209 protein-coding genes, 1 tRNA gene and 1 pseudogene (2 of these 211 only partly in view) are annotated in these 228,003 nt (G+C 65.0%); 113 read left to right on the forward strand and 98 right to left on the reverse strand.

Annotated features, from left to right (window positions below; translation table 11 throughout):
- A protein-coding gene (locus XI05_RS32610; RefSeq protein ID WP_271509567.1) for a glucan ABC transporter ATP-binding protein/ permease crosses the window boundary here: on the reverse strand, positions 1–956 show its 5' portion. The gene continues 841 nt to the left of window position 1, outside the view; the window shows 956 of its 1,797 coding nt (coding positions 1–956); the start codon lies at positions 954–956; its stop codon lies beyond the left edge, outside the window.
- Between the two features lie 82 nt (positions 957–1,038).
- Positions 1,039–2,088 (reverse strand): ABC transporter substrate-binding protein, encoded by a 1,050-nt coding sequence (locus XI05_RS32615; protein ID WP_271509569.1) that lies wholly within the window; start codon positions 2,086–2,088, stop codon positions 1,039–1,041.
- Between the two features lie 226 nt (positions 2,089–2,314).
- Here XI05_RS32615 and XI05_RS32620 point away from each other — a divergent pair, with 226 nt between their 5' ends.
- The 5 genes from XI05_RS32620 (at position 2,315) to XI05_RS32640 (ending at position 5,862) form a co-directional block, all read left to right on the forward strand.
- Entirely contained in the window at positions 2,315–2,674 is a 360-nt protein-coding gene (locus tag XI05_RS32620) for a hypothetical protein (protein ID WP_271509570.1), read from the forward strand.
- Between the two features lie 118 nt (positions 2,675–2,792).
- The gene (gene hisE, locus XI05_RS32625; protein WP_057028251.1) at positions 2,793–3,197 is read left to right on the forward strand and encodes a phosphoribosyl-ATP diphosphatase; all 405 of its coding nucleotides are present in this window, start codon (positions 2,793–2,795) and stop codon (positions 3,195–3,197) included.
- A 46-nt stretch (positions 3,198–3,243) separates the two neighbouring features.
- Positions 3,244–3,846, forward strand: coding sequence for a YqaA family protein (locus XI05_RS32630; RefSeq protein WP_172785100.1), 603 nt, complete (start codon positions 3,244–3,246; stop codon positions 3,844–3,846).
- 45 nt (positions 3,847–3,891) lie between these two features.
- Positions 3,892–4,431, forward strand: coding sequence for a hypothetical protein (locus XI05_RS32635; protein WP_271509572.1), 540 nt, complete (start codon positions 3,892–3,894; stop codon positions 4,429–4,431).
- Between the two features lie 30 nt (positions 4,432–4,461).
- On the forward strand, positions 4,462–5,862 hold the full coding sequence (locus tag XI05_RS32640; RefSeq protein WP_271509573.1) for an aspartate ammonia-lyase: 1,401 nt from the start codon (positions 4,462–4,464) through the stop codon (positions 5,860–5,862).
- A gap of 19 nt (positions 5,863–5,881) precedes the next feature.
- On the opposite strand, the gene XI05_RS32645 is transcribed toward XI05_RS32640, so the two are convergent.
- Positions 5,882–6,106: a hypothetical protein gene (locus XI05_RS32645; protein WP_271509575.1), complete on the reverse strand. Its 225-nt coding sequence runs from the start codon at positions 6,104–6,106 to the stop codon at positions 5,882–5,884.
- Between the two features lie 17 nt (positions 6,107–6,123).
- Between XI05_RS32645 and XI05_RS32650 the strand changes: the two genes are divergently transcribed.
- From XI05_RS32650 to XI05_RS32675, 6 genes are all read left to right on the forward strand, one after another.
- The gene (locus XI05_RS32650) at positions 6,124–7,092 is read left to right on the forward strand and encodes an NAD(P)H-dependent flavin oxidoreductase (RefSeq protein WP_271509577.1); all 969 of its coding nucleotides are present in this window, start codon (positions 6,124–6,126) and stop codon (positions 7,090–7,092) included.
- Positions 7,093–7,240: 148 nt separating this feature from the next.
- A complete protein-coding gene (locus XI05_RS32655; protein ID WP_271509579.1) occupies positions 7,241–8,014 on the forward strand; it encodes a thioesterase family protein in 774 nt (257 codons plus the stop codon).
- A 448-nt stretch (positions 8,015–8,462) separates the two neighbouring features.
- Positions 8,463–9,428, forward strand: a complete 966-nt coding sequence (locus XI05_RS32660) for an NAD(P)H-dependent flavin oxidoreductase (RefSeq protein ID WP_271509581.1) — start codon at positions 8,463–8,465, stop codon at positions 9,426–9,428.
- A gap of 141 nt (positions 9,429–9,569) precedes the next feature.
- The gene (locus tag XI05_RS32665) at positions 9,570–9,818 is read left to right on the forward strand and encodes a hypothetical protein (protein ID WP_172785094.1); all 249 of its coding nucleotides are present in this window, start codon (positions 9,570–9,572) and stop codon (positions 9,816–9,818) included.
- 132 nt (positions 9,819–9,950) lie between these two features.
- Positions 9,951–10,664, forward strand: a complete 714-nt coding sequence (locus tag XI05_RS32670) for a hypothetical protein (protein ID WP_271509584.1) — start codon at positions 9,951–9,953, stop codon at positions 10,662–10,664.
- 89 nt (positions 10,665–10,753) lie between these two features.
- Positions 10,754–11,452, forward strand: coding sequence for a hypothetical protein (locus XI05_RS32675; protein ID WP_271509587.1), 699 nt, complete (start codon positions 10,754–10,756; stop codon positions 11,450–11,452).
- A 3-nt stretch (positions 11,453–11,455) separates the two neighbouring features.
- Here XI05_RS32675 and XI05_RS32680 read toward each other — a convergent pair whose 3' ends face one another.
- Together XI05_RS32680 and XI05_RS32685 are read right to left on the reverse strand one after the other, a co-directional pair.
- Positions 11,456–13,036, reverse strand: a complete 1,581-nt coding sequence (locus tag XI05_RS32680; protein ID WP_271509589.1) for a GMC family oxidoreductase — start codon at positions 13,034–13,036, stop codon at positions 11,456–11,458.
- Between the two features lie 120 nt (positions 13,037–13,156).
- A complete protein-coding gene (locus XI05_RS32685; RefSeq protein WP_271509592.1) occupies positions 13,157–14,713 on the reverse strand; it encodes a winged helix-turn-helix domain-containing tetratricopeptide repeat protein in 1,557 nt (518 codons plus the stop codon).
- Between the two features lie 319 nt (positions 14,714–15,032).
- Here XI05_RS32685 and pcaB point away from each other — a divergent pair, with 319 nt between their 5' ends.
- Positions 15,033–16,394, forward strand: a complete 1,362-nt coding sequence (gene pcaB / locus XI05_RS32690) for a 3-carboxy-cis,cis-muconate cycloisomerase (RefSeq protein WP_271509595.1) — start codon at positions 15,033–15,035, stop codon at positions 16,392–16,394.
- A 113-nt stretch (positions 16,395–16,507) separates the two neighbouring features.
- Positions 16,508–17,764, forward strand: coding sequence for an aminopeptidase (locus tag XI05_RS32695; protein ID WP_271509598.1), 1,257 nt, complete (start codon positions 16,508–16,510; stop codon positions 17,762–17,764).
- 181 nt (positions 17,765–17,945) lie between these two features.
- On the opposite strand, the gene XI05_RS32700 is transcribed toward XI05_RS32695, so the two are convergent.
- On the reverse strand, positions 17,946–18,500 hold the full coding sequence (locus XI05_RS32700) for a hypothetical protein (RefSeq protein ID WP_271509600.1): 555 nt from the start codon (positions 18,498–18,500) through the stop codon (positions 17,946–17,948).
- 236 nt (positions 18,501–18,736) lie between these two features.
- Here XI05_RS32700 and XI05_RS32705 point away from each other — a divergent pair, with 236 nt between their 5' ends.
- On the forward strand, positions 18,737–19,192 hold the full coding sequence (locus tag XI05_RS32705; protein ID WP_172785086.1) for a cupin domain-containing protein: 456 nt from the start codon (positions 18,737–18,739) through the stop codon (positions 19,190–19,192).
- Between the two features lie 82 nt (positions 19,193–19,274).
- Here XI05_RS32705 and XI05_RS32710 read toward each other — a convergent pair whose 3' ends face one another.
- From XI05_RS32710 to XI05_RS32730, 5 genes are all read right to left on the reverse strand, one after another.
- Entirely contained in the window at positions 19,275–20,327 is a 1,053-nt protein-coding gene (locus tag XI05_RS32710) for an amidohydrolase family protein (RefSeq protein ID WP_271509603.1), read from the reverse strand.
- A 179-nt stretch (positions 20,328–20,506) separates the two neighbouring features.
- On the reverse strand, positions 20,507–21,028 hold the full coding sequence (locus tag XI05_RS32715; protein WP_271509606.1) for a hypothetical protein: 522 nt from the start codon (positions 21,026–21,028) through the stop codon (positions 20,507–20,509).
- 65 nt (positions 21,029–21,093) lie between these two features.
- Entirely contained in the window at positions 21,094–21,906 is an 813-nt protein-coding gene (locus XI05_RS32720) for an MBL fold metallo-hydrolase (RefSeq protein WP_271509609.1), read from the reverse strand.
- Between the two features lie 91 nt (positions 21,907–21,997).
- Positions 21,998–23,527 (reverse strand): permease, encoded by a 1,530-nt coding sequence (locus XI05_RS32725; RefSeq protein WP_271509612.1) that lies wholly within the window; start codon positions 23,525–23,527, stop codon positions 21,998–22,000.
- A complete protein-coding gene (locus XI05_RS32730; protein ID WP_271509614.1) occupies positions 23,524–24,273 on the reverse strand; it encodes an ABC transporter ATP-binding protein in 750 nt (249 codons plus the stop codon). Before XI05_RS32730 ends, XI05_RS32725 begins: the two co-directional genes overlap by 4 nt.
- A gap of 273 nt (positions 24,274–24,546) precedes the next feature.
- On the opposite strand from XI05_RS32730, the gene XI05_RS32735 reads away from it, so the two are divergent.
- The 6 genes from XI05_RS32735 (at position 24,547) to XI05_RS32760 (ending at position 31,332) form a co-directional block, all read left to right on the forward strand.
- Positions 24,547–25,422, forward strand: coding sequence for a branched-chain amino acid ABC transporter permease (locus XI05_RS32735; protein WP_172785078.1), 876 nt, complete (start codon positions 24,547–24,549; stop codon positions 25,420–25,422).
- A gap of 5 nt (positions 25,423–25,427) precedes the next feature.
- Positions 25,428–26,579 carry a branched-chain amino acid ABC transporter permease gene (locus XI05_RS32740; protein WP_271509616.1) on the forward strand — a complete coding sequence of 384 codons (1,152 nt, stop codon included), beginning with the start codon at positions 25,428–25,430 and terminating at the stop codon, positions 26,577–26,579.
- A complete protein-coding gene (locus XI05_RS32745) occupies positions 26,576–27,334 on the forward strand; it encodes an ABC transporter ATP-binding protein (RefSeq protein WP_197953824.1) in 759 nt (252 codons plus the stop codon). The genes XI05_RS32740 and XI05_RS32745 overlap by 4 nt, the downstream gene beginning before the upstream one ends.
- 4 nt (positions 27,335–27,338) lie before the next feature.
- Positions 27,339–28,127, forward strand: a complete 789-nt coding sequence (locus tag XI05_RS32750; protein WP_212254049.1) for an ABC transporter ATP-binding protein — start codon at positions 27,339–27,341, stop codon at positions 28,125–28,127.
- Positions 28,128–28,218: 91 nt separating this feature from the next.
- Complete coding sequence (locus XI05_RS32755) at positions 28,219–30,057, forward strand: AMP-dependent synthetase/ligase (RefSeq protein ID WP_271509619.1); 1,839 nt, start codon at positions 28,219–28,221, stop codon at positions 30,055–30,057.
- A 75-nt stretch (positions 30,058–30,132) separates the two neighbouring features.
- Positions 30,133–31,332 carry an ABC transporter substrate-binding protein gene (locus XI05_RS32760; protein WP_271509621.1) on the forward strand — a complete coding sequence of 400 codons (1,200 nt, stop codon included), beginning with the start codon at positions 30,133–30,135 and terminating at the stop codon, positions 31,330–31,332.
- Positions 31,333–31,521: 189 nt separating this feature from the next.
- Here the strand turns inward: XI05_RS32760 and XI05_RS32765 are convergent, their stop codons facing one another.
- Positions 31,522–32,634 (reverse strand): lysozyme inhibitor LprI family protein, encoded by a 1,113-nt coding sequence (locus XI05_RS32765; protein WP_271509623.1) that lies wholly within the window; start codon positions 32,632–32,634, stop codon positions 31,522–31,524.
- A gap of 184 nt (positions 32,635–32,818) precedes the next feature.
- Entirely contained in the window at positions 32,819–33,550 is a 732-nt protein-coding gene (locus XI05_RS32770; RefSeq protein ID WP_172785071.1) for a transglutaminase-like cysteine peptidase, read from the reverse strand.
- Positions 33,551–34,170: 620 nt separating this feature from the next.
- On the opposite strand from XI05_RS32770, the gene XI05_RS32775 reads away from it, so the two are divergent.
- From XI05_RS32775 to XI05_RS32785, 3 genes are all read left to right on the forward strand, one after another.
- Positions 34,171–42,558, forward strand: a complete 8,388-nt coding sequence (locus XI05_RS32775; protein ID WP_271509624.1) for a VCBS domain-containing protein — start codon at positions 34,171–34,173, stop codon at positions 42,556–42,558.
- 147 nt (positions 42,559–42,705) lie between these two features.
- Positions 42,706–44,937 carry a CHASE2 domain-containing protein gene (locus XI05_RS32780; RefSeq protein ID WP_271509626.1) on the forward strand — a complete coding sequence of 744 codons (2,232 nt, stop codon included), beginning with the start codon at positions 42,706–42,708 and terminating at the stop codon, positions 44,935–44,937.
- A 136-nt stretch (positions 44,938–45,073) separates the two neighbouring features.
- Positions 45,074–45,772: a nitroreductase gene (locus XI05_RS32785; protein WP_271509628.1), complete on the forward strand. Its 699-nt coding sequence runs from the start codon at positions 45,074–45,076 to the stop codon at positions 45,770–45,772.
- Between the two features lie 99 nt (positions 45,773–45,871).
- Here the strand turns inward: XI05_RS32785 and XI05_RS32790 are convergent, their stop codons facing one another.
- Positions 45,872–46,420 (reverse strand): sigma-70 family RNA polymerase sigma factor, encoded by a 549-nt coding sequence (locus XI05_RS32790; RefSeq protein WP_018316216.1) that lies wholly within the window; start codon positions 46,418–46,420, stop codon positions 45,872–45,874.
- Entirely contained in the window at positions 46,420–46,653 is a 234-nt protein-coding gene (locus tag XI05_RS32795) for a NepR family anti-sigma factor (protein WP_025032292.1), read from the reverse strand. Before XI05_RS32795 ends, XI05_RS32790 begins: the two co-directional genes overlap by 1 nt.
- Before the next feature lie 231 nt (positions 46,654–46,884).
- Here XI05_RS32795 and XI05_RS32800 point away from each other — a divergent pair, with 231 nt between their 5' ends.
- The 11 genes from XI05_RS32800 (at position 46,885) to XI05_RS32850 (ending at position 57,825) form a co-directional block, all read left to right on the forward strand.
- On the forward strand, positions 46,885–47,691 hold the full coding sequence (locus tag XI05_RS32800; protein ID WP_172785067.1) for a response regulator: 807 nt from the start codon (positions 46,885–46,887) through the stop codon (positions 47,689–47,691).
- Between the two features lie 157 nt (positions 47,692–47,848).
- A complete protein-coding gene (locus XI05_RS32805) occupies positions 47,849–48,481 on the forward strand; it encodes a nuclear transport factor 2 family protein (RefSeq protein ID WP_271509630.1) in 633 nt (210 codons plus the stop codon).
- Between the two features lie 249 nt (positions 48,482–48,730).
- Positions 48,731–49,153, forward strand: a complete 423-nt coding sequence (locus XI05_RS32810; protein WP_271509633.1) for a hypothetical protein — start codon at positions 48,731–48,733, stop codon at positions 49,151–49,153.
- A gap of 109 nt (positions 49,154–49,262) precedes the next feature.
- On the forward strand, positions 49,263–51,140 hold the full coding sequence (htpG, locus tag XI05_RS32815) for a molecular chaperone HtpG (protein ID WP_271509636.1): 1,878 nt from the start codon (positions 49,263–49,265) through the stop codon (positions 51,138–51,140).
- A 176-nt stretch (positions 51,141–51,316) separates the two neighbouring features.
- A complete protein-coding gene (locus XI05_RS32820; RefSeq protein WP_172785032.1) occupies positions 51,317–51,595 on the forward strand; it encodes a DUF3551 domain-containing protein in 279 nt (92 codons plus the stop codon).
- 198 nt (positions 51,596–51,793) lie between these two features.
- Entirely contained in the window at positions 51,794–53,608 is a 1,815-nt protein-coding gene (locus XI05_RS32825) for a long-chain-acyl-CoA synthetase (protein WP_271509639.1), read from the forward strand.
- Positions 53,609–53,752: 144 nt separating this feature from the next.
- A complete protein-coding gene (locus XI05_RS32830; RefSeq protein WP_015688794.1) occupies positions 53,753–53,998 on the forward strand; it encodes an acyl carrier protein in 246 nt (81 codons plus the stop codon).
- Entirely contained in the window at positions 53,985–55,367 is a 1,383-nt protein-coding gene (locus XI05_RS32835) for a class I adenylate-forming enzyme family protein (RefSeq protein WP_271509641.1), read from the forward strand. The genes XI05_RS32830 and XI05_RS32835 overlap by 14 nt, the downstream gene beginning before the upstream one ends.
- Positions 55,360–56,082, forward strand: a complete 723-nt coding sequence (locus XI05_RS32840; RefSeq protein WP_212254060.1) for an SDR family NAD(P)-dependent oxidoreductase — start codon at positions 55,360–55,362, stop codon at positions 56,080–56,082. Before XI05_RS32835 ends, XI05_RS32840 begins: the two co-directional genes overlap by 8 nt.
- A 126-nt stretch (positions 56,083–56,208) precedes the next feature.
- Entirely contained in the window at positions 56,209–56,418 is a 210-nt protein-coding gene (locus XI05_RS32845) for a hypothetical protein (protein WP_172785028.1), read from the forward strand.
- A 264-nt stretch (positions 56,419–56,682) separates the two neighbouring features.
- Positions 56,683–57,825 (forward strand): DUF3095 domain-containing protein, encoded by a 1,143-nt coding sequence (locus XI05_RS32850; protein WP_271509645.1) that lies wholly within the window; start codon positions 56,683–56,685, stop codon positions 57,823–57,825.
- 138 nt (positions 57,826–57,963) lie between these two features.
- On the opposite strand, the gene XI05_RS32855 is transcribed toward XI05_RS32850, so the two are convergent.
- From XI05_RS32855 to XI05_RS32865, 3 genes are all read right to left on the reverse strand, one after another.
- Positions 57,964–58,398 carry a DUF2147 domain-containing protein gene (locus tag XI05_RS32855; protein ID WP_172785026.1) on the reverse strand — a complete coding sequence of 145 codons (435 nt, stop codon included), beginning with the start codon at positions 58,396–58,398 and terminating at the stop codon, positions 57,964–57,966.
- Positions 58,399–58,506: 108 nt separating this feature from the next.
- On the reverse strand, positions 58,507–59,892 hold the full coding sequence (locus tag XI05_RS32860) for an MATE family efflux transporter (RefSeq protein ID WP_271509648.1): 1,386 nt from the start codon (positions 59,890–59,892) through the stop codon (positions 58,507–58,509).
- An 82-nt stretch (positions 59,893–59,974) separates the two neighbouring features.
- Positions 59,975–60,502 (reverse strand): GNAT family N-acetyltransferase, encoded by a 528-nt coding sequence (locus tag XI05_RS32865; protein ID WP_260381970.1) that lies wholly within the window; start codon positions 60,500–60,502, stop codon positions 59,975–59,977.
- Positions 60,503–60,747: 245 nt separating this feature from the next.
- On the opposite strand from XI05_RS32865, the gene XI05_RS32870 reads away from it, so the two are divergent.
- The 11 genes from XI05_RS32870 to XI05_RS32920 all read left to right on the forward strand — a co-directional run bounded on the left by XI05_RS32870 (position 60,748) and on the right by XI05_RS32920 (position 68,917).
- Positions 60,748–61,344 carry a superoxide dismutase gene (locus tag XI05_RS32870; protein WP_172785023.1) on the forward strand — a complete coding sequence of 199 codons (597 nt, stop codon included), beginning with the start codon at positions 60,748–60,750 and terminating at the stop codon, positions 61,342–61,344.
- Positions 61,345–61,602: 258 nt separating this feature from the next.
- Positions 61,603–62,214, forward strand: coding sequence for a permease (locus XI05_RS32875; RefSeq protein ID WP_271509651.1), 612 nt, complete (start codon positions 61,603–61,605; stop codon positions 62,212–62,214).
- Entirely contained in the window at positions 62,211–62,711 is a 501-nt protein-coding gene (locus tag XI05_RS32880; RefSeq protein WP_271509654.1) for a hypothetical protein, read from the forward strand. The genes XI05_RS32875 and XI05_RS32880 overlap by 4 nt, the downstream gene beginning before the upstream one ends.
- Before the next feature lie 56 nt (positions 62,712–62,767).
- Complete coding sequence (locus tag XI05_RS32885) at positions 62,768–63,010, forward strand: hypothetical protein (RefSeq protein WP_271509656.1); 243 nt, start codon at positions 62,768–62,770, stop codon at positions 63,008–63,010.
- Positions 63,011–63,012: 2 nt separating this feature from the next.
- Positions 63,013–63,768 carry a metal ABC transporter ATP-binding protein gene (locus XI05_RS32890; RefSeq protein ID WP_271509659.1) on the forward strand — a complete coding sequence of 252 codons (756 nt, stop codon included), beginning with the start codon at positions 63,013–63,015 and terminating at the stop codon, positions 63,766–63,768.
- 6 nt (positions 63,769–63,774) lie between these two features.
- A complete protein-coding gene (locus XI05_RS32895; protein WP_271509662.1) occupies positions 63,775–64,644 on the forward strand; it encodes a metal ABC transporter permease in 870 nt (289 codons plus the stop codon).
- A gap of 2 nt (positions 64,645–64,646) precedes the next feature.
- Positions 64,647–65,510 (forward strand): metal ABC transporter solute-binding protein, Zn/Mn family, encoded by an 864-nt coding sequence (locus tag XI05_RS32900; protein ID WP_271509665.1) that lies wholly within the window; start codon positions 64,647–64,649, stop codon positions 65,508–65,510.
- A 56-nt stretch (positions 65,511–65,566) separates the two neighbouring features.
- On the forward strand, positions 65,567–66,616 hold the full coding sequence (locus XI05_RS32905) for a CobW family GTP-binding protein (RefSeq protein WP_260381973.1): 1,050 nt from the start codon (positions 65,567–65,569) through the stop codon (positions 66,614–66,616).
- Entirely contained in the window at positions 66,616–67,635 is a 1,020-nt protein-coding gene (locus XI05_RS32910) for a WD40 repeat domain-containing protein (protein ID WP_271509667.1), read from the forward strand. Before XI05_RS32905 ends, XI05_RS32910 begins: the two co-directional genes overlap by 1 nt.
- Positions 67,636–67,767: 132 nt before the next feature.
- Positions 67,768–68,484, forward strand: coding sequence for an MgtC/SapB family protein (locus tag XI05_RS32915; RefSeq protein ID WP_271509669.1), 717 nt, complete (start codon positions 67,768–67,770; stop codon positions 68,482–68,484).
- A 94-nt stretch (positions 68,485–68,578) separates the two neighbouring features.
- A complete protein-coding gene (locus XI05_RS32920; protein ID WP_271510070.1) occupies positions 68,579–68,917 on the forward strand; it encodes a hypothetical protein in 339 nt (112 codons plus the stop codon).
- A 131-nt stretch (positions 68,918–69,048) separates the two neighbouring features.
- Here the strand turns inward: XI05_RS32920 and XI05_RS32925 are convergent, their stop codons facing one another.
- The 5 genes from XI05_RS32925 to XI05_RS32945 form a co-directional block, all read right to left on the reverse strand.
- Positions 69,049–70,491 carry a homospermidine synthase gene (locus XI05_RS32925; protein WP_271509672.1) on the reverse strand — a complete coding sequence of 481 codons (1,443 nt, stop codon included), beginning with the start codon at positions 70,489–70,491 and terminating at the stop codon, positions 69,049–69,051.
- Between the two features lie 78 nt (positions 70,492–70,569).
- A complete protein-coding gene (locus XI05_RS32930; RefSeq protein ID WP_172785229.1) occupies positions 70,570–70,959 on the reverse strand; it encodes a RidA family protein in 390 nt (129 codons plus the stop codon).
- Positions 70,960–71,104: 145 nt separating this feature from the next.
- Positions 71,105–71,692: a GNAT family N-acetyltransferase gene (locus XI05_RS32935; RefSeq protein WP_271509675.1), complete on the reverse strand. Its 588-nt coding sequence runs from the start codon at positions 71,690–71,692 to the stop codon at positions 71,105–71,107.
- 147 nt (positions 71,693–71,839) lie between these two features.
- Positions 71,840–72,982, reverse strand: coding sequence for a type III PLP-dependent enzyme (locus tag XI05_RS32940; RefSeq protein WP_271509677.1), 1,143 nt, complete (start codon positions 72,980–72,982; stop codon positions 71,840–71,842).
- 688 nt (positions 72,983–73,670) lie between these two features.
- The gene (locus XI05_RS32945) at positions 73,671–73,925 is read right to left on the reverse strand and encodes a hypothetical protein (protein WP_172785010.1); all 255 of its coding nucleotides are present in this window, start codon (positions 73,923–73,925) and stop codon (positions 73,671–73,673) included.
- A gap of 136 nt (positions 73,926–74,061) precedes the next feature.
- Between XI05_RS32945 and XI05_RS32950 the strand changes: the two genes are divergently transcribed.
- From XI05_RS32950 to XI05_RS32965, 4 genes are all read left to right on the forward strand, one after another.
- Entirely contained in the window at positions 74,062–76,143 is a 2,082-nt protein-coding gene (locus XI05_RS32950) for a M3 family metallopeptidase (RefSeq protein WP_271509679.1), read from the forward strand.
- A complete protein-coding gene (locus XI05_RS32955; RefSeq protein ID WP_271509682.1) occupies positions 76,143–76,781 on the forward strand; it encodes a DUF1007 family protein in 639 nt (212 codons plus the stop codon). Before XI05_RS32950 ends, XI05_RS32955 begins: the two co-directional genes overlap by 1 nt.
- A complete protein-coding gene (locus XI05_RS32960; RefSeq protein WP_271509692.1) occupies positions 76,778–77,893 on the forward strand; it encodes a nickel/cobalt transporter in 1,116 nt (371 codons plus the stop codon). The genes XI05_RS32955 and XI05_RS32960 overlap by 4 nt, the downstream gene beginning before the upstream one ends.
- Before the next feature lie 171 nt (positions 77,894–78,064).
- Positions 78,065–78,502, forward strand: a complete 438-nt coding sequence (locus tag XI05_RS32965; RefSeq protein WP_271509695.1) for an acyl-CoA thioesterase — start codon at positions 78,065–78,067, stop codon at positions 78,500–78,502.
- 7 nt (positions 78,503–78,509) lie between these two features.
- Here XI05_RS32965 and XI05_RS32970 read toward each other — a convergent pair whose 3' ends face one another.
- Positions 78,510–78,908, reverse strand: coding sequence for an MAPEG family protein (locus XI05_RS32970; RefSeq protein WP_271509698.1), 399 nt, complete (start codon positions 78,906–78,908; stop codon positions 78,510–78,512).
- 82 nt (positions 78,909–78,990) lie between these two features.
- On the opposite strand from XI05_RS32970, the gene hemH reads away from it, so the two are divergent.
- The 4 genes from hemH (at position 78,991) to XI05_RS32990 (ending at position 82,707) form a co-directional block, all read left to right on the forward strand.
- Entirely contained in the window at positions 78,991–80,028 is a 1,038-nt protein-coding gene (gene hemH / locus XI05_RS32975) for a ferrochelatase (protein WP_271509701.1), read from the forward strand.
- Positions 80,029–80,038: 10 nt separating this feature from the next.
- Entirely contained in the window at positions 80,039–81,016 is a 978-nt protein-coding gene (locus tag XI05_RS32980; RefSeq protein ID WP_333940040.1) for an ABC transporter substrate-binding protein, read from the forward strand.
- A gap of 229 nt (positions 81,017–81,245) precedes the next feature.
- Positions 81,246–82,238, forward strand: a complete 993-nt coding sequence (locus XI05_RS32985; protein ID WP_271509705.1) for an SPFH domain-containing protein — start codon at positions 81,246–81,248, stop codon at positions 82,236–82,238.
- A 25-nt stretch (positions 82,239–82,263) separates the two neighbouring features.
- Entirely contained in the window at positions 82,264–82,707 is a 444-nt protein-coding gene (locus XI05_RS32990; protein ID WP_271509708.1) for an NfeD family protein, read from the forward strand.
- Between the two features lie 117 nt (positions 82,708–82,824).
- On the opposite strand, the gene XI05_RS32995 is transcribed toward XI05_RS32990, so the two are convergent.
- Positions 82,825–83,100 carry a winged helix-turn-helix transcriptional regulator gene (locus XI05_RS32995; RefSeq protein WP_442869342.1) on the reverse strand — a complete coding sequence of 92 codons (276 nt, stop codon included), beginning with the start codon at positions 83,098–83,100 and terminating at the stop codon, positions 82,825–82,827.
- A 135-nt stretch (positions 83,101–83,235) separates the two neighbouring features.
- Here XI05_RS32995 and XI05_RS33000 point away from each other — a divergent pair, with 135 nt between their 5' ends.
- The gene (locus XI05_RS33000; protein WP_271509714.1) at positions 83,236–83,793 is read left to right on the forward strand and encodes a carboxymuconolactone decarboxylase family protein; all 558 of its coding nucleotides are present in this window, start codon (positions 83,236–83,238) and stop codon (positions 83,791–83,793) included.
- A 159-nt stretch (positions 83,794–83,952) separates the two neighbouring features.
- Here the strand turns inward: XI05_RS33000 and XI05_RS33005 are convergent, their stop codons facing one another.
- On the reverse strand, positions 83,953–84,960 hold the full coding sequence (locus XI05_RS33005; protein WP_271509717.1) for a KpsF/GutQ family sugar-phosphate isomerase: 1,008 nt from the start codon (positions 84,958–84,960) through the stop codon (positions 83,953–83,955).
- 190 nt (positions 84,961–85,150) lie between these two features.
- On the opposite strand from XI05_RS33005, the gene XI05_RS33010 reads away from it, so the two are divergent.
- Complete coding sequence (locus XI05_RS33010; protein ID WP_271509720.1) at positions 85,151–86,893, forward strand: outer membrane beta-barrel protein; 1,743 nt, start codon at positions 85,151–85,153, stop codon at positions 86,891–86,893.
- Positions 86,894–87,059: 166 nt separating this feature from the next.
- Here XI05_RS33010 and XI05_RS33015 read toward each other — a convergent pair whose 3' ends face one another.
- The 3 genes from XI05_RS33015 to XI05_RS33025 form a co-directional block, all read right to left on the reverse strand.
- The gene (locus XI05_RS33015; RefSeq protein ID WP_271509723.1) at positions 87,060–88,511 is read right to left on the reverse strand and encodes a glutamate synthase subunit beta; all 1,452 of its coding nucleotides are present in this window, start codon (positions 88,509–88,511) and stop codon (positions 87,060–87,062) included.
- 146 nt (positions 88,512–88,657) lie between these two features.
- Complete coding sequence (gene gltB, locus XI05_RS33020) at positions 88,658–93,403, reverse strand: glutamate synthase large subunit (protein ID WP_271509726.1); 4,746 nt, start codon at positions 93,401–93,403, stop codon at positions 88,658–88,660.
- Positions 93,404–93,718: 315 nt separating this feature from the next.
- Entirely contained in the window at positions 93,719–93,895 is a 177-nt protein-coding gene (locus XI05_RS33025; RefSeq protein WP_212254087.1) for a hypothetical protein, read from the reverse strand.
- On the opposite strand from XI05_RS33025, the gene XI05_RS33030 reads away from it, so the two are divergent.
- Positions 93,894–94,640, forward strand: a complete 747-nt coding sequence (locus XI05_RS33030) for a hypothetical protein (protein ID WP_271509729.1) — start codon at positions 93,894–93,896, stop codon at positions 94,638–94,640. The two genes, XI05_RS33025 and XI05_RS33030, sit on opposite strands and share 2 nt — an antisense overlap.
- Before the next feature lie 62 nt (positions 94,641–94,702).
- On the opposite strand, the gene XI05_RS33035 is transcribed toward XI05_RS33030, so the two are convergent.
- Positions 94,703–95,473: an alpha/beta fold hydrolase gene (locus XI05_RS33035; protein WP_271509733.1), complete on the reverse strand. Its 771-nt coding sequence runs from the start codon at positions 95,471–95,473 to the stop codon at positions 94,703–94,705.
- Between the two features lie 154 nt (positions 95,474–95,627).
- Positions 95,628–96,092, reverse strand: coding sequence for an Hsp20 family protein (locus XI05_RS33040; RefSeq protein ID WP_035997846.1), 465 nt, complete (start codon positions 96,090–96,092; stop codon positions 95,628–95,630).
- A gap of 217 nt (positions 96,093–96,309) precedes the next feature.
- On the opposite strand from XI05_RS33040, the gene XI05_RS33045 reads away from it, so the two are divergent.
- A complete protein-coding gene (locus XI05_RS33045) occupies positions 96,310–97,257 on the forward strand; it encodes an alpha/beta fold hydrolase (protein WP_172784992.1) in 948 nt (315 codons plus the stop codon).
- Between the two features lie 182 nt (positions 97,258–97,439).
- Here the strand turns inward: XI05_RS33045 and XI05_RS33050 are convergent, their stop codons facing one another.
- Complete coding sequence (locus tag XI05_RS33050; RefSeq protein ID WP_271509736.1) at positions 97,440–100,214, reverse strand: c-type cytochrome; 2,775 nt, start codon at positions 100,212–100,214, stop codon at positions 97,440–97,442.
- Positions 100,215–100,450: 236 nt separating this feature from the next.
- Positions 100,451–102,247: an adenylate/guanylate cyclase domain-containing protein gene (locus XI05_RS33055; protein ID WP_271509738.1), complete on the reverse strand. Its 1,797-nt coding sequence runs from the start codon at positions 102,245–102,247 to the stop codon at positions 100,451–100,453.
- A gap of 235 nt (positions 102,248–102,482) precedes the next feature.
- On the opposite strand from XI05_RS33055, the gene XI05_RS33060 reads away from it, so the two are divergent.
- Positions 102,483–103,115: a LysE family translocator gene (locus XI05_RS33060; protein ID WP_271509768.1), complete on the forward strand. Its 633-nt coding sequence runs from the start codon at positions 102,483–102,485 to the stop codon at positions 103,113–103,115.
- Between the two features lie 5 nt (positions 103,116–103,120).
- Here XI05_RS33060 and XI05_RS33065 read toward each other — a convergent pair whose 3' ends face one another.
- Positions 103,121–103,873, reverse strand: a complete 753-nt coding sequence (locus tag XI05_RS33065) for a sulfite exporter TauE/SafE family protein (protein WP_271509772.1) — start codon at positions 103,871–103,873, stop codon at positions 103,121–103,123.
- A 149-nt stretch (positions 103,874–104,022) separates the two neighbouring features.
- Between XI05_RS33065 and XI05_RS33070 the strand changes: the two genes are divergently transcribed.
- Positions 104,023–104,913: a LysR substrate-binding domain-containing protein gene (locus XI05_RS33070; RefSeq protein ID WP_271509775.1), complete on the forward strand. Its 891-nt coding sequence runs from the start codon at positions 104,023–104,025 to the stop codon at positions 104,911–104,913.
- Between the two features lie 188 nt (positions 104,914–105,101).
- Here XI05_RS33070 and XI05_RS33075 read toward each other — a convergent pair whose 3' ends face one another.
- The 3 genes from XI05_RS33075 to XI05_RS33085 all read right to left on the reverse strand — a co-directional run bounded on the left by XI05_RS33075 (position 105,102) and on the right by XI05_RS33085 (position 108,300).
- Positions 105,102–106,079 carry a Bug family tripartite tricarboxylate transporter substrate binding protein gene (locus XI05_RS33075; RefSeq protein WP_271509777.1) on the reverse strand — a complete coding sequence of 326 codons (978 nt, stop codon included), beginning with the start codon at positions 106,077–106,079 and terminating at the stop codon, positions 105,102–105,104.
- Between the two features lie 21 nt (positions 106,080–106,100).
- Positions 106,101–106,883 carry a histidinol-phosphatase gene (hisN, locus tag XI05_RS33080; protein ID WP_271509779.1) on the reverse strand — a complete coding sequence of 261 codons (783 nt, stop codon included), beginning with the start codon at positions 106,881–106,883 and terminating at the stop codon, positions 106,101–106,103.
- A 526-nt stretch (positions 106,884–107,409) separates the two neighbouring features.
- Positions 107,410–108,300, reverse strand: coding sequence for an N-formylglutamate amidohydrolase (locus XI05_RS33085; protein WP_172784984.1), 891 nt, complete (start codon positions 108,298–108,300; stop codon positions 107,410–107,412).
- A gap of 333 nt (positions 108,301–108,633) precedes the next feature.
- Here XI05_RS33085 and cpdR point away from each other — a divergent pair, with 333 nt between their 5' ends.
- The 4 genes and pseudogenes from cpdR to XI05_RS33105 all read left to right on the forward strand — a co-directional run bounded on the left by cpdR (position 108,634) and on the right by XI05_RS33105 (position 109,766).
- Positions 108,634–108,993, forward strand: a complete 360-nt coding sequence (gene cpdR, locus XI05_RS33090; protein WP_007597092.1) for a cell cycle two-component system response regulator CpdR — start codon at positions 108,634–108,636, stop codon at positions 108,991–108,993.
- A 72-nt stretch (positions 108,994–109,065) separates the two neighbouring features.
- A tRNA-Val gene (locus XI05_RS33095) sits at positions 109,066–109,140 on the forward strand.
- Between the two features lie 69 nt (positions 109,141–109,209).
- A pseudogene (locus tag XI05_RS33100) lies at positions 109,210–109,515 on the forward strand (L-2-amino-thiazoline-4-carboxylic acid hydrolase); the annotation flags it as partial.
- Between the two features lie 8 nt (positions 109,516–109,523).
- Positions 109,524–109,766 (forward strand): hypothetical protein, encoded by a 243-nt coding sequence (locus XI05_RS33105; protein WP_271509785.1) that lies wholly within the window; start codon positions 109,524–109,526, stop codon positions 109,764–109,766.
- Between the two features lie 131 nt (positions 109,767–109,897).
- On the opposite strand, the gene XI05_RS33110 is transcribed toward XI05_RS33105, so the two are convergent.
- A complete protein-coding gene (locus tag XI05_RS33110) occupies positions 109,898–110,362 on the reverse strand; it encodes an NUDIX hydrolase (RefSeq protein ID WP_271509788.1) in 465 nt (154 codons plus the stop codon).
- 230 nt (positions 110,363–110,592) lie between these two features.
- Between XI05_RS33110 and XI05_RS33115 the strand changes: the two genes are divergently transcribed.
- Positions 110,593–111,015 (forward strand): RidA family protein, encoded by a 423-nt coding sequence (locus tag XI05_RS33115; RefSeq protein ID WP_271509791.1) that lies wholly within the window; start codon positions 110,593–110,595, stop codon positions 111,013–111,015.
- Between the two features lie 9 nt (positions 111,016–111,024).
- Here XI05_RS33115 and XI05_RS33120 read toward each other — a convergent pair whose 3' ends face one another.
- The 4 genes from XI05_RS33120 to XI05_RS33135 form a co-directional block, all read right to left on the reverse strand.
- Positions 111,025–112,116, reverse strand: coding sequence for an enolase C-terminal domain-like protein (locus tag XI05_RS33120; RefSeq protein ID WP_271509794.1), 1,092 nt, complete (start codon positions 112,114–112,116; stop codon positions 111,025–111,027).
- Between the two features lie 389 nt (positions 112,117–112,505).
- Positions 112,506–113,732: an ABC transporter substrate-binding protein gene (locus XI05_RS33125; RefSeq protein ID WP_271509797.1), complete on the reverse strand. Its 1,227-nt coding sequence runs from the start codon at positions 113,730–113,732 to the stop codon at positions 112,506–112,508.
- A gap of 138 nt (positions 113,733–113,870) precedes the next feature.
- Positions 113,871–114,800, reverse strand: a complete 930-nt coding sequence (locus XI05_RS33130) for an alpha/beta hydrolase (protein ID WP_271509799.1) — start codon at positions 114,798–114,800, stop codon at positions 113,871–113,873.
- Positions 114,801–115,036: 236 nt separating this feature from the next.
- On the reverse strand, positions 115,037–115,606 hold the full coding sequence (locus tag XI05_RS33135) for an alpha-ketoglutarate-dependent dioxygenase AlkB (protein WP_271509802.1): 570 nt from the start codon (positions 115,604–115,606) through the stop codon (positions 115,037–115,039).
- A 79-nt stretch (positions 115,607–115,685) separates the two neighbouring features.
- Between XI05_RS33135 and XI05_RS33140 the strand changes: the two genes are divergently transcribed.
- Positions 115,686–115,826 carry a hypothetical protein gene (locus XI05_RS33140; RefSeq protein WP_165935896.1) on the forward strand — a complete coding sequence of 47 codons (141 nt, stop codon included), beginning with the start codon at positions 115,686–115,688 and terminating at the stop codon, positions 115,824–115,826.
- 82 nt (positions 115,827–115,908) lie between these two features.
- Here XI05_RS33140 and XI05_RS33145 read toward each other — a convergent pair whose 3' ends face one another.
- Genes XI05_RS33145 through XI05_RS33155 form a run of 3 tightly spaced genes read right to left on the reverse strand, consistent with a single transcriptional unit; the run spans position 115,909 to position 119,711 of the window.
- The gene (locus XI05_RS33145) at positions 115,909–117,495 is read right to left on the reverse strand and encodes an ATP-binding protein (RefSeq protein WP_271509804.1); all 1,587 of its coding nucleotides are present in this window, start codon (positions 117,493–117,495) and stop codon (positions 115,909–115,911) included.
- A complete protein-coding gene (locus XI05_RS33150) occupies positions 117,492–118,196 on the reverse strand; it encodes a response regulator transcription factor (protein WP_271509807.1) in 705 nt (234 codons plus the stop codon). The genes XI05_RS33145 and XI05_RS33150 overlap by 4 nt, the downstream gene beginning before the upstream one ends.
- Before the next feature lie 12 nt (positions 118,197–118,208).
- Positions 118,209–119,711 carry a DUF4153 domain-containing protein gene (locus XI05_RS33155; protein WP_271509810.1) on the reverse strand — a complete coding sequence of 501 codons (1,503 nt, stop codon included), beginning with the start codon at positions 119,709–119,711 and terminating at the stop codon, positions 118,209–118,211.
- Between the two features lie 188 nt (positions 119,712–119,899).
- Between XI05_RS33155 and XI05_RS33160 the strand changes: the two genes are divergently transcribed.
- Positions 119,900–121,243, forward strand: a complete 1,344-nt coding sequence (locus XI05_RS33160; RefSeq protein ID WP_271509813.1) for a glycoside hydrolase family 3 N-terminal domain-containing protein — start codon at positions 119,900–119,902, stop codon at positions 121,241–121,243.
- Here XI05_RS33160 and XI05_RS33165 read toward each other — a convergent pair.
- The 4 genes from XI05_RS33165 to XI05_RS33180 form a co-directional block, all read right to left on the reverse strand.
- Positions 121,240–122,862 (reverse strand): ABC transporter substrate-binding protein, encoded by a 1,623-nt coding sequence (locus tag XI05_RS33165; RefSeq protein WP_271509817.1) that lies wholly within the window; start codon positions 122,860–122,862, stop codon positions 121,240–121,242. The two genes, XI05_RS33160 and XI05_RS33165, sit on opposite strands and share 4 nt — an antisense overlap.
- Before the next feature lie 127 nt (positions 122,863–122,989).
- The gene (locus XI05_RS33170; RefSeq protein WP_260382007.1) at positions 122,990–124,267 is read right to left on the reverse strand and encodes a DUF892 family protein; all 1,278 of its coding nucleotides are present in this window, start codon (positions 124,265–124,267) and stop codon (positions 122,990–122,992) included.
- A 108-nt stretch (positions 124,268–124,375) separates the two neighbouring features.
- Positions 124,376–125,830, reverse strand: a complete 1,455-nt coding sequence (hydA, locus tag XI05_RS33175) for a dihydropyrimidinase (RefSeq protein WP_271509819.1) — start codon at positions 125,828–125,830, stop codon at positions 124,376–124,378.
- A 69-nt stretch (positions 125,831–125,899) separates the two neighbouring features.
- On the reverse strand, positions 125,900–126,532 hold the full coding sequence (locus XI05_RS33180) for a TetR/AcrR family transcriptional regulator (protein WP_271509822.1): 633 nt from the start codon (positions 126,530–126,532) through the stop codon (positions 125,900–125,902).
- 103 nt (positions 126,533–126,635) lie between these two features.
- On the opposite strand from XI05_RS33180, the gene XI05_RS33185 reads away from it, so the two are divergent.
- The 3 genes from XI05_RS33185 to XI05_RS33195 all read left to right on the forward strand — a co-directional run bounded on the left by XI05_RS33185 (position 126,636) and on the right by XI05_RS33195 (position 127,985).
- A complete protein-coding gene (locus XI05_RS33185; protein ID WP_271509824.1) occupies positions 126,636–127,331 on the forward strand; it encodes a PspA/IM30 family protein in 696 nt (231 codons plus the stop codon).
- A gap of 52 nt (positions 127,332–127,383) precedes the next feature.
- The gene (locus XI05_RS33190) at positions 127,384–127,659 is read left to right on the forward strand and encodes a YiaA/YiaB family inner membrane protein (RefSeq protein ID WP_212254126.1); all 276 of its coding nucleotides are present in this window, start codon (positions 127,384–127,386) and stop codon (positions 127,657–127,659) included.
- Positions 127,660–127,778: 119 nt separating this feature from the next.
- A complete protein-coding gene (locus XI05_RS33195; protein WP_271509827.1) occupies positions 127,779–127,985 on the forward strand; it encodes a hypothetical protein in 207 nt (68 codons plus the stop codon).
- Between the two features lie 11 nt (positions 127,986–127,996).
- Here the strand turns inward: XI05_RS33195 and XI05_RS33200 are convergent, their stop codons facing one another.
- From XI05_RS33200 to XI05_RS33215, 4 genes are all read right to left on the reverse strand, one after another.
- Positions 127,997–128,458: a DUF3237 domain-containing protein gene (locus tag XI05_RS33200; RefSeq protein ID WP_271509829.1), complete on the reverse strand. Its 462-nt coding sequence runs from the start codon at positions 128,456–128,458 to the stop codon at positions 127,997–127,999.
- 10 nt (positions 128,459–128,468) lie between these two features.
- Positions 128,469–129,788, reverse strand: a complete 1,320-nt coding sequence (locus XI05_RS33205; RefSeq protein ID WP_260374247.1) for a TRAP transporter large permease — start codon at positions 129,786–129,788, stop codon at positions 128,469–128,471.
- Positions 129,789–129,790: 2 nt separating this feature from the next.
- Positions 129,791–130,300, reverse strand: a complete 510-nt coding sequence (locus XI05_RS33210; protein ID WP_271509831.1) for a TRAP transporter small permease — start codon at positions 130,298–130,300, stop codon at positions 129,791–129,793.
- Positions 130,301–130,537: 237 nt separating this feature from the next.
- Positions 130,538–131,554 carry a TRAP transporter substrate-binding protein gene (locus XI05_RS33215; protein ID WP_271509833.1) on the reverse strand — a complete coding sequence of 339 codons (1,017 nt, stop codon included), beginning with the start codon at positions 131,552–131,554 and terminating at the stop codon, positions 130,538–130,540.
- Between the two features lie 568 nt (positions 131,555–132,122).
- On the opposite strand from XI05_RS33215, the gene XI05_RS33220 reads away from it, so the two are divergent.
- Positions 132,123–132,539, forward strand: a complete 417-nt coding sequence (locus tag XI05_RS33220) for a PaaI family thioesterase (RefSeq protein ID WP_271509836.1) — start codon at positions 132,123–132,125, stop codon at positions 132,537–132,539.
- A gap of 348 nt (positions 132,540–132,887) precedes the next feature.
- Here the strand turns inward: XI05_RS33220 and XI05_RS33225 are convergent, their stop codons facing one another.
- Entirely contained in the window at positions 132,888–133,772 is an 885-nt protein-coding gene (locus XI05_RS33225) for a LysR family transcriptional regulator (protein ID WP_271509839.1), read from the reverse strand.
- Positions 133,773–133,894: 122 nt separating this feature from the next.
- Between XI05_RS33225 and XI05_RS33230 the strand changes: the two genes are divergently transcribed.
- On the forward strand, positions 133,895–134,518 hold the full coding sequence (locus tag XI05_RS33230; RefSeq protein ID WP_271509842.1) for a pyridoxamine 5'-phosphate oxidase family protein: 624 nt from the start codon (positions 133,895–133,897) through the stop codon (positions 134,516–134,518).
- Positions 134,519–134,677: 159 nt separating this feature from the next.
- On the opposite strand, the gene XI05_RS33235 is transcribed toward XI05_RS33230, so the two are convergent.
- From XI05_RS33235 to XI05_RS33245, 3 genes are read right to left on the reverse strand one after another with little or no spacing between them, the layout of a single operon-like run.
- On the reverse strand, positions 134,678–135,409 hold the full coding sequence (locus XI05_RS33235; RefSeq protein WP_271509844.1) for an ABC transporter ATP-binding protein: 732 nt from the start codon (positions 135,407–135,409) through the stop codon (positions 134,678–134,680).
- Positions 135,406–137,175, reverse strand: coding sequence for a branched-chain amino acid ABC transporter ATP-binding protein/permease (locus tag XI05_RS33240; protein ID WP_271509846.1), 1,770 nt, complete (start codon positions 137,173–137,175; stop codon positions 135,406–135,408). Before XI05_RS33240 ends, XI05_RS33235 begins: the two co-directional genes overlap by 4 nt.
- A 5-nt stretch (positions 137,176–137,180) precedes the next feature.
- Complete coding sequence (locus XI05_RS33245; protein WP_271509849.1) at positions 137,181–138,221, reverse strand: branched-chain amino acid ABC transporter permease; 1,041 nt, start codon at positions 138,219–138,221, stop codon at positions 137,181–137,183.
- 173 nt (positions 138,222–138,394) lie between these two features.
- Between XI05_RS33245 and XI05_RS33250 the strand changes: the two genes are divergently transcribed.
- Complete coding sequence (locus XI05_RS33250; RefSeq protein WP_172784958.1) at positions 138,395–138,916, forward strand: MarR family winged helix-turn-helix transcriptional regulator; 522 nt, start codon at positions 138,395–138,397, stop codon at positions 138,914–138,916.
- Between the two features lie 120 nt (positions 138,917–139,036).
- Here the strand turns inward: XI05_RS33250 and XI05_RS33255 are convergent, their stop codons facing one another.
- From XI05_RS33255 to XI05_RS33300, 10 genes are all read right to left on the reverse strand, one after another.
- Positions 139,037–140,320: a glycerate kinase type-2 family protein gene (locus XI05_RS33255; protein WP_271509852.1), complete on the reverse strand. Its 1,284-nt coding sequence runs from the start codon at positions 140,318–140,320 to the stop codon at positions 139,037–139,039.
- Positions 140,321–140,510: 190 nt separating this feature from the next.
- Positions 140,511–141,740, reverse strand: coding sequence for an ABC transporter substrate-binding protein (locus tag XI05_RS33260; RefSeq protein ID WP_271509854.1), 1,230 nt, complete (start codon positions 141,738–141,740; stop codon positions 140,511–140,513).
- A 181-nt stretch (positions 141,741–141,921) separates the two neighbouring features.
- Positions 141,922–143,151, reverse strand: coding sequence for an ABC transporter substrate-binding protein (locus tag XI05_RS33265; RefSeq protein WP_271509857.1), 1,230 nt, complete (start codon positions 143,149–143,151; stop codon positions 141,922–141,924).
- Between the two features lie 254 nt (positions 143,152–143,405).
- Complete coding sequence (locus XI05_RS33270; protein ID WP_260382016.1) at positions 143,406–144,632, reverse strand: ABC transporter substrate-binding protein; 1,227 nt, start codon at positions 144,630–144,632, stop codon at positions 143,406–143,408.
- 117 nt (positions 144,633–144,749) lie between these two features.
- Positions 144,750–145,985 carry an ABC transporter substrate-binding protein gene (locus XI05_RS33275; RefSeq protein WP_172784953.1) on the reverse strand — a complete coding sequence of 412 codons (1,236 nt, stop codon included), beginning with the start codon at positions 145,983–145,985 and terminating at the stop codon, positions 144,750–144,752.
- 30 nt (positions 145,986–146,015) lie between these two features.
- The gene (locus tag XI05_RS33280; protein ID WP_271509859.1) at positions 146,016–147,035 is read right to left on the reverse strand and encodes a branched-chain amino acid ABC transporter permease; all 1,020 of its coding nucleotides are present in this window, start codon (positions 147,033–147,035) and stop codon (positions 146,016–146,018) included.
- Between the two features lie 2 nt (positions 147,036–147,037).
- Positions 147,038–147,916 (reverse strand): branched-chain amino acid ABC transporter permease, encoded by an 879-nt coding sequence (locus XI05_RS33285; protein WP_172784951.1) that lies wholly within the window; start codon positions 147,914–147,916, stop codon positions 147,038–147,040.
- A 220-nt stretch (positions 147,917–148,136) separates the two neighbouring features.
- Entirely contained in the window at positions 148,137–148,850 is a 714-nt protein-coding gene (locus XI05_RS33290; RefSeq protein ID WP_271509862.1) for an ABC transporter ATP-binding protein, read from the reverse strand.
- The gene (locus XI05_RS33295) at positions 148,847–149,644 is read right to left on the reverse strand and encodes an ABC transporter ATP-binding protein (protein ID WP_271509865.1); all 798 of its coding nucleotides are present in this window, start codon (positions 149,642–149,644) and stop codon (positions 148,847–148,849) included. The genes XI05_RS33290 and XI05_RS33295 overlap by 4 nt, the downstream gene beginning before the upstream one ends.
- Before the next feature lie 66 nt (positions 149,645–149,710).
- Positions 149,711–150,577, reverse strand: a complete 867-nt coding sequence (locus XI05_RS33300; RefSeq protein ID WP_271510072.1) for an IclR family transcriptional regulator — start codon at positions 150,575–150,577, stop codon at positions 149,711–149,713.
- Positions 150,578–150,707: 130 nt separating this feature from the next.
- Between XI05_RS33300 and XI05_RS33305 the strand changes: the two genes are divergently transcribed.
- From XI05_RS33305 to XI05_RS33325, 5 genes are all read left to right on the forward strand, one after another.
- Entirely contained in the window at positions 150,708–152,804 is a 2,097-nt protein-coding gene (locus XI05_RS33305) for a 3-hydroxyacyl-CoA dehydrogenase NAD-binding domain-containing protein (protein ID WP_271509868.1), read from the forward strand.
- Between the two features lie 159 nt (positions 152,805–152,963).
- Positions 152,964–154,658, forward strand: coding sequence for a dicarboxylate--CoA ligase PimA (gene pimA / locus XI05_RS33310; RefSeq protein ID WP_271509871.1), 1,695 nt, complete (start codon positions 152,964–152,966; stop codon positions 154,656–154,658).
- 19 nt (positions 154,659–154,677) lie between these two features.
- Positions 154,678–155,868, forward strand: coding sequence for a pimeloyl-CoA dehydrogenase large subunit (gene pimC / locus XI05_RS33315; RefSeq protein ID WP_271509874.1), 1,191 nt, complete (start codon positions 154,678–154,680; stop codon positions 155,866–155,868).
- Between the two features lie 182 nt (positions 155,869–156,050).
- Positions 156,051–157,193, forward strand: coding sequence for a pimeloyl-CoA dehydrogenase small subunit (gene pimD, locus XI05_RS33320; RefSeq protein ID WP_271509877.1), 1,143 nt, complete (start codon positions 156,051–156,053; stop codon positions 157,191–157,193).
- A 135-nt stretch (positions 157,194–157,328) separates the two neighbouring features.
- On the forward strand, positions 157,329–158,102 hold the full coding sequence (locus XI05_RS33325) for an SDR family NAD(P)-dependent oxidoreductase (RefSeq protein WP_271509880.1): 774 nt from the start codon (positions 157,329–157,331) through the stop codon (positions 158,100–158,102).
- Here XI05_RS33325 and XI05_RS33330 read toward each other — a convergent pair.
- Both XI05_RS33330 and XI05_RS33335 read right to left on the reverse strand, forming a co-directional pair.
- A complete protein-coding gene (locus XI05_RS33330) occupies positions 158,083–158,952 on the reverse strand; it encodes a hypothetical protein (protein WP_271509883.1) in 870 nt (289 codons plus the stop codon). The two genes, XI05_RS33325 and XI05_RS33330, sit on opposite strands and share 20 nt — an antisense overlap.
- A 29-nt stretch (positions 158,953–158,981) precedes the next feature.
- On the reverse strand, positions 158,982–160,358 hold the full coding sequence (locus XI05_RS33335; RefSeq protein ID WP_271509886.1) for an MBOAT family O-acyltransferase: 1,377 nt from the start codon (positions 160,356–160,358) through the stop codon (positions 158,982–158,984).
- Between the two features lie 430 nt (positions 160,359–160,788).
- Between XI05_RS33335 and glpK the strand changes: the two genes are divergently transcribed.
- Positions 160,789–162,294 (forward strand): glycerol kinase GlpK, encoded by a 1,506-nt coding sequence (gene glpK / locus XI05_RS33340; RefSeq protein WP_271509888.1) that lies wholly within the window; start codon positions 160,789–160,791, stop codon positions 162,292–162,294.
- A 208-nt stretch (positions 162,295–162,502) separates the two neighbouring features.
- Complete coding sequence (locus XI05_RS33345) at positions 162,503–163,096, forward strand: GNAT family N-acetyltransferase (protein ID WP_271509893.1); 594 nt, start codon at positions 162,503–162,505, stop codon at positions 163,094–163,096.
- A gap of 132 nt (positions 163,097–163,228) precedes the next feature.
- Here XI05_RS33345 and XI05_RS33350 read toward each other — a convergent pair whose 3' ends face one another.
- Positions 163,229–163,663 carry a DUF6636 domain-containing protein gene (locus XI05_RS33350; protein ID WP_271509896.1) on the reverse strand — a complete coding sequence of 145 codons (435 nt, stop codon included), beginning with the start codon at positions 163,661–163,663 and terminating at the stop codon, positions 163,229–163,231.
- Positions 163,664–163,674: 11 nt separating this feature from the next.
- Complete coding sequence (locus tag XI05_RS33355) at positions 163,675–164,622, reverse strand: threonine/serine dehydratase (protein WP_271509899.1); 948 nt, start codon at positions 164,620–164,622, stop codon at positions 163,675–163,677.
- Positions 164,623–164,768: 146 nt separating this feature from the next.
- On the opposite strand from XI05_RS33355, the gene XI05_RS33360 reads away from it, so the two are divergent.
- Positions 164,769–165,398: a glutathione S-transferase family protein gene (locus tag XI05_RS33360; protein ID WP_271509902.1), complete on the forward strand. Its 630-nt coding sequence runs from the start codon at positions 164,769–164,771 to the stop codon at positions 165,396–165,398.
- A gap of 287 nt (positions 165,399–165,685) precedes the next feature.
- Here the strand turns inward: XI05_RS33360 and metH are convergent, their stop codons facing one another.
- Together metH and metF are read right to left on the reverse strand one after the other, a co-directional pair.
- Positions 165,686–169,528, reverse strand: a complete 3,843-nt coding sequence (gene metH / locus XI05_RS33365) for a methionine synthase (RefSeq protein WP_271509904.1) — start codon at positions 169,526–169,528, stop codon at positions 165,686–165,688.
- A gap of 6 nt (positions 169,529–169,534) precedes the next feature.
- Complete coding sequence (gene metF, locus XI05_RS33370) at positions 169,535–170,455, reverse strand: methylenetetrahydrofolate reductase [NAD(P)H] (RefSeq protein ID WP_271509907.1); 921 nt, start codon at positions 170,453–170,455, stop codon at positions 169,535–169,537.
- A 374-nt stretch (positions 170,456–170,829) separates the two neighbouring features.
- Between metF and XI05_RS33375 the strand changes: the two genes are divergently transcribed.
- Positions 170,830–171,849, forward strand: coding sequence for an LLM class flavin-dependent oxidoreductase (locus XI05_RS33375; protein ID WP_271509909.1), 1,020 nt, complete (start codon positions 170,830–170,832; stop codon positions 171,847–171,849).
- A 154-nt stretch (positions 171,850–172,003) separates the two neighbouring features.
- Here XI05_RS33375 and XI05_RS33380 read toward each other — a convergent pair whose 3' ends face one another.
- Positions 172,004–172,861 (reverse strand): prephenate dehydratase, encoded by an 858-nt coding sequence (locus tag XI05_RS33380; RefSeq protein ID WP_212254156.1) that lies wholly within the window; start codon positions 172,859–172,861, stop codon positions 172,004–172,006.
- Positions 172,862–172,898: 37 nt separating this feature from the next.
- Positions 172,899–173,639, reverse strand: coding sequence for a 3-deoxy-manno-octulosonate cytidylyltransferase (locus tag XI05_RS33385; protein ID WP_271509912.1), 741 nt, complete (start codon positions 173,637–173,639; stop codon positions 172,899–172,901).
- A gap of 233 nt (positions 173,640–173,872) precedes the next feature.
- Between XI05_RS33385 and XI05_RS33390 the strand changes: the two genes are divergently transcribed.
- The 6 genes from XI05_RS33390 (at position 173,873) to XI05_RS33415 (ending at position 182,387) form a co-directional block, all read left to right on the forward strand.
- A complete protein-coding gene (locus XI05_RS33390) occupies positions 173,873–174,427 on the forward strand; it encodes a c-type cytochrome (RefSeq protein WP_172784928.1) in 555 nt (184 codons plus the stop codon).
- A gap of 210 nt (positions 174,428–174,637) precedes the next feature.
- Positions 174,638–176,554 carry an extracellular solute-binding protein gene (locus tag XI05_RS33395; protein ID WP_271509916.1) on the forward strand — a complete coding sequence of 639 codons (1,917 nt, stop codon included), beginning with the start codon at positions 174,638–174,640 and terminating at the stop codon, positions 176,552–176,554.
- A 14-nt stretch (positions 176,555–176,568) separates the two neighbouring features.
- Positions 176,569–178,455, forward strand: coding sequence for an extracellular solute-binding protein (locus tag XI05_RS33400; RefSeq protein ID WP_271509919.1), 1,887 nt, complete (start codon positions 176,569–176,571; stop codon positions 178,453–178,455).
- Positions 178,456–178,457: 2 nt separating this feature from the next.
- Positions 178,458–179,567, forward strand: coding sequence for a microcin C ABC transporter permease YejB (locus XI05_RS33405; protein ID WP_172784925.1), 1,110 nt, complete (start codon positions 178,458–178,460; stop codon positions 179,565–179,567).
- Positions 179,567–180,745, forward strand: a complete 1,179-nt coding sequence (locus XI05_RS33410) for an ABC transporter permease (protein WP_271509922.1) — start codon at positions 179,567–179,569, stop codon at positions 180,743–180,745. Before XI05_RS33405 ends, XI05_RS33410 begins: the two co-directional genes overlap by 1 nt.
- A gap of 4 nt (positions 180,746–180,749) precedes the next feature.
- Positions 180,750–182,387 carry an ABC transporter ATP-binding protein gene (locus XI05_RS33415; protein ID WP_271509925.1) on the forward strand — a complete coding sequence of 546 codons (1,638 nt, stop codon included), beginning with the start codon at positions 180,750–180,752 and terminating at the stop codon, positions 182,385–182,387.
- A 103-nt stretch (positions 182,388–182,490) separates the two neighbouring features.
- Here the strand turns inward: XI05_RS33415 and XI05_RS33420 are convergent, their stop codons facing one another.
- Positions 182,491–183,333: a C40 family peptidase gene (locus XI05_RS33420; protein ID WP_271509928.1), complete on the reverse strand. Its 843-nt coding sequence runs from the start codon at positions 183,331–183,333 to the stop codon at positions 182,491–182,493.
- A complete protein-coding gene (locus tag XI05_RS33425; protein ID WP_271509931.1) occupies positions 183,326–184,699 on the reverse strand; it encodes a leucyl aminopeptidase family protein in 1,374 nt (457 codons plus the stop codon). The genes XI05_RS33420 and XI05_RS33425 overlap by 8 nt, the downstream gene beginning before the upstream one ends.
- A gap of 198 nt (positions 184,700–184,897) precedes the next feature.
- Here XI05_RS33425 and XI05_RS33430 point away from each other — a divergent pair, with 198 nt between their 5' ends.
- From XI05_RS33430 to XI05_RS33440, 3 genes are all read left to right on the forward strand, one after another.
- The gene (locus tag XI05_RS33430; RefSeq protein WP_271509934.1) at positions 184,898–185,101 is read left to right on the forward strand and encodes a hypothetical protein; all 204 of its coding nucleotides are present in this window, start codon (positions 184,898–184,900) and stop codon (positions 185,099–185,101) included.
- 269 nt (positions 185,102–185,370) lie between these two features.
- The gene (locus XI05_RS33435; protein ID WP_271509937.1) at positions 185,371–186,900 is read left to right on the forward strand and encodes a metallophosphoesterase family protein; all 1,530 of its coding nucleotides are present in this window, start codon (positions 185,371–185,373) and stop codon (positions 186,898–186,900) included.
- Positions 186,901–186,980: 80 nt separating this feature from the next.
- Positions 186,981–187,808 (forward strand): tetratricopeptide repeat protein, encoded by an 828-nt coding sequence (locus XI05_RS33440; protein WP_271509939.1) that lies wholly within the window; start codon positions 186,981–186,983, stop codon positions 187,806–187,808.
- Positions 187,809–187,857: 49 nt separating this feature from the next.
- Here XI05_RS33440 and XI05_RS33445 read toward each other — a convergent pair whose 3' ends face one another.
- The 10 genes from XI05_RS33445 to XI05_RS33490 all read right to left on the reverse strand — a co-directional run bounded on the left by XI05_RS33445 (position 187,858) and on the right by XI05_RS33490 (position 196,790).
- Positions 187,858–188,832 (reverse strand): type II secretion system F family protein, encoded by a 975-nt coding sequence (locus XI05_RS33445; RefSeq protein WP_271509941.1) that lies wholly within the window; start codon positions 188,830–188,832, stop codon positions 187,858–187,860.
- A 9-nt stretch (positions 188,833–188,841) separates the two neighbouring features.
- A complete protein-coding gene (locus tag XI05_RS33450) occupies positions 188,842–189,819 on the reverse strand; it encodes a type II secretion system F family protein (RefSeq protein ID WP_271509944.1) in 978 nt (325 codons plus the stop codon).
- Between the two features lie 16 nt (positions 189,820–189,835).
- Positions 189,836–191,305, reverse strand: a complete 1,470-nt coding sequence (locus tag XI05_RS33455; protein ID WP_271509946.1) for a CpaF family protein — start codon at positions 191,303–191,305, stop codon at positions 189,836–189,838.
- A gap of 21 nt (positions 191,306–191,326) precedes the next feature.
- A complete protein-coding gene (locus XI05_RS33460; protein WP_172784914.1) occupies positions 191,327–192,595 on the reverse strand; it encodes an AAA family ATPase in 1,269 nt (422 codons plus the stop codon).
- Complete coding sequence (locus XI05_RS33465) at positions 192,592–193,326, reverse strand: CpaD family pilus assembly protein (protein ID WP_271509948.1); 735 nt, start codon at positions 193,324–193,326, stop codon at positions 192,592–192,594. Before XI05_RS33465 ends, XI05_RS33460 begins: the two co-directional genes overlap by 4 nt.
- A 20-nt stretch (positions 193,327–193,346) precedes the next feature.
- Positions 193,347–194,837 carry a type II and III secretion system protein family protein gene (locus tag XI05_RS33470; protein ID WP_271509950.1) on the reverse strand — a complete coding sequence of 497 codons (1,491 nt, stop codon included), beginning with the start codon at positions 194,835–194,837 and terminating at the stop codon, positions 193,347–193,349.
- Positions 194,834–195,631 (reverse strand): Flp pilus assembly protein CpaB, encoded by a 798-nt coding sequence (gene cpaB, locus XI05_RS33475; RefSeq protein ID WP_271509953.1) that lies wholly within the window; start codon positions 195,629–195,631, stop codon positions 194,834–194,836. Before cpaB ends, XI05_RS33470 begins: the two co-directional genes overlap by 4 nt.
- Positions 195,632–195,760: 129 nt before the next feature.
- Positions 195,761–196,285, reverse strand: a complete 525-nt coding sequence (locus tag XI05_RS33480) for an A24 family peptidase (RefSeq protein ID WP_271509956.1) — start codon at positions 196,283–196,285, stop codon at positions 195,761–195,763.
- Between the two features lie 122 nt (positions 196,286–196,407).
- Positions 196,408–196,548, reverse strand: a complete 141-nt coding sequence (locus tag XI05_RS33485; RefSeq protein WP_172784654.1) for a hypothetical protein — start codon at positions 196,546–196,548, stop codon at positions 196,408–196,410.
- A gap of 77 nt (positions 196,549–196,625) precedes the next feature.
- The gene (locus XI05_RS33490) at positions 196,626–196,790 is read right to left on the reverse strand and encodes a Flp family type IVb pilin (RefSeq protein ID WP_106941836.1); all 165 of its coding nucleotides are present in this window, start codon (positions 196,788–196,790) and stop codon (positions 196,626–196,628) included.
- A gap of 270 nt (positions 196,791–197,060) precedes the next feature.
- On the opposite strand from XI05_RS33490, the gene XI05_RS33495 reads away from it, so the two are divergent.
- From XI05_RS33495 to XI05_RS33510, 4 genes are all read left to right on the forward strand, one after another.
- Positions 197,061–197,888: a sterol desaturase family protein gene (locus XI05_RS33495; RefSeq protein WP_271509958.1), complete on the forward strand. Its 828-nt coding sequence runs from the start codon at positions 197,061–197,063 to the stop codon at positions 197,886–197,888.
- A 150-nt stretch (positions 197,889–198,038) separates the two neighbouring features.
- Positions 198,039–198,542, forward strand: a complete 504-nt coding sequence (locus XI05_RS33500) for a pilus assembly protein N-terminal domain-containing protein (protein ID WP_172784908.1) — start codon at positions 198,039–198,041, stop codon at positions 198,540–198,542.
- Between the two features lie 208 nt (positions 198,543–198,750).
- Complete coding sequence (locus tag XI05_RS33505; RefSeq protein WP_271509960.1) at positions 198,751–199,332, forward strand: TadE/TadG family type IV pilus assembly protein; 582 nt, start codon at positions 198,751–198,753, stop codon at positions 199,330–199,332.
- A gap of 23 nt (positions 199,333–199,355) precedes the next feature.
- A complete protein-coding gene (locus tag XI05_RS33510) occupies positions 199,356–199,970 on the forward strand; it encodes a TadE/TadG family type IV pilus assembly protein (protein WP_271509962.1) in 615 nt (204 codons plus the stop codon).
- A gap of 89 nt (positions 199,971–200,059) precedes the next feature.
- On the opposite strand, the gene XI05_RS33515 is transcribed toward XI05_RS33510, so the two are convergent.
- The 3 genes from XI05_RS33515 to XI05_RS33525 all read right to left on the reverse strand — a co-directional run bounded on the left by XI05_RS33515 (position 200,060) and on the right by XI05_RS33525 (position 202,422).
- On the reverse strand, positions 200,060–200,272 hold the full coding sequence (locus XI05_RS33515) for a cold-shock protein (RefSeq protein ID WP_014439634.1): 213 nt from the start codon (positions 200,270–200,272) through the stop codon (positions 200,060–200,062).
- A gap of 255 nt (positions 200,273–200,527) precedes the next feature.
- Positions 200,528–200,815 carry a translation initiation factor IF-1 gene (infA, locus tag XI05_RS33520; RefSeq protein ID WP_035998101.1) on the reverse strand — a complete coding sequence of 96 codons (288 nt, stop codon included), beginning with the start codon at positions 200,813–200,815 and terminating at the stop codon, positions 200,528–200,530.
- Positions 200,816–200,838: 23 nt separating this feature from the next.
- Complete coding sequence (locus tag XI05_RS33525; protein WP_212254169.1) at positions 200,839–202,422, reverse strand: DEAD/DEAH box helicase; 1,584 nt, start codon at positions 202,420–202,422, stop codon at positions 200,839–200,841.
- A 479-nt stretch (positions 202,423–202,901) separates the two neighbouring features.
- Between XI05_RS33525 and urtA the strand changes: the two genes are divergently transcribed.
- The 16 genes from urtA (at position 202,902) to XI05_RS33605 (ending at position 218,010) form a co-directional block, all read left to right on the forward strand.
- Positions 202,902–204,224, forward strand: a complete 1,323-nt coding sequence (gene urtA / locus XI05_RS33530; RefSeq protein WP_271509964.1) for an urea ABC transporter substrate-binding protein — start codon at positions 202,902–202,904, stop codon at positions 204,222–204,224.
- An 84-nt stretch (positions 204,225–204,308) separates the two neighbouring features.
- Positions 204,309–205,916 (forward strand): urea ABC transporter permease subunit UrtB, encoded by a 1,608-nt coding sequence (gene urtB, locus XI05_RS33535; RefSeq protein ID WP_271509966.1) that lies wholly within the window; start codon positions 204,309–204,311, stop codon positions 205,914–205,916.
- A complete protein-coding gene (gene urtC, locus XI05_RS33540) occupies positions 205,913–207,082 on the forward strand; it encodes an urea ABC transporter permease subunit UrtC (RefSeq protein WP_172784902.1) in 1,170 nt (389 codons plus the stop codon). Before urtB ends, urtC begins: the two co-directional genes overlap by 4 nt.
- Positions 207,083–207,088: 6 nt before the next feature.
- Positions 207,089–207,850 carry an urea ABC transporter ATP-binding protein UrtD gene (gene urtD, locus XI05_RS33545; protein ID WP_271509967.1) on the forward strand — a complete coding sequence of 254 codons (762 nt, stop codon included), beginning with the start codon at positions 207,089–207,091 and terminating at the stop codon, positions 207,848–207,850.
- 3 nt (positions 207,851–207,853) lie between these two features.
- The gene (gene urtE, locus XI05_RS33550; protein ID WP_271509969.1) at positions 207,854–208,549 is read left to right on the forward strand and encodes an urea ABC transporter ATP-binding subunit UrtE; all 696 of its coding nucleotides are present in this window, start codon (positions 207,854–207,856) and stop codon (positions 208,547–208,549) included.
- A gap of 38 nt (positions 208,550–208,587) precedes the next feature.
- Positions 208,588–209,418 (forward strand): urease accessory protein UreD, encoded by an 831-nt coding sequence (locus XI05_RS33555; protein ID WP_271509971.1) that lies wholly within the window; start codon positions 208,588–208,590, stop codon positions 209,416–209,418.
- A 38-nt stretch (positions 209,419–209,456) separates the two neighbouring features.
- On the forward strand, positions 209,457–209,759 hold the full coding sequence (locus XI05_RS33560; RefSeq protein WP_027553946.1) for an urease subunit gamma: 303 nt from the start codon (positions 209,457–209,459) through the stop codon (positions 209,757–209,759).
- Between the two features lie 113 nt (positions 209,760–209,872).
- Positions 209,873–210,178 carry an urease subunit beta gene (locus XI05_RS33565; RefSeq protein WP_026202067.1) on the forward strand — a complete coding sequence of 102 codons (306 nt, stop codon included), beginning with the start codon at positions 209,873–209,875 and terminating at the stop codon, positions 210,176–210,178.
- Between the two features lie 12 nt (positions 210,179–210,190).
- The gene (locus tag XI05_RS33570; protein WP_271509973.1) at positions 210,191–211,318 is read left to right on the forward strand and encodes a patatin-like phospholipase family protein; all 1,128 of its coding nucleotides are present in this window, start codon (positions 210,191–210,193) and stop codon (positions 211,316–211,318) included.
- A 14-nt stretch (positions 211,319–211,332) separates the two neighbouring features.
- Positions 211,333–211,872 carry an HD domain-containing protein gene (locus tag XI05_RS33575; RefSeq protein WP_271509975.1) on the forward strand — a complete coding sequence of 180 codons (540 nt, stop codon included), beginning with the start codon at positions 211,333–211,335 and terminating at the stop codon, positions 211,870–211,872.
- Positions 211,873–211,906: 34 nt separating this feature from the next.
- Complete coding sequence (ureC, locus tag XI05_RS33580; RefSeq protein WP_271509977.1) at positions 211,907–213,622, forward strand: urease subunit alpha; 1,716 nt, start codon at positions 211,907–211,909, stop codon at positions 213,620–213,622.
- A gap of 130 nt (positions 213,623–213,752) precedes the next feature.
- The gene (locus XI05_RS33585) at positions 213,753–214,052 is read left to right on the forward strand and encodes a putative quinol monooxygenase (protein WP_035998129.1); all 300 of its coding nucleotides are present in this window, start codon (positions 213,753–213,755) and stop codon (positions 214,050–214,052) included.
- Between the two features lie 13 nt (positions 214,053–214,065).
- Complete coding sequence (locus XI05_RS33590) at positions 214,066–214,677, forward strand: urease accessory protein UreE (RefSeq protein ID WP_172784895.1); 612 nt, start codon at positions 214,066–214,068, stop codon at positions 214,675–214,677.
- Positions 214,658–215,386, forward strand: coding sequence for an urease accessory protein UreF (locus XI05_RS33595; protein WP_271510074.1), 729 nt, complete (start codon positions 214,658–214,660; stop codon positions 215,384–215,386). Before XI05_RS33590 ends, XI05_RS33595 begins: the two co-directional genes overlap by 20 nt.
- A gap of 39 nt (positions 215,387–215,425) precedes the next feature.
- Positions 215,426–216,049: an urease accessory protein UreG gene (gene ureG, locus XI05_RS33600; RefSeq protein ID WP_271509978.1), complete on the forward strand. Its 624-nt coding sequence runs from the start codon at positions 215,426–215,428 to the stop codon at positions 216,047–216,049.
- Positions 216,050–216,348: 299 nt separating this feature from the next.
- On the forward strand, positions 216,349–218,010 hold the full coding sequence (locus XI05_RS33605) for a CHASE domain-containing protein (protein ID WP_271509980.1): 1,662 nt from the start codon (positions 216,349–216,351) through the stop codon (positions 218,008–218,010).
- On the opposite strand, the gene XI05_RS33610 is transcribed toward XI05_RS33605, so the two are convergent.
- The 5 genes from XI05_RS33610 to XI05_RS33630 form a co-directional block, all read right to left on the reverse strand.
- A complete protein-coding gene (locus XI05_RS33610; protein WP_271510076.1) occupies positions 218,007–218,615 on the reverse strand; it encodes a TetR/AcrR family transcriptional regulator in 609 nt (202 codons plus the stop codon). The genes XI05_RS33605 and XI05_RS33610 overlap by 4 nt on opposite strands.
- An 84-nt stretch (positions 218,616–218,699) precedes the next feature.
- Positions 218,700–219,842, reverse strand: a complete 1,143-nt coding sequence (locus XI05_RS33615) for an OpgC domain-containing protein (protein WP_271509982.1) — start codon at positions 219,840–219,842, stop codon at positions 218,700–218,702.
- Between the two features lie 187 nt (positions 219,843–220,029).
- Positions 220,030–220,485 (reverse strand): hypothetical protein, encoded by a 456-nt coding sequence (locus tag XI05_RS33620; protein ID WP_212254177.1) that lies wholly within the window; start codon positions 220,483–220,485, stop codon positions 220,030–220,032.
- Positions 220,486–220,570: 85 nt separating this feature from the next.
- On the reverse strand, positions 220,571–220,942 hold the full coding sequence (locus XI05_RS33625) for a DUF883 family protein (RefSeq protein ID WP_172784890.1): 372 nt from the start codon (positions 220,940–220,942) through the stop codon (positions 220,571–220,573).
- Between the two features lie 78 nt (positions 220,943–221,020).
- Positions 221,021–222,133, reverse strand: coding sequence for an AI-2E family transporter (locus XI05_RS33630; RefSeq protein WP_271509984.1), 1,113 nt, complete (start codon positions 222,131–222,133; stop codon positions 221,021–221,023).
- Positions 222,134–222,339: 206 nt separating this feature from the next.
- Between XI05_RS33630 and XI05_RS33635 the strand changes: the two genes are divergently transcribed.
- Together XI05_RS33635 and XI05_RS33640 are read left to right on the forward strand one after the other, a co-directional pair.
- Positions 222,340–223,152, forward strand: coding sequence for a L,D-transpeptidase (locus XI05_RS33635; RefSeq protein WP_271509986.1), 813 nt, complete (start codon positions 222,340–222,342; stop codon positions 223,150–223,152).
- 16 nt (positions 223,153–223,168) lie between these two features.
- A complete protein-coding gene (locus XI05_RS33640; RefSeq protein ID WP_271509988.1) occupies positions 223,169–223,819 on the forward strand; it encodes a DUF2865 domain-containing protein in 651 nt (216 codons plus the stop codon).
- A 31-nt stretch (positions 223,820–223,850) separates the two neighbouring features.
- Here XI05_RS33640 and XI05_RS33645 read toward each other — a convergent pair whose 3' ends face one another.
- Positions 223,851–225,944: a methyl-accepting chemotaxis protein gene (locus XI05_RS33645; protein ID WP_271509992.1), complete on the reverse strand. Its 2,094-nt coding sequence runs from the start codon at positions 225,942–225,944 to the stop codon at positions 223,851–223,853.
- 271 nt (positions 225,945–226,215) lie between these two features.
- Here XI05_RS33645 and XI05_RS33650 point away from each other — a divergent pair, with 271 nt between their 5' ends.
- The gene (locus XI05_RS33650) at positions 226,216–226,371 is read left to right on the forward strand and encodes a Thivi_2564 family membrane protein (RefSeq protein WP_130363252.1); all 156 of its coding nucleotides are present in this window, start codon (positions 226,216–226,218) and stop codon (positions 226,369–226,371) included.
- A gap of 61 nt (positions 226,372–226,432) precedes the next feature.
- Here the strand turns inward: XI05_RS33650 and XI05_RS33655 are convergent, their stop codons facing one another.
- Positions 226,433–226,633, reverse strand: a complete 201-nt coding sequence (locus XI05_RS33655; RefSeq protein WP_008546815.1) for a CsbD family protein — start codon at positions 226,631–226,633, stop codon at positions 226,433–226,435.
- Positions 226,634–226,796: 163 nt separating this feature from the next.
- Positions 226,797–228,003 carry the 3' portion of a malate synthase G gene (locus XI05_RS33660; protein WP_271509994.1) on the reverse strand. Its footprint extends 959 nt past the window's final position, so the window shows 1,207 of its 2,166 coding nt (coding positions 960–2,166); its start codon lies off the right edge, out of view — the gene reads right to left on this strand; it ends in the stop codon at positions 226,797–226,799.

Here is a 228,003-nt window from a genome sequence, read left to right on the forward strand (position 1 = left end):
TCGAGCACATTGAAGAACTCGCGCAGGCGCGGGGCTTCCATGAACACGCTGTTGATGAAGCTCACCACCTGCTCGAGCTTCTGGATCAGCAGCGTCGCGAAGCTCACGAACATCACGATCTCGCCGACCGAGGTCAGGCCCTGGTCGTGCAGCGCGATACCGAGGGTGAAGATCGCCAGCACCGTGATGGTGGTGGACGCGCGCGTGATCACCGTGACCAGCGCCCACCACGACAGCACCGGCATCTGCGCGGCCAGCAGCTCGTCGGCGACCGAGCGCAGTCCTTTGACCTCGGATTCGACGCGCACGAAGCTCTGCACCAGCGCGACGTTGCCGAGCGCGTCCGACGCGCGCGCGGAGAGCTCGCTGTAATGCTCCTCGACCTCCATCTGCATGCCGAAGGTCTTGCGCACAACGAAGGTGGTCAGGCCAGTGAAGACGATGCAGAGCACGAACAAGAGGATCGCCAGCCGCCAGTTCAGGTAGAGCGACAGCGGCAGCAGCACCAGGACCGAAAGGATCGCGGCAAAATGCTCGCGGAAGAAGCCGAGCCACAGCCGCCACAGCGCGTCCGTGCCGTTGAGCATGACCTTCATCAGCCGGCCGGAATGGGTGCCGGAGTGGAAGGTCAACGGCAGCTGCAGGATGTGCTCGAAATAATCGGTCAGCACCGCCTGGCGCTGGCGATGCGAGAGCCGGTCGGCCTGCAAGGCCACCAGCGCGCTGCAGACGATGGTGAACAGCCCGAACGCGACCCAGGCGGCCAGGAACGGCCAGGCCGAGCTCGAGCCGGCCACGGCCTTGCCCGAGAGTACGTCGACGATCCGGCCGAACAGCACCGGCTCGGCGAACTGCGATCCCGCCAGCAGGAGGTTGGCGACCGCGAGCACCCAGCCGAGCCGCGCCTCCTTGCCGAGCAGCTCGAGAACGCGGGTGTAGAGACGGAGAATGGACATGTGGGCGAGGGACTCGGCGACGAGGGAGCCCACATTCTAAGCAGGGACCGCCGCGAGATACAGCGCAAGCTTGCAGTTTTGCTCAGTTGATCAGCCGCTCTGCCAGCGGCGGCAGGAACTGGTCGTCGAAGACGTCGCGAGCCCTCGGCCGTTTGCGGAATTTGAAGTCCTGCGCGATCTGATCGATCGAGCGCTCCAGGCGCGCCGGCTCGATGCCGCCGAGACCCTTGCGCTTGACCTCGTCGGTCAGGATGTTGTCGGCAAGGACGGCGTGCAGGCGCTCCAGCTCCAGAATGCGGTCGCCGTCGTCGATGCGGCTCGCGGCCTCCTCCGCCGCCCGCGCCGGCTCCCTGGCCGTCGCTTTGATGCCCGCGATCAAGGCGCGGACGAAGCCCCTCACGGCATCCGGCTTCAACGCGGCGAAGCCGGGGTTGGCCACCACGGCAAAGCCGTAGGCTTCGCAGCCGTAGTCGGCGTAGCGCAGCACGACGAGATCGGCTTCAGGCACGCCGCGATCGCGCAGGTTCACCGCCGAGAGGTAGCTGAAGCCGGCGACGGCATCGACTTGTCCTGCGGACAGGATCGGCTCGCGCACCGCGGCGCCGATCTTGTGGAATTTGACGTGCGATGCCGTGATGCCGTTCTGCTGCGCCAGTGCCGGCCACAGCCGCATCGATAGATCGCCGTCGGCAACGCCGACGGTCTTGCCGTCGAGATCGGGCAGGACGCGGACACCGCGGCTCCTGCGCGCGACGATCGCGTAAGGCGCGCGGTCGAACAGCACGAACACGGCCTTGACCGGCGCCGCGTCGTCCTTGTCACGAAAGCGGATCAGCTCGTTGATGTCGACGAGCGCAAGCTCGCTGTCGCCTTTGGCGATGCGTGCGAGCGCCTCCGGCGATCCGCTCGCGCTGTTGAAGGAGACGTTGAGACGCTCGGCGCCGAACCTGCCGTCCTTCGCCGCAAGGAAGAACGGCGCCATGCTCGCATCGATCGGACGGTCGAAGGTGAAGTGGAGGGCAGTCGAGGGGGTGCCGCTCTCGGCCGCAATGGCCTTGCGCACACTCAATGCGGCGAACGAGATTGCAAGGGCCAGCAGGCACTGAAGGGCGATCGTCTTGAATCCGGACATCGGTCGCGCCGGCCCCGCATTGTTATGGTTTCGTGACGGCTTGCAGCGCCGGCCCGCGACGAGCGTGCGCGCGCGAACATGAACGGCGGATGAGCGGGCTTGCGGCATCGTTACGCAACCTCGTTCAGCTTGTGTTGGGGTTGGGGAACCTACTTAGGGGGCGAGTGTTTGACAGACATCAGCCTGTCGTCAGGCACAATCAGAGGTCCCAAGGAGGGTCCAGATCATGTTTGACAGCTTTTCGAAGTTCGTCGGCCGCAAGGCCGTTCTTGCCACGGCTGCCGTGGTGGCCCTGACCGCCGCTGCCCCCAGCGCCTCTTACGCGGGCGGTCGTCATTGGCATGGCGGTGGTGGCGGCGCCGCCGCTGCTGCGATGTTCGGCCTGGCCGCGACCGGCCTCGCGATCGCAGCCAGCCGCAATGCCTACGCCTATGATCCGGGTCCGGTTTACTATTACGAGGGCGGCCCGGCCTATTACAGCGGCCCCGGCTATGGTCCCTATTATTACGACTCGGGCAACCGCTACACCTATGGCGGCTACAAAAACCCCTGCGCCCACGGCTATTCCGGCTATAGCTGCTATTAACCGATCGGCCATACGTCATCGGCGAACAGGCCGTCGCGCTTGCCGCGGCGGCTTGTTTTTTGCTTATATTGCCGCGTGTTAACACGCCGGCCATTTGTTTCGAGTAGTTTTGAGTACCATGAGTGATTCGCTTGAGCGGCTATATCTGGCTGTGCTCGCGGCCAGAGATCTTGATCCGGCAACATCGCGCACAGCCCGGCTGTTTCAGCGTGGGCCCTCAAAAATGGCGAAGAAACTGGCCGAAGAAGCCATCGAGGTCGTCATCGACGCGGTCAATGGCGACAGTGAGGCCGTGATCCGGGAAAGCGCCGACCTGCTCTACAATCTCACCGTGCTGTGGGCTTCGGCCGGAGTACGCCCTGAGGACGTCTGGCGGGAAATGACGCGGCGGGAGGACATGCTCGGAATTGCCGAGAAACTGCCGAAGTCGCCGGCGAAATTGCCCAAAGTCGCGTCACCGCGCATGGCCTCGCGGCGGCCTATTGTCGCGCTTGACGGCCGCGCCGCGCGCAAGCGCCACTAGAAACGTCACAAATCGCTTAAAAACTGGCGATGGACAAATCCGTCCCATGGTGCTTCATCGCGGCGCCATGCTGAAACGTATCTACGACTGGTGCATCGACGCCGCCCACAAGCCCTACGCGCTCTGGATCATGGGCATCGTGTCTTTCGCCGAAAGCTCCTTCTTTCCGGTCCCGCCGGATGTGATGCTGATCCCGATGTCGCTGGCGCGCCCGCAGCGCGCCTGGGTGTATGCAACGGTCTGTACCATCACCTCGGTGATCGGCGGCGTCGTCGGCTATGCCATCGGCGCGCTGCTGTTCGACTCGGTCGGCCAATGGCTGATCCAGGTCTACGGCCTCGGTGACAAGGTCGACGCCTTCAGGGCCTCCTATGCCGAATGGGGGGCGGTGATCATCCTGCTCAAGGGATTGACGCCGATCCCCTACAAGCTCGTCACCATCACCTCGGGCTTTGCCGGCTACAACATCATCCTGTTCATCCTGTGCTCGATCGTCGCGCGCGGCGGGCGCTTCTTCGTCGTCGCGATCCTGCTCAACCGCTATGGCGACTGGATCCGGGTTCGGATCGAGAAGCATCTCGGTCTCTGGGTTGCGATCGGGGCCGCGGTGCTGGTGCTCGGCTTCGTCATTGCGGTCAAGCTGATCTAGGGCGGCGGCTTTGCCGCCGCGCTGGCTTCGGTTACGGTTGCCGTCATGATGGTTCGATCCGGCAATCCGGCCGCACGGTCTGGGACGCTGATGTCAGCTGCGTTGCTGCTCCTTCTCGCTGCCGGCGGAACAGCCCGGCCGCAATCCGCCCTGCCGACGCTCGGCCTTCGGGAGCAGGGGGCGCAGGCCGCCCCGCCGCCGTCGACGCCCGCTCCATCGGCGCCGCCGGCAGCTGAGGAGAATCCCGGGCTGATCAACGAAATGGGCAAGCTGTTCGACAAGCTGCCCTCGATCCTGCCGCCGATCAAAAGCCCCAGCGAAACCATGAACGACCTGTCGCGGCTGGCCAAGCCCTCGACCATGGTGTCGGGGCGCGTGATCTGCCCGGTCTCTGCGAACGGCGCGCCCGACTGCAAGCAGGCGGCCGACCAGCTCTGCCAGGGCAAGGGCTACAAGGAAGGCAAGAGCCTGAACGCCGATTCCGCGGAAAAATGCTCCGCCAAGGTCCTGATCCCCGGCCGGCAACGTAAGCCGGACGACTGCCGCACCGACACTTTCGTGACCAGCGCGCTGTGCCAGAACTGAAGGCCCTCGCGCGAGAACCAAGGAGCGCCCATGAGCCGCACGGAGCAGGACTTCCTCGGACAGCGTGAGATCGCCGACGACATCTATTACGGCGTCCAGACCATCCGGGGTAAGGAGAACTTCCACATCACCGGCATTCCGATGAACCAGGAGCCTTACTTCGTGAAGGCGCTCGGTTACGTCAAGAAGGCCGCCGCGATGGCCAACCGCGATCTCGGCGCGATCGACGCCAAGGTCGCGGACGCCATCATCCTCGGCTGCGACCGCGTCATAGCCGGCGACATGATGGACCAGTTCGTCACCGACTTCATCCAGGGCGGCGCCGGCACCTCGACCAACATGAACGCCAACGAGGTGATCGCCAACCTCGCGCTGGAATCGCTCGGGTTCAACAAGGGCGACTACCAGCACGTCAGTCCGAACGATCACGTCAATTACGGCCAGTCCACCAACGACACCTATCCGACCGCCTTTCGCCTCGCCCTGATCCTGCGGCTCGAGAGCTACATGACGGCGCTACGCCAGCTCCAGGAAGCCTTTTTCGCCAAGGGGCGCGAGTTCGACCGGGTGCTGAAGATGGGGCGCACGCATCTGCAGGATGCGGTGCCGATGTCGCTCGGCGCGGAATTCCGGGGCTGGGGCACCACGATCGGCGAGGAGGTCGACCGTATCTCGGAAGCGCGCGCGCTGCTGCGCGAGATCAATCTCGGCGCCACCGCGATCGGCACCTCCGTCACGGCGGCGGTCGGTTATCCCAAGCTCGCCGTCCGCCACCTCAGCGCGCTCACGGGTGTCGATTTCATCCTAGCCGGCGATCTCGTGGAGGCGACCTCCGACACCGGCGCCTATGTGCAGCTCTCCGGCGTGCTGAAGCGCACCGCGAGCAAGCTGACGAAGATCTGCAACGACATCCGCCTGCTCGCCTCCGGCCCGCGCGCCGGCTTGAACGAGATCAACCTGCCGCAGCTTCAGCCGGGCTCCTCGATCATGCCGGGCAAGGTCAATCCGGTCATTCCCGAGGTCGTCAACCAGACCAGCTTCCTCGTGATCGGCCTCGATACGACGGTGACGCTGGCGGCAAGCGCCGGCCAGCTTCAGCTCAACGTGATGGAGCCGGTGATCTCGTTCGCGCTGTTCTTCTCGATCCGCACCATGGAGCGCGCGGTCAACAGCCTGCGCGAGAATTGCGTCGTCGGCATCACCGCCAACGAGGAGCACACCCGCAACATGGTGCTGAACTCGCTCGGCATCGTCACCGTGCTGAAGCCGCTGCTCGGCTACAAGCAATGCGCCGAGATCGCGCGCGAAGGCTACAAGAGCGGCAAGTCGCTGCACCAGATCGTCGTGGCCGAGCGCAAGCTGCTGACGCAGGAGAAGTGGGACGAGATGTTCTCGTTCGAGCGGCTGATCAATCCGGATTTGATCGGGTAGGCGACGGTCTCTCCTCTCGTCATTCCGGGGCGACGCGCAGCGTCGAGCCCGGAATCCATCGCGCCTCAGCGCGAATAGGGAAATGGATTCCGGGCTCGCGCTTCGCGCGCCCCGGAATGACGGAGAGGAATTCCGCTGCTTGGAATTGCGGCAGCGGCATCCGCCACGGCGCCAAAACGCAATACTTGACCGTGGAAAGATTGCCTTGTTGGTATGGCTCCCAGCTTTCAATTCGACCGGCCAACAAAGGATCGTTCCGCAATGTCCATGCCTGCCTTGTTCAAGGGGCGCCTGTCGATCCCCGTGATCGGCTCGCCGCTCTTCATCATCTCGGTGCCCGATCTCGTGATCGCGCAGTGCAAGGCGGGTGTGGTCGGCTCGTTTCCGGCGCTGAATGCGCGGCCGCCCGCGCTGCTCGACGAATGGCTGGCGCGGATCACCGAAGAGCTCGCGGCCCATGACCGCGCCCATCCCGACAGGCCGTCGGCGCCGTTCGCGGTGAACCAGATCGTGCACAAGTCGAACAACCGGCTCGATCACGACATGCAGCTCTGCGCCAAGTACAAGGTGCCGATGATCATCTCCTCGCTCGGCGCCCGCGAGGAGCTGAACCAGGCCGTGCACGGCTGGGGCGGCATCGTCTTCCACGACGTGATCAACCAGAAATTCGCGCACAAGGCGATCGAGAAGGGGGCCGACGGTTTGATCCTGGTCGCGGCCGGCGCCGGCGGCCATGCCGGCACCATCTCGCCGCTGGCCTTCGTGGCCGAGACGCGCAAGTGGTTCGACGGCCCGATCGCGCTGTCGGGCGCGATCGGCAACGGCAAGGCGATCCGCGCCGCGCGCGTCTTGGGGGCCGACTTCGCCTATATCGGCTCGGCCTTCATCGCGACCAAGGAGGCCAATGCGGTCGAGAAGTACAAGGAGATGATCGCCGGCGCGAGCGCCGACGACATCGTCTATTCCAACCTCTTCACCGGCGTGCACGGCAATTATCTGAAGCCTTCGATCCTGGCCGCAGGCATGGACCCGGAAAACCTGCCGACGTCCGATCCCTCCAAGATGAACTTCGGCACCGACGCCTCAGGCGAGCGCGCCAAGCCGAAGGCCTGGAAGGAGATCTGGGGAAGCGGCCAGGGCATCGGCAGCGTCGAGGGCATCGTGCCCGCCGCCGAGCTGATCGCGCGCTTCAAGAAGGAATACGACGAAGCGATCGATCCGCCGCTGTGATCGCTCTCGTGTCCCGGACGCGCTGCAGCGTGCAACGCTGCCGCGCAGAGCCGGGACCCACCGCCGCAACGCATGGACCCCGGATCAGCAGCGCACCGCTACGCGCTGCGCAGCGTCCGGGGAACGTCAACTGAGACCGATTGAAACGATGCACCCCATCTACCGCGTCGACGGCAACAACGTCGTCACCAGCCCCGATGCGGCCGGCCCCTGGGACCGGCGCATGCAGCACGGCTCGGCACCGGCATCGCTGGTGACGTGGGCGGCTGAGCGCATCCCGACAGCGGCGCCGATGGACGTCGCGCGCGTGACCATCGATCTGATGCGCCCGGTGCCGGTGGCGCCGCTCACGATCGCGACCGAGGTCTTGCGCGAGGGCCGCAAGATCCAGCTCTGCGGAATCAAGCTGCTCGCCGATGGCGTGCAGGTGGTCGGCGCCACCGTGCTGAAGATCAGGCGCCAGGAGCTGACGCTGCCGGACGAGGTCGAGGAGCTGCCAGTCACGTTGCCCGCGCCGGAGGAATCATTGGTCGAGGACGGTCACGCCGCCACCAGCCCGTTCGTGCGATCGGTCTCGATGCGCGCCGCGCGCGGCCGCTTCGGCCAGGCCGGCGCCGGTGCGATCTGGTTTCGCGTCGACCATCCGCTGATCGAAGGCGAGGCCATCTCGCAGGCGATGCGCGCCGTGGTCGCTGCCGACTTCTCCAACGGCACCGCCTCGACGCTCGACTTTCGCGCCTGGACCTACATCAACGCCGACCTCACCGTGAGCTTTGCGCGCCAGCCGGTCGGCGAGTGGATCCTGCTCGACGGCGATTCCTGGATCGGCCCCGACGGCGCGGGCCTTGCGATGTCGCGCCTCGCCGACCGTCAGGGCTATTTCGGGCGCGCGGTGCAGAGTCTGGTGATCGAGAAGCGGTGAGCGTGACGGCGGGGCCGCGATCGCTCCTTCCGAATGAACGGCAGGCTTCCGCCGCCGCGGAAGGGATGCTCGGCATCCTGCCAGTTCACACACCGTAGAAGATCTTGATCCCCCACAGCACCACGATGATAGCCGTGATCAACGTAATCGCGGCGACCGCACTTTCCAGGGAAGCGACTCTCATTTCACTCTCCGCTTCCCCAGCCCCGTCAGCGGTCTAGTTGATTCCCTGATTCGCCGGCAATTGCGCGGGCATCGTCGCCGTAGACTCCGTTGCGTGCTGTGGTGCCGGAGCAACAATGACACTGTAGAATTCCGGAGTATTTGCTCTACCATCCGGTACTGCCCGCTCCAGAAGCCGGCGCGCAGCACCTTTGCCACAAGCCGGGGACGACGCTGGCACAGAGACTGCGGGAGGACACGAAACGCCCGCGAGAGGGAGGCACGCATGCCATCGGATCGACTGCAACGCTTCCGCGATCGTCTCGCGCTGCCGCTGATCGCGGCGCCGATGTTTCTGGTCTCAGGCGTCGAGCTCATGGTCGCGGCCTGCCGCAACGGGGTGATCGGCAGCTTCCCCACGGCGAATTGCCGTGGCGCGGACCAGCTCGATGAATGGCTGACCGCGATCGAGACGCGCTTGCGCCGGTACGAAGATCAGGCCGGCCGCAAGGCCGCGCCGCTTTGTCCGAATCTGATCGTGCACCGCTCCAATGCGCGGCTGGAGCAGGATCTTGCCGTGCTGCTGCGGCACAGGCCGGAGATCGTCATCACATCGGTCGGCTCGCCCGCGCCCGTGTTGAAGCCGCTGCACGACGCCGGGGCGCTGGTGCTGGCGGACGTCGGTTCCATTCGCCATGCCGAACGCGCGGCAGAAGCAGGCGCCGACGGGCTGGTGCTGCTCACCGCGGGCGCGGGCGGGCAGACCGGCTGGCTCAACCCGTTCGCTTTCGTCCGCGCGGTGCGCGCGTTCTATGACGGCATCATCGTGCTCGCCGGCGGCATCGGCGACGGCTGCGCGCTGCACGCGGCAGAAGTGCTCGGCTGCGATCTCGCCTATATGGGCACCAAGTTCATCGCAACGCGCGAGAGCATGGCCGACGAGCGTCACAAGCAGATGCTGGTCGAGAGCAGCGCCGACGACATCTTGCTCACCACCGCGTTCACGGGACTTCAGACCAGCATGCTGAGGCCGTCCATTATGGTCGCCGGGCTCGATCCCGACGATCTGCCGGCGCGCGGCGCGATCGATATCACTGAGGATATCGACGTCGCCGCGCGCGAAAGCCGTCCCAAGCGCTGGCGCGACGTCTGGAGCGGCGGGCATTCGACCTCTGGTGTCACCGAGGTGCTCGCGGTCGACGATCTCGTCGCGCGGACCGTCGCGGAATATCACCGGGCGGGTGGGCGGTAGGTCTTCGCCTCTCCAAAGAACGCCGGTGCATCGCACACGGTTAATCCCGCATGCCTCCAGTCCGCCCCACTTAACGGCGGATTAACCATCGCCAGCCAAGAATCCCCCTCGTGGCCGCCAATCAGGACGAGAGGACAGGCGATGGACTTCAATTATCTCAACAGCAAGACGGCTGCGACCATGGACGAGATCCGCGTCCGCGTCGCCCACGCACTGGCCCGCCACCCCCTGTGCCGCAACGTCCGCTTCGACATCGTCAGCGTCCCCCAGACCCGCCGCGGCGGCAATTGGACGGTGACGCTGCAATCGGTCGAGCCGCGTGCAGTCTGGGAGGCCTCGGAGATCGTGGCCGACATCCAGGACGCCTATGATCTTGCGGCGGCGGCCTGATTTCGTTGGGATTTCCGGGCGATGTCGCCGTAGTCCGCGCGATTGCCGCCGCATTGGCACGGTTCAGCCTTAATTATCGCCCAGTTACCGGGCAGTGATCACGTGGACTTGAAGTCGGACGCGGAGAGACGTTTGTCCAAAGCCATCACCATCGTCGCGCTGACCTGTTTCCTCGTCCTCGGCGCCGCCACAGCCGCCATCCTCGGCCGCGACAGCGTTCCCAGCGTCAGCGCCGAGATGATCGCCGCGACGCCCCCGCCCAAGCCGCTCGCGACCAACCGCGCCGCCAAGGCCGACCGCCTGGTTCCGACGCTCGCACTGGCCTCGGCCGCGATCGAGCCGGTCCAGGTCGCCGCCGACAAGCTGGCGCAGGCACCGGTCCTGACCGAGCCGCTGCGTCAGGCCTTCGCCGCCGCCACGCCCTCCGATTTCCCGATGCCGAAGGCGAGCGCGCACGAGGCGCCTGCTACTGCCGAGGTTCCGGCCGTCGAAGTTCCGGCCAAGCCGAAAGTCGTCGCCAAGCCGCAGCCGCAAAAATCCTATTCGCTGCTGTCCGACGTGCAGATCGCGGGCATCAGGGATCGCCTGAAACTCTCCTCGTCGCAGGAATATTACTGGCCCTCGGTCGAGACCGCGCTGCGCAACGTTGCCCGCAGGATGCAGGCGAACAGGCTGTCGAATCCGAATGCGCCGCCCAGCGCGCAGATCGATCCGAATTGCGACGAGGTGCAGCAGCTGAAGTCGGCCGCGATGCCGCTGTTGTTCCAGCTTCGCGACGACCAGAAGGAAGAAGTGCGCAAGCTCGCCCGCCTGATCGGGCTCGAAAAGGTCGCACAGCAGATCTGAACCGCGCGGTTCCTTGTCGAGGAGCCGCGGCCATCAGGAACATCTGGCAATCCCCACGCGTTGCCCGCTCCAAAAGAGGGAGTGGATGAATGCGCGCCTCGACAGCCTATTTTGTCGGTGCCGGAACCATCATCGCGGCCATCGCCATTGGTCTCGGTGGCGGTATCGTTGCCGGTAACATCATGAATCCCGTGGCGTCCAAGCAGGGGCCGGACACCAGCAAGGTGGCGCAGCGCATGGCGACATCAGCTCCGGCGACGACGAACGCTCCCTCCGAGCGCGTGAACTATCTCACCGGCTCGCAAGCCTTCGGCGCGATGATCGCAGCGCCCGCGCAGGCCGAAGCAAAGCCTGAAGCCGCAAAGCCCGACACGCAAGCGACGCAGGCGAATGCTGGGCCGGCGGCGCCGCAGCCCTCGCAGGCCGCCGCCGTCGAGCCGCCCAAGGAGCCGCCCAAGCCCGCCCCTGCATCGTCGCCACTGGCCGCAAAGCCTGCCGAGCAGCAGGCTGCGACGGAGCCGTCGTCCTCCTCGAGCAACGCCTATGCCAAGGCGAGGGATTCCGACGTGAAGCGCGCGGCGTCCGAACGGCGCCGAGCCGAGCGTCGCGAGCGCTGGGCCGAGCGCCGCTATTATTACGAGTCCCGCGAGCCGCGCGGCATGCGCGACCGCACCGATTGGGATGACGTCGCACGCAATATCCGCGAGGATTCGGATGCGCGCGATGTCGCGAGCCGGCCGCGTGGCGGCTTCCCCCAGATCAAGCTGTTCGGGCCTGACGACGATTAGCGTCTAGCCCAGGATCGCCGCCGCGGCGCATTCGGCAATCAAGATCGTCGGCGTCTGGATATTTCCTGAGATCATGATCGGGATCACCGAGGCATCGGCGACATGCAGACCATCGATGCCGCGCACCTGCAATCGTTTGGGGTCGACGACGGCGAGGTCGTCCATGCCCATCCGGCAGGTCGAGGCGGCATGATAGAGCGTCGTGCAATGGCCGCGGATATAATCGGCGATCTCGGCATCGCTGATCGCCTCCGCGCTCGGCGTGACCTCGGTGTCGATCATCTCCTTGAGCGGTGATTGCGCGGCGATGCGTCGGTTGATGCGCACGCCTTCGATCATGGTCGCGATGTCGCTGCCGTTCGGGTCCGACGCGAAATAGCCGGGGTCGATCGCGGGGTCTTCGATCGGATCGGACGAGCGCAGCGTGATCTCGCCGCGGCTCTTCGGTCGCTGCAAGGTCGCGTGCAGGGTGATGCCCGGCCTGGACGACAGGAAGCGGACATAGTCGCGGTGCGGGCTGATCGCGCCATAGAGCTGGAGATCGGGCTCGACGTCGGGGCGGCTGCGCACATGGGCGCCGGCGGCGACCCAGGGCGAGGTGCGCGGACCGCTGCGATGCGCCTGCCACTCTGCAAGGCTCGCCGCGAGACTTTCGTCGGTCCAGGCGCCGACGCCGATCCTCTCCTTGGTGTAGAAGGTGATGGGAATGTTGATGTGGTCCTGGAGATCCTTGCCGACGCCGGGCAGCTCATGCAGGACGTCGACGCCGACCGCCTTCAATTCGTCAGCCGGGCCGACGCCTGACAGCAGGAGTTGTTGTGCCGAGCCAATGGCGCCGGAGGCGAGCACGATCTCGGTGGTAGCGAAGACGCTCTTCAGTTCACCATTGTCGAGAAAGGTCACGCCGATCGCGCGGCCGCGCTCGATGATGATGCGCGTGACGCGTGCGCCGGTCTTCAGGACGAGATTGGGACGCGCCAGCGCCGGGCGCAGATAGGCCTTGCCGGTGCCGAAGCGCTCGCCGTCCCTGATGACGAACTGGAAGAAGCCGGCGCCTTCCTGGGCGGCGCCGTTGAAATCGGGGTTGTGCGGAAGGCCTGCGGCCTGGGCTGCCTCCAGCCATTTCAATTCGTTGGGATCGACGAAAGGGACGTCGGCGACGTGCAGCGGCCCGCTGGTGCCGTGGAAGGGATCGTCGACGAAGCGGGCATTGTTCTCGAAGGCGATGAATTTCGGCAGCACGTCGCTCCAGGCCCAGCCTGCGCAGCCCGCCCGCGCCCATGCATCGTAATCCGACGGCAGGCCGCGGATATAAATCATCGCATTCATCGCGCCGGAGCCGCCGACCATCTTGCCGCGCGGCCAGAAGATGCGTCGTCCGCGGCAGCCTGCTTGCGGCTCGGTATGAAACCCCCAATCGACCGCCGTATTGAACATCGTCGGCCAGTCGGACGGAATGTCCGAGGCGGGCGGGGCAGCGCGACCGGCCTCCAGCACCAGAACCTTGCGATTTGGATCGGCCGACAACCGATTGGCCAGTACACAGCCGGCCGAGCCGGCGCCCACGATGATGGTGTCGTACATAGACGAGCGCTCCGCGATCATTCACGTCGCGGAGTGCTTGCAAGTTTCGTGCTTTGCGGATCGGCACACTGCAATTCCTCTCCCATCCACAGGGGGAGGTTACGCCGTCGGCATGTTGCCCTACGTCATGCCCGCACGGCGCAAGCCTTGGAGGTAATGCGTGCGATCCTCTTCCCGCAGCATGGGCAGCTCGCGCGTGATCCAGGCAAGCGAAACCTCGGGCTGGGTGCGGCGCAGGCCTTCCAGGGCGGATGCCGCCAGGGCCGGATCGTCGAGCATGCCGGCAGCCGCCGTCAGCACGCGGTGCGCACCGACGAAATCTCCGCGCTGGCGCATCGATTCCCGAGCCATCTGCACGGCGCCCCCGTAGTCATGGCCGACGAACCGGGCATAGGCCGCAACCCCGCAATAGATCGCCGCGAGCGGGTCGCGCGGGCTCAGCCGCAGCGCGCGGCGGGCGGCGGCATCGCCGTCCTGCCAACGCCCGGCATAGCACAGCGTCACGCCGTGGAAGGCATGCGCCATCGCGAAATTCGGATTGAGCTGCAAGGCCAGCTCGAATTCGGCCAGCGCGTCGTCGAAGCGACGGCGGAACAGGTAGGTGTAAGCAAGGCCGTGATGGGCCCAGGCATCCTCGCGATCGGCCTCCACCGCCGCGAGCGCCGCACGCTCCGCGACCGGCACGGTGGCGGCCATGTCGGCCCAGCCCATATGCGCGCCGAAGATATGGCTGGTCGCGAGCAGGCCGAGCGCCTTGCCATAGGCTGGATCGACCGCGACGGCTTCTTCCAGCAGCTTTTGGGCGGCTGCATTGTCCTCGCGGGTGATGCGCCAATAATGCGACAGCGCGCGCATCACGAGGTCCCACGCATCCAGGCTGCCCGGCGGTTTCTGCTGGGCCCGGAAGCTTTCGGCGGCGTAGAGCTGCGGCTCGATCGCGGCGACGATTGCTTCCGTGATCTCGTCCTGCACGGCGAAGATGTCGGCGAGCTCGCGGTCGTAGCGTTCGGCCCAGAGATGGCTGCCGGTCGAGACGTCGTTGAGCTGGGCCGAGATACGCACCCGCTCGCCGCTCCGCCGCACGCTGCCTTCGACCACGTAGCGCACCCCGAGCTCCCGCGCGACCTCGTGGATGTGCACGGCGCGGCCCTTGTAGACGAAGGAGGAGTTGCGCGCGACGACGAAGAACCAGCGCAGCTTCGACAGCGCGGTGATGATGTCCTCGCTGATGCCGTCGGAGAAATAATCCTGCTCGGCCTCGCCGCTCATATTGGTGAAGGGCAGCACGGCGATCGCGGGCCGCTCGGGCAGCGCGAAGGCCGCCTGGGGCGGGCTGATACGGACCGGCCCCGGCGCGACCGCGCCGATTTGTGTCTGGACATCGCCGACGAAGCGAAAACCCTTGCGCGTGATGGTGCGGATCAGCGACTGGCTCACGCCGTTGTCGCCGATCGCCTTGCGCGCCGCGTTGATCCGGCTGGTCAGGGTGGATTCGGAGACGCTGCGCCCGTGCCAGATCTTGTCGATCAGCTCGTCCTTGCTGACGACCCTGTCGCGGTTCTGCATGAGGTGGACGACGAGGTCGAAAACCTGCGGTTCCACGGCAATAGGAACCTGCTCGCGGCTCAGCTCGCGCCGGTCGGTGTCGAGAAGGTGGTCCTGGAACAGAAACTGCACGTCGAAAACTCAGGCCTCATTGCGAAATCGGGGCAAACAAACAAAATGAAATTTGGGTCGAAAACCGTGTGTCTGCCGAAGGGGGCGCTTGGTTCATCGCAATCGCGTGATGGCAGCCATGCCGTTTTCTGACGGGAATACAACCGCAACTGGAATGTTGCGGCCGTGGGCACCGAAATCTGCTTCGCCGAACGTCATCCTCAGGTGCCTGGGCACAATGCCCCGACAATAGATGTGGCGAAGGGTGAACGCCCTTTGCCGAATTGAGTGGCCTGCGTAAGTTACCGCTCACAGAAAACACCAACCACGAAGAAACGCCATGCCTGCTTTTCCCGCCGCCACCACCGTGCTCGACTCCCTGCTGTTTCGCGACGCCTTCGGCACGCCCGAGATGCGCGAGGTGTTCTCCGACGTCGCGACGGTCGCGCGCTATGCCGAGGTCGAGGTGGCGCTGGCGAAGGCGGAGGCGAAGTGCGGTGTGATCCCACAGGAGGCGGCCGCAGCGATCGCAGCACGGACCGACGTTGCCGCGCTGGATTTCGATCTGCTGAGGCAAGAGACCGATGTCGTCGGCTATCCGATCCTGCCTTTGGTGCATCAGATGGTGAAGCAATGCGGCGAGGCGGGCCGCTATGTGCATTGGGGCGCCACCACGCAGGACGTCATGGACACCGCCGTGGTGCTGCAACTGCGCGCTGCGCTCGAGATCGTGGAGCGCGACATCGCCGAGCTGCGCAAGATCCTCGCCGATCTGTCGAAGCGCCATCGCGACACGGCGATGGCGGGCCGTACCCATCTGCAGCAGGCGCTGCCGGTGACCTTCGGCTACAAGACCGCGATCTGGCTTGCGATGTTCGACCGCCACGCCGAGCGGCTGGCGCAGCTGAAGCCGCGCGTGCTGGTCGGCCAGTTTGCCGGCGCGGCCGGCACGCTGGCTTCGCTCGGCGACAAGGGGTTCGAGGTGCAGGAGGCGCTCTGTGCCGAGCTGAAGCTCGGCGTTCCCGCCTCGACCTGGCACGTCGCGCGCGACGGCTTTGCCGAGGCCGTGAATTTCCTCGCGCTTGTCACCGGCTCGCTCGGCAAGGTCGCGCTCGACATCATGATCATGGCCTCGACCGAGTTCGCCGAGGTCTACGAGCCCTTCGTCAAGGGCCGCGGTGCCTCCTCGACCATGCCGCAGAAGCGCAACCCGATCTCCTCGGAGCTGATGCTTGCGGCCTCCAAGGCGGTGCGTCAGCACGCCGGCCTGATGCTCGACGCCATGGTGCAGGATTTCGAGCGCGCCACCGGTCCCTGGCACGCCGAATGGATGGCGATCCCGGAGAGCTTCCTGCTGACCGCCGGCGCGCTGCACCAGGCGAAGTTCGCGCTCGCAGGCCTCATCGTGGACGAGGCGAAGATGAACGACAATCTCGCCATCAGCCGCGGCCTGATTGTGGCCGAAGCGGTCATGATGGGCCTCGCCCCGCAGATCGGCCGGCAGGAGGCGCATGACGTGGTTTATGACGCCTGCCGTCAGGCCAACGAGAAGGGAATGAGCCTTGCTGATGCGTTATCCGCAGATTCACGGATATCGAGCCGCATCGGTCGCGCCACAATCGAGGCGCTCACCTCACCGAAAAATTACCTCGGCCTTGCACCGGCGATGGTCGACCGGGTGCTGAAATCGGCAACGCGTTGAAAACCAAAATGCGTGAAACCGCGTATCTTTCCAAGGCCGCAAGACGCTCGCATACTTGTGTCTCGCGGTGCTAGGCTTAAATTGAGTGAGCGACTTTCGGCAGAGGGCCCGGTATGACTGACCAACGCAATACTTCCACTCCCATCGATCCCGCGAAGCTCGACCGGCTGGCCGAGGTGGCGGTGAAGGTGGGCCTGGGCTTGCGGCCGGGACAGGATCTGCTTCTGACGGCGCCCGCGATCGCGCTGCCGCTGGTGCGGCGGATCGCCGTGCATGCCTACAAGGCCGGCGCCGGCCTCGTGACGCCAATCCTGTCGGACGAGGAGATGACGCTGGCGCGCTACCGCCACGGCCACGACGATAGTTTCGATCGTGCCGCCGGCTGGCTCTACGAGGGCATGGCCAAGGCGTTCTCGGACAACACCGCGCGGCTCGCCATCGTCGGCGACAACCCGATGTTGCTGTCGGGCGAGGATCCTTCCAAGGTCGCGCGCGCCAGCAAGGCCAATTCGATGGCCTACCAGCCCGCGCTGGAAAAGATCGTCAATTTCGACACCAACTGGAACATCATTGCCTATCCGAGTCCGTCCTGGGCCAAGCAGGTGTTCCCGAACGATCCGGAAGACATCGCCATCGGCAAGCTCGCGGATGCGATCTTCGCGGCGTCCCGGGTCGATCGCGAGGAGGCGATCAGCAATTGGGCGAGCCACAATGCGGTGCTGCGTGAGCGCACCAACTGGCTCAACGGCCAGCGTTTTCGCGCGCTGCAGTATTCGGGGCCGGGCACCGACCTCACCATTGGTCTTGCCGACGGTCATGAATGGGAAGGCGGCGCCTCGCTCTCCAAGAATGGCATCAGCTGCAACGCCAATATCCCGACCGAAGAGGTCTTCACCACGCCGCATTGCCGCCGCGTCTACGGCCATGTCGTGAGCTCGAAGCCGCTGTCCTACCAGGGCACGCTGATCGACAACATCGCGGTGCGGTTCGAGGACGGCAAGATCGTCGACGCCAAGGCCTCGCGCGGCGCCGAAGTGCTGAACAAGGTGCTCGATACCGACGAGGGCGCGCGGCGCCTCGGCGAAGTGGCGCTGGTGCCGCATTCCTCTCCGATCTCGCAGAGCGGGCTGCTATTCTACAACACGCTGTTCGACGAGAACGCAGCCTCGCACATCGCGCTCGGCCAATGCTATTCGAAATGCTTCGTCAACGGCGCCCATCTGACGCCGCAGCAGATCGCGGCGCAAGGCGGCAACCAGAGCCTGATCCATATCGACTGGATGATCGGCTCGGCCGAGACCGACATCGACGGCATCTTGGCCGACGGCAGCAAGGTGCCCGTCTTCCGCAAGGGCGAATGGGCGAAGTAGCCTTCACCTCTCCCGTAGGGAGAGGTCGGATCGCATCGATAGATGCGATCCGGGTGAGGGGTTACGGTCTCACCGAACGCCGCGGCCCCTCACCCGGATTGCTGCGCAATCCGACCTCTCCCCGCTGGGGAGAGGTAAGGATCGGCCTATAGACTTCAGTAGACTCACGTGAAGCGCGCTCTCACGCCGCCGCGTTGCGCAGGGTGGGGTTGTTGTCGATGCTGAAGCGGTTGAATAGCGTCGTGAACGGGCTGCCGTCGGTGGCTCGCACGATCGCGTCGGACGCCGCCACCGCCTCGTAGAGCGCGCCGATCGGATCGTCCGCTCCCGGCAGTGCGAGCGCGCCGCCGATGTCTTCGCGGGCCTCGTTGAGCTCGTCCTCGTCGTCGAGCGTCGCCTCCAGCGCATCCGCCGCGCGCCGCATTTCGGCAAGGTCGCCGCCCCCGGAGAATTTGAGGATGTCGCGCCAGTAGGGGCGGGCGAGGACGAGCTGGATGAATGCTTCAAAGCTCTCCGCGATGATGCCTGCGCGGCCCTCCGATGACACATAGAGCACAGTCTGCGACGGCAGCAGCACGAACGCGCTGCCGGAGCCGTCACTGCCGATGTGCCGTGGACCTTCGACGCCGTCGATGGTGAACCAGGGCTCCTCGTCCGGCGCGAAGAAGACATCGAGACTGCGGAGCCTGGCGACGACCTCGCTGTTGGCTGTCAGAATCTCGGGCGTGAGGGGCATCGGTGCGGCTCCTTCCCAATACTTTGCGCACTTTGTCGCACCCCGGACAGGATCGGTTCATGTGTGCGAATTCGCAGAGGAAATCGTGACGTTAACCGTTTCGCAGCTGCAACTCAGGGCTGATTGTCGAGCCCCGCGTAAGAAAGAATTAAAAACCGGCAACTAGCGTCCCAGCTTCTTTCGAAACAATCCGGGCCGAGACCCGGTCATTCATATTATATCTCCTGGGGAAGCAGATGTCGCGCGCATTGATTGAAATTGGTAGTTGCAATGTCGACCTCGAGCTGCGGCCGATCGAGCCGTCCTGGATCATCGAGGGCAATCCGGTATCCCGCTCGCGCGTCCTGTCGACCAGCGCCGACGGCACCGCGCAGACGATCATCTGGCATTGCACCGAAGGCCGCTTCAACTGGTACTACGACATCGACGAGACGATCATGATCATGGAAGGATCAATCGTGCTCGAAAGCGACGGGATGCCGCCCAAGCGCTACGGCCCCGGCGACGTCATTTTCTTCCGCGACGGCGCGCATGCCAAATGGCATGTCGAAGGCCACGTCAAGAAGATCGCCTTCTGCCGCAAGACCAATCCGGTGATGATCGGTTTCCTGATCCGCGTCGTCAACAAGCTGAAGAAGATCTTCACCCCCACCGGCGAGCGCCGCCCGGCCTCGTTGATGGGCGCCGGCTAGAGCTCGCAAGCGCGTTTCAAGGACGCTTCCCAGCGGCCACGACGAAGAGGGGTCGGGATCAATGTCCCGGCCCCTCTTTTCGTCATGACGGCAGCTCGAGCCGGTAAACGTCGATCGCGGTCTGCGAGAACAATGCCGTCTGTTCGGCCTCGCTCAGCTTTGAGGTGATACGCTTGAAGGCGTTGAAGATCACCTGGTAGCTGCACTGGCCCTTGTCCGGGGGGAAATTGCTTTCGAACATTGCGCGCTTCGGGCCGAACGCCTCGATGCACGTCTCGACATAGGGCCGCCAGGCCGTGGCAAGCTCCTCAGATGTCGGCGGCCTCTCGCGCAAATGGAAGTCGTAACCAAGCAGGCACATCGCGAGACCACCGAGCTTCACCACCACGTTCTCGCATCTCGCGATCTCCCGGATCGAGGCGCGCCATTGCGCAAACACCTCCTCGCGCCGCCCTGCGAAGCGGCCGGTTCCGACCGGGCCGCCGCAATGGTCGAGCACGATCCTGGTGTCGGGGAAGGCGCGCGCCAGCGCTGTGAGCTCGCCGATCTGCGGATGGAACAGCCAGGCATCGAAGCTGAGTTTGAGGGGCGCGAGGCAGGCAAAGCCTTTGCGGAAGGTCGGGTCCTGCAACAATCCCTTCGGCCTGTTCGCATACATGCCGGCGACGACAGGATCTTCGTCCCAGGCCGAGGAATGCCGGATGCCGCGAAAGCGGCCGTTGCCGGCGGCGATCTCGGCTTCCAGCACGCCCTTTGCGGCGTCGCCGAGCAGCAGATTGGCGTGGCTGACGATGCCGGCGCAGATCGCGGCCTTGCCATAGCCACCGCTCGCGCTCATGGCGGCGACGCCGTTGGCGAACTCGACCTCGCCCACGGGGCGGAATGCTTCCGGCCCATGCGCGCGATACATCGAACGGCAATCGACATAGACGGTGGCGATGACGTTGTGACCGGAGGCGATATCGGCGGCCATCTCCTCGATCAGATAGCGGTGCCCGCGATTCCACAGATGGTGATGGGGATCGACGATCGGCCGCAAGGGATCGATGATCTCCTCCCGATGCAGCGCGAGCCAGTTCTCGCGCGGATCGACGAACAGCCCGCTCGTGTTTGCGGGCATACCGCTTGCTGCCATCGGCCTTCGCTCCCTGACGTTTTGTACCCGGAGCTTAGCACCTCCTTCCCACGCACAGCAGCGCGCGTTGTTCAGAGCACCATAGCGGCGGCGGAGGAGGTGCGCTCCCTCCCGCTTGCGGGCCCGCCAGCGGGAGAGGTTGTTTGCCGCCCGATCGATCCAATCAAGATCTGTTTGCCTTAGGCCTTGCGCCGTCTTGCTCTGACCTCGACCATCAACCGCCAGTCCGCTGCCGTGGCTGGCTTGACCTCCCCACGCCAAAGGAAGGAGTCGCCGGTGATCTCCGTAAAGCTCCAGCGCGTCAGGTCGCCGGCTTCGGTCGTGCCTTCCTGCACGATGTCGTCGCCACGGGGACGGCCGATCTGCTGCCGGAACACGCGGCGGCCCGGATCGAACCAGGAAATCCGCCACGCATCGATACCGGGATCGTAAACGCGCAGTGTCGTGCCATACCAATTGCCGGCGATCGGAAAGGCCGCGCCGCCCGCGGGCCGGGGAATGATCCAGACGTCCTGCACCGCGCGGCCTTCGAGCACCCAGCCGAAATGGATCTCGCCCGGCGCGGTGTGGCTCGTTCCGTCCGGCCCGAAGGCGGTGATCTCGGCGTCCCAGTCGCCGACGAAGCGGCCGTAGAGCTGGAGCGCCGCGGCGTGTTCTGGATGCGGCGCGCTGGCGTGAAGAAGTCTCGCAAAGTCGGTCATATCGCTCTCCTGTTGCAGGGAGATCAGCATGACCCGCCGATGGCCGGCTTGGAGAAAATTGCGCCTCAGACCCCGTCGAGGATGATAACAGTCGGCTTCGTCGGCAGCGTATCCCGCGACATCCGGAACGAGCGCTCGATGCGCCGGTCGATCTCGAACTGCTGGCCGATCCGGCGCATGAAGTCGTCGAGCGGGGTGGCGAAGCGGTGCATCGGCAGCACCACCGAGGCGCGCAAGCGCTTGGTGATGTCCGAGATCCCTTCGAGCGACATGGTATAGGTGCCGTCGATCGGCACCATTACGATGTCGAGCCGCCCTATCTGGGCGAAATGGCTGTCGTCGAGCTTGTGGTGGAGGTGGCCGAGATGGCCGATGCAGAGGCCGGCCGCCTCGAAGATGAAGATGGAATTGCCGTCGCGGATCATGTCCGCGCCGACGTCGTCGCCGTAATAGCGGCGGATGTCGGTCGTGACGTTGCGGATGAAGGTGTCACCGATGCGCTCGGAGACGATGGCCGGCTTGCCGTCGTCGCTCCAGCCATGCAACACGTGGGGAATGCGCTTGTCCGGGTATAAGGAGTAGTGCGTGCTGTGCGCCCGGTTCATGGTGACGACGTCGGGCAGCCGTCCGACCTGATAGGCGCCACTATAATCGGTGGCGATGCGCAAGCCGCCGGGCGTGTCGATGTAGTAGGTGGAATGGCCCGCATAGGTGATCTCGACCTCGGCAGAGCCGGCGGCCGGCCGGAACGCGACCGGCATGGCCCGCGGTGCCGCGTTGGCCATCGCCAGACATTCGCTGCGCTGTGGCTGCTGGGCGAGGGAAGGGGTCAGGAATGCGCCGAACAGCGCGATAGCCGCCAAAACCAGTCGCCGCATGGATCCGTCCCCGATGACTTCACGGCGAAGTCTAGCGTGCAATGCGGAGCCTCGCCAATGGGGCGGGATCAACAGCGCGTCAGTGTCGCACCTATTGCTCGCGCTTCGGGCTGAACTTCCAGGTGATCGCGACGAGGCCTGCGGTGATCAGTCCGCTGATCAGGCCGGCGAGCGGCAGGGCGAGCAGCAATGCGGCGCTGGCTGCCCAGCCGATCGAGGAGAAGGCCTCGGCGAAGGTCGCGAGCCGCGATGAGGTCTGCCGGCGGCGGAATTGGCTGCGCCTTGCCTGCACCCGGAACCAGAGCTGGATCGCGGTCGCCGAGGCCGCGCTGACGATGATCGCGCCGGCACTGACCGCGGCCTGGAATGGCGAGGCAAAGGCCAGTGCCGCGAGCAGCGGACCGAAGATCACGGCGATCGCGATCAGCACTACCTCGATCTTGGCGCGAATGACGGCGGACGGCATCAAGGGCGCGGTCGCGACCAGGTCGGGGGCGTCCTCGCCCGAGATCGTCAGCCAGGCGAGCCCGCCGGCGAGCTGTCCGGCCGCCATGACGATGACAGGTGTGATCAGCGTCAGCGCCGCGGAACTGTCGGCAAAATTGCGCCAGAGCAAGAGCGCCGGCGGCACCAGATAGAGCAGCTGCATCAAGGTCTGCGAGATCAGCCATGGATCGCGCCACAGGAGCATGAATTCCTTGCGGCGCAGCGCCTGCTGGCGCGATCCGCCGCGGAACGCGCGCTCCTTGGCATGGACGCGGCCCGACGTGGCGTAGGCCGCGGCATCGATCGCCGTGTCGGCAAAGCGGTGCGAGAAGATCGCCATCACGCTGCCGAGCATCACGAGCGCGAGCGCGAGAAGCAGCGACAGCGCCTCGTTGTCGCCCATCGCTGCCCGCGCCGGCCACCACCAGATGCTGTCGACGTCGGGGGCGTAGGCGGCAACGCTGCCCGAGGTCAGGATGGTGAAGCGCGACAGCGTGCCGTAGGACATGATCGCCGCGACCTGAAGCGCGATCACGAAGCCCGCGCCGATGATCGCTGCGAGGATCTGGGCGATCAGGCGCGTCCGCGCCGGGCCGATCAGCCGGAACAGGAGAATGGTGACGGCGATCGCGGTCGCCGCCGCCGACAGGCCCATCGCAATGACGACGCCGAAGGCCGCGAGCCAGCGCGCGCCGCCGCCGATCACCAGCACGTCGATGAAGGGTGTCGAGAACAGCAGCGCGAGCACGGTGACGGTCAGCGCAATCGCGGCGATGCGGACCGAGAACAGATTGGCGAGCCGCGCCGGCGAGGACATGATCAGGTCGAGATCGGCGCGGGCGTAAAATACCCGTGTCACCGATTCGATCGCCTGCGACAGCATCAAGGTCCAGGCGAGAAAGATCGTGGCCGAAATCACGATCAGCGAGGATTTGTCGAGCGGCAGCTGCAGGTCGGCGAAACGGCCGATCACCGCCCAGGCCGGCAGGTGCAGCAGCGCGGCGAAGCAGACGAGGCCGATCATTGCCGCGCGCGCCCGTTTGCGCCGCCCGCCCGTCATCATGGCGAGCCATTCGCGCCAGGCGAGCCGCAGTTCGTGGCGGGCAAACCAGGACAGCGCGGTGGCCGAGCTCATGCCGCTTCCTGAAGCGTCACCAGCGCGATGAAGAGATCTTCCAGGCTGGTGTCGGCATGGCCGTTCTGCTGGCGCAGCTCGGTAAGCGTGCCTTCGGCGACCAGGCGGCCGGAGGCGATCACGCCGATGCGGTCGGCCATGCGCTCGGCGACCTCGAGGATATGCGTGGTCATGATGACGGTGCAGCCGGCGCGGACACGCGCGCTCAGCAGGCCCTTCACATGGCGGGCGGAGACGGCATCGAGGCCCGTCAAGGGTTCATCGAGGATGATCAGGCGGGGGTCGTGCACCAGCGCCCCTGCGAGAGCGACCTTCTGGCGCATGCCCTTGGAAAAGCCCTCGCAGCGCTCGTGCCGGTGCGCCTCTAGCCCGAGCGAATCGAGCAGGTCCTCGGCGACCGGTTGCGCGATCGACGGCGCGATGCCCCAGAGGCCGGCGACGAATTCGAGATATTCGAGCGGGGTGAGCTTGTCGTAGATCATGGGCTCGTCGGAGACCCACGCCATCACCTGCTTGGCGGCGACGGGATCGTGGAGCGCATCGATGCCGAAGATGGAGACGGCGCCGGCATCGGGCCTGAGCAGGCCCGCAACCATGCGCAGGGTGGTGGTCTTGCCGGCGCCGTTGGGGCCGACCAGCGCGTAGAATTCGCCGGCGTGAATGGTGAGATCGAGGCTGTCGACCGCCAGACGGTCAAAACGCTTCGTTAACCCCACCACTTCCAGCGCCGAGTTGTCCGGCTTCATGACGGCCATACCATCCGGTTGCATCGCCCGCGACCATGACCCGAAGATATTTCGGCACCGTGAATCGCACTGCCGCAAATTCCGTCAACCGGATTGGACTAAAGACAAGGCATCCCGACAAGTCACCGTTTGTTGACAGCGCGCGGGCGTTCAGGCTGAATTGCTTCCGGACAAATGGCGCGAACGCAGCGAAACGACTGCGTAGCGACTGGACACAAGATGCGGCAAGGCGGCCAAAAGAACCCGCCGGATGCATCGGGAGGATGCGCGGCGATGCTGGATTTCGTTCAGCAGCTGGTCAGCGGTGTTGCGCTCGGCTGCGTCTACGGCCTGATCGCGCTCGGCTTCGTGCTCGTCTACAAGGCCACCGAGGTCGTCAATTTCGCCCAGGGCGACCTGATGATGCTGGGCGGCTTCTTCGCCTTCACCTTCATCGGGATGATGGGCCTGAACTACTGGATCGGCTTTGCCGGTGCGGTGGCGGCGATGGCGCTATTCGGCATGCTGGCCGAGCGCGTGGTGGTGCGGCCGATCCTCGGCTATCCGCAATTCTCCATCATCATGGCCACGATCGGCCTCGGCTATTTCCTGCGCTCGATCGCCGGCATGATCTGGGGCACCGACGACCTGAAGATCGAGACGCCCTTCAGCCAGGGCGTGCTGCGCATGGGTTCGCTGGTGCTCGCCTACGACAAGCTCTCGGTGATCGCGGCGACGATGATCCTGTGCACGCTGCTCTGGTTGTTCTTCAACAAGACCACGCTCGGCACCGCGATGCGCGCCAGCTCCGAGAACATGCTGGCAGCCTATTACATGGGCATTCCGGTCAAGCGCGTAGTGTCGGTCGTCTGGGCGATCAGCGCGGCGGTCGCGACCTGTGCCGGCGTGCTGCTGGCGCCGATCACCTTCATCCATTCCAATGTCGGCCTCGTGCTCGGCCTGAAGGCGTTTCCCGCCGCCGTGCTCGGCGGTTTCGGCTCGATCCCGGGCGCCGTGGTCGGCGGCGTCCTGATAGGCGTGATCGAGAGCATGGCCGGCTTTTACCTGCCCGAGGGCTGGAAGGACGTCGCGCCCTACATCGTGCTGCTCGCCGTGCTGCTGCTGAAGCCCGAGGGCCTGTTCGGCCTGCACGTCCGCAAGAAGGTCTGAACGCCATGCGCTTCATGTTCAAGACCGACTACGAGGACGACATCAAGCTGTTCCCGCATTCCGGTTACGTCGTCACCTACGGCGTCCTGCTCGCGCTGCTGCTGATCGCGCCTTACGTGCTCTCCAGCTATCTGATGAGCCAGCTGGTCTTCGTCTGCATCTATGCGACCGTCGGCGTGGCGCTGTTGATCCTGACCGGATTCACCGGCCAGGCCTCGCTCGGCCATGCCGCCTTCCTCGCCATCGGGGCCTACACCGCGGCGTACTTGCAGAAGTACAACGTGCCGTTCCCGGTCTATTTCCTCGCCGCCGGGCTCCTGACCGGCATCATCGGCGCGATGGTCGGCTTTCCTGCGCTGCGCCTCACCGGCATCTATCTCGTCATCGCCACCATCTCCTTTGCCCTGATCGTGGAGGAGATCCTGGCGCGATGGGAGAGCGTCACCCACGGCAACGAGGGCTTGCGGGTCAAGACGCTGTCGCTGCTCGGCGTCGCCGTGCCGCGCGACAGCCCGACCTTCTATTATCTCTGCCTTGCCGTGCTGGTGCTGACCATCGTCGGCACGCTCAATCTGCTGCGTTCGCCGACGGGACGTGCCTTCGTCGCGATCCGCGATTCCGAGACGGCGGCGCGCAGCATGGGCGTCAATGTTGCGCTCTACAAGGTGAAGTCGTTCGCGATCTCGGCCGCGATCACCGGCTTTGCCGGCGTGCTGTTCGCGCACAAGCTCTCCTTCATCTCGCCGGAGATGTTCACGCTGCAGCTCTCGATCGAGTTCATCATCGTGATCCTGATCGGCGGCACCTTCAGCCTGCACGGCGCCGTGCTGGGGGCGATCTTCATCGTGATGATCGATCCGTTCCTGACCTATCTGAAGGACGACATGCCCGGCATCATCGCCGGCATTGCCGCGACGTTCGGGGCGGGCACGGCGACGGCGGGCAACATCCAGGCGAAGGTCGCGGCCTTCGCCTCGCTCAACGGCCTGAAGGGCGCGATCTACGGCATCATCATCGTGCTGTTCGTGCTGTTCGAGCCGCTCGGCCTCTACGGCCGCTGGCTCAAGATCAAGCTCTTCTTCCAGCTGTTCCCGCTCTACAAGCGCGCCACCTTCAAGCGGCAGAAGATCTACGTGAAGTCGGAGCGCAATCGATGAGCTATTTCCGCGCCGAGAACCTGTCGCTGCATTTCGGCGGCCTCAAGGCGGTCGATGCGGTCTCGTTCGCGGTGGAGAAGGGCGAGATTCTCTCGATCATCGGGCCCAACGGCGCCGGCAAGAGCTCGATCTTCAACCTGATCTCGCGGATCTACCGGCCGACCTCGGGCCGCATCTTCTTCGAGGACCAGGACATCACCGAGCAGCCGCCCTACGACATTGCCAAGCTCGGCATCGCCCGCACCTTCCAGAACATCGAGCTGTTCGAGAATGCGACCGTGCTGTCGAATCTTCTGGTCGGCCGCCACCGCCATTCGACCACGCAGCTCTGGCAGGAGCTCTTGTTCCTGCCGAGCGTGCGGGCCAACGAGAAGGTGCACCGGCGCAGGGTCGAGCAGGTCATCGAATTCCTCGACCTCGAACCCTATCGCGACAAGCTGATCTCGGGCCTTCCTTACGGCGTGCGCAAGGTGATCGAGCTGGCGCGCGCGCTGTGCTCGGAGCCGAAGCTGATCCTGCTCGACGAGCCGTCCTCCGGCCTCAATGTCGAGGAGACCGACGACATGTCGTTCTGGATCCGCGACATGAAGAGCGAGCTCGGCGTCACCGTGCTGATGGTCGAGCACGACATGTCGCTGGTCAACCGCGTCTCCGATCGCGTCATCGCGCTGAACTATGGCCGCGTGCTGGCGATGGGCTCGCCCGCTGAAGTGCAGCAGCATCCCGACGTCGTCGCCGCATATCTCGGAGCCTGAAGCGATGGATGCCGCGGCGACTCCGGATATCATCTTAAAACTCTCCAACATCGAGAGCTATTACGGGCCGATCATGGCGATCCGCGGCATTTCGCTGGAGGTGCCGCGCGGCCGCATCGTCACGCTTCTCGGGGCCAACGGCGCCGGCAAGACCACGGTGCTGAAGACGATCTCCGGCATCCTCGATCCGCAGAAGGGCGCGATCGAGTTCATGGGCAAACCGATCCAGCGCATGGAGGCCGACCGCATCGTGCGGCTCGGCCTCAGCCACGTGCCGGAGGGACGGGAGGTGTTCCCGTTCCTCTCCGTGCGCGAGAACCTGATGATGGGCGCCTATCCGCGCAAGGACCGGGACGGCGTCGCCGAGGATCTGGAGCGTGTCTACGGCTATTTCCCGCGCCTGAAGGAGCGCATCAACCAGCCGGCCGGCCAGCTCTCCGGCGGCGAGCAGCAGATGCTCGCGATTGGCCGCGCCCTGATGAACCGGCCGACGCTGCTCTTGCTCGACGAGCCCTCGCTCGGCCTTTCGCCGCTGCTGGTGAAGGAGATCTTCACCATCATCCGCCGGGTCAACGAGGAGCAGGGCATGTCGATCCTGCTGGTCGAGCAGAACGCCAAGGTGGCGCTGGAAACCGCCCATTACGGCTATGTGCTCGAGATCGGCCGTATCGTGATGAACGACAGCTGCGACCGCTTGATGCATTCCCAGGACATCCAGGAATTCTACCTTGGCGCCAAGGAAGCGGGCGCGCGCGGCGAGCGGCGCTGGAAGAAGAAGAAGACGTGGCGGTGAGGGCGAGCTGGCAGTAAGATGAGCTTGCCCAACGCTAAGCAAAGACCGCCGGCAAGGCAGGCAGCGGGGGTAGGCGAAGGAGGAGAGGTGCATGGCCGGAGCGGCGGTGCTGACGGTCGCTGATACGATCGCGAAGAGCTTCTTGCGCGCCGCCGAGACGCGGGGCGACAGGCCGGCGATCCGCGAGAAGAAGTTCGGTATCTGGCAGCCGACGAGCTGGCGAGAGTGGCTCGCGATCTCGAAGGAGATCGCCTACGCGCTTCGCGCCGTCGGTTTCATGCCCGGCGACGTCGCCTCCATCATCGCCAATGCCGTCCCCGAATGGGTCTACGCCGACATGGGCATATTGTGCGCCGGCGGCGTCTCCTCCGGAATCTATCCGACTGATTCTGCGTCCCAGGTCGAGTATCTCGTCAACGATTCCGCGACCCGGGTGATCTTCGCCGAGGACGAGGAGCAGCTCGACAAGATTCTCACCTGCCGCGCGCGCTGCCCGAGCTTGCAGAGGATCATCGTGTTCGACATGGAGGGCCTCAGCGGCTTCTCCGACGACATGGTGATGTCGCTCGACGAGTTTCGCGCGCTTGGCCGCAACCACATGGTCGGCCGCGAGGCGCTGTGGCAGGAGATGATCGACAGCCGTGTCGGCGGCGATCTCGCGATCCTCGTCTATACGTCCGGCACCACCGGTCCGCCCAAGGGCGCGATGCACGCCAATCGCAGCGTCACCCACCAGATGCGGCACGCCAACGACTTCATCCCGGCGCGGGAGGACGAGGATCGCCTGGTGTTCCTGCCGCTGTGCCATGTCGCCGAGCGCGTCGGCGGCTATTACATCTCGGTCGCGCTCGGCTCCGTGATGAATTTTGCCGAAAGCCCGGAAACCGTGCCGGACAATCTGCGCGAGGTGCAGCCGACCGCCTTTCTGGCGGTGCCGCGCGTCTGGGAGAAATTCTATTCCGCCATCACCATCGCGCTGAAGGATGCGACGCCGCTGCAGCAATGGGTCTATCGCCGCGCCATCGGCATCGGCTACCGCATGGTCGATTGCCGGCTCGAGGGCAGGGCGCCGCCGCTGTCGCTGCGCATCGCCAACCGCATCGCCTATGTGATCGCGTTCCGCAACATCCGCCGCATGATCGGGCTCGACCGCTGCCGCATCGCATTCACCGGCGCAGCGCCGATCGCGCCGGAGCTGATCCGCTGGTATCTGGCGCTCGGCATCGACATGCATGAGGTCTACGGCCAGACCGAGAATTGCGGGGTCGCCACCATGATGCCCGCGGACAGGATCAAGCTCGGCTCGGTCGGCACCGCGGTGCCGTGGGGCGAGGTCGCGCTGTCGCCCGACGGCGAGATCCTGATCAAGGGCGACTTCCTGTTCATGGGCTACCTGAACCAGCCGGAGAAAACCGCAGAGACGATCGATCCCCGCGGCTGGCTGCACACCGGCGACGTCGGCACCATCGACAACGAGGGCTTCGTCCGCATCACCGACCGGATGAAAGACATCATCATCACCGCCGGCGGCAAGAACATCACGCCGTCCGAGATCGAGAACCAGCTCAAGTTTTCGCCCTACATCTCGGACGCCGTCGTGGTCGGCGACAAGCGGCCCTATCTCACCTGCCTCGTGATGATCGACCAGGAGAACGTCGAGAAGTTCGCCCAGGATCACGACATCCCCTTCACCAATTATGCCAGCCTGTGCCGGGCGAGGGAGATCCAGGACCTGATCGGGCGCGAGATCGAACAGGTCAACGGCAATTTTGCCCGCGTCGAGACCATCAAGAGGTTCTACCTGATCGAGCGCCAGCTCACCCCCGAGGACGAGGAGCTGACGCCGACCATGAAGCTGAAGCGCGGCTTCGTGAACAAGCGCTACGCCGCCGAGATCGAGGCGATGTATCGCGAGCGTGCGGTGGCGTGAATAGCTTTCGAAAAAGCGAGGGAGCGATGGCCCCGCCCTTCGCACAATACGGGCCCAAAAGGAGAGGAGACGTCAATGTCGAAGTCGTTCCACGCGTTCGGCCTTGCTATGGGCGCTATCGCGCTCACTTGTCTGCCGGCCGTCGCGCAAACCAAGATCACCAATGAAGGCATCTCGGCAACCGAGATCGTCATCGGCACCCATCAGGACCTGTCGGGTCCGATCAAGGGCTGGGGCGTGCCGGTCTCCAACGGCATGAAGATGGCCGTCGAGGAGGTCAACGCCGCCGGCGGCATCAACGGCCGCAAGATCCGCCTGGTGGTCGAGGACAGCGGCTACGATCCGAAGAAGGCCGTGCTGGCATCGCAGAAGCTGATCGAGCGCGACAAGATCTTCGCGATGGTGGGGCCGATGGGATCGCCCACCGTGCTCGCCGCGCAGGATATCCTGCTCGACGCCGGGGTCATGCAGCTCTTCCCGCTGACGGCGGCCGAGTTCACCTTCAAGTTCGACCCGGCCAAGCCGCAGGAGCGGCTGAAGTTCAACAACCTGCTTCCTTACGTCGAGAGCACGCGGGCGGCGCTCAAATACATGATCGAGGCAAAGAACTTCAAGAAGCCCTGCATCATGCATCAGGACGACGAGTACGGAAAGAACGTGCTCGATGGCTTCAACCAGCAGCTCGCCGCCATGAAGGTGCAGCCGGCCTCGGTCACGACCTACAAGCGCGGCGCCTCCGACTTCTCGGCGCAGGTCGCCAAGATGAAGTCCGACGGCTGCGACCTCGTCGTGCTCGGCGCGGTCCTGCGTGAGCCGATCGGCACGATGAGTGAAGCGAAGAAGCTCGGCTGGGATGTCACCTTCCTCGGCGCCACGCCCGTCAACGTGCTCGAGGTGCCGGCGCTCGGCAAGGAAACGGTGGAAGGCTTGTATGCTGCTTCGAACTTCGAAATTCCCTATGAAGACACCGCAAAAGGAAAGGTGAAGGACTGGCTCGTCAACTACAAGAAGATGTTTGGCGCCGATGCCAACACCCAGGCCATCATCGGCTACAACGCGGTGATGACGTTCGCGCACTATGCCAGCAAGGCTGGCAAGGATCTGACTGGCCAGAAGATGCTCGACGCGCTGGAGTCCGGCGACAAGTTCCAGGACATCTTCAATTCGCCGCCGACGGTGTTCTCGAAGACCAACCATCTCGCGACCACCGTCACCCAGGTCCAGCAGGTCAAGAACGGTCGCTGGGTGCTGGTGAAGGACAATCTGATGTTTTGATCTCTCGCGGCGCGGACGGTGCACCCTCTCCCCTTGCGGGAGGGGTGGATCGCCGCGAAGCGGCGAGCCGGGTGAGGGGTCTCTATCCTCACGAAGGTCTTGCGTGTGGAGAGAGCCCCTCATCCGGCGCGCTTGCGCGCGCCACCTTCTCCCACAAGGGGAGAAGGAAGATGTGCCGCGGTAAGAACCCTACGATCCCCCGCCTGCGGTGCCCGAGCTCACCGGGGCGAGCTCGTCTTCCCGGCAGCGCCAGCCGTCGTCGGCTTTGACGAAGGCGAAGGTTCGCTGGATTCTCAGCCGGCGCGTGACGTTGAAGGCGTCTGCGGCGCGCTCCTTGTTGCCGGTTCCCGGCTGCGGACGGCCTGTCGTGGCGTCCCAGCAGGTGCCGGTGCAGATGGAGGCGATCTTGCTGCACACGGTGAAGGGGGCCAGCACGGCCATCTCGATTTCGCCGGTGACCTGCGCCTCCTGGTCGCTCACTTGGCTGTCGAGCGCATAGACGCGGTTGATGCGCAGGAAATTGCCGCAGGAATTGGCCGCATGAATCCGCGCGGCGCAGAAATCGACCGCGTCGGTGTCGGGTGATCGGGCCGCGACCTGCCGGCCGAACACCTTCTTGGGATCGCCTTTTGCGGCTCGGATTTCGTCGGTCTTGCGCTTCAAATGTTCGGCGAGACAGTCCTCCGCGGATTCCAGCTCATGCAGCGGCACGTTCTCCTTGCCGACCAGATTGCATTTGCGGTCGCGCTCGCGTGTCCACCGTCCATATTCGGCGAAGGCAAAGCGTGCCGCGGTCGGGTCCAATTTGCCGATCAGGCCGAGCACCAGGCCATTGAGCTCGGTTTCGGCAAGCGCCAGCGTCGGGTCGGCGCAGATCACCGCGCCCGCCGCGGTGTTGGCTGCAAGGCAGTCGAAATCCGGATCGCGAACGATCGCGGCGCGCTCCTCGGTGACCTTGAGCAGGCACGCCTTGACCTGGTCGAATTCGTCGGGGCGGATCGCGGTCTGGCCGACGATGCCGCAGCTGAGGTTGCGTTGGCGGACCCAGATCGCATTCTCCTCGATTCCAGGCAGGCGATCCGGCAGGCGGGCGAGCCGCGCCTCGATCGCGACGCTCAGCTTCTCGGCGGCGGCGGCAAGGGTCGCATCACCGCAGAACAATTGATTGCCGGGGTCGCGAATCTGCTGGCAGTTGTTCCTGGAGAACAGCGGCAGCCTGTCGGCGATCGCGCGCTCGGATTGCGCGGACGCGGACGCCGCCGGCAATGCCAGCGCAAGCACAGACAGCACGATGAACCGCATTCCAGTCGCCCCCGCACGGAAGGCGCCATGCTAGCGCCTGGTCTTGCGCGGTGAAATGGGTTTGTGCGGAAGAGCAGCGGGAGGTCTGTAGCCCGCATGGTGCGCAAGCGTAGTCCGGGGCCGGTGCGAGTGGCAAGAGTCCCGGATTTCGCTGCGCTCTAGCCGGGCTAGGAGGCCGATTCGATCAACGCGCCTCGGCGGCCGCCATCGAGACCTGTACCGGCTCGTCGACATATTTCAGCACGGCCGATTGGTGGAGCACGAACAGCGGCTGATAGCTCCGCGTCGCGTCGTCCCTGACCATCGCCATGCGGCGATTGTCGAGCATGAGCCATTGACCGTCGAGTTTTGCTGCGGCAATGGCGTGCGCCTCGCCGGCCCTGACGTCGCGCACCACGACCATGCGGAGGTCTTCAGAGGCAATTCCCGCCAGCCGCAGCGCGGCCAGCTTGGCGATGGCATAGTCCTCGCAATCGCCGGCGCCGCGCGCGAAGGTCGCAAGCGGCGAGCTCCAGAGGTCGGCGCTGCCGTCGTTGGCGGCATGGATGGCGAGATTGATGGCGCGGTTGATCTCGCCGAGCCGCGCGCGGCCGTCGCGGGCGCGGGCCTGATCGACGATGGCGAGTAGCTCGAGCGCCGCGGGTGAAGCGCAATTGTCCCGGTCGCCGTCGCACAGTGCGAGCTGCACCATGTCGTCGTCGAGCTTGTCCTTCAGCGCGGACCATTTCTGCTGCAGGCTGCCGGATGAGATGGCGAAGGCGAACACGCCAAACGGTTCGGCGGATTTGCGCACGAGGACGCCGGCGCCCGGCGAGAGCAGCGTGCCGGCGCGAAGCTCGGCGGCCGATCCGAGCAGGATCAAGCCGCACATGACAAGGATTGCGCGAAAGGCGCGCGAGCGAGCAGCGGTCTCCATCTGACATCCCCTTCCCAAGCTTCGCGAGATCCCCCTCGATCTCGTCGTGCCGGGCTTTGTTGCTTTCGCGGAGATAGTGCGAGACGGGCCATTTTGTTCTGCTTAACGCGCCCGGCAGGGGTCTCAAAACCGGGTGGCAGGCTGAATCGGACCCGCCCGAATTGCGTAAAATTTTACGATTCGACGGCTAGGAGAGCCTCCTGCCGCGAAATGGAACCAATTGCAGGCAAAAGTTGCGACGGGCGCCGAATCTCGCCCCTATGGCTAACGATCCGCTTTTTCACGGGTTCTGTTAGTTAGGTCACAGATTTAACTCCGTATTTGCCGCAGGATGTTGCAGGGCATCACGAACAAAAGATGACGCAAGTATCTGTTCTACCAGTTTTACTTCGAATGACTTGGGGCGGCAGGAAATGCGTGCATTTAACCCTGTTTCGACTTCCGAATTCTTGGAATATGACTTCCGTTCCTCTGGGAATGCACCGCCCGGCGCAGGCTCTTACGGCCAAGTGACGCGAAATCACACAAGCAATAGATGGTTTCGCTAAGGACTTGGTAATGCTAAGCAAGCTTAGGTCGTCGATACTTACATAAATTTTAACCCTTTTTACGGTGCCCGGTTGAATTACGCTGGCAAATTTGACGCCGCGACGTTTTTGGACGGCCAGGGTTCCAACTCGCCCGTCTTTGTCCACGTCGATTCCTTTGCCGCCAAGCCCTTCATTGCCAAGGCGCATGGCCATGTGCCCGACGGTGCATTCGTCGTTCCCGACCCCAATCTGATCTTCAACGGCGAGTTCAAGCGTGCCGGGCTCGACCTCGTGCTGTCGCACGACGGTCACGAGTTCGTCGTTCACGATTATTTCAGGGGCGACAAGCGCGCCGCGATCGCTTCGCCCGACGGCGCCCACCTCAGCGGCGACGTCGTCAACGCCCTCACCGGCCACGTCCAGGTCGCCCAGGCCGCGCCCGGTGCCGGTGCGGCCCAGGTCATCGGTCACGTCACCAAGCTCGTGGGCAGCGCGACCGCCATCCGCAACGGCGTCTCGGTGATCCTGAACAACGGCGACAACGTCGAGAAGGGCGACGTGGTGTCGACCGGCGCCGATTCGACGCTCGGCATCACCTTCATCGACGGCACCGTGTTCGGCTTGTCCTCCAATGCGCGGATGGTGCTGAACGAGATGGTCTACGACCCCAACGGGTCGAACAATTCATCGCTGCTCAGCCTGGTGGCGGGCACCATCACCTTCGTCGCCGGCGAAACCGCCAAGCACGGCGACATGAAGGTCGACACGCCCGTCGCCACCATGGGCATCCGCGGCACGGCGGTGCTGACACAGATCAACTTCGTCGTTCCCGCCGGCGGCGGCGATCCGCAGCCGCAGGCGAGCTTCCAGGTGCTGGTCGAGCCGAACGGCACGACCGGCTCCTACATCCTGTTCGACAAGGTCACGCTGCTGCCGATCGCGACGGTCAACCAGGCCGGCCAGATGATCCAGATCAGCGGCGGCAACGTCTCGGTCACCAATGCACTGATGTCGCCGGACGTGCAGAAGCTGATCACGGACGTGTTCACGCTGAAGTTCACCGACAACAACACCAACACCAAGCTGACCACGAACTACACCGACACGATCACGCCGTTCGGCCATGAGGTGGTGCTCAAGTCGGGGGCCGGCCCGATCGTCACCGCGACCTTCGTCAATCTCAATCCGCAGACGCAGGAAGGCCCGACCACGTCGACGCCGACGCCCGGCCGCATTCCCGGTCAGCCGATCGCGCAAAGCTTCGACCTCGGCGGCAACGTGAAGACGGCGTTCGCGCTGACCGAACGGGCGGACACCACCGGCGATACGCACGCCGACACGATTTCCGGATTGATCAGATTCCTCGATCAAAACCTCGGCGACCTGCCGACGGTGAGCGTGAGCCTGGCCGAGGCGCCGAACTACGTCTACAAGAGCGCCGGCCAGCAGGATGTCACCGGCTCGCTCACCGCGCTGCAGAAGCAGGACATCGCGGCGACGCAGATTCAGATCAGTGTCGTCGCCGACCCTGCCAACAACAATAACGGCTCGGCGGTCTGGACCTACACGATCCCGGACAAGGTCTTCGATTTCCTCGCGGCCGGCGAGACCCTGACGCTGACCTACATGGTCCGCGTCGACACCAATTTCTCGGTGAACCCCGAGTCCAAGTTCATCCCGATCACCATCACGATCACGGGAACGAACGACAAGCCGGTGGTCACCACCGACGTTCCCGTCATCACTTTCGAAGGCGGCACCAGCGTGCCGGGTGGCCCGCTCACCAGCGACGTTCCAACCTCGGGCACGCTGAGCTTCGATGACGTCGATCTCACCGACAAGCATACGGTGTCGGTGGCGCTGACCAGCGCGACCCTGCCCGGCGGCACCGTTCCGCCCGGTCCGCTCGCGGCATTCCAGAGCGCGATGTCGGTCGCGATCGCTGCGGGCGCCGACAGCACCGGTGACGGCACCGGCACCATCAACTGGTCGCTGGCCGATCTTCCGGTCTATCTCGCCGACTTCATCCCGAAGGGCGTGGTGCTGACGCTGGTCTACACCGTCACCGTCACGGACTCGCAAGGTGCGACAGCCCAGCAGACGATCACCGTCACGATCACCGGCACCGACGCGCCCGCCGTGGTCTGGATCGCGACCGACAACGCGGGCGCGCCCTCCGGCGGGTACTGGAAGGACGCGGCCAATTGGGAGACCGGGACCGTCCCGACCATCGATGACGACGTCATCGTCATCACCGATCAGCTGCACGGTCTGACGCCTTCCTATCCGGTGACGATCGACGCGGCTGCCTATGCGAAATCGCTGACGATGAACGATTTCGGCGGCCCGCCGCCGAAGCTGATCAACCAGAGCTCGCTGACCATCGCCGGTGCGCTCAACATGAGCGCGGACTCGATCCTCACCAACGCCGCGACCGGCACGATGTCGGTCGGCGGCAAGGCTGAGATATCGGACACGAGCGTGCTCACCAATGCGGGCCACTTGACGCTCGCCGGCGGCGGCGATTTCGCTGCCGGTACCACGATCACCAATTCCGGCACGCTGGAGCTGTCGGGCGGCACCTTGAAGATGCTGGCCGACATTGCCAATGCCGGCGGCACGCTGAAGGCTGACGCGGCCACGACGCTGATCGTGGACAATGCGGCCGTCCACGGCGGCACGGTCACGATTCTCGGGACACTGGAACTCGACGGCGCCAGCTTGATCGAGAACGGCACATTGACCAATTCCGGTACGGTCAACGTCGAGGGCACGGTCGAATTTGCCAATGAGACGGTCTCCAACACCTCCGCCGGCACGATCAGGGTACTGGCGAATGGCTGGCTGACGATCGACCAGGGATCCAGCGTCGCCAACGCCGGCCACGTCACGGTCGATGCCTCCGGCAAGCTGTCGATCAGCGGCGCAACCATCAGCGGCGGCACGATCGACGGCGGCGGCAACATAGACGTCACCGGCGCCAGCAGGATCGACGGCGGGGCGACATTGAGCACGAGCGCCGTCGCGGTCGGAAGCGGGGTGACGCTGACGCTCGACGATGTCACCGTTGCGGGGACCGCGATCGCAAATGGCGGCACCGTCAAGATCGATGCGAGCAAGAAACTGACGCTCTCGGGCGCGAGCGTCACCGGCGGCCAGCTCAACGTGCTCGGTACGCTGGCCTCGTCCGGCGCCAGCACCGTCACCAATGCGTCCATCACCAACAACGGCCTGATCGAGGCGATCGGAGGCGTGTTGACGCTCGCCGCCACGACCTCGGCCGCCATTGCCAATGCCGGCACCCTCCGCGCCAACGGCGTCGAGCTCGATATCGACCACCAGGCCGTCACCAACACCGGCACGCTGGCCGCGATCAACGGCGGCACGCTGAAGCTGACCGCGATGACGGTGACCAACACCGGCGGCACCGTGTCGGTCGCATCGGGCTCGTCGCTCGATCTCGCCGGTTCGACCATCAGCGGCGGCACGGTGACGATCGCGGGCACGCTGGAATCGAACGGCACGAGCGCAGTCGACGGCGCCGACCTCAACAACACCGGCACGATCTCCGTGACCAGCGGCACGCTGACGATCGATCCCGGCCTGCTTCATGCCATCACCAATCTCGGCCTGATCGAGGCGGCGGGCGGGGGCATCCTCAAGCTCGCGACCGCGACCGTCAGCAATGCCGGCGGCACGATCGCGGTCGACGGCGCCTCGAAGCTCTATCTGACCGACGTCTCGATCAACGGTGGCACCCTGAGCAATGCCGGTCATCTCTACGGCGTCTCGGGCAGCAGCACGATCACGGGCGCGGTCACCAACACCGGCACGATCGAGGTGCAGGCCGGCACGCTGAACCTCGCTGGCGGCATCACCGGCGTCGGGACGCTGCTTGTCGACGACGGCGCGACACTGGCGCTGGGCGGCGCGGATGCGCAGACCGTCACCTTTGCCGGCGGTGCCAACACGCTCCGGCTCGATGCCACGAGCCATGATTTCACCGGCACCATTACGGCCGGGGCCTCGACCGGCGGTACCTTCACCGTCACCGGTGATGCCGATATCGCCAGCGCGAGCGGCGACGCGCTCGTGCTCGCTGCATCCGGCGGAACCAGCGGCAACCATGGCGACGTCATTCTGACGCCAACCGGCGCACTGACCGGCGCGGCCAACGGGCTCGTCGTCACCCAGAACGGCGCCGGCGACGTCTCGTTGACCGCAACCAAGGACATCACGGGCCTCGCCGGCAACGGCATCACGCTGCGCGACAGTGCGACCGGCTCCGGCGACATCACCGTCAACAATCTTACCGGCAAGGCGACCGGCACCGGCGCGAATTCGGTCGGCGTTCTCGTCGAGAATTTGAACGCTGCCAATAGCGGCGACATCTCGATCACTCAGCTCGGCGGCGTCGCGGGCGGCGCCTATGGCATCGATGCAGCGACGCTGGGCCACGGCGACATCGACATCGACGCCGGCGGCTCGATCACCGGCGGCTCCATCTACGGCATCCGGACGCGCAGCTATGGCAGCGGCAGCCAGACCGTCACGACGGAGGCCGGCAGCATCGTCACGTCGGCCAGCTCGGGCATCGTCGCCGTCAATCGCGCGACGTCGATCAACGCTGCGGCCGATAGCAGCGTTACGGTCACCAGCTACGGCACGATCAATTCGGGAAGCAGCCCGAACCTGGCCGGCAATGTTCCGGCCGGCATCGAAGCCGGCTACACCGGCGCCACCAGTGGCACCCACGCCAATACCGGCGTCAACGGCTCGGTGGTCGTCAACAACCATGGCAACATCACCGCCGCGGCCGGTTACGGCATCAACGCCTTCAATTACGGGAGCGGCGACGTCTCGGTGAACAGCTTCGCCGGCACCACGATCTCGGTCTCCGGGGCGCAGAGCATGGGAATCAACGCCGCAGCATTGAGCGGCGGCACCGGTGACGTCACGGTCACGCTCGGCGAGAATGTCACGATCTCGGGTGCGGCCAGCTATGGCATCAGGGCCCACAGCATCGACCAGGGCGACATCAGCGTCACCCTGGCGAAAGGCGACAGCATCACCTCCGGCAGCTCCGGCATCGTGGCCGTCAATTTTGCGACGGCCATTGCCGCCGGCGTTGCGAGCACGATCTCCGTCGAAGCGCACGGCACGATTCATTCCGGCACCACGCTCAACAACGACGGCACCACGCCGGGCGCGATCATCGCCGGCTACAAGCCGGGCGGAAACGGCACCTTCTCGAACGCGGTCAACGGCGACGTCGTCGTCAACAGCGATGCGAACATCACCGCAGCTGCCGGCTATGGCATCGAGGCGTTCACCTGGGGTGTTGGCGACATCACCGTCACGACCGGCCAGAATTCACAGATCTCCGCCGCAGGCACTGCGATCGCTGCGTTCGATCATGGCGGCGGCGACGTCAGCATCACCAATGACGGTTCGGCCTCCGGCGCGGTCGGCGTGGCTGTCCTCGCCACCGGCGTCGGCGACGTCACCATCGTCAATCATGGCGACATCGACAGCACGAGCTTCGCCGGCATCAGCGTCACGCAGAATGGGGCCGGCGCGACCGGCTCGACGCACATCACCAATTCCGGCTCGATCTCGGCTCCCACCGGTCACGCGGCGATCTACATCCAGGAGAACGCGACCGGCACGGCGACGATCGACAATTCCGGCACGATCGGTGCTGCGGACGCATCCAGCGTGACCTCGACGAGCTATGCGATCGTCGAGACCGGCGGCGCCATCACGATCAACAACTCTGGCGACATCAACGGCAACATCTCCGTCGCCACGGCCACCTTCAACAACAACGCGGGCGGCATCTGGACCGTCTCCGGCACCAGCGTGTTCGGCAGCCTGTCGTCGATCGTCAACGACGGCGATATCGACCTGCTCGATGGGGCCTCGATTGCCGGGACCGGCCTGAGCATTGCGAACTATCATGAGATCGACAGCTGGGGCACGGCGACGATCTCCGGCGCCATCACCAACGCCGGTACGATCGAGGTCAACGCCGGGACCCTGACGCTGTTCGGCTCGCTGTCCGGCGCGGGGTCGGTTACCGTCGATGCCGGCGCGCTCCTGAAGCTCGAAGGCACGGTCACGCAAACGGTCACGCTCGCCGGTGATGGCGCCGCGCTTCAGATCGATACGTCGTCCTTCGGCGGATCGATCGCGGGGCTGTCCGCCGGCGACACGATCGACCTGTCCACGATCAAGTACGGTCTCGGCACCAGTGCGGTCTATGTCGCCAATGCCGACCCTGCGACCGGAGGCGTGCTGACGGTCACCGACGCCGATGGCAACCACATCGATCTGAATCTGACCGGTGCCGACTACAGCAACGCCCATTTCGCCGGCAGCAGCGACGGCCATGGCGGCACCCTGATCACGTTCAATGCGGATGATGATGCACCGGTCTTCACCGCGGCAGAGGCCTCGCCGAGCGTGAGCTTCTCCGAGCTGGAGAGCACCACCGGCGATCCGACGCTCGATCCGGTCTCGGGTGGGACGGGCGCGATCCATTTCACCGACATCGACCTCACCGATCGTCCGACGGTGACGAACGTTGCGTATGCCTTGACTTGGCTCGACGCCGACCACACCACGCAGCTGACGCTGTCGCCGGACGAAATCACCGCGTTGGAGCAGGCGCTGACACTCTCTGCGACCGGCAACAAGAACAACGGCGCGATCGGCTGGAGCTATTCGATCGCCGACAGCGCGCTGGATTTCCTCGGCGAAGGCCAGACCGTGACGGTGGTCTCCACCATCACGCTGGCGGACCATCAGGGCAAGACCGATACGGCCGCGGTGACGGTCACCATCACCGGCAAAAACGACGCGCCGGTGATCACGGTCGCAAGCGGCGACAGCGCCGGCGCGACTCTGGACGAGACCAATGCGGGGCTGGACAAGACCGGCACGCTGACCCTGTCCGACGCGGACGCCACCGATCATGTGAGCGTCGCGCGCGATCACCTCTCGGTCTATCTTGACGGTGTGTTGCAGACCGACGTCGGCGCGCTGTCGAACACCGATCTACTGAACTATCTGACCGTTCCGGCCGCCGATATCCTGAACGGCACCGCCACCCACGCGCAGTTCACCTGGACCTTCAACTCGCAGGGGGAGGACTTCGATTTCCTCGCCGCCGGCCAGACCCTGTCGCTGCAATACACGATCGTCCCGTCGGATGCCGATGGCGCCGGCACCAGCAGCACCGTCACGATCGACATCACTGGCAGCAACGACGCGCCGACGCTCGATGACGCGACGCTGGCTTCCGTCGCCGGCAACGACAGCGATCCGAGCGGAGCTACGATCAGCAGCCTGTTCACGGACAAGTTCCACGACGCTGACACCGGTGCGACATTCAAAGCCCTCGCGGTGACCTCCGACGCCGCCACCGCAGCGCAGGGCGTCTGGCAGTACGAGCTCGCCGGCACGGATCAATGGGTCGATATCGGGCCGGTCAGCAACACGAACGCGCTGGTGCTGGGCCCCGATACGCTGATCCGGTTCGTGCCCGCCAACGGCTTTTCCGGCACGCCAGGCGCGCTGGGAGTCCACGCGCTCGACGACACCTATACCGGCGCCATCACGACTGATCTGTCCACCGCGACAATCGATCTTTCGGTGACCGGCACCGGCGGTGAGACTCCGGCCTCGCAGGATCTCGCCACCATCGGCACGGAAGTGACTGTTCCCGCCGACGGCCCGGTGATCAACACCGAGAGCTTCCAAGTCGAGCATATCATCGAGAACAACTCCGACATCATTACCGATCTCATGGTCACCGGCTCAGCGGACCACGACTTCACCGTCACCATGTCGACGGCGCATCCAGGTCTTAGTCAGGTGGACTTCTATCCGGCCTCGGGCTCGCTCGAGGAGATCAACCTCGGTTTCGAGACCGGCGCCACCTACAATCCGACAGCGGCCAGCTCCGATCCTCAAGCCCAGCCGCCGGACATCGAGCAGATCACGCTGACTGTGACGGACCAGGCCACGGGGCTGTTCGACACCGTCCATTTCATCTTCCACGAGGCCGGCGACACCAGCCAGGCCGTTGCCCTGGAAGGCACCAGCGGCAAGGACGTCATCTTCGCGACCGATACGAACAGCACGCTGACGGGCGGGGAGGGCAAGGATCAGTTCGTGTTCGCGCCGGGCTTGTTGTATGACGACAACGGGCAACCCGTCACCGATTTCTCCCACACGATCACCGATTTCAAGGTGGGGCTCGACAAGATCGATCTGCGGCAGTTCTCCGACGTCGGCTGCAAGGGCGACCTCGCCATCGCCCAGCAGCAAAATGGCGACACCCTGATCACCTGGAATCAGGAGGTCTCGCAGCAATCCGGACCGATACAGGAGCACGAGTCGCTCCTGCTCAAGAACGTGGTTGCCGCGAATCTCCAGGCCAGCGATTTCATCTTCGGCACACATGTCACGTGAGGACGTGCGGCCCTATCGGCCAACAGGCGCGTAGCTTGACCGCGGCAAAAAATTCACCGTCTACCACCGTCAGGGAATAGCCAATCGCGGGCCGAGGCTCCATGATCGGTGCGCCCGGCGTGGTGCGGGGCGGGAAGTCCGGCTGGCATGAAACGTCTGAGGATCCTGCGGCGGTGGTTTGCGCGGAAGCTCGGCTTTGCGCGGCTGATGTGCCTTGCGCTGCTGGTTCTGTTCGCCGTTGCGCGCCTCTGGGATCCGCCGCCGATCCAGGAATTGCGGCTGCGCACCTTCGACATGTTCCAGCTGATCGATCCCAGGCACAAGACGGCGCGGCCGGTCACCATCGTCGACATCGACGACAAGAGCCTCGCCAAGCTCGGGCAATGGCCGTGGCCGCGGACGCGGATCGCCGATCTGATCCAGAGCCTCACCAACAACGGCGCGGTGGCGATCGGCTTCGACGTGGTGTTTTCGGAGCCCGACCGACTCAATCCGGATCTGGTCGCGGGCCAGATGCGTTATCTCGACGACGCCACGCGCGCCAAGCTGCGCGGGCTGCCGACCAACGACCAGATCCTCGCCGAGGCGATCAAGCGCTCGCGGGTGGTGCTGGGCGAGACGGGTCTGCCCGATATCCTGGCCGAGCCCGACAAGTCACTTCCGCTCACGGGCGTGGCGACGGTCGGGGAGGAGGGCGCCGACCGCTTCCTGTTCGAATTTCCAGGCCTGCTGCGCAACGTGCCGGTGATCGAAATGGCGGCCGCCGGCCGCGGCCTGTTCTCGATCAGAAAGGAGCGCGACGGGTTCATCCGCCGCGTGCCGATGGTCATGCGTGCCCAAGGCAACATCATGCCATCGCTCAGCCTCGAGATCCTGCGCGTCGTCACGGGCACACCGACGCTGCTGATCAGGACCGACAAGACCGGCGTGCGGGCCGTGCGCCTCAAGGGCGTCGAGATCCCCACTGACAAGAACGGCCAGTTCTGGGTGCACTACGCCCGCCGGGATCCTTCGATTTACGTCTCCGCGGCCGACGTGCTCGACAACAGCGCGTCGCCGAGCAAGTTCGCCGGCAAGCTGGTGCTGGTCGGGACCTCCGCGGCCGGGCTCAACGACATCAAGACGACGCCGGTGTCCGCGACCATGCCGGGCGTCGAGATCCATGCCCAGGTGCTGGAGAGCGTGCTCAGTGGCGCGGTGATCTCGCAGCCGAACTATGCGCTCGGCGTCGAGCTGATCGCGGCGCTGGTGATCGGCCTGCTCGTCATCATCTTCACGCCGAATCTCGGCCCCGTCCGCCTGGTGCTTGCGGGTGGGGCCTTCGCCGCCATCCTGGTCGGCGTGTCCTGGTTCTTCTACGTGCAGCACCGCCAGCTCATCGACTTCACCTATCCGCTGCTGTCGACCACCGCGGTCTATCTGACGCTGATCTTCGCCAGCTTCGTGCGCGAGCAGCGCCAGCGCGTGCAGATCCGCGGGCAGTTCGCGCAATACATGTCGCCGGTGCTGGTCGAGCAGCTGGCGCAGTCGCCGGAAAAGCTCGTGCTTGGCGGCGAGGAGCGCGAGATGACGATCATGTTCTCCGACGTGCGCGGCTTCACCACGATCTCGGAGAGCTACAAGCACGATCCGCAAGGGCTGATCGCGCTGATGAACCGCTTCCTGACGCCGCTGACCGACGTGATCATCGAGCGCAAGGGTTACATCGACAAGTACATGGGCGACGCCATCATGGCGTTCTGGAACGCGCCGCTCGACGATGCCGAGCACGAGATCAACGCCTGCGAAGCCGCGATCCAGATGCTGGAGCAGATCGACGAGGTCAACAAGGAGCGCGAGCAGGAAGCCGCCGATGGCGGCCACGTCTACATCCCGCTCAATGTCGGGATCGGTCTCAACACCGGCATCGGCGTGGTCGGCAACATGGGCTCCGACCTGAAGAAGAACTATTCGGTGCTCGGCGACAGCGTGAACCTGGCCTCGCGCCTCGAGGGCCAGTCGAAGGCATACGGCTTTCCGATCATCGTGGGCTCGCGCACCGCGCTCGCCGCCAAGGAAAAGTTCGCGATCCTCGAGCTCGACTTCATCATGGTCAAGGGCAAGTCCGAGCCGGAAGTGATCTACGCCATCGCCGGCCGCGAGGACGTGATGCATTCGGCCGCGTTCCAGCGCCTGCGCAACATCACCATCGAGATGCTCGGTTGCTACCGCAGCCGCGACTGGCAAGGCGCGCTGGACGCGATCGAGCGCGGCCGCAAAAGCGAGGACGCCGACACGCTGGAGAAGCTGTTCAGGCTTTACGAGGCGCGGATCAAGGATTTCCAGATCGAGCCGCCGCCGGAGGGCTGGACCGGCGCCTATGCCCTGCTGACCAAGTAGTGGTCGCGGTCACCGCTCCCGCAGGGTGGGCAAAGCGAAGCATGCCTACCATATGCAGGTGCATCGAGGTAAGTCTGGCCGAGGGGGTACGGCGCCTGGCGCCTTTGCCCAACCGGAAAAAAGGGCGAGCAGAGTGATGGACGCACAAGTGAAACAAAATGACCGCATCGGTATGCTCGAAGAGCTCCTCAACGAGCGCTACTCCGTTCGCGCCTTTCTCCCCAAGGAAGTCGATCGCGCCACCATCGAGCACGTGCTGGCGACCGCGCAGCGCACGGCGTCCTGGTGCAACAGCCAGCCCTGGCAGGTCATCATCGCCAGCGGCGAGGCCAAGGAGCGCTTTCGCAAGGCGATTTACGCCGAAGCCTCGAAGGGGCTCGGCGATGATTACGACTTCACGCCACCGCGCGAATATGCCGGCGTCTATCTCGATCGCCGCCGCGAGAGCGGCTTCCAGCTCTACAACACGCTCGGCATCGCCCGCGGCGACAAGGCGGCCTACGCCAAGCAGGCGCTGGAGAACTACAATTTCTTCGGCGCACCGCATGTCGCCATCATCCACACCAACGAGCCGCTCGGCATCTATGGTGCGATCGATTGCGGCGCCTATGTCTCCAACTTCATGCTGGCGGCGCAGGCGCTCGGGCTCGGCACCATTCCGCAGGCCGCGCTGGCGCGGCATTCCGGCCTGATCCGCCGCCACTTCGATCTGCCCGGCGACCGCCGCGTCGTCTGCGGCATCTCGTTCGGCTATGCGGACCACGCGCACAAGGTCAACAGCTACCGCACTTCGCGGGCGAGCGTGGCCGAGACCGCGACCTTCGTGGATGTGTGATCGCGCGCCGTGAGTCCCGATGCCATCAGCGTCGGACGCGCGAAGACGGCCGTCAAAACGGCCGCCTTCCTCTCGTCGCGGTTCGATGGACGCCGGCGGTCAGCCGCCGCTGCCGCCGATCACGGCGCGCACGGTCTCGTCGGGGCCGAAATCCTCGGCGCCGTCGACATAGAGCAACGCGGCGAGCTTCGAGCGGGCGCGGTTGACGCGGCTCTTGATGGTGCCGACCGCGCAGCCGCAGATCGAGGCCGCGTCCTCATAGGAGAAGCCGGACGCACCGACCAGGATCAAGGCTTCACGCTGATCCTGCGGAAGCTTGTCGAGCGCGGTGCGAAACTCCTCGAATTCGAGATGAGCATTCTGCGAAGGCTGGGTCTTCAGCGTCTTGGCATAGTTGCCTTCGGCATCCTCGACCTCGCGCCGACGCTTGCGGTAGTCGGACCGGAACAGGTTGCGCAGGATCGTGAACAGCCAGGCCGGCAGGTTGGAGCCGGGCTGGAACGAGTCGATGTTGGCGAGCGCGCGCAGCAGCGTCTCCTGGACCAAATCGTCGGCGCGGTCCGCATTGCCGCTGAGCGAGATGGCGAAGGCGCGCAGACTGGGCACGGCCGCCAAGATGTCGTTACGCAGGGAGTCCGTGAGAGGCATTAATCCCTCCCATTGTTGTTGTCGTTGGATCCGCCCTCATTTTCCACGTGGGGTGACGCTCCCGGCGCATCAAGCTTCTTGATCAGTTCTGCGAACCGATCCGGAACCCCCTGTCGTACGACATCGTCGTACATGGCGCGCAACTGGTGCCCAATCCGGGATTGAATTTCCGGAGTGAGGCCTCCCTTGCCGGGGGTCGTGCTTCTGCTGGCTTGAGACTTGAGATCTTTCATGACCTGTTCCACGTTTCCCCGAGTTAAGTTACTGTAAAATCGAGAAGTTTTCTCAACCGGGAGCCGTTCCCTGGATAGGCACAATTCCAGCTGCGCCAAAAAGTTCCCAGCTTGGCGGAACTTTTGTTGAGGTGAGGCGTAGACAGCCCAGCAGGGGAACCTGGGCCCCCCGCGTGATGCCTGACCTCAGGATTGGACCTCAAGGTTGGCCCGAAGACGAATGGAGTGGGGATGTCCCGTTCACAGGTAGTTGCTGAACACTTGCCGCTGTTGCGCCGGTACGCGCGGGCTCTGACAGGCAGCCAGGCCTCCGGTGACGCCTATGTCGCCGCCATGTTGGAGGCCATGCTGGGCGATCCGTCGGTGCTCGACGAGAGCCATGGGCCCCGGGCCGGCCTGTTCCGGCTGTTCACCCAGATCTGGAATTCGGTCTCCATCAATGACGATGCCGAGGTGACGACCCTGCCGATGCCTCCGGAACGGCGGCTGTCGAACATCACCCCGCTGCCGCGACAGGCCTTCCTGCTGCTCTCGCTCGAGGGCTTTTCCGAAGAGGAAGTCGCCTTCATTCTCGGCACCGACGTCGCCGAGACGCGCCGTCTTGCCGACGCAGCCGGACGCGAGATGGCTGCCGAGATCGCCACCGACGTGCTGATCATCGAGGACGAGACCTTCATCGCCATGGATCTCGAGAGCCTCGTGAAGAATCTCGGCCATAACGTCGTCGGCGTCGCCCGCACCCATGCCGATGCGGTGGCGCTGGCCAAGAACAGGCGGCCCGGCCTGATCCTCGCCGATATCCAGCTTGCCGACGGCTCGTCGGGCCTGGACGCCGTCAACGAGCTGCTGCGCACCTTCGAAGTGCCGGTGGTGTTCATCACCGCCTACCCGGAGCGCTTCCTCACCGGCGAGCGTCCCGAGCCGGCGTTCCTGATCTCAAAGCCGTTCCAGCCCGCGATGGTGTCGGCGGTGGCGAGCCAGGCCCTGTTCTTCCAGCGCAACTCGCGCAACCGTACGCCGAAGGCGCCGGCGGCGTAACAGGGCGCTAGCGGCTTGCCCATTGGCGAGTTTGGTCCGGCGTGCCGCGAGGCACGCCGGATTTTTCATGCCGCCAGCCCGCTTGACGGGCGCTGAATTCGCCGCCCATAGCAATGCAGCAGCTGCGCGTGTGACCACGCCAATCGGAGACGGGCCCATGGACCAGCAACTCCTCGACCGTCTCGCCATCCGCGACCTCGTCGAGAACTGGGCGGTGTGGCGCGATGCCGGCGACTGGGAGCGCTTTGCCACGGTCTGGCACGAAGAAGGCTGGATGTCCGCGACCTGGTTTCAGGGGCCGGCGCAGGATTTCATGCGCGTCAGCCAGGAGGGGTTCGCCAGAGGCGTGCGCATCCTGCATTTCCTCGGCGGGACCAGCATCGACCTCGCCGGCGAGCGGGCCATTGCGCAGACCAAGATGACGATCTCGCAGCGCGGCCTCGTGCACGACGTGCTCTGCGACGTCGTTTGCACCGGACGCTTCTACGATTTGCTGGAGAAGAGGCATGACCCATCAGGTATTGGCAAGTGGGGCATCGTCCGTCGCCAGCCGATCTACGAGAAAGACCGGATCGACCCGGTCGATCCCGCCGCGACGCTTCGCCTCGACCAGACAGCGCTCGCTGCACTCCCCGAAGGCTACCGCCACCTCGCCTACATGCAGGAGCTGATCGGCTACAAGGTCAAGCGCGACATGCCGGGCCTCACCGGCCCTGAGGTCGAGAAGCTCTATAGGGAAGGGCGCGAGTGGCTCGCCGGCAAAGGCGAAGTAGACGCCAGACAGAAGTAGACGCCAGACAAAAGTAAGGCGCGACTGGCATCACCACAGTCGCGCCCTACGTCGCCGGCTTATGGGGCAGGGGGGAATAGCCGGCTGCTGAGACGACTCCCGTGCGCGAAAGTCGTTCCACACGTCGCGAAATATTTTGCCGGTCTGCTGCATTTTTCGCACACGGTTAAGTGATCGTAACGGCCAAGAACCCCCGGTCCTTCGGCGGAGTTGTTCCCGCGATCGCCATGGGGCGAGGGATCGACAGCCATGTCACAGATTCAAAAGGTGTTTTTGAGCGCCATCGCGATCGCCGCGACGCTCGGTGCCGTGCAATTGGCCTCCGGCCACGATCTCGCCGACCGCTGGCAGGCGGTCGCCGACATCCCCAGCCGCAGCTCCAACGTGGCTCCGGGCCACAACGTCAATCGTGTCGCCAAGGCAGACCGGCTCGCCGAGATCAAGCCGGCAGTCGTGCCCACCCGGACGGTATCGATGCGCCTGAACGACCTCGCCGATACGTCGGTGCTGCTGCGGGTCCCCGCCGTCATCGAGACCGGCAATGCCAAGTCGCCGGTGCTGCTCCAGAACCAGAAGAAGCCCCGCAACAAGCCGACGATCGCCTGTGAGCCGATGGTCAGCTCCCTGACCGAGGTCGCAAGGCTGCTCCAGCCCGGCCGCTGCGTGACTTGACCCGCGCCGCCAGGGTGGCTTGGCGGACCGAGACTTCACATCCTCTTGATCCGCCGTTGCCTCGCGCTATATCCGGGTTCCCTCCCTTTTTGTTTGACCGGGGAAGCGCATGACGACGTCAGATACGGCTGTGCATACGCAGCCTTTCCAGGCCGAGGTTTCCGAACTGCTGCACCTGATGGTGCACTCCGTCTATTCGGAAACCGACATCTTCCTCCGCGAGCTCATCTCCAACGCCTCCGATGCCTGCGACAAGCTGCGCTACGAGGCCATCGCCAGTCCCGCCCTGCTGGGCGAAGGCGACGCGCTCAAGATCCGCATCATTCCCAACAAGACGACCAAGACGCTCACGATCGCCGACAACGGCATCGGCATGGAGCGGCAGGAGCTGATCGACCACCTCGGGACCATCGCCCGCTCCGGCACCAAGGCGTTCGTGTCCAAGCTGAAAGAGGCCAAGGACGGGCTCGGCCTGATCGGCCAGTTCGGTGTTGGCTTCTATTCCGCCTTCATGGTCGCCGATAAGATCGTCGTGATCAGCCGCCGCGCCGGCGAGAGCGATGTCTGGACCTGGAGCTCCCAGGGCGGCTCCGGCTTCGAGATCGCCCGTGCCAGCGACGAGGAGGCGGCGCGCCTGACGCGCGGCACCGAGATCGTCCTGCACCTGAAGGACGACGCCAGGAAATATCTCGAGACCTACGAGATCGAGCGCATCGTCACTTCCTATTCCGACAACATCCTGTTTCCGATCGAGCTGGTGCCGGAAGACGGCGAGCCGCGCCAGATCAATTCGGCGAGCGCGTTGTGGCAGCGCTCCAAATCCGAGCTGACGGCTGACGACTACAAGAAGGCCTATCAGCAGATCGCCTCCGCCTTCGACGATCCCGCGATGACGCTGCACTATCGCGCGGAAGGGCGTTACTCCTACGCCGTGCTGCTGTTCGCGCCGTCGACCAAGCCGTTCGACCTGTTCGAGCCGAACCGCAAGGGGCGGGTAAAGCTCTACGTCCGGCGCGTCTTCATTACCGATGACGCCGACCTCTTGCCGGGCTATTTGCGCTTCGTCCGCGGCGTGGTCGACAGCGAGGATCTCCCGCTCAACATCTCCCGCGAGATGCTGCAGAACAATCCGCAGCTGGCGCAGATCCGCAAAGCGGTGGCGACACGTGTGGTGTCCGAGCTCGAAAGCCTCGCCGAGAAGGACCCGGAGAATTTTGCCAAGATCTGGGACGCCTTCGGCGCGGTGCTGAAGGAAGGCATCTACGAGGATTTCGAGCGGCGCGAAAAGCTGCTCGCGCTGTCGCGCTTCACCACCACGTCGGGCGAGAAGCGGTCGCTGAAGCAGGTGATCGCCGATTTCAAGCCGAACCAGACCGAGATCTATTATCTCGTCGGCGACAGCATCGAGCGGCTCAAGTCCAATCCGCGGCTGGAAGCTGCGACCGCGCGCGGCATCGAGGTGCTGTTGCTGTCGGATCCCGTCGATGCGTTCTGGACCTCGATGCCCTCGGAGTTCGAGGGCAAGCCGCTGAAGTCGCTGAGCCAGGGCGATCTCAACCTCGACCTGATCCCGCGTATCGACGACAAGGACGAGCCGAAGAAGGACGAGCCGGCTGCGGACGAAGCCGCCACCATCGCCGTGATCAAGGCCGCGCTCGGCGAGCGCGTCAGCGACGTCAAGGCCTCGACGCGCCTCACCAGCTCGGCCTCCTGCCTCGTCGCCGACAGCCAGGGCCCGAGCCGCGAGCTCGAGCGCATCTTGTCGCAGCAGAATCGCGGCATGAAGACCAAGCCGATCCTCGAGATCAATCTGCGCCATCCGCTGGTCACCGCGGTCACCAAGGCGCAGGCTGGCTCGAAGGTCGTCGACGATCTCAGCCTGCTCCTGCTCGAACAGGCGCAGATCCTGGACGGCGAATTGCCGGAAGACCCGGCAGCGTTCGCGGCGCGGCTGAACCGGCTCGTCTTGCAGGGACTCGGCGGCTAGCGCCGCTTCGCAGCATCGTTCCGACCGGGGGCCGCCCGGGTCGTCAAACCGTTCGGCGCGCATCGGCTCTGGCGCTGCGCGTCCCACTCAACTTGACGTCAATTGGCCCGAGGAACAGTCGCGAACCACGAGATGATGTGTCATATGAAGCGACGTCACTATTCGAGGATTTCCCCATGCGCTTGTCATTCCTCACTCTTACCGCGATCTTCACGCTGCTGGGCGCAGCGGATGCCAGCGCGCAGCGATACGATCCGGCCTATCCCGTCTGCATGCACCGCTACGTCGGTGGCGGCCCTGGTGGCGGAGGCAGTGACTATTTCGACTGCTCGTTCACCTCATTGGAACAGTGCCGCGCCACGGCCTCGGGCCTTGCCGCGACCTGCGACCTCAATCCCTATTACGCCTTCAACGAATCGCCGCCGCCGCGCCGGCGTCCCAAGAAGGTGCACTAGGTAAGCGAGCCCGGGACTTCTGCATTCATCGCTCTTTCAGCCTGATCACACCCGTTGGCGCGCTGCCGGCGGGTGCGACCTTGGCTGCGCGCTGCCGACGACAGTTAACCGCGCCCTAACCGGGTTTTACCTTGTCTCTTAACGCCTGGGTCAGGGCGCGCGGGCTAAGCTGCCGGAAACCGCAGACCGCCCGAAAGAGTGAACAATATGACCACCGGCGTCATCGAGCAGCCGAAAGCCGCGCGCGCACCGTCGGCTTCCAAGATCTGGTTGAGGGCGATCGAGCTCACCGCGCGGATCGAAACGCTGCCGGGCCGACTGTTCGCTGATGTCATCGACGACTGGGCGCAGCGCCAGCCGAACCGCGTCGCGCTGGTGGCGGACGAGGCAAGCCTCGATTACGAAGGCCTGTCGAGGAGGATCAACCGCTACGCCCGCTGGGCGCGCTCGGTCGGCCTTGCCAAGGGCGACACCGTTGCGTTGATCATGCCGAACGGCATCGACTATGTCGCGGTCTGGCTCGGCATCAGCCGTGTCGGCGGCGTGGTCGCGCTGATCAACACCAAGCTCGTCGGGCCATCGCTCGCGCACTGCCTCGACGTGGCGAAGCCGTCGCATCTCATCGTTGCGCATGCGCTGACGGGGATGCTGGACAGCGCGGCGCACCATCTGAAGACGCAGGCCAGGGTCTGGACGCATGGCGATGGCCGCGGCGAGCGCGCGATCGATGATGCGCTTGCCGTTCTTGATGACGGCCCGCTCGCTTCGGAGGAGCACGGCGAGGTCACCATCGACGACCGTGCGTTGCTGATCTACACCTCCGGCACCACCGGCCTGCCGAAAGCGGCCAGCATCAGCCACCGCCGTATCCTCAATTGGGGCTTTTGGTTCGCCGGCCTCACCGGCGCGACGCCGCAGGATCGGCTCTACGATTGCCTGCCGCTGTTCCATTCGGTCGGCGGCATCGTCGCGCCGTGCAGCATGCTGGCGGCCGGCGGCTCGGTGGTGATTGCGGAAAAATTCTCGGCCTCGCATTTCTGGTCCGACATCGTCCAGCAGGACTGCACGCTGTTTCAATATATCGGCGAGCTCTGCCGCTATCTGCTCAAGGCCGCGCCCTCGGAATACGAGAACCGGCACCGCCTGCGGCTCGCCTGCGGCAACGGCCTGCGCGGCGACATCTGGGAGGATTTTCAGGCGCGCTTCGCCATTCCGCGCGTCCTTGAATTCTACGCCGCGACCGAAGGCAATTTCTCGCTGTTCAACGTCGAGGGCCAGCCGGGCGCGATCGGCCGTATCCCGCCGCTGCTCGCGCACCGCTTTCCTGCCAGTCTCGTCAAGCTCGACCCCGATAGCGGCGCGCCGCTGCGCAATGACGAGGGCTTCTGCATCGCCTGCAGCCGCGGCGAGGCCGGCGAAGCCATCGGCCGCATCGGCACCGCGGACGAGGGCGGGGGACGGTTCGAGGGCTACACCGACGCCGGTGAGACCGAGAAGAAAATCCTGCGCGACGTCTTCGCCAAAGGCGATGCCTGGTTCCGCACCGGCGATCTGATGCGGATGGACGACAAGGGATTCTTCCATTTCGTCGATCGTATCGGCGACACGTTCCGCTGGAAGGGCGAGAATGTCGCGACCTCCGAGGTGAACGACGCGGTGCGCGATTTCAGCGGCATCGTCGATGCCACCACCTATGGCGTCAGCGTTCCCGGCGCCGACGGCCGGGCCGGCATGAGCGCGATCGTCGTGAACGAGGGCTTTGACATCAAAGCGCTGCCCGCTCATCTGGCGCAGCGCCTGCCGGTTTACGCCCGCCCGCTCTTCATCCGCATCTCGCGCGAGCTCGATGCCACCGAGACCTTCAAGCAGAAGAAGGGCGAGCTCGCCCGCGAGGGGTTTGACCCGGCCGCGGTCCCCGATCCGTTGTTCATGCTCGATCCGACATCCGGCGCCTACGTTTCGCTGGACGAGAAGGCGTATGCGGCAATCTCGGGCGGCACGATCAGGCTGTAGAGCAACCGAAATCGAGAGATAGGTCCAATTTTATCTGAATTGTCCAAGAAGCCATTTACTTCTGTCGGGTAAACAGACCGCCATGGGGAGGCGGTCATCAAGAGCCGCCGCAACAACGAGATCGATAACAAAAGCGAGCCAGCCATGTCGGTAAGGTCAAAGGTCATTGAAGCGATCCAGCAGATCGCCAAGGAGCAGCACGTCACGCTTCCCGCCCTGTCGGACGATCTGTCCCTGCATGAGACGGGTTTTGACTCGCTCGCCTTCGCCATCCTGGTCGCGCGCCTCGAGGACGAAACCGGCGTCGACCCCTTCACCATTTCCGAGGACGCTGCGTTCCCCGCCACGGTGGGCGATTTCGTGCGGGCCTACGAAAATGTCCCCGCGTGAGATCTTTGCGCTTCGCGACCATCTCGGCGCTGAGCTGAAAGGCCGCACCATCTCCGATGCGCACGATGTCGTGTCGCTGACCGACATCCTGTCGCACACGGTTCTGGGCGGCCGGCTGCACGAATTGTCAGGCCGCGCCGTGCTGCTCAAGCTGTCGGACCAGCTCCGGTCCGGCCTTGCCATGATCGAGCTAGACGGCATCGTCCGCCGCATGCTGCTGTGTCCGCCGGACCTCAATCCGGCGCATCTCGACGCATTGATTGCGGACGCCGGGATCGATGCTGTCGTCACCGATGAGCCCGATCGCTGGGCTGCGTCCGCCGTGCCGCTGGTCGTCACCGCGCAATTGCCGCTTCAAGCCGCCGCGCCGGCCAGGACCGAGCGCGCCACCGAATGGCTGATGCTGACTTCGGGCACCTCGGGCGTGCCAAAGATCGCCGGCCATACGCTGGAAGCGCTGTCCGGCGCGATCGTCGCTGAAGGCCCCGCACGCGGACCTGCACCGGTCTGGGCGACGTTCTACGACATCCGCCGCTATGGCGGCCTGCAAATCTTTCTCCGCGCCATCCTCTCCGGCGGCTCGTTGGTGTTATCCGATCCCCACGAGGCGCTCGCCGATCACGTCGCGCGGCTGAAGGCGCGCAATGTCTCGCATATCTCCGGCACGCCCTCGCACTGGCGCAAGCTCCTGATGAGCGGCTCGGCCGCGCAATTCGCCCCGGCTTACGTCCGCCTCTCCGGCGAGATCGCCGACCAGGCCGTGCTCGACGGCCTGAAGGCGGCATTTCCCAATGCGTCCGTCGGCCATGCCTATGCCTCGACCGAGGCCGGCGTTGGTTTCGCCGTCAATGACGGGCTGGAAGGCTTTCCGGCCGACTATCTCGGCAACCGCAACGGCGTCGAGATGAAGGTCGTCGACGGCTCGCTGCGCATCCGCTCGACGCGCACCGCCCATGCCTATATCGGCCGCAATGCCGCCGCGCTCACCGACGACGACGGGTTCGTCGACAGCGGCGACATCGTCGAGCTGCGTGGCGACCGCTATTATTTCGTCGGCCGCCGCGGCGGCATCATCAATATCGGCGGGCTGAAAGTCCACCCCGAGGAGATCGAGGCGGTGATCAACCGCCATCCCGACGTGCGGATGTCCCGCGCGAAGTCGCGCAAGAGCCCGATCACCGGCGGCATCGTCGTCGCGGACGTGATCCTCGCTGAGGGCACCGATCCTGCGCGCGCGCGAGAGATCCGCGACCAGATCCTTGCGCTGTGCCGCGCCCATCTCGCGTCCCACAAGGTGCCGGCGGTGCTCCGCTTCGTCGAGGCGCTCGACGTCACCCCGGCCGGAAAACTGGCGCGCACCGATGCATAACGTTCTCGTCACCGGCGGCAGCCGCGGCATCGGGCTTGCGATCGGCAAGCGCCTGGTCGCGGCCGGCTTCAATGTCATCGCGGCGGCGCGGCGCGAGAGCGACGAGCTCAAGGCGGCCATCGCTGCCGCCGACGGGCGCCTGCATTTCCGCGCCTGCGATCTTGCCGTGATCGATGCAATCCCGGCCTTCGCGAAGCTCGTGCGCGACGAATTCGGCCCGATCTACGGCCTCGTCAACAATGCCGGTCTCGGCACCGAAGGCCTGCTCGCCACCATGCACAATTCCGAGATCGAGGCGCTGGTGCAGCTCAACGTGCTGTCGCCGATCATCCTCACCAAATACGTGGCCCGGCAAATGATGGCCGATGGCGCCGGCCGCATCATCAACATCTCCTCCATCATCGCGACGACAGGCTATAACGGCCTGTCCGTCTACGGCGCGACCAAGGCCGCCGCGACCGGCTTCACCCGCTCGCTCGCGCGCGAGGTCGGCAAGCTCGGCATCACCGTGAACGCGATCGCGCCGGGCTTCATCGACACCGAGCTGACGCACACTCTCTCCGACGAAGGCCGCAAGCGCATCGCCGGCCGCAGCGCGCTGCGCCGGTTGCCGGAGACGGACGACGTCGCGCGCATGGTGGAATACCTTCTGGGCGACGGCGGCCGCAACGTCACCGGTACCGTGTTCACCATCGATGCCGGGAACACGGCGTAAGCGGAACCCGGCTGCCACAATTGCGTTGATCGGGCGCAATGACAGCCAGCCGGATTTGGTCGTAAGATGCCCCGCAATCGATTGGGTTACGTCAATCGATCTGCCCTAGTCGAAGAGGAGCAGTCGATGGCCACTTCAAACATGACCGCTTCAAATCGGGCCCTGACGGAGCCAGTCCGTGTAAAGCCGGATGAGGTTCGCTGTCCGCCGATGTCGCATCAGAATTCCGGCGCTCACGGTCACGAGATGTATCCGCAGCAATTCGTGCGTCTCGTCGGTTGCCACGACGTGCCTGCATCCCGGCTGCGCAAGCGCGAGGACGAGCAGCTGCACTAGCAGCTCACGGCCGCTGCTTCGGCAAGTCGATTCGTTCGCGTGAAAATTCCGGCGGCCCTCAACCCTTGGAGCCGACCGTCGATAGCCGCTCTCCCCGGGCGGTCGTTTGATGCCGATCAATGATCCCGTCGCGCCATTGCAACGTGGCCGCATCTTGTTGTCCGGGCCGGTTTCGGCCAATGATCGAAAGCGGGCGCCGGCCAGCGAACCCGGATCGATCCTGCCACGTATTTTGTTTCGCGTTCCAACCATCCGGTAATCCCGATGAGCTCAGGCGAGTCCTTCTATGGCGGCATTCCCGTCTTCCGAGGCTTCACCAGCCTGATGGATCCCGCGCTCTATGCGCCGCTGCCGGACGACTGGAGCATCGGTGTGGCCGATATCGTCGATTCGACCAAGGCGATCGCGGCGCTGCGCTACAAGGCCGTGAACATGGCGGGCGCCGCCGTGATCGCGGCGGTGACCAATGCGCTGCAGGGGCGGGAATTCCCCTTCGTGTTCGGCGGCGACGGCGCCAGCTTCGCGGTGGCGCCTGATGATGTCGAACTTGCCCGCGAGGCGCTGGCGGCGACCGCGACCTGGGTGCGGGAAGACCTCGATCTGACCATGCGCGTCGCACTGGTGCCGGTCAGCGTCATTCGCGCACAGGGCCTCGACGTGCGCGTCGCCCGCTTCGGGCCGTCGCCCAACCTGTCCTATGCGATGTTCTCGGGCGGCGGGCTCGCCTGGGCTGACGCTGCGATGAAGCGCGGCGAGTTTGCCGTCGAGGAGGCGCCCGCCGGCACGCAGCCGGACCTCTCGGGCCTGTCGTGCCGTTTCGAGGTGATGCCGGCGGCGCGCGGCCTGATCCTGTCGGTGCTGGTGATGCCGGCGCGCGGCGTCGATCAGGTGGCCTTCCGCAGGGTGATCGAGGACATCATTCATCTCGTCGAGCGCAGCCCGGACGGCGGCCGGCCGGTGCCGCCGCAGGGGCCGCCGCTGAAGTGGCCGCCGCAGGGCGTGGAATTCGAGGCCCGCACCAGGCGCGGGGGGCCGCTGCTCGCGCGCAGAGCCAGCGTGCTGGCCTATACGCTGTTCGCCTATCTCATCATGCGCTTCGACATCAAGATCGGCGGCTTCGTGCCCAGCCTCTACAAGCGCCAGGTCGTCGAGAACTCGGACTTCCGCAAATATGACGATGGCCTGCGCATGATACTGGACTGCACACCGCAGCTCGAACGCGCGTTGAACGATCGTCTCAAAGCCGCCGCGCGCGAAGGCATCGTGCGCTACGGCCTGCATCGGCAGGACGCCGCGATGATGACCTGCTTCACGCCGTCGGCGCTGCGCAGCGATCACGTCCATTTCATCGACGGCGCGCGCGGCGGCTATGCCTCGGCGGCGACGGCGTTGAAGGCGATGATGTGAAAGACTCTCGTGCCCCGGACGCAGCGCAGCACGTAGTGATGCGCTGCTGAGCCGGGGCCCAGTCTGCGGCCTCTGGGCCCCGGCTCCGCAGCGCACCGCAAGAGCGCTGCGCTGCGTCCGGGGCACGAGTTCAGAAGCTTACCGCCCCGTGCGCGTCCAGGTCTCGCCGCCGCAGAGCGCGCCGACGCAGCCTTCGACCCGCAGCGCGTCCGCGCCAGTCAGGCTGATGTTGCTCGCATAGGTGCCGCCATCGTCGGCATTGTAGATCTGGCCCGACCATTTGTTCGGTCCCGCCGGCTCCATGCCGCTGAACAAGGGCAGGCCGATCATCGGACGCCTGGCGAGCGCGGGGTTGGGATTCTTGCTGTCGGTGGCGGGCTGGCCGGTCGCGGTGTCCATGGGCTCGCGCAGCCAGACGATGTGGCCGCAGATGCCGCCGCCGCATTTGCTGATCTTGACCCGCGCATCGCCCGCCTGGGTGAGCCAGGTCCCTTCGGCGTTCTGCGCATAGGCGGAAGGCGCACCAATCAGCGCAGCCAGAATGACGGTGAGAGCGGCAAATCTGAATGTCATGGAGAGGAGCCCTGGAATGGAGGCGCCTCCATAGCAGCAAATCGAGCGCGCGCAACGCCTGATGGAATCACATTCCTGCGTTCAGTTGCCCGAACATTTTGCCTGCGATCATTTGCCCCAGCGCGCGAAAGCGACCGAGGCGGCGGTCGAAAGCCCGAACACGACCATGGCGCCGCCGACCAGCGCGAACAGGGTCCAGGCCGGAGCCTGCGCGGTCATCAGTCCGATGCCGCCGATCGCCACGATCAGAAGCCGTGCCGTGGAGGCGAGCACGGGCCCGCCGACGCGTGCGGCGCCTTGCGAGGAGAAGTAAAGCGACACGCCCATGCCGAAGAACACGAAGGCTGGACCGGCCCAGTGGAAATAGCTGTGCGCGGCGGCGGTGACGCCGGCATCGCGCGTGAACAGCCCCACCCACAGCGACGGAGCGAGCGCAACGGCGAGGCCGATCAGGCCCACCGTGAGTCCGGAGGCCGCAGCCGCGGTCCAGGCCACACGCCGCGCGCGCTTCACGTGTCCGGCGCCGATCGCCATGCCGACCATCGGCACCGAGGCGATGCCGAAGGCGAAGGTGATCGGGATCAGCAGAAATTCCAGCCGCGAACCGATGCCGTAGCCGGCCAGCATCTCGGTGCCGAAGGTCGCGAGGATCTTGGTGAAGATCAGAATGGTGAGCACGGTCTGCAGCGGCGATAGGCAGGCCACCGCGCCGACTTTGAGAATGTCCAGGAACATCGCGCGCTCGAAATGGAAGGCGCGAAGATCGAGCGGCAACCGGCTGCGGCCGGACAGGAGATACCAGAGGAAGAACAGCGCGGCGCAGCTGAACGCGATCAGCTGGCCGCTGGCGACGCCCGGCATGCCGAGTTGCGGCACGCCGAACAGGCCGAGGCCCAGCGTGCCGCCGAGCACGATCTGGAGCACGCTCGCTCCGATCAGCGCCATCGAAGGCAGGCGCATGTCGCCGGTGCCGCGGATCACCGAGGCCAGCGTGTTGACGAGCCAGATCGCGACTGCGCCGGAGAACAGCACCTGCGAATAGCCGCTGGCCTCCTCGAGCACGCGCTCGCGTCCGCCGAGCAGCGCGAAGAAGGAGCGGCCGAAGGCGAGCATCATCACCGTGAAGAACAGCCCGCCGCAAAGGCCGATGATGGCGGCATGCAGCGCCAGCGTCGCGGCGCGGTCGCGATCCCCTGCGCCGAGCGCGCGGCTGATCGCAGAGGAGACGCCGCCGCCCATCGCGCCGGCGCTCATCATCTGCGTCAGCATCGCGAACGGAAACACCAGCGCGATCGCGGCGAGCGGGATGGTGCCGAGCCGGCCGATATAGGAGGTCTCGGCCACCGCAACCAGCGTGCTGCCGACCATCGCGATCATGTTGGGGATCGCGAGCCGCAGCAATGTCGGCAGGATCGGCGCGGTCAGGAGGCTCGCGATGGGGGAGGCGACCGGCGCAACCGGCGGGACGGCATCTGCGGGGGCGTCGATCGTCATGTTCACCGGGCGGAATATTAAATGATGATCGACATATTATAAGAGGATGAGGCGATCGGCGCAGCTCTGGCTCACGCAGGGCTCACCACGGCAGGCCGCATAGGTCGATGGTGCCCAGCGTCGGCGCGCGCACGATGTGGAAGACATAGGGCGCCATGTAGGTGAACCGGATCCGCCCTTCCGGCTGCTCGCAATAGACCTCGCCGTTGAAGGGCAGCCAGCTCCGGGCCTGGTAGAAGGCCGCGTTGTGCGGCTCGCAGACCAGCAGGGCGAAACGGACCGCCTCGTTGGCGCGGATCGTATGCACCGCTGCCTCGATAGCCGTGGTTGCATAGCCACGGCCGCGCTGGTCCTCGCGCGTGGAGACGCCGCCAATGCCGCCGACATGAACCTTCTGTCCGTTCCAGGTGATGGTGCGGAAGTAGATGCCGACGTGGCAGACGAGACCGTCCTCGGGCGTCTCGAGCAGCACGCGGAGATCGGCATTGGCCCATTTGACGTGAGCCCAGGGCTTGCCTGCGACCAACTGCGGTGCCCAGACCGCCTGAAGCAGCGGCTCGGCGATCGGCCACGAGGCGTCGCCGTTCAATATGTCGATTTCGATGCTCATGGCATGGTCCTCCACAGCTCCGTTTCGTGGCGCGCTTGTTCTGTCTTAAGCGCTTCAAAGGCAATGATATTTTACCACGGCCCGCGGGCCTGATAGACGGTGGCCGATTGCGATCAATTTGTGCATTCGGGCGAGGCTCGCCCAGTCACGCCTTTTCGCAAATTCTAAGGTATTTAATGGCGGCGGAACCTTCTATAAGGGGTGACCGTTAGAACTCGTTCCCCACCAGTTGCGGACAAGAAGCCATGACCTTTACGCTGCCCCCACTTCCTTACGCCTATGACGCCCTCGGCCAGTACATGTCGAAGGAGACGCTGGAATATCACCACGACAAGCATCATCAGGCCTACGTCACCAACGGCAACAACGCGCTCAAGGGGACCGAATGGGAAGGCAAGTCCCTTGAAGAGATCGTCAAGGGCTCGTTCGGCAAGAACCCTGCGGTGTTCAACAACGCCGGCCAGCACTACAACCACATCCACTTCTGGAGCTGGATGAAGCCCAATGGCGGCGGCACCAAGCTGCCGGGCAAGATCGAGAAGAAGATCAACGAGGACCTCGGCGGCTTCGAGAAGTTCAAGACGGACTTCCAGGCGGCCGGCGTCGGCCAGTTCGGCTCCGGCTGGTGCTGGCTCCAGGTCAAGAACGGCAAGCTCGAGATCTCCAAGACCCCGAACGGCGAGAATCCGCTAGTGCACGGCGCCACCCCGATCCTCGGCTGCGACGTCTGGGAGCACTCCTACTACATCGACTATCGCAACCGCCGCCCCGACTATCTCAAGGCGTTCGTCGAGAACCTCGTGAACTGGGAATACGTGGAGTCCCTGTTCGAGAAGGCGTGACGATGTCATTCCGGGGCGCGCGAAGCGCGAGCCCGGAATCCATTTGTCCGCTCGGGTGACGCCCGATGGATTCCGGGCTCGGCGCTGACGCGCCGCCCCGGAATGACAGAAACAAAGGGCGGTCGCAGGCGCGACCGCCTTTTTTGCTGGGCGGAATTGCCCTGCGCCGAGCGCGCACGGGTCTGTCATCGTACCGTTTGCATCGGGGGAACACGGCCCTTAATCAGGGCAGGCATCATCCTCGAGCGACCCAGCCCGTTGTCAGAACCTTCCCCGAACAATCCGGCGCCCGGCGGCGACGCGGAATCCGAGCCGCGGCCGGGCCGGGTCCGCAAGCCGATCGGCTGGTCGACCATCATCATCGCAGTTCTGGTGGCGGTGAGTGCGGCACTGGTCTGGCGGCGCGACGGCACCGACGGCGTTCTGGACATACTCACCCACGATCTCTCGCTGTTCTCGGGCATCCTGCCGCGCGTGCTCGCCGGCTGTCTGCTCGGCGCCTTCATCTCGGAAATCCTGCCGCACGAGAAAGTCTCGCGCTCGCTCGGGCCGAAATCCGGGCTGATGGGCCTGCTGATCGGCACCGCCTTCGGCGCAATCCTGCCCGGCGGTCCCTTCACCGCTTATCCCGTGGCGAGCGCGCTGCTCGCGGTCGGCGCCGATTTCGGCGCAACCATCGCCATGGTCGTGAGCTGGACGCTGATCGGCTATGGCCGGGCGGTCGCCTGGGAAATCCCGATCATGGGCACCGATTTCACGCTGTGGCGGATATTGATCTCGCTGCCGCTGCCGGTGCTCGCCGGCGCCCTTGGCCGCTTCGTCTACATCAGGCTCTATCCGAAGCCGCTCGCGAAGGACGACGAGAGTTGAGCGCAGCGCTTCTGATCGACATCCTGCTGTGGGGCTCGGTGCTCGGCGTCGGGCTGATCGCCTTTCGCCGCGGCGCGCCGGTGTTCAAGGCATCCTTGCGCGAAGGCACGATGGACTTCGTCAACATCGTGCCGCGGATTGCGCTCGGCGTGATCGGCTCCGGCTACATCGCCGCCATCATCCCGCAGGAGGTGATCACCGGCTGGCTCGGCCCGGAAAGCGGCTGGCTCGGGGTTGCCACCGCCGTGGTCGCCGGTGCGGCCACGCCCGGGGGCCCCGTGGTCGGCTTCTCCATCGGCACCGTGGCGCTGAAGTCGGGCGGTGGGATGCCGCAGGTGGTCGCCTATGTCGTCGCTTGGGCGCTGTTTGCCTTCCAGCGGGTGATCTTGTGGGAAATCCCGTTCATGCCCGCCCGTTTCGTCTGGTTCCGCTGCGCCGTCTCGGTGCCGTTCCCGTTCGTGGCAGCGGCGATCGCCATGGTGATCGGCAAGCCCTGAGCCGGGATGTCGGTCCAGCCGTGGACAGGCGTAATGTTATAATATAACGTCCGCAAATGGCTCCCGCCGCGTCCCACGCCCACCAGCACGACCATGCTCATGGCCACTCCCATGGTCACGGCGACGGGCACTCGCACGGGCACGATCACACCCACGCCCATGTCCACGATGCGGCCTCGCCGCATCCGGCCCAGGCGGCGCCCTGGTCGATCCTGCGCATGACCATGCCGGGGCGCCTTGCGGCCGCGCTCGCCGTCTGTGCCGTGCTGTGGGGCATCGTCTTCCTGGCGATGAGGTGAGGATGGCAGCGCTGCATTTCCACAATGTCACGCTCGGCTACGACCGGCACCCCGCCGTGCATCATCTCAGCGGCGAGGTCGCGCCGGGTGCGCTGGTTGCGGTGATCGGTCCGAACGGCGCCGGCAAGTCGACGCTGCTGCGCGGCATCGTCGGCATCCTGAGGCCGCTCGACGGCAGCATCCATCTCGGCGGGCTCGACAGCAGGGACATCGCCTATCTGCCGCAGAATGCGGAGATCGACCGCAGCTTCCCGATCTCGGTGTTCGATTTCGTCGGCACCGGGCTGTGGCGTGGCACGGGCCTGTTCGGCGGCATCGGCAAGGCCGCGCGCGACAAGATTCTCCGCGCGATCGGAGCCGTTGGGCTCAGCGGTTTCGAGAACCGCCCGATCGGCACACTCTCCGGCGGCCAAATGCAGCGCGTGCTGTTCGCGCGTGTGCTGCTCCAGGATGCCAGCCTGATCGTGCTCGACGAGCCGTTCAACGCCATCGACAGCAAGACCACCACTGACCTGCTCGCGCTGGTGAAGCGCTGGCAGGGCGAGGGCCGCACGGTGCTCGCCGCGCTGCACGACATGGAGATGGTGCGCAACCATTTCACGGAAACACTGGTGCTGGCGCGCGGCCCGGTCGCGTGGGGACCGACGGCGGAGGTGCTGACGCCGGAAAACCTGCTGGTCGCGATGCGGATGTGCGAGGCCTTCGACGACAGCGCGGCAGCCTGCGCGGCCGATGATATCAGCTCGCGGGCGGCCTGATATCCGATGCTCTATGATGCGCTGATCGGTCCGTTCACCGAATTCGAGTTCATGCGGCGCGCGCTCGCCGCGGTGATCGCGCTGGCGCTGGCGGGGGCGCCGATCGGCGTGTTCCTGATGCTGCGGCGGATGAGTCTCGTCGGCGACGCCATGGCGCATGCGATCCTGCCCGGTGCGGCCGTCGGTTTCCTGCTCTCCGGCCTCAATCTGCTCGCGATGACGGCCGGGGGCCTGATCGCCGGCTTTGCCGTCGCGATCCTCGCCGGTGTGGTCGCACGCTCGACCGGGCTGAAGGAGGACGCCTCGCTCGCGACCTTCTATCTCGCTTCGCTCGCGCTCGGTGTCACCATCGTCTCGATCAAGGGCACCAATATCGACCTGCTGCACGTGCTGTTCGGCAACATCCTCGCGATGGACGACCAGACCCTGCTGGTGGTCGCCTTCAACGCCACGGTGACGCTGCTGGTGCTCGCGGTGATCTACCGCCCGCTGGTGATCGAGAGCGTCGATCCCCTGTTCCTGCGCACCGTGAGCCGGGCTGGCGGCCCTGCCCATCTCGCCTTCCTCGCACTGGTCGTCATCAACCTCGTCAACGGCTTTCAGGCGCTGGGCACGCTGCTGGCGGTGGGCCTGATGATCCTGCCCGCCGGCATCGCAAGGTTCTGGTCGCGCGACCTCACCGCGATGATCTGCATCGCCGTCATTGCTGCTGGGGTCTCGGGCTATGCCGGCCTCGTGCTGTCGTTCCAGACCCGCGTTCCCTCGGGCCCCGCGATCATTCTGGTGGCGACGGTGCTTTACATCGTCTCCGTCCTGTTCGGCCGCGTCGGCGGCATCGTCCGGCAGCTGTTTCCCGGCCGGCATCTGGAAGCATGACGATGCGGCTCATCCTGCTTTGTGCGCTGTTGCTGATCGCCTCGCCGCTGGAGGCTGCGGAGCGGCTCAACGTCGTCGCAAGCTTCTCGATCCTCGGCGATTTCGTCCGCAATGTCGGTGGTGACCGCATCAACCTGACGACGCTGGTCGGGCCTGATAGCGACGTCCACGTCTATACGCCGGCCCCTAGCGATGCGAAGCGGGTCGCGGCGGCGAAGCTCGTCATCGTCAACGGGCTTGGGCTCGAAGGCTGGCTGCCGCGCCTCGTTCAATCCGCAGGGAGCAAGGCCCAGGTGGTCACCGCGAGCGCCGGCATCGCGCCGCTGAAATTAGGTTCGGCCGCTGATCCCCACGCCTGGCAGTCCATTCCCAACGCAAAGATCTACGTCACGGACATCGCCAATGCGCTGGCCGCAGCCGCTCCTGACGACGCGGAGTTATTCCAAGGCCAGGCCAGGGCCTATTTGGAAAAGCTCGAAACCTTGGACCGCGAGGTCCGCGAGGCCGTGGCGAAAATCCCAACCGAGCGGCGCAAAGTCATCTCCACCCACGACGCCTTCGGCTATTTTTCCGCCGAGTACGGTATCCAGTTCATCGCGCCCCTGGGCGTCTCCACGGAAACCGAGCCGAGCGCGCGCGATATCGCCGCGATCATCGGCCAGATCAAGGCCGCGAGGATCCCGGCCGTGTTCCTTGAAAATATCACCGACGATCGCCTGATCCGGCGGATCGCGGCCGAGACCGGGGCCAGGGTCGGCGGGACGCTGATTTCGGATGGTTTGACCGGCGAAAAGGGGCCTGCACCCACTTACATTGACATGGTCAGGCACAATATAAAGGCCCTGACCAGCGCGCTTGACCATTAGGGCAGGGGCCACCCCGCCTCGCGTCGCGCGAAAAAGCCTTGAAGTCCGGAGTTGTTATGTCTGAAGCGACCTCCCAGAAGATTCCCGTGACCGTGCTGACCGGCTATCTCGGCGCCGGCAAGACCACGCTGCTGAACCGCATCCTGTCCGAAAACCACGGCAAGAAATACGCCGTCATCGTCAACGAGTTCGGCGAGATCGGCATCGACAACGACCTCATCATCGGCGCCGACGAGGAAGTGTTCGAGATGAACAACGGCTGCATCTGCTGCACCGTGCGCGGCGACCTCGTCCGCATCATGGACGGCCTGATGAAGCGCAAGGGCAAGTTCGACGCCATCATCGTCGAGACCACCGGTCTTGCCGATCCGGCGCCGGTCGCGCAGACCTTCTTCGTCGACGAGGACGTGCAGAAGAACGCCCGGCTCGATGCGGTCGTGACGGTCGCCGACGCCAAATGGCTGTCCGACCGGCTCAAGGACGCGCCCGAGGCCAAGAACCAGATCGCCTTTGCCGACGTCATCGTTCTGAACAAGACCGACCTCGTCAACAAGGGCGAGCTCGCCGAGGTCGAGGCCCGCATCCGCGGCATCAATCCCTATGCGAAGCTGCACCGCACCGAGCGCTGCTCGGTGGCGCTGGCCGACGTGCTCGACCGCGGTGCGTTCGATCTCGACCGCATCCTCGACATCGAGCCGGATTTCCTCGAGGCCGACGATCATGATCACGACCATGATCATCACCACCATCACGACCACGACCATCATCACCATCATCACGGTCACGGCCTCAAGCACTATCACGACGAGGACATGCAGTCGCTCTCGCTGAAGACCGACAAGCCGCTCGATCCCAACGTGTTCATGCCCTGGCTGCAGAACCTGGTGCAGGTCGAGGGCGGCAAGATCTTGCGTTCCAAGGGCATCCTCTCCTTCCATGACGACGACGACCGCTACGTTTTCCAGGGCGTCCACATGATGCTGGAGGGCAACCATCAGCGGAAATGGAAAGACGGCGAGCCGCGCGAGAGCCGCCTCGTCTTCATCGGCCGCGAATTGCCCGAAGAGGCGATCCGCAAGGGTTTTGAGAGCTGCATCGTCTCGTGATGAAAGAGTTTACGCCGGCTCCCGATTCCGCTTCGATCGTTTCCGTCACCGACCGCGTCAAGCCCATTGCGCTCGGCATAGCCGTGACCTCGGTGCATTTCCTGAGGGATCGCGCCGTCTTCGTCGGCGGCGCGGAGAACGTCGCATTCGTCGATGCCAATTGCGAGATCACCACGGTCGCCGTGCATGGCGGCGGCATTCTCTCGACCGCCTCCGACGGCAAGCGCATCGTGATGGGCGGCGACGACGGCAAGGTGGTCTCGCTCGATGCCAAGGGCGAGGTGACGCTGCTCGCCACCGATCCCAAGCGGCGCTGGATCGACGCGGTGGCGCTGCAGGCCGACGGCGCCTTCGCCTGGTCCGCCGGCAAGACCGCGACCGTCAAGAGCGGCAAGGCCGAGGAGAAGTCGATCGACGTGCCCTCGACCGTCGGCGGCCTTGCCTTCGCGCCGAAGGGTCTGCGGCTCGCAATCGCGCATTACAACGGCGTGACGCTGTGGTTTCCGAACATGGCGGGATCGGCCGAATTCCTGGCCTGGGCCGGCTCGCATCACGCGGTCGCCTTCAGCCCCGACAACAAATTCCTGGTCACCGCGATGCACGAGCCGGCGCTGCACGGCTGGCGGCTCGCCGACAACAGGCACATGCGCATGACCGGCTATCCCGGCCGCGTCCGCTCGATGTCCTGGAGCGCCGGCGGCAAGGGGCTCGCGACCTCGGGCGCCGACACCGTGATCATCTGGCCGTTCGGCAGCAAGGACGGGCCGATGGGCAAGGAGCCCGCGATGCTCGCGCCTCTGCAGGCGCGCGTCTCCGTGGTCGCCTGTCATCCCAAGAACGACATCCTCGCCGCCGGCTACAGCGACGGAACCGTGCTGATGGTCCGCATGGATGACGGCGCGGAGATCCTGGTCCGTCGCAACGGCACGCCTCCCGTCGCCGCGCTTGCCTGGAACGCCAAAGGCACGCTGCTGGCGTTTGCCGACGAAAATGGGGACGGCGGTCTGCTCGAGCTTTAAACTGTCATCCTTCCGGCCGTAGGGTGGGCAAAGGTGCTCTTGCGCCGTGCCCACCATTCTCTCCGCAAAGCAAAAGTGGTGGGCACGTCGCGCGAAGAGCGCGCCTTTGCCCACCCTACGGCAGCTCAATTCATGCGCTTTCTGACGACCTTCCAGCTTGCCGATTTCGCCGACACGCTGATCAGCCTGACCACGGCCTTCGTGCTGGGCACCTTGATCGGCGCCGAGCGGCAATACCGCCAGCGCACCGCGGGGCTACGCACCAACGTGCTGGTCGCGGTTGGCGCCGCCGCCTTCGTCGATCTCGCCATGCACCTGACCGGCGCTGACGGCGCGGTGCGGGTGATCTCCTACGTCGTCTCCGGCATCGGCTTCCTCGGCGCCGGTGTCATCATGAAGCAGGGCATGGACGTGCGCGGCCTCAATACGGCAGCGACGCTATGGGCCTCGGCCGCGGTCGGCTCCTGCGCCGGCGCCGACATGGTCGCGCAGGCGGCCGCGCTGACCGTCTTCGTCATCGCCGGCAACACCATGCTGCGCCCGCTGGTCAACGCCATCAACCGCATCCCGCTGAATGAGAAGGCGCTGGAGGCGACCTACTATTTCAAGCTCGCGGTTGCGGCCGACGCTTTGCCCGACATGCGCGACCGCCTCGTCGACAAACTCGAGGCGGCGAAATATGCGGTGGCCGATATCGAAGTCGCCGAGATCAGCGAGGACATTCTGGAGATCGCCGCCAGGCTGGTTGCGAGCGCGGTCGACCCGAACGAGCTGAACGCGGTCGCGACCGATCTGCAGCATCTGCCGGGCGTGCGGCATGCGACCTGGGAAATCAGCACGACGGAGTGACGCGGCGTTTTGGCGCGTGGGTTCCCCGCGTCTTCGGTTCCGGAACCGGCGCGCCCCAATTTCGTTGATCCCCAGGACAAAGGCGGTGATCGACATGCCCGGCCGAGATGACAAGCACAAACTGAAGCTCAATCTGACAATCGCCGGTGCGCTGTTCGCAGCAGGCGTTGTGGTGTCGGTGATGTCGCTGGCGCAAATCCGCGCCGAAAGCCGGATGCAGCTGGCACAGGCAACGCCCCCGCTCCAGGGCACCCCGTCCGACGAACAGAGCAAGGTGCCCGCGGAGGCGAAGCCAGGCGGGGATCGCCCGACCACGCCGGCCCCCGAGCCCGCGCGGCCGGAGCCGCAGACGCAGGGCGCGGCAGGCGCGGCCAAACCAGCACTGCCGCCGGCCCCGGCCGAGAAGATCGCGCCGCCGATGGAGAAGAAGTAGCTCTCTCCGTCATTCCGGGGCGCGCATAGCGCCAACCCGGAATCCATTTATCCTCGGAGTCTGCCGCCCGATGGATTTCCGGGCTCGACGCTACGCGTCGCCCCGGAATGACGGGGCAGAGAGAGCCCGCCTCACCGCACCAGAATGTTCTTGAACTGCCAGGGATCGCTGCCGTCGATATCCTCCGGGAACAGTCCGGGACGATCCGTCAGCGGGGTCCAGTCGGTATAAAAACCCTTCACCGGGCCGAGATAGGGCAGTTGAATTTCGAGCAGGCGCTCGAAATCCATCTCGTCGGCTTCGACGATGCCCTCATTGGGGTTCTCCAGCGCCCACACCATGCCGCCGAGCACGGCGGAGGTCACCTGCAGGCCGGTGGCGTTCTGGTAGGGCGCGAGCTCGCGGGTCTCTTCGATCGACAGCTGCGAGCCGAACCAATAGGCATTCTTGTCATGGCCGAACAGCAGCACGCCGAGCTCGTCGATGCCGTCGACGATCTCGTTCTCGTCGAGGATGTGGTGCTTCTCCTGCATCTTCCCGGCGCGGCCGAACATTTCATGCAGCGACAGCACGGCATCGTCGGCCGGATGGTAGGCATAGTGGCAGGTCGGCCGGTAGATCGCCTTGCCCGAGGCGTCGCGCACGGTGAAATAATCGGCGATCGAGATCGACTCGTTGTGAGTGACCAGGAAGCCATACTGGGCGCCGCGGGTCGGGCACCAGGTGCGCACGCGCGTGTTGGCGCCGGGCTGCATCAGGTAGATGGCGGCGCCGCAGCCGGCTTCATGGGTGTGCGCATTCTCGGGCATCCATTTCTCATGGGTGCCCCAGCCGAGCTCGGATGGCTGCATGCCTTCCGACAGGAAGCCTTCCACCGACCAGGTGTTGACGAAGACGTCGGGCTCCTTCGGCTTCTTCGACCGCTGGGTGTCGCGCTCGGCGATGTGGATGCCCTTGATGCCGGCCTGCCGCATCAAATCCGCCCATTCGCCCTTGGTCTTCGGCCTGGGTGCATTCAGCTTCAGATCGGCCGCGACATTGAGCAGCGCCTGCTTGACGAAGAAGGAGACCATGCCGGGATTGGCGCCGCAGCAGGAGACGGCCGTGGTCGAGCCGGCTGGACGGGCCTTCTTGGCGGCCAGCGTCGTTTCGCGCAGCGCGTAGTTGGAGCGCGCCTCAGGGCCCTTCGAGGGATCGAAATAGAACCCGAGCCAGGGCTCGTTGACCGTGTCAATGTAGAGCGCGCCGAGCTCGTTGCAGAGCTCCATGATGTCGGTCGAGCCGGTATCGACCGAGAGATTGACGCAGAAGCCCTGGCCGCCGCCCTCCGTGAGCAGCGGGGTCAGCACCTCGCGGTAATTGTCCCTGGTCAGGCCCTTCTGGATGAAGCGGACATTGTGCTTCTCGCAAAGCGCCTTGCGGCCCTCGTCCTTGGGATCGAGCACGGTGATGCGCGACTTGTCGTAATCGAGATGCCGCTCGATCAAGGGCAGCGTGCCTTTGCCGATGGAGCCGAAGCCGACCATGACGACGGGGCCGGTGATCTTCGCGTAGATCTGCGAGGGAGGGCTCATGGGATGGGTTCTCCGGAAAGTGCTGGCAGTGAGGGATGGATCAGGCGCTGCGGTGCTTGTCAGATGCTGCGGCGCTTTTTAGGTGCCGCGGCGCTTGGCGGTGACTTCGATCTCGACCTTCATCTCGGGCCTGGCGAGGGCGCTGACGACCAGCAACGTCGCCGCCGGCCTGATGTCGGCGAGGACCTCGCCGCAGACGGCGAAGTGGGCGTCGATGTAGCTGGCGTCGGTCACGTAGTAGGTCGCACGGACGATATCGGCCATCTCGAAGCCGCCCTCCGTCAGCGCGGCGGCGATGGTCTTGAAGCAGTTGCGTGACTGGCTCGTGACATCTGATGGCATCGTCATCGTGGTGTAGTCATAGCCGGTGGTTCCCGCGACGAAGGCGAACTCGCCGTCGATCACGGCACGGCTGTAGCCGACGGTCTTCTCGAGCGGGGAGCCGGTGGAGATCAGGCGACGGGACATGGTCATGGGCCTCGGCTGAGGGGGTGTTTCGCGGGGTTAAAGGGCGTTTCGCGGGCCTGCGCAACCCCAAAGGAAGAGCCTCGCGCAGGCGCGGCAGGGCGTTGCCGCTCGATGCGGCCTAGGTCGTCGCTACGCGAGCGATCCCTCAGGCCGCGTGCGCCTCAGGCGCGCGAACCGACCTCCGTTTGGGCAGAGCCGCGCCGGTCGGGACGATCATCCCGGCGGCGCCATCGAGCGCACCATCAGTGAACTCGATCGCCAGCAGGCGGTCGCGCTCGAACGGGCCCGGCAGCGACAGCTCCGCCGTCTTGTCGGCCGAGAAGCCGAACCGGGCGTAATAGGGGGCATCGCCGAGCAGGATCACGGCGTCATGCCCGCGCGCCCGGGCGGCAGCCAGCGCTTGATGCATCAGCGCGGCGCCGATCCCGAGCTCGCGGCAGGCAGGGTCGACCGCCAGCGGTCCGAGGACCAGAGCGGGCCTGCCTCCGGCGCTGACATGCCACAGCCGCACGGTTCCCACGAGCTTGCCCTCGCGCATCGCCGACAGGGCAAGGCCTGCAGCGGGCGCGCGTCCGTCGCGCAGGCGCTGGCAAGTGCGGCCGTGGCGGGTCTCGCCAAAGCAGGCATCGAGCAGCGCTTCGCGCGTCGCGACGTCGGTAGCACGTTCCGCGCGGATCACGAACGGAGCGGCTTTCGAGGTGAGGGCAACTTGCGGCTTCCGAGGAGCAGTCATGGCACGTCAGTCCCCGCTTGAACCGGCGTGCGCGCAGCACGCCTGTCCAAGACGTCATCAGAAATCGAGATGTTGGATGAGGAGCCGGCGGACCGGCTCCCGGGTTCGTCAGGCCTCTGGAAAAGAGAGGCGGATCTGATGTGGCAATCAGATGTGATACGTCTTCAGCGGCGGGATGCCGTTGAAGGCCACCGACGAGTAGGTCGACGTATAGGCCCCGGTGCCTTCGATCAGCACCTTGTCGCCGATCTCGAGCGTGACGGGAAGCGGATACGGGCTCTTTTCGTACAGCACGTCGGCGCTATCGCAGGTCGGACCTGCGAGCACGCACGGCGTCATGTCCGCACCGTCGTGACGGGTGCGGATGGCGTAGCGGATCGACTCGTCCATCGTCTCGGCGAGACCGCCGAACTTGCCGATGTCCAGGTACACCCAGCGCACCTCGTCCTCGTCGCTCTTCTTCGAGATCAGCACGACCTCGGATTCGATGATGCCGGCGTTGCCCACCATGCCGCGGCCCGGCTCGATGATGGTCTCCGGGATCTGGTTGCCGAAGTGCTTGCGCAGCGCGCGGAAGATCGAGCGGCCGTAGGTGACGACCGGCGGCACGTCCTTCAGGTACTTGGTCGGGAAGCCGCCGCCCATGTTGACCATGGACAGGTTGATGCCGCGCTCGGCGCAGTCGCGGAACACTTGCGAGGCCATCGCCAGCGCACGGTCCCACGCCTTCACCTTGCGCTGCTGCGAGCCGACATGGAAGGAGATGCCGCACGGCTCCAGGCCCAGGCGCTTGGCGAGGTCGAGCACCTCGACCGCCATTTCCGGGTCGCAGCCGAACTTGCGCGACAGCGGCCACTCGGCGCCGGCGCAGTCATAGAGGATGCGGCAGAACACCTTCGCACCGGGGGCGGCACGGGCGACCTTCTCGACCTCGGCGGCGCAATCGACCGCGAACAGCCGAATGCCGAGCGCGAAGGCGCGCGCGATGTCGCGCTCCTTCTTGATCGTGTTGCCGAAGGAGATGCGGTCGGGCGTCGCACCCGCGGCCAGCGCCATCTCGATCTCGGCGACCGTGGCGGTGTCGAAGCAGGAGCCCATGGACGCGAGCAGGGACAGCACTTCCGGCGCCGGGTTCGCCTTGACGGCATAGAACACGCGGCTGTCGGGCAGCGCCTTGGCGAAGCTCTGGTAATTGTCGCGCACGACCTCGAGGTCGACGACGAGGCACGGCTCGATGTCGAGGCCTTCGTTGCGGCGGTTGCGCAGGAATTCCTGGATACGTTCGGTCATGGCACTCTCCAACGGTCCCAGCGACGGGAGCCGTATCAACATGACGTCTGATGAGAGTGCTTCGGCCGCATCGCGCGATGGAGGCGCGTCGAGGCCAAAAAACTCAAACCAGACTGTGCTGCCGTGGATTGGTTGGGAGAGTTTCCCGCCCGCTCACCTGGCAATGAAGGACAAGCCTTTTCAGTAGCCCGCGCCGGCGTTGGACTGCCGGTAGAGACCAAAAAAGCCCGATCCGTCGTTGCTTTAAGTCGCGTCCCCCGTTGAGAGCGGGGTGCGCCGGTTCGCCTCCGGCTGCCAGTCACGGTTGCAAAGAGCGAAGTCACCTTCGACATGGCATCTCTTTGAGAGAGATGCTGGGCGCTCCGGGTTTGCTTCGTCTTCCGACTTTCTGGTCTTGCGACCTCGGTCTTCCGACTTCCGCACTTCCGAAGAGCCCCTCGGCTTCTTCACCCCTTGGCGGCTGTCCGGCCTCTTGTCCGGATACCTACCGACTGACACACGACCACAGGCACGTGCGAAATTGGGCAAGTCCGCACATAAGCGTTTTGACTCTGCTTCGCAAGAATTTTTTTAGGCTGCGGACAGAATTGCCTAACATCTGCTTGCGCGCTGTTGCGCGAGCGACGCGGGAGATGAACGCGCGTTAAGTTTTCGCTGCGCTGCGCGTGTTGCCCACGCGCGAGACGCGTCAGCCGCGCTTGGTGAAGGGCTCGATGCGCTGAGCGCCGCGGATGAAGGCGGTCATCACGAGCACGCCGAGTGCGAACAGCACGGCCTGCAGGATATGGGCGCCCTGGTCGCCGAGCCCGAACAGGATCGCGAGCGCCCAGCCGCCGGCAAAGGCCGCGCCGAACACCTCCGCGCCGATCAGGATGGCGGCGCTGATGACGGTGATGACGCTGGGCCAGACGATCCGGCGGGACGATGAAGAAGGCGCGTTCATGGTTTCAGAGGGTCCTGGCTTCGAGGGCCGCAATCTCCCCGAAAAGGCGGCCGGGAGCAAGGGCAAACGGCCCAAAAAAGCCCCACGCGTGCTATAGCTGGCCGCAACGATCGAGCCACGAAATCCGGGACTTGTGATGTCAGAACCCCGCCAAATTACGGACCCCGAGACCAATCCGCTGCTGAAGGCCTGGGTGACGCCGTTCGCGACCCCGCCTTTCGACGAGATCAAGCCGGAGCACTTCCTGCCGGCCTTCGAGCAGGCCTTCGCCGACCATTCCGCCGAGATTGCGGCGATCACCAACGATCCCGCGGCGCCCGACTTCGCCAACACCATCACGGCGCTGGAGCGCTCGGGCAAGCTCTTGAGCAAGGTCGCGGCGGTCTTCTACGACCTCGTCTCGGCCCATTCCAACCCGGCCATCCTGGAGATCGACAAGGAGGTCTCCTTGCGGATGGCGCGGCACTGGAATCCGATCATGATGAACGCCGTGCTGTTCGGCCGCATCGCCCATCTGCACGAGAACCGCGCGGGTCTCGGTCTCACGCCCGAGCAGCTCCGCCTGCTGGAGCGCACCTACACCCGCTTCCACCGCGCCGGCGCAGGCCTCTCGGAGGAGGCCAAGACCCGGATGGCCGAGATCAACGAGCGGCTGGCCCAGCTCGGCACCGGCTTCAGCCATCATCTGCTCGGCGACGAGCAGGACTGGTTCATGGAGCTCGGGGAGGCCGATCGCCAGGGCCTGCCGGAGAGCTTTGTCGCCGCCGCCAAGGCTGCGGCGGAAGAGCGCGGCATGGCGGGCAAGGCCATCGTCACGCTGTCGCGCTCCTCGGTCGAGACGTTCCTGAAGAGCTCGGCCCGGCGTGACCTCCGCGAAAAGGTCTACAAGGCCTTCATCGCGCGTGGCGACAACGGCAACGCCAACGACAACAACGCGACCATTGTCGAGATCCTGAAGCTGCGCGAGGAGAGCGCCAGGCTCCTGGGCTATCCGACCTACGCCGCCTACCGGCTCGAGGATTCCATGGCCAAGACGCCGGACGCGGTGCGCGGCCTGTTGGAGCGGGTCTGGAAGCCGGCCCGGGCCCGCGCGCTTGCCGACCGCGACGAGATGCAGGCGCTGATCACGGAAGAGGGCGGCAATTTCAGGCTCGCCCCCTGGGATTGGCGCTTCTACGCCGAGAAGCTCCGCCTGCAGCGCGCCAATTTCGACGATTCCGCGATCAAGCCGTATCTCGGCCTCGACAACATGATCGCCGCCGCCTTCGACTGCGCCACGCGCCTGTTCGGCGTCACCTTCGAGGAGCGCAGGGACATCCCGGTCTGGCATCCCGACGTCCGGGTCTGGGAGATGAAGGGGCCGGACGGCAAGCACAAGGCGCTGTTCTATGGCGATTACTTCGCCCGGCCGTCAAAACGCTCCGGCGCCTGGATGACCTCGCTGCGCGACCAGCAGAAGCTCGACGGCGACGTCGCGCCGCTCGTTCTCAACATCTGCAATTTCGCCAAGGGCGCCGGCGGCGAGCCGTCGCTGCTGTCGCCCGACGATGCCCGCACCCTGTTCCACGAGTTCGGCCACGGCCTGCACGGCATGCTCTCCAACGTGACCTATCCCTCGCTGTCGGGCACCTCCGTGTTCACCGATTTCGTCGAGCTGCCCTCGCAGCTCTACGAACACTGGCAGGAGCGGCCCGAGGTGCTGCAGAAGTTCGCCCGCCACTACCAGACCGGCGAGCCGCTGCCGGACGACCTGCTGCAACGCTTCCTCGCCGCGCGGAAATTCAACCAGGGCTTTGCCACGGTCGAGTTCGTCTCGTCGGCGCTGGTGGACCTGGAATTCCACACCCAGCCGGCAGCCGCCGCGGAGGATGTCCGCGCCTTCGAGCGACGCGAGCTGGAGAAGATCGGCATGCCCGAGGAGATCGCGCTGCGTCATCGTCCGACGCAGTTCGGCCACATCTTCACCGGCGACCACTACGCTGCCGGCTATTACAGCTACATGTGGTCGGAGGTGATGGACGCCGACGCCTTCGGCGCGTTCGAGGAGGCCGGGGACATCTTCGATCCTGCGGTGGCCAAGCGCCTGCACGACGACATCTATTCGTCGGGCGGGTCGGTCGATCCGGAAGCCGCCTACGAGGCGTTCCGCGGCCGTCCGCCGGAGCCGGATGCGCTGCTCCGCCGCCGCGGTCTGCTCGACGACACCAAGGCGGCCTGATGAGCATGCGGGCCCTGTTCGGAATGCTGCTCGCCGCCGCGATGACGCTCGCGGCGGGGGCAGCAAATGCGCATCCACATGTCTGGATCACCGCGACCAGCGAATTGCTCTACGCCGCCGATGGCAGCATCACCGGCGTGCGCCACGCCTGGACCTTCGACGACATGTTCTCGGCCTATGCGGTGCAGGGGCTCGAGAGCAAGACCAAGGGCGCCTACACGAGCGAGGAGCTCAAGCCCCTGGCCCAGACCAACGTCGAGTCGCTGAAGGAATACGCCTACTTCACCTTTGCGCGAGCCGACGGCAAGAAGGAGCGATTCCAGGAGCCGGTCGACTATTTCCTCGACTACAAGGACACGGTGCTGACTCTGCACTTCACCTTGCCGCTGAAGAACCCAGTCAAGCCCAAGCAGCTGGTGCTCGAAGTGTTCGACCGCTCCTTCTTCATCGACTTCCAGATGGCCAAGGACAATCCGGTCAAGCTGGTCGGTGCGCCCGCGGGCTGCCAGATGAAGCTGGAGCGGCCGAACGACGGCACCGCGAGCGCCCAGAAGCTCAACGAGCAGACTTTCCTGAATGGCGAGAACTCGAATTTCGGCATGATGTTCGCCAACAAGATCACGGTGGATTGCCCGTGAAGCCGCAACTCTCTCCGCTCGCACGCGGGCTGCTTGCCTGTGCTGCTGTGCTGATGGTGGTCGGCGTGACTGACGCCGCGCTTCATGATCTCCTTGCGCAAAACCCCTTCGGCGCGCCGCGACCGGCGCAGGCGGCCGAGCCTGAAGCGAGCGGCCTCATCGGCTGGCTCCTGGCCAAACAGTCGGAATTCTATCGCCAGATGTCGGCAACCATCCGCGCCGCCAAGTCCGACGGCTCGGCGGTGTGGACGCTGCTCTTCATCTCGTTCGCCTATGGCATCTTCCACGCTGCCGGTCCCGGCCACGGCAAGGCGGTGATCGCCTCTTATCTGGTCGCCAACCGCGAGACGGCGCGGCGCGGCATCGCGCTGTCCTTTGCCTCGGCCCTGATGCAGTCGCTGGTCGCGATCCTCATCGTCGGCATTTCGGCCTGGGTGCTGAATGCGACGACCAAGACCATGTGCAAGGCGGAAGGCGTGATCGAGATCGCGAGCTACGCCCTGATCGCGCTGTTCGGCCTGCGCCTGGTCTGGGTCAAGGGCGGCGCGTTCATCCGCGCACTTCAGGCCGCCCAACCGGTGCCGGTGATGGCGGGCGTGCCGCACGACCATGATCACCACCATCATGATGCGCATGATCGTCATCACCACGATCACGGCCATGATCACCATCATGGCCACGGCCATGCGCACCATCATCACGGGCACGATCACGTCCATGACGAGCACTGCGGGCATTCCCACGGCCCCACCCCGAGCGAGCTCGCCGGCCCCGGCGGCTGGCGGCGCGGCCTCGCGGCGATCCTGACCGTCGGCATCCGTCCCTGCTCGGGCGCTATCCTGGTCCTGGTATTCGCGCTCGCCCAGGGCCTGTTCTGGGCCGGGATCGCCGCCACCTTCCTGATGGGATTGGGCACCGCGATCACGGTGGCGGCCATCGCTGTTATCGCCGTCTCCGCCAAGGACATCGCCGCCCGCCTCAGCGCCGGCCGCAACGGCGGTGGCGCGCTGTTCATGCGCGGCATCGAGTTCGGCGCCGCGGGTCTGGTCCTGCTGTTCGGCGTCGGCCTCCTGTTCGGCTACATCGCCGCCGAACGGACCACGTGCTTTTGAGGGCGCATCTGCGCTTCGCGGCGCTAATTGAGCAAGACGGTCGAGCGCCTTGCTCCGTCATTGCGAGCGCAGCGAAGCAATCCAGAATCTTTCCGCGGAGGGATTCTGGATTGCTTCGTCGCAAGGGCTCCTCGCAATGACGAGCTTGAAATATCTCGATCGGGGGATTCCATGTCGCGTGAAAAATTCTGGTTCTTCCATCCGTTCCGGGTGCGTTACTCCGAGATCGACGGCCAGGGCGTCGTCTTCAATGCGCATTACCTGACCTATTTCGATACCACCATCACCGAATATTTCCGTGCGCTGGGCTTTGACCAATATGCGGATGCGCGGACGAGCGGCATCGATTTCCACGTCGTCAAATCGCTGATCGAGTACAGGGCGCCGGTGCGGTTCGACTGGGAGCTCGACGTCGGCGCGCGCGTGGCGCGGATCGGGAATTCGAGCCTCGTCTTCGAGCTCGCCATCTTCCGGAAGGGTGGCGCCGACGCGCTGGTGACGGGCGAGATCGTGTGGGTCTACACGGACCAGAAGACCCATCGTCCGGTCACGATCCCCGCATCGATGCGGACGCTGATCGCGACGCGCGAGCGGCACCTCTCGACGTGAAGCCGCCTCACACCGGCAGAAACCGCTTCAACGCCGGCATGAAGAAGATCCCGAGATTGATCGCAAAGCCGATGCTCCAGAGGATCGAGCGCAGCGTCGGGCGATTGCCGAGATAGGTCAGCACATAGGCGATCCGGACGATCAGGAACAGTGCCGCGAGCTCGTCGATCAGCCGTTGCGGCGATTCCCTGAATTCGGCGAGCAGCACCGCGAAGGCGAAGAACGGAAACGTCTCGATGCCGTTCTGGTGCGCGCCGAGCGCGCGTTGCGACAGGGCGTCCTCGTAGAAGGCGGGATCGCGCGGCCGGGAATTGTCGAAGCGGCGAAACCTGATCCATTTGACCGAGGCGATCGTAGACAGATAGAGCAGCAGCGCCCCGAAGACACACCATTCCGCGAGCGTCATCGTCCCACTCCCCCTGGGGTGCGACCCTAGCGAACCCAGCCTTATCTTGACAAGTTCGGACCAACGCGCGACCCAACCAGCCATGAACAGCGTCGTCCCCCTCGAGACTGCGAAACCGGCCACCCGATCCGCCCTGCCGAGGGTCGGCGTGCTCCTGATCAATCTCGGAACGCCTGATACGGCCGATGCCCCCGGCGTGCGGGTCTACCTCAAGGAGTTCCTCAGCGACGCCCGCGTCATCGAGGACCAGGGCCTGATCTGGAAGCTGGTGCTGAACGGGATCATCCTGCGCAGCCGTCCCCGTACCAAGGCGCTCGATTACCAGAAGATCTGGAACAATGATCGGAACGAGTCGCCGCTGAAAACCATCACGCGGTCGCAACGCGACAAGCTCGCAGCCGCCTTGTCCGACCGCGACAACGTCGTCGTTGAGTGGGCGATGCGCTACGGCAATCCGTCGATCAAGTCGGGCATCGACGCGCTGATCGCGAAAGGCTGCGAGCGCATCCTGGCCGTCCCGCTCTATCCGCAATATTCGGCCTCGACCTCGGCGACGGTCTGCGACGAAGTGTTCCGGGTGCTCGCGCAGCTGCGCAACCAGCCGACGCTGCGGATCACGCCGCCCTATTACGTGGACGAAGCCTATATCGAGGCGCTCGCCGTCTCGATCGAGGGGCATCTGGCGACGCTGTCGTTCAAGCCGGAGCTGATCGTGGCATCATTCCACGGCATGCCGAAAGCCTATGTCGACAAGGGCGATCCCTATCAGCAGCACTGCATCGCCACCACCGAGGCGCTGCGCCGCCGGCTCGGCATGGACGCAACAAAACTGCTGCTGACCTTCCAGTCGCGCTTCGGCAACGACGAGTGGCTGCAGCCCTATACCGACAAGACCATGCAGCGGCTCGCCAAGGACGGCGTGCGCCGCATCGCGGTGGTGACGCCGGGCTTTTCCGCCGATTGCCTGGAGACGCTGGAGGAGATCGCGCAGGAGAACGCGGAGATCTTCAAGCACAATGGCGGCGAGCAGTTTTCCGCGATCCCCTGCCTCAACGACAGCGGACCGGGCATGGACGTGATCCGCACCCTGGTGCTGCGCGAGCTTCAGGGCTGGATCTGATGGGTGTCCCATGAACCGCCGCCGGTGCCTGGCGCTTCTTGGAATGCTCACAGCGCTGCCGGGCCCGACCCTGGCGCAGCAGCCGAACGCGATACGGCGGCTCGGCGTGCTCTCGGTCACGGCTGCCGATGATGCGATCGGCCATACGCGCAGCATGGTCCTGGTCGAAGCGCTCGCCGGCCAGGGCTGGAAGGAGCGCGACAATCTCAAGGTTGATTGGCGCAGCGGCGGCGGCGACCGCGCCCGCATCGCGCAGTTCGCCGACGAACTGATCGCGCTCAAGCCCGACATCCTGCTTGCGGTCGGCACACCCTCGGTCGAAGAGCTGCGCCGGCGCACCACGTCGATCCCGATCGTGTTCGCCGTCGTCACCGATCCCGTCAGCCAGGGCTTTGTCGAAAACCTCGCGCATCCCGGCGGCAACCTCACCGGCTTTACCGACTACGACGGTCCGCTCGCCGGCAAATGGCTGGAGATGCTTACGCAGGTCACGCCAAAGGTGTCCCGCGTTGCGATCGTCTACAATCCCGCCACCGCGCCGTTCGCGCCCCTGATGCTGCGCACCATCGAGGACGCCGGCCGCGCGCTCCATATGACGATCGAGCCCGCGCCGGTACATGACACGGTCTCGATCGCGGTGCTGGCCTCGCGCAAGGTCGATGGGCTGCTGGTCCTGCCGGATTTCTTCACCATGGCCAACCGCGCGCAGCTTCTGGCCGCCGTTGCACAGGCGCGCGTGCCCGCGGTGTTCTGGAGCCGCACCTTCGTCGACGAAGGTGGGCTGATGTCCTACAGCACCGACAGCGCCGAGCAGCTCCACCGCGCGGCGGGCTACATCGATCGGATCCTGAAGGGCGCACGGCCGGCCGACCTGCCGGTGCAGAATCCCACCAAGTTCGAGCTTGCGGTCAACCTGAAGACGGCCAAGGCGCTTGGTGTCACGCTTGCCCCGGGTCTGCTCGCAATCGCGAACGACGTCATCGAGTAGAGCCCGCCGTGACGGCGCAATTCTTAACGTTGGCCGCTAGGCCTGCGCCTGCTCGCTTTCAAGAGCCTGTCGCAAATACATATCGTGACCGTTCTCTTGCTGTGCGTCTTGTGTGGAATTGCGCCGGTACCGACGTTACTTGCGACCGCTGAACCGGTAGGATCGTGATCCCGACCAATGACAGCGCGGGAAAGGGCTTTCCCGGCGTCTTGCCCGCCTTGGAGGAGAAATGAGCGGCTTCGACATTTTCGCGATCGTTCTGGTGTTGCTCGTCATCGTCACGCTGGTCGCCGGCGTGAAGACGGTGCCGCAGGGCTATGACTGGACCATCGAGCGGTTCGGCAAATACACCCAGACGCTGAGCCCCGGGCTCAACCTGATCGTGCCCTATTTCGATCGCGTCGGGCGCAAGATCAACATGATGGAGCAGGTGATCGACATCCCCGAGCAGGAGGTGATCACCAAGGACAACGCCACCGTGACGGTGGACGGCGTCGCCTTCTTCCAGGTGTTCGATGCGGCCAAGGCGAGCTACGAGGTCGCCAACCTGAACCAGGCGATCACCGTGCTCACAATGACCAACATCCGCTCGGTGATGGGCTCGATGGACCTCGACCAGGTGCTGTCGCACCGCGACGAGATCAACGAGCGCCTGCTCCGCGTGGTCGATGCCGCGGTCTCGCCTTGGGGCGTCAAGGTCAACCGCATCGAGATCAAGGACATCGTGCCGCCCGCTGACCTCGTCGAAGCCATGGGCCGGCAGATGAAGGCCGAGCGCGTCAAGCGCGCCGACATTCTCGCCGCCGAAGGCCAGCGCCAGTCCGAGATCCTGCGCGCCGAGGGCGCCAAGCAGGGCCAGATCCTCCAGGCCGAAGGCCGCCGCGAGGCCGCCTTCCGCGACGCCGAGGCGCGCGAGCGTCTCGCCGAGGCCGAAGCCAAGGCGACCCAAGTGGTGTCGGAAGCCATCTCCAAGGGCGACGTCGCCGCGTTGAACTATTTCATCGCCGACAAATATATCAAGGCGTTCGGCCAGTTCGCGGATGCGCCGAACCAGAAGATCATCATGCTGCCGGTGGAAGCCGTGAGCATGCTTGGCTCGCTCGCCGGTATCGGCGAGATCGCCAAGGCGACGTTCGGCGAGAGTGCCGCAGCCGCTGCCGCGCGCCGCGGCGGATCGGTCCCGTCTTCGGGCCCGACCCCGCCCGCAGTGCCGCCGCAGTAACGGGGTATTTTACAGAGGTCGTGTCATGACCGACATGTTCGTATCGCTGGGCAACTGGAATTGGCTGATTTTCGGCTTCATCCTGATGGCGCTGGAGGTGCTGGCGCCGGGCATCTTCCTGTTCTGGCTCGGGCTGGCTGCGCTGCTGGTCGGCCTGATCTCGTTCGCGGCTGCCATCTCCTGGCAGATCCAGCTCGTGATGTTCGCGATCTTCGCCGCCGCTGCCGTGCCGGTCTGGCGCCACCTCGCCAAGCCGAAGCCGAATGCGAGCGCCAGCCCGTTCCTCAACAAGCGCACCGAAGCCTTGCTCGGCCGTGAGTTCACGCTGGAGAAGCCGATCATCGACGGCACCGGCACCGTGCGCATCGGCGACACGGTGTGGCGCGTTGCGGGCCCGGATACTCCCGCGGGCACGCGGGTGAAGGTGGTGCAGGTGGACGGCGCGAATTTGACGGTGGCGGCGGCTTAACCGCCGTCATTGCGAGGAGCCCTTGCGACCAAGCAATCCAGACTTGTTCCGCGGAAAGATTCTGGATTGCTTCGCTTCGCTCGCAATGACGAGTTTGTTGAGACGGCGTCGCCGGACTTAGGCGCCGTTCTTGCCGTGCCACCGCTCCGCAAACCTGTGCAGCGGCATGAACGTCTCGCACAATTCCCGGCCCAGCGGCGTCAGTCCGTAACCGCCGCCGTCACCCAGCTCCACGAAGCCCGCCGCGCGCAGCTCGGTCAGCCGGGCCTGCAACACCGTCGGTGAAGCCTCGTCGCAGGCGCTGCGCAGGGCGCGCGAGGTGAGGGGCTCTTCGCGCAACTCCCACAGGATCCGCAAGGCCCAGCGGCGGCCGAGCAGGTCGAGCAGTGCCATGATCGGCCGCCCGGTGCGCGAGCCGCGGACACTGCGTTCTGCTGTTGTCGGCCGTTTCGCCATTGCCGCCCTCTTGCGTATCGCTACGGATAATGTAGCGTATTGCTACGATAAATGTAGCAATGGAAATCGTTCATGTCCCAGGTCTCACCGCGCATCGCCCCGCTCTCGCCGCCTTATCCCCCGGAAATCCAGGCGCAGTTCGACCGCATCATGCGCGGTGCGCCGCCACTGGTGCTGTTCCGGGTGATGGCGGGCCATGGCCGGGCGTGGGACAAGTTTCGCACCGGCGGGCTGCTTGATCCGGGACCGCTCTCGCTGCGCCAGCGCGAGATCGTCATCGACCGCACCTGTGCGCTGAACGGATGCGAATACGAATGGGGCGTGCATGTCGCGATCTTCGCCGGGCCGGCGAAGCTCACCGAAGAGGAGGTGCGTGCAACGGTGCTGGGTGATGCGGCGTCGGCCTGCTGGTCGCCGGCCGAGCGGGCGCTGATCGCAGCCGTGGACGCACTGCATCATCGCGCGACCTTGAGCGACGAGGAGTTCGCCGCGCTGTCGGCGCATTACGACGAGGCGCAGATCCTCGAGATCATGCTGCTGGGCGGCTTCTATCGCACGGTGTCGTATCTGGCGAACGGGCTGCGCTTGCCGCTGGAGAAGAACGCGGCGCGCTTTCCGGCACCGCTCTAGCGGCCGTCATTGCGAGCCACACTCTCGGCCGTCATTCCGGGGCGCGCGAAGCGCGAGCCCGGAATCCATCGGGCAGCGACTTCGGGGTGAAATGGATTCCGGGCTCGCGCCAAGTGGCGCGCCCCGGAATGACGCGTGGAAAGCGTGTGTGCCCGTGCCCTACGCCACGCCCGCGCGCAGCAGATCGTGCAGGTGCACGATCCCCACCACCTTGTTCGCTTCCGTCACCAGCAGCGTGGTGATCTTGCGCGTGTTCAGCACCTCGATCATCTCGGTTGCGAGCATCGAGGGCGGAACGGACTTGGGCTGCTTGGTCATGATCTCGTCGACGGTCACCGTCAAGAGATCGGGCCGCATGTGGCGGCGCAGATCGCCGTCGGTGATGATGCCGACGGCCTCGCCCGCATCGTTGACGATGCAGACGCAGCCGAGCCCCTTGGCCGACATCTCGACCACGGCTTCCGACATCTCGGTGCCGAGTGGCTTGAGCGGAATCTCCGCGCCGGTGCGCATGTAGTCGCGGACGAATTTCAGCATCGCGCCGAGCTTGCCGCCGGGGTGGAAATGCGCGAACTCCAGCGCCGTGAAGCCGCGTCCCTCGAGCAGCGCGATCGCGAGCGCGTCGCCGATCGCGGCCTGCATCAGCGTCGAGGTGGTCGGCGCCAGATTGTGCGGGCAGGCCTCGCGCGCCTTCGGCAGCTCGATCACGAGATCGGCGGCCTGGCCGAGCGAGGACGAAGCGTTCGAGGTCACCGCGATCATGGGGATCGCAAACCGCGCCGAATAGTTCACGAGGTTCTTCATCTCCGGCTGCTCGCCGGACCAGGACAGCGCCATGATGACGTCGTCGGGCGTGATCATGCCGAGGTCGCCATGACCGGCTTCGGCGGCGTGCACGAAGAAGGCGGGCGTGCCGGTCGAGGCCAGGGTCGCCGCGATCTTGCGGCCCATATGGCCCGACTTGCCGAGGCCGGTGACGATGACGCGGCCCTTGGCATTGCGGATCAGCTCGACGGCCTTGGCGAAGGGCTCGCCGAGCGGGCCGCGCAGCGCGGCGGCGAGCGCGTTGATGCCGCCGCTCTCCGTCTCCAGGGTGCGGAGCGCGGATTCGACGCTATCGGGAATGGAGCCGGATGATTGGGTCATCAGCGGTTTCGAGCTCGGCATGATCTGGTCCAGGGAGGGGGGCGTTCGCCCATTGGCGCCTGCTTAGCACGCCCCGGTCAGCGAGGCGACGCGCGCCCCAACGCCCTCAACGGGTCATTAACCATAATTGTTTTAACTCCATTAACGATGGTTCCCGCCAGCCGGCGGGGACGATCGAGAAAGTGTTTGATTTCGTTGGGGTAATTCCATCGTGGGGTCGTCTCCAGGCAGGGGCCGGAGCACTGTCGCGCATTTCCTGCGCGCCGCTTTGCCGTGCCTCGCGCTGACCGCCCTCGGAAGCAGCCCGGCGGCCGCCCAGAGCCTGACGCCCGACCTGTTCAATCCCAACCGTGGCGGCTTTGCCTCGCCCGATACGCTGCCGACCCGCCGCACCGCCGGCGTTCTGCAGGCGCCCTCCGACGCGTTGCCGAAACTGCCCGATCCCAATGCCGACCCGCGCCAGCGCCCGCAGACGCCGGCGAGCTCGCGTGTCGGTCAGGTCCCGACCTATGGCCTGCCCGCCGCCACCGGCGCGAGCGGCTCCGGCTACGATTCGCTCAACCGCAAGCGGCAGCAGCCCAAGCTCTATCCGGGCCAGCCGAAGCCGAAGCGCGCCGCCGGTCCCGGTTCGCCGCCGCCGCCCGCAACGCCGGCCACGACGCTCGGCCCGCCGCGCATCGCGCCGCCGCCGTCTGATACTGCGCACAAGGTGCCGGTGCCGGCGGCGATGGCGGGCAACGCGCCCGGCCAGCCGCTGCGCCGCCGCCTCAAGGCCGATGACGATCCGTTCGGCGCGGTCGGCGATTATGCCGGCAGCTTCCTGATCAAGGGCGGGCTCGAGCTCTCCGCCGGCTACGACAGCAATCCGACGCGCCTCAACAAGCCGGTCGGCTCGCCCGCCTATGTGGTCGCGCCCGATCTGCTCGTGGCGTCCGATTGGGAGCGCCATGCGCTGGTCGCCGATCTGCGCGGCTCGTTCTCGGGCTACACCAACGACATGCCGGCGACGATCAACGGCTTCGCCTCGCCATCGCCGGTCGAGGCCAACCGTCCCGACTTCAACGGCCACGTCGACGGCCGGCTCGACGTCAGCCGCGATCTCAAGCTGACCTCGCAGCTGCGCCTGCGGCTCGCCACCGACAATCCCGGCAGCCCCAACGTGCAGGCCGGCCTGCAGAAATATCCGGTCTACGCCGCCTACGGCACGACGCTCGGCTTCGACCAGACCTTCAACCGCTTCCAGGTCGCCGCCGGCGCCACCATCGATCGCACCGCCTACACCGATTCCAAGCTCACCGATGGCTCGACCTTCAGCAACGACGACCGCAACTTCAACCAGTATGGCGGCGTCGGCCGCTTCTCCTACGACCTCAAGCCCGGCCTGAAACCCTTCGTCGAGGTCCAGGGCGACACCCGCGTCCACGACCAGGCCGCCGACCGCAACGGCTATCTGCGCGATTCGAACGGCGGCTATGCCAAGGTCGGCTCGTCGTTCGAGTTCTCGCGCATCCTCACCGGCGAGATCTCGGTCGGCTATTCCGCACGCAGCTACACCGACCCGCGCCTCAGCCAGCTCTCGGGCTTCCTCACCACGGGCTCGCTGATCTGGAGCGCGAGCGGCCTCACCACGGTGAAGTTCTTCACCGACACGCAGATCTCGGAGACCACGGTCCCCGGCTCCTCCGGCGTCTTGGTGCGCACCTACTCCGCCGAAGTCGACCACGACTTCCGCCGCTGGCTCACCGCGGTCGGCAAGTTCACCTACGGCACGCTCGACTACCAGGGCCAGAACCGCAACGACAAGACCTACTCGCTCGAAAGCAGCCTGATCTACAAGCTCAACCGCAACATCTGGGTGAAGGGCACGCTGCGCCACGACATCCTGGATTCGAGCCAGCCGGGCTCGAGCTCGCAGGGGACCGTGGTGTTGCTGGGGGTGAGGCTGCAGAATTAGAGGGCGGCTTGCTTGCGCGTCTCACGAGACGAAGCAGAAAGGTGCGGCACTCTCCAATCGTCATTCCGGGGCGCGCCCTTGCGCGAACCCGGAATCCATCGAGCCTCAGTGCTTGCGGATGAATGGATTCCGGGCTCGCGCTTCGCACGCCCCGGAATGACCAACCCTAGCGCGGCAGATCCGTCTTCCCCATCAGGAACGTATCGATCGACCTTGCACACAGCCGTCCCTCGCGGATCGCCCAGACGACCAGCGACTGGCCGCGGCGCATGTCGCCGGCGGTGAACACGTTGGGGCGCGAGGTCTGGTAGTCGAGCGTGTTGGCCTTGACATTGCCGCGGGGGTCGAGGTCGACCGCGAGCAGCTTCAACAGGCCCTCGTGCACCGGGTGGACGAAGCCCATTGCGAGCAGGATGAGCTCGGCGTCGAGCTCGAACTCGGTGCCGGGAAGCGGCTTGAACTTGTCGTCGACGCGCACGCAGTGCAGCTTCTTGACTTGGCCGTTCTCGCCCGAGAACTTCTGGGTCAACACGGCGTATTCGCGCACCGCGCCTTCAGCCTGGCTGGACGACGTCCGCATCTTCAGCGGCCAGTTCGGCCAGGTGAGGCCCTTGTTCTCGCGCTCAGGGGGAGCGGGCATGATCTCGAGCTGGGTCACCGAGAGCGCGCCCTGGCGCAGCGAGGTGCCGATGCAGTCGCTTCCGGTGTCGCCGCCGCCGATGACGACGACATGCTTGCCGCCGGCCAAAATCTCCTGGACGCCGCCGAGCGGCTCCTCGGAGACGCGGCGGTTCTGCTGCGGCAGGAAGTCCATGGCGTAGTGGATGCCGGCGAGCTCGCGGCCGGGGATCGGCAGGTCGCGCGGAGCTTCCGCGCCGCCGGTCAGCGCGACCGCGTCGTACTCGTTGAGCAGCTCGCGCGGATCGACATTGCCTTCAGCGCCGACATGGCTGTTGTAGTGGAAGGTGACGCCTTCGGCCTCCATCTGCTTGACGCGGCGGTCGATGACGCCCTTCTCCATCTTGAAGTCGGGGATGCCGTAGCGCAGCAGGCCGCCGGCCTTGGCGTACTTCTCGTAGAGGTGGACGTCGTGGCCGGCGCGCGCCAGCTGCTGCGCGCACGCCATGCCGGCCGGACCCGAGCCGATCACCGCGACCTTCTTGCCGGTCTTCTCCGCGGCCACTTCAGGCTTGAGCCAGCCATTGTCCCAGGCGCGGTCGACGATCGCGCATTCGATGGTCTTGATGGTGACCGGGTTGTCGTCGATGTTGAGCGTGCAGGACGCTTCGCACGGCGCCGGACAAATGCGGCCCGTGAACTCCGGGAAATTGTTGGTCGAGTGCAGGTTGCGCGAGGCCTCTTCCCAATTGCCCTGGTAGACGAGGTCGTTCCAGTCGGGGATCTGGTTGTTGACCGGGCAGCCCGGCGTGCCCGGCGCGACCGAGCCGGTGCCGTGGCAATAGGGAATGCCGCAGTTCATGCAGCGCGCGGCCTGGTCGCGCACCTCCTTCTCGGAGAGCGGAACGACGAATTCCTTGTAATGCTTCACGCGCTCGGCGACCGGGGTGTACTTGCGGTCGTGCCGTTCGATTTCCAGAAAACCCGTGATCTTGCCCATTAAACCCGAAGTCCCTGCCGCTTAGATTCGTTCTGTTTCTTTGTCGTCGTCGATGCGAGGAGCTCTTGCGACGAAGCAATCCAGTCTGTTTCCGCGGAGAGTTTCTGGATTGCTTCGCTGCGCTCGCAATGACGGGGTGTAACGCCTTACGCCCCGATCGCGATTTTCGGCTCGGCGTCCGCGTTGGCCGCCATTTCGCGCAGCGCGCGCCGGTACTCGACCGGCATCACCTTGCGGAATTTGGGCAGCCAGTCCTTCCAATTGGCGAGGATGTCGGCGGCGCGCTTGGAGCCGGTCGCCTTGGCGTGGCGCGAGATCAAGACGTGCAGCCGCTCGACGTCGGAGGCGAGCAGGTTCTTGAACACGTCGACCCGGCCATGCGCCTCGAGGTCGCCGGAATGGTGATAGGTGCCGGCGTTGATCAGCTCTTCCGACAGCACCGGTTCGAGGTCGACCATCGCCATGTTGCACAGCTTGTCGAAGTCGCCGGCCTCGTCCAGCACATAGGCGATGCCGCCGGACATGCCGGCCGCGAAGTTGCGCCCGGTCTTGCCGAGCACGACCACGATGCCGCCGGTCATGTATTCGCAGCAATGATCGCCCGCGCCCTCGACCACGGCGACCGCGCCCGAGTTACGCACGGCAAAACGCTCGCCGGCGATGCCGCGGAAGTAGCACTCGCCCTCGATCGCGCCGTACATCACGGTGTTGCCGACGATGATGCTCTCTTCCGGCACGATGGCCGAATTCCTCGGCGGCTTGACGATGATCTTGCCGCCCGAGAGGCCCTTGCCGACATAGTCGTTGCCTTCACCTTCGAGCTCGAAAGTGACGCCGTGGGCGAGCCAGGCGCCGAAGGCCTGGCCGGCGGTGCCCTTGAGGCTGACATGGATGGTGTCGTGCGGCAGGCCGGCATGGCCATAGATCTTGGCGACCGCGCCGGACAGCATCGCGCCGGCGGAGCGGTTGGTGCTGTTGATCGCGGCCTCGATCTTCACCGGCGCGCCGCGGTCGAGCGCAGGCGTTGCCTGCTCGATCAGCGAGCGGTCGAGCACCGCCTCCAGATGATGGTTCTGGCGCTCGGAGTGATAGATCTTCTGGCCCTTCTCCTCCTTCTGCTTGACGAACAGCTTGGAGAAATCGAGGCCCTTGGCCTTCCAATGCGCAACCAGCTTGGTCTGGTCGAGCAGCTGAACCTGGCCGACCATCTCGTTGAAGGTGCGGAAGCCGAGGCTCGCCATGATCTCACGGACTTCCTCGGCGACGAAGAAGAAGTAGTTGATCACGTGCTCGGGCTGACCGGTGAAGCGCTTGCGCAGGACGGGGTCCTGGGTCGCGACGCCGACCGGACAGGTGTTGAGGTGGCACTTGCGCATCATGATGCAGCCGGCCGCAATCAGCGGCGCGGTGGCGAAGCCGAACTCGTCGGCACCCAGCAGCGCGCCGATCACGACGTCGCGGCCGGTGCGGAAGCCGCCGTCGACCTGGACCACGATGCGGCTGCGCAGCCGCTCGCGCACCAGGGTCTGGTGGGTTTCGGCGAGCCCGATCTCCCACGGCGATCCCGCGTGCTTGATCGAGGTCAGGGGCGAAGCGCCGGTGCCGCCCTCGAAGCCCGCGATGGTGACATGGTCGGCGCGCGCCTTGGCGACGCCCGCGGCGACCGTGCCGACGCCGATCTCGGAGACGAGCTTGACCGAGACGTCGCCCGTCGGGTTGACGTTCTTGAGGTCGTAGATCAGCTGCGCCAGGTCCTCGATCGAGTAGATGTCGTGATGCGGCGGCGGCGAGATCAGGCCGACACCAGGCGTCGAGTGCCGCACCCTGGCGATGGTCGCGTCGACCTTGTGGCCGGGGAGCTGGCCGCCTTCGCCGGGCTTGGCGCCCTGCGCCATCTTGATCTGCATCATGTCGGAGTTGACGAGATACTCCGTGGTGACGCCGAAGCGGCCCGAGGCGACCTGCTTGATCGCCGAACGCATCGAATCGCCGTTCGGCATCGGCTTGAAGCGGTCGGCTTCCTCGCCGCCTTCGCCGGTGTTCGACTTGCCGCCGATCCGGTTCATGGCGATCGCGAGCGTGGTGTGCGCCTCGCGCGAGATCGAGCCGAAGCTCATCGCACCCGTGGCGAAGCGCTTGACGATGTCCTTGGCCGGCTCGACTTGGTCGAGCGGCACAGGCTTGCGCTTCTCCTCCTCCGCGTTCTTGATCCGGAACAGGCCGCGCAGCGTCAACAGGCGCTCCGACTGCTCGTTCAGGATCTTGGCGAAGGCGCGGTAGCGCTCCTGCGAATTGCCGCGCGCGGCGTGCTGCAGCAGCGACACCGACTCCGCGGTCCATGCATGGTCCTCGCCGCGGCTGCGATAGGCATATTCGCCGCCGACATCGAGCGCGGTCTTGTAGACCTGCGCCTCGCCGAACGCGTCGGCATGGCGGCGCACGGCTTCCTCGGCGATCTCGGCGAGGCCGACGCCTTCGACGCGGGTATGCGTGCCGGCGAAGAACTTCGACACGAAGTCGGCCTTGAGGCCGACGGCGTCGAAGATCTGCGCGCCGCAATAGGACTGGTAGGTCGAGATGCCCATCTTGGACATCACCTTCAAAAGGCCCTTGCCGATCGACTTGATGTAGCGCTTGACGATCTCATAGTCGTCGAGCGAGCCAGGCAGGCGGTCCTTCATCGCAATGATGGTTTCGAACGCGAGGTACGGATTGATCGCTTCGGCGCCGTAGCCGGCGAGGCAGGCGAAGTGATGCACTTCGCGCGGCTCGCCGGATTCGACGACGAGGCCGACCGAGGTGCGCAGTCCGACGCGGATCAAATGATGATGCACGGCGGCGCAGGCCAGCAGTGCCGGGATCGGCACCCGGTCGGAGCCGACCATGCGGTCGGACAGGATGATGATGTTGACGCCCTCGCGCACCGCGCTTTCGGCGCGCGCGCAGAGCTCGTCGAGAACCTGGTCCATGCCGGCCGCGCCGAGTCCGGCGTGGAAGGTGGTGTCCAGTGTGCGCGATTTGAAGTGCGACTCCGCCACGTCCGAGATCGAGCGGATCTTTTCCAGGTCTGCGTCGGTCAGGATCGGCTGGCGCACTTCGAGGCGCTTGGTGGTGGCCATGCCCTGCAGGTCGAACAGGTTCGGCCGCGGCCCGATGATCGAGACGAGGCTCATCACCAGCTCCTCGCGGATCGGGTCGATCGGCGGGTTGGTGACCTGCGCGAAGTTCTGCTTGAAGTAGGTGAACAGCGGCTTGGCCTTGTCCGACAGCGCCGAGATCGGCGTGTCGTTGCCCATCGAGCCCGCGGCTTCCTCGCCGGTGGCCGCCATCGGCGTCATCAGGATGGTGATGTCTTCCTGGCTGTAGCCGAACGCCTGCTGGCGATCGAGCAGCGACAGGTTCGAGCGCACACCGGTCGTCGGCACCTTCGGCAGCTCTTCCAGCACGATCTGGGTCCGCTCCAGCCACTCCTTGTAGGGATGGCTCTTGGCGAGCTCGGCCTTGATCTCGTCGTCCGGGATCAGGCGGCCCTGCTCGAGGTCGACCAGCAGCATCTTGCCGGGCTGCAGGCGCCACTTGGTGATGATCTGGTCCTCGGGGATCGTCAGCACGCCCATCTCGGACGCCATCACGATGCGGTCGTCCTTGGTCACGAGATAACGCGCGGGCCGCAGGCCGTTGCGGTCGAGCGTGGCGCCGATCTGGCGGCCGTCGGTGAAGGCGATCGCGGCGGGGCCGTCCCACGGCTCCATCAGCGCGGCATGATATTCGTAGAAGGCGCGGCGCTTCTCATCCATCAAGGGATTGCCGGCCCACGCCTCCGGAATCATCATCATGACGGCGTGCGGCAGCGAGTAACCGCCCTGCACCAGGAATTCGAGCGCGTTGTCGAAGCAGGCGGTGTCCGACTGGCCTTCGTAAGAGATGGGCCAGAGCCGGTTGATGTCCTTGCCGTAGAGCTCGGAGCTCACCGAGGCTTGGCGCGCCGCCATCCAGTTGACGTTGCCGCGCAGCGTGTTGATCTCACCGTTATGCGCGATCATGCGGTAGGGATGCGCCAGCGACCACGCCGGGAAGGTGTTGGTCGAGAAGCGCTGATGCACCAGCGCCAGCGCGCTCTCGAAATCCTTCTCGTGCAGATCGGGATAGTACTTGCCGAGCTGGTCGGCGAGGAACATGCCCTTGTAGATCACGGTGCGGCAGGACATCGAGCACGGGTAATAGCCGGCGAGGCCGCGGTCGCGGCGCTGGTAGATCGCCTGCGAGATCGACTTGCGCAGGATGTAGAGCCGGCGCTCGAACTCGTCCTCGGTCTTGGCGGTGCCGTTGCGGCCGATGAACACCTGCATGCAGGCGGGCTCGGTCGGCTTCACGGTGACGCCGAGCGAGGAATTGTCGGTCGGCACGTCGCGCCAGCCGAGCAGGGTGAGGCCCTCCTCCTTGATCTGGTCGGCGATGATGCTCTTGATGACGTTGCGCCAGGCGGTGTCGCGCGGCATGAACAGCGCGCCGATGGCGTATTCGCCGGGCTGCGGCAGCGTAAAGCCGAGCTCCCCAGCCTTGCGGCTGAAGAAGGCGTGCGGGATCTGCACCAGAATGCCGGCGCCGTCACCGGCGCGCGGGTCGGCGCCGACGGCGCCGCGATGCTCGAGGTTGCAGAGGATGCTCAGCGCGTCCGAGACGATCTCGTGCGACTTCTTGCCCTTGATGTTGGCGATGAAGCCGACGCCGCAAGAATCCTTCTCCAGGCTCGGATCATACAGGCCTTCGGCTTTGGGGCGCGAATTGTGCTCTTGAATCGGTGAGGTGATCGGATCGGTCGTTTTCGAGGCGACCGTCGCCGACAGCTCTTCTGCCACGATGTTTGCGCGCTCGAATTGCGACCCGTTCATTGTTCCTGTCCTCTCCATGCGGCAAGCTGCCTCACCGCCATCTTCGGCGCACCTTGGGCGTCCCGCGGCACCCGATCCTGGGCCACCGCTCGTCCTCTGCGAGCCGCATTTTCTTAAATTCAGGCCTAGGCGTTCTTCGTCCCCGAGAACGGCTTTGCCTGGTACCTTGCCGGCGCTCGAGAGCACCAGTTCTCGCTGCAATCCCTATGCCGGAACCGCAGGCAAAATGAGACAGTCTTCCTGTCCTAACCATCACCTTGCCAAATTTTTGTCTAGCACACAAGCGCGCGGAAGTCCCGATTCCGCAGAAGTCAATCAATCGCTTTCCAAAAGTTGCGCGGCCCCGGTTTTGAAGCAAACGCGCCCTGATCCGGCCCCGGCGGCGCCGAAATCCCCAATGAAGCTTCGGATCAACCCTTCGGAAGGCGCGCCACGCCGCGAGAAGCGAAAGAGGGCGGCCGCCGGAGGGCCTGACAGGAGCGTCTCGATCATGAAGTTTTTCACAGGATGTGTGGCGGCCGCCGCGCTGGCGCTGGCTGCCGGTGCGGGGCATGCCCAGGTTCCCGCGAGCGGTATCGCCAGAGGGGCCGTCATCGCGGTGTCGGATTTCGACGGGCCCTACGCCCCGCCGGAGGCCGCTCCGCCGCCGCGCTACGGTTACGGCTACGAGGAACGCGGCCCGGCACTGGCCGTGTTGCCGCCGACCGAGGTCTACGCCGTGCTGCGCGAAAACGGCTTCTCGCCGCTCGGCATTCCGCGCCTGCGCGGCAGCGTCTACACCATCGCGGTGATCGACAGAAGCGGCGACGATGGCCGGCTGGTGATCGACGCCCGCGACGGGCGGATCATCCGCTTCATGCCGGCCACTGATGCCTATGGCATGGCGCCCGCCTATGACGACCGCGCGGTCGCGCCGTACGGGCCGCAAACTGCGCTGCCGCCGCCGACCGTGATCCGCAGCGGCCCGCCCCGCCCGCCGGCGTCGATCCCGCATGTGGCAAGCCGCGCCGTGCCGCTGCCCAAGCCCGCCCCGCGGCGCGCCGAGACGCCGGTCGCTGCGAAGCCGGCCGAGCCCGCGGCGCAGCAGGCTCAGGCAGTGCAGGCGCAGGCCCCGCAGCAAGCCGCCGCGGTGCAAGCCAAACCGGCCGAGGCCGCCGCGCCGACGGTCGGTCAGGCAAAGCCTGCACCGACCATCCTGCCGACGCAGGACATGCCGGCCGCGCAGGGGCTGGATTAGGCGTCAGCAAACAGAAAGCGCCCGAGAAACTCTCGGGCGCTTTTGCGTGAAATGACTGCGTGTCAGCTCCGCGGATACCCCGCCGCGTCCAGGATCAGATTCGCCACCTCCTTCGGATGCGACACCAGCGAGAGGTGGCCGGCATCGAGCTCGATCGTGGTGGCGTTGATGCGCTTGGCGAGGAAGCGCTCGAAATCGGGGTTGATGGTGTAGTCGTTCTTCGACACCGCGTACCAGCTCGGCTTCGAGCGCCAGGCCGCCTCCGTGGTGCGGCCGGCGAAGATCGAGGCCGCGGTCGGCCATTGCACGGCGTAGAGCTCCTTGGCCTGCTCCGGCTTCACGCCGTTGGCGAAGTACTTCAGGAAGGCCTCTTCCGAGAGCTTGGTGTAGCCGTCGCGCTCGACGATGCCGGCACGCGCGGGCCCGGTCGGAAACTGCTTCGACAGCGCCACGAAATCCTCGTTCGCATCGGGCGCGCGTGCGGCGACGTAAACGAGGCCGGTGACCTTCGGGTCGGTGCCGACCTGGCTGATCACGGTGCCGCCCCAGGAATGCGCGACCAGCACGGTCGGCCCGTCCTGCTCGGCCAGCGCCCGCTTGGTCGCTTCGACGGAATCCGCGAGCGAGGACAGCGGATTCTGCACGGCCGTCACATGCAGGCCTGCAGCCTGCAGGATCGGGATCACCTCCGACCAGCTCGAGCCGTCGGCCCAGGCGCCGTGCACCAGCACGACGTTCTTCGCCTTCACCGTCTGCGGTGTCTGGGCATGAGCTAGGTTGAGGGGAGCCGCCAAGAGGCTCGCGGCGACGAAAAGGCTGCGCCAGAGTGACATGATCTTTCTCCGTCTTGTTTTGGGGTCGATGCCCAAAGGACGGCGCGCGAGGCCGCAGCGTTACACCTTCACCGTTCTGTGATGCAGTGCAAAAAACGCCCCGGGGCACCGGGGCGTTTTCGCAACCTGGAAGTCGTTTGGGGTGGTCGCCTGGTTAGGCGGCCTGCGCTGCCGAGTTCTCGATCACCTGCGCCTTTGCGCCGGCGTTGATCGCGATCTGGCGCGGCTTCTTGGCCTCGGGAATCTCGCGGACGAGGTCGACGTGAAGCAGCCCGTTCTCGAGCGAGGCGTCCTTCACCTGCACGAAGTCGGCAAGCTGGAAGGCGCGCTCGAAGGCACGCGCGGCGATGCCGCGGTAGAGCACTTCGGATTTCGAGTTCTCGTTCGCGACCTTCTCGCCCTTGATCGTCAGCGTGTTTTCCTTCGCCACGATGGAGAGCTCATCCTTGGCAAAGCCGGAGACCGCAACGGTGATGCGGTAGGCATTCTCGCCGGTGCGCTCGATGTTGTAGGGGGGATAACCGGGGCTGCCGTCGGAGCTGGCCTGATCGAGCAGGTTGAAGAGACGGTCGAAGCCGACGGTGGAACGATAGAACGGAGTGAGATCGTAGCTACGCATGGTCAAGTCCTCCATTGAGCGACTGTTGGTAACCCGCCCGCCAATCGGGCCGGGCTTTAGTCTGTGTGCAGCCTGATGTTCCGGTTCCGAAACACTGGTAGCGGCCTGCACGAAGGTGATATGGGTGGAACGAGACGGCGTTCAAGAGGGCGGGACAGGCGCCTTTTCGGCGCTTTGGCCCCTTGTTTTGCAGCACTTCCCGCCCAAGCACGCCCAAATGACGCTGGTCTCGATTCCCGCCAATCCCGTCCCCGAAAACGTCGTCAGCGGCACCATCAAGACCCCTGATGGCGTCGAGCTGCGCTTTGCGCGCTGGGCGCCGCCGGCGAACCGCAAGGGTACGGTCTGCGTCTTCACCGGGCGCAGCGAGCAGATCGAGAAGTATTTCGAGACCGTGCGCGACCTGCGCGACCGCGGCTTTGCGGTGGCGATGATCGACTGGCGTGGGCAGGGGCACTCGTCGCGCCGCCTGCGCGATCCGCGCAAGGGCTATGTGCGCGACTTCGCCGATTTCGAGATCGACGTCGAGACCTTCGTGCAGCAGGTGGTGCTGCCGGATTGCCCGCCGCCGTTCTTCGCGCTGGCCCATTCCATGGGCGGCACGGTGCTGCTGCGGGTGGCCCATGCCGGCAAGCGCTGGTTCGACCGTATGGTGCTGTCCGCGCCGATGATCGACCTGCCCGGGCGCACCACCTCGCTGCCGGTGCGTGCGCTGCTCAAGACGATGCGCCTGCTCGGGCAGGGCGGCCGCTACGTTCCCGGCGGCAGCGACCGCCTCACCGGGCTCGAACCCTTCATCAACAACCCCTTGACCAGCGATCCCGTCCGCTATGCGCGCAATGCCGCGATCCTGGAGGAAGACCCGACGCTCGGGCTGGCGTCACCGACGGTCGCCTGGGCTGATACCGCCTTCCGGGCCATGCACACCTTCAAGCGCGTGAACTACCCCTCGCAGATCCGCCAGCCGATCCTGATGCTGGCGGCCTCCAACGACGCCGTGGTCTCGACGGCGGCGATCGAGGAATTCGCCTATCACCTGCGCGCCGGCTCCCATCTCGTGATCGCTGGCGCCAAGCACGAGATCCTCCAGGAGCAGGATCGCTACCGCGCCCAGTTCTGGGCCGCCTTCGACGCCTTCGTGCCAGGCACGCCGCTGTTCAAGTGAGAGGACGGCGGGCCCCCTCTCCGTCATTGCGAGCGCAGCGAAGCAATCCAGAATCTCTCCGAGGAAAGATTCTGGATTGCTTCGTCGCAAGGGCTCCTCGCAATGACGCTGAGGTGGATTCTGGCCCCTCCCGCCTTCGCTGATGCTTCGGCAAACAGCAGCGGAAGAGGACAGGGGAAGCGTTACAGCGTCTTCAGATACTCGATCAGGTCGTAGCGCTCAGCGTCGTCCTTGAACATGCGGCCGATGACGCCGGGGCGTTTCGGCTCGCCGTCCTTGCGTTCGAAGGAATGGCCGAGCACGCTGTTGCCCTGGATCGGCTTGCCGTCGGAGCTCGTCGCAGAGAACTCCGTTTCACCGGTCTTGCAGCGCTCGTTGGCGGTGACTGCGAAACCGACGGTCTCGGGGTCGTAGTCGCGGCGGCCCATGCAGAACTTCTGCGGGCGCTCGTTCTGCGGCTTCAGCAGCCAGTACAGCGACGGCACCGAGCCGTTGTGCAGGTAAGGCGCGGTGGCCCAGATGCCGTTCAAGGGCCGCGCGCGATAGCGCGGATCGGGCGCCGGATTGAGACAGTTCTTGCGCGCGAGATTCCAGATGTGCGCCCGTTCGGCCTCCGGGATGTCCTCGTCGTCCATCCATTTGCGGGCGACGAAATCGACCACCGTCATCAGGCCGAGCGCGTAGACCATCTCGTTGGGCGAAGCGCTCGCAGTCGGGATCTCGCACTGCCACCATGTCTGCAGGTCGGCCGTGTTGACCTTCAGGAAGCCGGGCACGTCGACGGTCCGCTTGCTGAGAACGAGGGACTGCTCGGGATCCGTCTTGATCTCGTCGAGCGGGATCGTCACCGCATTCAGCACCTTGCTGTCGCCGCTCGGCTCCCAGCGCTTCGACGACCAGAAGGCCGGACTGTTGACATCAGGCAGATGGCATCCGGAGCACATCTCCGCATAGATGGCGCGGCCGCGCTCGACCCGATCGGGCTTCAGCTTCCAGGCGTCGCCGAGGATGTGCGAGGGCCATTTCGGTGCGAGCAGGCCGCCGAACTTCGGACCCGTTGTGGTATCAGCCGCCTTGAATGGATCGGGGCCTCTCAGCATGTCCTCGATCCAGCCGAGCGTCCTGATGTTGACCGAGGAGCGCCACAGCCTGTCCGCCGGGTAGGCATCGGACAGGTTGAGCAGGGCGGTCACGCCGAGGGCTTCGCCGGCGTTGCGGATCAGCGGCTGCTCGATCGAGGCGTCGTATTGGGCGAACTTGAACCACGGCACCGTCCAGATCGCGGGGTAGCTCACGGGCGCGTCCTGGGCGTGCAAATTCTTCTCGAATCCCTTGACCCCGCTCAGCGCGAGGTCCTGCGAAAACACCTGGTTGCCGATGCGGTTGAGGGCATCGAGGCGGCCGAACCCTTCCTCGGTGTCCTGCTGCTGCTTGCCGTCCCAGGTCTTCTTGGCCTCGATGGTCTTCTCGTAGTTCTTGGCCCAGTCGATCAGGAAGCTGCCGATCGCGCTGAGCCTTTGCTTGAGAGCGGCGCGGTCCGTCTTGCTGGCGTCGGGGCCGAGCACGCGATCGGCAAAACGCTGGAAGCGGAACGGGACGTACAGCGTGTAGGCGATCGACAGGCCGGTTGTGAGCTCGAGCTTCTTCAGGTCGGTCATCGCCGGGCCGCCGTCGAAGCGGACGTCGACGCCCTGATAGTGGATCTGACCGGTATGACAGGCGGCGCAGGTCAGCCCGATCTTGTCCTCTTCGCGCCGACCCGTCGCGGGATCGACGACGCCCGTCATGCGCGCGAAGCCGACCGGCAGGCCGTCGACGTTCTCCACCGGCGTCCACCGCGTCGACCAGTCCGAGGCTTGCGTGGTCTCGTAGACATTGGCGTAGCCGAAGCGGCGCAGCGTCGCCGTGTCGACCTGGACCGATTGCGGGCTCGGGATGAAGCCGAAGCGCTCGAGATAAGCGCTGTCCTTGATCATGCCGGGCTTCGAGAACAGATGAAGCTGCGGCTGCTCCAGCGCCACGAACCACTCATAGGGCACCGGGAACGTCGCGGTGCCCTGGCTGGCGTGGTGGAACCAGTGCCGGTCCTTCAGCGACCAGTTTTGCTCGAGCCAATAGGCAGCCTTGGTCTCGGGCATCGCGGGCAGGGGCGGCGGCAGGAGATTCACCAGCACGCCCTTCTGGGGCAGCATGGCGCGAACCTGATTGGGAAGTTCGGCGACGGCGACCAAGGCGATGAGGCCAAGGCCGATGACAACGGCCGTGAGCGCGACCGCCCAGCGAAAGCGGAGCTGGCAGGACGACAGCAGCGGCTGCGACACGATCCGCTGGTTGATGCGGTCGGGGAATTGGCGTTGTTCGAACAGCGTGCGCACGTCGGCCACGCTGAGATAACGCTCTTCACCCGGCTTGCCCTTGCCGATGATCTTCAAAAGGACGGGCCATTCGAACTTCATCAGCAGCGGGTAGTACCAGCGTGCGGCGCTGCCGGCGCGCTTGAGGTTGTCGCGCATGAAGGTCTTGATTTCCGCGGCATTGAGGCCGGGCTCGCTGCTGCCGGTGTTCGGGTCGGTGTAGGTCCGGCCGAAGTTGGCAAGGCGCGCGATCTCGTCCTCGTTGATCTTGCCGTCGACGCCGAGGATGCGCGAGCCGGCGCCGCGCTTGTCCAGTGGCCCCCCGCGCAACGCGTCGAGCTGCGCGCCCGAAACGATGCTCTTGAGGATGTGCTTGATGCCGTTGGCGATCATCGCAACGCCGCGGACCTGGATGCGGGCCGAGACCTTCTTCAGCCCGGTTTCGCCGCTCGCATTGGCGATGGTCTGCGACAGCGTGTTGAGCGGGACGGTGCCGCCCTCGACGAAGCCTTCGCCGACGAGGCCGCGCAGGAACGGACAGGGATTGTTCGGCGAGACTTGAATCGAGGGGTCGAAGGGCGGTTTCGAAGCGGGGTCGTGCATGGCCCAAATCCTGAAAACAGCGAATCGTGGAAAGCAGGCGCGCCTTTATGCATGATCCGGAAAAGTGTGCAGCGGTTTTCCGAAAAGATCATGCTTAAACAACAACTAAAGCGCGATGATCGCATCGCGCTTTAGAGCGCGGAAAGTCCTAACAAACCGACAGCACGATATACTACTTCAGCGTGTGACGAAGTGTGGCGGATTTCACTGTCCTGTCAACAAGAGCGGGCTTTCGCTCAGGATTCGGCGGCCCGCTTCACGTCGCTCTGAACCAGCGTCAGCTTGCCGAGCGGCACGCCGGCCTTCAGCAGCCCCTCGCGATAATGGGCGATGTCCTCGGGCCGCTTCCAGTGGAAGTTGCGCAAGTGCCTGTCGACGTTCAGCGTTGGATAATTCGCCATCAGCACGCGGGCGGCTTCGCTGGCCTCGTCGTTTCGCCCCAGCTGCGCCAACGCCGCGGCCCGGATCGCCAGCGCCTGCATGTGATTCGGGTTGATGTAGAGCTGCTCGCGCGCCCATGACAGTGTCGCGTCATATTGGCGCAACAGATAATGGCTGAACGCGTTCAGCGCCGCCCATTGGTAGCGCGGGTCGCTGTTGTCGCGTTGCGCGGCCATCGAGAACAGCTCGATCGCTTCGCGATGCTCGCCGATCATGAAATGGCAGATGCCGAGCACGCCGCGCGCGCCATTGTCGTAAGGGTTGAGCGCGACCGCGCGCTTGGCGGCGTCCATTGCCGCCTCGTGATGCCCCTCCATCGCATGCGCCCAGGACAGGATCGAGAACGCGAAGGAGGAGCGCGGGTCGAGCCGCACGCTGGTTTCGGCGAGGTTCATCGCCTCGGCCCACATCTCCCGCGTGCCCTTGACCCAGCCGAACTGAATGCTCTGGATCTGGATCGTGGCGAGATAGGCGTGCGCGATCGACAGCTTGGGATCGAGCCGGATCGCCTCGCGGAACAGCTCGACGGCGGCCGCCAGATCCTCCTTGGTCTGCCGGTAGTAATGCGACAGCCCCTTGAGGAAACGGTCCCAAGCGGAGACGTCGGTCGAGAGCCGCGCCGGCGCCGAGGCCTCGGCGCGAACGATCTCGGTGGCGATCGCGGCGGACAGGTTGGTCGTGATCTCATCCTGCATCGCGAACAGGTCGCCGATGTCGCGGTCGTAGCGGCCGGTCCAGAGCTGCTCGCCGGTCTCCGGCGCGATCAATTCGGCGGTGACGCGGATCTTGGCGCCGGCGCGCCGCACCGAGCCCTGGATCAGATAGGTGGCGTCGATCTCGCGCGCGATCAGCCGGGTGCCGACGTTCTTTCCTTTGAAGGCGAAGGTCGAGTTGCGGCTCAGCACCCGGTAGAAGGATTGCAGCGACAGCGCATGGATCAGGTCCTCGGTGAGGCCGTCGGAGAAATATTCGTCCTGGGCGTCGCTGAGATTGGCAAAGGGCAGCACGCCGACGATCGCGGTACGGTACTGCTGCGACAGCACCGAGGCCTCCCGGAGCTCGGGAGCAAGCGCCGGCGCGCCTTCGGGCGTCCAGGTAAAGACCTCGATCGCATCCTTGATGTTCTTGAAGCGATGGTTGCCGGCATCGGTCAGCGGCACGGTGAGATGCTTGCTCGCCTCCCGATATGCCTTGGCCGAGATCGCGAATCCGCCGGGGCTCGCTACCGATTCCAGGCGGACGGCGATGTTGACGTCGTCGCCGAACACCTCGTCCTCGTCGGCGATCACGTCGCCCATGTGGATGCCGAGCCGGAATTGCATGGCACGGTCGGCCGGCAGATGGCGGTTGCGCTCCGCCATCAGCGTCTGCATCGCGATCGCCGCCTCGCTGGCGCCGACGATCGAGGCGAACTCCAGCAGGAAGCCGTCGCCGGTGTTCTTCACGACGCGGCCGCCGTGATTGAGGATGATGGGGTGAATCGCGGCGCGATGGGCCTTGAAGGCGGCGTGGGTGCCGGCTTCGTCGCTGCCCATCATGCGCGAATAGCCGGCGACATCGGCGCAGACGATGGCGGCCAGACGTCTTTCCATATCCGCAGAGCTCCAAGGGGACTTGGGTGAGGAATCCGGGACCGGCCACAGCGTGGCGGTTGCCGCGAATCCCGCATTTCAAGAACCCCGCCTTTATAGAGCAGATGCGCCGGAGCGGAAGCATGATCCGCATTGCAAATTCGAGGTAAATCCTACGCAATCCCGGCGGTGGACGGGGACGGGCGAACCGACTAAGCGGAACTGGGACCGCCAGGACGGCAGCGGGGCACCTTTCATGCTGGGTATTCACGAAATCGGGCTTTTCATCCTCTCGGGCGTGCTGCTCAACGTCACGCCGGGACCGGATTCGGTCTATGTGATCGGCCGCAGCATGCAGATGGGCTGGCGCGGCGGCGCCGCTGCCGCCCTGGGCATCAGTTGCGGCTGCTTCGTCCATGTCGCGGGCGCGGCGATCGGGCTTTCGGCTCTGTTGATGGCCTCGTCCACCGCCTTCTCGATCCTGAAGCTGGTCGGCGCGGCGTATCTGGTCGTGACCGGCGTCCAGATGCTGTGGTCGCGCCCCGTGCTGGCTTCAAGCATCGATCAGCCGGTGCGCAGCTCGCTCTCGCGGGTCTTCCTCCAGGGCGTCTTCACCAATGCGCTCAATCCCAAGGTCGCGCTGTTCTTCCTGGCCTTCCTGCCGCAATTCGTCGCGGCCGATGCGCCGCACAAGCCGCTCGCCTTCCTGACGCTCGGCCTGATCTTCATCTTTACGGGGACGCTGTGGTGCCTGGTGCTCGCCGCGTTCGCCGCCAGGGCCGCGCACCGGCTGCGTCAGTCCGAGGCGGCGATTGCCTGGGTCAACCGCGCGCTCGGCGGCCTCTTCATCTATCTCGGCATCCGTGTCGCCATGCTGGAGAGCCGGTAACTCGTTCAGGCAAACTCCTTCGCCAGCGCGCTGCCGGCGAGATAGAGGCCGAGCAGGATCATCGCGATCAGGAACCAGCGGCGAAACGCTTCCGCCGGCATCCGCGCCCGCACCGATTGGCCGATGAACATGCCGGCAAAGGCCATGGCGAGGCCGATCGCGCCCGGCACGGCATTGGCCGGCGTCAGCAATCCGACCGCGGTCAGGTTGAAGGCGAGCGCCAGCGTGGCGGTGGTGAAGAACACGCCGAGCGCCTGCACCAGCTCGTCCTTCTCCATGCCGATCGCCTGCATGAACGGCATCGACGGGATCACCTGCACGCCGGTCGAGGCCGAGATCACGCCGGTGACGATGCCGACCACGCCGCCGACCCATTTCTCGTTCTCGGGCGCGACGCGGAAGTGGAACTTGTTCAGCCCGATCACGGCGTAGACGACCAGCAGGGCGCCGAGCACGATCGTGCCGTAGCGTGCGTGAGGTCCGGTCAGCGCGCCGGCATTGAGCCAGCAGCCGACCACGGTGCCGATCATCAGCGGCCACAGCCGCCGCAGGATGTCGCGCAAATACGGGCCGACGAAGGTCTGCCAGATGTTGGTGACGATGGCGGGAACGATGACGATGGCGATGGCGCGGCCCGGCGCCATGCTGACCGCCAGCAGGCCCATGGACACCGTCGGCAGGCCGAGCCCGACCACGCCTTTGACGAATCCGGCGAGCAGGAACACGGCGGCGATGAGGATGAGCAGCGGGTCGATCATCTCAATACATTGACCGAAGCCGCGCGGGCGCACAATCTGGAGGTTACGGAGACAGCCTTCGTCGTCGACGAAGGCTGGAGCATGATCCGGAAAAGTGCGAAGCGGTTTTCCGACAAGATCATACTCCAACAACAAAGAAGAGACATCTCATGCGCTTCGACCTCGTCGATCTCCAGCTCTTCATCGCGGTCGCCGACCAGCGCAGCATCACGCGCGCTGCGGAGCGCTCGCATCTGGCGCTGGCCTCGGCCAGCGCGCGCATCAAGGGCCTGGAGGACGCGCTCGGCGTCGTACTGCTCAAGCGCGGGCGCCGCGGCATCGAGTTGACCGCGGCCGGCGAGAGCCTGCTCGATCATGCCAGGCTCGTGATCCATCAGATCGACGCCATGCGCGGCGATCTCGCCGGCTTTGCCAGCGGCGTGCGCGCCAGCGTGCATTTCCTCGCCAACACGTCGGGCCTGTCGGAGCATCTGCCGAAGGCGCTCGCCGGCTTCCTGCGCGAGCATCGCGACGTCGCCGTCGACATCGAGGAACGCGAGAGCACCGATATCGCGGCGGCAATCGCCGCAGGCGCTGCTGACCTCGGCTTCGCCGCCGAGCATGCGCTGCCCGAGCATATCGAGCGCTTCCCTTTCAGCGAGGATCGCCTGACGCTGGTGACCTCGAAGCGCGGCCCGTTCGCCGGCCGCCGCCAGATCGACTTTCAGGAGGCGGGGGCCTGCGACTTCGTCGGGCTGACCAGCGCCACCGCGCTCCAGATGCATATTTCCAGGCACGCGGCGCGGCTCGGCATCCGCCAGCATGTCCGCGCCCGCCTGCGCGATTTCGACGCGATCTGCCAGATGGTCGCTGCCGATGTCGGCGTCGCACTCGTGCCCGAGGCCGCCGCCCGCCGCTGCGCCAAGACCATGCCGCTTGCCATGGTTCGCTTGCGCGATGCCTGGGCCAACCGCCGCCTCGTGATCTGCGCGCGCAGCTTCAAGACGCTGCCAAGGCCGGCCAAGATGCTGGTGGAGCATCTCAGGGCCGAGGCGGTGTGAGGGGATTCTTACCCTCCCCTGGAGGGGGAGGGTCGGCTCACATTGAGCGCAGCGTAATGTGAGACGGGGTGGGGTGACGGTCTCTCCACATCCAACAGTGCCCGCGTGGAGAGATCACCCCACCCCGCTCGCGCTTCGCGCGATCGACCCTCCCCCCCCAGGGTCCCTCCAGGGGAGGGTCAGCAAGTCTACTTCCCCGTCTCCACGCCGGCGTCCTTGATCACCTTCGCCCACTTCTTGGTTTCGTCCGCGATGAATTGACGAAAATGCTCCGGCTCATCGCCGATCAGCGTCGCGCCCTGGGCGGCGAGCTTCTCCTTCACCGCGGGATCCGCCATCGCCTTCGTGACGAGGCCATGCAGCGCGGCGATGATCTCCTGCGGCGTGCCCTTGGGCGCGACCATGCCGTACCAGTTCACGATGCGCAGATCGGGAAAGCCCGCTTCCGCGGTGGTCGGGACATCAGGCGCGGTCGGCGCACGTTCGGCCGAGCCGACGGCAATGGGGCGCAGGGCGCCCGCCTTGACCTGCGGCAGCAGCGCCGGGAGATCGAGGAACGCCATCTGCACCTGCTGCCCCAGGAGGTCGTTCACCGCAGGCGCGGCGCCGCGATAGGGCACGTGGACGATGTCGATCCTGGCCGTCAGCTTGAACAATTCACCGGCGAGATGCGGCAGGCTGCCGGCGCCGGTTGAGGCGAAGTTGAGCTTGCCCGGCTGCGCCCTGGCCAACGCGATCAATTCGCCGGCGTCCTTTGCGGGGACGTTGGCGGCGACGACGAGCATTTCCGGCACGATCGCGACCAGCGTCACCGGGGTGAGGTCGGTGAGGGTGTCGTAGGCGACCTTCTCCATGCTCGCGCTGATCGCAAGCGCCCCGGCCGACGAGATCGCGACGGTGTAGCCGTCGGGCGGGCTCTTCGCGACGGCGTCGGTGCCGAGCACGCCGCCCTGTCCGCCGCGATTGTCGATCAGCACCGGCTGACCGCACAGTTCCGACATGCGCTGGCCGACGACCCGGGCGATGATGTCGTTGGGCCCGCCGGCGGAAAACGGCACGATCAGCTTGATCGGCTTGGCCGGAAAGTTCTGCGCCGATGCCAGCGATGGCAGCAGCAGGAACAATCCCAAGAACAATGTAACGAGCAGCCTGCTTGAGAGAATCATGCAAGCCCTCCGCTTCGCTTGCTACTGGTTCAACAGCTTCAACGCTTCCTCGTGAACCCGCGCGTCGCCGGCCGCGATGATGCGGCCGCCGCCCTGGGCCGGCTTGCCTTCCCAGGTGGTGACGACGCCGCCGGCGCCGGTCACGATCGGGATCAGCGCTGCGATGTCGTAGGGCTTCAGCTCGGTCTCGACCACGAGGTCGACGTGGCCCGCGGCCAGCATGCAATAGGAGTAGCAGTCGCCGCCATAGCGCGACAGCCGCGCGCCCCGCTCGATGCGGCCGAAGACGGCGCGGTCGCTCTCGTTCATCAGCAGGGGGCTGGTGGTGTAGGTCGTGGCCTCCGACAACGACGCGCAGCGGCGGACCTGGAGCCGGCGCTCGCCCGACGGCCCCTTATAATTGGCCGAACCGTTGTCGCCGGAAAAGCGCTCGCCGATGAAGGGCTGGTGCATCATGCCGAAAACCGGCGTGCCCTTGTGCAACAGCGCGATCAGCGTGCCCCAGATCGGAAAGCCGCCGATGAAGGATTTGGTGCCGTCGATGGGATCGAGCACCCAGACGTAGTCGGCGTCCTCGCGCTCGCTGCCGAATTCCTCGCCGACGATGCCGTGCTGGGGGAAGTTGGCCTTGATCAGCCGCCGCATCACCGCCTCGGCGGCGCGGTCGGCCTCCGTCACGGGATCGAAATCCTTGGTCTTGCTCTTGTCGTCGATCGACAGCGAGGTGCGGAAGAACGGCAGGATGGTTTCGCCGGAGGCGGTGGCAAGCCGACCGATGAAGGCGGAGAAGTCGATCACCGTCACAGGCGAAATCCTCGAAGCGAAGGTTGGATGAAGCTTGCCTCCTGCCTAGCTCAATTCGCCTGCCGCGTGCAGCGCTGTCTTGATGTTGCGCCCTGGTATTTTGGATGCCGAAGCGCGCTGCCCCATTCCAGTCATCTGCTGGCCAAATATCGATCACGGAGTTGAAAACTTAGTTCCGAGGTTGCCTTGTTCGTATGCAAACGACTATCAACCCATTGAATTTCCTTATCAAAGAAACTGAATCTGGGTTTCCATGGAAGCAACTGAGCCATGTGCGATTTGCATGGGAAACGGCGCAAAAGCCCTTGCACTTTGTGCGGCGCGGCCGCATATTGTTGCGGTGCGGTAGCGCTCTGCGTTACCGCTGCCCTCCTTGGGCGTTTCCTCCCTAGACTTGGGCCGCTTGCGTCATTCGCGAGCGGCCCTTTTTTCTTAGCCCCGCCGTTTTCATTTTGGGGCGCGCAAGCTTGCGAAGTGAAAGCGCACTCGCGCGCAAGGCCTCGTCGTTGGAGAGAGAAGCTGAGTTCTATTCCGCCGCGGCTTGGAACGGGCCAAGGTCGGCGAACGGAATCGTAGTCGCCAGCACGTCGGCGAGAACGCCGAAGTCGGAGGCCACTTGCGCAAAGCGAGCACTGCGCTCGCGCCGCCGCTCGTCCATGTAGATCGCGCGGTTGAGCTCGAGCTGCACGGCGTGCAGGCCGCTTGCTGGATTGCCGTAATGCTCGGTGATGAAGCCGCCGGCATAGGGCTTGTTGCGGCCGATCGAATAGCCGAGCCCGCTCATGGTCTCCTCGACGCGATCGGGCAAGAGCGGCGTACAGCTGGTGCCGTAGCGGTCGCCGATCACGACGTCGGGCCGGCGCGGCTCGTCCCTGCTGACGCCGACCGAAGGCATCGAGTGGCAGTCGACCAGCACCACCGTGCCGAACATCTGGTGCACCTTGTTGATCAGCCGGCGCAGCGCGCGATGGTAGGGCTTGTACAGCGTCTCGATGCGCCCCAGCGCATCGTCGACCAGGATGCGGTCGCGGTAGATCTCCTGGCCGTCGCCGACCACGCGCGGAATGGTGCCGAGGCCGCCGGCGACGCGCATCGAGCGGGTGTTGGCGAAGCTCGGCAGACGGCCCGTGAACATGCGCGGGTCGAGCTCATAGGGCTCGCGGTTGACGTCGACATAGGAGCGGGGAAAGTTGACCCGCACCGTCGGAAAGCCGCGCGCGCTCAGATGGCCGATCAGCTCGTCCATGAACGAATCTTCCGACCGCCGCAGCGTCGGCAGGTCGATCCGCGAGGCCGCCAGGAATTCCTCAGGATAGGTCGAGCCGGAATGCGGCGAGTTGAAGATGACAGGCGCACGCCATTCGGCGGGCTCGAAGATCTCGAAGGCTGGCGACATGTCGCCGTCAAACCGGGTCATCTGCTCAGGCTTCGTCCCTTCGTGCCGCACGATCCGGACAAGCTCCGGATTCAATGATTCGGCCGATCACGCGGCTCTTATGTGTCGTCATTGTCCGGAATCGCAACCATTCTGCCAAGCGAAAAGATGTATTGGCCGATTGGAACAGGTCTTAACCGTGCGGGCATCGGGATGTGGACCCGCAGGTCCGGCTCGATTGATTCGGAGTTCGTTACGGTCCACAAAGAGCCCGAAGCGGGGCCGCCGCAGGGTTAAGATTTTCACCCCAAATTTACCCTCTGTCGGGCTTAGTGACCTCTGCTGATATCCTCTGGGGATTCGACGTTTCCTGCCATGCCAAAGATCCTGCTCGCCGAAGACGACAACGACATGCGCCGTTTCCTGGTCAAGGCGCTGGAAAACGCCGGTTTTCAGGTCTCGTCCCACGACAACGGCATGGCCGCCTATCAGCGGCTGCGGGAAGAGCCGTTCGAGATGCTGCTGACCGACATCGTGATGCCGGAAATGGACGGCATCGAGCTCGCCCGCCGTGCCTCGGAACTCGATCCCGACATCAAAATCATGTTCATCACCGGCTTTGCCGCGGTCGCCCTGAACTCGGATTCGGACGCCCCCAAGAACGCCAAGGTGCTGTCCAAGCCCGTGCATCTGCGCGAATTGGTCAGCGAAGTGAACAAGATGCTGGCGGCCTAAATCGGCCCCGTTCCGTCCTTGCGCCGGGTCCCCTGAGCCGTTATAGGGACCCCACCGATGAAATGACCTCTAGGGCACGTAGCTCAGCGGGAGAGCACTACCTTGACATGGTAGGGGTCACAGGTTCGATCCCTGTCGTGCCCACCATCCTTCGCTCGCGATAGCAGAGTGAAGGATGCCGCGCCGAAGCCCAAAGGGCGGAGGCGTGCTGCCGCCGCGAGCGATCTCGGCAAGGCCGTGTCGTCGGCCTTCAGGACCTACGCCCGCGACGATGCGCTCGCCTATGACGTGATCGAAGAGACGGCGGACGCCTTTGCATTCGACGTGACGCGCTGCGCCTATGCCGAGTTCTACAAGGCCCTGGGCGAGCCGGAGCTCGGTTTCCTCCTGATCTGCACCGCGGACTTCGCGACCGCGGACGGATTCGGCCCCGACATCAGGCTCACGCGCACGCAGACCATCATGCAGGGCGCCGATCATTGCGACTTCCGCTACCGGCGCGGCGGAGGTGGATCACAGTGAGGGGAAAGATGCGGACCAGCTGCCTTGCCATGGCGGCGCTGGCGTTGATGGCGTCACGCGCCGACGCCGCGATCATCGACTGGCAGGCCGAGCTCCAGCGCTGCCGCGAGCTGCGCCAGAACGTGGCACCGCTGCTGCAGGCCGGCGAGGGGATATCCGCCGTCGGCCGCTCCAACAGATCCGTTCGCCGCTGCATCTGGATCCAGCGCATGGCGGTGCGGAAGAAAGTTCCGGGCGCGGAAGTGTGGTAGTGTTGCGGGCCATGCTGTCGCCCCACATTCCGTCATTGCGAGCGCAGCGAAGCAATCCAGAATCTTTCCGCGGGTAGCAGCCTGGATTGCTTCGCTGCGCTCGCAATGACGACGTGGAGGCAGCGACGCGTTCAAGTCGCGGCCTTGTTCCCGAGCAGCAGGCCTTTCAACCCGGTCGGATAGAGGCTCGGCCCTCCATCCCCGTCGAGATCGGAGAGATCGAACCAGCGCGCGACGATCTCTTCTCCGTTATCCTCGCGGAAGTCGATGCGGTCCTGGCCGTTGAAGGCGCTCTCCGGAAACGCGACCTCGGCGATGAACATCACCTCGTGGCCGGTCGATCCCTCGTGCACGAAAATGTTCTCCAGCATCAAGGGTTCGCCCGTGATGATGACGTCGATGCCGAGTTCTTCGCCGAATTCCCGCACCAGCGCCGCACGCCAGCTCTCGCCGAACTCGATCTCGCCGCCGAGCGGGCGCACGCCCTTAATTCGCCCCGCATCGTCGCGCACCTCGGCCGCCAGCAGGCGCCCGTTCCGCCAGTGCAGGCCGATCGCGACGACGCGGATGTGGGGATGAGGGCGCCAGGTGGTCATGGGGGATCGTTATCGCGCGCGGCGCCGCCGTGCAATGCGTGCAGGCGAGGTCTTGTGCGACTGGATCGGCACCGCCTTTGGCATGCGAACGCCTCGCGGCCTTGATCCGTGACTCGCCGCCTGCCATTGTCCGCTCATCCGCCTCGGCGATGCGCCCGGCGCGATCGAGCTTGCGGCGTTCGGCGCGATGTGTCGCTTTGCCGGACGTGAAAGGAAGACAGGTTATCGAGATGAGCAGCGTCAACAAGCCCGGCGGCAACTATCTGCCGGTGATCATCCATGATGGAATTGCCTATGTCAGCGGTCAGCTGCCCCGTCGCGGCGAGGACCTGCTGTATGCGGGCAAGGTCGGCGCTGGCGTCGATATCGCGGCCGCGCAGGAGGCTGCGGCCCTCTGCGCCGATCTCTGCATTGCGGCGATCAACCACGCAACGGGCGGCGAGGACAGGATCGTCCAGGTCTTGCAACTCGTTGGATATGTTGCTTCAGCGCCCGGATTTACCCAGCAGTCGCAAGTCATGGACGGTGCCTCCGACCGGCTGATCGAACGCCTCGGCGATCGCGGCCGTCACACGCGGACGTCGGTCGGTGTCGCCGAGTTGCCGCGAGGGGCGCCGGTCGAGCTGAACATGATTGCCACCGTTCGGCCGTAGGAGGTCGTTCTATTTGACGAGATATTTGGCGACCGCCGCCTCGTCCCAGGCGATCCCGTTGCCGGGCTCCTCGCTCGGCAGCGCAAAGCCGTCCTTGATCTGCAGCCGCGTTGCCAGCACCGCATCGGCCCAGTCGACATATTCCAGCCAATGCGCTGATGGCGTCACGCAGAGCAGATGCGCGCTGATCTCCGAGAACAGGTGCGTCGACATCTCGATGCCGGCCGCATGGGCGAGCGATGCGGCCCGCAGCCAGCCGGTGACGCCACCGATGCGCTGCACGTCAGGCATCACGTAGTCGCAGGCCTCCGCGGCGAGGGCGCTCTGCATGGAAAACGCGCTGTCAAAGTTCTCGCCGATCTGGACCGGCGTCTGCAGCGCGTCGGCGATGCGGGCATTGCCCTCATAATCGTCGTGGCGGATCGGCTCCTCGATCCAGGTGAGGCCCTCGTCGTCGAGCATCTCACCGCGGCGGATCGCTTCGGTGACCGTCAGCGCCTGGTTGTAGTCGCACATCAGCGTGACCTCGTCGCCGACGGCCTTGCGCACCGCGCGCACGACGGCGAGATCCTCCCGCGCATCGCTCCGGCCGACGCGGATCTTGGCGGCGTGAAACCCCTCGGCCAGCAGCTTGTGGGCTTCCTCCACCGCCGCGCCCGCCGGCATGATGCCGAGGCCCTTCGAATTGTAGGCGCGCACCGGCTTCGGTGCGCCGCCGAGCAGGCGCGCCAGCGGCAGGCCGCGTGTGCGCGCCAGCGCGTCCCATGCCGCCATGTCGATGCCGGATTGCGCCAGCCGCTGCAGGCCGGCGAGGCCCAGCAGCGTGAAGCGCTGGCTCAGCTTGCGCTCGATCTCGAACGGCAGCAGCTCGTCGCCGGCGACGAGGTCTGACATTTCCGTGACCATCGCCGTCAGCGGCTTCAGGGCCGAGGGCGTGATCGAGAACAGATAGGCATGGCCTATAGCGCCGTGGTCGGTCTCGCAGTCGATCAGCACCAGCGGCGCCTTGGCGACCGCCCCGGTCGAGGTCTGGAGCGGCAGGTTCATCGGCACGATCACGGGGCGTGCGACAAAGCGCTTGATGCGGATGGTCTCGGTCATGGGTCTCTCCCGGCGGAGCGGCTGCAGGTCGCTGCCGATCTTAAGCATCCGTGATCAAACGAAAAGGCTCCTCTCTCGACCCACTGCGCGTGCGCTCTCTGCTGGAGACGCGCTGGCCTCGCTGAAGCCGGCGTGAGGGTTGTCTTACCCCGCAGGGCCATCGCATGTGACTCGCGGCGGCGGCCTGTGCGCACGCCTCGTCCTTCGAGACGGCGCTTACGCGCCTCCTCAGGATGAGGCTATTTGGCGTCAGTGCGAGTTGAAACTGCTTCCGCGCACTCCGTCCTCATCCTGAGGAGCCCGCCTAAAGCGGGCGTCTCGAAGGATGGCCGCACGGAAAAGCGCTCAAATGCGACAGCACTGCCCCTCCAGGGAGGGTCAGAGTCACCTCATCTTGCCGCGCCTTCCGTGAATGCCGTCTCGATCACGTCCCCGAACGGCTGCCACGACCGGCCGTCGAACTGCACCAGCCGCATCTGCCTGATCGGCAGATAATTATTCGGCGAGGTGCTCATCCGGATGTTGGGCAACGCCAGGGAGGGATTAACGTCCCTGAGCGAGGCCGCCTGGCGCATGACGTTCTCGCGCGAAAAATCGTCGCCGCATTGCTTCAGCACCTGCGTCAGCGCCTCGGCCGCGGCATAGCCATAGACGGCCGCACTGTTGTTGGTGCTTTCGACCTGATGGTATTTGTCCATGAAGGCGAACCAGTCCTTCATGGCGGGATCGTTCTTCCAGGCCGGATCGCTCGGATCCTTCAGGAAGGCCGCCGCGATCACGCCGGCGGAATTCTCCAGCCCCGCGGGCGCCATCGCATTGGCGATCGAGGCGGAGGCATCGTTGACGATGAAGACCGGGCGCCAATTCATCGACGCTGCCAGCTTGATCACCTTGGAAGCGGTCGAGGGCACGCCGAGGAAGACGAAGATATCGGCGCCGGCGCGCTTGAGGATCGAGACGTGCCCGTCGAGATGCTCATCGGCAAGGTCGAAGGCGATGTCGACGAGAACGTGGCGGTTGAGATCGCCCAGGCCCTCCTGAATCCCCTTGTACAGTATGCGCCCGAACTGGTCGTTCTGCCAGAGCACGACGATCTTCTTTCTGGGGTAATAGGCCTGGATGTAGTTGGCATAGATGCGCCCCTCAGACCGGAACGAAGGCTGCCAGCCCATGGTCCAGGGAAACGCGCTCGGCTGGCTCAGCTCCTCGTCGCCGGTGGCAACGAACAGCTGCGGGATCTTCTTCTCGTTCAGGTACCGGCGCGTGGCGACATTGCCGGGCGTGCCGAACGAGCCGAACATCAGGTGCACGCCGTCCGTCTCGACCAGCTTGCGCGTCAGCTCCAGCGCGGTCGCCGGATCGGAATTGTCGTCGCGGGTGATGAAGCGGATCTTGCGGCCGTTGATGCCGCCGCGCGCGTTGACCATGTCGAAATACGCCGCTTCCGCCTGGCCGATCGCGCCGAATTCCGACAGCGGTCCCGAATACGGCATGACATTGCCGATGCGGATCTCCTGGTCGCTTGCGGGTTGATCCAAGTGCGGCTGCTGCGACATCGCGCCCAGCGATGCAACTGCAATCACGGAAACGAACAGCATCCTGCCGATGACGCGCATGTTCGATGCCCTGTGGTTGGCCCCCAAACGAGGTCGGCTCAATCCCCACCAAGGCCGCTTGATCTAGATCAAGCGTTTGGCAATCGTGTGGCTGGGAGCGCGCTTCGATGAAAGCGGCAGGCGTGTTGCCGCAACGCGTTACGGCAACCCGCGCGCCTCGAGCTGACGCACCAGCAGCAGCGTCGGCTCGGCGAGGCTGTCGCCGGAGCCATCGAGGCCGAAGGCGCTCGCGATGCCGTCACGGTTGCGCAGCAGCGTGCTGCGCGGGCAATGGCCGGCGCCGCACAGCGTCTTCTTCAGGGTCTCGCCCTGCGCCACGAGGCCGGCGGAATCGTCCGCGGCCCAAGCCAGCACGATCGGCACGTCGACATTGAGGATACCGGGGAACACCGAGCGCTTGTCGTACTGGGTGGCATCGCCGCCGAGATAGGCCTTCTCGCTGTCGCTGGCGTCCTTGCCGGCTCGGTAGACCCCGGACACCAGCACCACGCCGGCGACGTCGGCGCCGGCGGTCTGCAGCTCCGGATGCGCCAGCAGGGTGGCGACGTGGAAGGCGCCGGCGCCGTAGCCGACCGCGACGATTTCGCGGGCGTCGCCGTTGAAGAGGTCGATATTGCCATGAACCCAGGACAGCGCCGCGGCCACATCGGACGCGCCGGCCGGCCAGGTCGCCGCGGGCGCCAGGCGATAATTGACCCGGACCCCGATCATGCCGTTGCGCGCGGCAAAGCACATGGCCTGATCCTGGATCTGGCGCGACAGCTCCGGCGCACCGCGGTCGCCGGTGAAGGTGTCACCCGCCACGAACACCAGCACCGGCCGCGGCGTATCGGCCTTGGTCGCGCTGGCCGCGACATCGAGCACGTTGGCCTCGCTCTCGCCATAGCGCAGGCCGCGCGAGAAGGTCACCTGCTCGCACAGCCGCGCGGTGCCGCCGGCGGTGGTGTCGGAATCGGTGAGGCCCACTTGCACGAGATCGGAGGGCGGCGGCAGCCGGCCCGGCACGGGTCCGTGCGCGGAGGCCGAGGCCATGGTCAGAAACAGGAAAAATGTCAGATAATTCTTCATGGGTGTGGCGGCCTTGCGGGACTCATCTTGGCTCGCAGATATGGCCCGTCTTTTCAATTCGTCTCATTAGTCAGCCGGCCTTGAGGCGAATTCGCGGCGCCTTGGCCGACACCGCGCGCAGCCGCCGTTTTATCCCGATCCGTCAAGCCGTTGTCCGGCGCCGCCGAGGCTCGCGCCAGGTCTGGCGTTCTACTGTGCATGGGGTTGTTTTCGCAGTTTTTGTTTTGGACGGCCCGTCAGGCCCGCTTCATCGTCCGGAAGGTGATGGAATAGCGCCGCGCCGCGACCGGCGGGATGCTGTGCTCCCATTGCGACCGCGCCTCGCCGTCCATCATGTAGAGCGAGCGCGGCAGGGTCGCGAGCGTGTGGCGCTCCCACTTCTTGCCCCTGCGCCGGCGGAAGCGGAAAGCGCAAGGCGAGCCCAGCGACAGGCCGAGCACCTTGTCGAAATGCGGCTTGTCGCGATGCCAGCCGATGCCGACGCCGACCTCGTATTCGGTGCACAGCACCTGCCGGACGCTGTCCTCCGGCAGCCCCGCCCAGGCCTCGACCTGGCGCGCGACCGGCCGCACCCAGTCCGGGACCGGATCGGCCTCGGCTAGAAGCTGCAGCGTGTAGTCGTAGCGATAGCCGAACGACGCCACCCGGCGGTTGCCCTCGAAGGCGCCGAACTGAAAGCGCTGGAGCGGCAATGCTGCGATGCGGCCGATCAGATCCTGCTCGGTGGCACGATCGATAAAATCGTCCGTGTAGCGAAGGCCGGCCGGGCCTTCCTGCGGGTCGGCGAACAAACCTAGCTGCGTCATGCCTCGCATTTCCGTGATGGAACCTCTTTGCGGCTGATGCGACTTATCTATGACGCGGGAAGAAACGTGCGAGGCTGTCATGGCAGAGAAGCATACCGCCGATCCGGTTGAGATCATGCGGGCGACCGGTCATCCTGAGCTGGAATACGCCGCCGGCTGGACCATCGCCGGTCTCGTCACCATCGGCACCATCGTCGCCGCCTGGGTGTTTGCGATCTAGGCATGATCCGGAAAAGTGTGAAGCGGTTTTCCGAATAGATCATGCCCAAATAAAAACTGAGGGGCGATGATCTCATCGCGCCTCAGGCAACCGGAAACTGGAGCTCGAAGGCGGCCCCTTCGTCGGTCGGCTTCAGCCTGAGCGAGCCGCCATGGCTCGCCATCACCGCGCGCGCGATCGCCAGCCCCATGCCGGTGCCGCCCTGGTCGCGGCGGGTGGTGAAGAACGCATCAAAGATCCTGTCGCGGTTCGGCGCCGAAATCGGCTCGCCATCATTGCTGACCGTCACGAGCACGGTCGTCCGCGCGTCGACCGCCTCCAGCCTGATCGTCCCGGCCTTGTGCCGCACCGCGTTGTCGGCGATGTGCGACAGCACGATCAGCGCCTTCTCCGAGGACATGCCGATCGCCCGGTCGAGGCTGCCGCTGGCCTCGATCGCGCTTGCCGGAAACCGGTTCCTGAGATCGGCGATCACGGGCGCCAGCTCGGTGCGCTCGTTCTGCGGCAGGCTCTCGGCGCGGGCGAGCTCGCGCAGCCGCTGTGCCATCGCCTCCAGCCGCTGGGTGTCGGACAGGATGTTGGCGATGAAGGTCTTCTGCTCGGCCGGCGTCAGGCCCTCGGCCTTGCCTTGAACCGAATCCTGCAGCAGCTCGGCCGCGCCCTTGATCGAGGTCAGCGGCGATTTCAGCTCGTGGGTGAGATGGGCCGAGAACGTCGCGATATAGTCGGAGCGCCGCGCCAGCTGCTCGGCCATGCCGAGGAAGCTGTGCGAGAGCTGGGCGAACTCGCGGGTGCCGTAATGCTTCAGGGGCTGGAACGCCTCGCGGTCGCCGCGGCCGATTCTGGCGGCGCGGTCGATCAGCTCGCGCATCGGCAGCGTGATGGTGCGCGAGAACACGAGGCCGATCGCGATCGTGCCGAGGATCACCGCCAACCCCGCCAGCACGAACTTAGCCCGCTCCTGGTAGAGGTGATCGAAGATGTTGCTCGGCGTCCGCGTCGTGTAGATCACCCCGGCGACGCGGTTGTTGACGATCACGGGCATCGCCGAGAACACGTGCACGCCGAGGCCGCGGCTGAAGGAATAGATCGGCGGCGGCGGCTTGTCCGGCACGCGGTTGCGTAAAGTCGCGCGGTATTGCCCGTGCAGGGCGTCCGCGACCTCCTCGATATGGGCGAGCGACTGCCCGACCTCCTGCCGCCCGGCAATCACCACGCCCTGGGGATCGAGGATGCGAAAGCCGGCCAATGTCACCTTCTGGGTCTCGCGGATGATCGGCGTCAACCTGGCGCCGATCTCGACATAGGCTGCTTGCGCCGGCTTGGGCGAGGGCAATGCGTCGGGCCGCCGCCGCAAGAGGTCGTTCGCGGTGAGGTCGAGCGCGGGGCGGATCGGCGTGACCTGGTCGCCGGGATCGGGCAGCACGCCCGGCGGCACCTCGGCGCCGAGCACGAGGCCGCCGTCGAGCCGGGCCGCGACCTCCTGCGCATAGATCGTCGCCAGCACGCGGCTCTGGGCGATCAGCTCGGCCTGGGTCTGGCGGATCAGCTGGTTGTCGTAGAGGCGGAAGAAGAACAGGCCGACCAGCGGCAATATCCCGACCGTCGCCAGCACCGTGAAGATCACGAGGGTGAGCGAGGGCCGCCATTTGTCGGGCGCAGCGCTCATGCCTCTTTCTCGCAGCGGCCGAGCTTGAAGCCGACGCCGTGGATCGTCTCGATCACGTTGTCGCAGGCGAGCGCCGCCAGCTTGGCGCGGATGTTGCGGATATGGCTGTCGATGGTGCGGTCGGAGACCTGGATGTTGAGCTGATAGGCCGCGCGCATCAGCTGCTCGCGGTTGAACACCGATGTCGGCCGGGTCAGGAATGCGCGCAGGATGCCGAACTCGATCGCGGTCAGCTTCAGCGGCGTGCCGGCGAAGGTTGCGACGTGCTGCTCGGGATCGATCAGCAGGCCGCCTTGCGCCAGCGCGGTGGGCCCGGCCTTGGCCTCGCCATTGCGCGGGCTGAGGCGGCGCAGGATGACGTTGACCCGCGCCACCAGCTCGCGCGGGCTGAATGGCTTCGTCACGTAATCGTCGCCGCCGATCTCAAGGCCGAGGATCCGGTCGATCTCCTCATCGCGCGCCGACAGGAACAGGATCGGCACGTCGGAGCCTTTGCGGATCTCGCGGCAGACGTCGAGGCCGTCGAACTCGGGCATGCCGATGTCGAGCACGATGAGGTCTGGCCTGTCGGCGGCAAAGCGGAGAAGCGCCTCCTTGCCGTCGCGCGCCTCGATCACGTCCATGCCGGCCTTCTTCAGGGCGACGCGGATGACCTCGCGGATATGGCCCTCGTCGTCGACGATGAGAATGCGATGCGCCAAGAAACTCTCCGCTCACCCCGCCGGCTGATTGCCGGGCTGCACCTTGACCTGAGCGTCGAGCCGGCGCTGCAGCCGCCAGCTCCGGACGCCCCAGGCCCGCCAGGCGAGGTCGTGCCGTTGACTTTCTACAAGCCGATCGCGACGTCCTGCAAGACAGTAGTCGCCGCCGCGAAGCGCAATGACCTTGTCGATCGCAGGCAGCGCCTGCGGCCCGAGCGTGAGGAGGTAGTTGGCATCGATCTTCACGCCGTTCCCTCCCATTTCGCTGCTGTGCTTCAGATTATAGTCGGCTATGAATGCATCGAAGTTCATCAGCGAGACACTATAGAGCACGATCGTTAATGCGATCAGGTTGGCGCAGACGAGCCACCGGTTGGACCGGTTGAGCGCGATGCGGGCGACGATCAGGATCAGCCCTAGCGCCACAAGGCCCATCCAGATGAAGGCAGCGATGCGCCAGTAGGTCAGCATGTAGATGCCGACGTAGAGATCGAGCCGCAGAATGGAGGAGGCGACCAGCAGTACGTTCTGGCCGACCCACACATAGACCAGCGGCCGGATCACCGTCGATTTCTCCGCCGGCCCGCCCGGACGCATTGCCGCCAGCACGAAGGCAGCAGCGAGCAGGGCGGTGACGATCAGCGGATAGGCGCCGCGATGGGCGTAGGTCGCATAAGTCATGTTGTCGGGCAGCGCCACGTGACCCCAGAGATAGATGCCGTCGAGAATGGACTGCGCCGCGAACAGCAGGTTGAACAGGATCAGCGAGCGCAGGATGGTGGAGGGGCCGAGAAACTCCGCCGAGACCATGGGCGGCAGCGACGGTGGCACAGGGCCGTCGGCGACGGTGGGGGTGACCATCGTCTTGCGCCGCCAGCGCACATGGATGAAGGGCCAGACCAGGGCCAGCATCAAGGTCCAGAACAGAACGCGCCACGTGTTGACATATTCGAGGATGACCTTGGGATTGAGCAGGGACACCCATTGCTCGATCACAGGATTGGCCGCGGCGAACAGTGCGACGAAGACGGTGCCGAGTGCCGCAGGCATCAGCCAGAGCGCGACGCCGCGGGTGAACGCCGACATGTTGAAGACCTGGGGGGCGTCGAGGAAGAACCTGAAGGGGCCGAGCAGGAGAAAATTGCGCAGCGTGCGGGCGCGTTCGGTGAGCTCGGTCGTATCAGGATTGGTCGCAAGCAACAGCGCAATCGTCAGCGACGCGACGAGGATCAGGAAGGACAGCGTGTTGAGCTCCTCCACGGCGGGGACGACGCCGAGCGTGAGGATCGCGCCGCCGATCGCCGCGCGCCGCAAGTCCAGGGCCGCATGATTGAACAGCACCGACACGCAGGCGGTCGCGATCGCAAACAGCGTCAGCGACACCCCGATCCGCTGGCCGTAGAACAGCCAGTCGGCGAGCGCGGCCAGCAGCAGGGCCATTGCAAGCTTGGCCGACAGCCCAGAAGGCCTGATCGGCTGGATATCCGTCGTCGTCGTCGAAACCAGGCTCGTCATGTCCAGAGAGTCTCCGTGAATGGTGGCATCACGAACTCTGAACGGCGCTTGCGCAGAAGCTTTGGCCATCGTCTGCACGGTTTCAGGAGTCTTTTGCAGTTTTCGTGCAGGCGCGATTTTGGCTCTCGCGCGGCGCGAAGTGCTTTGATAGGTGCGAAGCATTCATCGCTCTTCGCAAGTGGCGCATCATGCAATTGCTCAACCGCATCGGTCTCATCCTGCTCTGGCTCGCCGCGCCGCTCGTTGCATTTCTGGCCGCGAACAAGAACGATCCGTATCTGCTCGTGCTGCGCGGCGCCGGAAACATCGCTCTTGTCGTCGGAAGCATCGCAATCGTCGTTCTCTTGCTGCGCAGAGGCCGCTGGCGCACCTTGGCCGGCAAGGCGCTCGTCGTGCTCTGGTGCTTGCCGCCTGTCTTGATGTCCGCCGCGCATCTGACGTTCGAGCTGCGCAAGCATGACGTTCTCGGCGCCAGCGCCGTCGAGGCGCGGCAGCTCGGGCCCCACTTCATGGTCGGCTATTCCTCTTTTTCCGAGGTGGCGCGTCTTGCCGAGCAGGGCCTGATCGGCGGCGTCTACGTCACCCGGCACAATATCCGCGGCCGCACCATCGAGGCGCTGCGGGCCGAGATCGCGGCGCTCCAGGATCTCAGGCGCGCATCCGGCCTGCCGCCGCTGATCGTCGCCGCCGATCAGGAAGGCGGCATCGTCGGGCATCTTGCACCGCCGCTGACGAAGGTGCCGGCGCTGGCGACGCTGGCGGGGCTCGCCCCCGACGATCAGCAGGCCAAGGCCGAGGAATTCGGCCGCATTCACGGCCGCGAGCTTGCCCAGGTCGGCGTCAACCTCAATCTCGCCCCGGTGCTCGACCTCAAGCCTCCGCAGCGGCGCAACCGTCTCGATTTCCACACGCTGATCGGCCAGCGCGCGATTGCGACCGATCCCGCCGTCGTCAGCACCATTGCCAGCGCCTATGTCCGCGGACTGGAAGAGACCGGCGTCGGCGCCACGCTCAAGCATTTTCCCGGCATCGGCCGTGTGCGCACCGACACGCATCATTTCAGCGCCAAGCTCGACACGCCGGTGAAGGAGCTGGAGGCAACCGATTGGCTCCCGTTCCGCGAGGTGCTGTCGCATTCGCGCAGCGCGCTCATGGTCGGCCACGTCACGCTCACCGCCGTCGATCCCGATCGCGCCGCCTCGCATTCGAAGCGCGTCATCGATGGGATCATTCGCGGCACATGGGGTTACCAGGGCGCGGTGATGACCGACGACCTCGTGATGGGCGCAATCTACCAGAACGACGTCTGCAAGGCCGTGGTCGAGGCGATCAATGCCGGCGTCGATCTGTTGCTGGTCGCCTATGACGGCGCGCAGTTCTACCGGGTCTTTGCCTGCGCCCTGCAAGGATCGCGACAGGGCAGGCTCGATGCGGCGATGCTGCATGCGAGCGCGGTGCGCCTGGAGCGCGGCTTTTCGACGGCGCAGGCGCGAGCTGCCTCACGCACCGTCAGCGTCGCCCGGCGGAACTAGCCTTTTGCGAACTGGCGGTAGTCCGGTTCGCGGTGAAACCAGAATTCGTAGCCGGAGACACCCCTTTGCATGGCAACGTCGTGGATCGGCTGGTTGAGCGGAACGACGGGAACGTCGCGCATACACAGCGCGATGAAATCCTTCACGGTCCGGTCGTATTCCGCGGCATCGGTGGTGAAGCGCGCCTTGTCGATCAAGGCGTCCATCTCCTTGTTCTTGTAGGAGGAGATGTTGAAGATCGAGTTGTTGCCGTGGAAATTCCAGTAGAAGTAATATTCGGGATAGTCGAGCCAGCCGCTGAAGCGGTTGAGTGCAAGCGGCAGCTCCTTCTTGTTCAGCGTCGTGCGCCAGTTGGCGCCCGGAATCTTCTCGATCGAAGCCTTGATGCCGATCTTGGCGAGGTTCTCCTGGATCAGGATCGCGGCCGGCTCGCCGACGGTGGCGGTGCCGGTGTCGAGCGACAGCGTCGTCTCCAGGCCGGATTCGAAGCCTGCTTCCTTCAGCAGAGCCTTGGCCTTGTCGAGATCGGTGACGTAAGGAAATGGCTGCGGCCAGACCGGCTTTGAGACCTCGGCCGCGCCGCCATACATGGGAACGGCGCGCCCGAAGAAGGCGCTGGTCTGAATCTGCTCGTAGGGCATGGCCCAGGCGATCGCCTGGCGCAGCTTGACATTGTCGAACGGCGGCTTCGCGGTGTTCAGCGCGACGTACCACAGCGCGTTCGGGATCGGCACGCCCGAGACCTTGACCTTGCCCTCCTTGATGATCTGCTCGAAATCGCGCGGCGCAAAACCGCTGGAGATATCAGCATCGCCCCGCTCCAGCATGGCGCGGCGGGTGCCGGCGGAAGGAACGTCGCGTGCGATCACGCGCTTCACCATCGGCAGCGGCCCGCTCTTCCAGTCATCGAAGCGCGTCAGCACGGTCTCGCTGCCCGGCTTCCAGCTCTCGATCTTGTAGGCGCCGCCGCCGGCCTCGTTGTTCTTCAGCCAGGCCAGCGCCCACGGGTCTTCCGGCGTCGCGTTCTTCCTGGCGAGCTCGGAATTGATGATGAAGGGCACGACGACGGCGACGTTGAACAGCAGCATCTTGTCCTTGCGGACATAGTCGATGCGGAAAGTGTGGTCGTCGACGACCACGAACTGCTCCGGCTTCTCCAGCGATCCTGCCGACATCTGGAAGGTCGGGAAACCACCGACCTTCACGGCGCGGTCGAACGACCATTTGACGTCTTTGGCGGTCACGGGCGAGCCGTCGTGGAATTTGGCATCCTTCCGCAGGCGGAAGGTGCAGGACATGCCGTCGGCCGCGACCTCCCAGCTCTCGGCGAGCTCGGGCGCGAGCTTCTCGCGGTCATACGACAACGTGCCGTCCGGCAGCGTCTTGGAGGCGTAGGTGAGCAGGCGGTCATAGCAATTCCAGGACAGGCCGTTCACAGTCTGGTTGGAGCCGACGCCCTGCATGTCCAGCGAGTTCGGCCCGAGCTCCTGCACCACTAACAGCGTCTCGCCGCGCCCCTGCGCCCAGGTGAGGTGAGGGGCGATGGCGGTCATTCCGGCGACACCGAGGCCGCCGAGCACGAGGCTGCGGCGGTTCAAATCGAGGGGTGAAATGCTCAAGGGTGCCTCCTGTCCGGATTGTCCGGCATCGAGAGGCAAGGTGTATGCCACAGGCAGGACGTGCCAAGCCGCCCCGCGAAGGCGCGAGGCGGCTTGAGTTCGACCGGATACGCGCTGCGCGATCGGCTTAGGTCTGTTCGGCCTGCTCCAGCGCGGCGGGCATCTTCGCCACCGACATCAGCGATCGCGCGACCTGGTTGAGCAGGAGATCGGCATTCTCTTCCTCGGCGAGGGATTTGGAGAGCAGGGCAACGATGGCGCTGTGACGCAGCTGCTGCGCGAGGTTGCGCGCGGTGGTATAGCCGGCCATCTCGTAATGCTCGACGCGTTGCGCCGCAGAGATCAGCGCGAGGTCGGCGGCGGCATCCTCCTTCTCTTCGCCTTCCTTCATGACCTCCTGGCCTTCCTCGATCAGGCCCATCATGCCCTTGCAAGGCTTGGCACGAGCGTTCTCGCCGAGCAGCTCGAAGCACTCGTTGATGCGCTCGACCTGATTTTCGGTCTCGGCCAGGTGCTGCTCGAACAGTTCACGCAGCTGATCGAATCGGGCGGCCTGCGCCATCTTGGGAAGCGCCTTCGTCAGCTGCTTCTCGGCATGGAGGATGTCGCGCAGCTCATGGAGCATCAGATCGGTCAGGCCGGCCTCGTCGACGGGCGGCGAACTCTCCGCGACGATCGACGGGGCAGCGCCGGGATCGGAGGACTGAAGCGCAGGCGATTCCGTGAACACCCAGTCCTCGCCTTCGTTCCACGGGCCGCGGGTGTCGATCTCGCCGTGATCACCGCTGCCGGTGGAATCATTGAAGTACTGGTTCACGAGGCCGGGCGTCGGGGCGATCCGGCCGATGCTGAAGGCCGGCTTCGACAGGCTCTCGAGCGCGCGCGCGAACGCCTTCATATGCGTGATCTCGCGCGTCATCAGGAATTGCAGCGCGTCCTTGCTGCCGGCGTCGTCGCAGAAATTGATCAGGCGCTCGTAGACGATCTTGGCACGCGCTTCGGCGGCGATGTTGCTGCGGAGATCGACGTCGAGCTCGCCGGTGATCTTGAGATAGTCGGCGGTCCAGGGATTGCCTTGCGAGTTGAACAGATTGACGCCGCCGCCGCCGGCAATCGCAATCAACGGATCGGCCTCCGCCGCCTGGCGGTCGTTCCGCGAGGGCGCAAGATGCATCCGGGCGAGGCAACCGACGACCTCGAGATGGCTGAGCTCTTCGGTGCCGATATCCATCAAGAGGTCCTTGCGGTCGGGATCCTCGCAATTCAGTCCTTGAATCGAATATTGCATCGCAGCCGCAAGTTCGCCGTTGGCGCCGCCGAACTGCTCGAGGAGCATATTGCCGAAGCGCGGATCGGGTTCGTCGACGCGCACGGTGAACATCAGCTTCTTGACGTGGTGATACATGGAGGGACTCGCGTGCTGGAGGGAAATATGCGCGACAACGAGGCCTCCAGCCGTTCGTTCCTAAGTCTCTCCGAGATTGCCCGGACGTCTGCCTTGGAGCGCGATGGCTTACGGCGTTACCGCGCTGCGTGCGACGGCGCGCGGAGCCGTCAGTTCCTTCCAGGTCGAATTTGCCACATGCACCGGTGAGAAGGCGGGACGTTCGACGTATCGCCCGTCGCCGGCCCCGGCGCGCAGATCGCCATCCTTCCAGACGATACGGCCGCGCGACAGCGTCGCGGCCGCGCCGCCGGTGCAGGCAAAACCCTCGAACACGTTGTAATCGATCCGGCTCATCTGCCGCTTGGCGCTGATGGTCTTGCTCGCCTTGGGATCCCACACCACGATGTCGGCATCCGAGCCCACGGCGATCGCGCCCTTGCGCGGATAGATGTTGAGGATGCGCGCGATGTTCGCCGAGGTCACCGCGACGAATTCCTCTTTCGTCAGCCGCCCGGTGGCGACGCCCGCGGTCCAGAGCAGCGCCAGGCGATCTTCGAGGCCGCCGGTGCCGTTCGGGATCTTCCTGAAATCGCCGCGCCCGAACCGCTTCTGCTCGGTGGTGAAGGCGCAATGGTCGGTCGCAACCACCTGGAGCGAGCCGGCTTGCAGGCCGGCCCAGAGGCTGTCCTGATGCGATTTGCCGCGGAACGGCGGCGACATCACGCGCTGCGCGGAATGATCCCAGTCCTTGTTCTGGTATTCTCTCTCATCCAGCAGCAGATGCTGGATCAGCGGCTCGCCATAGACGCGCTTGCCGACGGCGCGTGCCCGCGCGATCGCCTCATGCGCCTCGCGGCAGCTGGTGTGCACGATATAGACCGGCGTGCCCGTCATATCGGCGATCATGATGGCGCGGTTGGTGGCTTCGCCCTCGACCTCCGGCGGCCGTGAATAGGCGTGGCCCTCGGGGCCGGTGACGCCGCGCGCGATCAGCGCCTCCTGCATCAAGGCGACGACGTCGCCATTCTCCGCATGGACGACCGGCATGGCGCCGAGATGGGCGCAGCGCGCGAACGAATTGTAGAGCTCGTCATCGTTCACCATCAGCGCGCCCTTGTAGGCCATGAAGTGCTTGAAGGTGTTGATGCCGTAGGTTTTGACCACGGTCTCCATCTCGTCGTGGATCTGCTTCGACCATGACGTCACCGCCATGTGGAAGCCGTAGTCGCTGGCCGCCTTCTCGGATTTGTGCCGCCACTCTTGATACGCCGCGAGCATGGATTGGCCGGGATCGGGAAGGCAGAAATCCACCACCATGGTGGTGCCGCCGCTCAGCGCCGCCTTGGTTCCGGATTCGAAATCGTCGGCGGTGACGGTGCCCATGAACGGCATTTCGAGATGGGTGTGCGGATCGATCCCGCCCGGGAGGACGTAGGCGCCCCCTGCATCCATGATCTGGCTACCGGTCGGCGCATCGAGCGATGCGCCGATCGCGACGATGGTCTCGCCGTCGATCAGCACGTCCGCGCGGCGCGAATGATCGTGATTGACGACGGTGCCGCCGCGGATGAGGAGGGGCATGAGGCACTCCGAGAGGTGAGGGACGGCTCGAAGGCTAAGCGCGCTACTGGCGATGCGACAGGTGAAATTTTAGTCAGCCGCCGCCGCTCCTTTTTTCACATCGCGCGCGACCAGCCCGTCGATCATCGCGCGCACGAGGCCCGCGATCTCCTTGCGCAGCGCCGGCAACGGCACCGCCACCAGCTTCTGCTCCAGCCCGAGCGCCACCATGCCATGCACGGCCGAGAACAGGCTGCGCGCGGTGATGCCGAGTTCCTCCGGGCTCCGCCCGGGAAACAGCGCGGTCAGCGGCTGGTAGATATGACGGAACAGCTGCATCTGGTCGTGCACCGACCAATCCGGCACCAGCTTGCCCGTCTCCATGCGGTGCTCGAACAGCGCGCGCCAGAGCTGGAGATTTTCGGCGGCGAAATCGCAATAGGCGAGGGCGATGCGGATCAGGGATTCCCGTGGCGATGGCTCGCCCGCACGCCTCGCAAGAGACAGCGCCTCGTCGAGCCGGAGCAGTGTGCGCGAGCCGACCCGCAGGACCAGCTCGTCGACATCAGCCACGAGATTGTAGACCGCGCCATTGGCGCAGCCGATCGCGCGGGCCAAATCGCGGGTCTTCAGACCCGCCAACCCCCGCTCGGCGATCATCCGCTCGGCCGCCTGGATCAGGGCGACACGCAATTTCTCTCGCCGTTCCAGAGCTTTAGTCATCTTTAACCAAATTCTTGAGCGTCGCTCAAATATTTATTGAACGAAGTTCAAGTTTCCTGCTACAAAGCATGTGTGAGCAACGCTCATAGACAGGGAGCAACCAATGTTCAAGACCGTCGTGACTCTTTTCCGCGGCAGCGTCGCCGCTGCGGGCGAGGAACTGGAAGACCGCACCGCCCTCCTGATCCTGGACCAGCAGATGCGCGATGCGGCCGCAGCCGTCGAGCGCAGCAAGCGCACGCTGGCGCTGGCAATCGCGCAGGACCAGCAGGAGGGCCGCAAGCTCGAGGCCACGAATGCGCGCATCGCCGATCTCGAGACCCGCGCCGTCGCGGCGCTGGACGGCGGCCGCGAGGACCTCGCCAAGGAGGCCGCCGAAGCCATTGCGGCCCTGGAGGCCGATCGCGATGCGGCCATGACGGCGCGCGCGCTGTTCGCGACCGAGATCGCCCGGTTGAAGCGCCACGTCGCCAACGCGCAGGCCCGCATCACCGAGCTCGATCGTGGTCGCCGGATTGCGCGTGCCTCGGACGCGGTGCGCTCGCTTCGCCGCAGCGGCATCGAGGCCGCGCGCCCCTATGAATCGACATTGCCGGAGGCGGAGGGGACGCTGAGGCGTCTGCGCGAGCGGCAGATGGAGGCTCAGGCGGCCGACGATGCCCTGGTCGAGCTCGACGTGGCCACCGGTCCGCTCGCCACCGCCGAAAAACTCGCCGAGCAGGGCTTTGGCCCCCGGCTCAAGACGACCGCAGACGACGTGCTGGCGCGCTTGAAGTCCAAGCGCATGCCGACGGCCTGATCTCAAGTCTGAACCCGAACGCAATCATCATTCGAAACAACAGGAGACGATCATGAATCAAACCGGCCAGCCCCACAGCGGCGCCTGGGTGAGCTTCACCTACGCGTCCTTCGCAGCGTCCGCCTTCCTCGTCGCCATCGGCATCTTCTTCCTGCCGATCGATCTCTGGATGAAGGGTTATCTCACCATGGGCATCGTGATGATGATCCAGACCTGCGTCACCCTGACCAAGACCGTGCGCGACAATCATGAGAGCAGCCGCCTCGTGAACCGCATCGAGGATGCCAAGGCCGAGCGGCTGCTGATGGAGGTCTCCAAGGCGGCGTGAGGAGCGAACGGCCCCCGCCGCAATGTGGGGCGGCGGGGCCCCTGCGGCAGGACGGGCGCATTGTGCTTCGCGTGCAGGTGCGATATGGCTCTCGCGCTTTCCAGAGGCGGAGACGAGCTTTGTCGAAACAATCCCTGCGCGAGGAGGCCGAGCGCCTGATCCGCGAATCGATGGAAAAGAAGACCATCCTGGTCAAGCAGGGCACGACCCGTATCGAGGCGGTCTGCGGCAAGTGCGGAGCGCCGAACCGGGTGCAGGCGGAGAAGGGCCAGACCCGCGTCAAGTTCGCCTGCAAGAACTGCGGGCACAAGCAGGAGACGTTGTAGGCATCTTCGCCTCACATCACCTGATGCACGTCGATGACGACGCGATCCGCATGGCGCGCCGCTGAGGCCACGAAGATGTGCTCCATCAGCCAGCGGTACTTCTCGTGCCCGGTCTCGAACTTCGGCACGGTGCGGAAATAGATCAGCTTCGGATCGACCGGCTCGCCGCGCTTGAGCTTTTGCAGGAGCTCGACCGGGCCGAAGCGCATACCTTTGTTCTCGACGTAGACGGTCGCACCGTCGTCGGTCTCGAAGGCGTATTTTGCTTCGAGATCGATCAGCTCGTTGGGCCGGATGGTCTGGAAGTCCGCGCCGAACGGGAGCACCTTTCCCCTGACCGCGCCCGTCACCTCGCCGCCGATGATCGGAATGATCCGGCGAACGCCGATCCCGGTCTCGCCGGCAGTGACGACGTCGCCGATGCGCGCGGTGATGGTGAAGACGTATCTGGTTTCCAGCGTCGGTTTGGTCATCGCTTCACCTTCAATGCGCCATCATCCGCGTCGGCAGCCAGGTTGCCAGCAGCGGGAAGGCGATCAGGATCACCAGCCGCACCAGGTCCGTCGCCACGAACGGTATCACGCCCTTGAAGATCGTCGAGAACGAGACGTCCTTCACCACGCTCTTGATGACGAAGACGTTCATTCCGACCGGCGGATGGATCAGGCCGAGCTCGACGGTCATGACGATGATGACGCCGAACCAGATCGGGTCGAAGCCGAGATGCATGATCACCGGGAAGATGATCGGCACGGTCAGGATAATCATCGCCATCGCGTCCATCAGGCAGCCGAGCACGAGATACATCACCATGATCAGGGCCAGCACGCCGTAGGGACCGAGGCCGAGCCCGGTGAGGAATTCCGTCACTTTCTGCGGCGTCTGCGTCACCGTGAGGAAATAGCCGAAGATCAGCGCGCCGATCAGCACGGTGAACACCGCAGCCGCGGTGCGCGTCGCCTGCAGCAGCGAGGCCAGCACCTTCTCGCGGTCGAGCCGGCCGGTCAGCACGCCGATGATGAAGGCCCCGGTCGCACCGACTCCGCCGGCCTCGGTCGGCGTGAAGCGCGGCAGGAAGGGCAAGCCGTAGAGGCCGCCGATGACGAAGATAAACAGCAGCACCGGTGCCCAGATCTCCTTCAGCCCGGCAAAGCGCTCGCGCCACGGCGTCACCTTGCCTTTCGGCAGGAAGTCGGGGCGGAAATAGCCGATCAGGAAGATCGTGATCATGTACATGGTCATCGCGAGCAGGCCCGGGATGATGCCGGCGATGAACAGCTTGCCGATGTCCTGCTCGGTGATGATGCCGTAGACCGCGAGCACCGTGGAGGGCGGCAGCATCGCCCCCAGCGTGCCGCCTGCCGCGATCACGCCGGTGGCGAACGACTGCGGATAGCCGAACCGGCGCATCTCGGGATAGGCGACGGCGGAGAAGGTCGCGGCGGTCGCCACCGACGAGCCGCAGATCGCGGCAAAGCCGCCGCAGGCACCGACGGTGGCAATGCCGAGCCCGCCGCGCAAATGGCCGACGAAACCGTTGGCGGCGCGGAACAGCTCGCGGCTCATGCCGGAGTGGGAGACGAACGAGCCCATCAGCAGGAACATCGGGATGACGCCGAACGTGTAGTCGGTGACCGTCCGCATCGAGGTCTGGCCGACCAGCTTCAGCGCTGCCGTCCCGTTGACGAGATAGGCGAAGCCGGACACGCCGACGAGGCCCATGGCCATGCCGACCGGCACGCGCAGCAGCATCAGGACGAAGAGGGAAATGAAGCCGATTACGGCGACGGCATCGGTGCTCATGGTTACTCCGTCGCCTTGATCTTGGGGTCGTGCATCTCTTCGGGATGGAAGATCAGCCGGTAGGTGCGGATCGCGATCAGCAGCACGGCGCAGACGTCGCCGATCCAGGCGACCGCGAAGAACGGCCAGGTCGGCATGTGCAGGTCGAAGGTCTGGACGTTGTCGTTGTAGGTGCCGCGCACCTTGTCGAACAGCGTCCAGGTCTGCACCGTGACGACGAACAGCAGCACCAGCGTCGCGAACACGTCGATCCAGCGTTGATGGCGCGGCCCGACATTGCCCCAGACCAGGTCGACCGTGATGTGGGTGCCGCGATAGGAGGTCGCGGCGATGCCCCAGAAGATCAGGATGCCGAGCAGCATGCGGCCGATGTCGAAGGAATCGGGGATCGAATAGTTCAGCGTGTTGCGCAAGAGCACCGACAGGAAGATGTCGAGCGCGACGATGCCGACGAAGCCGGCCGCGATCCATTCGATCGAGTCGATCACGCGATCCATCCAGGAGCGCTTCATGGGGGAAGAGTCCTATCTAAAATCAAGCGAAGTTGGGTTCAGCTGTTTCCACGAAGCGGGTGCGCTCCCTCCCCCGCTAGCGGGGAGGGTTGGGGGAGAGGGTGCTTCCACAATCGAGAACCCCCAAGAGGAGAGAGCCCTCACCCGGCGCGCGGGACGATGCTTTGCATCGCCCGGGCGCGCCCACCTCTCCCGCAAGCGGGAGAGGTGCAGCGAATGCGCGGCCACTGCTGGGCGTCACTCCGCCAGCGCGTTGTACTTCTTCAGCGAGGCCTTGAGCTCCGCGAGCGTCGCATCCGGATCGGCACCGGCCTTCTTGGCGCCGTCGCCCCAGGTCTTGACCAGCGGTTCGGCGGCCTTCTTCCAGGCCCCGATCTGCTCGGGCGTCAGCTTGTAGACCTCATGGTTGGATTCCGCCTTCACCTTGTCGATGCCGGCGTCCTCGAACTTGCCCCAGTGCTCGCCGACCGCGCCCGCCATCTCGACCGTGCAGTTCTTGTCGATCGCGGCTTTCTGCTTGTCGGACATCGCATTGTACTTGTCCTTGTTGATCACGAACACGAAGGTCGTGGTGTAGAGCGGCGCCTCCATGTCGTATTTGGTCACCTTGTCGATGCCGAACAGCACCAGGGAGCCCCAGGGGAAGGTGACGCCGTCGGCGACGCCGCGCTCGATGATGTCGCGCACTTCCGGCGCCGAGGACTGCACGTTGGTGCCGCCGAGCGAGGTGACGAAATTCGCCATCGTGGCGTGGGCGGGGCGGATCTTCAGGCCCTTCACGTCCTCAGGGTTGACGATCTTCTTGGTGCGGGAATGGAACGAGGAGGGCGAGTGGACGAAGGCGAGGCAGTATTTGACGTCCTTCATCTCCTTCTCGGCATGTTTGCGGTACCAGGCGTCCAGGCCCATCGAGCCGCCCTTGGCGTCCGAGATCAGGAACGGCAATTCCCCGGCGCCGATGATCGGGAAGCGGCCGGGCTGGTAGCCGGGATTGACATAGGTGACGTCGGCGATGCCGTCGCGCGCCATGTCGTAATGGTCAAAGGCCTTGCCGAGCTGCTGGGCCGGAAACACCTTGCCCTTGATGGTGCCGCCGGAATCCTTCTCGACGGCGGCGGCCCAGTCTTCCAGCGATTTCTGCAGGGGATGCGAGGCCGGCACCCAATGCGAGATCTTCAGATCGAAGGTCTTGTCCTGCGCGAGCGCTGGGCTCACGCTTGCTGCCAGCAGCAAGGCCAGACAGGCTTTCCTCATCACGCGTCTCTCCCTTTTGCGACGGCGGGCTTCGTTGGCCCGGTCTCGTTAATTAACATGTTATCTAATTGGCCGGCGCATTCAAGCCGGAACTGAGGCGCGCGGTGTCGCGCCATCTACGTCAGCCATGTTGCATGGATTTGTCGCTGCTCGGGCGACGACCGCTCTCCCTTCGCGCAAACGTTATATGATATAATTATCGTCTGCGAGCCTTGGCCACAAGCAGGCTCCGACCAAAGCCTAACAGGATCGAAAGGAACATGTATTGCGGACAAAGGTCGCAACACTGGAGCCGGACCGACCGAATTGCTGCTTGGCAACTGTCATGCCCCGCGAAGGCGGGGCATCCAGTACGCCGCGGCCTCTCGATCCAATCGCTGCCGTCTCTGAATACTGGATCACCCGCCCCGGTGCGCCATTGCGCACAAGGCGGGTGATGACACTCTTGGTGAGGCGACGGCGGAGCTCGTTTCAAACACCTGCACAAATTGCGTTTAAAGCTTTGTAGGTGATGCATTCGTCGCTTCATTCGCTTCCAATGCGGCCAAAGCAATGAAGCGAGATTGCCATGACCTTCACCGACATCCCCGCCGGCTACGAGCCGCATTTCCGCAAAGCGCCGCTGACCGATCCCTGGGAGCCGCTCTATTCGAAGAAGACCGACAAGGGCGTCACCGTCGCACTGCGCCTGGCGACGCCGCACACCAACGCCCGCGGGCTGATTCATGGCGGGCTGATCGCGGCGCTCGCTGACGCCGCCATGGGCTACAGCTGCGCCCAGGCGACCGGCTGGACGACGTCGTTCGTCACCATCTCGCTGTCGGTCGACTATGTCGGCGCCGCCGAGATCGGCCAGTGGCTCGCGGTCGAGGGCGAGGCGATCAAGACCGGGAACACGATCTGCTTCGCGCAGTGCCTGGTGAAGGCGGACGACGCCGTGATCGCGCGGGCCAGCGGCACGTTCCGGGTGGTGCCGAAGAAATAGGTCTCTCGTGCCCCGGACGCAGCGCAGCACGTAGTGATGCGCTGCAGAGCCGGGGCCTATCCATCACGGCTTAGCCGGCTGCTCCTGGGTCCCGGCTCTGCGCAGCAACGCCCTAAGCGCGTTCACGCGCGTCTTCAACGCGCTATGGACGTTGCAGCTTGTCCGGGATACGAGAGCAGGCTGCGATGTGGCCCCTTGTTCCGTCATTGCGAGCGTAGCGAAGCAATCCAGACTGCCACCGCGCAAAGATTCTGGATTGCTTCGCTGCGCTCGCAATGACGACGGGGAGATAGCGGTGCGGCACACTTCGCTCTCCTGCTCCGGACGCACCGCGTCCGGGCCACGCACTCACCCAAACCTCCACTCCGCCGTCTCCACCACGAGATCGATGAACGCGCGCACCTTGGCCGAGAGCAGACGCGAGGTCGGATAGACGATGTGGATCGGCAGCGCCGGCTGCTGGTACTTCGCCAGCACGATCTTCAGGCGTCCGCGCTTCAGGCCCTCGGCGGCCTGATAGGCCAGCACCCGCGTCACGCCGCCGCCGGCCTCGGCATATTGCAGGGCGGCGTCGGCGCTGTTGCTGATGAAGCGAGGGGACAACGGCAGCCCGACATCGCGGCCGTCGCGCAGGAAGCGCCATTCGGACCAGGGGCCGAACTGGATGGTCTGGTGCGTGGCGAGCGCTTCGGGCGTCTTCGGCTCGCCATGCCGCTTCAAATAGCCGGGCGCAGCCACCACGATCCGCCGCATCTCGCCGACATGGCGTGCCACCAGCGAGGAATCGGCGAGATGGCCGATGCGCACCGCGGCATCGACGGCGTCCTCCACGAGGTTGACGAGATGGTCGGACAGCCTGAGCTCGGCCGTGACCTCGGGATAGCGCTTGAGATAGGCGGTCATGACCGGCCCGACATGCAGCCGGCCGAAGCCGACCGGCGCCGATACGACGAGGCGCCCGCTCGGCCGGTTGCGCTCCTGCCGCGCCGAGCCGTCGGCTTCCTCGACATCGGCGAGGATGCGCCGCGCTCGCTCCAGATAGCGCGTGCCGACATCGGTCAACGTCACTTGCCGGGTGGTCCGCTGCAGCAGCCGCGCGCCGAGATGCTCCTCCAGCGCCGCAATCATCCGCGTCACAGCAGACGGCGACAGCCGCAGCTTTCGCGCGGCCGGCGCAAAGCCGCTGAGATCAGCGACCGTGACGAAGACGTGCATGGCTTCCAGGCGGTCCATGGGACATTATTGCATATATAGCAATGATGAAGTGTCAAGGTGCTCGATTGTTTTAGACGCCGAAAGGTCCAGATTGGGCGCGAAAGACGCAAGCATGCGCCGGAATTTCAGGAGATGTTCCGATGACGGCAGTACACACCTATGCCAGCGACGTCGCCTTCTCGCCGGCGGTGAAGACGATCCAGGCCCGCAAGGGCTCGCGCGAGGCCTATGCGCGCAGCGAGCAGCGCGGCTGGCGCACCGAGGTCGACGACAACCTCGCCGCGTTCCTGGCCGACGCCAACAGCTTCTACTTCGCGACCGCCTCGGCCGATGGCCAGCCCTACATCCAGCACCGCGGCGGCCCGAAGGGCTTTCTCAAGGTGCTGGACAAGCAGACGCTCGCCTTCGCCGACTACGCCGGCAACCAGCAGTTCATCACGCAAGGCAATCTCTCGGAGAATCCCAAGGCCTACATCTTCGTAATGGACTACGCCCACCGTCGCCGTGTGAAGATCTGGGGCGAGGCGCGCGTGGTCGAGGACGACGAAGCGCTGACCACGTCACTGATGCCGAAAGGCTACCGCGCCCGGCCCGAGCAGGTGATCCTGTTCAAGATCGCGGCCTGGGACACCAATTGCCCGCAGCACATCCCGCAGAAGTTCGATGCGGCCGATGTCGCGGCCGCGCTCGCGGCGAGGGATGCGAGGATCGCGGAACTGGAGGCGGAGGTTGGGGCGCTGAAGGGTGAGAAGGCGGCGGGGTGAGCGGCTCGTTTCGCTCGTCACCGTACCGTTCGGTGTCATGCCCCGCGAAGGCGGGGCATCCAGTACGCCGCGGCCTCTGGTTCAATCATGATCGTCTCGGAGTACTGGATCGCCCGCCTTCGCGGGCGATGACAGCGAATAGGCCGAGGCGTCTCTAAACTAAATCACACTCTCACCTTCGTGCTGGAAGCCGAGATAGCTCGCCGCGACCCGCTCGTTGGCCGCGATGTCGCTGGCCTTGCCGCTGAGCACGAACTCGCCGAGCTCCATCACATAGGCCTGGTCCGCGATCTTCAGCGCGGCCTGCGCGTTCTGCTCGACCAGCAGCACGGAGACGCCGGCGGCGCGGAGCTCGGTGACGATGCGAAAGATGTCGGCGACGATGATCGGGGCAAGGCCCAGGCTCGGCTCGTCCAGCATCAAGAGCTTCGGCTCGCCCATCAGCGCGCGGCCCATCGCGAGCATCTGCTGCTCGCCGCCCGAGAGCGTCCCGGCGAGCTGCTTGCGCCGCTCCTTGAGCCGTGGAAACAGCTCATAGACCCGTTCCATCGAGGCCTTTGCCTTGCTGCGCTCGATCCGGAACGCGCCCAGCTCGAGATTGTCCTCGACATTCATGGTCACGAACAATTCGCGGTGCTCGGGAACGAGACCGAGCCCCATCGCGACGCGGTCCTCGATGTCGAGCCGGGCGAGATCCTGCCCGGCAAAGGCGACGCGGCCCTTCAACGGCAGGATGCCCATGATGGCCGAAAGCAGCGTGGTCTTGCCGGCACCGTTGGCGCCGACGATGGTGACGATCTCGTTGGTGCCGACCTCGAGCGAGACCGAACGCACCGCCTCGACCTTGCCATAGGCGACATGCGCGTCGGTGACGGACAACAGCGTGCTCATGCCGCCACTCCGAGATAGGCCTTGATCACTTCGGGATTGGTCTTGATCGTCGCCGGCGTGCCTTCGGCGATCTTGGTGCCGAAATCGAGCACCACGATGCGGTCGGCGAGGTTCATCACGAAGCCCATGTCGTGCTCGACCAGCAGCACGCTCATGCCGCCGTCGCGCAGCTCGCGGAGCAGTGCGGCGAGCCGCTGCTTCTCCATGTGGCGCAGGCCCGCGGCCGGCTCGTCGAGCAGCAGCAGCATCGGATCGACACAGAGCGCGCGGGCGATCTCGACGATGCGCTGCTGGCCGAGCGAGAGCGAGCCGGCCAGCTGGTGCATCTGCTCGGTGAGGCCGACGCGCTCGATCTGGCGGGCGGCCTCGGCGAGCAGCTTGGCCTCATCAGCGCGGTCGAGGCGCAGCATCGAGGAAACGGGCCCGGAATGGCCGCGCAAATGCGCGCCGATCGCGACGTTCTCCAGCACGGTCATGTCCGGGACGAGCTTGACGTGCTGGAAGGTCCTGCTGATGCCGAGCTTGACGATCTCCTGCGGCGGCGCGTTGTCGACCTTCCTGCCGAGCACGGAGATCGAGCCGGAGGTCGCCGACAGCACGCCGGTGATCAGGTTGAAAGTCGTGCTCTTGCCGGCGCCGTTCGGGCCAATCAGCGCGACGATCTCGCGGGCCTGGACGTCGAATGAGACGTTATTCACCGCGACCACGCCGCCGAACTGTTTGCGCGCCTTCTCGACCTGAAGCAGGACACCGGCCTCGGCGGGCGCGCGGGCGCGATGTTCCAGCTTCAGCGAGGTGTCCGGCTTCTTGCCATCGGTACGCTCGGGGAAGAACGACATCAGCCAGGGCCAGAGTCCGCCGGGCGCAAGCTGCAGCAGCGCCACCAGCATGATGCCGAACACGATGGTCTCGACCTGGCCGGAGCCGGGCAGGATCAACGGCAAATAGCTCTGCAGCACCTCTTTCAGGATCACGACGATTGCCGCGCCCAGCACGCCGCCCCAGACATAGCCGGCGCCGCCGACCACCGCGATGAAGAGATATTCGATGCCCATATGCGCGCCGAACGGCGTCGGGTTCACCGCGCGCTGGAGATGGGCGTAGAGCCATCCGGACAGGCCGGCGAGCACCGCGGCATGGATGAACACCAGCAGTTTGGCCCGCGGCGTGTGGACGCCGAACGCCTCGGCCGCGACATGGCCGCGGCGCAGCGCACGGATGGCGCGGCCGGTCCGGGAGTCCAGCAGGTTCATCGTCAGCAGGGCCGAGAGGATCACCGCGACCCAGATCGCGTAGTAGATCGAGCCGGGCGAGAGCATCTTGAACGTGCCGATCGACAGCGGCGGGATCGCCGAGATGCCGTCGTTACGGCCCAGAAACTCCAGCTTGCTGAACAGGTAGAACAGCCCAAGCCCCCAGGCGAGGGTGCCGAGCGGCAGATAGTGCCCCGAGAGGCGCACGGTGATCAGGCCGAGCAGCACCGCGAGCGAGCCGCTGACCAGGAGCGACAGCGGCAGCGTCAGCCACGGCGACAGGCCGTAGGCCGTCGACAGCACCGCGGTGGTATAGGCGCCGAAGCCGACGAAGGCGGCCTGGCCGAACGATGTGAGGCCGCCGACGCCGGTCAGCAGCACGAGGCCCATCGCGACCAGGGCCGCAAGGCCGATATTGTCGAGCAGCACGATCCAGAACGGGGGCACGCCCGGGATGAACGGGATCGCCGCCATGAGAATCGCAAAGACGAGGATGGGAAGCCGGCTCTGCATCGGGCTCAGTCCTTCTCTTCCTCGACCGCGGGCGCGGCGAGCGAGCGCAGCAGCAGCACGGGGATCAGCAGCATGAAGACGATCACCTCCTTGTAGTTGGAGGCATAGAAGGACGAGAACGCCTCGACGATGCCGACCACCAGCGCCGCGACGGCGGTGAGGGGATAGCTGACGAGGCCGCCGATGATCGCGGCGACGAAGCCCTTCAGCCCGATCAGGAAGCCGGAGTCATAATACAGCGTCGTGATCGGCACGATCAGGATGCCGGAGAGCGCGCCGATCACGGAGGCCAGCAGGAAGGCGATCTGGCCCGACAGCGTGGTGCGGATGCCCGCGAGTCGCGCCCCGAGCCGATTCACGGCAGTGGCGCGCAGCGCCTTGCCATACAGCGTCAGGCCGAAGAACAGCCAGAGCCCGACGATGAAGGCGATGGTGATGGCATAGACGGTGATGCTCTGGCCGGTGAAGCGCAGCGCGCCGGCGGTGAAGGCGCCGGACAACACGGCAGGCCCGCGCTGGCCTTCGGCGCCGAAGAACAACAGGCCGAGGCCCTGCAGCGCGAGGTGGACGCCGACCGAGGCGATCAGCAGCACCAGCACCGAGGTGTGCGCCAGCGGCTGGAAGGCGATGCGGTAGAGATAGACGCCGATCATCGCCACGATCACCAGCGACAGCGCGATGCAGACCGCGACCGGCGGCTTCTGGGCGGCGAAATACAGCGTCAGCGCCAGCACGATGCACGGCAGCACGACATTGGTGGTGAAGCTGCGCGCGATCAACCGCCCATGCAGCGCCTTGCGCGCGACGAACAGGTCGAAGGCGAAGGCGCCGATGCCGAGCGCCAGCGCCAGCTTCGCCGTGCCCGGCATCTGGCCGGCGGCCAGCGAGGCATAGGTCAGCGCGCCATAGGTGACGAATTCGCCCTGGGGAATGAGGATGACGCGGGTGACGGCGAACACCAGCACCAGCGCCAGGCCGAGCAGCGCGTAGATTGCGCCATTGGTGATGCCGTCCTGCAGCAGGAACAGCATGATGGTGGTATTCAAGACCGGACGCTCCCCCTAATCCGGACCGGTCCCCTCGATTGCGGTGGACGGTCCGCTCACAGCCATTGAAAAACGCATGCGATATTTGATATGGTCCATAACAATTATCAAATATAACTTCAAGGGCGGGGACGAACCCGTCCCGAATTTAGCGGGATTACGAGCACGAGGCGATGACCGTTTCCAAAACCGCTGAAAAGTCTTCCGAAAAGCCCGCCGAGGCGGCCAAGGGCCGCAAGGATGCAGGCGAGCCGCAGGCTGAAGCCCTCCAGCTCGGCGAGTTGTCCGAGCAGCTGGGCTATGTCCTGAAACGTGCGCAGCTCAAGGTGTTCGAGAATTTCTTGCGCTGCATGGCCTCGCTCCAGCTGACGCCGGCGCAGTTCTCGGTGCTGCTGCTGGTCGAGAAGAACCCCGGCCGTAACCAGACCGAGATCGCCTCCACGCTCGGCATCCTCCGGCCGAACTTCGTGGCCATGCTCGACAATCTGGAGAGCCGCGACCTTTGCGCGCGGATCCGCTCCACCAACGACCGCCGCTCGCACATCCTGGTCTTGACCGACAAGGGCAAGGCCGTGCTGGCGCGGGCGAAGAAGCTCGTCGCCACCAAGCACGAGGCCCGGTTGAACGATCTGCTCGGCCAGGCCAACCGCGAAGCCCTGATCGGAATGCTCGCGAAGATCGCCAACGAGTTTTGACGGGCCCTCGCTGTCACCTCCCGTCATTGCGAGCGTAGCGAAGCAATCCAGAGTGTCTCCGCGGAGGGATTCTGGATTGCTTCGCTACGCTCGCAATGACGTTGGAGGAACCGGCGCGCCTCAATCCACCAAAATCACCCGGATATCGTTGACGTTGGTCAGGGTCGGGCCGGGCTGCAGCAGGTCGGCGGTCGCCTCGAAGAACGTGGTCGCGTCGTTGTTGTCGAGATAGGCCTGCGGCTCCAGCCCCAGCGCCTTCATCTTCGCGAACGTCGCGGCATCGATCAGCGCGCCGGCGGGGTCGGTCGGGTGGCCGGCGCCGCCATCGGCGCCGTCGGTGTCGCCGGCCAGCGCCGCGATGCCGACCGTGTCCTTCAAGAGCGAGGCCAGGGCCAGCGCGTATTCCTGGTTCGGCCCGCCGCGGCCATTGCCGCGCACGGTGACCGTGAGCTCGCCGCCGGACAGGATCGCGACGCGCTTGCCCTGCGCGCGGGCCTGAAGTGCCAGCCTGGCGTGGTCGGCGGCGACCTCGCGCGCCTCGCCTTCGAGATCGGCGCCGAGATCGATGGTCTCGTAACCGGACTCGCGTGCGAGCTTCACCGCCGCGTCCAGCGATTGCTTGGGCCGCGCGATCAGCTCGAACGACGCGCGCGCGAAGGCGGCGTCATCGGGCTTGGCGCTTTCATTGGCGGGCTCGTCGAGGGCGCGGCGCACCGCATCGTCGATGTCGAGCTTGTATTTCGCCACGATCGCGCGCGCATCGGCCAGCGTGGTCGGATCAGGCACGGTGGGGCCGGAGGCGATCGCGGAAGGATCGTCGTGCGGCACGTCGGAGATCGCGAGCGTCACGATCTCCGCGGCGTTCCTGCCGGCGCGGGCGAGACGGCCGCCCTTGATCCGCGACAGGTGCTTGCGCACGACGTTCATCTCGCCGATCGGCGCGCCCGAGCGCAGCAGCGCCTTGTTGACCGCCTGCTTCTGCGCGAAGCTGATGCCGTCCACCGGCGCGATCCAGTTGGCTGATCCGCCGCCGGTGAGCAGCACCAGCAGGAGATCGTCCGGCCCGGCCTCGCCCGCGAGTGCGAGGGTGTCGGCCGCGCCCTTCAGGCCGGCTTCGTCGGGCACGGGATGACCGGCCTCGACCACGCGAATGCGGCGCGTCGGCACGCCGTAGCCGTGGCGCGTGGTGGCGATGCCGACGAGGCGCTCCGGCGCCAATCCCAGCGCGTCGAGATAATGCCGCTCCGCGGCCGCCGCCATCGCGCCGGCGCCCTTGCCGGCGGCGAGGCAGATCACGCGCCCCCTGGGCGCAGGCCGCAGGTGAGGGGCCAGCACCACGTTGGGATGGGCGGCGGCGACGGCGGCGTCGTAAAGCGCACGGAGCAGGGGGCGTCGGTCGGTCATGGACGATGGCCTTGAGCAGACGGGAGTGGCGGCGACGAGGTCGCCGCCATCTGCCTACCGCATCGTGCGCCAAAGCGTAAGCGGCCTTTGCCATCATTCGATTGTGCAATCGCGTGATCAAAATTGCCGCGCAAAGAAAAGCCCCCTGCGTGATCAGCGCAGGGGGCTCGTTGTCCGCGCTTTGCAGCTTCTAGCCGCCGGCGTCGGCGCTGATCACCTCGCCGAACAGGTCCCACTTGTCGCCCTTGAACTTCATGAGCTGGAGCGAGCTGATCGGCGCGAAATCGTTCGGCCCGGTGTTGATCTTGATGCCGGGCAGCAGCACTTCGGTGCGGAAGTCCTTCAGGCTCGCCGCCTGCTTCATGACGTTCTCGCGCGTGAGGTTGTCGCCGCACTTCTTCAGCACTTCGACCAGCGTCTGTGCCACGCCGTAGCCGACGATGGTGCCGCCGTCGAGCTTGTCGCCTTCGGGGAAGTACTTGGTCATGAACTCCAGGAACGCCTTCATGCCGGCGTCGTCCTTCCACTGCGGATCGGAGACGTCCTTCAGATAGGCGGCCGAGATGATGTCCTGCGAATTCTCGAAGCCGGCGGGCTTGATCACGCTGCCGACCGAGGCCGAGACGTTGTTGAGGAAGTGCGTCGGCTTCCAGCCGATCTCGGAGATCTTCTTGATCGCCTGTGCCGCGAATTTCGGCGTGGTGATGTTGATGAAGACGTCGGCACCCGTCGCTTTCAGCTTGACGATGTGATTGTCGATGGTCGGCTCCGACGTCTCGTAGCTTTCCTCCAGCACGATCATGCTCGCGGCCTTGGCGCCTAGGCCGTCCTTCAGGCCCTTCAAATAGTCCTTGCCGTAATCGTCGTTCTGGTAGAGGACGCCGATCTTGGCGTTCGGCATGGCCTTGAGGATGTACTTCGCGTAGATCTGCGTCTCGCTCTGGTAGTTGGGCTGCCAGCCCATCGTCCACGGGAAGTTCTGCGGGTCGTTCCACTTGGTGGCGCCGGTGGCGACGAACAGCTGCGGCACCTTCTTCGAGTTCATGTATTTCTGGATCGCCGTGTTCGGCGGCGTGCCGAGCGAGTTGAAGACCAGCAGCACCTCGTCGCTCTCGACCAGCTTGCGCGCCTGCTCCACCGTCTTCGGCGGCGAATAGGCGTCGTCGTAGGAGACGAAATTGATCTTGCGGCCGTTGATGCCGCCCTCTTCGTTGATCTTCTTGAAATAGGCGGCTTCGGTGCGCCCGATGATGCCGTAGGCGGAGGCCGGTCCGCTGTAGGGCATGATGTTGCCGACCTTGATCTCGGTGTCGGTCGCACCGGTATCGTACTTCTTTTGGGCCGTTGCGGTTGAGGCCGAGGCCGCGATGAGCGCGAGCGCCAGTGACGCGGCCGCAAATTTGCCGGTGACAGCAGGCATTCCAATCTCCCTGTTTTTTCTTGGTGTGTGCGTCCCTTTTCTTGGCTTGATCGTTTTTGGTGGCGCGACCGCAATTCAATACGATTTGCCCAGAAGCTTCAAGGAAAAGCCCCTGCGGCAAGGCCGCAGGGGCCGCTTCTTTAGTCGATTGGGACTTGCGTCTTTAGCGACTGGTTGATGGTCAGCCGCCGACGTCGCCGCTCAAGACCTCGCCAAACCGCTCCCAATGCTCGCCCTTGAAGCGGATCAGTTGCAGCTGCGAGAGTGGCGCGAAATCGGTGGCGGAGGTGTTGACCTTGATGCCCGGCAACAGGCCCGCCGGCTCGAAGTCCTTGATGTTGGCGGCCTGCTTCATGATGTTTTCGCGGGTCAGATTGTCGCCGCAGGTCTTGAGCACGTGAACGAGGCCTTGGGCGACGACATAGCCGTACATCACCGAGGCGTCGGCGCGGTTGGCTTCCGGATAGTACTTATCCAGGAATTCGTTCCAGGCGATCATCGCCTTGTCGCTTTTCCACTGCGCGTCGGTGGGATCCATGAAATATTGCGACGAGATGATGTCTTGGGCATTCTCGAAGCCGGCCGGCTTGATCACGCTGCCGATCGAGGCCGAGACGTTGTTGAGGAAGTGCAGCGGCTTCCAGCCGATCTCGGCGTTCTTCTTGATCGCCTGTGCCGCGAATTTCGGCGTCGTGATGTTGAAGAACACGTCGGCGTTGGTCGACTTCATCTTGACGATGTGGGAGTCGATGGTCGGCTCGGAGACTTCGTAGCTGTCCTCGATGACGATCATCGAGGCGGCCTTGGCGCCGAGCCCGTCCTTGAACCCCTTCAGATAGTCCTTCCCGTAATCGTCGTTCTGGTAGAGCACGGCGATCTTGGCGTTCGGATGGTTCTTCAGGATGTACTTGGCGTAGATGATCGACTCGATCTGGTAGTTGGGTTGCCAGCCCATCGTCCACGGGAAGGTCTGCGGGTCGTTCCACTTGGTGGCTCCGGTGGCGACGAACAGCTGCGGCACCTTCTTCTGGTTCATGTACTTCTGGATCGCCGAGTTCGGCGGCGTGCCGAGCGAGTTGAAGATCAGCAGCACCTCGTCGCTCTCGACCAGCTTGCGCGCCTGCTCCACCGTCTTCGGCGGCGAATAGGCGTCGTCGTAGGTCACGAAGTTGATCTTGCGGCCGTTGATGCCGCCTTCCGCGTTGATCTTGCGGAAATAGGCCTCTTCGGTCTTGCCGATCACGCCGTAGGCGGACGCGGGACCGCTGTAGGGCATGATGTTGCCGATCTTGATTTCGGTGTCGGATGCGCCGGTGTCGTATTTCTTCTGCGCGGACGCTGCCGTGGAAAGTGTGGCGGCCAGCACGAGGGCAGCCGAGACGGCCCCCAATCGCACATGCATTGCAGGCATCTTGCTCTCCCTAGGTGGGTTTGATTGTGTCGATTGTTCTTGTTGGGAGCGATCGTTGCTCGTCGCTCCGTCGTGTATTCAATACCTATCCACGGCCGTCAGCAAGACAAACGCCCCGCACGGGCGTCGCGGGAGCGGAGATCTTTTCGGAGGCGACTCGGAATATTCCGGCGCGTGAGATTTTTGCGCGGCAAACTCACCGCTGGAGTTGTTATGTGAAGAAGCAGCTATCTTGAATTGTGTCGCCGCGGCGCTCAGTGGCTCATCTCGCTCGAGATGATGTCGCCGAACAGCTCCCATTTCTTGCCCTTGAAGCGCATCATCTGCAGCTGCTCGATCGGGGCGAAATTGTCCGGCGCGGTGTTGATCTTGATGCCGGGCAGCAGCGTGTCGGGTTCGAAGTCCTTCAGGCTGGCGGCCTGCTTCATGACGTTCTCGCGGGTGAGATCGTCGCCGCACATCTGCAGCACCTTCACCATGGTCTGCGCGGCGGCGTAGCCGAACACGACGCCGGCATCGAGCTTGTTGGCCTTGGGCTGGTATTGGGCGAGGAAGTTGTAGAATTTCTTCATGCCGTCATCGGCATTCCACTGCGGGTCGGAGCCGTCCTTGGTGTAGGTCGCCGACAGGACGCCTTGCGAGATTTCGATGCCCGCCGGCTCCAATACGCCGCTGATCGAAGCCGAGACGTTGGAGATGATCTGCATCGGATGCCAGTTGATCTCCGCCGCCTTCTTGATCCCCTGCACGGCGAATTTCGGGCTGGTGATGCTGATGAAGACGTCGGCGCCGGAGGCTTTCAACTTGACGACGTGCTCGTCGATCGCCGGCTCGGAGCTGTCATAGGCTTCTTCCAGCACGATCATCGAGGCCTTGGGCCCGAGGCCCTGTTTCAGCCCCTTCAGATAGTCCTTGCCGAAATCGTCGTTCTGGTAGAGCACGCCGATTTTCGCCTCCGGCTTCTCCTTCATGACGTATTTGGCGTAGATGCGCGCCTCGCTCGCGTAGCTCGGCTGCCAGCCCATGGTCCAGGGATATTGCCTGGGATCGTTCCATTTCGAGGCGCCGCTCGCCACGAACAATTGCGGCACCTTCTTCTCGTTCATGTATTTGCGGATGGCGCTGTTGGTGGAGGTGCCGAGCGAGCCGAAGATCAGCAGCACATTGTCGCTCTCGACCAGCTTGCGTGCCTGTTCCACCGTCTTCGGCGGCGAATAGCCGTCGTCATAGGAGATGAATTTGATCTTGCGGCCATTGATGCCGCCCTCGGCATTGATCTTGTTGAAATAGGCTTCCTCGATCTTGCCGATCGCGGCATAGGCGGAGGCCGGACCGCTATAGGGCATGATGTTACCGATCTTGATCTCGGTATCTGATGCGCCGCTGTCGTATTTCTTTTGCGCCAGCGCTCCGCTGCTCGTTGCGGTGCACAAGGCGAGCGCGGCCCAGAGGAGCGCAACCTGGGAACGAGCGGCGGCCATTGTTCTCCTGCTCCGGGATGGATCGATCGCATTGAACAAGATTGACGCCTGTCGTCAACAAAAAGCCCCCGCGGCTGTCCGCGGGGGCTCCTCGTCTTGGATGATCGCATCAGCCCGTCACTCGGAGGCGACGTCACCGCTGATGATCTCGCCGAACAGTTCCCACTTCTCGCCCTTGAAGCGCATCATCTGGAGCTGCGCGATCGGGGCGAAGTCGGTGGCGCCGGTGTTGATCTTGACGCCGGGCAGCAGCGTATCCGGCGCGAAATCCTTCAGGCTCGCGGCTTGCTTCATGAGGTTGGCGCGGGTGAGATCGTCACCGCACATCTCCAGCACCTTGGCCAGGGTCGAGGCGGCGCCATAGCCATAGACCATGCTGGTGTCCGACTTGTCGGCGCCCGGCATGTACTTGTCGACGAACTCGTTCCACCTCTTCATGCCGGGATCGTTGGCCCATTGCGGGTCCGTCGAGTCCTTGGCATAGGCGGCCGACAGCACGCCCTGTGCGTTCTCGAAGCCGGCCGGCTTCATCACGCTGCCGACCGAGATCGACACGTTGGTGAGGATTTGAAGGGGCTTCCAGCTGAGCTCGGCGGTCTTCTTGATGGTCTGGGCCGCGAATTTCGGCGTCGCGTAGATCAGCAGCACGTCGGGATTGGCGGCCTTGATCTTGACGATGTGGCCGTCGATCGACGGCTCGGAAACCTCGTAGCTCTCCTCGAGGATGACCATGGACGAGGCCTTGGCGCCGAGACCGTCCTTGGTGCCCTTGAGGTAGTCTTTGCCGAAATCGTCGTTCTGGTAGAGGATCGCGATCTTGGCGTCCGGCTTCTCCTTCATCAGCCATTTCGCGTAGATGTGGGCTTCGCTCTGGTAGGAGGGCTGCCAGCCGATGGTCCAGGGGAAGTTCTTCGGATCGTTCCACTTGGTGGCGCCGGTGGCGACGAACAGCTGCGGGATCTTCTTGGCGTTGAGATATTTCTGGATCGCGCTGTTCGAGGGCGTGCCGAGCGGGTTGAAGACGGCCAGCACCTCGTCGCTCTCGACCAGCTTGCGGACCTGCTCGACGGCCTTCGGCGGCGAATAGCCGTCGTCATAGGTCACGAAATTGATCTTGCGGCCGTTGATGCCGCCCTTGTCGTTGATCATCTTGAAATAGGCTTCTTCGGTCTTGCCGATGATGCCATAGGCCGACGCCGGACCGCTGTACGGCATGATGTTGCCGATCTTGATCTCGGTATCGGACGCGCCGGTGTCGTATTTCTTTTGGGCGAGTGCAGCGCCGGAGGTGAGAGTGATGGCCGCCGTTGCCGTGACCAGCGCGGCGGCTCGCAGTGTTCTTCCAAAATACAATTCGGTCTCCTTGGTTAATTCAACGGGTCTTCAGTTCTTCCTGAGCTTGCCGACGAGTTGCTGGCCCAGGATCGCGACCTGCCTTGCACCATGCGGCACGAGGTAGATGACGAGGAACAACAGCACGCCGAACACCGCGCCGGAGAGGCCCTTGGAGATGCTCTCGGCCATGTTCGGCACGAAGATGATGAAGGCCGCACCGACGAACGAGCCGGGCAGCCAGCCGACGCCGCCGACGACCATGCCGAGGAACAGCGAGATCGCGAGCGTGATGGTGTAGCTGTCGGGTGCGACGAACTGCACCGCGATGGCGCCGAGCGAGCCGGCAACGCCGGTGATGCCGGCGGACACGCCGAACGCCAGCGTCTTGTACAGCGCGACGTTGACGCCCATCGAGGAGGCCGCGATCTCGTTGTCGCGGATCGCCATGAAGGCGCGGCCGGAGCGGGAGCGCAACAGGTTCACCGAGAAGATGTAGATCAAGACCGTCACGATGAGCGTGAAATAATAGAGCCACATGTCCTGCGACATCGGCAGGCCGAACGGCGCGTCCGGCTTGGTGACGACGAGGCCCTGCACGCCGCCGGTCCAGTGCTCGAGGAAGTTCAGCTTGAGCAGCTGCGGCATCGCGGTCGCGAGCGCGAAGGTCGCGAGCGCGAGATAGACGCCGGACAGCCGCAGCGCCGGCTTGCCGAACAAATAGCCGAACGCGAAGCAGACCGCGGCGGAGATCGGAATGGTCAGCGCGTAGTTGATGTTGGCGTGCTCCATCAGCACGGCCGAGGTGTAGGCGCCGACGGCGTAGAATGCGCTCTGGCCGAGCGAGAACTGGCCGCTTCCGCCGGTCAGGATGTTCAGCGCCAGCACCGCGAGGCCGTAGATCAGGAGCATCGTCATCTGGAAGATGATGAAGTTCTTGACGAACATCGGCACGATCAACAGCGCCACCAGCACCACCAGCGAGGTGCCGGTGCCCAGCGTCATGGCCCGCTTCGGAACCGCCTCGACCGCCTCGTGGCCTTCGGCGACGACTTCTTCTGCTGCGCTCATGATCAAACTCGCTTGACGATGTGCCGGCCTAACAGACCAGCGGGTTTGACGACCAGGACGGAGATGATCAGCGCGAGCGCGATCGGAAGCTTCAGCTCGTTGCCGACGCCGGGGATGTAGGTGCCGGCGAGATTCTCGAAGACGCCGACCAGGAAGCCGCCGACCACGGCGCCCAACGGGCTCGACAGTCCGCCGAGCACCGCCGCGGCGAAGCCGTAGATCAGGACGCCGCCCATCATGTTGGGCTCGAGGAACACGACAGGGGCGATCAGCATGCCGGCGATCGAGCCGATCGCGGTCGCCATGCCCCAGCCGAGCGCGATCATCCAGCTGGTGTTGATGCCGACGAGGCGGGCCGATTCAGGCACCGACGCGGCCGCGCGCATGGCGAGACCGATGCGGGTGTACTGGAAGAAGAAATAGAGCCCGAGCAACAGCAGCACGGTGACGCCGATCATGCCGGCCTGGTGGGTCGAGATCAGCTGGCTGCCCAGGAACGGCGCGGAGCCGAACGGCGTCGGATATTGCTTGATGGTGAAGTCCCAGATCAGGCCGGCCGACGAGTTGATGATCGCAAACAGCGCGATGAAGCCGGCGACGTTGGTCAGCACCGGTGCCTTGGCGAGCGGCTTGAACAGGATGCGCTCGATCGCGATGCCGGCAACGAAGGAAAATGCCAGCGTGATCAGGAAGGCGGCCCAATAGGACACGCCCCACTGCATCAGCTGCCACGAGATGAAGGTCGAGAACATCGCCATCTCGCCCTGCGCGAAGTTGAGATGGTCGATGGCCTGGTAGATCATGACCACGGCGAGCGCCATGCAGGCGTAGATCGCGCCCGTGGCGATGCCGGCCAGGACCTGGTTGGTGAACAGCTCCATTGTGCCGGCTCCCTAAAACTTGCCCGATTGGGTTTGAACTGCAACGGCGTCGAAGGTCCACCTCTCCCTGAGGGAGAGGTCGGCGCGAAGCGCCGGGTGAGGGGTTACGGTCTCACGGTGAAGCTGCGGCCCCTCACCCGATTTGCTGCGCAAATCGACCTCTCCCCGTCGGGGAGAGGTGAGGCGAGTGCGCGGATAGATCATTGCCATCATCCGCTCCTCAGTAACCCAGATAGGATTTGCGGATTTCTTCGTTGTTCGCGATGTCCTTGGCCTTGCCGGACATCACGATGCGGCCGGTCTCGATCACATAGGCCTGGTCGGCGAGCTCGAGCGCGAGCTGGGCGTTCTGCTCGACCACCAGGATCGACACCTTGTCCTCGCGGTTGATCTTGCCGAGGATGCCGAACAGATCGCGCACCACCAGTGGCGCGAGGCCGAAGGAGGGCTCGTCGAGCAGCATCAGCCGCGGCCGCAGCATCAGGGCGCGGGCGACCGCGAGCATCTGCTGCTCGCCGCCGGAGAGCGTGCCGGCCTGCTGGGTGTGGCGCTGCTTCAAGACCGGGAAATGCGCATACATGCGCTCGATGTCGGAGATGATGCCGGCGCTGTCCTTGCGGGTGATCGCCCCGAGCTGGAGATTCTCCTCGACCGTCATGGTGGTGAAGGTGCCGCGGCCCTGCGGCACATGGGCGATGCCGAACCGCACGATGCTCTCGGTGGAGCGGTTGTTGAGCGGCTTGCCGTCGAACTCGATTCCGCCGGTGGAGCGCACCATGTTGCAGATCGCGCGCAGCGTCGTGGTCTTGCCGGCGCCGTTGGCCCCGAGCAGCGTCGTCAGCGATCCCTCGTTGAGCGAGAACGACAGGCCATGGAGCGCCTGGACCTGACCGTAATAGGCGCGCAGGTCCTTGACGTTGAGCAGTGTCGTCATTGGTCCTTGCTCCCGAGATAGGCCTTGATGACGTCGGGGTCCGCCTGCACCTGGGCGGGGGTACCTTCCGCGAGCTTCTTGCCGAAATTCAGCGCGACGACGTGGTCGGCGATCGACATCACGAGGCCCATATGGTGCTCGACCAGCAGCACGGTCATGTGGCGCTCGTTGCGGATGCGGCGGATGAGGTCGCCGAGCACGTGGACTTCCTCGTGGTTGAGGCCGCCGGCGGGCTCGTCGAGCAGCAGGATCTTCGGGTCCGCCGCCAGCGCGCGCGCCAACTCGACCCGCTTCTGCGTGCCGAAGGGCAGGCCGGAGACGATGGTGTGCGCGACGTCCTCGAGGCCGAGATAGGCGAGGATCTCGTGGACCTTCTTGTTGACCGCGGTCTCGCTGCGGCGGACCCAGGCAAGCCTCAAGGAGTCGCTGATGATGTCGCTGGAGGTGCGGGCATGCGCGCCGACGCGGACGTTGTCCATCACCGACAAGTTCGGGAACAGCGCCACGTTCTGGAAGGTGCGGCCGATGCCGATCTCGGCGATCCGGTGCGGCGGCCGCGACAGGATGCTCACGCCCTCCATCAGGATGTCGCCGGACGACGGCTGGTACAGCCGCGACAGGCAGTTGAACAGCGTGGTCTTGCCGGCGCCGTTCGGGCCGATCAAGCCGAGGATCTGGCCCTTGTGCATGTCGAAGGACACGCCGTTGAGCGCGACGATGCCGCCGAACACGACGCTGACGTCGCGAACCGCGAGCAGGGGCGATGTCCCCTGTGCGAGCTGTGCCTGCGTCATCTCGTCTCGCTCACGTCGTTCAGTGAGCGATGGGGCGATGCGAACCGCTCCCGGTGATGACAAAGGCTATCTGAATCCCTCGGCCACACGCGCAACTTTTCCTCCTGATTTCAGCTTTTTGCTGATGTCTTTTTTTGAATGCGGCATCAGACCCCCGAGCGCCGCTTCGATGTTCCTTACCATCGCTACGAGACGCGGTCCAATGTCGTTGATCAAGCGCTCTTCCGTGAAACGGAATGCGGGCGCGCCGCAATTGAATGCGTAAGGTCCGGTTCCGTCGTTGAGCTTGAGCGCGACGCCGGCCGCGCCGATGTCGTCGTGCCAGTCGCCGACCGAAATCGCAAAGCCGTATTTCGCGACGGTCTCGCCGGAACGTTCCAATCCCTCGCGCATCTTCGGCCAGCGGCTGCCGTAATGTTCGCGCAGGATGCGCGACAGGTCAGCGCGACCTTCGTCGTCGAGCGCCCAGAAATAGGCGCGGCCCATCGCGCTGGTTGCAATCGGCACCCGCGCGCCGACGTCAAGTTGAACGCCGACGGTCTCGCTGCCGCGGCTCTGCCCGAAATAGATCATGCTGTGGCGGTCACGGCCGCCGACGGCGACGGCGCCGCCGGTCGCGCGCATCACTTCCTCGCGGAACGGCTCGGACAAATGCCGAACGCCCAGATTGGCCAGTGCCGCGTAGCCAAGCGACATCGCTGCAGGTGCGAGCTGGTACTTCTCGAAGCGGGGAACCGGCGTCAGATAGCCGAGCTTGGTGAGCGTGTAGGTCAGCCGTGACACGGTGGGCTTGGGCAGATTGGTGCGCGAGGCAATCTCCTGATTGCCGAGCAGGCCGTCATTGGGTTGGAACGCGCGCAATACTTCCAGTCCGCGGGAAAGCGCGACGACGAAATTCCGATCGGCCGCGGTCTTCTTTCCTGTACGCTTCATCCCTGATCTGCTTCTTGCGCGGAGTCGTTGACAACGTCCGTGCTTCAAAATAACCCTGCCGTCAAGATGCGGAATTAAATTCCGCACCGCGAAATCTAACAAAAGTAAATCCCCACCAAGGAGGGACACCGTGAGCGAAGTGGTCAAGCTTGAGCGTCATGACGAAGTCGGGATCGTCACGGTGAACAGCCCGCCGGTCAATGCGCTGAGTGCCGCAGTCCGCGGTGGGATCCTCGAGTGCATCAAGGCCGCGATCGCCGATCCCGCCATCAAGGGCATCGTGCTGACCTGCGCCGGCCGCACCTTCATTGCCGGGGCAGACATCACCGAGTTCGGCAAGCCGCCGAAGCCGCCCGCCCTCAACGACGTGCTGTCCGAGATCGAAAACTCGCCCAAGCCGGTCGTTGCCGCCATTCACGGCACCGCCCTCGGCGGCGGCCTCGAGGTCGCGCTGGCCTGCCATTTCCGCGTCGCGGTGAAAGAGGCCAAGCTCGGCCTGCCCGAGGTCAAGCTCGGCCTGTTGCCCGGCGCCGGCGGCACCCAGCGCCTGCCCCGCGCGGTGGGCCCAGAGCTCGCCGTCAAGATGATCGTCGGCGGCGACCCGATCGGGGCGGCGGAAGCGCTGAAGAGCGGCCTGATCGAGGAGATCATCGAGGGGCCGGCCTCCGGCGGCGAAGCCTTCGTGCGCAAGCTGCTGGCCGAGAAGCGCCCGCTGCGCCGCCTGCGCGACGACGATTCCAAGCTCGCGGCCGCCAAGGCCGACCGCTCGATCTTCACCAATGCGGTTGCGGCCATGACCAAGAAGTCGCGCGGCCTGGAGGCGCCGTTCGCGGCGGCCGATGCCGTCGGCTACGCCATTGACCTACCCTTCGACGAAGGCCTGAAGAAGGAGCGCGAGGGCTTCCTCAAGCTCGTCGCCAGCGACCAGTCCAAGGCGCAGCGCTACGCCTTCTTTGCCGAACGCGAGGCCAACAAGATCGCGGGCGTGCCTGAAGGCACCAAGCCGCGACCGGTCAACCGTGTTGCCATTCTGGGCGCCGGCACCATGGGCGGCGGCATCGCGATGTCCTTTGCCAACGCCGGCGTGCCCGTCACGCTGATCGAGACCGGCGAAGAGCAGCTCAAGCGCGGCATGGGCATCATGCAGAAGAACTGGGAAGCGACCGCCGCGCGCGGCGGCATTCCGGCGGATGCGCCCGCCAAGCGCATGGCGCTGATCAACGGCGTCGTCGGCATCGAGAATGTCGGCGATGCCGACCTCGTCATCGAAGCCGTGTTCGAGACCATGGCGGTGAAGAAGGAGGTGTTCGGCAAGCTCGACCAGTACGCCAAGCCGGGCGCGGTGCTCGCCTCCAACACCTCCTATCTGAACATCGACGAGATCGCGAAGTCGACCAAGCGTCCGCAGGACGTGCTCGGCATGCATTTCTTCTCGCCGGCCAACGTCATGAAGCTGTGTGAGATCGTGCGCGCCGACAAGACCGCGCCGGATGCGCTAGTGACGGCCGTGACCATCGCACGCAAGATCGCGAAGGTGCCGGCCGTGGTCGGCGTCTGCGACGGCTTCGTCGGCAACCGCATGCTGGCGCAGCGCGGCAAGCAGTCCGAGAAGCTCCTGTTCGAAGGCGCGTTGCCGCAGCAGGTCGACGCGGTCGTGACGAAGTTCGGCATGCCGATGGGGCCGTTCGCAATGGGCGACCTCGCCGGCCTCGACATCGGCTGGCGCTCGCGCAAGGACCGCGGCATCAAGTCGGAGATCGCGGACGCGCTCTGCGAAGCCGGCCGCTTCGGCCAGAAGACCGGCAAGGGTTACTACAAGTACGAGCAGGGTTCTCGCGCGCCGCTGCCTGACCCCGATGTCGAGAAGCTGATCGACGAGACCTTGCTGCGTCTCGGCCGCAAGAAGCGCGTCGTCAGCGACGAGGAGATCCTCGAACGCATGATGTATCCGATGATCAACGAGGGCGCGAAGATCCTCGAAGAAGGCATCGCCGCGCGTCCCAGCGACATCGACGTGGTCTGGCTCTACGGCTATGGCTGGCCGATCTATCGCGGCGGCCCGATGTTCTGGGCCGACAGCGTCGGCCTGAAGCACATCGCCGATCGCCTGGCCTTCTACGCCAAGGAGACCAACGACCCCAGCCTCGAGCCCGCCCCGCTGCTGAAGAAGCTTGCGGCGGAGGGCAAGACGTTTGCCTCGCTCGCGGCCGAGTCGAAAGCGGCGTGATGGGGGCTTGGTCTCAACCTTTGTCATTCCGGGATGCGCCGCAAGGCGCAGGCCCGGAATCCATAACCCCAGCTGGTGGCTATGGATTCCGGGCTCGCGACTTCGTCGCGCCCCGGAATGACGGTCTGTGTTAGTTTGCTCGCTCAAGCAATCAAGAAAATGACCCATCCCGGCGAACAGTTTTATCCCGAGGGCGTGCGGTGGGACGACACCATCGTCCAGGGCACGCTGCCGGATCTCCTCGCGAAGGCCGCCGCCGATTATGGCACGCGCACCGCGCTGGAGTTCCGCGACCGACCGATCAGCTACACCGAGCTCACAGCTCAGGCCGATCGCGCCGCCGCGGCGTTCCTGCGCGCCGGGTGCGGCAAGAACAGCTCGGTCGCGCTGTTCCTCGGCAACACGCCCGATCACCCCGTCAACTTCTTCGGCGCGCTGAAGGCCGGCAGCCGCGTCGCGCATCTGTCGCCGCTCGACGGCGAGATCGCGCTGACGCACAAGATCACCGATTCCGGCTCGCGTGTGCTCGTCACCTCCAACCTCCAGGCCCTGCTGCCGACCGCGCTGAAATTCCTGGAGAAGGGACTGATCGACAAGCTCGTCGTCTGCGAGGACGATCATTGGGGCAAGGTCGGCACGCCGCAGGCGGCGATCCCCGACGATCCCCGCATCGTCACCTTCAAGACCTTCGTCGAGGGCGCCGCCACGCCTGCGCAATGGCCTGTTGTCGCGGCCGATGACGTCGCGCTGCTGCAATATACCGGCGGCACCACCGGCCTGCCCAAGGGCGCGATGCTCACCCACGGCAATCTCACCTCGGCGGTGTCGATCTACGACGTCTGGGGCAAGCCGGCACGCGCCGCCCGCGGCGACGTGATCGAGCGCGTGATCTGCGTGCTGCCGCTGTTCCACATCTACGCGCTCACCGTGGTGCTCTTGTCCTCGCTTCGGCGCGGCAATCTGATCTCGCTGCATCAGCGCTTCGACGTCGAAGCCGTGATGCGCGACATCGAGGAGAAGCGTGCGACCTATTTCCCGGGCGTTCCGACGATGTGGATCGCCATCGCCGCGCTGCCCGATCTCGACAAGCGCGACTTCTCCTCGCTCGTCACCATCGGCTCCGGCGGCGCGCCGCTGCCGGTGGAGATCGCGAGCTTCTTCGAGCGCAAGGTCGGCAAGAAGCTGCGCAGCGGCTGGGGCATGACCGAGACCTGCTCGCCCGGCACCGGCCATCCGCCCACGGGTCCCGAGAAGCCCGGCTCGATCGGCCTGATGCTGCCCGGCATCGAGCTCGACGTCGTCGCGCTCGACGATCCCAGACGCGTGCTGCCGCCGGGCGAGATCGGGGAGATCCGCATCAAGGGCCCGAATGTCACCAAGGGCTACTGGAACAAGCCGGCGGGATCGACGGAGGCCTTCGTCGACGGCCGCTTCCTCACCGGCGACATCGGCTATGTCGACACCGACGGCTATTTCTTCCTGGTCGACCGCAAGAAGGACATGATCATCTCCGGCGGCTTCAACGTCTATCCGCAGATGATCGAGCAGGCGATCTACACCATTCCGGGCGTGCACGAGGTGATCGTGCTCGGCATTCCCGACCCCTATCGTGGCGAAGCCGCAAAGGCCTTCATCAAGCTGAGGCCCGACGCAAAGCCGTTTTCGCTCGACGAGCTGCGCGCGCAGCTTGCCGGCAAGCTCGGCAGGCACGAGCTGCCGGCCGCGGTCGAATTCGTCGATGACCTGCCGCGCACGCCGGTCGGGAAATTGTCGCGCCACGAATTGCGCCAGCAGCACAAGCCGTCGTCCGGGCTTCGCGTTGCTGACGGCCCCCGCAATGACGAAATGACGTAACGTTTCACAGGAGGATCCGATGGATCTCGCATTCACGAAAGAAGAGCAGGCGTTTCGCGACGAAGTGCGGCAGTTCTTCCGCGACAACGTGCCGCCGGATACGCGGCGCAAGCTGGTCGAGGGCCGTCATCTCTCCAAGGACGAGATGGTGACGTGGTGGCGCATCCTCAACAAGAAGGGCTGGGGCGTCAGCCATTGGCCGAAGGAATATGGCGGCACCGGCTGGAGCTCGGTGCAGCACTACATCTTCAACGAGGAGCTGCAGTCCTATCCGGCGCCGCAGCCGCTCGCCTTCGGCGTCAGCATGGTCGGCCCGGTCATCTACACCTTCGGCAACGAGGAGCAGAAGAAGAAGTACCTGCCGCGCATCGCCAATGTCGACGATTGGTGGTGCCAGGGTTTTTCGGAGCCCGGCTCCGGCTCCGACCTCGCCTCGCTGAAGACCAAGGCCGAGCGCCGTGGCGACAAGTGGATCATCAACGGCCAGAAGACCTGGACCACGCTCGCCCAGCACGCCGACATGATCTTCTGCCTCTGCCGCACCGACAACAACGCCAAGAAGCAGATGGGCATCTCCTTCATCGTGTTCTCGATGAAGTCGAAGGGCGTCACCGTGCGCCCGATCCAGACCATCGACGGCGGCCGTGAGGTCAACGAGGTCTTCTTCGACGACGTCGAGGTGCCTGTCGAGAACCTGATCGGCGAGGAGAACAAGGGCTGGGACTACGCCAAATTCCTGCTCGGCAACGAACGCACCGGCATCGCCCGCGTCGGCGTCTCCAAGGAGCGCATCCGCCGCATCAAGGATCTGGCGTCGAAGGTCGAATCCGCCGGCAAGCCGATCATCCAGGATCCCGCCTTCCGCGAGAAGCTGGCGGCCTGCGAGATCGAGCTGAAGGCGCTCGAGCTGACGCAGCTGCGCGTCGTCGCCGACGAAGGCAAGCACGGCAAGGGCAAGCCCAATCCGGCCTCGTCGGTGCTGAAGATCAAGGGCTCCGAGATCCAGCAGACCACCACCGAGCTCTTGATGGAAGTGATCGGCCCGTTCGCCGCGCCCTTCGACGTGCACGGCGACGACGGCTCCAACGAAGCCATGGACTGGACCGCCCAGATCGCGCCGAGCTACTTCAACAACCGCAAAGTCTCGATCTACGGCGGCTCCAACGAGATCCAGCGCAACATCATCGCCAAGGCAGTGCTGGGGCTGTGATTTCTCTCCTCTCCGCGGAGGCGGGGAGGGCAATTTTTCCACCGTCATTCCGGGGCGCGACGAAAGTCGCGAGCCCGGAATCCATCGGGCCGCACACGCTGAGGCGAAATGGATTCCGGGCCTGTCCCTTCGGGCCATCCCGGAATGACGAAGTCAGTTGATCCGGGTACGAGGAAACAGAAATGGATTTTGACCTGTCCGAGGAGCAGCGGCTTCTCAAGGAAAGCATCGACGGCCTGCTGACCGATTCCTACGATTTCGAGCAGCGCAAGAAGTACATGGCGGAGAAGGGCGGCTGGAGCAAAACGGTCTGGCTCAAGCTCGCCGAGCAGGGCCTCTTGGGCCTGCCCTTCAGCGAGGCCGACGGCGGCTTCGGCGGCGGCGGCGTCGAGACCATGATCGTGATGGAGGCGCTCGGCAAGGCGCTGGTGCTGGAGCCGTATCTGGCCACGGTCGTGATCGGCGGCGGCTTCCTGCGCCATGCCGGCAGCGATGCGCAGAAGGCCGCGCACGTGCCGGGGATCATCGACGGCAGCAAGACGCTCGCCTTCGCCCAGCTCGAGAAGAACTCGCGCTACGATCTGTTCGACGTCACCACGACCGCGAAGAAGAAGGGCGATGCCTACGTGATCGACGGCGAGAAGTTCGTCGTGCTCAATGGCGAGAACGCCGACACGCTCATCGTCACCGCGCGCACAAAGGGCGACCGCCGCGACAAGTCAGGCATCGGCGTGTTCCTGGTCCCGGCCAATGCAAAGGGCGTCGCCAGGAAATCCTATCCGACCCAGGACGGCCTGCACGCCGCCGACATCACCTTCACCGGTGTCGAGGTCGGCCCCGATGCCGTGCTCGGCAACCCCGAGGATTCGCTCGCGCTGATCGAGCGCGTGGTGGACGAAGCCCGCGTCGCGCTCTGCGCCGAAGCGGTCGGCCTGATGGACGAATCGCTCAAGACCACGGTCGAGTACATCAAGACGCGAAAACAGTTCGGCGTCGCGATCGGCTCGTTCCAGTCGCTGCAGCACCGCGCCTCCGACATGTTCGTCGCCACCGAGCAGGCGCGCTCGATGTCGATGTTCGCGACCATGGCGAACGATTTCGGGGACGCCAAGGAGCGCAGCAACGCGATCGCCGCGGCCAAGGTGCAGATCGGCAAGTCGCTGAAGTTCGTCGGCCAGCAATCGATCCAGCTCCACGGCGGCATCGGCATGACCATGGAGGCGAAGATCGGCCACTACTTCAAGCGCCTCACCATGATCGAGAACACCTTTGGCGACACCGACTACCACCAGCGCCGCGTCGCGGACGCGGGCGGGTTGATCTGAGGCGCGCGATGACCGTCATCCCGGGGCATCGCGAAGCGATGAGCCCGGGATCCATCGGGCGTCATCACCCGCGGTGAGATGGATTCCGGGCTCGCGCTACGCGCGCCCCGGAATGACCAAGAAGTGAGGGCACAAATGCAAAACACCCCGTTCGATCTCACCGGCAAGGTCGCCGTGGTCACCGGCTCCAGCCGTGGCATCGGCCGCTCCTCCGCCGAGTTGCTCGCCAGGCTCGGGGCCAAGGTCGTGGTCTCCTCGCGCAAGGCGGAGGCTTGCAAGGAGGTCGCCGACGGCATCAATGCCGCTGGCGGCGATGCTACAGTCATCCCCTGCAACATCGCGCGCAAGGCCGAGGTCGAGGCGCTGATCGCAGGCGCCACGAAGCATTACGGCAAGATCGACATTCTGGTCTGCAACGCCGCGGTCAATCCCTATTACGGTCCGCTGCTCGACATCACCGACGAAGCCTTCGACAAGATCATGGGAAGCAACGTCAAGAGCAACATCTGGCTCTCCGCGCTCGCGATCCCTGAGATGGCCGAGCGCGGCAACGGCTCGGTGATCATCATCTCCTCGATCGGGGGCCTGCGCGGCTCCACGGTGATCGGCGCCTACGGCATCTCCAAGGCGGCCGACTTCGCGCTGTGCCGCTCGCTCGCCGGCGAATGGGGCCCGAAAGGCGTCCGCGTCAACTGCATCGCGCCCGGCCTCGTCAAGACCGACTTCGCCCGCGCGCTCTGGGAGGACGAAGCCAATTTGAAGCGCCGCACCGCCACCACGCCGCTGCGCCGCATCGGCGAGCCCGACGAGATCGCCGGCGCCGTCGCCTACCTCGCCTCGGATGCCTCGAGCTTCATGACCGGCCAGACCATCGTCATCGACGGCGGCGTCACGACCGCGGCGGTGTAGCCCCGCGCGCCGCCAGCGCGCCCTCGATGGCGCGTACCACGATCAGGGCGGACCGCTCGTCGAGATGCACGCCGTCGGCCCAGCGCAGCTCGCCGATCGGCGGCTGGATCGGCAGCCAGCGCCCGCCATCCGGGAAGGCCGTGTGGACGATCGCCTTGCTCATCCTGACCATGCGGGACACCTCGATCTCCGCCGCGAAGGGATTCTCGAGCAGCAGGGCGCGTGACCCCCGCCGCTCGATCTCGTCGATGAGCGCCTTGATGCGCGCCACATTCACCCGCGCCGCAACCGTGGGGTCCTCGTCGTTCATCTGTCGCAGGGCGCGGTCGAGATGGACCTTGTTGTCGAAAGTGCTCGGTGGCTCGCCGAGCAGGCGATCCCGCGCCGCGCGCGCATCGAGAGGATTTGGCGGGGTGTGATTCCAGGTCTCGTAGGCGGCCACCGCCGTTCGCACCGGTCGCAGGAACCGCGCATCGTTGTCCGCGCCGCCGGAGAATTTCTCGATCAGCGCGTCGTCCGGCAGGCGCGTGAGCACATTGGTCTCGATCAGGACGATCTTCGGCAGGCGTTTCTGCCTCGCGATGATCTCCAGGCTCGTCACCGGCGAGCCGCCGGCCAGCGCCAGGTTGCGGATTCGGGGCAACGAGAAATATTCCTCCTTGAGGCGCCACATCACCGAGCTGCCGACCAGCACGATGTCAGGCGTGGGCTCCCGCACATAGCGGTTGAGGGTGACGAGGCTGCCGTCGCGCGTGGTGACGGCCGGCTGCTGCAGGGCCGAGCCGAAGCGCGCGGTGGCGAGGCCGCCGGCGAGCAGCAGCATCGCGGCGCCGCCGGCGCACCTGATCATCCACGAAAGTGTCGAATCCTGCCGCATGGTCAGAACTGGAAGTAGATGAAGGCGCTGTCGGGCCCGGCTTCGAGATAGGCCAGCGCCGCCAGCGCACCATAGAGATACGGCTCCCATCGCCGCAACCGGCCGTCGACCAGCGCGCCGATGCCGGCATGCTGGATGATCACCGGCAGCGCGTAGAGCAGGGCGAGATTATAGAACAGCTTCGGCGGATTGGGCACGTCCGTCGCGATGAACATGCCCTTGAGGTAGCTGATCGCGTGGTCGAAATTCGGCAGCTTGAAGAAGATCCAGAGCATCGTGACGCAGAAGAACACGACGCCCATCCGGACGACGCGCAACGCAGGACGGTCGCCGAGAAGTTTCAGGAACGGCCGCTCGATGGCGAGCAGCAGCCCGTGCGCCATGCCCCACAGCGCGTAGCTCAGGCTCGCGCCATGCCAGAGCCCGCCGAGCGTCATCACGATCATCAGGTTGAGATAGGTGCGCAAGCCCCCATGCCGGTTGCCGCCGAGGGGAATGTAGAGATAGGTCCTGAGCCAGCTCGACAGCGAGATATGCCAGCGCGTCCAGAACTCCGAGAACGATGTCGAGATGTAGGGCAGGTTGAAGTTCACGGGCAGCCGATAGCCGAACAAGAGGCCGAGGCCGAGCGCGATCGCGGAATAGCCGAAGAAGTCGGCGTAGATCTGGTAGCTGTAGAGGAACACGAGCAGCCAGCGGTCCTGCGTGCGCAGCGTCTCGTGGAGCGGGAAGTCCATGTAGGACGTCATCTCGTTGAGATTGTTCGCCACATACAGCTTGAAGAAATAGCCGACGAGAATCCATTTTGCGGCCTCGACGAAGGCGACGTCACTGATCCGCTTGGGCACGATCTGCGGCATGAACTGGGCCGCGCGCGTGATCGGGCCGGACACCAGCTGCGGGAAGAAGATGATGTAGAGGAAGACCTCGCGCAGGCTTGCGGTGCGTTTCTCGCGCGTCAGGTCGACCAGCAGGCTGATGTTGTGAAACACGAAGAACGAGATGCCGATCGGCAGCGGCAGCCGCAGCAGGAAGTCGAGCGGCGCGACGCCGGTCAGATGGCTTGCGGCGGCATCGACGAACAGGAACTTGTATTTGAAGAACGCCAGCAGGCCGAGGTTGAAGACGATGCCGGCCGGCATCCACACGGCCCGGTTCTCGAACGCAAGCACCAGGCAGACATGGGTTCCGAGCACCGCGACCAGCAGCAGCGGCAGCAGCTCGGGCTGGCCGAACCCGTAGAAGAACACGCTCGCGGCCACCAGCAGCTGGACCTGGAAGCCGCGCAGAGGCGGCAGGTAATAAGCGCCGAACACGGCCGCGACGAAGACGCCGAACTGAAAGGAGGTGAAAGTCATGCCGCCCCATTGGCCCGACATGGCGTGTACCATTTTTGCCGAAGCGGTCCTAGAGCATGATGAGATGAGGCTTGATCGCTGCAACGACGGAGGTGCGCTCCCTCTCCCGCTTGCGGGAGAGGGCGGGGAGAGGGTGTATCCACAATGGGACAATCTCCAAGAGGAGAAAGCCCTCACCCGGCGCGCGGGACGATGCTTCGCATCGCCCGGACGCGCCGACCTCTCCCGCAAGCGGGAGAGGTGAACCGAGCCCGCCGCGTCGATTCAACCTAAAGCGATTCCGTAGCCTCCCGGCTCCGGCGCAATCTGCACCCTCGACCGTAGCAACAACCGCGGCGGTCTTGACCTTCAGCCTCCAATCCGCTCCCTTTGGCCCGACACAACGACCCCTCCGGGAAACGCCAAGAAAACATCCAAGAACACATCCAAAAAAACATCAAGGTAAGCCGCCATGTCTTTCGTCCTCGCCATCGACCAGGGCACCACCTCTTCGCGCGCGATCGTGTTTCGCGGCGATATTTCCATCGCCGCCAAGGCGCAAGCCGAATTCCCGCAGCATTTTCCGGCCTCGGGCTGGGTCGAGCACGAGCCCGAGGACATCTGGACCTCGACCGTGATGGTCTGCCGCGAGGCGATCGAGCACGCCGGCATCAGCGCAAAGGACATTGCCGCGATCGGCATCACCAACCAGCGCGAGACCACCGTGGTGTGGGACCGTGCCACCGGCCAGGCCGTGCACCGCGCCATCGTCTGGCAGGACCGCCGCACCGCCGACATCTGCGCCAAGCTCAAGGCCGAGGGCCGCGAGCCGGTGATCTCGCAGAAGACCGGCCTGATCATCGATCCCTATTTTTCCGGCACCAAGGTCGCCTGGATCCTCGACCACGTCCCCGGCGCCCGGGCACGCGCCGCGCGCGGCGAGTTGATGTTCGGCACCATCGATTGCTATCTGCTCTGGCGCCTCACCGGCGGCAAGGTGCACGCCACCGACGCCACCAACGCCTCGCGCACGCTGCTGTTCAACATCCACACCGGCGCGTGGGACGATGAACTCCTGGAGATCATCGGCGTGCCGCGCTCGATGCTGCCCGAGGTGAAGGATTCGTCCGCCCGCTTCGGCGAGAGCACGCCGGACCTGTTCGGCGGCGCCATCGCGATCTCCGGCATCGCCGGCGACCAGCAGGCCGCCACCATCGGCCAGGCCTGCTTCCGCCCGGGCATGATGAAGTCGACCTACGGCACCGGCTGCTTTGCCTTGCTCAACACCGGCACCACGCCCGTCGTCTCCAGGAACAAGCTGCTCACCACTGTCGCCTATCAGCTCGATGGCAAACGCACCTACGCGCTCGAAGGCTCGATCTTCGTCGCCGGCTCCGCGGTGCAATGGCTGCGCGACGGCCTCGGCATCATCAAGCATGCCGCCGAGACCGGACCTCTTGCCGATCAATCGGATTCCATGCAGAGCGTTTATCTCGTCCCCGCCTTCGTCGGCATGGGCGCGCCCTACTGGAATCCGCGCGTCCGCGGCGCGCTGTTCGGCCTCACCCGCAACACCGGCCCCGCCGAGCTCGCCCATGCGGCGCTGGAGAGCGTCTGTTATCAGACCTTCGACCTCTGGGCCGCGATGCGCGCGGACTGGCCGAGCTCGGAAACGGCCAGCGTCGTACTCCGCGTCGACGGCGGCATGACCGCCTCCGACTGGACCATGCAGCGCCTCGCCGATCTCCTGGATGCACCGGTCGATCGCCCCGTGATCCAGGAGACCACGGCCCTTGGCGCCGCCTACCTCGCCGGACTCAATGCGGGCGTCTATCCCGAGCCGACCAAATTCGCCGACAATTGGCGCCTCGAGCACCGCTTCAAGCCGAACATGAGCCAGGCCACGCGCGAGCGGAAACTCGCCGGCTGGGCGCGCGCGGTGAAGGGCGTGCTGGCGAGCGACGAGGGGGAGGGGTAGGCGTAGGCGTAGGTAGGCACAGCGTCGCAGCTCGATGCCGCGAGGTGCGCTCAACTGCCTTCACACCGTCATTGCGAGCGCAGCGAAGCAATCCAGACTGTCTCCGCGGAAAGATTCTGGATTGCTGCGCTGCGCTCGCAATCACGGAGTGCGGGGCTGCTGCTGTTCTTCAAATCGGCATATGCTCTAAAAAAAGAAGCAACCAAGCATGATCGTTCCCGACGGCTATTCCGACGTCCCGAACGGCAAGATCGCCGCCGTCGTCACCCATCTGGAGATGACCGCGCCTCCCGCGCGCCGCGACGATCCCCCGGGAAACTGGTCCCTGCGCAAGGTCGATGCGCCCGCGCTTTCCTGGTATCGCGAAATCTTCCGTCGCGTCGGCGAGAACTGGCTGTGGCTGGCGCGGTCGCATCTGACCGACACCGAGCTCGCCGCGATCATCCACGCGCCCGGCGTCGAGGTCTATGCCCTCGTCATGGATGGCCGTGATGAAGGCTTTCTGGAGCTGGATTTCCGCGAGCCCGGCCAGTGCGAGGTGGTCTATTTCGGCGTCACCGCCAGCCTGATCGGAACGGGCGCCGCCCGCTTCCTGATGAATCGTGCGCTGGAGATCGCATGGTCACGCGACCTCCGCCGCCTCTGGCTGCACACCTGCACTTTCGATCATCCCGGGGCGGTGGCCTTCTATCAGCGCACCGGCTTCCGCCCCTTCCGCCGCCAGATCGAAATCGACGACGACCCGCGCCTTGACGGGAGGGCGCCGCGGGATGCAGCGCCGCATGTGCCGATCATCGAGTAGTGCGCGGCTGCCTCCTCACCGTCATTGCGAGGAGCCCTTGCGACGAAGCAATCCAGACTGCCTCCGCGGAAAGATTCTGGATTGCTTCGCTGCGCTCGCAATGACGGAGTGCTGCGCTGCCGTTCTACGATCTCAAAACACTTCCTGCGTCCCCCTCGCCAGCGAAAACCCCCGCTGCATCGCATTGAAGCACGTCAGCCCGGTCTGCTCCGACCGGCACGTGAATCCCCCGCGCTGCCACACCTCGCCATAGGCCAGCACCGGCAGCGAGGGGTCCATCACGGTGTCGCCGGCGCAGATGCGGCTTGCTGCGCCCTTCGCACTCATCTCGAAGGCGTGGCCCCAGTCGAGCTCGCAATCGGCGGGCCGGCGCGGGCGCGCGTCCATGTTCATGATGTCGCAGCGGAGCACGCCTTGACCGTTGTCGGTGAAGAACTGGCAGGCGATGTTCTTCGACGGCGTCAGAAAGCCGGTCGGGCGGTCGTCGATCTGGCGGTTCTGGGCGTGGGCGGCACCGATTATCGGCAGCAGGATCGCTATCAGGATCAGTCCGCGCGGTGCCGTCATGTCATTCCCACTCAGCTATCGAAATTCACCGCCGTCGTGTTGGCGCCGCAGACCAAAATCGCGAGACGCTCGGCAGGCGAAGGACGATAGCGGCCGGAGAGCACCGCGGCAAAGGCGGCGGCACCGCCGGGCTCGGCCACGAGGCGCAAGTGCGACCACAACGCGGCCTGGGCCTGCCGGATCGCATCGTCGCTGACCAGGACGACGCGCTCGACATGGGCTCGCGCGACCGGAAACATCAGCTCGCCAACCCGCCGCGGCGCAAGGCTGTCGGCGGCGATGCCGCCGGCCGGCGCATCGACCGGCGCGCCTGCCTCGAACGCGGCGTGCAGGGTTGGCGATTGCTCCGGCTCGACCGCGACGATGCGTGTCCTGCCGGCGTACCACGCCGCAATGCCGCCGATCAGTCCGCCGCCGCCGACCGCGACCAGCAGCGTGTCGATGCCGGGCGCGTCCTGCTCCAATTCCAGTCCGACGCTGCCCTGGCCGAGCAGGGTTTCGGCCTGATCGTAGGCATGGACGGCCAGCGCGCCGGTCTGCGCGACATGGGCCTCGCTCGCGGCGAGCGCATCGGCGTAGCGGCTGCCCGCGATCACGAGCTTTGCGCCATAAGTCCTGATCCGCTCGGCCTTGGCCGGCGAGGTGATGTCGGGCACGAAGATCGTGGCGGGAATGCCGAGTCGCTGCGCCGCATAGGCGACCGCCGCGCCGTGATTGCCGCCGGATGCGGCGACGACACCGGCCTGCGGCACCTGCCGCAGCAGCAGATTGGCGAAGGCGCCGCGCGCCTTGAACGATCCGGAATGCTGCAGCATCTCGAGCTTGAACGTGACCGGTGCGGCCGGCAGGCCGAAATCGGCGAGATCGGCCTGAACAAGCGGCGTGCGCCTGATATGCGGACGGATGACCGGCTCGGTCGCCGCAATCCGCTCCCGCGTGATGTCCATTGTTGTTGTCATGATGCCGTGCAGAATAGCGCAACGCCGTCGCGAGTCGTTGCAGTCGGCGCAATGCTCCCTTTCCGAGATTTTTGTTGCGCCGCGCCGAGCCGGTCGTGGAGACTGATCGGCCCCGCCTAGTTCTATGATTGAGAAGAGCGAGAACCATGTTCCTGATCGGCCAATATGATTCCCCCTTCGTCCGCCGCGTCGCGATTGCGCTCCGGCTCTACGGGCTCGCTTTCGAGCACAAGCCATGGTCGACCTTCGGCGATGCCGACAAGATCGCGCCCTACAATCCGTTGCGCCGCGTGCCGACCCTGGTGCTCGACGACGGCGAGGCGTTGATCGAAAGCATGATCATCCTCGATCATCTCGACGACCTCGTCGGGCCCGAGAAGGCCATGCTGCCGCGCGGCGGCACCGAGCGGCGCAGGCATTTGCGCATCTGTGCGCTCGCCTCCGGCCTCGGCGACAAGGCGGTCAGCCTGCTCTACGAGCGCGTGCTGCGGAAGGAGCAGCTCGCGCTGTGGGTCGAGCGCTGCCAGGCGCAGATCGCGGACGTGCTGGAGGTGCTCGAGGCCGAGCGCGCCAAGGTGACGACGCCGTACTGGCTGGGGACGCGCATCGGCCACGCCGACGTCGCCGTTGCCTGCATCGTCCGCTTCACCCGCGAAGCGCATCCGCAGCTGTTCGCTGCGTCGCGCTATCCGGCGCTCGCGGCGCATAGCGAGCATTGCGAGACACTGGCCCCGTTCCAGGAGATCGTACAACCGCTGTCCCCGCCGAAGGGGTGAAGCACCTCTGTCATTCCGGGGCGCGCGAAGCGCGAGCCCGGAATCCATCGTGCAGGGGAGATGAGGACAAATGGATTCCGGGCTCGCGCCAAGGGGCGCGCCCCGGAATGACGGCGCTGGGCCTGGGAGAGTGTCGGACCGCTACCGCAGCCCGATGATGCCACAATACCCCTGTTTTGCCCGACGCCGCAACGGGATTTCGGCAAGGCCGAAAATCCTCAAGCCTTTTCAACCCCATCGCTACTGTGCATGGGGTTGTTTTCTCTACTTTGTTTTGAACGCCCCGCTTACCCCGCGCCGGCGCGCTTCTTCTGCCAGACGAGGTGCACCGCGCAGGTGCAACCCGGCGGATGCGAGGCGAGGTCTTTCGGCATCTCGTCGTTCGCCGGCGTGGCGGCGAAGGCCTTGTCCTGCGACGGGATGTAGTTGAGCACCGGCGCGAGCCAGCGCTCGGCTTCCGCCACGCTCATGCCCTTGCGCGCCGCGTAGTCCTCGACCTGGTCGCGCTCGATCTTGCCGACGCCGAAATAGTAGCTCTCGGGGCTGGCAAAATAGAGACCGGACACGCTACTGCCCGGCCACATCGCAAAGCTCTCGGTCAGCTTCACGCCGGCGGTCGCCTCCGCATCGAGCAGCTCGAACAGCGTCGCCTTCTCGGTGTGATCGGGCTGCGCGGGATAGCCGGGCGCGGGGCGGATGCCCTGGTATTTCTCCAGGATCAGCTCCTCGTTGGAGAGCGCCTCGTCCGGTGCATAGGCCCAGAACTCGCGGCGCACGCGGGCATGCATGCGTTCGGCGAACGCTTCGGCGAGGCGGTCGGCCAGCGCCTTGCACAGGATCGATGAGTAGTCGTCGTTGGCCATCTTGAAGCGGTCGGCGACCGCGTCCTCGCCGATCCCTGCGGTGACGACGAAGCCGCCGATGTAATCGGGCACGCCGGCGGGCGCGATGAAGTCGGACAGCGCCGCGTTGAAGCGGCCCTCGCGCTTCTCCAGCTGCTGGCGCAGCGTATGCAGCGTCGCGATGCTCTTGGTCCTGTTATCGTCGGCATAGAGCACGATGTCGTCGCCTTGCGCATTGGCCGGCCAGAAGCCGATCGTCGCGCGCGCCCGGAACCACTTCTCCTTGACGATGGTGTCGAGCATCTTGCGCGCATCGTCATAGAGCGAGCGCGCGACCTCGCCGACCTTGTCGTCCTTGAGGATGGCGGGGAAGCGGCCCGCGAGCTCCCAGGTCTGGAAGAACGGCGTCCAGTCGATGTAGGGCACGAGCTCGGCGAGGTCGTATTCGTCGAAGCTGCGGATGCCCAAGAAGGTCGGCTTCACCGGCTTGTTCGCGGCAAAGTCGACCGGCACGCGGTTGGCGCGGGCATCGCTGAGCTTCAGGCGCTTCTTGTCGGCCTGCGCGCGCAGATGCGCCTCCGAGATCTTTGCGTATTCGGCGCGCACCTCCGCGGCATAGGCCTCGCGCTTCTCGGGCGAGAGCAGCGCGGAGGCGACGCCGACCGCGCGGCTGGCGTCGTTGACGTGAACGACGGGACCGGCGCGGTAGCTCGGGTCGATTTTCACCGCCGTGTGCACGCGGCTGGTGGTGGCGCCGCCGATCAAGAGCGGCAGCCTCAAGCCTTCACGCTGCAATTCGCCGGCGAAGAACGCCATCTCGTCGAGCGAGGGCGTGATCAGGCCGGAGAGCCCGACGATGTCGGCCTTCTCCGCCTTCACGGTCTCGACGATCTTGGCGGCTGGCACCATCACGCCGAGGTCGATGACTTCGAAATTGTTGCACTGGAGCACGATGCCGACGATGTTCTTGCCGATGTCGTGGACGTCGCCCTTCACCGTCGCGAGCACAATCTTGCCGGCGGACGAGGAGCCCTCGGTGCCGATGCCGCTCGCAAGGTTGCGCGCCTTCTCCTCCTCCATGAACGGCATGAGGTAGGCAACGGCCTGCTTCATGACGCGCGCGGACTTCACCACCTGCGGCAAGAACATCTTGCCGTCACCGAAGAGGTCGCCGACCACGTTCATGCCGGCCATCAGCGGGCCTTCGATGACGTCGAGCGGGCGCGAGGACTTCTTGCGGGCTTCCTCGGTGTCCTGCTCGATGAACTCGGTGATGCCATGCACCAGCGAATGCGACAGCCGCTTCTCCACCGGCCATTCGCGCCAGGCGAGATCGGCTTCCTTGCTTTCGGTCTTCTTGCCGCGGAATTTCTCGGCGAGCGCCAGCAGGCGTTCGCTCGCGCCGGGGTCGCGATTGAGGACGACGTCCTCGCAGGTCTGGCGCAGCTCCGGATCGATGTCGTCATAGACGATCATCTGACCGGCATTGACGATGCCCATGTCCATGCCGGCCTTGATGGCGTGATACAGGAACACCGAGTGCATGGCCTCGCGCACCGGCTCATTGCCGCGGAACGAGAACGACAGATTGGAGACGCCGCCGGAGACATGCGCGCCCGGCAGGTTCTGGCGGATCCAGCGCGTCGCCTCGATGAAGTCGACGCCGTAATTGTTGTGCTCCTCGATGCCGGTCGCGATCGCGAAGATGTTCGGATCGAAGATGATGTCCTCGGGCGGGAAGCCGACCTTGTTCACCAGGATGCCGTAGGCGCGCTTGCAGATCTCGGTCTTGCGCGCGAACGTGTCGGCCTGGCCGACCTCGTCGAACGCCATGACGACGACGGCCGCGCCGTGACGGCGGGCGATCTTGGCTTCAAGGATAAACTTCTCCTCGCCTTCCTTCATCGAGATCGAGTTCACGACCGGCTTGCCCTGCACGCATTTCAGGCCGGCCTCGATCACCGAGAATTTCGAGGAGTCCACCATCACGGGCACGCGGGCGATGTCGGGCTCGGCGGCGACGAGGTTGAGGAAGGTCACCATCGCCGCTTCTGAATCGAGCAGGCCCTCGTCCATGTTGACGTCGATAATTTGCGCGCCGTTTTCGACCTGGTCGCGCGCCACCTGGAGCGCGGCGGTGTAATCGCCTGATGTGATCAGCTTGCGGAAGCGGGCAGAACCCGTGACGTTGGTGCGCTCGCCGACATTGACGAAGGGGATCGCGTCGGTCAGCACGAAAGGCTCGAGGCCGGAGAGCCGCAAGCGCGGGGTGATCTCCGGCACGATGCGCGGCTTGTGCGGGGCGACCGCAGCTGCGATCGCGGCGATATGGTCCGGCGTCGTGCCACAGCAGCCGCCGACGATGTTGACGAGGCCATCGCGCGCGAACTCGCCGATCAGCCGCGCCATGTATTCGGGCGTTTCGTCATACTGGCCGAACTCGTTGGGCAGGCCGGCATTGGGATAGGCGCACACGAGCGTGTCGGCGACGCGGCCGATGTCGGCGATGTGCGCGCGCAGGTCCTCGGCGCCGAGCGCACAGTTGAAGCCGATGGTCACAGGCTTGGCGTGCCGCACGGAATTCCAGAACGCCTCCGGCATCTGGCCCGAGAGCAGGCGGCCGGACTTGTCGGTGATGGTGCCCGACACCATCACCGGCATGTCGGTGCCGCGCTCTTCGGTGATCTCGGCGATCGCATAGAGCGCCGCCTTGGCGTTGAGCGTGTCGAAGATGGTCTCGACCAGCAACAGATCGACGCCGCCGTCGATCAGGCCGCGGATCTGCTCGCCATAGGACTGGCGCAGATCGTCGAAGGTGACGGCGCGATAGCCGGGATTGGAAACGTCGGGCGAGATCGAGGCCGTGCGGTTGGTCGGTCCGATGGCACCGGCGACGAAGCGCGGCTTGCCGTCCTCGGCCGCGACGCGCCGTGCGGCATTGCCGGCGAGGCGGGCGCCTTCGCGCGCCATCTCGTAGACGATGTCGGTGAGGTCGTAATCGGCCTGCGCGATCGAGGTCGTGGAGAAGGTGTTGGTCGCGACGATGTCGGCGCCGGCGCGCAAGTAAGCCGCGTGGATGTCCTCGATCGCCTGCGGCTGCGTCAGGATCAACAGGTCGTTGTTGCCGCGCAGGTCGCGATGGAAGTTCTTGAAGCGCTCGCCACGGAAGGCTTTCTCGTCGAGCTGCAGGTTCTGGATCATCGTGCCCATGGCGCCGTCGAGCACCAGGATGCGCTCGCGCGCGGCGGCAAGGAGAGCAGTTCGCTTCGGAGAGACGGTCACGGTCATTTTCTCTTATGCCGCCTTCTGCGCGCTCTTGGCGCGAATGCCGAGCAAATGGCTGATCGCGAACACGAGATCGGCGCGGTTCATGGTGTAGAAATGGAAGGTGTCGACGCCGTGCTTGGCGAGCTTCTGCACCTGGCCGGCGGCGACGGTCGCCGCCACCAGCTTGCGCGTTTCCGCATCGTCATCGAGGCCCTCGAATTTCGCGGCGAGCCAGTCGGGCACCGAGGTGCCGTTCCGGGTGACGAAATTGCGCGCCTGCTTGAAATTGTGCATGGGCATGATGCCGGGCACGATCGGGATATCGATGCCGCGCGCACGCACGCGGTCGAGATAGCGGAAGTAGAGGTCGTTGTCGAAGAACACCTGGGTGATCGCGCGCGTCGCACCCGCATCGACCTTGGCCTTGAGCGTGTCGATATCGGCATCGAAGTCGCGCGATTCAGGGTGCTTCTCGGGATAGGCCGAGACCGAGACTTCGATATCGCCGTGCCGCTTCTTGATCCCGGCGACGAGCGCGGCCGAGCTCTGATAACCCTCGGGATGGCTCGAATAGGGCGTGCCGATGCCGCCGACGGGATCGCCGCGCAAGGCCACGATGTGGCGGACGCCGACCTCGTGATAGCGGTCGACGATCTCGTCGATCTCGCCGCGCGAAGCGCCGACGCAGGTCAGATGCGCCGCCGGCAGCAGCGCGGTCTCTTGCAGGATGCGCGCGATGGTCGAATGCGTGCGCTCGCGGGTCGAGCCGCCGGCGCCATAGGTCACCGAGACGAATTTCGGCTCGAGCGGGGCGAGCCGGTTGATCGTCTCCCAGAGATTGCGCTCCATCTCTTCCGTCTTGGGCGGAAAGAATTCGAAGGAGATCGCAGGCCGCTTCACCTGCCCATCTTGCCGGCCGGCTGTCGCAAGCGTCGTCAGGTCAGTCATGGCGCCACTCACTCCAATGTAGGCCGGCGATCGGGGTCTAGCTTCGGAGACCTAAAATACGGCAAAGGCCCCCGGGTCGACAGCCCATCCTTGATGGGAAGTTGCCCATTTAGGCGCGGATGTGCGGATTATTCGTTTGAATCGCGCGTCTGGTGGGAAAGAGGATGGCCGGCATAATATATTGATTTAAAAAGAATTATCGTTCTTTGGTTTCGTTTCATGGGCCCAATTTCGTGGTGGGCAAGATAAAACCGTCTACAAACAAACGGCAATTGGCCCAACTTGAGCCGCTTGCGGGCCCGCCCGTCCGTACACGTCTGGCCTGCGCAGCCTGCCCATTGCCGCCGCGACGCCCTCCATTACGTTAGGCGGCCATGATCCCGCTCTCCGTCCTCGACCTCTCCGTGGTCACAACAGGCACCAAGCCCGCCGCGGCGCTACGCAACAGCATCGATCTGGCGCGTCACGTCGATGGGCTCGACTATGTCCGCTATTGGCTCGCCGAGCATCACAACCTCGCCTCTGTCGCGAGCCCGGCGCCCGATGTCATGATCGGGCAGATCGCGGCGGTGACGAAGCACCTCCGCGTCGGCTCCGGCGGCGTGATGCTGCCCAACCACGCGCCGCTGGTCGTCGCCGAGCGCTTCAAGATGCTGGAGGCGCTGTTTCCCGACCGGATCGATCTCGGTCTCGGCCGCGCGCCGGGCACCGACGGTGCCACGGCCTACGCGCTCAGAAGCCGGCTCGACCGTCGCGAGGGCGACGATTTCCTGGAGCGGCTGCACGAATTGATCCTGTGGGAGACCCGCGAATTCCCCGCAGGGCACCCCTACAACAACGTCGTCGCCATGCCCGACGACACCAGGCTGCCGCCGATCTGGCTGCTTGGCTCCAGCGATTATTCCTCGGAATTGGCCGCCCAGGTCGGCATGGGCTTCGCCTTCGCCCATCATTTCGCGTCCCACGACGCGATCGATGCGATGGTGCATTACCGCAATCGATTTCAGCCCTCGGCGTGGCGCGCGAGCCCGCATGCCATTCTCGCGGTCGCCGTCATTGCGGCCGATACCGACGAGGAGGCCGAAAGGCTCGCCTCGTCCTTCGACCTCAACCGCCTTCGCCGCGACCGTGGTCAATATCTGCCGCTGCCGAGCGTCGAGGAGGCCATGGCCTATCCGTATACGGATGCCGAGCGCACCTCGATCCTGCGCAACCGCTCGCGCCTGTTCGTCGGCAGCCCCGCGACGGTGCAGAAGAAGCTGCAGCCCTTGATCTACGCGAGCAAGCCGGACGAGCTGATGGTGATCACGGCGGTGTATGACCACGAAGCGCGAAAGAAGTCGTATTCGCTGCTGGCGGAGGCGTTCGGGCTGGCGAAAAGAGAAAGCGCGTAAACCCGCTCTCGTGCCCCGGACGCAGCGCAGCGCTTCCCCGGCGATGCGAAGCATCGTCCGGTGCAGCGGTGCGCTGTAGAGCCGGGGCCCATCTCGCGACTGGGTATTCTGTCCCTGGGTCCCGGCTCGCGCTTCGCGCGTCCGGGACACGCTATCAATCCTGCGCCTCGCTGAATGTCGCGCGGAACGGATGGCCCGGATACACCCCGACGATGCGGAATTCGCGCGAGAAGAATTTCAGCTCCTCGATGGCGAAGGCGAGGCCCTTGTCATCGGGGTGGCCGTCGACATCGGCATAAAACTGCGTGGCGAAGAAATTGCCGTCCACCATGTAGCTCTCGAGCTTGGTCATGTTGACGCCGTTGGTGGCGAAGCCGCCGAGCGCCTTGTAGAGCGCCGCCGGCAAATTGCGCACGCGGAAGACAAAAGTCGTGACGAGCGGCGCCGTGCCTTGGGGCGCCCATTTCGGCTCGCGCGCCAGCACCACGAAGCGCGTGGTGTTGTGGGCCTCGTCCTCGATGTCCTCGGCGAGGATGTCGAGACCGTAGATCTTTGCCGCCAGGCGGGAGGCGATCGCGGCCACCGTCTTGTCCTTGCGCTCCGAGATGTCGCGGGCGCTGCCGGCGGTGTCGGCATGCACGATCGGCTTGATGCCGAGCTTGCGGATGATGCGCCGGCACTGGCCGAGCGCGTGCACGTGGCTCTCGACGCTCTTGATGTCTTCGAGCTTCGTCCCCTTCACCGCCATCAGCTGATGCCGCACCGGCAGAAACCATTCGCCGACGATGAAGAGGCCGGACGCCGGCAGGAGGTGATGGATGTCGGCGACGCGGCCGGCGACCGAATTCTCGATCGGGATCATGCCGAGATCGGCTTCGCCGGACGAGATCGCCGACAGCGCGTCCTCAAACGTGGCGCAGGGCATCGGCTCGGCGTCGGGATAGGCCTCGACGATGGCGATGTGGGAATTGGCTCCGGGTTCGCCCTGGAATGCGATCTTCATCTTGCTCATGTCTTGAAGTGCTCCTGGTCGGCCTTGTAGCAGCGGCTCAGGATTTGGAAAGGATGCTGCGCGCGGTTTCGAGATCGGGCGGCGTGTCGACGCCGCGGGGCACGCTGTCGACGATCATGATGTCGATGCGCATGCCGGCCTCCACCGCCCGGAGCTGTTCCAGGCTCTCCTGGCGCTCCAGCGGCGATGGTGGCAGCGATACGAACCGCTCCAGCGCCGCGCGGCGATAGGCATAGAGGCCGATGTGGTGGTATCGCGGTCCGTGGCCGTAAGGGGCCGTGGCGCGGGTGAAATAAAGTGCCCGCAACCGCTTCGGCCCGATCGGCGAACCGATCGCCTTCACCACGCTCGGCGCAAGGTCCTCCTCCTCGGTGTGGATCTGCGAGGCCAATGTGACGATGTCGACCGCGGGATCGTCGAAGGGGGGCAGCACCTCGCGGATGGTCTGCGGCGTGATGGTCGGAAAATCGCCCTGGAGATTGATCACGATCTCGGCCTTGCCCTCGGGATCGAGCTTCTGCATGGCTTCGTGGATGCGGTCTGAGCCGGAGGGGTGGTCGCCGCGCGTCATCACCGCCTCGCCGCCATGGGCGGTCACGACCGAGGCGATTTCGTCGGTGTCGGTCGCGACCGCAACCCGGCCGATTGCAGCGGCCTCTGCGCGGCGCAGCACATGCACGATCATCGGCAGTCCCGCGATATCGGCGAGCGGCTTGCCGGGCAGGCGGGTGGCCGCCATGCGGGCCGGGATCAGCACCAGGATGCGGGGGTCGATCATTGGGTCCAAAGGTCTGGGGTCAAGAGCCTGAAAACGGAGCGTTTTCCGCACCGGGAAATGGCATGGGGACGGGCCTGAAGCCGGCTCGCTTATACGGGTTGCCAGACCCCGGGCAAACCGATATCTCAATGGCAAAACTCGGGGAAACAATAAGGAACGTCTGATTCTCCCGAGGCTCGTCCTGGCGGCCGCTTGGGCCGCTGTTTCCTTCTTGCGGTGGGGCCTGGCCGGAAATGGACTCTTTCGAACTCAATAAGATTCTCGGTGCCGTGCTCGGCACCTGTCTCTTCCTGCTGGTGACGAGCTTCACCGCGAGTGCGTTGTTCTCCCCCAAGATGCCGGAAAAGCCGGGCTTCGAGATCGCGGTGAAGGAAGACGCTGGCCACGGCAAGGAAGGTGGCGCCGCCGCAGCCTCCTCCGAGCCGATCGAAAAGCTGCTCCAGACTGCCTCCGTCGAGAAGGGCGCTGCCGCTGCCAAGAAGTGCGGCGCCTGCCACACCTTCGAGAAGGGTGGCCCGAATCGCGTCGGTCCGAACCTCTATGGCGTGGTCGGCGAGAAGCGGGGTGAGGGCCGTGGCGGCTTCAACTTCTCGGCTGCCATGAAGGCCAAGGGTGGCACCTGGACCTTCGACGACCTCAACAAGTTCATTGCAAACCCGAAGGGCTTCATCCCGGGCACTGCCATGGGCTTCGCCGGCATTCCGAAGGATTCCGAGCGCGCCGACGTCATTGCCTATCTGAACTCGCTGTCGGAGCATCCGCAGCCGCTGCCGACCGCGTCTAAGTAAGGCTTCCAGAGCATTCTTCGGATATGCGGCCAGGCTGAAAAGCCTGGCCGTTTCCTTATCCGGGCCTCGCGACGACGTTATCGGGGCGTTTGGCCGCATCCGATAGGCCGGCCGGGCTTCCAAGATGAGGAAAAAGCAACATATTCGGTCGAAACCTCGCCTATATTGGGAACTTAAAGGAGTAGCCTCCTTCAAGACAGGGATGTTGATTTGGCCATTACCCGACGCGATCTCCTGCTCACCGGCACTGCTGCGGCAGCGCTTCCATCCCTTGGTTCCGTCGCGGGCGTTCCCGTCGCCGGCACGGCACAGGCGCAATCGGCAAGCGAGCTGCCTTCTAGTGGGTTGCCTTGGCGCCACGCGCTGTCCCTGTTCGGAAAGGTCAAGTATCCCGCCGACTTCAAGCGCTTCGACTACGTCAATCCGGACGCGCCCAAAGGCGGCGTGGCGCGCCAGATCGCCGTCGGCACGTTCGACAATTTTAACATCGTCGTCTCGGGCGTGAAGGGCCAGGTCGCCGGCGCCGTCGCATTCATCTACGAATCGCTCCTGACGCAGTCGCTTGACGAGGTCTCGACCGAATACGGCGCGCTGGCCGAGGCGGTCAGCCATCCCGATGATTTTTCCTTCGTCACCTATCGCCTGCGGCCGCAGGCCAAATGGCACGACGGCAAGCCCGTCACGCCGGAGGACGTGATCTTCTCGCTCGATTCCTTCAAGAAGCACCATCCGATGTACTCGGCCTATTACAGCCATGTGGTGAAGGCCGAGAAGGTCGGCGAGCGCGAGGTGAAGTTCGTGTTCGACGCGCCGGGTAACCGCGAGCTGCCGCAGATCGTCGGGCAGCTCATCGTGCTGCCGAAGCATTGGTGGGAGGGGACCGATGCGCAGGGCCGCAAGCGCGATGTGTCCACCACCACGCTCGAAGTGCCGCTCGGGTCCGGTCCCTACAAGATCAAGGATTTCGTCGCAGGACGGTCGATCGCGCTGGAGCGCGTCAAGGACTATTGGGGCCGCGACCTGCCTGCCAATGTCGGCCGCAACAATTTCGACGAGCTGCGCTACGAATATTTCCGCGACGCCACCGTGGCGATCGAGGCGTTCAAGGCCGACCAGGTCGATTGGCGTACCGAGAACAGCGCGAAGAACTGGGCGACGGCGTACGACTTTCCGGCCGTGAACGAAAAGCGCGTGATCCTCGAGGAATTCGCCAATCGCAGCTCAGGCGTGATGCAGGCCTTCGTGCCGAACCTGCGCCGCGCCAAGTTCAGCGATCCGCGTGTTCGTCGTGCGCTCAACTACGCGTTCGACTTCGAGGAGATGAACAAGCAGATCTTCTTCGGTCAGTACAAGCGCATCAGCAGCTATTTCGACGGCATCGACGAGCTGATGGCAACCGGATTGCCGCAGGGAAAAGAGCTGGAGATCCTCGAGACGATTCGCGCCCAGGTGCCGCCCGAAGTCTTCACGATGGCCTATACCAATCCGGTGGGAGGGAGCCCGGAAGCGGTGCGTGACAATCTGCGTGAGGCGCTGCGGCTGTTCAAGGAGGCCGGCTACGAGGTGCGCGACCGCAAGCTGATCGACGTCAAGACCGGCGCCCAGATCTCGCTGGAACTGCTCAACTCGGATCCCAGCTTCGAACGAATTACGCTGTTCTACAAGCCGTCGCTGGAGCGGCTCGGCATTGCCGTGAGCGTGCGGACGGTCGATCCGACCCAATATGAGAACAGGACGCGCGAGTGGGACTTCGACATCGTCACGAACTCCTGGGGCGAATCGCAATCGCCGGGCAACGAGCAGCGCGAGTTCTGGTCGTCCAAGTCGGCCGACATCGCCGGCTCGCGCAACATCGCCGGCATCAAGAATCCGGCCGTCGACAAGCTGATCGAGCGGGTGATCTACGCCACTGATCGCGACGATCTCGTCGCGGCCACCAAGGCCCTCGACCGCGTGCTGCTCTGGAATCACTACGTCGTTCCGCAATGGACCTACAACAAGGTCCGCACCGCACGCTGGGATCGCTTTGGCCGGCCGGCGGAACTGCCCAAATACGGTCAGTCGGGCTTCCCGTTCATCTGGTGGTACGACGCAGACAAGGCGGCGCGGATCGCAAAGAAGTCGTGAAGGACAATTCCCGCATGACGCAGATGTCACGCCGCCACGTGCTGGTCTTGGGTGTTGGCGGCGCCCTGGGGGCGTCGCTGGGTGCGCAGCCGTTGCGCGGCGCACGAGCATCGGAAGCGGCGATCGAGGCGCACGGCATGTCGGCGTTCGGCGATCTCAAATATCCCGCCGACTTCCATCATTTCGACTATGTCAATGTCGACGCGCCGAAAGGCGGCACGTTCTCGCTGATCCCGTCGGTGCGCGCCTACAATCAGTCCTACCAGACCTTCAACTCGCTCAACGCCTTCATCCTGAAGGGCGACGGCGCGCAGGGTATGGACATGACGTTTTCGCCGCTGATGGTCCGGGCAAGTGACGAGCCCGACGCAATGTACGGGCTGGTCGCCAAATCCGTGCAAATATCGCCGGACAGGCTGGTCTATCGCTTCACGATGCGGCCCGAGGCGAAATTCCACGACGGGACCAGGCTCACTGCCCATGATGCAGCTTATTCGCTGACGACGCTGAAGACCAAGGGGCATCCGCTGATCATCGTGCAGATGCGCGATATGGTCAGTGCGGAAGCCCTCGACGATGCGACGCTCGTGGTCACCTTCGCCAAGGGGCGTGCGCGCGACGTGCCGCTCTATGTCGCCAGCCTGCCGATCTTCTCGAAGGCGTACTACGCCTCCCGCCCGTTCGATGAATCGTCGCTGGAGGTTCCGCTCGGCTCGGGCCCGTACAGGGTCGGCAGGTTCGAGGTCAATCGCTACATCGAGTTCGAGCGGGTGAAGGACTGGTGGGCCGCGGATCTGCCGCCCTGCCGCGGCAGCTATAATTTCGATGTCGTCCGCTACGAATTCTATCGCGACCGCGACGTCGCCTTTGAGGGCTTTACCGGCAAGAGCTATCTCTACCGCGAGGAGTTCACCTCGCGCATCTGGGCGACGCGCTATGACTTCCCCGCGGTCAAGGATGGCCGCGTCAAGATGGAGGTCGTGCCCGACGATACGCCGTCCGGCGCGCAAGGCTGGTTCATCAATACGCGGCGCGACAAATTCAAAGACCCCCGCGTGCGCGAGGCTCTGATCAATGCTTTCGATTTCGAATGGACCAACAAGACCATCATGTACGGCGCTTATGCCCGTACGGTCTCGCCGTTCCAGAACTCGGACCTCATGGCGGGCAATGCGCCGCCTTCGCCGGAAGAGCTGAAGCTGCTGGAGCCGTTTCGCGGCCAGGTTCCCGACGAGGTGTTTGCGGCGCCGTTCATGCCGCCGACCTCCGACGGCTCCGGTCAGGATCGCAGCCTGCTCCGCAAGGCGCAGCAATTGCTGACCGAGGCCGGCGTGCCCATCAAGGACGGCAAGCGGGTACTGCCGAACGGCGAGGTCTTCAAGATCGAGTTCCTGCTGGATGAGCCCTCGTTTCAGCCGCACCACGCGCCCTACATCAAAAATCTCGCGACGCTCGGCATCGAAGCGAGCGTGCGCCTCGTCGATGCCGTACAGCACAAGGCCCGGCAGGAAGATTTCGATTTCGATCTGACCATCCAGCGCTTCAGCATGTCGGCGACACCAGGCGATGCCATGCGGGCGTTCTTCTCCTCGCAGGTCGCGAACACCAAGGGCTCGTACAATCTCGCCGGCGTCGCCACTCCGGCGATCGATGCCATGATCGAGAAGATCATGGCGGCCGACAGCCGCGAAGAGCTGACCGTCGCCTGCCGCGCGTTCGATCGCCTGTTCCGCGCCGGTCGCTATTGGATACCGCAATGGTACAACAAGACGCACCGGCTGGCCTATTGGGATCAGTTCGGCCATCCGCAGAAGCTGCCGCGCTATGCCAATGGCGTCGGCGCGCCGGAGATCTGGTGGTATGAGCCCGCCAAGGCGGCCAAGCTCGAGCAGGCAAAATAGCCATGAGCGCCTATATCGCCCGCCGCATCCTGCTGATGATCCCGACGCTGCTCGGAATCCTCTTCGTGTCCTTTGTCGTCGTGCAATTCGCGCCGGGCGGCCCGGTCGAGCGCGTAATCGCGCAGCTCTCGGGTGCCGATACCGGCGGGACCTCGCGTATTTCCGGCGGCAGCGATTTTGCGCAGCGCGCGCCGGGACAGGTCGGCGCCGGCGGCGATGCCATCAACTCGAAATATCGCGGCGCGCAGGGTCTCGACCCTGATTTCATCAAGAAGCTGGAGGTGCAGTTCGGCTTCGACAAGCCCGCGCCGGAACGCTTCCTGCTGATGGTGTGGAACTTCGCCCGCTTCGATTTCGGCAAGAGCTATTTTCGCGACGTCAGCGTGCTCCAGCTCATCAAGGAGAAGCTGCCCGTCTCGATCTCGCTTGGCCTCTGGCTGACGCTTGTAACGTATCTGATCTCGATCCCGCTCGGCATTCGCAAGGCCGTGAACGACGGGGCGCGCTTCGACACCTGGACCTCGACGGTACTCGTGCTCGGCTACGCCATCCCCGGTTTTCTGTTCGCCATCCTCCTCATCATCCTGTTTGCCGGCGGCTCCTTCTTCAACTGGTTCCCGCTGCGCGGACTCACTTCGGACGGCTGGTCGCAGTTTCCCTGGTATTGGAAGATCATCGACTATTTCTGGCATCTGACGCTGCCGCTGATCGCCATGGGGCTGGGTGCCTTCACCACCATGACGTTCCTGACCAAGAACTCGTTCCTGGACGAGATTCGCAAGCAATACGTCATGACCGCCCGCGCCAAGGGCTGCAGTGAGAACCGGGTGCTCTACGGCCACGTCTTCCGCAACGCCATGCTGATCGTGATCGCCGGCTTCCCGGGGACGTTCATCCACGCCTTCTTTTCCGGCTCGCTCCTGATCGAGACCATCTTCTCGCTCGACGGGCTCGGCCTGCTCAGCTTCGAGAGCGTGCTCAACCGCGACTATCCCGTGGTGTTCGGCACGCTCTACATCTTCTCGCTGGTCGGCCTCGTCATCAACCTGATCTCCGACCTGACCTATATGTGGATCGACCCCCGGATCGATTTCGAAGCGCGGGAGGTCTGATGACGATCACCGCGCCGACGCCGATCGAGACCACAGCGAAGTCGCCGCTCGGCGATGTCGTGCCGATCACGCGCAAGCCGTTCGCTCCGTCGCCGCTCAACCGGCGGCGCTGGCAGAACTTCAAGGCGAACCGCCGCGGCTACTGGTCGTTCTGGATCTTCATCGGCCTGTTCGTGATTTCGCTGTTCGCCGAGCTGATTGCCAATGATCGGCCCTTCCTGATCAAGTTCGATGGCCGTCTCTATTGGCCGGCCTTCGTCACCTATTCGGAGACGACGTTCGGCGGCGATTTCGAGACGGCGGCCGATTATCGCGACCCGTACTTGCAGAAGCTGATCAAGGACAAGGGCGGCACCATCGTCTGGCCGCTGATCCGCTACTCCTACGACACCCATAATCTCGATTTGCCGACGCCGGCGCCGTCGCCGCCGACCTGGATGCTGACGGAGAAGCAGTGCCAGCCGGTGGTTGAGAAGAAGGGGCTGAAGAGCTGCCGCGATCTCGAATACAACTGGCTCGGGACCGACGATCAGGGCCGCGACGTGGTGGCGCGGCTGATCTACGGCTTCCGCATCTCTGTGCTGTTCGGCCTTTGTCTCACCATCGTCTCGTCAATCATCGGCATCGCGGCGGGCGCGGTGCAGGGCTATTTCGGCGGGTGGGTCGATCTGATCTTCCAGCGCTTCATCGAGATCTGGACCGCGATTCCCTCGCTCTATCTTCTCCTGATCCTGTCCTCGGTGCTCGTGCCCGGCTTCTTCGTGCTGCTCGGCATCTTGCTGCTGTTCTCCTGGGTCTCGCTGGTCGGTCTCGTGCGAGCCGAGTTCCTGCGCGGGCGCAATTTCGAATACATCCAGGCGGCGCGGGCGCTCGGTGTCTCCAACCCTGTGATCATGTTCCGCCACCTGCTGCCGAACGCGATGGTCGCGACCATGACGTTCCTGCCGTTCATCGTATCGAGCTCGGTGATGACGCTGACGGCGCTCGATTTCCTCGGCTTCGGCCTGCCGCCGGGATCGCCGTCGCTCGGCGAGCTGCTGTCGCAGGCCAAGGCCAATGTGCAGGCACCGTGGCTCGGCTTCTCCGGCTTCTTCTCGGTCGCGATCATGCTGTCGCTCTTGATCTTCATCGGCGAAGCCGTGCGCGACGCCTTCGATCCGCGCAAGACGTTCAGGTAAGATCATGGACGCGATCAACCAGCCCCTGCTCAGCGTGCGCGACCTCTCGGTGGCCTTCCACCAGGGCGGCGCCACCACGCTTGCGGTCGACAAGGTCTCGTTCCAGATCAAGCGCGGCGAATGCGTCGCGCTGGTCGGCGAATCCGGCTCCGGCAAGTCGGTCAGCGCGTTGTCGATCCTCAAGCTCCTGCCGTATCCCAACGCCTCCCATCCCTCGGGCAGTATTCGCTTCAAGGGACAGGAGCTGATCGACCAGTCCGAGCGGCAGATGCGGGAGATCAGAGGCAGCGACATCTCCATCATCTTCCAGGAGCCGATGACCTCGCTCAACCCGCTGCACACGATCGAGGCGCAGATCGGCGAGATCATTCAGCTGCACAATCCCACCAGCAATACCGAGGCGCGCAAGCGGACGCTGGAGCTGCTGACCCAGGTCGGCATTCCCGATCCGGAGACGCGGCTGAACAGCTATCCGCACCAACTCTCCGGCGGCCAACGTCAGCGCGTGATGATCGCGATGGCGCTCGCCAACGAGCCGGACCTTCTGATCGCGGACGAGCCGACCACCGCGCTCGACGTTACCGTGCAGGCGCAGATCCTGGCGCTGCTCGCCGAGATCCGCTCGCGGCTCGGCATGAGCCTGCTGTTCATCACCCACGATCTCGGCATCGTGCGCCGCATCGCCGACACCGTCTGCGTCATGAAGGGCGGCGCGATCGTCGAGCAGGGGCCGGTCGAGCAGGTCTTCAAGACCCCGAAACATCCATATACGCGCGACCTGCTCGCGGCCGAGCCCAAGCCCGATCCGGCGCCGCCGCAGCCGGGTGCGCCGGTGGTGATGTCGGCCGATGATCTCAAGGTCTGGTTCCCGATCAAGCGCGGCCTGATGCGCAAGACGGTCGGCCACATCAAGGCGGTCGACGGCGTCAGCGTCGCCGTACGCAAGGGCGAGACGCTCGGCGTGGTCGGCGAAAGCGGCTCGGGCAAGACGACGCTGGGACTGGCGCTGCTGCGGCTGATCTCCTCGAACGGGCGCATCGTGTTCTTAGGGAAAGACATCCAGGGCCTGCGTTTCCAGGAGATGCGTCCCTTCCGGCGCGACATGCAGATCGTGTTTCAGGATCCGTTCGGCTCGCTCTCACCGCGTATGTCGGTCGCCGACATCATCGCCGAAGGCCTGTCCGTGCACCAGCCGAAGCTCTCGCGCGAAGAACGCGAGGCGCGCGTCGTCAAGGCGCTCGAGGATGTCGGGCTCAATCCGGAGACGCGCTTCCGCTATCCGCACGAGTTCTCCGGCGGCCAGCGCCAGCGCATCTCGATCGCGCGCGCGATCGTGCTGGAGCCGGATTTTGTCGTGCTCGACGAGCCGACCAGCGCACTCGACATGCTGTTCCAGGCGCAGATGGTCGATCTGTTGCGCGAGCTCCAGCGCAAGCGCGAGCTCACCTACATGTTCATCTCGCACGATTTGCGCGTCGTCGCCTCGCTCGCCAGCCACCTCATCGTGATGCGCGGCGGCAAGGTGGTCGAGGAAGGCCAGGCGGCCGAGCTGTTCAGGAATCCGAAGACGGATTACACGCGCGCGCTGTTTGCGGCCGCGTTCCGGCTGGAAACGGCCGGGAATGGGGCGGTGGCGACGTAGAACCGGTAGAATGGGTAGAGCGCAGCGAAACCCATCATCCTAACGACGCGGGCCTTGAAGCGATGGGTTTCGCTGCGCTCTACCCATCCTACAAGGTGCGCGACTACAGCCGCTTGATCGCAACGACCTCGCTGCCGGCCGCCTTGATCCGCGCGATCGCCGGCTCGATCGGCTCGATCACCGTTGCCATGTGATGCGCATTGGCGTGAACCATGGTGGTGGCATCGCGCACGATCGCGACATGACCTTTCCAGAAGATCAGATCGCCGCGCTGCAAGCTGCTCCATTCATGCGGCTCCAGCGCACGGCCGAGACCGGCGAGCTGCATGTCGCTGTCGCGCGGGCAGCCGATCCCGGTCGATGCCAGCGAGACCTGGACGAGACCGGAGCAATCGATGCCGAAGCCGCTCTTGCCGCCCCAGAGATAGGGCGTGCCGACGAAGCGCTCGGCGACCGCGACGAAATCCGGTTCGCGATGATCGAGCGGAGCGAGATGCGATCTCGGCAGATATCTGCCGTCGTGCGTCACGGCGAAGCCGCCGTCCTGGCGCGCCACGGCGAGCTTCGATCCCATCACGAGCGTGTCGGCCGGCGGCAGCTTGATCGAGGGTCCGGGGAACGCAAACGTCCGCAGCGCGCTGACCAAATGAGTTGGGGCGCCCGCCGGCTTTGCGAGCGCAGCATCCGGCAGCCAGCCGACATAGCCATCGCCATTGAGCTGGCCCCACGCCCAACCCTCGCCGTTGCGGTCGTAGACCGTGACACGTTCGCCGCGCAGGGCCTCCGTCATCAGCATCGCGTTCGAAGACGGCTGCTCGCGCACTGGCGCAATCGGTTCGCCCACCTCGAATTCCTCGCCGGCGACGTAGCGATCCGCCTGCACCTTGCCTTCGAGATATTTGGCGGCGAGGTCGCCGCGCGCCGGTGTCAGCCGCGGGTCATGCATAGCGCTCGCTCAGCAGTGCGTAGATGGCGCGCGCGGCCTGGCACTCGCCGCCTTCGGGTCGCGCCGGCTTCGCCGACGGCGTCCAGCCGAAGATGTCGACGTGCAGCCAGCTCCTGGCGTGCTCGACGAAGCGTTGCAGGAACAGGGCGCAGGTGATCGAGCCGGCAAAACCGCCCGATGGTGCATTGGTGATGGTGGCGGTCTTGGAGTCCAGCCAGGCATCGTAAGGCGGCCACAGCGGCATGCGCCACAACGGATCGTTCTCCTTCACCGCGCAGCGCGCGACGTCGGAGGCCAGCGTCTCATCATTGGTGTAGAAGGGTGGCAGATCCGGTCCCAGCGCGACGCGGGCCGCGCCGGTCAGCGTACCCAGGTCGATCAGCAAATCGGGCGTCTCCTCGTCGGCCAGCGCCAGCGCGTCGGCGAGCACGAGGCGGCCTTCGGCGTCGGTGTTTCCGATCTCGACCGTGATCCCTTTGCGCGAGGTGAAGATATCGAGCGGGCGGAAGGCATTGCCGGCGACGGCGTTTTCGACCGCCGGGATCAGCACGCGCAGCCGCACCTTCAGCTTCGCATCCATCACCATGCGCGCCAGCGCCAGCACGTTGGCGGCGCCGCCCATGTCCTTCTTCATGATCAGCATGCCGCTCGACGGCTTCAGGTCCAGGCCGCCGGTGTCGAAGCACACGCCTTTGCCGACCAGCGTCACCTTGGGATGATCAGGATCGCCCCAGACGATGTCGATCAGCCGCGGCACGCGGCTGGAGGCCATGCCGACGGCGTGGATCAGCGGAAAGCTCTTCGCCAGCTCTTCGCCGATGGTGCAGGCAAAGCTCGCGCCGAACTCGGCGGCGAGCGCTTGCGCCGCTGCGGCGAGCTCGTCGGGGCCCATGTCGTTGGACGGCGTGTTGATGAGGTCGCGCGCGAGCATCGCGGCATCGGCAATCCGCTCAATCTCGGCCGCGTCGACACCGTCAGGCGGCACCAGCCGGACGTCGGGGCGATCAGCCTTACGGTAGCGGGCGAAGCGGTAGCTGCCGAGCGCGAACGCGAGCGCCGCGAGCCGTGCATCGTGCGGTGCATTGGCAAAGCGATAGGTGCCGGGCGGCAAAAGGCCGGGCAGGGCGCCGGGCCGAAACAGGTCGCGCGATCTTGCGCCCTTTTCCTCGAGCCCGAACAGCACCTGCGCAATTGTGCCGTCGGTCGCGGGCAGCGCCAGATAGGCGCCTGGCTTGGCGGCAAAGGCGCTGGCGCGCGCGAACTGGCGTTGCGCCGGCGGCAGCGTCTCGGCGACCTGATCCCAGTCCGACTTGGTGACGAAGGTGATCGGGGTGGCGGTGGATGACGTCTCGAAGACAGAAGGCATTGGCGGGTCCGGATCGTCAGTTCAGGCGAGTCATGCGAACGGACGAGACTTCGCAGAGTTTGGCCGCCGCTGCAATCGGCTTTGCCGTCACCGTTCGGCGAGCCGCTACTCGCGGCAAGGGGGGCATGGTAGGTTCCGGCAACGGTCGCCAGAATGAAATCGCGGGCGGCCGACGACGAAGCGCCGGGAGGACATGCAATGGAATTCGTGTGGAGCGTGGTTACGTTCGTCGGCCAAGCCGTCGAGGTGATCTTCGGTTATGTCGAGCACCACCATTGGATCTTCGCGTTCCTTGCCGGCGGTTACCTCTTCTATCTCCACGACCGCTCCGTCCACGCGCGCTTCGATGCGCTCGACAGGCGCGTCGACGAGATCCGCAAGCGGATTGCCATCGAATATTGAGCGGACGAGACGAAACCCTCCTCGGACAAATCTCGTATCTGACGCCGAGAGCTGCCGTTCGCGACGCCGCGGCCGCAGGGCTTTACTAGCGCTTTGGTTGTGGCATTATCTGCGAATATTTTAGATTGTGCCGCTCGCTCTGCGTGACCCGAACGCAGACACGCAGCAGCACGGTGCCTGCCCAGGTTAGGTCGATACGGCTGAATCCGTTCGTCGAAGCATTTTTCTTACTGTTTGGGCGGCGCAGCATTGCAGATGAGCGGCGCAAAATGGATAGATCGTTCGTTGTTGCGCAGATTTCCGACCTGCATCTGGACGGGTCGGGCCGGTTGCTTCCGGCCATCGAGACGCTCAGGGCCGCGATTTGCGAGAAGATGGCGGGCGTCGCGAATGTTCCCGATCGCATCCTGCTGATCACGGGCGACCTGGTGGACGATCCGACGCCGCGCGCACTCGACGAGGCGCTCGCCGTCATCGCATCCTTCCGGCAGACCGGGCTGTTCACCGACATCCAGGCCGTAGCCGGCAATCACGACGTCAAGCGGCCGAGCCAGCTTGCGGGCCGTCACGACGCCTATGATTACCTGCACCTGCCGCGGAGCGCGAAGAGCGTCTATTACCGCCAGGCCGGCCTCGACCTGGTGCTGCTCGATTCCAATCGCGCAAGCCTCATGGCGCTGGCGAGCGGCAAGATCGGCGAGAGCGCCTACAAGGCGATGGTCGCTGATTCCGCCCGGCTGAGCGCCGAGCTCGCTGGGAGCATCGGTTCTGCTGGGCGCGCCGACTATGCCGAGCCCGTGGACAACCTGGTCCGCGTGCTGGCCCTGCACCATCATCCGCTGCCGCAGGCGACCGGCGAAGGAAAGCGCTTTCTCGGCGTGCCCGACGAGCCGCTGATGTATCTCGCCGCACCCGCAACCTTCCTCGAGGCCGCCACCTCGCTCAACGTCGATCTGGTTCTGCACGGTCATCGCCATGTCGAGGGGCTGACCCGTTATTCCATCCCCGATCCGCGTGCGACGTCGAGCGACAGCGGTGAGGCGTTCTGGCGCACGATCTACGTGCTCTCCTGTCCGTCCTCGACCGGGCAGGCCGGCGACGATGCCGGCTTCAACCTCGTCCATTTCGGCCCCGCGTCCCATGCCGGCCGCACGGAGCACCGCTTCGCGATCACCCGCTATTCGAGGCTCCGCAACGATGCGGCCTTCAGGCCGCTCGATTCCAACCTGCCGGGCGGCGTCATCAGGCTGCCCGCGGGACGCGACTTTTCCCGTGATCCGGCCGTCCAGTCGGCGATCGCGGCCGCCTCATCCGGCGCGCTGACACGCGACCAGGTCGCGGCGATCATCCGCCGGCTGTTCATGCGTGGCAGCTTCTATGATGAGGCGGAGCCGAACTGGGCGAATGCGCTCTACGCCTACGTCGTTTCGGCCCATGCCTGGGCGGAGCTCGCGCGCAAGGCCGCGAGATCCGGGCCGGGATTCGATGTCGACGTGCTCGCCGCGGTGAGAACGCTGCTCGGCCGATTGATCGAGCAATCCGCCGACGTGCTCGGCATCGATCGCGCTCAGCTCGATGAGCTCTGCGGGAGAGGCCTGATCAACCGTCACGACTTCCTGCGCCAGGTGCCGCGGCTGCCTCGCGAGGGGATCGACGTTCGACGGCGGGCGCGGCAGAGACTGCAATTGCTGCGGGAGCTGGACCAGCAGGTGGAGGCGCTCGGCCTCGATCTCGATCTCGGCCTCGGCGGAGGCGCGCCTCCGCAACAACCGCCGGCGCGAGAGGAGCACGTCGGATAGCGCCGTTAACCGGCCGTTAGGGTTAACATTCTATTGCTGACGCGTTCGGCTCGATCGAGCAGCTCGAGAGTCAAAGCGTCATGCGTCAACGGATCAGGCTTACCCGGCTACTTGCTTCCACGTCGCTGGTCGCGACGGTGGCGATGGGCCTCGGCGGCTGCACGGCCATGTCGAAGCTCTCCGAGGTGACGGGCTCGGTCGGCCCCCGGGCGGATGCGGCCTCCGCCGATCGCGCGCCGACCGATCCGGCGCGTGCGGTCGAAGCCTATGGCGAGCGCTACCGCGCCAATCCCCGGGATGCCGACGCCGCACTCGCCTATGGACAGGCCTTGCGCGCCAACGGCCAACGCGCCCAGGCGGCCGCCGTGCTCGAGCAGGCGACCATCGCCAACCCCGGCAACAAGGCGCTGCTCGCTCAATACGGCCGCGCCCTCGCCGACAACGGCAATTTCCAGCAGGCCTTCGACGTGCTGTCGAAGGCGCATTCGCCCGACAATCCGGACTGGCGCCTGCTCTCTGTGCAGGGCACCGCGCTGGACCAGATGGGCCGTCATGAGGAGGCGCGATCCTATTACGCGAGCGCGCTGAAGATCGCACCGGGTGATCCCGGCGTGCTCTCAAACCTCGGCCTGTCCTACATGCTGTCGAAAGAGCTGCCGAAGGCGGAAGAGGCGCTACGGCAGGCCCATGCCTCGCCGCGTGCCGGCGCCCGGGTGCGGCAGAACCTCGGCTTGGTCGTCGGTCTGCAGGGCCGCTTCGCGGAAGCGGAGGCCATCGTCAAGGCGGACCTGCCGCCGGACCAGGCTGCGGCCAATGTCGCCTATCTCAAGGAAATGCTGAGCCGCAGCGACGTCCCGCGCGGCGCGCCGAAGCGGACGCCGATCGCTTCGCTGAGCCAGCCCGACTGATCATCTGACTTCCTGGCCTCGGTTGGCGGACCGTATGGTCCAGCCGGGCTCACTGCATCTCGGTGACCTTGATGGCGGTGGGTCCGAGAATGACCACGAACAGCACCGGCAGGAAGAACAGGATCATCGGCACCGTGAGCTTCGGCGGCAGCGCGGCCGCCTTCTTCTCGGCCTCGTTCATGCGCATGTCGCGATTCTCCTGCGCCATGACGCGCAAGGAATGGCCGAGCGGGGTGCCGTAACGTTCCGCCTGCTGCAGCGCCAGACACACCGACTTGACGCCCTCGAGCCCGGTACGCCGTGCCAGGTTCTCGTAGGCGACCTTGCGATCCTGCAAATAGGACAGCTCGGCGGTGGTCAGGGTGAACTCCTCCGACAGCGCGATCGACTGGCCCACGATTTCGTTCGCAACCTTCCGGAATGCCATCTCGACCGACATGCCGGATTCGATGCAGATCAGGAGCAGGTCGAGCGCGTCGGGAAACGCACGCTTGATCGAGAGCTGGCGCTTGGAGATCGCGTTCCTGAGGAACAGCATCGGCGCCTGGAGACCGAGATAGGCGGCGCCGATGCAGATGCCGATCTTGATCGGCAGCGCCTGTTGCATGTTTCCGATCACGAACACGTAGAGGGCCGAGCCGATCAAGAACACGATCGGGGCGACCATGCGGGCAAACAGGAAGGTGATATAGGGTGCCTGGCCGCGGTAACCTGCCATGATGAGCTTGTCCCGCGCAGCTTCCTGCGCGAGCCATTTCGTCAGGTTGAAGTCCTCGACCACCTTGGAGACGAGTTGCTTCGGTGTCTGGCGTAGCGAAACCTTCTCGCTCTTGTTGAGACGCTCACGCTCGCGCTGCCGGATGCGCTCACGCTCGCTCGCCACCGCCTTCATGCGCTTGGAGAGGCCCTCGCCGGCGAACAACGGCATCACCAGCGTATAGACGGTGGCACTCGCGGCGATGGCCGCGAGCAGCATGGTCATGAAACGGACGTCGTGCAGTTTCGAGACGAGGAATTCGACCATACGCCACCGTCAGAAATCGAAGTTGATCATCTTCTTCATCACCAGGATGCCGATCGACATCCAGACGACGCAGCCGACCAGCATCAGCTGGCCGGTGGGATGAGTCCAAAGCACCGAGATGTATTGCGGCGTCGTGAGATAGACCAGGAACATCACGATCGGCGGCAGCGAGCCGATGATGCCGGCCGAGGCCTTGGCTTCCATCGACATCGCCTGGATCTTTTCCTTCATCTTCTTGCGGTCGCGCAGCACCTTGGAGAGGTTACCGAGCGCTTCGGAGAGGTTGCCGCCCGACTTCTGCTGGATCGACACCACGATGCCGAAGAAATTGGCCTCCGGCAGCGGCATGCGCTCGTAGAGCCGCGCGCAGGCCTCGCCCAGCGGCATGCCGATCGCCTGCGTCTCGATGATGGCCAGGAACTCGCTGCGCAGCGGCTCGGGCGCATCGGCGGCCACGACCTTGATCGATTCGAACAAGGGCAGGCCCGCCTTGATGCCGCGGACGATCACGTCGACCGCATCGGGCAGTGCAGCCAGGAACTTGGTTTCGCGGCGTTTCTTGAGGAATCCGAGTGCCCAGCGCGGCAGGCCGAAGCCGCCGGCAAAGGCAAGACCGGCGGCGCCGATCAGGCCGCCGCCCGCGAACACAGCGGCCGCGAAAAATACGCCCGCCACGACGGCGGACACGATCCAGAATTTCTGCGGCGTCCAGTCGAGCCCGGCCTGCGACAGGCGGACGCTGAGCGGGGCGCTCTTCTCCTGGGCGCGCCGCGCCTCGAGGTCCTTGAGCGTGGTCTCGACCTGCTCGCGGCGCGAGCGCTGGGTCTTCTCGGCCTGACGGGCCGTGGGCGCCTCGGCGCGCGCGACCGAGGCGCGGCGGCTTTCCGCTTTTCGCTCCCCGGACAGCAGCGGATAGAGAAAGACCCAGGCGATGCCACCGACCGCTGCGGTGGCGAGGAAGGCGAGGGCGAGGACCTGAATGTTCATGGCGCTGCTGACCTGCTCACGTCTTCGGCGCGACTTCCGCCGCGTCGAGCGCCGCAGCGAGGCGCTTCTCTTCGCCGTAATAGCGGGCGCGTTCCCAGAACCTCGGACGGCCGATGCCGGTCGAGCGGTGCCGGCCGATGATCTTGCCGTTGGCGTCCTCGCCGACCATGTCGTAGAGGAAGATGTCCTGGGTGATGATGGTGTCGCCTTCCATGCCCATCACCTCGGTGATGTGGGTGATGCGGCGGGAGCCGTCGCGCAGGCGCGCGGCCTGGATGATGACGTCGATCGAGGCGCAGATCATCTCGCGGATGGTGCGCGAGGGCAGCGAGAAGCCGCCCATCGTGATCATGGATTCGCAGCGCGACAATGCCTCGCGCGGGTTGTTGGCGTGCAGCGTGCCCATCGAGCCGTCGTGGCCGGTGTTCATCGCCTGCAGCAGGTCGAAGGCCTCGGGTCCGCGGACCTCGCCGACGATGATGCGTTCGGGGCGCATACGCAGGCAGTTGCGCACCAGTTCGCGCATCGTGACCTGGCCCTCGCCCTCGATGTTGGGCGGGCGGGTTTCCAGCCGCACCACGTGGGGCTGCTGCAGCTGGAGCTCGGCGGCGTCCTCGCAGGTGATGACGCGTTCGTCGTGCTCGATGTAGTTGGTGAGGCAGTTGAGCAAGGTGGTCTTGCCCGAGCCGGTACCGCCAGAAATCAGCACGTTGCAGCGGACGCGGCCGATGATCTGGAGGATCTCGGCGCCTTCCGGCGTGATCGCGCCGAATTTGACGAGCTGATCCAGCGTCAGCTTGTCCTTCTTGAACTTGCGGATGGTGAGCGCGGGGCCGTCGATCGACAGCGGCGGCACGATGGCGTTGACGCGGGAGCCATCGGCGAGGCGCGCGTCGCAGATCGGCGAGGATTCGTCGACGCGCCGGCCGACCTGGCTGACGATGCGCTGGCAGATGTTGAGAAGCTGTTGGTTGTCGCGGAAGCGGATGCCGGTGCGCTGGATCTTGCCGCCGACCTCGATGTAGACGGTGTTGGCGCCGTTGACCATGATGTCGGCGATGTCGTCGCGCGACAGCAGCGGCTCGAGCGGACCGTAGCCGAGCACGTCGTTGCAGATGTCGTCGAGCAGCTCCTCCTGCTCGGCGATCGACATCACGATGTTCTTGATCGCGATGATCTCGTTGACGATGTCGCGGATTTCCTCGCGCGCGGACTCCGAATCGAGCTTGGCGAGCTGGGCGAGGTCGATGGCCTCGATCAGCGCGCCGAAGATGGTCGCCTTGACCTCGTAATAATTGTCCGAACGCCGGCTCTCCATGGCCGGAGGCGGCGGAGCCTTGGCGGGCGCAAGCGGCGGCGAGGCGACGGCCGGCGGAGGCGGGGCGCGCGACACCGTCGGCGCCTGAGCCGGGGCAGGCTCGAGCGACACGGCGCCGGGCTTGGGCGCCCGAAAGTCGGTGTCTGTTCCGCTACGCTTACCGAACACTTAACAACTCCATGCGGCGGCTTATCTTCCCCGCAACTTCTCAATCAGAGGTGAAAGCAGGGACGACTTTTGCTTCTTGGTCTCGCTGCGGCCGGTCAGGCGCTGGGCGATCTGCAGGAACATCTCGATCGACCTGTGGTTGGCGGAGATCTCCGCGATCATCTGGCCGTTGTTGGCCGCCGAGCCGAAGATCTGCGGCTCGAACGGGATCGAGACGACCGGCTGGCTCTCGATCGCCTTGGCGAACTCGGCGGCGGCGATTTCGGGCCGTTTCGGCACGCCGACCTGGTTCAGGCAGTACAGCGGCGGCCGGTCGTTGGGGCGCGCGGCCTTCAACAGGTCGAACAGGTTCTTGGTATTGCGCAGATTGGCGAGGTCCGGGGCGGCCACGATCAGGATGTCGTCCGCTCCGATCAGGGCGCGCTTGGTCCAGCCCGACCATTGATGCGGAATGTCGAGCACGATGCAGGGCATGGTGGAGCGCAGCGTGTCGAACACGGCATCGAAGGCGTCGGTGCCGAAATCATAGACCCGGTCGAGCGTCGCAGGCGCCGCCAGCAGGCTGAGATGATCGGTGCACTTCGACAGCAGGCGGTCGATGAAGGCGGTGTCGACGCGGTCGGGCGAGAACACGGCGTCGGCGATGCCCTGCGGCGGATCCTGGTTGTAGTCGAGGCCAGCGGTGCCGAAGGCGAGATCGAGGTCGGCGACGACGGCATCCATTGCGAGGTCGCGCGCGATCGCCCAGGCGACGTTATGGGAGATGGTGGAGGCGCCGACGCCCCCCTTGGCGCCGACCACGGCGATGATGCGGCCGACCGCCTTGGCTTCCGGCGCCGAGAACAGGTTGCAGATCGAGCGCACGACGTCGATCGCGCCGACCGGCGCGAGCACGTAATCGCTGACGCCGCGGCGCACCAGCTCGCGGTAGAGCGTGACGTCGTTGATGCGGCCGATCACGACCACGCGGGTGCCGGCATCGCAGACGGTGGCGAGCTGGTCGAGCCCACCCAGCAGGTCGTTGCGGCCGTCGCTCTCGAGCACGATCACGTTCGGCGTGGGAGCCGAGCGGTAGGCTTCGATCGCGGCCGCCATGCCGCCCATCTGGATCTTCAGGTGAGCCTTGCCGAGACGGCGATCCTCGCCGGCCGACTGCACCGCGGCGGCCGTCTCCACGGTTTCGCAGAAGGCCTGGACCGAGACGCGCGGCGCGGGCGCAATATGCTCCTCGACCGGCGGAGGAGCTGCTGCCGGCTGCTCTTCGTGTGTCTGACGCGCGTAACTGATCATTTGCCTGTGTCGCTGAGTTTGGCCTTGTCGGCATCGGGATAGGCGACACCCGTCGGCATTCCCTTACGATACTTCTCGAAGGCGGCGGTGCGCCGTATCGTGTAGGAAGGTGTCTCGGGCCGCGGCTGCTCGAGGTCGGATGGATTGTCGACCATGGCCGCGAGGTTGCGCTGATAGGCGCAGCCGTAATTGTAATAGTCCTTGTTCTCGAACCAGCTCTTGTTCTTCATCGAAGGCCCGATGTCGTCCGGCCACAGGCCGCAGGGACCCGCGACCGCGGCGATCTTGGAATAAGTGAGCCGGATCGGCGGCAGGAACCGCTTGTCCTCGGGCTGATAGGGACGAATGGTGACGCCGCGCGGCGGAACGCCTGCCCCTGCCAGCATGGCCTGGATCTCGCGCATCGTATCCGCGACCGGACGCGCATTGGGCGTGCCGGACGGCACGTCGATGCGAATGGCACCGGTCCCTTCGTGCAACCATGCCGATGCGACGCCCATCACGTCCGCGCGTTGGGCGGCGGTCAATCCGCCGCGGGCATGACCGACGAAGACGACGATCGAGCGGTTTTGCTCCTCGATCGCGATCGGATGGCGCTGCTTGTAGTCGTCGGGAATGGAGGCGGTAACGACCTCGTTGTGCTGGCAGCCGCCGAGCGCGAGCGTCAGGCCGACGAGCGCGCCGCCGAGACTGACGGCGCGTTTGCGAAGCTGGGGTGGTCTTGTGGTCATCGTAGAGTCCCCGTTCCGCCTCAGTCGGTGATGAAGCCGTAGGTGCCGCGGTAGTTCTTGGCCGGTTCGGTGCGTCCGGGCACGCCGTAGAGCCGGTTGATGTTGCCGATCAGCTGGGCTTGCGGATCGGCAGGCGGGGCGAAGCCGTCATCCGGCCGCGACAGGTCCTTCGGCGCCACTGCGCGGACAACATAGGGCGTCACGATCACGACCAGCTCGGTCGCGTTGTTGACGAAGTCGCGGCTGCGGAACAGCGTGCCCAGGATCGGCAGCTGCATCAGCCCCGGCAATCCGCTGATTGCCTGCTTGGTCTGCTGCTGGATCAGGCCGGCCATCGCCATCGCGCCGCCGGAGGGAATTTCCAGCGAGGTCTCGGCGCGGCGGGTCCTGATCGAGGGGACCGTCAGCGAGTTCACCGTGTTCGTGGTCACCGCCTGCGACAGCGTGATCGCATTCTCGTTCGACAGCTCCGAGACCTCGGTCATCACCCGCAGGCTGATCTTGCCCTCGCTCAGCACGACGGGGGTGAAGTTCAGCGAGATGCCGAACTTCTTGAAGCTGATCTGGGTGGTACAGACATGCGTGGTGGGATCGCAGGCATAGCCTGCCGGAACCGGGAATTCACCGCCGGCGATGAACGTCGCCGATTCACCGGAGATCGCGGTCAAATTCGGTTCGGCCAGCGTGCGGATCACGCCGGCGGTTTCCATCGCGCGCAGCGTGGCCTGCACCGACGGGGCGGCGCCGAACTTCGTGGTCAGGTTGTTGCCGTCCACGAGGTTCTTGCCGAGCGCCGTGAACGGGTTCGAATTGGTGAAGCTCACCACCGACGTGCCGTAGTTCAGGTTGGCGGTGAGGTCGATGCCGAGCTGCTTGACGATGTTGCGCTGGACCTCGGCCACCGTCACCTTGAGCATGATCTGGTCGCGGCCGCGTACCACGATCGAGTTCACCACCTTGTCGGCGCCGCCGGCCAGGCGCGCGGCGAGGTCGTTGGCCTGCTGCGCCTCCAGCGGATTGGCAGCCGTGCCGGTCAGGACGATGCCGTCGCCGAGGCCGTCGATCTGGATGTCCGAATTGGGCAGGACCTGCTTCAGCGCGGCCCGCACGCCGTTGAGGTCGCGCTTCACCGCGATGTCATAGGCCGCAATCTGCTGCCCGGCGGAATCGAAGAACACGATGTTGGTCTGGCCGACCGCGGCGCCGATGATATAGGCGCGCTGCGCCGAGCGGACCACCGCGTTGGCGATCTTGGGATCGGCGACCAGCACGTCCTTGATGTCGCGCGGCAGGTCGATGACGATGGACTTGCCGACGCCGAGCGAAAGGAAACGCGCATTGATCTGGCCGTCCGCCGCGGCCGGCGCCACGGGGCGGTAATCGGCGGCGACCGCCGGGGCGATCGCCGGATTGAGCGCCAGCGCGAGGGCGGCCGAAAACGACAGGGCGCGGACCAGTGAGGTCCGCATCGTCGCCGAATCTGCCCTGCATTTGATGTCGACTGTCTTCATCGTGCCTTAGCCGTCTGACTTGGAATGCCGTAGCGAATGATCGAGACCCCCTCGCGCTTCTGCGCGGAGTCATCGAGCGTGATCTCGCTCATCTTGACGTCGACGATGCTGCGCAGCGCCAGCGACAGCGTGCCGCTCTGACGCGCCGCGGAGAGCGTTGCGGTCTGCGCGGGATTGAGCTCGAGGGTGACGGTCTTGCCGACCACCGCGTTCTGCCCGTCCTTTTCCTTGGGCGCCTGGTCGATGGCGAGGACGCGGATATTGGCCAGGATGATCTCGGAGGTGACGACGTCGGGAGCGCCGCTGCTCTGGTCCGGGTTCTTGAGCCGGCGCGTGAGCAGGACGTCGACGCGGTCGTTGGGCAGGATGAAGCCGCCTGCGCCGGTCTCCGGCGAGATCTCGGTCGAGATCGCCCGCATGCCGGTGGGCAGGATTGCCGCCATGAAGCCGGAACCTTCGGCCTTGACCAGCTTCTGGTCGCGCATCGGCTCACCCTGAATGAAGGGCGCGCGCGCGATCGAGCCGGTCACCTGGGTCGCGCCATCGGGGCGCTCGTTGCGTCGGATGAAGGTGGCGCTGGCGGTCGCGGTCGGCCAGGTCTGCCATTGCACGTCTTCGGGCTTCACGGTCTGGCCGAGGCCGATGTCGTTCTTGGCGACGAGGACGTCGACCGTCGGCAGTTGCGCGACCGGAACCGGAGGCGGCGCAGAATTGTCGGTGCCGCTCGCCAGGTACGCGGCGACGCCGCCGGCGCAGATCGCGACCGTCAGGACGACAATGCGTGCCCTATTCATACGCTTCAACTTTCCAACAATACGCCGCGACGCTGCCGCCGCCGTCATCGGCAGTTGACCAGCTATTCGTCAAAGCATGGTTAATGAGGCGTATCTAAATCGCCTTAACGCCGGGTTTACCCTGGGCGTTCAGTGCAGTGCGAGGTGAGCGAGGTCGATCGCCTTCACCCATTCGGTCTCCGGGTAGACCATCAACGCGCTCAGCGCGAGCGCGATGCCGTAGGGAATGCCGCTCTCCTTGGCGTGCAGCCGTGCGAGCCAGGCCTGTCCTGCCAGCCCGTACGGCAGCGGCCACTGCCGGAACTGGAGCAGAAGCAGCGTCAGCGCGCCGCCGAACAGCGAGGCGTAGAGCAGGAAGTTCATCAGATGTGGGAAGCCGAACCAGAGCGCGACGGAAGCCGCGACCTTGGCGTCGCCGCCGCCCACCCAGCCCATGGCGAAGCAGGTGAAAGCCACGACCAGGAGAAGCGCACCGGCGCCGACATGGCTCAGCATCTCGTAAGGTGCCATGCCACCGGCGAGGGCGAGCGCGAAGAAGCCTGCCACCAGCGCCAGCGACACGCGGTTCGAGATCGTCATCGTGAAGAGATCGCTCGCGGCGGCGAACGCCATCAGGGCCGGGAAGAGCAGAAGGCGCGCAAGGTCGAGGATCATGGGCTGCGTCTTGGGGCCTGGGTTTGTCGCGGGAGCTGGCGTCGGGCGATGCTAGCGCGCGATGCTAAACAAACCGACAACGGCGGCACGGGCGCGCGGGCCCTCGGCCGCCGAACGCGCCTTCACCAGAAGCTGGCGATGCGTGCGGCGAGCGCGACCGTCGCAACCAGCAGCGCAAGGCAGATCCAATAGACCGGCGAGCCGGCCTGCGCCGCTTCCGCCTCGCGCGCCGCAACCGCGGCATCGGTTCTTACCTTGTGCAACGCCACTGGAACTCGCCGTCTTCAGAAAAACAAACGCCCCGGAGGTCCGGGGCTTTTGTCGTCGTTCGTGGACCCGCTTACTTCAGCGAGGTGCTGATCGAGGTGAACTTGGCGTTCAGCGTGGTGCCGAGATTGTTGACGACGGTGATGATGGCCAGCGCGATGCCGGCGGCGATCAGGCCGTATTCGATGGCGGTGGCGCCGGATTCATCCTTCGCGAAACGCGCAATCAAGTTCTTCATGAACAAAACTCCGTCTGGGTGGGGACCGCCTCGTTCGGCGCTGTCGTTGACGTGACGACCATGAGAGCCGAGCTCTTTCGGGGGAGTTAATTCGATCGGGTAAACCCAGCTTCGGCGCGATGCTTTTGCCCAGAGTGAATTTCGCCTTAAGACGGCCTCTGCAATTCGTTCCGGTTCCGGATGCCTCGCCAACGCGGCGCCTGCTTCACGCTCCCTTAAATTTCGCGGAGTAGGCGTAAGGCTACAGCGGAATTCGCGGAGAGAGCGACGATGTCGAGCCTGCCCTTGCAAGTCGCTTTGATGCTCGGCGAGACCATCGTGAAGGTGATCCCGGTCACCTTCGTGCTCGCGGCGGTCTTCACCGTGCTGGAGCATTTCTGGGCCTGCAATCCCGGCGCGCCGTGGTGGCGCAAGCGGGAGATCGTCACCGACATCTGCTACTGGTTCTTCGTCCCGGTGTTCGCCCGCACCATGCGGATCGGGCTGCTGGTCGTCGGCGCCAGCGTCGTCTTCAACATCCACGATGCCGACGAGCTCATCGCCTTCTACGACAACGGCCATGGTCCGCTGGCGCAGCTGCCGCTGTGGCTGCAGGCGCTGTTGTTCCTGGTGCTGTCCGATTTCATGCTGTACTGGCTGCACCGGCTATTCCACGACGGCGGCTTCTGGAAATATCACGCGGTCCATCATTCGTCGGAGGAGATCGGCTGGATCTCCGCGGCCCGCTTTCATCCGGTCAATCTCTTGCTCGGGACGATCAGCGTCGATGTCCTGCTGCTGATGGCAGGCATCTCCCCGAACGTCATGGTCTGGGTCGGCCCGTTCACCACCTTCCATTCGGCCTTCGTGCACGCCAACCTGAACTGGACCTTCGGACCGTTCAAATACGTGCTGGCGACGCCGGTCTTCCACCGCTGGCACCACACCTCGCTCGAAGAGGGCGGGGACACCAATTTCGCCGGAACGTTCCCGATCTGGGACGTGCTGTTCGGCACCTTCCGCATGCCGGAGGGCAGGCTGCCGCAGGATTACGGCAAGGACGAAGCGAGCATGCCCAAGGAGATCGGAGGCCAACTCGCCTATCCGTTTCGGCACTAGGGGGCGGGCCCCGCAAATGTCCGTCCGTTCAAACAATACTCGGCGAGTTTGCGGAACGTTCACGAATTAAAGGCAGGTTAGCCGGGTCGGGCACCGGCTCCGCTGTATTCGGTCGCTTCTGCCGGTTTGTGACGTCCCGGGGGTAAGAGTATGCGTAAAGAAATGCTGCGCCGTCATGTGCGCGTCTGTCTTCTGGTTGCCGCTGCGATGCTGGCAACGCCGGCCGCAGGCCTCGCCGAGCCCGTCGCCGACACCATCGCGGTCAATGTCGACCAAGCCAAGCTCGTGCGGCTGCCCGGCAAGGTGGCGACCATCGTGGTCGGCAATCCCCTGATCGCCGACGTCACGCTCCAGCCCGGCGGCATGATCGTCGTGACCGGAAAAGGCTACGGGGCCACCAACTTCATCGCGCTCGACCGCGGCGGCGAGATTCTGGTGGACCGCCAGATCCAGGTCGAAGGTCCGAGCGACCGGCTCGTCACCGTCTATCGCGGCATCGAGCGCGAGTCCTACAGCTGCGTACCGCTTTGCCAGCGCCGCGTGACGCTCGGTGACAGCGACGCCTACTTCAACAACGCGATGAGCCAGGCCGGTACGCTGAGCAGCAGCGCCAGCGGCGGTGCGGGTGCCGGCGCGGCTGCCAAGCCAAACTAGCCGACCGGCCGGCCTGCACCCCGCCAGGCCGCTCGCCGCTTCGCCGGCATCTCTCCGCGCGCCGTATTTCAGCGCGCTTCGGGACGCGCCTGGTTAACGCAGTCTTAACGGCGCGGTCCGCCGGCTGCGGATCGTCTGAAACACTTAGACAATCAGTTTCCGCTATTGAACGGGCAGATGATCGCCGGTCGCTGGGGAATTTGACGAGATGCCATCGCCTGCACCTACGAGGTTCACGCTGCGGAAGGCGCTGCTCCGGTTTCGCGGCAACCGCCGCGGCTCCGCAGCCGTCGAGTTTGCGCTGGTCGCACCGATGTTCTTCGCGCTGCTGTTCGCCATCATCGAGACGGCGCTCATGTTCTTCTCGAGCCAGGTGCTCGAAACCATCGCGCAGGACTCCGCGCGCGCGATTCTGACCGGCCAGGCCCAGGCACAGGGCGGCTCGGTGGCGGCCTGTCAGACCGTGCCCAACACCGTCTCTCCGTGCGATCAGACGACGTTCAAGGCCTTTGTCTGTACCAAGATCCCGGCGCTGTTCGATTGCAGCAAGCTTTATGTCGACGTTGTCAGCACCAGCTCCTTCGGGACGCTCAGCCTCACCAACTTCGGCACTTCCTGCACCTTCAATCCCTCCGGCATGCAGTACAGTGCCGGAAGCTCCGGACAGGTCGTCGTGGTGCGCCTGTTCTACCAATGGCCGCTCATCGTCACCGGTCTTGGCTACAACATGGGATGCAACAACAAGCGGCTGATGGTGGCGACGGCGGCGTTCAAGAACGAACCCTTCTGAGGCAGATGGATCTGGGCGGACCGATGCGGGCGATTGCGAACATCTGGAGGAATGCAGGCGGCTCCGTGCGCGGCTTCGTCGCCGACAAGCGCGCGCTGGCGGCGACCGAATTCGCGATCATCGTACCGCTGATGCTGGTGATGTTCTTCGGCACCGTCGAATTTTCGTCGGCCGTGGCGATCGACCGCAAAATCACGTTGATCGCGCGGACATTGTCCGATCTGACGTCGCAGTCGACGACGCTCGACGATGCCAGCATGAAGGATTCGTTCACGGCAAGCATCTCGGTCGTCATGCCCTACGACGCGACGCTCGTGAAGGGCACGATCTCGCAGATCTACATCGACGCCAACAGCGTCGCCAAGGTCCAGTGGAGCAAGGCCGGCACGATTGCGAGCGGCGCGACGCAAGCCACGCTTGCGACCTCGGCTCGGACCGCCGGCGATACGGTCACCACGATGATTCCCCCGACGCTCCTGATTCCGTCGAGTTATCTCATTCTGAGCGAGGTCAAGTACACTTACACGCCGACCATCGGCTATGTGTTGAAGTCGAGCGTGACGCTGAGCGATCTCTCCTACACGCGGCCGCGTCAGGTCGTCTGCGTGCCCTACAACAACGTGCCCTCGACCTGTTGAGACTTGCCAGCCGCCCGTGAAATGAAAAAGGCCGTGCGTCATGCACGGCCTTTTTGCTTTGGCTCGATCGGGCCACCGGCCCGGTGGGCTCAGCCCGCAGCGCGCAGGTTGTCGGCTGCCGACTTGCCGGAACGGCGGTCGGCCACGATCTCGTAGGAGATCTTCTGGCCCTCGCGCAGCGAGCCGAGGCCGGCGCGCTCGACGGCGCTGATGTGAACGAACACATCCTGACCGCCGTCGTCGGGCTGAATGAAGCCGAAGCCCTTGGTCGCATTAAACCACTTCACGGTTCCCATGCTCATGGGGTAGTCCTTCTCAGATAACACAATGTCGGAGCCCGCTCGCGCGGGCAGGGTTAGATCGAATTTCTGGAAGGGTCGTCAGCGTGTCTGAACCGGCTGTACCGGTGGATGCCAATGTCGTCCGGCCGAAAATCGATTAATTCATTTTATCGGAAGCAAGGATCCGAAACAATCCGGACGTGCACGATTTTTGATCCGCCGTGATGCCAACGGCGGATCAATCTACAGATCGGAATTCGAACTCGACGCAGCCGACTAGCGGCGGCGGAACTGGCCGCCGCGCTGTCCGGGACGGGGCGGTCCGCCCGGCGTGCTGGGACGTTCGTCCTTGTGGCGGAAAATCAGCCGGCCCTTCTCGAGGTCATAGGGCGACATCTCCACCGTCACGCGGTCGCCCGCGAGCGTCTTGATGCGGTTCTTCTTCATCTTGCCGGCGGTATAGGCAACGATCTCGTGTCCGGCGTCGAGCTGCACGCGGTAGCGGGCATCGGGGAGGATTTCGGTGACCAGTCCTTCGAACTGGATCAGCTCTTCCTTAGCCATGAATGTCTCCAGGTCGTGGACGGCTAGTGCGAATAAGGTTTGCGGTTCGGTTGGCTGTTTGGCCGACTCTGGCGGCGCAAAAAGGCAACGCCTTGTATCCCATCAGGGGTCCCGGCGCTATGCGCGGAACGCTGTTCCGGACGGTCGACAGGCGATGAATGCATCTTACCACCGGAGCGGCGGCGGCGAGAACCCTTGGAGGCATTCTGCCCACTGCCGGGCCGTCCGTCGGCATGCCTTGCCTCCGCATGCCGTCCTTCACCGTGCCTTCCGTCGCCGTGCTTGCCGGCACCATGGTGGCGCCCGTCGGCATGCCGTTCGTCGGCACGACGCCCGTCACCGTGCCGTGCGCCTTGCGGGCGCTGGCCGGGGCGGCCGCCTGGCCGGCCCTGTCGTTGCTGCGACGGAGCGGGACCGGGATCGCGGCGGCCGGCGTCGGTGCGGTGGTCCTCCCGCGCCAGGGCGACGCGAATCAGCCGCTCGATGTCGCGCAGATAGCCGAGTTCCTCGCCGCCCGCGACCAGCGAGATCGCGGTGCCGTCGGCGCCGGCACGCGCGGTGCGGCCGATGCGATGGACGTAGGTTTCCGGCACGTTCGGCAGGTCGAAGTTGATGACGTGACTGATGCCATCGACGTCGATGCCGCGGGCGGCGATGTCGGTGGCGACCAGGGTCCGGATCTCGCCCGAGCGGAACTGGGCGAGCGTGCGCTCGCGATGGTTCTGCGACTTGTTGCCGTGGATGGCGTTGGCGGCGATGCCGGCCTTGGCCAGCGTCTTCACCACCTTGTCGGCGCCGTGCTTGGTGCGGGTGAAGACCAGCGCGCGGTTGATCGCCTCGTCCTGCAGCAGCTTGGTCAGGAAGGCGGGCTTGGCCGCGAAATCGACCTGGAGGATGCGCTGGTTGATCCGCTCGGCGGTCGAAGACACCGGCGTCACCGCGACGCGGGCGGGGTCGCGCAGCATGGAATCGGCGAGCTCGGCGATGTCCTTCGGCATGGTGGCCGAGAAGAACAGCGTCTGCCGCTTGATCGGCAGCTTGGCGACGATTTTGCGGATGTCGTTGATGAAGCCCATGTCGAGCATGCGGTCGGCTTCGTCGAGCACGAGGAACTCGACGCTTGAAAGCTTCAAGCCGTTGCTCTGCACGAGGTCGAGCAGGCGGCCGGGGGTGGCGACGAGCACGTCGACGCCCGGCATCAGCGCGCGGACCTGACGGCCCATCGGCACGCCGCCGATCGCAAGCGTCGAGGACAGGCGGATGTGGCGGCCATAGGCGTTGAAGCTGTCGAGGATCTGGCCGGACAGCTCGCGGGTCGGCGACAGCACCAGCACGCGGGCGGTCTTGGGCTGCGGCTTGATGCGGTTATCGAGCAGACGATGCAGGATCGGCAGCGCGAAGGACGCGGTCTTGCCGGTACCGGTCTGGGCGATGCCGACGACGTCGCGGCCGGTCAATGCCAGCGGGATGGTTTGGGCCTGGATCGGGGTTGGGGTGACGTAATTCTCTTCACGAAGAGCGCGCGCGATGGGTTCGGCGAGGCCGAAGTCCTGAAACGAAGTCAAAAGAGGGGTTCTTTCCATGTCAAAAGCGAACGCCCGGCGCATCAGCGCGGCGCGCGCAAAAGGGTGTCGAGAAGACACCTGCGTGTTTGGGGTGTCGGATGGCTTGGATGATATGGGGCAAGCCAGAGGCCCGGAGAGGGCTTAAGAACACGCGGCTCGCAACGACCCCTTGATTCGCAAGAGGTCTCAGACGTTCATATGGAACATCGACGGGGCGCTTTCAAGGCAGGCGCGCCCGAAACAGCGGGTGCGGTGCAAAAAAACTGCTGCCGGAAATTTAGCCAGACCTGGCGCTTTGCTCAGAAAATAGTCCGACTGCCGCTTTCGCATACATTTAGATTGCCTAGGATTTGGGCTGTCCGACTGCGGCGAAACTTTGATTTATGACGATTAAGTCAGTAGATTCAATACGTTGATGGGTGCTCAGCCCATGGCATGGTTCTTGCGATTCCGTTAATCGCAGGCGGCCGTGGGGCCGTTTCGCAGCGTTTTCACGTCTGCGTCAGGGAGATGAGGCACTCATGTTTAACAAATCCACTCACGATATAGCGGCGTCATTTAGCCGCCGCGGCGTGCTCGCCGCGACCGCCGGACTGATGCTCGGTCTGGCTTCATTGACTGGCGCGAAGGCCGCGGACGGCACCATCAAGGTCGGTGTGCTGCACTCCCTGTCCGGCACCATGGCGATCAGCGAAACCACGCTGAAGGACACCATCCTCTTCCTGATCGACGAGCAGAACAAGAAGGGCGGCGTGCTCGGCAAGAAGCTGGAAGCCGTCGTCGTCGACCCCGCTTCGAACTGGCCGCTGTTCGCCGAAAAGGCGCGCGAGCTGATCACCAAGGACAAGGTCTCGGTCGTGTTCGGCTGCTGGACCTCGGTGTCGCGCAAGTCGGTACTCCCCGTCTTCAAGGAGCTGAACAGCATCCTGTTCTACCCCGTGCAGTACGAGGGCGAGGAGAGCGAGCGCAACGTCTTCTACACGGGTGCTGCGCCGAACCAGCAGGCGATCCCCGCCGTCGATTATCTGATGAAGGAAGAGAAGGTGAAGCGCTGGGTGCTCGCGGGCACCGACTACGTCTATCCGCGCACCACCAACAAGATCCTGGAAGCCTATCTGAAGTCGAAGGGTGTCGCCCAGGAAGACATCATGATCAACTACACGCCGTTCGGTCATTCCGACTGGCAGACGATCGTGGCCGACATCAAGAAGTTCGGCTCGGCCGGCAAGAAGACCGCGGTGGTCTCGACCATCAACGGCGACGCCAACGTTCCCTTCTACAAGGAGCTCGGCAACCAGGGCATCAAGGCGAAGGACATCCCGGTGGTCGCGTTCTCGGTGGGTGAGGAAGAGCTCGCCGGCATCGACACCAAGCCGCTGGTCGGTCACCTCGCAGCCTGGAACTACTTCCAGTCGATCAAGTCGCCGGAGAACGAGAAGTTCATCAAGGCGTGGCAGGCCTACACCAAGAATCCGAAGCGCGTGACCAACGATCCGATGGAAGCGCACGTGATCGGCTTCGACATGTGGGTCAAGGCGGTCGAGAAGGCGAAGTCGACCGATCCCGACAAGGTGATCGACGCTCTCCCGGGCACCGAAGCCAAGAACCTGACCGGCGGCACCTCCAAGATGCTCCCGAACCACCATATCACCAAGCCGGTGTTCATCGGCGAGATCAAGGGCAACGGCCAGTTCGACGTGGTCTGGAAGACCCCCAGCCTCGTCCCCGGCGATGCCTGGTCGAAGGAGCTCGACGGCTCCAAGGACCTGATCGGCGACTGGGTCGGCAAGAAGTGCGGCAACTTCAACACCAAGTCCAACAAGTGCCTCGGCTCGGGCTCCTGATCCCGATCTGACGCTCCATTGCAAGACCGGAGGGGGCGGCGATCCCGCCGCCTTCTCCACTCATTTCTGCCGGGGTCATTCACAGTGCCAGCCCATTTGTCCGCCCGTCTCTGTTCGCTTGCACTCTCGTTGTTTCTGATCGCGTTCGCGCTGCCGGCCTTCGCCGGTCCGTTCGAGGACGCGGTCGCCAAATTCGCCAATGATGATTTTTCCGACACGGAAGAGGCGATCGGTGTGATCGCGGGCAGCGGCAGCAAGCTGGCTTTTCCGATCATCAATGCGCTCCAGGACGGCCGTCTCATGGCCGATCCCGACAGCAAGAAGGTCTACGTCACCGGTGCCGACGGCAAGTCGATCGACGCTGCGACCGGCGAGGCCGTCGCCAGCGTTCCCGACAGTGCGAGCGCGGTTCGCCTCAACAACCGCCTGCGCCGCAGCGTCGATGCCGCGCTCGGCAGCCTGACGCTGCAGTCGCCGGATCTGGGAACGCGCCTGCAGGCGGCGCAGTCCGTCTTCAAGTCGCACGAGGAGACCGCGCTCGAGGCGGTCGATGCCGCGCTTGCCAAGGAAACCAACAAATCCGTCAAGGCGGCGCTCGGCGAGGCCCGCGCTGCGATCCTGCTGTTCAAGTCCGACGCCACCGAGGTCGAGAAGCTCGAAGCGGTCGCAACCATCAAGGCGCGGGGCGACCAGGATGCGCTGGCGCTGCTCACCGGCATGGGCGAGCAGCCCGCCTCGGTGACCAAGGCCGCCGCGAGCGCGATCGGCTCGATCCAGAATTCGCTCGCAGTCTGGTCGATGGTGCAGAATGCCTGGTACGGCCTCTCGCTCGGCTCAGTCTTGCTGCTCGCCGCGATCGGGCTCGCCATCACCTTCGGCGTGATGGGCGTCATCAACATGGCGCATGGCGAGATGGTGATGATCGGGGCCTACACCACCTTCGTGGTGCAGGAGGTGATCCGCACCCGCTATCCCGGCCTGTTCGACTATTCGCTCTTGATCGCCGTGCCGCTCGCCTTCCTCGTCGCAGGCGCGATCGGCGTCTTGATCGAGCGCAGCATCATCCGCTTCCTCTACGGCCGCCCGCTGGAGACGCTGCTCGCGACCTGGGGCCTGTCGCTGGTGCTGCAACAGGCGGTGCGCACCATGTTCGGCCCGACCAACCGCGAGGTCGGCAACCCCTCCTGGATGAGCGGCGCGTTCGAGCTCGGCCAGATCACCATCACCTATAACCGGCTCTGGATCCTTGTCTTCACGCTCGCCGTGTTCGCGATTCTGCTCGCGATGCTGCGCTACAGCGCGATCGGCCTCGAAATGCGTGCGGTGACGCAGAACCGCCGCATGGCGGCCTCGATGGGCATCGCCACCTCGCGCGTCGACGCGCTCACATTCGGCCTCGGCTCGGGCATTGCCGGCATCGCCGGCGTGGCGCTGTCGCAGATCGACAATGTCAGCCCCAATCTCGGCCAGAGCTACATCATCGACAGCTTCATGGTCGTGGTGTTCGGCGGCGTGGGCAATCTCTGGGGCACGCTGGTCGGCGCCTTCACGCTCGGCATCGCCAACAAGTTCCTGGAGCCGGTCGCCGGCGCCGTGCTCGGCAAGATCGCGATCCTGGTTCTCATCATCCTGTTCATTCAAAAGCGGCCGCGCGGCCTGTTCGCGCTCAAGGGCCGTGCGGTGGAAGCATGACACCTCACATGCTGACGCGATCGCTGGACCGCGGCGCGACGATCTTCCTCTTGGTAGTCGCCGGGCTGGGCGTGCTGATCCCGCTGTCCAACCTGCTGCTGCCCGCCGGCTCGTTCCTGCAAGTGCCGACCTATCTCGTGGCGCTCTGGGGCAAGTATGTCTGCTACGCCATCCTGGCGCTCGCGATCGACCTGATCTGGGGCTATTGCGGCATCCTCTCGCTCGGCCACGGCGCCTTCTTCGCGCTCGGCGGCTACGCCATGGGCATGTATCTGATGCGGCAGATCGGCACCCGCGGCGTCTACGGCAATCCGATCCTGCCCGACTTCATGGTGTTCCTGAACTGGCAGAAGCTGCCCTGGTACTGGTACGGCTTCGACATGTTCTGGTTCGCCGCGCTGATGGTGCTGGTCGTGCCCGGCCTGCTCGCCTTCTGTTTCGGCTGGCTCGCCTTCCGCTCCCGCGTTACCGGCGTCTATCTGTCGATCATCACGCAGGCGATGACCTATGCGCTGCTGCTTGCCTTCTTCCGCAACGATTTCGGCTTCGGCGGCAACAACGGCCTGACCGACTTCAAGGACATCCTGGGCTTCAACGTGCAGGCGGAGGGAACGCGCGCCGCGCTGTTCGCGCTGAGCTGCCTGGCGCTGATCGTCGGTTTCCTGATCTGCCGCGCCATCGTCTCCTCCAAGCTCGGCAAGGTCTTGATCGCGGTGCGTGACGCGGAATCGCGCACGCGCTTCCTCGGCTACCGCGTCGAATCCTACAAGCTGTTCGTGTTCACGGTGTCGGCCTGCATGGCCGGCGTCGCCGGCGCGCTCTATGTGCCGCAGGTCGGCATCATCAACCCCAGCGAATTCGCGCCGGGCAATTCGATCGAGGCGGTGATCTGGGTCGCGGTCGGCGGCCGCGGCACGCTGGTCGGCGCCGCGCTCGGCGCCGTCGTCGTCAACTACGCCAAGACGTTCTTCACCTCCGGCGTGTTGGCCCCGTACTGGCTGTTCATGCTGGGCGCTTTGTTCATCCTGGTGACGCTGCTGCTGCCCAAGGGAATCGTCGGCACCTTCAACGCCTGGTGGGATCAGTCGAAGGAAAAACGCACCGCCGCGACCACAGCGAGCGCCGCGGCCGAAGACGGCGTCACCGAACCCAAGATGGCGGAGTAAGCGGTCATGAATGTCATGGACACCCGCGCGACCTCCGCGATGCTCTATCTGGACGGCGTGCACGTCTCCTTCGACGGCTTCCACGCCATCAACAATCTGTCGCTGACGCTCGAGCCCGGCGAGATGCGCGCCATCATAGGCCCGAACGGCGCCGGCAAGACCACGATGATGGACATCATCACCGGCAAGACTAAGCCGGACGAAGGTGCCGTGCTGTTCGACGGCATCACCGACCTGACGCGCCTCGACGAGACCCGAATCGCCGAGCTCGGCATCGGCCGCAAATTCCAGAAGCCGACGGTGTTCGAGAGCCAGACCGTGCAGGACAATCTGCTGCTGGCGCTCAATGTCGATCACTCGGTCCGCGGCACGCTGTTCTGGCGCGGCAGCAAGGCGGAGTCCGAGCGCATCGACAAGGTGCTGGAGACGATCCGCCTTACCGAGGCGCGCAACCGCCTCGCCGGCAGCCTCAGCCATGGCCAGAAGCAATGGCTCGAGATCGGCATGCTGTTGGCGCAGGATCCGAAACTGCTGCTGGTCGACGAGCCCGTCGCGGGGATGACCGACGTCGAGACGCACCTCACCGCCGAGCTGCTGAAGGAAATCAACAAGACCCACACCGTCATGGTGGTCGAGCACGACATGACCTTCGTGCGCGAGCTCGGCGTCAAGGTCACCTGCCTGCACGAAGGCACGGTGCTCGCGGAAGGGACCATCGACCAGGTCTCGTCCAACGAGCGGGTCATCGAAGTCTATCTGGGACGCTGAGCGATGCTTGAGGTCAAGGACATCAACCTGTTCTACGGCGCGGCGCAGGCGCTGCGCGGCGTGTCGATCTCGGCCGAGCCCGGCAAGGTCACCTGCGTGCTCGGGCGTAACGGCGTCGGCAAGACCTCGCTCTTGCGCGCCATGGTCGGGCAATATCCGATCTCCTCGGGCGCAATCGTGTTCGACGGCAGCGATATCACGGGCCTCAAGCCGTATGAGCGGGCGCGCAAGGGTATCGGCTTCGTGCCGCAGGGCCGCGAGATCTTTCCGCTGCTGACGGTCGAGGAGAACCTCAAGACCGGCTTTGGTCCGCTCAAGCGCGAGGACAAGCACATTCCCGACGACGTGTTCTCGCTGTTTCCCGTGCTGCAATCCATGCTCGGCCGGCGTGGCGGCGACCTCTCCGGCGGCCAGCAGCAGCAGCTCGCGATCGGCCGCGCGCTGGTGATGCGGCCGAAGCTGCTGCTGCTCGACGAGCCCACCGAAGGCATCCAGCCCTCGATCATCAAGGACATCGGCCGCGCCATCTCTTACTTGCGCAATCTCGGCAACATCGCCATCGTGCTGGTCGAACAATATCTCGACTTCGCCTGCGAACTCGGCGACAGTTTCGCGGTGATGGATCGCGGCGCGGTGAAGTTCACCTGCGACCGCTCCAATCTCGATTCGGGCGAGATCAGCCGCCAGATGGCGCTGTAAGCCGGCAAAGACCTGCCGCGACCGGCTGGGGGAGACGGATGCGCAGCGAATTGTCAGCCACATCCACGCTGTTCGAGGCCAACCGCGCCCGTGGCGCGGTGCGCTTCGACGTGCATGCGCGCGACGGCGTGACGCGTCGCGGCGCCGTGCATGAATCCGGTTCGCTCCGCGTCCGCTTTCCCTCGCCGGAAGATCAGGGTCTGTCCGGCGTGTTCGTCAATACGGCCGGCGGAGTTGCTGGTGGCGATCGCTTCGATGTCGAGATAGCGGCGGCGGATGGAGCGCGGCTGACGCTGACCACAGCGGCCGCCGAAAAGGTCTATCGCACGCCCGGAGCTGCAGCGCAGCTCAACATCGCCCTGAAGGTCGGCGCGGGCGCGCATCTCGCCTGGTTGCCCCAGGAGACGATTCTGTTCGACCGCGCCCGCGTGCAGCGCCGCTTCGATATCGATCTCGACGAGGCAGCCTCGCTCCTGCTCTGCGAGATCGTGGTGTTCGGCCGCACCGCCATGGGCGAGCGGATGGAGCAGGGCGAGTTCATCGACCGTTGGAGGCTGCGCCGTGGCGGCCGGCTGGTGTTCGCAGAGACCGTCCGGCTCGACGGCGACATCGGCGGCAAGCTTGCACGGCCCGCGGTCGCCAAGGGTGGCGCGGCGATCGGCACAGCCCTGATCGTGCCCGGCGACGAGCCCTTGGTCGAGCGCATCCGGGAGGCGTCGGAATCGTTCTCCGGCGAGGTCGGAATCTCGGCCTGGAATGGCTTTGCAATGGCGCGGTTCTGTGCCCAAGATGCGGCGCGCTTGCGCGCCGACATGATGACGGTGCTGGCACGCACCGGTGCGGCCCTGCCGCGGCTCTGGTTGAACTAGACTGGTTGAATTGACGTGCTGAACGGAAGAGATGTCGCATGAACCTGTCTCCCCGCGAAAAGGACAAGCTTTTGATCTCGATGGCGGCGATCGTGGCCCGGCGCCGGCTGGACCGCGGCGTCAAGCTCAACCATCCCGAGGCGGTCGCGATCATCTCCGACTTCATCCTCGAAGGCGCCCGCGACGGCCGCACCGTCGCCGAGCTGATGCAGTCGGGCGCGCAGGTGCTGACCCGCGACCAGGTGATGCCAGGCATCCCCGAGATGATCCACGACATCCAGGTCGAGGCGACCTTTCCCGACGGCACCAAGCTCGTCACCGTGCACGAGCCGATCCGCTAATTTGAATTCGTCATTCCGGGGCGCCCGCAGGGCGAACCCGGAATCCAGAGATTGTTGGTCGAGATTCCGGGTTCGGCCTTCGGGCCGCCCCGGAATGACAGAGGAAACGAAACATGATCCCCGGCGAACTCTTCATCCAGGACGGCGAGATCGAGCTCAATGCCGGCCGCAAGACCGTGACGTTGACCGTGGCCAATACCGGCGACCGCCCGATCCAGGTCGGCTCGCACTATCATTTCTTCGAGACCAACCCGGCGCTGAAGTTCGACCGCAAGAAGGCCCGCGGCATGCGCCTCGACATCGCCGCCGGCACCGCCGTCCGCTTCGAGCCCGGCCAGACCCGCGACGTGCAGCTCGTCGCCATGGCGGGGAAGAAGACGATCTACGGTTTCCGCGGCGATGTGATGGGGAAGCTGTAGGGCAGGCCTGCCATGAATACCGTCGTCAAGGACAAGGTCGAGATTGGACTCGTGCTCCAGGGCGGCGGTGCGCTTGGGGCCTTTGAGTTCGGCGCGATCGAGGCGCTTCTGGAATTGATGGATGCCATCCATGCCGAGGGTAGGACCGTTACGCTGGCCGCGGTCACCGGAGTTTCCATTGGCGCGATAAATGCGGCCTGTGTGGTTGGCGCGACTGATCGGGCCGATGCCAAAAGGCGCCTGCAATTGCTGTGGTCCGAGCTTTCGCTGGAGTCGCGGAATTATTGGTGGGGTATCGCCAGCCAGGATTTCGCTTTGTTCGGCGTGCACGGTTTCTACAAGCCTCGTTATGACTACTGGAATGTCTTCCGCTGGACCAATTTCTACGACACCGAGCCCATGCTCGGGACGTTGGCGAGACACGTGAATTTCACGGCGCTGAACAACAGCCCGACCACCTTCGTCGTCACCGCGGTCGACGTGTCGTCCGGCGAGTTGGTGCGTTTCTGCAACCATCCGCACAAGGGCGAGAAGCGGACCGAGATCGGTCCTCGCCATGTGCTGGCAAGCGGCAGCCTTCCGTCCGGATTTCCGGCGACGCCAATCGGCGACGCGAATTTCTGGGACGGCGGCATCGTCGACAACACGCCGCTCGGCGATGCGATTGATGCGTTTTCCGGATCGGACGACGTCGATCGCATCCTGGTCGTGATGAACTTGTTTCGAAGCAAGCGTGCGGCGCCAAAGAACATGATCGAGGTCAATGATCGCTTGAGCGAACTGCGTTATGGCAACCGCCTGCGCCAGGACGGTGCGAACGCAGCGGTCATCAATGAATTGTTGCAGACCGTGGAGGCGCTCTACGCCGCCGTTCCAGTAGAGGCGCGGGATCCGCAGCTCGTTGACAAGGTCTCGCGTGCGCAGCGTTTCAAGACCCTTGGCGCCATCACCAACATCGACCTGGCCGATGCGGGTCTCATGAAGGAAGCCGGTCTATCCGCGGAGTCCCGGGACTCCGGCGCTTTTCGCGATTTTTCGGCAGCGGGAATTCAGCGGCGTCGCGAGGCCGGATACAAGCTTGCGCGTCTGAAGCTGCAGGACGTATTCAGGACGCGCGGTCTGCTGCCGATGCTTCATTGACCAGGAGCGCTCCAGTGATGTCCCCGATCCGCCTCATCTCCGAAGCTGCCGAGCTCGCCGCGCAGCGCCACAACGGCATGGCGCGCAAGGGCCGCGGCAATGAGCCCTATATCAATCACCTCGCCGAGGTCGCGAACCTGCTCGCGACCGCGACCGACGGTGCCGACGCCGAGCTCGTTGCGGCCGGCTGGCTGCACGATTCGATCGAGGACACTGACACCACGCGCGAGGAGCTCGCGCAGAGATTTTCCGAGCGTGTCGCCTCGCTGGTTGCCGAGTGCACCGACGACATGAGCTTGCCGAAGGCAAAGCGGCGGCAGAAGCAGATCGAGGACGCGCCCCACAAATCGCCGGGCGCCAAGCTGATCAAGATCGCCGACAAGATCAGCAATACGGGCGCGCGCATTCAAACCGATCCGAGCGCCGAGGAGCGTGAGGAACTCGCCGACTATATCGGCTGGGCCACGCAGGTCGTGGCGGGGTGCCGCGGCGGCAATGCATGGCTCGACGAAAAATTCGACGATGCCGTGAAAGCAGCAAAGGCCTTGCTGTGACCAACCAGACATTCAATCGCAAACGGGGCTTGTGATGTCCGTCAAGATGAAGCGTTCCGTCTATGTCGACATGTTCGGCCCGACCACCGGCGACAAGGTGCGGCTGGCCGACACCGACCTCGTCATCGAGGTCGAGAAGGATTTCACCACCTATGGCGAGGAGGTGAAGTTCGGCGGCGGCAAGGTGATCCGCGACGGCATGGGGCAGTCGCAGGTCACCAACAAGCAGGGCGCGGCTGACACGGTCATCACCAACGCGCTGATCGTCGACCATTGGGGCATCGTGAAGGCCGACGTTGCCATCAAGGACGGCATGATTTCGGCAATCGGCAAGGCCGGCAATCCCGACATCCAGCCCGGCGTCACCATCATCATCGGACCCGGCACCGACGTGATCGCGGGCGAAGGCAAGATCCTCACGGCCGGCGGCTTCGACAGCCACATCCATTTCATCTGTCCGCAGCAGATCGAGCACGCGCTGATGTCAGGCGTCACCTCGATGCTGGGTGGCGGCACCGGCCCCTCGCACGGCACCTTCGCCACCACCTGCACGCCGGGGCCGTGGCACATGGGGCGGATGATCCAGTCGTTCGACGCCTTCCCGGTCAATCTCGGCATTTCCGGCAAGGGCAACGCCTCGCGGCCCGCCGCGCTGGTCGAGATGATCAAGGCCGGTGCCTGTGCGCTGAAGCTGCACGAGGATTGGGGCACCACGCCGGCCGCGATCGATAATTGCCTGTCGGTGGCTGACGATCACGACATCCAGGTGATGATCCACACCGACACGCTGAACGAATCCGGCTTCGTCGAGGACACGATCAAGGCCTTCAAGGGCCGCACCATCCATGCCTTCCACACCGAAGGCGCCGGCGGCGGCCACGCCCCTGACATCATCAAGGTCGCCGGCCTGAAGAACGTGCTGCCGTCCTCGACCAATCCGACGCGCCCCTTCACCCGCAACACCATCGACGAGCATCTGGACATGCTGATGGTGTGCCACCACCTCGATCCCTCGATCGCGGAAGATCTCGCGTTCGCCGAAAGCCGCATCCGCAAGGAGACCATCGCGGCCGAAGACATCCTGCACGACCTCGGCGCGCTCTCGATGATGTCCTCGGACTCGCAGGCCATGGGCCGGCTCGGCGAGGTCATCATCCGGACCTGGCAGACCGCCGACAAAATGAAGAAGCAGCGCGGAGCCTTGCCGCAGGACAACGGCAAGGACAACGACAATTTCCGCGTCAAGCGCTACATCGCCAAATACACCATCAACCCCGCGATCGCGCATGGCGTGTCGAAGTTGATCGGCTCGGTGGAAAAGGGCAAGCTCGCCGATCTCGTGCTGTGGTCGCCGGCCTTCTTCGGCGTCAAGCCGGACTGCATCGTCAAGGGCGGCACCATCGTCGCAGCGCCGATGGGTGATCCCAACGCCTCGATCCCGACGCCGCAGCCGGTGCACTACCAGCCGATGTTCGGCGCGTACGGCAAGGCGCGTACGGCATCGTCCGTGGTGTTCACCTCGAAGGCCGCTATCACTGGTGGCCTCGCGCGAAAGCTCGGCATCGAGAAGAAGCTCTATGCTGTCCAGAATACCCGCGGCAGGATCTCCAAGAAGAGCATGATCCACAACGACGCGACGCCCAAGATCGAGGTCGATCCGGAGACCTATGAAGTGCGGGCCGACGGCGAGCTCCTGACCTGCGCTCCGGCGGAGGTGCTGCCGATGGCGCAGCGATATTTCATGTACTGAAATAGCGCCTCAACGCATGTCCCCGGCGGTGTCCGGGGACGGCTTTTTGCGGTTTTGCGTTCGGTCCCGCCTGGTCTAATGTCCCGCCCGGTATCGTACCCCTTTAGAAGAAAAGCCGGGAGGATTTCTCGTGATCTACGTCGTTGCCACCCTGACCATCAAGCCCGAGACGCGCGCCGAGTTCATCGCGGCCGCCACCGCCTGCATCAAGGAGACGCGGAAGGAGCCCGGCAATATCGCCTATGATCTGCATGAGAGCGTCACGGACCCTGCCAAGATGGTGTTCGTCGAGCAGTGGGAGAATATGGAGGCGCTGGGGCCGCATCGTGCTGCGGAGCACATGAAGACGTTCGGCCGCGTTGCGGTGAAATGCTTCACGGCGCCGCCGAAGATCGAATACATCACGCCCGAGAAGGTCGAGACACGGTAAAGAGGGACGACGCATGATCCGGGCGACGCAGGTCAGGGGACAGCACCGCTTCACGGAAGCACCAGTGGACACGGTCGTGCTCGACTTTGACGATCGGCACCGTCGTCGCATGGCGATGACCGGCACGCGGGGCCTCGAATTCCTGCTCGACCTGGAGCATGCCGTCGCGCTGCGTGGCGGCGATGCGCTGGTGCTGGAGGATGGAAGGCTGATCGAGGTGGTCGCGGCGCCCGAGCCGCTGCTCGAAATCCGCGGCCGCGATCCGCACCACCTCGTCCGCGTCGGCTGGCATCTCGGCAACCGTCACCTGCCGACGCAGATCTTGGCCAAGGCCCTGCGCATCCGCCGCGATCACGTCATCGAGGCGATGGTGAAGGGCCTCGGCGCGCGTGTGATCGAGATCGAAGCGCCGTTCGATCCCGAAGGCGGCGCCTATGCCGATGCCGGCCATGCGCATGGACACGACCATGCGCATCACGATCACGGCCATCATCACCATGACCATGGCCACCACCATGATCATGCCGCGCACGACCATGGCCATGAGCACCACCATCACCACGACGAGCATTGCGATCATCCCGATCATCACCACGGCCACAAGCATGCTCATGACCACAAATGAGCCTGTCGGCGCTGGTGGTCTTGCCGAGAGCGAGGCGGCGGCGCTGTACCGGCTGATGACCTGGCTCTCGCCGGCGTTCCCGGTAGGCGGTTTCTCCTATTCCAGCGGCATCGAATGGGCGGTCGAGGCCGGCGACGTCACCGACACGACGACGCTGGGGGATTGGCTCGATGCGATGCTCGCCGACGGCTCGGGCTTCTGTGACGCGACGTTTCTGGTCCACGCCTATCGCGCCACGGAATCGGGCGAGACGGCCGCTTTGAACGAGATCGCCGAGCTTGCGAGCGCCTTCGTGCCGTCGCGCGAGCGGCAGCTGGAGACGACCTCGCAGGGCCGCGCCTTCATCGACATTGCCCGCGCCGCGTGGGATGCCGATGGACTGGATGCCACGGTCGCGGCATGCAGCGCGCCATTGGTTTATCCCGTCGCGGTCGGCGTCGTTGCCGCGATGCACGCCGTGCCGTTGGCGCCGACGCTGCACGCCTTCCTGCATGCGCTGGTCTCGAACTGGATTTCTGCGGCCAGCCGGCTCATTCCGCTCGGCCAGACCGATAGCCAGCGTGTGCTGGTGAAGCTGGAAGCCGCCGTCGCCGCCACCGCCAATCGCGCGCTGGCTGCAAACTTGGACGATCTCGGCAACGCGACGTTCCGCGCCGACCTCGCCAGCTTGCGGCACGAGACGCAATATACCCGGTTGTTTCGGTCGTGAGTGGTGCGGCCTTCAAGTCATCAGGAGAGAACAAGTCACATGGCGAAATCTCACGGTCCCTTGCGTGTCGGCGTCGGCGGTCCGGTCGGATCGGGCAAGACCGCGCTGATGGACCTGCTCTGCAAGACCATGCGCGATCGCTATGACATTGCGGCGATCACCAACGACATCTACACCAAATGGGATGCGGAGTTCCTGGTGCGTTCGGGATCGTTGACGCCGGATCGCATCGCCGGCGTCGAGACCGGCGGCTGTCCGCACACGGCGATCCGCGAGGATGCCTCGATGAATCTCGCTGCGGTCGCGGACATGCGCGTCAAGTTTCCCGGACTTGACCTCGTGCTGATCGAATCCGGCGGCGACAATCTTGCTGCCACTTTTTCCCCGGAGCTGGCCGACCTCACCATCTACGTCATCGACGTCGCCGCCGGCGACAAGATCCCGTCCAAGGGCGGCCCCGGCATCACCCGGTCCGACCTCCTGGTCATCAACAAGACCGACCTAGCGCCCCATGTCGGCGCCTCCCTGGAGAAGATGGAGACGGACGCCAGGCGCATGCGCGGCGAGCGGCCCTTCGTCATGACCAACCTCAAGAAAAGCGAGGGGCTCGACCGAATCGTCGGCTTCATCGAGGCCAAAGGTGGCCTGAAACGGGCGGGCTGACCGGACGCGACCAGTTGGCGCAGGCGTTTTTCGCCGTTAACGAGCCGGGCCGCGCCGCAACCGCGGAACAAATTTCGGACACGGCGATTAACTACCTCCGGTGCCCGGGGCGAATTCATCCCGGCCAGACCATCGGCCGGACGGATTAAGCTTTTCAGGCGACCCAAGTTGCGTACTGATGCCTCCTCCTTCATTATCTCCGGCACTGGGGTTTACCCTGCTTCGGCCTATGGCCGTTCGAGCGGCGTTCATGTGCTCCGTGTTCATTGCCGACCTCCTGCTTTCGCCTGAGTAATCGCGTGGTCAGGCTGGGTTTCGTTATCGGCTTCATCGCTCTGCTCGGGGCCTTGCTCTCCGGGCTTGCGGCTTATCGCGTCCACGACCAGGAACTGGCGCTGGACCGGATTGCACTGGCGCGTGCGATCGACGTGCATGCGAGCCTGGTTCAGGACCGCCTGACCGAGCGGGAGCTGCTCGCGCGTGTCGCCTCGGGCCTGTTCCGCGCGCCGTCGGTGATCAAGCCGAACATGCTGGAGCCGCTGCGCTCGGCGATCTACGCCTTCAAGACCGACTTCGTGGTGGCCGGGTGGGTCGCACGGCTGAAGCCGAACGAGCTTGCGGCGGCGCAGGCCGCCATTGCCGGCGCCGGCTTCCCGAATCCGCAGATTCGCCCGTATGACGACAAGCCGATCAATCCTGCCGATGTCACCCAGCCGATCGACGTGCTGCTGGATGTCGAGCCGCGCAGCAACGAGACCAAGACGTTGCTCGGCCGCAGCTACGATCAGGATCCGGTTCGCAGCGCGATGCTAGCGCGGGCGCGCGCCGAAAAGAGGTCGGTTGCCTCGGACCCGGTGCAATTGATCCGCGGCAACGGTCCGATCGGCATCATCGTGGCTGCGCCCGTCATACCCGAGGGCGCGACCGAGCCGGCCGGGTTCGTGACATTTTCCTACGAGCTCGCCTCGCTGATGCTGGCCAATGACGACATGTCGCTGTTCGCGGTGGCGCTCAGGGATCCGCGCAAGGACGGCGGCGAGCTGATCGCCAACGATCAGGGCGTGGTCTCGACGCGGATGGCGGTGGCGGAGGGGCCGGCGCCGTCGGCGACGCGCACGGTGAGCTTCGGCGGCCGCGATTGGCAGCTCGGCTATTACGCGAAGACAAATTCGGTGCGCCGCGCCGAGCAGACCGCGATCATCGTGGCGGCGATCGGCTTTGCCATCACCGCAATGGTGTGCGGCCTGTTCGGTTATGTCGCCTACAACAATCTGCGGCTCAGCCGGGAGATCCAGGTCAGGATCGGCTTCGAGCGCCGGCTGACCGCGGTCATCGACGAGCTCAACCACCGCGTCAAGAACATCCTGGCGGTGATCCAGTCGATCGTGACGCGCACCTTGCGCCACGGTTCGGACATCGACAGCGCGCGCGAGCTCCTGATCGGACGCATCCACGCCATGTCCAACGTGGTGTCGCTGCTCAGCGAGAGCCAGTGGCAGGGCGTCAAGTTGAAGGGCCTGTTCGAGGCGCGCGCGATTCCTCATGCCGACCGCATCGCGGTCACCGGCCCCGACATCGCGGTCAGCGCGCGAGCGGCGCAGAGCCTGTCTCTGCTGTTCTTCGAGCTCGCCTCGCATTCCGACGAGGGCCTGTCGCTGGTCGGCAAGCACCCGCACATCACGGCCAACTGGACGGTGACCGGCGAAGATGGCCACGAGGTCTTCCATTTTCGCTGGGAGGAGTTCAACACCAGCGAGGCGACGCGCCGGCCCGATTCCGATTTCGGCCTGATCCTGCTCGACCGCGTCGCGCCCGAGGCGCTGGGGGGGACCGCCAAGCGCTTCTTCACCGACGTCTCCTACGTCTATGAATTGACCGCGCCGATGGAGACGGTGGTCGACATGACCGAGCGCGACCGCACGGACAAGATCTCGGCGCCGGTCAGGCCGGCGCGAAGCTAACTCTTTGGCCGCAACACCAGATCGACGAGGCTGCGCGCGTAGCCAGGTGTGATCGGCGCGATGCCGAAGATGTAGCGGTAGAACAGGCTGCCATAGATCGCGTCGTAGAGATTCTCAGGGGGACCCTCGGCCTGAATGCTGCCGTCCTTCTGGCCGGCGGCGATCATGTCCACCAGCGCGTCGCGGCGGAATTGCAAGTAGCGGGCGTAGAACAGCTCGGCCGAGCCGGTCTTGGAAATGCATTCTGAGATCACGGCGAGCTGCACCTTGCCGAACTCGCCCTGGAGCGCCTCGGCATAGGCGGTGGCGTGGCGCCGCGCGCGCGCCGCGGGCGTGCCGGCGCTCGCAGGCGGCAGCGGCAGCATCTGCGCGGCATGGTGGAGGAATGCGTCGATCAGCAGGGCTTCCCGCGACGGCCACCATTTGTAGATCGTCATCTTCGACACGCTGGAGTGGCGCGCGATCGCATCGATGGTGGTGGCGGCAAGGCCGGTGGTCGCCATCAGCGCATAGGCGCTTTCGAGGATGGCGTTGGTGGTCTCGATCGACCTTGGCCGGCCGCGCCGGGGCGCGCTCTCCGCCTCTTCACGCCCGTCTTTCGCCATCGCCACGCCCGGTCTCCTCACGCAGAGTCCCGGCATAGCGCAGGGGCGGCTTTCGGCCTAGCAGAATCGCACGCGTTTTTGGCTCTACGCCTGCCGCCGCAGGGCTGCCGGCAGATCCTGCCGTTTCGACCAGGCGATGTAGTAGGCGAGCCCGGTCATCGCGGCGAAGCCGGTGATGCTCACCGCCACCTGCATCAGCACCAGGTTCGGCCCGGTGATCAGGATGAGGTGGCCGGCGAAGGACAGGAACACGGCGACACAGAATACCGCGAGCCATTCCTCACCGCATGCGATCACCGCTTGCAGCGGTTTCCATCTCAGGCCGGGGTGATCGGCCGGAATGAGATGGGTCGCAATGAACGCGAGGGCCAGGAAATGGACCACGCGATAGGGCGCGAGGTTTTCCTTGTCGGTCGGCGCGATGCTGTTGAGGAGGAGATCCGGCAGGTAAGCGGACAGCGTCGGCGAATGGCGCATCAAGGTGACGGCCATCGCGAAGATCAAATAGGCGCCTGCGAGGATCCGCAGCCAGGACATGCCGCGCAACGCCCGCCCCGGCGCACCCCTCACGGCGAACCAGCCGCCCAGCACCATCAGCAGCTGCCAGCACAGCGGATTGAAGGTCCATTCCCCGTCCGGATAGATCCGAAAATTCCAGCCGAACCAGCGCGCGGCAAGATACAGCGCGACCGATGCCGCCAGCGTCAGGTTCGGCCCCCGCAACAGGCCCCACAGCGCGAGCGGAAAGAACGCCATCAGCGGGATCATCAACTGCAGCAGGTCGAGATTCAGCGGCTCTTCCTGGAGCACGAGACCGCGGACCAGGATGCGCAGCGGGTGCTCGAGAATTCCGGAGATGTTGTATTCGTGGATGATCTCCGGCGCCATCGATTGCGAGGCGACATAGGCGATGGCGTCGATATAGATCACGAACAGCACGACATAGGCGGCATAGAGCCGCCAGACCCGGCGAAAGATGCGCGTCGCTGCGACCACGTAGCCGCGCTCCAGCGCCATCCTGCCGTGGATGATGGCAACGCCGTAGCCCACCACGAACACGAACAGGTCCGCCGCGCCGCTGAAGCCGAAATTGCGCAGCGTCAGCAGGTTGACGACGTTGTTCGGAATATGGTCGACGAAGATGGACCAATTGGCGATGCCGAGCGTCAGATAGAGCCTGGCGTCGTGCTGGAATGCGGCGAGGTTCGCCTTGACGGACGGTTTCATAAGTAAAATAGCTTTGGGAATCAGGATGATGCTTTTAGCGGCAACCGCCTGCCCATCCGAGTAGCGTTTGCGTGAGCGGCAAGGCAATCGCGCCGAACGGCGCAGAAATGCGGCCCTCGCCCTCTATCGAATTGGGATAGATGCGCTCAAAGGGATTACGGCGAAATTTTCTAACCCGCTCCGACCGCTACTCGGCAGGCTCCGCCGACACCTCGTCGGACACGCCGGCGCGGCTCGCCAGGATGCCGAGGGCGACGCCCCCGATGGCCAGGATCGGCAACAGCCGCTTGACGCCGATGGCGCGAACGATCTGAAGCCCGGTGGCGAGGAGCATCGGATCTGCAAGCATGCTCTGCGCGGCTGATTTCGCCGCGCGCTCGGCCGCGATCTGGGCGCGCTTCTGCACCTCGCGCTTGTAGCCCCAATAGGACCCTGCCGCGGCCAGGGTCAGCAGGAAGAAGATGCCGGCGCCGGCAAGACAAGCCTGCACCGGGCCATATTTCTGCAGCACCCAGATGAAGACGGCGGCACAGAGGAAGCCGGTCGTCACGAGCAGCGCGAAGGCAGCGCCCGCGGCAAGGGAGGTCAGCCGAACAGTCGTGCCGGTGGATGCACTGATGCTGTCGATGATGCGCTGAAACATGGCCTTGCTCCTCAATCCCCGCCAGCCGAATCGTCACGGGCCGACAGCGGCCGCGTGTCGCTGCCTCAAATGAACGTCGGCATCCTTAGCGACGCCAGGCGGCGCCGATCAGGAAGCCGATGCCGAGCGCCAGCCCGACGGTTGCCAGCGGCCGCTGTGTGATCGCATCTTCCAGCGTCTCTTCGATCGAGCCGTAGGCGTCTTGTGCGGCTTCCATCATCGCGCTGCCGCGCTCGGACATGTCGTCCATCGCGGAATCCATGTTCTCGCGCGCCTGGCGATAGCCGCGGCGAGCCTGCTTGCTGGTGGAGTTGGCGAAAGTATTGAGCGCGTCGGTGATCTGGTCGGTGAGGGCGGCGATATCGCTTTTCACGGCTGCTACATCCTTTTCGAGGCGGTCTCGGGTGGCCTTGTCGGTCCAGTCTCTCATCCCGGTTTCGGCATTGGGCGTGGACATCGGGAGCTCCGAACTGTTGACGGCTGAGATGGGCGGAGAACGTTTCGTCGCCGGGTAAGTTCCGTTCGCTGAAACCGGTCAGGCTTGCGGAAGCTGCGGCGAATTCTCCGGCAACAGGTGGTCCTTCAGGATCAGCGCGACGATCAGGAGCGGCGACGACAGGAACGCGCCCATCGGCCCCCACAGCCAGGTCCAGAACGCGAGCGCGAGCAGCACGGCGAGCGCGTTCAGGGCGAGCCGCCGGCCGATGATCGTCGGTGTGATGAAGTGCCCCTCCAGAAAGGTGAGGCCGCCGAAGGCGAGCGCGGCCATCAGGCCGCCGCCGATGGTCGGAAAGGCGATCAGCCCCACCACCACCAGCACGGCGAACATCGCCACGGGCCCGATGATGGGGATGAAGTTGAGCGTGGCCGCCAGCGCGCCGAGCCCGGCCGGATTGGGCATTCCGGTGAGCGCACAGATCAGGCCGGTGGCGACGCCGACGCCGACATTGATGAGGGTGACGGTCAGCAGATAATTGCCGAGATGGACCTCGATCTCGTTGAGGATCCGGAGCGTGCGCAGCCGCGCGTCGCGATCGCTGAAGGTCATGATCATGGCTCGCCGCAGGTCGCGCCAGCTTGCGATGAACAGGATCAGGGTGACGAAGAACAGCAGAAATTCGGTAAAGGTCGGTGACAGGAATTCCAGCGTCGGCTGCACCCACTCGACCTTGGGCATGTGGATGCTCGGCAATCCCTCCGAGCCGCCGAGCATGGCTTGCATCTCCCGCCAGAGCGCAAGCGGCCGATCGAACACGTGCAGCTTGTCCCGCAGTTGCGCGCCGAGCTCCGGCAGGCGCGTGCTCCACTCCATGACCGGCGAAGCGATCAGCGCCACGACGAAGGCGACCACCGCGGTCACCGCGACCACAATCAGCACGGCGCCGAGGCTGCGCGGGACCTTGCTTCGCTCCAGGAAGGTGGCCGCCGGAGACAGCATGGTCCCGGTGACGAACGCCATCACGACCGGCAGGAAGAACGCCTTGCCGACATAAAGCACGGCGACGATGGCAATCAGCAACAGGCCGGCCAGCGCGAATGCGACGAATTCAGTGCGGCGGATCACCGGCGGCAGCTCGACATGGCTCTCGGGGAGCGGTTCGCCTTCGCCGTTGCCGGAAATCAGACGTTCACTGGGTAGGACGCGCACAATATCTCTCCCGCACGGAATCCGCGATCCGCGCGCCCATTGATGACCTCACAACGCGTGGGCGGTATGCCGGTTCCATCGCGGCTTCGTGAACGATGGCTCGCTTGACTGTGACGTCGCTGCCGCACGCGGCAACGGAACTTCGATCCAGCCGGCGGAGTTTGTTGGGCAGCGCATCACCTGATGCACATCCAACGGGGCAGCTCATGACAAAGTTGTTTGCAGTCCGTCGCAGCTTCTCGCCGCGCGCCGTCGGCGCATTCGCTTTCGCAACCGCTCTGCTCATGGCGCCCATGGGCACCGCGAGCGCGCAAACCTTCGGCTATGCGCCGATGCAGCGGGTGTATCCGCAGGACCTGTACTCGCAGGGCCAATACTCGCAAGGCCAAGCCTATTCGCAGGATGACCTCAACGAGGCGCCGCAGGTCGCCGACGAGGATGCTCAGTTGCCCGCCCGGCTGCGCAGGCAGATCGTCAGCTTCGACAGGAGCGAGCCGGCCGGTACCATCGTCATCGATACCAACAGCACCTATCTCTACTACGTGCTCGGAGGCGGCCGCGCGATCCGCTACGGCGTCGGCGTCGGCCGCGAGGGCTTTACCTGGTCGGGCGTGCAGAGCGTCAGTCGCAAGGCCGAGTGGCCGGACTGGCATCCGCCGGCCGAGATGATCGCGCGCCAGCCCTATCTGCCGCGCTTCGTCGCGGGCGGCCCCGGCAACCCGCTCGGTGCGCGTGCGATGTATCTCGGCTCGAGCCAATACCGCATCCACGGTACCAACGATCCCTCCACCATCGGCAAGTTCGTCTCCTCCGGCTGCATCCGCATGACCAACGAGGACGTCACTGACCTGTTCAATCGCGTCAATGTCGGCGCCAAGGTCGTGGTCCTGCCGAAGAACGCGCCCTTGATGGCCAGAGGAGGCGACAAGGCCGGCGAGCCCGTACGCAGGCGTCCGGCCGTGACGACGCTGCCCTCGGGTCGGCAGGCGTTGAACATCACGTCGTCGGCCGTGAATTAAGCGTGAGCGAGGTCATATGAGCAGACGCCTGATTGGCAAATGGACTGGCGGAACGGTGATCCTGATCGCGATCGCCGCCGGTCTCGCATCGGCGCCGTCGGCGCATGCGGAGGATTTCTTCTCCGCATTGTTCGGCGGCTTCCGGATGCGGCCGCCGCCGGAGATCCGCATGCCATTCCCCAATGACGGTGGGCCGCGCTACGATGGGCCGCGTCAGCGGGCCTCCTATGGCGGCGGCGCGGCCTATTGCGTGCGCGGCTGTGACGGCCGCTATTTCCCGGCGCAAGGCAGCGACGCCGAGAGCAAGGCGCAATCCTGCAAGAGCTTCTGCCCGGCCTCGGAAACCTCGCTGGTCTACGGCAGCAATATCGACGACGCCTCTACGGAGAACGGAAAGTCCTATTCCGACCTGCCGAACGCGTTCCGCTTTCGCAACGAGATCGTCGCGGGCTGTACCTGCAACGGCAAGGACCCGGTCGGGCTCGCATCGGTCAAGGTCGAGGACGATCCGACCCTGCGCAAGGGCGACATCGTCGCCGGAGCCGGCGGCCTCGTGGTCGCCAGCCGCAACGCCAATGACCGCCGCGGCGTCGCGATGAATTTCTCGCCGCTGCCGGAATCGGTGCGCGCCAGATTCCGCCAGGTCCCCGTGGTGGCGAAGGAGTAGCTTCGGCTTCCGAACGCCGTCCTCGCCAGCCCTACGCCGCGCGGATCTTGCCCAGGAAATCGCTGACCTGCTGACCGAGCTGGCGGCTTTGCGTCTCCAGCATCTCGGAGGCCTGCTTCACGTTCTCCGCGGCACCGGCTGCGGTGTCGGCATCGGCCTTCACGCCGGTGATGTTGTCCGAGACATTCTTGGTTCCCTGCGCCGCGTATTGCGTGCTGCGGGTGATCTCCTGCGTAGCGGCGCCTTGCTCCTGCACTGCGGCCGCGATGGCGGTAGCGACTTCGTTGACCTCGCTGATGATGCCGCCGATCGCCTGGATCGCGTTGATGGCATCGCCCGCAACCTTCTGGATGTCGGCGATCTGCTCGGAAATCTCCTCGGTCGCCTTCGCGGTCTGACTCGCGAGTGACTTCACCTCGGAGGCGACCACGGCAAAGCCGCGGCCGGCATCACCGGCGCGCGCTGCCTCGATCGTGGCGTTGAGCGCGAGCAGGTTGGTCTGCGCCGCGATGGTGTTGATGAGGCCGACGACCTCGCCGATGCGCCCCGCCGACTGCGCCAAGCCCTGCACGGTGCCGTCGGTTTCGCGCGCCTGGGTGACGGCGCGGCTGGCGATGCCCGCGGCATGCGCGGCCTGCTGGCTGATGTCGTTGATGGAGGCCGAAAGCTCCTCGGCCGCTGCCGCGACGCTCTCGACACTCGTGGAGGCCTCGTTCGAGGCCTTGCCGGCAATCTCGACGCGTTCATTGGTCTGGCGCGAGACGGCCGACAGGTCGCCCGAGGTCTTGCGCATCTCGCCGGAGGCCTCGCTCAGTTCGCCCAACGACTTGCGCACGGCGCTCTCGAACTCGCCGACATGGGCCTCGACCACGCGCTGGCGGGCGGCGGCGCCCGCATTGCGCTCACGCTCCTGCTCTTCGATCTTGAGCTTCTCGGCCGCCTGCTGCTTGAAGGTCTCCAGTGCGCCGGCCAGTGCGCCGATCTCGTCATGACGGTCGAGATAGCCGCTGTCGACGGCGAGGTCGCCGCCGGCGACCTTGAGCATGGCGTCGCGGATGGTGTTGAGCGGGGTGATGACGCGGCGGCTGACCAGCATGGTCGCGCCGACGGCAAGCCCAATGGCGAGCGCCAGGAGCCCAAGCTGCACGATCAGCGCGCGCTGCGCGGCGCCGTGTTGCTCCAGCGTATGGACCTTGGCGGCGTCGAGGGCGGCTTCTGCCACTGCGACGGCACTGGACAGGCGACCGACCGTGACCGGGGTCCATTGATTGGCTGTCATCTCGGCCTTCTCGCCCTTCACCAGCGTCTCCGCGAGGCGGTCGCGCAGGGCGAGATATTGCGGATCGAAATAGGCGGACTTGACCGCGGTCATGGCGGATGACAGCGCGGACGGCAGCTGCATGCCCGATGCCGACAATTCCAGCGCCTTCCACATCGCGGCCGTGCCGCCGACATATTGGGTGTAGGACTGGTGAGCCTCGGGCGTGATCTTGCCGGCGTTAAGGCCGGTCGAGACGATGAGCGAGGCTTCGCCGGCAGTGTTGCGCAAGAGCCATGCGTTCTGCTTGATCGACAGCAGCTGATCGATCGCCGCGTCCTGGTGATTGACGGTCCCGGCCAGGACGCTCGAGAGCTTGTCGAGCGTGTCGAGCAGGCCTTGCGTCGTCTCCATGTATTCCTTCGGCAGGCCGGCGCGGCGCTGATCCTTGGGCTTGGCGACGTCCTCCCAGAACTGTTTCTGCTGCTCGCTCGCGGATTTGTAGAGGCGCGCGAGTTCCGGTACCAGCGTGCCGGATTGCGGAAAGTCGATGGCCGGCAACAGCTCCAGCGCATGCGCCATCGCCGGCATCTCGGCGTCGCGGATCGCGCGCAGATATTTCTCGATGTCGGCGTCCATTGGCGTGGTCGCGTTCAGCAGCCTGTTGCTGGTGGAGCGATCGGTCCGCAGATTGTGCATCGCCTTGAACAGGTCGGCGGACGCGTCCGCGATCTGCGAGATCCGGCTGGCGGTCCTCAGCCGATCCCAGGATGCGTAGGCGGTGAGCGAGAGCGCAACGACCACGCAGACCGACGTGATCGCGATCACTGCCTTGAGCAGCGCGGATACGGTCAGACGATTCAGCATCGAGGTCCCCAATTTCCATGCCGAGTTCGCGGAGGGCGCCCGGCAACAATCGAAAAGGAGGGGCCCTGTGGCATCGGCAATCACATGCCGTTGGCGCCTCATGGCCAGACGGTTTCTGCATGTGAGAGGAAAAGGGTAAAGTTTTAGGCAGCCAAGCAACCGGTAAAAATACGCATTTACTAGAAGTTGCAATGGGTTGCGTTGATGGAACCAGCGCGCGAGGCCAGCGTTAGGACATCGTTAGCAATTTGCCAGAAGGGGGGTCCCTGCAATGCTGATCGGCGTCCTTGTCACCTTTCTCGTCGTCATTCTCGTGCTTTATCTGATCAACATGCTGCCGATGGACGGCCGCGCCAAGCAGATCGCGCGCGTGATCGTCATCATCATCGGCGTCGTGTCGCTGCTGAAATATCTGACAGTATTCTAGCGAGGGTTACTGCTCCCAAACAAAAAGCCCCGGCCTGAGCCGGGGCTTCGTTCATGCTGCTCTAGTGCAGCGACTTCAGCCAGTCGTCGACGTCCTGACGAACCTGGTCCTTGGCCTTGCCGTAGCGTTCCTGCAGCCGGCCCTCGAGTTGCTCGCGGCGGCCCTCGATCAGTTGGAGGTCGTCATCGGTGAGCTTGCCCCATTTCTCCTTGGCCGATCCCTTGAACTGCTTCCAGTTTCCTTCGATCCGATTCCAGTCCATGACCATCTCCCATGGGTTGATGGCCCGACAACGCGAGGCGCACGCAGCCTGTTCCGCGCCAAGCCGCGACGTTTCGCGCAAGAAAAAAGCCCCGGCGCGGGCCGGGGCTTTTGACGGTTCCGTGACTTCGTTCAGCCCAGCGCCTCTTTATCCAAGAGCCTCTTTATCCAAGAGCCTTGGCCTCGCGGCGGCGCGCCGTGAGGATGTATTCGGTGTAGCCGTTCGGCTGCTCGCGCCCCTTGAAGACGAGGTCGCAGGCCGCCTTGAAGGCGACGCCGTCGAAGGCGGGCGCCATCGGCTTGTAAATCGGATCGCCAGCGTTCTGCTTGTCGACGACGACCGCCATGCGCTTGAGCGATTCCATCACCTGCGCCTCGGTGATGACGCCCTGGTGCAGCCAGTTGGCGAGGTGCTGGCTGGAGATGCGCAAGGTGGCGCGGTCTTCCATCAGGCCGACATCGTGGATGTCGGGCACCTTGGAACAGCCGACGCCCTGGTCGATCCAGCGCACGACATAGCCCAGAATGCCCTGGCAATTGTTGTCGATCTCCTGCCTGACGTCATCGGGCGCCCAGTTCGACTTCGACACCGGAATGGTCAGGATGTCGGACAGTTTTGCGCGCGGTCCGCCCTTGGCGAGTTCTTCCTGGCGCGCGATCACGTTGACCTGGTGGTAGTGCAACGCGTGCAGCGTCGCCGCTGTGGGCGAGGGCACCCAGGCGGTGGTGGCGCCGGCCTGCGGATGGCCGAGCTTCTGCGCCAGCATGTCCGCCATCTTGTCGGGGGCGGCCCACATGCCCTTGCCGATCTGGGCGTGGCCCGGCAGGCCACAGGTCAGGCCCATGTCGACGTTCCAGTCCTCGTAGGCCTTGATCCAGGCCTGCGCCTTCATCTCGTTCTTGCGGATCATCGGGCCCGCTTCCATCGAGGTGTGGATCTCGTCGCCGGTGCGGTCGAGGAAGCCGGTGTTGATGAACATGATGCGCTTGGAGGCGCGCTGGATGCAGGCCTTGAGGTTGACGGTGGTGCGCCGCTCCTCGTCCATGATGCCGACCTTGAGCGTGTTCTCGGGCAAGCCCAGCATCTTCTCGACGCGGTCGAAGATCTCGCAGGTCAGCGAGACCTCGTCCGGGCCGTGCATCTTCGGCTTGACGATGTAGGCAGAACCCGTGCGGCTGTTCTTGACCTTCGAATGGCCCTTGAGGTCGTGGATCGCGAGCAGGCCCGAGACGGCGGCATCGAGCAGGCCTTCCGGAACCTCTTCGCCCTTCTCGTCCAGCACCGCGTCGGTGAACATGTGGTGACCGCAATTGCGCATCAACAGCAGGCTGCGGCCATGCAGCTTGACCTCGCCCTTGCCGTCAGGCGTC

The organism is Bradyrhizobium sp. CCBAU 11357, from assembly GCF_028128865.1.
In the GTDB taxonomy this organism is placed as follows: Bacteria; Pseudomonadota; Alphaproteobacteria; order Rhizobiales; family Xanthobacteraceae; genus Bradyrhizobium.

What these genes read in the sequence shown, in the direction of transcription:
- XI05_RS32615 (WP_271509569.1), bottom strand. Translation starts at nt 2,088, where the DNA reads ATGTCCGGATTCAAGACGATCGCCCTTCAGTGCCTGCTGGCCCTTGCA.
- XI05_RS32735 (WP_172785078.1), top strand. Translation starts at nt 24,547, where the DNA reads ATGCTGGATTTCGTTCAGCAGCTGGTCAGCGGTGTTGCGCTCGGCTGC.
- XI05_RS32655 (WP_271509579.1), top strand. Translation starts at nt 7,241, where the DNA reads ATGCACCCCATCTACCGCGTCGACGGCAACAACGTCGTCACCAGCCCC.
- XI05_RS33390 (WP_172784928.1), top strand. Translation starts at nt 173,873, where the DNA reads ATGGACTCTTTCGAACTCAATAAGATTCTCGGTGCCGTGCTCGGCACC.
- XI05_RS32925 (WP_271509672.1), bottom strand. Translation starts at nt 70,491, where the DNA reads ATGAGCCCTCCCTCGCAGATCTACGCGAAGATCACCGGCCCCGTCGTC.
- XI05_RS33385 (WP_271509912.1), bottom strand. Translation starts at nt 173,639, where the DNA reads ATGATCGACCCCCGCATCCTGGTGCTGATCCCGGCCCGCATGGCGGCC.
- XI05_RS32835 (WP_271509641.1), top strand. Translation starts at nt 53,985, where the DNA reads ATGTCCCCGCGTGAGATCTTTGCGCTTCGCGACCATCTCGGCGCTGAG.
- XI05_RS32895 (WP_271509662.1), top strand. Translation starts at nt 63,775, where the DNA reads ATGCTCTATGATGCGCTGATCGGTCCGTTCACCGAATTCGAGTTCATG.
- XI05_RS32755 (WP_271509619.1), top strand. Translation starts at nt 28,219, where the DNA reads ATGGCCGGAGCGGCGGTGCTGACGGTCGCTGATACGATCGCGAAGAGC.
- XI05_RS32930 (WP_172785229.1), bottom strand. Translation starts at nt 70,959, where the DNA reads ATGTCCCGTCGCCTGATCTCCACCGGCTCCCCGCTCGAGAAGACCGTC.
- XI05_RS33500 (WP_172784908.1), top strand. Translation starts at nt 198,039, where the DNA reads ATGCGTAAAGAAATGCTGCGCCGTCATGTGCGCGTCTGTCTTCTGGTT.
- XI05_RS33350 (WP_271509896.1), bottom strand. Translation starts at nt 163,663, where the DNA reads ATGACGGCACCGCGCGGACTGATCCTGATAGCGATCCTGCTGCCGATA.
- XI05_RS32865 (WP_260381970.1), bottom strand. Translation starts at nt 60,502, where the DNA reads ATGAGCATCGAAATCGACATATTGAACGGCGACGCCTCGTGGCCGATC.
- XI05_RS32870 (WP_172785023.1), top strand. Translation starts at nt 60,748, where the DNA reads ATGACCTTTACGCTGCCCCCACTTCCTTACGCCTATGACGCCCTCGGC.
- XI05_RS32680 (WP_271509589.1), bottom strand. Translation starts at nt 13,036, where the DNA reads ATGTACGACACCATCATCGTGGGCGCCGGCTCGGCCGGCTGTGTACTG.
- XI05_RS33215 (WP_271509833.1), bottom strand. Translation starts at nt 131,554, where the DNA reads ATGAGGAAAGCCTGTCTGGCCTTGCTGCTGGCAGCAAGCGTGAGCCCA.
- XI05_RS33330 (WP_271509883.1), bottom strand. Translation starts at nt 158,952, where the DNA reads ATGATCAGGTGCGCCGGCGGCGCCGCGATGCTGCTGCTCGCCGGCGGC.
- XI05_RS33115 (WP_271509791.1), top strand. Translation starts at nt 110,593, where the DNA reads ATGAGCAGCGTCAACAAGCCCGGCGGCAACTATCTGCCGGTGATCATC.
- XI05_RS33255 (WP_271509852.1), bottom strand. Translation starts at nt 140,320, where the DNA reads ATGACCGACCGACGCCCCCTGCTCCGTGCGCTTTACGACGCCGCCGTC.
- XI05_RS32805 (WP_271509630.1), top strand. Translation starts at nt 47,849, where the DNA reads ATGGACCAGCAACTCCTCGACCGTCTCGCCATCCGCGACCTCGTCGAG.
- XI05_RS32750 (WP_212254049.1), top strand. Translation starts at nt 27,339, where the DNA reads ATGGATGCCGCGGCGACTCCGGATATCATCTTAAAACTCTCCAACATC.
- XI05_RS32840 (WP_212254060.1), top strand. Translation starts at nt 55,360, where the DNA reads ATGCATAACGTTCTCGTCACCGGCGGCAGCCGCGGCATCGGGCTTGCG.
- XI05_RS33645 (WP_271509992.1), bottom strand. Translation starts at nt 225,944, where the DNA reads ATGCTGAATCGTCTGACCGTATCCGCGCTGCTCAAGGCAGTGATCGCG.
- XI05_RS33555 (WP_271509971.1), top strand. Translation starts at nt 208,588, where the DNA reads ATGCGCAGCGAATTGTCAGCCACATCCACGCTGTTCGAGGCCAACCGC.
- XI05_RS33025 (WP_212254087.1), bottom strand. Translation starts at nt 93,895, where the DNA reads ATGATCGAGACGCTCCTGTCAGGCCCTCCGGCGGCCGCCCTCTTTCGC.
- XI05_RS33515 (WP_014439634.1), bottom strand. Translation starts at nt 200,272, where the DNA reads ATGAGCATGGGAACCGTGAAGTGGTTTAATGCGACCAAGGGCTTCGGC.
- XI05_RS33590 (WP_172784895.1), top strand. Translation starts at nt 214,066, where the DNA reads ATGATCCGGGCGACGCAGGTCAGGGGACAGCACCGCTTCACGGAAGCA.
- XI05_RS33220 (WP_271509836.1), top strand. Translation starts at nt 132,123, where the DNA reads ATGACCTTCACCGACATCCCCGCCGGCTACGAGCCGCATTTCCGCAAA.
- XI05_RS33155 (WP_271509810.1), bottom strand. Translation starts at nt 119,711, where the DNA reads ATGACGAGCCTGGTTTCGACGACGACGACGGATATCCAGCCGATCAGG.
- XI05_RS33135 (WP_271509802.1), bottom strand. Translation starts at nt 115,606, where the DNA reads ATGACGCAGCTAGGTTTGTTCGCCGACCCGCAGGAAGGCCCGGCCGGC.
- XI05_RS33140 (WP_165935896.1), top strand. Translation starts at nt 115,686, where the DNA reads ATGGCAGAGAAGCATACCGCCGATCCGGTTGAGATCATGCGGGCGACC.
- XI05_RS33325 (WP_271509880.1), top strand. Translation starts at nt 157,329, where the DNA reads ATGCAAAACACCCCGTTCGATCTCACCGGCAAGGTCGCCGTGGTCACC.
- XI05_RS33050 (WP_271509736.1), bottom strand. Translation starts at nt 100,214, where the DNA reads ATGCACGACCCCGCTTCGAAACCGCCCTTCGACCCCTCGATTCAAGTC.
- XI05_RS33125 (WP_271509797.1), bottom strand. Translation starts at nt 113,732, where the DNA reads ATGCGCGTCATCGGCAGGATGCTGTTCGTTTCCGTGATTGCAGTTGCA.
- XI05_RS33280 (WP_271509859.1), bottom strand. Translation starts at nt 147,035, where the DNA reads ATGAGCGCAGCAGAAGAAGTCGTCGCCGAAGGCCACGAGGCGGTCGAG.
- XI05_RS33055 (WP_271509738.1), bottom strand. Translation starts at nt 102,247, where the DNA reads ATGGAAAGACGTCTGGCCGCCATCGTCTGCGCCGATGTCGCCGGCTAT.
- XI05_RS33595 (WP_271510074.1), top strand. Translation starts at nt 214,658, where the DNA reads ATGCTCATGACCACAAATGAGCCTGTCGGCGCTGGTGGTCTTGCCGAG.
- XI05_RS33415 (WP_271509925.1), top strand. Translation starts at nt 180,750, where the DNA reads ATGGACGCGATCAACCAGCCCCTGCTCAGCGTGCGCGACCTCTCGGTG.
- XI05_RS32945 (WP_172785010.1), bottom strand. Translation starts at nt 73,925, where the DNA reads ATGAACGCGCCTTCTTCATCGTCCCGCCGGATCGTCTGGCCCAGCGTC.
- XI05_RS33405 (WP_172784925.1), top strand. Translation starts at nt 178,458, where the DNA reads ATGAGCGCCTATATCGCCCGCCGCATCCTGCTGATGATCCCGACGCTG.
- XI05_RS32985 (WP_271509705.1), top strand. Translation starts at nt 81,246, where the DNA reads ATGAGCGGCTTCGACATTTTCGCGATCGTTCTGGTGTTGCTCGTCATC.
- XI05_RS32715 (WP_271509606.1), bottom strand. Translation starts at nt 21,028, where the DNA reads ATGACCGACTTTGCGAGACTTCTTCACGCCAGCGCGCCGCATCCAGAA.
- XI05_RS33260 (WP_271509854.1), bottom strand. Translation starts at nt 141,740, where the DNA reads ATGCCTGCTGTCACCGGCAAATTTGCGGCCGCGTCACTGGCGCTCGCG.
- metF (WP_271509907.1), bottom strand. Translation starts at nt 170,455, where the DNA reads ATGACTGACCTGACGACGCTTGCGACAGCCGGCCGGCAAGATGGGCAG.
- XI05_RS33105 (WP_271509785.1), top strand. Translation starts at nt 109,524, where the DNA reads ATGCGGACCAGCTGCCTTGCCATGGCGGCGCTGGCGTTGATGGCGTCA.
- infA (WP_035998101.1), bottom strand. Translation starts at nt 200,815, where the DNA reads ATGGCTAAGGAAGAGCTGATCCAGTTCGAAGGACTGGTCACCGAAATC.
- XI05_RS33445 (WP_271509941.1), bottom strand. Translation starts at nt 188,832, where the DNA reads ATGGTCGAATTCCTCGTCTCGAAACTGCACGACGTCCGTTTCATGACC.
- XI05_RS33620 (WP_212254177.1), bottom strand. Translation starts at nt 220,485, where the DNA reads ATGTTTCAGCGCATCATCGACAGCATCAGTGCATCCACCGGCACGACT.
- XI05_RS32885 (WP_271509656.1), top strand. Translation starts at nt 62,768, where the DNA reads ATGGCTCCCGCCGCGTCCCACGCCCACCAGCACGACCATGCTCATGGC.
- XI05_RS33145 (WP_271509804.1), bottom strand. Translation starts at nt 117,495, where the DNA reads ATGAGCGCTGCGCCCGACAAATGGCGGCCCTCGCTCACCCTCGTGATC.
- XI05_RS33160 (WP_271509813.1), top strand. Translation starts at nt 119,900, where the DNA reads ATGCAATTGCTCAACCGCATCGGTCTCATCCTGCTCTGGCTCGCCGCG.
- XI05_RS32650 (WP_271509577.1), top strand. Translation starts at nt 6,124, where the DNA reads ATGTCCATGCCTGCCTTGTTCAAGGGGCGCCTGTCGATCCCCGTGATC.
- XI05_RS33190 (WP_212254126.1), top strand. Translation starts at nt 127,384, where the DNA reads ATGAATCAAACCGGCCAGCCCCACAGCGGCGCCTGGGTGAGCTTCACC.
- XI05_RS32665 (WP_172785094.1), top strand. Translation starts at nt 9,570, where the DNA reads ATGGACTTCAATTATCTCAACAGCAAGACGGCTGCGACCATGGACGAG.
- XI05_RS33005 (WP_271509717.1), bottom strand. Translation starts at nt 84,960, where the DNA reads ATGCCGAGCTCGAAACCGCTGATGACCCAATCATCCGGCTCCATTCCC.
- XI05_RS33465 (WP_271509948.1), bottom strand. Translation starts at nt 193,326, where the DNA reads ATGACCACAAGACCACCCCAGCTTCGCAAACGCGCCGTCAGTCTCGGC.
- XI05_RS33335 (WP_271509886.1), bottom strand. Translation starts at nt 160,358, where the DNA reads ATGTCGGGCCAATGGGGCGGCATGACTTTCACCTCCTTTCAGTTCGGC.
- XI05_RS32855 (WP_172785026.1), bottom strand. Translation starts at nt 58,398, where the DNA reads ATGACATTCAGATTTGCCGCTCTCACCGTCATTCTGGCTGCGCTGATT.
- XI05_RS33490 (WP_106941836.1), bottom strand. Translation starts at nt 196,790, where the DNA reads ATGAAGAACTTGATTGCGCGTTTCGCGAAGGATGAATCCGGCGCCACC.
- XI05_RS32675 (WP_271509587.1), top strand. Translation starts at nt 10,754, where the DNA reads ATGCGCGCCTCGACAGCCTATTTTGTCGGTGCCGGAACCATCATCGCG.
- XI05_RS33290 (WP_271509862.1), bottom strand. Translation starts at nt 148,850, where the DNA reads ATGACGACACTGCTCAACGTCAAGGACCTGCGCGCCTATTACGGTCAG.
- XI05_RS32955 (WP_271509682.1), top strand. Translation starts at nt 76,143, where the DNA reads ATGAGCATGCGGGCCCTGTTCGGAATGCTGCTCGCCGCCGCGATGACG.
- XI05_RS33270 (WP_260382016.1), bottom strand. Translation starts at nt 144,632, where the DNA reads ATGGCCGCCGCTCGTTCCCAGGTTGCGCTCCTCTGGGCCGCGCTCGCC.
- XI05_RS32635 (WP_271509572.1), top strand. Translation starts at nt 3,892, where the DNA reads ATGATGGTTCGATCCGGCAATCCGGCCGCACGGTCTGGGACGCTGATG.
- ureC (WP_271509977.1), top strand. Translation starts at nt 211,907, where the DNA reads ATGTCCGTCAAGATGAAGCGTTCCGTCTATGTCGACATGTTCGGCCCG.
- htpG (WP_271509636.1), top strand. Translation starts at nt 49,263, where the DNA reads ATGACGACGTCAGATACGGCTGTGCATACGCAGCCTTTCCAGGCCGAG.
- XI05_RS33380 (WP_212254156.1), bottom strand. Translation starts at nt 172,861, where the DNA reads ATGAGCAAGATGAAGATCGCATTCCAGGGCGAACCCGGAGCCAATTCC.
- XI05_RS33235 (WP_271509844.1), bottom strand. Translation starts at nt 135,409, where the DNA reads ATGAGCACGCTGTTGTCCGTCACCGACGCGCATGTCGCCTATGGCAAG.
- XI05_RS33420 (WP_271509928.1), bottom strand. Translation starts at nt 183,333, where the DNA reads ATGCATGACCCGCGGCTGACACCGGCGCGCGGCGACCTCGCCGCCAAA.
- XI05_RS33525 (WP_212254169.1), bottom strand. Translation starts at nt 202,422, where the DNA reads ATGCGCCGGGCGTTCGCTTTTGACATGGAAAGAACCCCTCTTTTGACT.
- XI05_RS32710 (WP_271509603.1), bottom strand. Translation starts at nt 20,327, where the DNA reads ATGGCAGCAAGCGGTATGCCCGCAAACACGAGCGGGCTGTTCGTCGAT.
- XI05_RS33425 (WP_271509931.1), bottom strand. Translation starts at nt 184,699, where the DNA reads ATGCCTTCTGTCTTCGAGACGTCATCCACCGCCACCCCGATCACCTTC.
- XI05_RS33205 (WP_260374247.1), bottom strand. Translation starts at nt 129,788, where the DNA reads ATGAGCACCGATGCCGTCGCCGTAATCGGCTTCATTTCCCTCTTCGTC.
- XI05_RS33070 (WP_271509775.1), top strand. Translation starts at nt 104,023, where the DNA reads ATGCGCTTCGACCTCGTCGATCTCCAGCTCTTCATCGCGGTCGCCGAC.
- XI05_RS32790 (WP_018316216.1), bottom strand. Translation starts at nt 46,420, where the DNA reads ATGCCTCTCACGGACTCCCTGCGTAACGACATCTTGGCGGCCGTGCCC.
- XI05_RS32740 (WP_271509616.1), top strand. Translation starts at nt 25,428, where the DNA reads ATGCGCTTCATGTTCAAGACCGACTACGAGGACGACATCAAGCTGTTC.
- XI05_RS32950 (WP_271509679.1), top strand. Translation starts at nt 74,062, where the DNA reads ATGTCAGAACCCCGCCAAATTACGGACCCCGAGACCAATCCGCTGCTG.
- XI05_RS33640 (WP_271509988.1), top strand. Translation starts at nt 223,169, where the DNA reads ATGAGCAGACGCCTGATTGGCAAATGGACTGGCGGAACGGTGATCCTG.
- XI05_RS33625 (WP_172784890.1), bottom strand. Translation starts at nt 220,942, where the DNA reads ATGTCCACGCCCAATGCCGAAACCGGGATGAGAGACTGGACCGACAAG.
- pimA (WP_271509871.1), top strand. Translation starts at nt 152,964, where the DNA reads ATGACCCATCCCGGCGAACAGTTTTATCCCGAGGGCGTGCGGTGGGAC.
- XI05_RS33570 (WP_271509973.1), top strand. Translation starts at nt 210,191, where the DNA reads ATGAATACCGTCGTCAAGGACAAGGTCGAGATTGGACTCGTGCTCCAG.
- XI05_RS32760 (WP_271509621.1), top strand. Translation starts at nt 30,133, where the DNA reads ATGTCGAAGTCGTTCCACGCGTTCGGCCTTGCTATGGGCGCTATCGCG.
- XI05_RS33295 (WP_271509865.1), bottom strand. Translation starts at nt 149,644, where the DNA reads ATGACGCAGGCACAGCTCGCACAGGGGACATCGCCCCTGCTCGCGGTT.
- XI05_RS33130 (WP_271509799.1), bottom strand. Translation starts at nt 114,800, where the DNA reads ATGAAGAATTATCTGACATTTTTCCTGTTTCTGACCATGGCCTCGGCC.
- XI05_RS32785 (WP_271509628.1), top strand. Translation starts at nt 45,074, where the DNA reads ATGGACGCACAAGTGAAACAAAATGACCGCATCGGTATGCTCGAAGAG.
- XI05_RS33440 (WP_271509939.1), top strand. Translation starts at nt 186,981, where the DNA reads ATGCGTCAACGGATCAGGCTTACCCGGCTACTTGCTTCCACGTCGCTG.
- XI05_RS32850 (WP_271509645.1), top strand. Translation starts at nt 56,683, where the DNA reads ATGAGCTCAGGCGAGTCCTTCTATGGCGGCATTCCCGTCTTCCGAGGC.
- XI05_RS33225 (WP_271509839.1), bottom strand. Translation starts at nt 133,772, where the DNA reads ATGGACCGCCTGGAAGCCATGCACGTCTTCGTCACGGTCGCTGATCTC.
- XI05_RS33495 (WP_271509958.1), top strand. Translation starts at nt 197,061, where the DNA reads ATGTCGAGCCTGCCCTTGCAAGTCGCTTTGATGCTCGGCGAGACCATC.
- XI05_RS33250 (WP_172784958.1), top strand. Translation starts at nt 138,395, where the DNA reads ATGACCGTTTCCAAAACCGCTGAAAAGTCTTCCGAAAAGCCCGCCGAG.
- XI05_RS32915 (WP_271509669.1), top strand. Translation starts at nt 67,768, where the DNA reads ATGCGCTTTCTGACGACCTTCCAGCTTGCCGATTTCGCCGACACGCTG.
- metH (WP_271509904.1), bottom strand. Translation starts at nt 169,528, where the DNA reads ATGACCGTGACCGTCTCTCCGAAGCGAACTGCTCTCCTTGCCGCCGCG.
- XI05_RS33285 (WP_172784951.1), bottom strand. Translation starts at nt 147,916, where the DNA reads ATGGAGCTGTTCACCAACCAGGTCCTGGCCGGCATCGCCACGGGCGCG.
- XI05_RS32845 (WP_172785028.1), top strand. Translation starts at nt 56,209, where the DNA reads ATGGCCACTTCAAACATGACCGCTTCAAATCGGGCCCTGACGGAGCCA.
- XI05_RS32965 (WP_271509695.1), top strand. Translation starts at nt 78,065, where the DNA reads ATGTCGCGTGAAAAATTCTGGTTCTTCCATCCGTTCCGGGTGCGTTAC.
- XI05_RS32795 (WP_025032292.1), bottom strand. Translation starts at nt 46,653, where the DNA reads ATGAAAGATCTCAAGTCTCAAGCCAGCAGAAGCACGACCCCCGGCAAG.
- cpdR (WP_007597092.1), top strand. Translation starts at nt 108,634, where the DNA reads ATGCCAAAGATCCTGCTCGCCGAAGACGACAACGACATGCGCCGTTTC.
- XI05_RS32980 (WP_333940040.1), top strand. Translation starts at nt 80,039, where the DNA reads ATGAACCGCCGCCGGTGCCTGGCGCTTCTTGGAATGCTCACAGCGCTG.
- XI05_RS33360 (WP_271509902.1), top strand. Translation starts at nt 164,769, where the DNA reads ATGTTCCTGATCGGCCAATATGATTCCCCCTTCGTCCGCCGCGTCGCG.
- XI05_RS33185 (WP_271509824.1), top strand. Translation starts at nt 126,636, where the DNA reads ATGTTCAAGACCGTCGTGACTCTTTTCCGCGGCAGCGTCGCCGCTGCG.
- XI05_RS33170 (WP_260382007.1), bottom strand. Translation starts at nt 124,267, where the DNA reads ATGTATCACCACGTCAAGAAGCTGATGTTCACCGTGCGCGTCGACGAA.
- XI05_RS33655 (WP_008546815.1), bottom strand. Translation starts at nt 226,633, where the DNA reads ATGGACTGGAATCGGATCGAAGGAAACTGGAAGCAGTTCAAGGGATCG.
- gltB (WP_271509726.1), bottom strand. Translation starts at nt 93,403, where the DNA reads ATGAACGGGTCGCAATTCGAGCGCGCAAACATCGTGGCAGAAGAGCTG.
- urtC (WP_172784902.1), top strand. Translation starts at nt 205,913, where the DNA reads ATGACACCTCACATGCTGACGCGATCGCTGGACCGCGGCGCGACGATC.
- XI05_RS32905 (WP_260381973.1), top strand. Translation starts at nt 65,567, where the DNA reads ATGTCTGAAGCGACCTCCCAGAAGATTCCCGTGACCGTGCTGACCGGC.
- XI05_RS32630 (WP_172785100.1), top strand. Translation starts at nt 3,244, where the DNA reads ATGGTGCTTCATCGCGGCGCCATGCTGAAACGTATCTACGACTGGTGC.
- XI05_RS33035 (WP_271509733.1), bottom strand. Translation starts at nt 95,473, where the DNA reads ATGTCACTCTGGCGCAGCCTTTTCGTCGCCGCGAGCCTCTTGGCGGCT.
- XI05_RS33240 (WP_271509846.1), bottom strand. Translation starts at nt 137,175, where the DNA reads ATGCAGAGCCGGCTTCCCATCCTCGTCTTTGCGATTCTCATGGCGGCG.
- XI05_RS32765 (WP_271509623.1), bottom strand. Translation starts at nt 32,634, where the DNA reads ATGCGGTTCATCGTGCTGTCTGTGCTTGCGCTGGCATTGCCGGCGGCG.
- XI05_RS33410 (WP_271509922.1), top strand. Translation starts at nt 179,567, where the DNA reads ATGACGATCACCGCGCCGACGCCGATCGAGACCACAGCGAAGTCGCCG.
- XI05_RS32935 (WP_271509675.1), bottom strand. Translation starts at nt 71,692, where the DNA reads ATGACTGCTCCTCGGAAGCCGCAAGTTGCCCTCACCTCGAAAGCCGCT.
- XI05_RS32810 (WP_271509633.1), top strand. Translation starts at nt 48,731, where the DNA reads ATGTCACAGATTCAAAAGGTGTTTTTGAGCGCCATCGCGATCGCCGCG.
- XI05_RS33400 (WP_271509919.1), top strand. Translation starts at nt 176,569, where the DNA reads ATGACGCAGATGTCACGCCGCCACGTGCTGGTCTTGGGTGTTGGCGGC.
- XI05_RS32695 (WP_271509598.1), top strand. Translation starts at nt 16,508, where the DNA reads ATGACTGACCAACGCAATACTTCCACTCCCATCGATCCCGCGAAGCTC.
- XI05_RS33650 (WP_130363252.1), top strand. Translation starts at nt 226,216, where the DNA reads ATGCTGATCGGCGTCCTTGTCACCTTTCTCGTCGTCATTCTCGTGCTT.
- XI05_RS33030 (WP_271509729.1), top strand. Translation starts at nt 93,894, where the DNA reads ATGAAGTTTTTCACAGGATGTGTGGCGGCCGCCGCGCTGGCGCTGGCT.
- XI05_RS32900 (WP_271509665.1), top strand. Translation starts at nt 64,647, where the DNA reads ATGCGGCTCATCCTGCTTTGTGCGCTGTTGCTGATCGCCTCGCCGCTG.
- XI05_RS33300 (WP_271510072.1), bottom strand. Translation starts at nt 150,577, where the DNA reads ATGAAGCGTACAGGAAAGAAGACCGCGGCCGATCGGAATTTCGTCGTC.
- XI05_RS32705 (WP_172785086.1), top strand. Translation starts at nt 18,737, where the DNA reads ATGTCGCGCGCATTGATTGAAATTGGTAGTTGCAATGTCGACCTCGAG.
- XI05_RS32720 (WP_271509609.1), bottom strand. Translation starts at nt 21,906, where the DNA reads ATGCGGCGACTGGTTTTGGCGGCTATCGCGCTGTTCGGCGCATTCCTG.
- XI05_RS32890 (WP_271509659.1), top strand. Translation starts at nt 63,013, where the DNA reads ATGGCAGCGCTGCATTTCCACAATGTCACGCTCGGCTACGACCGGCAC.
- XI05_RS33560 (WP_027553946.1), top strand. Translation starts at nt 209,457, where the DNA reads ATGAACCTGTCTCCCCGCGAAAAGGACAAGCTTTTGATCTCGATGGCG.
- XI05_RS33450 (WP_271509944.1), bottom strand. Translation starts at nt 189,819, where the DNA reads ATGAACATTCAGGTCCTCGCCCTCGCCTTCCTCGCCACCGCAGCGGTC.
- hydA (WP_271509819.1), bottom strand. Translation starts at nt 125,830, where the DNA reads ATGCCCCTCCTCATCCGCGGCGGCACCGTCGTCAATCACGATCATTCG.
- XI05_RS33435 (WP_271509937.1), top strand. Translation starts at nt 185,371, where the DNA reads ATGGATAGATCGTTCGTTGTTGCGCAGATTTCCGACCTGCATCTGGAC.
- XI05_RS32770 (WP_172785071.1), bottom strand. Translation starts at nt 33,550, where the DNA reads ATGGAGACCGCTGCTCGCTCGCGCGCCTTTCGCGCAATCCTTGTCATG.
- XI05_RS33065 (WP_271509772.1), bottom strand. Translation starts at nt 103,873, where the DNA reads ATGATCGACCCGCTGCTCATCCTCATCGCCGCCGTGTTCCTGCTCGCC.
- XI05_RS33615 (WP_271509982.1), bottom strand. Translation starts at nt 219,842, where the DNA reads ATGAAACCGTCCGTCAAGGCGAACCTCGCCGCATTCCAGCACGACGCC.
- XI05_RS32730 (WP_271509614.1), bottom strand. Translation starts at nt 24,273, where the DNA reads ATGAAGCCGGACAACTCGGCGCTGGAAGTGGTGGGGTTAACGAAGCGT.
- pimD (WP_271509877.1), top strand. Translation starts at nt 156,051, where the DNA reads ATGGATTTTGACCTGTCCGAGGAGCAGCGGCTTCTCAAGGAAAGCATC.
- XI05_RS33060 (WP_271509768.1), top strand. Translation starts at nt 102,483, where the DNA reads ATGCTGGGTATTCACGAAATCGGGCTTTTCATCCTCTCGGGCGTGCTG.
- XI05_RS32620 (WP_271509570.1), top strand. Translation starts at nt 2,315, where the DNA reads ATGTTTGACAGCTTTTCGAAGTTCGTCGGCCGCAAGGCCGTTCTTGCC.
- XI05_RS32660 (WP_271509581.1), top strand. Translation starts at nt 8,463, where the DNA reads ATGCCATCGGATCGACTGCAACGCTTCCGCGATCGTCTCGCGCTGCCG.
- pcaB (WP_271509595.1), top strand. Translation starts at nt 15,033, where the DNA reads ATGCCTGCTTTTCCCGCCGCCACCACCGTGCTCGACTCCCTGCTGTTT.
- XI05_RS33120 (WP_271509794.1), bottom strand. Translation starts at nt 112,116, where the DNA reads ATGACCGAGACCATCCGCATCAAGCGCTTTGTCGCACGCCCCGTGATC.
- XI05_RS33345 (WP_271509893.1), top strand. Translation starts at nt 162,503, where the DNA reads ATGATCGTTCCCGACGGCTATTCCGACGTCCCGAACGGCAAGATCGCC.
- urtE (WP_271509969.1), top strand. Translation starts at nt 207,854, where the DNA reads ATGCTTGAGGTCAAGGACATCAACCTGTTCTACGGCGCGGCGCAGGCG.
- ureG (WP_271509978.1), top strand. Translation starts at nt 215,426, where the DNA reads ATGGCGAAATCTCACGGTCCCTTGCGTGTCGGCGTCGGCGGTCCGGTC.
- urtD (WP_271509967.1), top strand. Translation starts at nt 207,089, where the DNA reads ATGAATGTCATGGACACCCGCGCGACCTCCGCGATGCTCTATCTGGAC.
- XI05_RS33375 (WP_271509909.1), top strand. Translation starts at nt 170,830, where the DNA reads ATGATCCCGCTCTCCGTCCTCGACCTCTCCGTGGTCACAACAGGCACC.
- XI05_RS33075 (WP_271509777.1), bottom strand. Translation starts at nt 106,079, where the DNA reads ATGATTCTCTCAAGCAGGCTGCTCGTTACATTGTTCTTGGGATTGTTC.
- XI05_RS33355 (WP_271509899.1), bottom strand. Translation starts at nt 164,622, where the DNA reads ATGACAACAACAATGGACATCACGCGGGAGCGGATTGCGGCGACCGAG.
- XI05_RS32780 (WP_271509626.1), top strand. Translation starts at nt 42,706, where the DNA reads ATGAAACGTCTGAGGATCCTGCGGCGGTGGTTTGCGCGGAAGCTCGGC.
- XI05_RS33505 (WP_271509960.1), top strand. Translation starts at nt 198,751, where the DNA reads ATGCCATCGCCTGCACCTACGAGGTTCACGCTGCGGAAGGCGCTGCTC.
- XI05_RS33610 (WP_271510076.1), bottom strand. Translation starts at nt 218,615, where the DNA reads ATGGCGAAAGACGGGCGTGAAGAGGCGGAGAGCGCGCCCCGGCGCGGC.
- XI05_RS32700 (WP_271509600.1), bottom strand. Translation starts at nt 18,500, where the DNA reads ATGCCCCTCACGCCCGAGATTCTGACAGCCAACAGCGAGGTCGTCGCC.
- glpK (WP_271509888.1), top strand. Translation starts at nt 160,789, where the DNA reads ATGTCTTTCGTCCTCGCCATCGACCAGGGCACCACCTCTTCGCGCGCG.
- pimC (WP_271509874.1), top strand. Translation starts at nt 154,678, where the DNA reads ATGGATCTCGCATTCACGAAAGAAGAGCAGGCGTTTCGCGACGAAGTG.
- XI05_RS33635 (WP_271509986.1), top strand. Translation starts at nt 222,340, where the DNA reads ATGACAAAGTTGTTTGCAGTCCGTCGCAGCTTCTCGCCGCGCGCCGTC.
- hemH (WP_271509701.1), top strand. Translation starts at nt 78,991, where the DNA reads ATGAACAGCGTCGTCCCCCTCGAGACTGCGAAACCGGCCACCCGATCC.
- XI05_RS33085 (WP_172784984.1), bottom strand. Translation starts at nt 108,300, where the DNA reads ATGACCCGGTTTGACGGCGACATGTCGCCAGCCTTCGAGATCTTCGAG.
- hisE (WP_057028251.1), top strand. Translation starts at nt 2,793, where the DNA reads ATGAGTGATTCGCTTGAGCGGCTATATCTGGCTGTGCTCGCGGCCAGA.
- XI05_RS33110 (WP_271509788.1), bottom strand. Translation starts at nt 110,362, where the DNA reads ATGACCACCTGGCGCCCTCATCCCCACATCCGCGTCGTCGCGATCGGC.
- XI05_RS32970 (WP_271509698.1), bottom strand. Translation starts at nt 78,908, where the DNA reads ATGACGCTCGCGGAATGGTGTGTCTTCGGGGCGCTGCTGCTCTATCTG.
- XI05_RS33180 (WP_271509822.1), bottom strand. Translation starts at nt 126,532, where the DNA reads ATGACTAAAGCTCTGGAACGGCGAGAGAAATTGCGTGTCGCCCTGATC.
- XI05_RS32995 (WP_442869342.1), bottom strand. Translation starts at nt 83,100, where the DNA reads ATGGCACTGCTCGACCTGCTCGGCCGCCGCTGGGCCTTGCGGATCCTG.
- XI05_RS33470 (WP_271509950.1), bottom strand. Translation starts at nt 194,837, where the DNA reads ATGAAGACAGTCGACATCAAATGCAGGGCAGATTCGGCGACGATGCGG.
- cpaB (WP_271509953.1), bottom strand. Translation starts at nt 195,631, where the DNA reads ATGAATAGGGCACGCATTGTCGTCCTGACGGTCGCGATCTGCGCCGGC.
- XI05_RS32820 (WP_172785032.1), top strand. Translation starts at nt 51,317, where the DNA reads ATGCGCTTGTCATTCCTCACTCTTACCGCGATCTTCACGCTGCTGGGC.
- XI05_RS32920 (WP_271510070.1), top strand. Translation starts at nt 68,579, where the DNA reads ATGCCCGGCCGAGATGACAAGCACAAACTGAAGCTCAATCTGACAATC.
- XI05_RS33230 (WP_271509842.1), top strand. Translation starts at nt 133,895, where the DNA reads ATGACGGCAGTACACACCTATGCCAGCGACGTCGCCTTCTCGCCGGCG.
- XI05_RS33565 (WP_026202067.1), top strand. Translation starts at nt 209,873, where the DNA reads ATGATCCCCGGCGAACTCTTCATCCAGGACGGCGAGATCGAGCTCAAT.
- XI05_RS33210 (WP_271509831.1), bottom strand. Translation starts at nt 130,300, where the DNA reads ATGAAGCGCTCCTGGATGGATCGCGTGATCGACTCGATCGAATGGATC.
- XI05_RS33000 (WP_271509714.1), top strand. Translation starts at nt 83,236, where the DNA reads ATGTCCCAGGTCTCACCGCGCATCGCCCCGCTCTCGCCGCCTTATCCC.
- XI05_RS33460 (WP_172784914.1), bottom strand. Translation starts at nt 192,595, where the DNA reads ATGATCAGTTACGCGCGTCAGACACACGAAGAGCAGCCGGCAGCAGCT.
- XI05_RS32640 (WP_271509573.1), top strand. Translation starts at nt 4,462, where the DNA reads ATGAGCCGCACGGAGCAGGACTTCCTCGGACAGCGTGAGATCGCCGAC.
- XI05_RS33430 (WP_271509934.1), top strand. Translation starts at nt 184,898, where the DNA reads ATGGAATTCGTGTGGAGCGTGGTTACGTTCGTCGGCCAAGCCGTCGAG.
- XI05_RS32830 (WP_015688794.1), top strand. Translation starts at nt 53,753, where the DNA reads ATGTCGGTAAGGTCAAAGGTCATTGAAGCGATCCAGCAGATCGCCAAG.
- XI05_RS32910 (WP_271509667.1), top strand. Translation starts at nt 66,616, where the DNA reads ATGAAAGAGTTTACGCCGGCTCCCGATTCCGCTTCGATCGTTTCCGTC.
- XI05_RS33265 (WP_271509857.1), bottom strand. Translation starts at nt 143,151, where the DNA reads ATGCCTGCAATGCATGTGCGATTGGGGGCCGTCTCGGCTGCCCTCGTG.
- XI05_RS33045 (WP_172784992.1), top strand. Translation starts at nt 96,310, where the DNA reads ATGACGCTGGTCTCGATTCCCGCCAATCCCGTCCCCGAAAACGTCGTC.
- XI05_RS32745 (WP_197953824.1), top strand. Translation starts at nt 26,576, where the DNA reads ATGAGCTATTTCCGCGCCGAGAACCTGTCGCTGCATTTCGGCGGCCTC.
- urtA (WP_271509964.1), top strand. Translation starts at nt 202,902, where the DNA reads ATGTTTAACAAATCCACTCACGATATAGCGGCGTCATTTAGCCGCCGC.
- XI05_RS33200 (WP_271509829.1), bottom strand. Translation starts at nt 128,458, where the DNA reads ATGACCAAACCGACGCTGGAAACCAGATACGTCTTCACCATCACCGCG.
- XI05_RS33040 (WP_035997846.1), bottom strand. Translation starts at nt 96,092, where the DNA reads ATGCGTAGCTACGATCTCACTCCGTTCTATCGTTCCACCGTCGGCTTC.
- XI05_RS33015 (WP_271509723.1), bottom strand. Translation starts at nt 88,511, where the DNA reads ATGGGCAAGATCACGGGTTTTCTGGAAATCGAACGGCACGACCGCAAG.
- XI05_RS33510 (WP_271509962.1), top strand. Translation starts at nt 199,356, where the DNA reads ATGCGGGCGATTGCGAACATCTGGAGGAATGCAGGCGGCTCCGTGCGC.
- XI05_RS32800 (WP_172785067.1), top strand. Translation starts at nt 46,885, where the DNA reads ATGTCCCGTTCACAGGTAGTTGCTGAACACTTGCCGCTGTTGCGCCGG.
- XI05_RS32990 (WP_271509708.1), top strand. Translation starts at nt 82,264, where the DNA reads ATGACCGACATGTTCGTATCGCTGGGCAACTGGAATTGGCTGATTTTC.
- XI05_RS32725 (WP_271509612.1), bottom strand. Translation starts at nt 23,527, where the DNA reads ATGAGCTCGGCCACCGCGCTGTCCTGGTTTGCCCGCCACGAACTGCGG.
- XI05_RS32940 (WP_271509677.1), bottom strand. Translation starts at nt 72,982, where the DNA reads ATGACCGAACGTATCCAGGAATTCCTGCGCAACCGCCGCAACGAAGGC.
- XI05_RS32860 (WP_271509648.1), bottom strand. Translation starts at nt 59,892, where the DNA reads ATGACGATCGACGCCCCCGCAGATGCCGTCCCGCCGGTTGCGCCGGTC.
- XI05_RS33480 (WP_271509956.1), bottom strand. Translation starts at nt 196,285, where the DNA reads ATGATCCTCGACCTTGCGCGCCTTCTGCTCTTCCCGGCCCTGATGGCG.